The sequence below is a fragment of the Caballeronia pedi genome (assembly GCF_001544915.2).
GTDB lineage: Bacteria > Pseudomonadota > Gammaproteobacteria > Burkholderiales > Burkholderiaceae > Caballeronia > Caballeronia pedi.
In genome coordinates, this window is the sequence record NZ_FCOE02000002.1 from 345,624 (window position 1) to 536,458 (window position 190,835).

The 190,835-nt window shown below is 62.9% G+C and carries 176 protein-coding genes; 88 read left to right on the forward strand and 88 right to left on the reverse strand.

Annotation, left to right across the window (positions count from 1 at the left end):
• Nucleotides 1-171: 171 nt before the first annotated feature.
• Nucleotides 172-411 carry a hypothetical protein gene (locus tag AWB80_RS04150; protein WP_061173353.1) on the reverse strand — a complete coding sequence of 80 codons (240 nt, stop codon included), beginning with the start codon at nucleotides 409-411 and terminating at the stop codon, nucleotides 172-174.
• Nucleotides 412-630: 219 nt separating this feature from the next.
• Here AWB80_RS04150 and AWB80_RS04155 point away from each other — a divergent pair, with 219 nt between their 5' ends.
• Nucleotides 631-1,098, forward strand: a complete 468-nt coding sequence (locus AWB80_RS04155) for a response regulator (RefSeq protein WP_061173546.1) — start codon at nucleotides 631-633, stop codon at nucleotides 1,096-1,098.
• Here AWB80_RS04155 and AWB80_RS04160 read toward each other — a convergent pair.
• Both AWB80_RS04160 and AWB80_RS04165 read right to left on the reverse strand, forming a co-directional pair.
• Nucleotides 1,074-1,487: a hypothetical protein gene (locus tag AWB80_RS04160; RefSeq protein WP_061173354.1), complete on the reverse strand. Its 414-nt coding sequence runs from the start codon at nucleotides 1,485-1,487 to the stop codon at nucleotides 1,074-1,076. The two genes, AWB80_RS04155 and AWB80_RS04160, sit on opposite strands and share 25 nt — an antisense overlap.
• Before the next feature lie 224 nt (nucleotides 1,488-1,711).
• Nucleotides 1,712-2,251, reverse strand: a complete 540-nt coding sequence (locus AWB80_RS04165) for a serine hydrolase domain-containing protein (RefSeq protein ID WP_160147406.1) — start codon at nucleotides 2,249-2,251, stop codon at nucleotides 1,712-1,714.
• A 126-nt stretch (nucleotides 2,252-2,377) separates the two neighbouring features.
• Between AWB80_RS04165 and AWB80_RS04170 the strand changes: the two genes are divergently transcribed.
• A complete protein-coding gene (locus tag AWB80_RS04170; RefSeq protein ID WP_061173547.1) occupies nucleotides 2,378-3,802 on the forward strand; it encodes an AarF/UbiB family protein in 1,425 nt (474 codons plus the stop codon).
• Nucleotides 3,803-3,844: 42 nt separating this feature from the next.
• Here the strand turns inward: AWB80_RS04170 and AWB80_RS04175 are convergent, their stop codons facing one another.
• Genes AWB80_RS04175 through AWB80_RS04190 form a run of 4 tightly spaced genes read right to left on the reverse strand, consistent with a single transcriptional unit; the run spans nucleotide 3,845 to nucleotide 8,072 of the window.
• Nucleotides 3,845-5,107, reverse strand: coding sequence for an MFS transporter (locus tag AWB80_RS04175; RefSeq protein WP_061173356.1), 1,263 nt, complete (start codon nucleotides 5,105-5,107; stop codon nucleotides 3,845-3,847).
• A 45-nt stretch (nucleotides 5,108-5,152) separates the two neighbouring features.
• Nucleotides 5,153-5,653, reverse strand: coding sequence for a hypothetical protein (locus AWB80_RS04180; protein WP_061173357.1), 501 nt, complete (start codon nucleotides 5,651-5,653; stop codon nucleotides 5,153-5,155).
• On the reverse strand, nucleotides 5,644-6,786 hold the full coding sequence (locus tag AWB80_RS04185; protein WP_244206386.1) for a zinc-dependent alcohol dehydrogenase: 1,143 nt from the start codon (nucleotides 6,784-6,786) through the stop codon (nucleotides 5,644-5,646). The genes AWB80_RS04180 and AWB80_RS04185 overlap by 10 nt, the downstream gene beginning before the upstream one ends.
• Nucleotides 6,786-8,072 (reverse strand): aromatic ring-hydroxylating dioxygenase subunit alpha, encoded by a 1,287-nt coding sequence (locus AWB80_RS04190; RefSeq protein WP_061173358.1) that lies wholly within the window; start codon nucleotides 8,070-8,072, stop codon nucleotides 6,786-6,788. Before AWB80_RS04190 ends, AWB80_RS04185 begins: the two co-directional genes overlap by 1 nt.
• 148 nt (nucleotides 8,073-8,220) lie before the next feature.
• On the opposite strand from AWB80_RS04190, the gene AWB80_RS04195 reads away from it, so the two are divergent.
• Nucleotides 8,221-8,547 carry a non-heme iron oxygenase ferredoxin subunit gene (locus tag AWB80_RS04195; protein ID WP_061173359.1) on the forward strand — a complete coding sequence of 109 codons (327 nt, stop codon included), beginning with the start codon at nucleotides 8,221-8,223 and terminating at the stop codon, nucleotides 8,545-8,547.
• A gap of 21 nt (nucleotides 8,548-8,568) precedes the next feature.
• Here AWB80_RS04195 and AWB80_RS04200 read toward each other — a convergent pair whose 3' ends face one another.
• The 6 genes from AWB80_RS04200 to AWB80_RS04225 all read right to left on the reverse strand — a co-directional run bounded on the left by AWB80_RS04200 (nucleotide 8,569) and on the right by AWB80_RS04225 (nucleotide 14,173).
• Complete coding sequence (locus tag AWB80_RS04200) at nucleotides 8,569-9,486, reverse strand: CobW family GTP-binding protein (protein WP_061173360.1); 918 nt, start codon at nucleotides 9,484-9,486, stop codon at nucleotides 8,569-8,571.
• A 12-nt stretch (nucleotides 9,487-9,498) separates the two neighbouring features.
• The gene (locus AWB80_RS04205) at nucleotides 9,499-10,209 is read right to left on the reverse strand and encodes a class II aldolase/adducin family protein (protein WP_061173361.1); all 711 of its coding nucleotides are present in this window, start codon (nucleotides 10,207-10,209) and stop codon (nucleotides 9,499-9,501) included.
• A 25-nt stretch (nucleotides 10,210-10,234) separates the two neighbouring features.
• Complete coding sequence (locus AWB80_RS04210) at nucleotides 10,235-11,068, reverse strand: ABC transporter permease (RefSeq protein WP_208635599.1); 834 nt, start codon at nucleotides 11,066-11,068, stop codon at nucleotides 10,235-10,237.
• The gene (locus AWB80_RS04215) at nucleotides 11,065-11,889 is read right to left on the reverse strand and encodes an ABC transporter ATP-binding protein (RefSeq protein ID WP_061173362.1); all 825 of its coding nucleotides are present in this window, start codon (nucleotides 11,887-11,889) and stop codon (nucleotides 11,065-11,067) included. Before AWB80_RS04215 ends, AWB80_RS04210 begins: the two co-directional genes overlap by 4 nt.
• A 9-nt stretch (nucleotides 11,890-11,898) precedes the next feature.
• Entirely contained in the window at nucleotides 11,899-12,939 is a 1,041-nt protein-coding gene (locus AWB80_RS04220) for an ABC transporter substrate-binding protein (protein ID WP_061173363.1), read from the reverse strand.
• A gap of 97 nt (nucleotides 12,940-13,036) precedes the next feature.
• Complete coding sequence (locus AWB80_RS04225; RefSeq protein WP_061173364.1) at nucleotides 13,037-14,173, reverse strand: porin; 1,137 nt, start codon at nucleotides 14,171-14,173, stop codon at nucleotides 13,037-13,039.
• 437 nt (nucleotides 14,174-14,610) lie between these two features.
• On the opposite strand from AWB80_RS04225, the gene AWB80_RS04230 reads away from it, so the two are divergent.
• From AWB80_RS04230 to AWB80_RS04240, 3 genes are read left to right on the forward strand one after another with little or no spacing between them, the layout of a single operon-like run.
• Nucleotides 14,611-15,429: an IclR family transcriptional regulator gene (locus tag AWB80_RS04230; protein ID WP_061173365.1), complete on the forward strand. Its 819-nt coding sequence runs from the start codon at nucleotides 14,611-14,613 to the stop codon at nucleotides 15,427-15,429.
• 26 nt (nucleotides 15,430-15,455) lie between these two features.
• Nucleotides 15,456-16,496, forward strand: coding sequence for a 2Fe-2S iron-sulfur cluster-binding protein (locus AWB80_RS04235; RefSeq protein ID WP_061173550.1), 1,041 nt, complete (start codon nucleotides 15,456-15,458; stop codon nucleotides 16,494-16,496).
• A 27-nt stretch (nucleotides 16,497-16,523) separates the two neighbouring features.
• Nucleotides 16,524-17,516 carry a hypothetical protein gene (locus AWB80_RS04240; protein WP_061173366.1) on the forward strand — a complete coding sequence of 331 codons (993 nt, stop codon included), beginning with the start codon at nucleotides 16,524-16,526 and terminating at the stop codon, nucleotides 17,514-17,516.
• A gap of 46 nt (nucleotides 17,517-17,562) precedes the next feature.
• Here the strand turns inward: AWB80_RS04240 and AWB80_RS04245 are convergent, their stop codons facing one another.
• The 4 genes from AWB80_RS04245 to AWB80_RS04260 form a co-directional block, all read right to left on the reverse strand.
• A complete protein-coding gene (locus AWB80_RS04245) occupies nucleotides 17,563-18,687 on the reverse strand; it encodes a VIT1/CCC1 transporter family protein (protein ID WP_061173367.1) in 1,125 nt (374 codons plus the stop codon).
• Nucleotides 18,688-18,816: 129 nt separating this feature from the next.
• Entirely contained in the window at nucleotides 18,817-19,779 is a 963-nt protein-coding gene (locus AWB80_RS04250) for a PDR/VanB family oxidoreductase (protein WP_061173368.1), read from the reverse strand.
• 81 nt (nucleotides 19,780-19,860) lie between these two features.
• Nucleotides 19,861-21,024, reverse strand: a complete 1,164-nt coding sequence (locus tag AWB80_RS04255) for a Gfo/Idh/MocA family protein (RefSeq protein WP_061173369.1) — start codon at nucleotides 21,022-21,024, stop codon at nucleotides 19,861-19,863.
• The gene (locus AWB80_RS04260) at nucleotides 21,021-21,575 is read right to left on the reverse strand and encodes a MarR family winged helix-turn-helix transcriptional regulator (protein ID WP_061173370.1); all 555 of its coding nucleotides are present in this window, start codon (nucleotides 21,573-21,575) and stop codon (nucleotides 21,021-21,023) included. Before AWB80_RS04260 ends, AWB80_RS04255 begins: the two co-directional genes overlap by 4 nt.
• Nucleotides 21,576-21,866: 291 nt before the next feature.
• On the opposite strand from AWB80_RS04260, the gene AWB80_RS04265 reads away from it, so the two are divergent.
• The 7 genes from AWB80_RS04265 (at nucleotide 21,867) to AWB80_RS04295 (ending at nucleotide 29,653) form a co-directional block, all read left to right on the forward strand.
• Nucleotides 21,867-23,105, forward strand: a complete 1,239-nt coding sequence (locus AWB80_RS04265) for an aromatic ring-hydroxylating dioxygenase subunit alpha (RefSeq protein ID WP_061173371.1) — start codon at nucleotides 21,867-21,869, stop codon at nucleotides 23,103-23,105.
• Between the two features lie 229 nt (nucleotides 23,106-23,334).
• The gene (locus AWB80_RS04270; protein ID WP_061173372.1) at nucleotides 23,335-25,542 is read left to right on the forward strand and encodes a tripartite tricarboxylate transporter permease; all 2,208 of its coding nucleotides are present in this window, start codon (nucleotides 23,335-23,337) and stop codon (nucleotides 25,540-25,542) included.
• Between the two features lie 63 nt (nucleotides 25,543-25,605).
• Complete coding sequence (locus AWB80_RS04275) at nucleotides 25,606-26,694, forward strand: Bug family tripartite tricarboxylate transporter substrate binding protein (protein WP_061173373.1); 1,089 nt, start codon at nucleotides 25,606-25,608, stop codon at nucleotides 26,692-26,694.
• A gap of 44 nt (nucleotides 26,695-26,738) precedes the next feature.
• Complete coding sequence (locus AWB80_RS04280; protein WP_061173374.1) at nucleotides 26,739-27,452, forward strand: class II aldolase/adducin family protein; 714 nt, start codon at nucleotides 26,739-26,741, stop codon at nucleotides 27,450-27,452.
• 64 nt (nucleotides 27,453-27,516) lie between these two features.
• Nucleotides 27,517-28,503, forward strand: coding sequence for an ABC transporter substrate-binding protein (locus AWB80_RS04285; RefSeq protein WP_061173551.1), 987 nt, complete (start codon nucleotides 27,517-27,519; stop codon nucleotides 28,501-28,503).
• 6 nt (nucleotides 28,504-28,509) lie between these two features.
• Nucleotides 28,510-29,121, forward strand: coding sequence for a chromate transporter (locus AWB80_RS04290; RefSeq protein ID WP_061173375.1), 612 nt, complete (start codon nucleotides 28,510-28,512; stop codon nucleotides 29,119-29,121).
• 4 nt (nucleotides 29,122-29,125) lie between these two features.
• Complete coding sequence (locus AWB80_RS04295) at nucleotides 29,126-29,653, forward strand: chromate transporter (protein WP_061173376.1); 528 nt, start codon at nucleotides 29,126-29,128, stop codon at nucleotides 29,651-29,653.
• A 4-nt stretch (nucleotides 29,654-29,657) separates the two neighbouring features.
• Here AWB80_RS04295 and AWB80_RS04300 read toward each other — a convergent pair whose 3' ends face one another.
• Nucleotides 29,658-30,662: a zinc-dependent alcohol dehydrogenase family protein gene (locus AWB80_RS04300; protein ID WP_061173552.1), complete on the reverse strand. Its 1,005-nt coding sequence runs from the start codon at nucleotides 30,660-30,662 to the stop codon at nucleotides 29,658-29,660.
• Nucleotides 30,663-30,763: 101 nt separating this feature from the next.
• Between AWB80_RS04300 and AWB80_RS04305 the strand changes: the two genes are divergently transcribed.
• From AWB80_RS04305 to AWB80_RS04320, 4 genes are all read left to right on the forward strand, one after another.
• Complete coding sequence (locus AWB80_RS04305; protein WP_061173377.1) at nucleotides 30,764-31,639, forward strand: LysR family transcriptional regulator; 876 nt, start codon at nucleotides 30,764-30,766, stop codon at nucleotides 31,637-31,639.
• Nucleotides 31,640-31,843: 204 nt separating this feature from the next.
• Nucleotides 31,844-32,299, forward strand: a complete 456-nt coding sequence (locus AWB80_RS04310) for a (2Fe-2S)-binding protein (RefSeq protein ID WP_061173378.1) — start codon at nucleotides 31,844-31,846, stop codon at nucleotides 32,297-32,299.
• Between the two features lies 1 nt (nucleotide 32,300).
• Nucleotides 32,301-34,535 carry a xanthine dehydrogenase family protein molybdopterin-binding subunit gene (locus tag AWB80_RS04315; protein WP_061173379.1) on the forward strand — a complete coding sequence of 745 codons (2,235 nt, stop codon included), beginning with the start codon at nucleotides 32,301-32,303 and terminating at the stop codon, nucleotides 34,533-34,535.
• A 10-nt stretch (nucleotides 34,536-34,545) separates the two neighbouring features.
• Nucleotides 34,546-35,814, forward strand: coding sequence for a cytochrome c (locus tag AWB80_RS04320; RefSeq protein WP_061173380.1), 1,269 nt, complete (start codon nucleotides 34,546-34,548; stop codon nucleotides 35,812-35,814).
• A gap of 11 nt (nucleotides 35,815-35,825) precedes the next feature.
• Here the strand turns inward: AWB80_RS04320 and AWB80_RS04325 are convergent, their stop codons facing one another.
• Nucleotides 35,826-36,095: a DUF1488 family protein gene (locus AWB80_RS04325; RefSeq protein WP_061173381.1), complete on the reverse strand. Its 270-nt coding sequence runs from the start codon at nucleotides 36,093-36,095 to the stop codon at nucleotides 35,826-35,828.
• Between the two features lie 441 nt (nucleotides 36,096-36,536).
• Here AWB80_RS04325 and AWB80_RS04330 point away from each other — a divergent pair, with 441 nt between their 5' ends.
• Together AWB80_RS04330 and AWB80_RS04335 are read left to right on the forward strand one after the other, a co-directional pair.
• The gene (locus AWB80_RS04330; protein ID WP_061173382.1) at nucleotides 36,537-36,959 is read left to right on the forward strand and encodes a DUF3331 domain-containing protein; all 423 of its coding nucleotides are present in this window, start codon (nucleotides 36,537-36,539) and stop codon (nucleotides 36,957-36,959) included.
• Nucleotides 36,960-37,318: 359 nt separating this feature from the next.
• Nucleotides 37,319-37,825, forward strand: a complete 507-nt coding sequence (locus AWB80_RS04335; RefSeq protein ID WP_061173383.1) for an H-NS histone family protein — start codon at nucleotides 37,319-37,321, stop codon at nucleotides 37,823-37,825.
• Nucleotides 37,826-37,842: 17 nt separating this feature from the next.
• Here the strand turns inward: AWB80_RS04335 and AWB80_RS04340 are convergent, their stop codons facing one another.
• The 4 genes from AWB80_RS04340 to AWB80_RS04355 are packed head-to-tail and all read right to left on the reverse strand — an operon-like array spanning nucleotide 37,843 to nucleotide 41,713.
• Nucleotides 37,843-39,303: an amidase gene (locus AWB80_RS04340; protein WP_061173384.1), complete on the reverse strand. Its 1,461-nt coding sequence runs from the start codon at nucleotides 39,301-39,303 to the stop codon at nucleotides 37,843-37,845.
• Between the two features lie 24 nt (nucleotides 39,304-39,327).
• The gene (locus AWB80_RS04345) at nucleotides 39,328-40,287 is read right to left on the reverse strand and encodes an LLM class oxidoreductase (RefSeq protein WP_061173385.1); all 960 of its coding nucleotides are present in this window, start codon (nucleotides 40,285-40,287) and stop codon (nucleotides 39,328-39,330) included.
• Entirely contained in the window at nucleotides 40,271-41,002 is a 732-nt protein-coding gene (gene mnmC2 / locus AWB80_RS04350) for a tRNA (5-methylaminomethyl-2-thiouridine)(34)-methyltransferase MnmC2 (RefSeq protein ID WP_061173386.1), read from the reverse strand. The genes AWB80_RS04345 and mnmC2 overlap by 17 nt, the downstream gene beginning before the upstream one ends.
• A 3-nt stretch (nucleotides 41,003-41,005) precedes the next feature.
• The gene (locus AWB80_RS04355; RefSeq protein WP_061173387.1) at nucleotides 41,006-41,713 is read right to left on the reverse strand and encodes a YceH family protein; all 708 of its coding nucleotides are present in this window, start codon (nucleotides 41,711-41,713) and stop codon (nucleotides 41,006-41,008) included.
• A 398-nt stretch (nucleotides 41,714-42,111) separates the two neighbouring features.
• Here AWB80_RS04355 and AWB80_RS04360 point away from each other — a divergent pair, with 398 nt between their 5' ends.
• On the forward strand, nucleotides 42,112-43,584 hold the full coding sequence (locus AWB80_RS04360; protein WP_061173388.1) for a circularly permuted type 2 ATP-grasp protein: 1,473 nt from the start codon (nucleotides 42,112-42,114) through the stop codon (nucleotides 43,582-43,584).
• A 60-nt stretch (nucleotides 43,585-43,644) separates the two neighbouring features.
• Nucleotides 43,645-44,667, forward strand: coding sequence for an alpha-E domain-containing protein (locus AWB80_RS04365; RefSeq protein ID WP_061173389.1), 1,023 nt, complete (start codon nucleotides 43,645-43,647; stop codon nucleotides 44,665-44,667).
• Between the two features lie 9 nt (nucleotides 44,668-44,676).
• Here the strand turns inward: AWB80_RS04365 and AWB80_RS04370 are convergent, their stop codons facing one another.
• Entirely contained in the window at nucleotides 44,677-45,747 is a 1,071-nt protein-coding gene (locus tag AWB80_RS04370; protein ID WP_087130965.1) for a zinc-binding metallopeptidase family protein, read from the reverse strand.
• A 161-nt stretch (nucleotides 45,748-45,908) separates the two neighbouring features.
• On the opposite strand from AWB80_RS04370, the gene AWB80_RS04375 reads away from it, so the two are divergent.
• From AWB80_RS04375 to AWB80_RS04390, 4 genes are all read left to right on the forward strand, one after another.
• Nucleotides 45,909-49,346: a transglutaminase family protein gene (locus AWB80_RS04375; RefSeq protein WP_061173553.1), complete on the forward strand. Its 3,438-nt coding sequence runs from the start codon at nucleotides 45,909-45,911 to the stop codon at nucleotides 49,344-49,346.
• Nucleotides 49,347-49,382: 36 nt separating this feature from the next.
• Nucleotides 49,383-51,992 (forward strand): circularly permuted type 2 ATP-grasp protein, encoded by a 2,610-nt coding sequence (locus AWB80_RS04380; RefSeq protein ID WP_061173391.1) that lies wholly within the window; start codon nucleotides 49,383-49,385, stop codon nucleotides 51,990-51,992.
• Nucleotides 51,989-52,885: a transglutaminase family protein gene (locus AWB80_RS04385; RefSeq protein ID WP_087130967.1), complete on the forward strand. Its 897-nt coding sequence runs from the start codon at nucleotides 51,989-51,991 to the stop codon at nucleotides 52,883-52,885. Before AWB80_RS04380 ends, AWB80_RS04385 begins: the two co-directional genes overlap by 4 nt.
• A 124-nt stretch (nucleotides 52,886-53,009) precedes the next feature.
• The gene (locus AWB80_RS04390) at nucleotides 53,010-53,987 is read left to right on the forward strand and encodes an aldo/keto reductase (protein WP_061173392.1); all 978 of its coding nucleotides are present in this window, start codon (nucleotides 53,010-53,012) and stop codon (nucleotides 53,985-53,987) included.
• A 30-nt stretch (nucleotides 53,988-54,017) separates the two neighbouring features.
• On the opposite strand, the gene AWB80_RS04395 is transcribed toward AWB80_RS04390, so the two are convergent.
• The 3 genes from AWB80_RS04395 to AWB80_RS04405 form a co-directional block, all read right to left on the reverse strand.
• Nucleotides 54,018-55,574 (reverse strand): phospholipase D family protein, encoded by a 1,557-nt coding sequence (locus tag AWB80_RS04395; RefSeq protein WP_061173393.1) that lies wholly within the window; start codon nucleotides 55,572-55,574, stop codon nucleotides 54,018-54,020.
• A gap of 13 nt (nucleotides 55,575-55,587) precedes the next feature.
• The gene (locus tag AWB80_RS04400) at nucleotides 55,588-56,928 is read right to left on the reverse strand and encodes a TAXI family TRAP transporter solute-binding subunit (RefSeq protein ID WP_061173394.1); all 1,341 of its coding nucleotides are present in this window, start codon (nucleotides 56,926-56,928) and stop codon (nucleotides 55,588-55,590) included.
• A 150-nt stretch (nucleotides 56,929-57,078) separates the two neighbouring features.
• Complete coding sequence (locus AWB80_RS04405; protein WP_061173395.1) at nucleotides 57,079-58,104, reverse strand: hypothetical protein; 1,026 nt, start codon at nucleotides 58,102-58,104, stop codon at nucleotides 57,079-57,081.
• Between the two features lie 248 nt (nucleotides 58,105-58,352).
• On the opposite strand from AWB80_RS04405, the gene AWB80_RS04410 reads away from it, so the two are divergent.
• On the forward strand, nucleotides 58,353-59,306 hold the full coding sequence (locus tag AWB80_RS04410; RefSeq protein WP_061173396.1) for a D-2-hydroxyacid dehydrogenase family protein: 954 nt from the start codon (nucleotides 58,353-58,355) through the stop codon (nucleotides 59,304-59,306).
• A gap of 9 nt (nucleotides 59,307-59,315) precedes the next feature.
• On the opposite strand, the gene AWB80_RS04415 is transcribed toward AWB80_RS04410, so the two are convergent.
• Together AWB80_RS04415 and AWB80_RS04420 are read right to left on the reverse strand one after the other, a co-directional pair.
• On the reverse strand, nucleotides 59,316-59,870 hold the full coding sequence (locus tag AWB80_RS04415) for a TetR/AcrR family transcriptional regulator (protein WP_061173397.1): 555 nt from the start codon (nucleotides 59,868-59,870) through the stop codon (nucleotides 59,316-59,318).
• A 64-nt stretch (nucleotides 59,871-59,934) separates the two neighbouring features.
• Nucleotides 59,935-60,360: a hypothetical protein gene (locus AWB80_RS04420; RefSeq protein ID WP_061173398.1), complete on the reverse strand. Its 426-nt coding sequence runs from the start codon at nucleotides 60,358-60,360 to the stop codon at nucleotides 59,935-59,937.
• Between the two features lie 101 nt (nucleotides 60,361-60,461).
• On the opposite strand from AWB80_RS04420, the gene AWB80_RS04425 reads away from it, so the two are divergent.
• On the forward strand, nucleotides 60,462-61,610 hold the full coding sequence (locus AWB80_RS04425) for a peptidyl-alpha-hydroxyglycine alpha-amidating lyase family protein (RefSeq protein ID WP_061173399.1): 1,149 nt from the start codon (nucleotides 60,462-60,464) through the stop codon (nucleotides 61,608-61,610).
• A 7-nt stretch (nucleotides 61,611-61,617) separates the two neighbouring features.
• Here the strand turns inward: AWB80_RS04425 and AWB80_RS04430 are convergent, their stop codons facing one another.
• Together AWB80_RS04430 and AWB80_RS04435 are read right to left on the reverse strand one after the other, a co-directional pair.
• The gene (locus AWB80_RS04430) at nucleotides 61,618-63,591 is read right to left on the reverse strand and encodes an MFS transporter (RefSeq protein WP_061173400.1); all 1,974 of its coding nucleotides are present in this window, start codon (nucleotides 63,589-63,591) and stop codon (nucleotides 61,618-61,620) included.
• A 196-nt stretch (nucleotides 63,592-63,787) separates the two neighbouring features.
• The gene (locus AWB80_RS04435) at nucleotides 63,788-64,711 is read right to left on the reverse strand and encodes a DNA-3-methyladenine glycosylase family protein (protein ID WP_061173401.1); all 924 of its coding nucleotides are present in this window, start codon (nucleotides 64,709-64,711) and stop codon (nucleotides 63,788-63,790) included.
• Nucleotides 64,712-64,865: 154 nt separating this feature from the next.
• Between AWB80_RS04435 and AWB80_RS44315 the strand changes: the two genes are divergently transcribed.
• Nucleotides 64,866-65,033 carry a hypothetical protein gene (locus tag AWB80_RS44315; protein ID WP_167390423.1) on the forward strand — a complete coding sequence of 56 codons (168 nt, stop codon included), beginning with the start codon at nucleotides 64,866-64,868 and terminating at the stop codon, nucleotides 65,031-65,033.
• Nucleotides 65,034-65,313: 280 nt separating this feature from the next.
• Here the strand turns inward: AWB80_RS44315 and AWB80_RS04445 are convergent, their stop codons facing one another.
• Nucleotides 65,314-66,078 carry a GntR family transcriptional regulator gene (locus AWB80_RS04445; protein ID WP_061173403.1) on the reverse strand — a complete coding sequence of 255 codons (765 nt, stop codon included), beginning with the start codon at nucleotides 66,076-66,078 and terminating at the stop codon, nucleotides 65,314-65,316.
• A 165-nt stretch (nucleotides 66,079-66,243) separates the two neighbouring features.
• On the opposite strand from AWB80_RS04445, the gene AWB80_RS04450 reads away from it, so the two are divergent.
• From AWB80_RS04450 to AWB80_RS04480, 7 genes are all read left to right on the forward strand, one after another.
• Nucleotides 66,244-67,464, forward strand: a complete 1,221-nt coding sequence (locus AWB80_RS04450; protein WP_061173404.1) for a pyridoxal-phosphate-dependent aminotransferase family protein — start codon at nucleotides 66,244-66,246, stop codon at nucleotides 67,462-67,464.
• Nucleotides 67,461-68,225: a 2-keto-4-pentenoate hydratase gene (locus AWB80_RS04455; RefSeq protein WP_061173405.1), complete on the forward strand. Its 765-nt coding sequence runs from the start codon at nucleotides 67,461-67,463 to the stop codon at nucleotides 68,223-68,225. The genes AWB80_RS04450 and AWB80_RS04455 overlap by 4 nt, the downstream gene beginning before the upstream one ends.
• A gap of 10 nt (nucleotides 68,226-68,235) precedes the next feature.
• Nucleotides 68,236-71,274 carry an FAD-binding and (Fe-S)-binding domain-containing protein gene (locus AWB80_RS04460; RefSeq protein ID WP_061173406.1) on the forward strand — a complete coding sequence of 1,013 codons (3,039 nt, stop codon included), beginning with the start codon at nucleotides 68,236-68,238 and terminating at the stop codon, nucleotides 71,272-71,274.
• Between the two features lie 255 nt (nucleotides 71,275-71,529).
• The gene (locus AWB80_RS04465) at nucleotides 71,530-72,819 is read left to right on the forward strand and encodes an MFS transporter (protein WP_061173407.1); all 1,290 of its coding nucleotides are present in this window, start codon (nucleotides 71,530-71,532) and stop codon (nucleotides 72,817-72,819) included.
• Between the two features lie 58 nt (nucleotides 72,820-72,877).
• The gene (locus tag AWB80_RS04470) at nucleotides 72,878-73,687 is read left to right on the forward strand and encodes an enoyl-CoA hydratase/isomerase family protein (protein WP_061173408.1); all 810 of its coding nucleotides are present in this window, start codon (nucleotides 72,878-72,880) and stop codon (nucleotides 73,685-73,687) included.
• A gap of 1 nt (nucleotide 73,688) precedes the next feature.
• Nucleotides 73,689-74,927, forward strand: coding sequence for a CaiB/BaiF CoA transferase family protein (locus tag AWB80_RS04475; RefSeq protein WP_061173409.1), 1,239 nt, complete (start codon nucleotides 73,689-73,691; stop codon nucleotides 74,925-74,927).
• A 76-nt stretch (nucleotides 74,928-75,003) separates the two neighbouring features.
• The gene (locus AWB80_RS04480; RefSeq protein ID WP_061173410.1) at nucleotides 75,004-76,152 is read left to right on the forward strand and encodes a DSD1 family PLP-dependent enzyme; all 1,149 of its coding nucleotides are present in this window, start codon (nucleotides 75,004-75,006) and stop codon (nucleotides 76,150-76,152) included.
• Here the strand turns inward: AWB80_RS04480 and AWB80_RS04485 are convergent.
• The 7 genes from AWB80_RS04485 to AWB80_RS04515 all read right to left on the reverse strand — a co-directional run bounded on the left by AWB80_RS04485 (nucleotide 76,149) and on the right by AWB80_RS04515 (nucleotide 83,523).
• Nucleotides 76,149-77,198, reverse strand: a complete 1,050-nt coding sequence (locus tag AWB80_RS04485) for an FUSC family protein (protein WP_061173411.1) — start codon at nucleotides 77,196-77,198, stop codon at nucleotides 76,149-76,151. The genes AWB80_RS04480 and AWB80_RS04485 overlap by 4 nt on opposite strands.
• Nucleotides 77,199-77,393: 195 nt before the next feature.
• Nucleotides 77,394-77,579 carry a hypothetical protein gene (locus tag AWB80_RS04490; RefSeq protein ID WP_061173555.1) on the reverse strand — a complete coding sequence of 62 codons (186 nt, stop codon included), beginning with the start codon at nucleotides 77,577-77,579 and terminating at the stop codon, nucleotides 77,394-77,396.
• A 125-nt stretch (nucleotides 77,580-77,704) separates the two neighbouring features.
• Nucleotides 77,705-78,922, reverse strand: a complete 1,218-nt coding sequence (locus AWB80_RS04495; RefSeq protein ID WP_061173556.1) for a c-type cytochrome — start codon at nucleotides 78,920-78,922, stop codon at nucleotides 77,705-77,707.
• A gap of 74 nt (nucleotides 78,923-78,996) precedes the next feature.
• Entirely contained in the window at nucleotides 78,997-80,736 is a 1,740-nt protein-coding gene (locus AWB80_RS04500) for a methanol/ethanol family PQQ-dependent dehydrogenase (RefSeq protein ID WP_061173412.1), read from the reverse strand.
• 240 nt (nucleotides 80,737-80,976) lie between these two features.
• Nucleotides 80,977-81,246: a pyrroloquinoline quinone biosynthesis peptide chaperone PqqD gene (gene pqqD, locus AWB80_RS04505; protein ID WP_061173413.1), complete on the reverse strand. Its 270-nt coding sequence runs from the start codon at nucleotides 81,244-81,246 to the stop codon at nucleotides 80,977-80,979.
• Between the two features lie 63 nt (nucleotides 81,247-81,309).
• The gene (pqqA, locus tag AWB80_RS04510; RefSeq protein ID WP_008347847.1) at nucleotides 81,310-81,384 is read right to left on the reverse strand and encodes a pyrroloquinoline quinone precursor peptide PqqA; all 75 of its coding nucleotides are present in this window, start codon (nucleotides 81,382-81,384) and stop codon (nucleotides 81,310-81,312) included.
• A gap of 195 nt (nucleotides 81,385-81,579) precedes the next feature.
• Nucleotides 81,580-83,523 (reverse strand): sigma-54-dependent Fis family transcriptional regulator, encoded by a 1,944-nt coding sequence (locus AWB80_RS04515; RefSeq protein WP_061173557.1) that lies wholly within the window; start codon nucleotides 83,521-83,523, stop codon nucleotides 81,580-81,582.
• Between the two features lie 333 nt (nucleotides 83,524-83,856).
• On the opposite strand from AWB80_RS04515, the gene AWB80_RS04520 reads away from it, so the two are divergent.
• Nucleotides 83,857-84,051, forward strand: coding sequence for a hypothetical protein (locus AWB80_RS04520; protein ID WP_061173414.1), 195 nt, complete (start codon nucleotides 83,857-83,859; stop codon nucleotides 84,049-84,051).
• A gap of 119 nt (nucleotides 84,052-84,170) precedes the next feature.
• Here AWB80_RS04520 and AWB80_RS04525 read toward each other — a convergent pair whose 3' ends face one another.
• From AWB80_RS04525 to AWB80_RS04535, 3 genes are all read right to left on the reverse strand, one after another.
• Nucleotides 84,171-84,815, reverse strand: coding sequence for a LysE family translocator (locus AWB80_RS04525; protein WP_061173415.1), 645 nt, complete (start codon nucleotides 84,813-84,815; stop codon nucleotides 84,171-84,173).
• 110 nt (nucleotides 84,816-84,925) lie between these two features.
• Nucleotides 84,926-86,506: a GGDEF domain-containing protein gene (locus AWB80_RS04530; protein ID WP_244206390.1), complete on the reverse strand. Its 1,581-nt coding sequence runs from the start codon at nucleotides 86,504-86,506 to the stop codon at nucleotides 84,926-84,928.
• 164 nt (nucleotides 86,507-86,670) lie between these two features.
• Nucleotides 86,671-87,507: a FadR/GntR family transcriptional regulator gene (locus AWB80_RS04535; protein ID WP_061173416.1), complete on the reverse strand. Its 837-nt coding sequence runs from the start codon at nucleotides 87,505-87,507 to the stop codon at nucleotides 86,671-86,673.
• Nucleotides 87,508-87,721: 214 nt separating this feature from the next.
• Here AWB80_RS04535 and AWB80_RS04540 point away from each other — a divergent pair, with 214 nt between their 5' ends.
• The 7 genes from AWB80_RS04540 (at nucleotide 87,722) to AWB80_RS04570 (ending at nucleotide 95,118) form a co-directional block, all read left to right on the forward strand.
• Nucleotides 87,722-88,930 carry an ABC transporter substrate-binding protein gene (locus tag AWB80_RS04540; RefSeq protein WP_061173417.1) on the forward strand — a complete coding sequence of 403 codons (1,209 nt, stop codon included), beginning with the start codon at nucleotides 87,722-87,724 and terminating at the stop codon, nucleotides 88,928-88,930.
• An 84-nt stretch (nucleotides 88,931-89,014) separates the two neighbouring features.
• Nucleotides 89,015-89,875: a branched-chain amino acid ABC transporter permease gene (locus tag AWB80_RS04545; protein WP_061173418.1), complete on the forward strand. Its 861-nt coding sequence runs from the start codon at nucleotides 89,015-89,017 to the stop codon at nucleotides 89,873-89,875.
• Nucleotides 89,872-90,894, forward strand: a complete 1,023-nt coding sequence (locus AWB80_RS04550) for a branched-chain amino acid ABC transporter permease (RefSeq protein ID WP_061173419.1) — start codon at nucleotides 89,872-89,874, stop codon at nucleotides 90,892-90,894. Before AWB80_RS04545 ends, AWB80_RS04550 begins: the two co-directional genes overlap by 4 nt.
• Nucleotides 90,891-91,658, forward strand: coding sequence for an ABC transporter ATP-binding protein (locus AWB80_RS04555; protein WP_061173420.1), 768 nt, complete (start codon nucleotides 90,891-90,893; stop codon nucleotides 91,656-91,658). Before AWB80_RS04550 ends, AWB80_RS04555 begins: the two co-directional genes overlap by 4 nt.
• Nucleotides 91,655-92,356, forward strand: a complete 702-nt coding sequence (locus AWB80_RS04560) for an ABC transporter ATP-binding protein (RefSeq protein ID WP_061173421.1) — start codon at nucleotides 91,655-91,657, stop codon at nucleotides 92,354-92,356. The genes AWB80_RS04555 and AWB80_RS04560 overlap by 4 nt, the downstream gene beginning before the upstream one ends.
• A gap of 36 nt (nucleotides 92,357-92,392) precedes the next feature.
• Nucleotides 92,393-93,640 (forward strand): Zn-dependent hydrolase, encoded by a 1,248-nt coding sequence (locus AWB80_RS04565; protein ID WP_061173422.1) that lies wholly within the window; start codon nucleotides 92,393-92,395, stop codon nucleotides 93,638-93,640.
• Entirely contained in the window at nucleotides 93,637-95,118 is a 1,482-nt protein-coding gene (locus tag AWB80_RS04570; protein ID WP_061173423.1) for a M81 family metallopeptidase, read from the forward strand. Before AWB80_RS04565 ends, AWB80_RS04570 begins: the two co-directional genes overlap by 4 nt.
• Before the next feature lie 24 nt (nucleotides 95,119-95,142).
• Here AWB80_RS04570 and AWB80_RS04575 read toward each other — a convergent pair whose 3' ends face one another.
• Both AWB80_RS04575 and AWB80_RS04580 read right to left on the reverse strand, forming a co-directional pair.
• Nucleotides 95,143-95,964 carry a hypothetical protein gene (locus AWB80_RS04575; RefSeq protein WP_244206391.1) on the reverse strand — a complete coding sequence of 274 codons (822 nt, stop codon included), beginning with the start codon at nucleotides 95,962-95,964 and terminating at the stop codon, nucleotides 95,143-95,145.
• Nucleotides 95,965-96,123: 159 nt separating this feature from the next.
• Complete coding sequence (locus AWB80_RS04580; protein WP_061173425.1) at nucleotides 96,124-97,209, reverse strand: tartrate dehydrogenase; 1,086 nt, start codon at nucleotides 97,207-97,209, stop codon at nucleotides 96,124-96,126.
• Between the two features lie 274 nt (nucleotides 97,210-97,483).
• On the opposite strand from AWB80_RS04580, the gene AWB80_RS04585 reads away from it, so the two are divergent.
• From AWB80_RS04585 to AWB80_RS04620, 8 genes are all read left to right on the forward strand, one after another.
• Nucleotides 97,484-98,638 carry an efflux RND transporter periplasmic adaptor subunit gene (locus AWB80_RS04585; RefSeq protein ID WP_341866804.1) on the forward strand — a complete coding sequence of 385 codons (1,155 nt, stop codon included), beginning with the start codon at nucleotides 97,484-97,486 and terminating at the stop codon, nucleotides 98,636-98,638.
• A 1-nt stretch (nucleotide 98,639) separates the two neighbouring features.
• Complete coding sequence (locus AWB80_RS04590) at nucleotides 98,640-99,332, forward strand: ABC transporter ATP-binding protein (protein WP_061173427.1); 693 nt, start codon at nucleotides 98,640-98,642, stop codon at nucleotides 99,330-99,332.
• A 6-nt stretch (nucleotides 99,333-99,338) separates the two neighbouring features.
• Entirely contained in the window at nucleotides 99,339-100,493 is a 1,155-nt protein-coding gene (locus AWB80_RS04595; RefSeq protein WP_061173428.1) for an ABC transporter permease, read from the forward strand.
• Between the two features lie 9 nt (nucleotides 100,494-100,502).
• A complete protein-coding gene (locus AWB80_RS04600) occupies nucleotides 100,503-101,669 on the forward strand; it encodes an ABC transporter permease (RefSeq protein WP_061173429.1) in 1,167 nt (388 codons plus the stop codon).
• Nucleotides 101,670-101,770: 101 nt separating this feature from the next.
• Nucleotides 101,771-102,163, forward strand: coding sequence for a tautomerase family protein (locus AWB80_RS04605; protein WP_061173430.1), 393 nt, complete (start codon nucleotides 101,771-101,773; stop codon nucleotides 102,161-102,163).
• Nucleotides 102,164-102,191: 28 nt separating this feature from the next.
• Nucleotides 102,192-102,563 carry a GFA family protein gene (locus AWB80_RS04610; RefSeq protein ID WP_061173559.1) on the forward strand — a complete coding sequence of 124 codons (372 nt, stop codon included), beginning with the start codon at nucleotides 102,192-102,194 and terminating at the stop codon, nucleotides 102,561-102,563.
• A 142-nt stretch (nucleotides 102,564-102,705) separates the two neighbouring features.
• Nucleotides 102,706-104,175 carry an alkaline phosphatase family protein gene (locus AWB80_RS04615; protein WP_061173431.1) on the forward strand — a complete coding sequence of 490 codons (1,470 nt, stop codon included), beginning with the start codon at nucleotides 102,706-102,708 and terminating at the stop codon, nucleotides 104,173-104,175.
• A 261-nt stretch (nucleotides 104,176-104,436) separates the two neighbouring features.
• Nucleotides 104,437-105,420: a SphA family protein gene (locus AWB80_RS04620; protein WP_061173432.1), complete on the forward strand. Its 984-nt coding sequence runs from the start codon at nucleotides 104,437-104,439 to the stop codon at nucleotides 105,418-105,420.
• A gap of 2 nt (nucleotides 105,421-105,422) precedes the next feature.
• Here AWB80_RS04620 and AWB80_RS04625 read toward each other — a convergent pair whose 3' ends face one another.
• From AWB80_RS04625 to AWB80_RS04640, 4 genes are all read right to left on the reverse strand, one after another.
• Nucleotides 105,423-108,017 (reverse strand): fused MFS/spermidine synthase, encoded by a 2,595-nt coding sequence (locus AWB80_RS04625; protein ID WP_061173433.1) that lies wholly within the window; start codon nucleotides 108,015-108,017, stop codon nucleotides 105,423-105,425.
• 81 nt (nucleotides 108,018-108,098) lie between these two features.
• Nucleotides 108,099-109,766: an arylsulfatase gene (locus AWB80_RS04630; RefSeq protein WP_244206392.1), complete on the reverse strand. Its 1,668-nt coding sequence runs from the start codon at nucleotides 109,764-109,766 to the stop codon at nucleotides 108,099-108,101.
• 22 nt (nucleotides 109,767-109,788) lie between these two features.
• Nucleotides 109,789-110,859 (reverse strand): HAD family hydrolase, encoded by a 1,071-nt coding sequence (locus AWB80_RS04635; RefSeq protein WP_208635604.1) that lies wholly within the window; start codon nucleotides 110,857-110,859, stop codon nucleotides 109,789-109,791.
• A complete protein-coding gene (locus AWB80_RS04640; RefSeq protein WP_061173435.1) occupies nucleotides 110,831-111,976 on the reverse strand; it encodes a formylglycine-generating enzyme family protein in 1,146 nt (381 codons plus the stop codon). Before AWB80_RS04640 ends, AWB80_RS04635 begins: the two co-directional genes overlap by 29 nt.
• Before the next feature lie 302 nt (nucleotides 111,977-112,278).
• Between AWB80_RS04640 and AWB80_RS04645 the strand changes: the two genes are divergently transcribed.
• The 11 genes from AWB80_RS04645 to AWB80_RS04695 all read left to right on the forward strand — a co-directional run bounded on the left by AWB80_RS04645 (nucleotide 112,279) and on the right by AWB80_RS04695 (nucleotide 123,945).
• Entirely contained in the window at nucleotides 112,279-113,238 is a 960-nt protein-coding gene (locus tag AWB80_RS04645; protein WP_061173436.1) for an AAA family ATPase, read from the forward strand.
• Between the two features lie 18 nt (nucleotides 113,239-113,256).
• Nucleotides 113,257-114,219, forward strand: a complete 963-nt coding sequence (locus AWB80_RS04650) for a DUF58 domain-containing protein (RefSeq protein WP_061173437.1) — start codon at nucleotides 113,257-113,259, stop codon at nucleotides 114,217-114,219.
• On the forward strand, nucleotides 114,216-114,704 hold the full coding sequence (locus tag AWB80_RS04655) for a DUF4381 domain-containing protein (RefSeq protein ID WP_061173438.1): 489 nt from the start codon (nucleotides 114,216-114,218) through the stop codon (nucleotides 114,702-114,704). Before AWB80_RS04650 ends, AWB80_RS04655 begins: the two co-directional genes overlap by 4 nt.
• On the forward strand, nucleotides 114,691-115,710 hold the full coding sequence (locus AWB80_RS04660; RefSeq protein WP_061173439.1) for a vWA domain-containing protein: 1,020 nt from the start codon (nucleotides 114,691-114,693) through the stop codon (nucleotides 115,708-115,710). Before AWB80_RS04655 ends, AWB80_RS04660 begins: the two co-directional genes overlap by 14 nt.
• 1 nt (nucleotide 115,711) lies before the next feature.
• Entirely contained in the window at nucleotides 115,712-117,292 is a 1,581-nt protein-coding gene (locus AWB80_RS04665; RefSeq protein WP_061173440.1) for a vWA domain-containing protein, read from the forward strand.
• Complete coding sequence (locus AWB80_RS04670; RefSeq protein ID WP_061173441.1) at nucleotides 117,289-118,602, forward strand: BatD family protein; 1,314 nt, start codon at nucleotides 117,289-117,291, stop codon at nucleotides 118,600-118,602. Before AWB80_RS04665 ends, AWB80_RS04670 begins: the two co-directional genes overlap by 4 nt.
• Before the next feature lie 17 nt (nucleotides 118,603-118,619).
• Nucleotides 118,620-119,705 (forward strand): linear amide C-N hydrolase, encoded by a 1,086-nt coding sequence (locus AWB80_RS04675; protein ID WP_061173561.1) that lies wholly within the window; start codon nucleotides 118,620-118,622, stop codon nucleotides 119,703-119,705.
• A 75-nt stretch (nucleotides 119,706-119,780) separates the two neighbouring features.
• Nucleotides 119,781-120,467, forward strand: a complete 687-nt coding sequence (locus AWB80_RS04680) for a DUF3348 domain-containing protein (RefSeq protein WP_061173442.1) — start codon at nucleotides 119,781-119,783, stop codon at nucleotides 120,465-120,467.
• Nucleotides 120,468-120,477: 10 nt separating this feature from the next.
• Nucleotides 120,478-122,724 (forward strand): DUF802 domain-containing protein, encoded by a 2,247-nt coding sequence (locus AWB80_RS04685; RefSeq protein ID WP_061173443.1) that lies wholly within the window; start codon nucleotides 120,478-120,480, stop codon nucleotides 122,722-122,724.
• A complete protein-coding gene (locus AWB80_RS04690) occupies nucleotides 122,721-123,368 on the forward strand; it encodes an OmpA family protein (protein WP_061173444.1) in 648 nt (215 codons plus the stop codon). The genes AWB80_RS04685 and AWB80_RS04690 overlap by 4 nt, the downstream gene beginning before the upstream one ends.
• Nucleotides 123,369-123,396: 28 nt before the next feature.
• The gene (locus AWB80_RS04695; RefSeq protein WP_061173562.1) at nucleotides 123,397-123,945 is read left to right on the forward strand and encodes a DUF2894 domain-containing protein; all 549 of its coding nucleotides are present in this window, start codon (nucleotides 123,397-123,399) and stop codon (nucleotides 123,943-123,945) included.
• A gap of 37 nt (nucleotides 123,946-123,982) precedes the next feature.
• On the opposite strand, the gene AWB80_RS04700 is transcribed toward AWB80_RS04695, so the two are convergent.
• The 8 genes from AWB80_RS04700 to AWB80_RS44320 all read right to left on the reverse strand — a co-directional run bounded on the left by AWB80_RS04700 (nucleotide 123,983) and on the right by AWB80_RS44320 (nucleotide 132,537).
• Entirely contained in the window at nucleotides 123,983-124,984 is a 1,002-nt protein-coding gene (locus tag AWB80_RS04700; protein WP_061173445.1) for a transketolase family protein, read from the reverse strand.
• Nucleotides 124,981-125,823 (reverse strand): transketolase, encoded by an 843-nt coding sequence (locus tag AWB80_RS04705; protein ID WP_061173446.1) that lies wholly within the window; start codon nucleotides 125,821-125,823, stop codon nucleotides 124,981-124,983. The genes AWB80_RS04700 and AWB80_RS04705 overlap by 4 nt, the downstream gene beginning before the upstream one ends.
• A 27-nt stretch (nucleotides 125,824-125,850) precedes the next feature.
• Nucleotides 125,851-127,179 (reverse strand): MFS transporter, encoded by a 1,329-nt coding sequence (locus AWB80_RS04710; RefSeq protein WP_061173447.1) that lies wholly within the window; start codon nucleotides 127,177-127,179, stop codon nucleotides 125,851-125,853.
• 56 nt (nucleotides 127,180-127,235) lie between these two features.
• Nucleotides 127,236-127,985, reverse strand: coding sequence for an SDR family NAD(P)-dependent oxidoreductase (locus tag AWB80_RS04715; protein WP_061173563.1), 750 nt, complete (start codon nucleotides 127,983-127,985; stop codon nucleotides 127,236-127,238).
• A 93-nt stretch (nucleotides 127,986-128,078) separates the two neighbouring features.
• Nucleotides 128,079-128,972, reverse strand: coding sequence for a LysR substrate-binding domain-containing protein (locus tag AWB80_RS04720; protein ID WP_061173448.1), 894 nt, complete (start codon nucleotides 128,970-128,972; stop codon nucleotides 128,079-128,081).
• A gap of 6 nt (nucleotides 128,973-128,978) precedes the next feature.
• Nucleotides 128,979-129,566 (reverse strand): peroxidase-related enzyme, encoded by a 588-nt coding sequence (locus AWB80_RS04725; protein ID WP_061173449.1) that lies wholly within the window; start codon nucleotides 129,564-129,566, stop codon nucleotides 128,979-128,981.
• A 48-nt stretch (nucleotides 129,567-129,614) separates the two neighbouring features.
• The gene (locus AWB80_RS04730) at nucleotides 129,615-132,224 is read right to left on the reverse strand and encodes a PAS domain-containing hybrid sensor histidine kinase/response regulator (protein WP_061173450.1); all 2,610 of its coding nucleotides are present in this window, start codon (nucleotides 132,222-132,224) and stop codon (nucleotides 129,615-129,617) included.
• Between the two features lie 136 nt (nucleotides 132,225-132,360).
• Entirely contained in the window at nucleotides 132,361-132,537 is a 177-nt protein-coding gene (locus AWB80_RS44320; protein WP_167390424.1) for a hypothetical protein, read from the reverse strand.
• A 192-nt stretch (nucleotides 132,538-132,729) separates the two neighbouring features.
• Here AWB80_RS44320 and AWB80_RS04740 point away from each other — a divergent pair, with 192 nt between their 5' ends.
• On the forward strand, nucleotides 132,730-133,827 hold the full coding sequence (locus AWB80_RS04740; RefSeq protein WP_244206403.1) for an aldose epimerase family protein: 1,098 nt from the start codon (nucleotides 132,730-132,732) through the stop codon (nucleotides 133,825-133,827).
• Nucleotides 133,828-133,836: 9 nt separating this feature from the next.
• On the opposite strand, the gene AWB80_RS04745 is transcribed toward AWB80_RS04740, so the two are convergent.
• Nucleotides 133,837-135,213, reverse strand: coding sequence for a GntT/GntP/DsdX family permease (locus AWB80_RS04745; RefSeq protein WP_061173453.1), 1,377 nt, complete (start codon nucleotides 135,211-135,213; stop codon nucleotides 133,837-133,839).
• A 205-nt stretch (nucleotides 135,214-135,418) separates the two neighbouring features.
• Here AWB80_RS04745 and AWB80_RS04750 point away from each other — a divergent pair, with 205 nt between their 5' ends.
• The 5 genes from AWB80_RS04750 (at nucleotide 135,419) to AWB80_RS04770 (ending at nucleotide 139,116) form a co-directional block, all read left to right on the forward strand.
• A complete protein-coding gene (locus tag AWB80_RS04750) occupies nucleotides 135,419-136,300 on the forward strand; it encodes an RNA polymerase sigma-70 factor (RefSeq protein ID WP_061173454.1) in 882 nt (293 codons plus the stop codon).
• A 136-nt stretch (nucleotides 136,301-136,436) separates the two neighbouring features.
• Nucleotides 136,437-136,916, forward strand: a complete 480-nt coding sequence (locus AWB80_RS04755; protein WP_061173564.1) for a carboxymuconolactone decarboxylase family protein — start codon at nucleotides 136,437-136,439, stop codon at nucleotides 136,914-136,916.
• 38 nt (nucleotides 136,917-136,954) lie between these two features.
• Nucleotides 136,955-137,362 (forward strand): cupin domain-containing protein, encoded by a 408-nt coding sequence (locus AWB80_RS04760; protein WP_061173565.1) that lies wholly within the window; start codon nucleotides 136,955-136,957, stop codon nucleotides 137,360-137,362.
• A 77-nt stretch (nucleotides 137,363-137,439) separates the two neighbouring features.
• The gene (locus AWB80_RS04765) at nucleotides 137,440-138,447 is read left to right on the forward strand and encodes a LysR family transcriptional regulator (RefSeq protein WP_061173455.1); all 1,008 of its coding nucleotides are present in this window, start codon (nucleotides 137,440-137,442) and stop codon (nucleotides 138,445-138,447) included.
• A gap of 150 nt (nucleotides 138,448-138,597) precedes the next feature.
• The gene (locus AWB80_RS04770) at nucleotides 138,598-139,116 is read left to right on the forward strand and encodes an Ohr family peroxiredoxin (protein WP_061173456.1); all 519 of its coding nucleotides are present in this window, start codon (nucleotides 138,598-138,600) and stop codon (nucleotides 139,114-139,116) included.
• A 12-nt stretch (nucleotides 139,117-139,128) separates the two neighbouring features.
• On the opposite strand, the gene AWB80_RS04775 is transcribed toward AWB80_RS04770, so the two are convergent.
• The 4 genes from AWB80_RS04775 to AWB80_RS04790 form a co-directional block, all read right to left on the reverse strand.
• Nucleotides 139,129-140,511 (reverse strand): MFS transporter, encoded by a 1,383-nt coding sequence (locus AWB80_RS04775; RefSeq protein WP_061173457.1) that lies wholly within the window; start codon nucleotides 140,509-140,511, stop codon nucleotides 139,129-139,131.
• Between the two features lie 74 nt (nucleotides 140,512-140,585).
• Nucleotides 140,586-140,921, reverse strand: coding sequence for an NIPSNAP family protein (locus tag AWB80_RS04780; protein ID WP_061173458.1), 336 nt, complete (start codon nucleotides 140,919-140,921; stop codon nucleotides 140,586-140,588).
• Nucleotides 140,918-142,663: an FAD-dependent oxidoreductase gene (locus tag AWB80_RS04785; RefSeq protein WP_061173459.1), complete on the reverse strand. Its 1,746-nt coding sequence runs from the start codon at nucleotides 142,661-142,663 to the stop codon at nucleotides 140,918-140,920. The genes AWB80_RS04780 and AWB80_RS04785 overlap by 4 nt, the downstream gene beginning before the upstream one ends.
• A 23-nt stretch (nucleotides 142,664-142,686) precedes the next feature.
• Nucleotides 142,687-143,526: an SDR family NAD(P)-dependent oxidoreductase gene (locus AWB80_RS04790; protein ID WP_061173460.1), complete on the reverse strand. Its 840-nt coding sequence runs from the start codon at nucleotides 143,524-143,526 to the stop codon at nucleotides 142,687-142,689.
• Nucleotides 143,527-143,662: 136 nt separating this feature from the next.
• Here AWB80_RS04790 and AWB80_RS04795 point away from each other — a divergent pair, with 136 nt between their 5' ends.
• Together AWB80_RS04795 and treA are read left to right on the forward strand one after the other, a co-directional pair.
• Nucleotides 143,663-144,556: a helix-turn-helix domain-containing protein gene (locus AWB80_RS04795; RefSeq protein WP_061173566.1), complete on the forward strand. Its 894-nt coding sequence runs from the start codon at nucleotides 143,663-143,665 to the stop codon at nucleotides 144,554-144,556.
• Between the two features lie 122 nt (nucleotides 144,557-144,678).
• On the forward strand, nucleotides 144,679-146,328 hold the full coding sequence (gene treA, locus AWB80_RS04800; RefSeq protein WP_087130974.1) for an alpha,alpha-trehalase TreA: 1,650 nt from the start codon (nucleotides 144,679-144,681) through the stop codon (nucleotides 146,326-146,328).
• A gap of 63 nt (nucleotides 146,329-146,391) precedes the next feature.
• Here treA and AWB80_RS04805 read toward each other — a convergent pair whose 3' ends face one another.
• Nucleotides 146,392-146,628, reverse strand: coding sequence for a tautomerase family protein (locus AWB80_RS04805; RefSeq protein WP_061173461.1), 237 nt, complete (start codon nucleotides 146,626-146,628; stop codon nucleotides 146,392-146,394).
• A 69-nt stretch (nucleotides 146,629-146,697) separates the two neighbouring features.
• Nucleotides 146,698-147,408, reverse strand: a complete 711-nt coding sequence (locus AWB80_RS04810) for an SDR family NAD(P)-dependent oxidoreductase (protein WP_061173462.1) — start codon at nucleotides 147,406-147,408, stop codon at nucleotides 146,698-146,700.
• A 170-nt stretch (nucleotides 147,409-147,578) separates the two neighbouring features.
• On the opposite strand from AWB80_RS04810, the gene AWB80_RS04815 reads away from it, so the two are divergent.
• Nucleotides 147,579-148,301 (forward strand): haloacid dehalogenase type II, encoded by a 723-nt coding sequence (locus tag AWB80_RS04815; RefSeq protein ID WP_061173568.1) that lies wholly within the window; start codon nucleotides 147,579-147,581, stop codon nucleotides 148,299-148,301.
• Between the two features lie 30 nt (nucleotides 148,302-148,331).
• Here AWB80_RS04815 and AWB80_RS04820 read toward each other — a convergent pair whose 3' ends face one another.
• Nucleotides 148,332-148,625, reverse strand: coding sequence for a DUF1330 domain-containing protein (locus AWB80_RS04820; protein ID WP_061173569.1), 294 nt, complete (start codon nucleotides 148,623-148,625; stop codon nucleotides 148,332-148,334).
• Nucleotides 148,626-148,886: 261 nt separating this feature from the next.
• Here AWB80_RS04820 and AWB80_RS04825 point away from each other — a divergent pair, with 261 nt between their 5' ends.
• A complete protein-coding gene (locus AWB80_RS04825) occupies nucleotides 148,887-149,186 on the forward strand; it encodes a DUF4148 domain-containing protein (RefSeq protein WP_061173463.1) in 300 nt (99 codons plus the stop codon).
• A 6-nt stretch (nucleotides 149,187-149,192) separates the two neighbouring features.
• Here the strand turns inward: AWB80_RS04825 and AWB80_RS04830 are convergent, their stop codons facing one another.
• The 3 genes from AWB80_RS04830 to AWB80_RS04840 all read right to left on the reverse strand — a co-directional run bounded on the left by AWB80_RS04830 (nucleotide 149,193) and on the right by AWB80_RS04840 (nucleotide 152,296).
• Nucleotides 149,193-150,074, reverse strand: a complete 882-nt coding sequence (locus tag AWB80_RS04830) for an isocitrate lyase/PEP mutase family protein (protein ID WP_061173570.1) — start codon at nucleotides 150,072-150,074, stop codon at nucleotides 149,193-149,195.
• Nucleotides 150,075-150,159: 85 nt separating this feature from the next.
• The gene (locus AWB80_RS04835) at nucleotides 150,160-151,029 is read right to left on the reverse strand and encodes an amidohydrolase family protein (protein WP_061173464.1); all 870 of its coding nucleotides are present in this window, start codon (nucleotides 151,027-151,029) and stop codon (nucleotides 150,160-150,162) included.
• A gap of 7 nt (nucleotides 151,030-151,036) precedes the next feature.
• Nucleotides 151,037-152,296 carry an MFS transporter gene (locus AWB80_RS04840; protein ID WP_061173465.1) on the reverse strand — a complete coding sequence of 420 codons (1,260 nt, stop codon included), beginning with the start codon at nucleotides 152,294-152,296 and terminating at the stop codon, nucleotides 151,037-151,039.
• Between the two features lie 130 nt (nucleotides 152,297-152,426).
• On the opposite strand from AWB80_RS04840, the gene AWB80_RS04845 reads away from it, so the two are divergent.
• Together AWB80_RS04845 and AWB80_RS04850 are read left to right on the forward strand one after the other, a co-directional pair.
• Nucleotides 152,427-153,308, forward strand: a complete 882-nt coding sequence (locus tag AWB80_RS04845; RefSeq protein ID WP_061173466.1) for a LysR family transcriptional regulator — start codon at nucleotides 152,427-152,429, stop codon at nucleotides 153,306-153,308.
• A 42-nt stretch (nucleotides 153,309-153,350) separates the two neighbouring features.
• Entirely contained in the window at nucleotides 153,351-154,529 is a 1,179-nt protein-coding gene (locus AWB80_RS04850) for an alpha/beta fold hydrolase (protein ID WP_061173467.1), read from the forward strand.
• A 3-nt stretch (nucleotides 154,530-154,532) separates the two neighbouring features.
• On the opposite strand, the gene AWB80_RS04855 is transcribed toward AWB80_RS04850, so the two are convergent.
• On the reverse strand, nucleotides 154,533-155,420 hold the full coding sequence (locus AWB80_RS04855; protein WP_061173468.1) for a phytanoyl-CoA dioxygenase family protein: 888 nt from the start codon (nucleotides 155,418-155,420) through the stop codon (nucleotides 154,533-154,535).
• 212 nt (nucleotides 155,421-155,632) lie between these two features.
• Between AWB80_RS04855 and AWB80_RS04860 the strand changes: the two genes are divergently transcribed.
• On the forward strand, nucleotides 155,633-156,829 hold the full coding sequence (locus AWB80_RS04860) for an acyltransferase family protein (RefSeq protein WP_061173469.1): 1,197 nt from the start codon (nucleotides 155,633-155,635) through the stop codon (nucleotides 156,827-156,829).
• Here AWB80_RS04860 and AWB80_RS04865 read toward each other — a convergent pair.
• Both AWB80_RS04865 and AWB80_RS04870 read right to left on the reverse strand, forming a co-directional pair.
• Nucleotides 156,808-158,118, reverse strand: coding sequence for an MATE family efflux transporter (locus AWB80_RS04865; protein ID WP_244206393.1), 1,311 nt, complete (start codon nucleotides 158,116-158,118; stop codon nucleotides 156,808-156,810). The genes AWB80_RS04860 and AWB80_RS04865 overlap by 22 nt on opposite strands.
• A 390-nt stretch (nucleotides 158,119-158,508) precedes the next feature.
• A complete protein-coding gene (locus AWB80_RS04870) occupies nucleotides 158,509-159,882 on the reverse strand; it encodes a sigma-54 dependent transcriptional regulator (protein WP_061173471.1) in 1,374 nt (457 codons plus the stop codon).
• 410 nt (nucleotides 159,883-160,292) lie between these two features.
• On the opposite strand from AWB80_RS04870, the gene AWB80_RS04875 reads away from it, so the two are divergent.
• Nucleotides 160,293-161,204, forward strand: coding sequence for a response regulator (locus tag AWB80_RS04875; RefSeq protein WP_061173571.1), 912 nt, complete (start codon nucleotides 160,293-160,295; stop codon nucleotides 161,202-161,204).
• Between the two features lie 14 nt (nucleotides 161,205-161,218).
• Here AWB80_RS04875 and AWB80_RS04880 read toward each other — a convergent pair whose 3' ends face one another.
• Nucleotides 161,219-165,163 carry a response regulator gene (locus tag AWB80_RS04880; RefSeq protein WP_244206394.1) on the reverse strand — a complete coding sequence of 1,315 codons (3,945 nt, stop codon included), beginning with the start codon at nucleotides 165,161-165,163 and terminating at the stop codon, nucleotides 161,219-161,221.
• A 356-nt stretch (nucleotides 165,164-165,519) separates the two neighbouring features.
• On the opposite strand from AWB80_RS04880, the gene AWB80_RS04885 reads away from it, so the two are divergent.
• Nucleotides 165,520-165,732: a DUF3563 family protein gene (locus AWB80_RS04885; protein ID WP_244206395.1), complete on the forward strand. Its 213-nt coding sequence runs from the start codon at nucleotides 165,520-165,522 to the stop codon at nucleotides 165,730-165,732.
• 25 nt (nucleotides 165,733-165,757) lie between these two features.
• Complete coding sequence (locus AWB80_RS04890; protein ID WP_061173473.1) at nucleotides 165,758-166,591, forward strand: alpha/beta fold hydrolase; 834 nt, start codon at nucleotides 165,758-165,760, stop codon at nucleotides 166,589-166,591.
• Here the strand turns inward: AWB80_RS04890 and AWB80_RS04895 are convergent.
• Nucleotides 166,580-167,227: a VC0807 family protein gene (locus tag AWB80_RS04895; protein WP_061173474.1), complete on the reverse strand. Its 648-nt coding sequence runs from the start codon at nucleotides 167,225-167,227 to the stop codon at nucleotides 166,580-166,582. The two genes, AWB80_RS04890 and AWB80_RS04895, sit on opposite strands and share 12 nt — an antisense overlap.
• A gap of 145 nt (nucleotides 167,228-167,372) precedes the next feature.
• Nucleotides 167,373-167,690 carry a hypothetical protein gene (locus AWB80_RS04900; protein WP_061173475.1) on the reverse strand — a complete coding sequence of 106 codons (318 nt, stop codon included), beginning with the start codon at nucleotides 167,688-167,690 and terminating at the stop codon, nucleotides 167,373-167,375.
• Nucleotides 167,691-167,911: 221 nt separating this feature from the next.
• Here AWB80_RS04900 and AWB80_RS04905 point away from each other — a divergent pair, with 221 nt between their 5' ends.
• Together AWB80_RS04905 and ppk2 are read left to right on the forward strand one after the other, a co-directional pair.
• Complete coding sequence (locus tag AWB80_RS04905; RefSeq protein ID WP_061173476.1) at nucleotides 167,912-168,133, forward strand: HP1242/YdcH family protein; 222 nt, start codon at nucleotides 167,912-167,914, stop codon at nucleotides 168,131-168,133.
• Nucleotides 168,134-168,184: 51 nt separating this feature from the next.
• A complete protein-coding gene (gene ppk2 / locus AWB80_RS04910; RefSeq protein ID WP_425266830.1) occupies nucleotides 168,185-169,240 on the forward strand; it encodes a polyphosphate kinase 2 in 1,056 nt (351 codons plus the stop codon).
• Here the strand turns inward: ppk2 and AWB80_RS04915 are convergent.
• The gene (locus tag AWB80_RS04915; RefSeq protein ID WP_061173573.1) at nucleotides 169,237-170,127 is read right to left on the reverse strand and encodes a LysR family transcriptional regulator; all 891 of its coding nucleotides are present in this window, start codon (nucleotides 170,125-170,127) and stop codon (nucleotides 169,237-169,239) included. The two genes, ppk2 and AWB80_RS04915, sit on opposite strands and share 4 nt — an antisense overlap.
• A gap of 82 nt (nucleotides 170,128-170,209) precedes the next feature.
• Here AWB80_RS04915 and AWB80_RS04920 point away from each other — a divergent pair, with 82 nt between their 5' ends.
• Nucleotides 170,210-170,977, forward strand: a complete 768-nt coding sequence (locus AWB80_RS04920; protein ID WP_061173478.1) for a sulfite exporter TauE/SafE family protein — start codon at nucleotides 170,210-170,212, stop codon at nucleotides 170,975-170,977.
• A 300-nt stretch (nucleotides 170,978-171,277) separates the two neighbouring features.
• Here AWB80_RS04920 and AWB80_RS04925 read toward each other — a convergent pair whose 3' ends face one another.
• Nucleotides 171,278-171,628, reverse strand: coding sequence for a hypothetical protein (locus AWB80_RS04925; RefSeq protein WP_244206396.1), 351 nt, complete (start codon nucleotides 171,626-171,628; stop codon nucleotides 171,278-171,280).
• Nucleotides 171,629-171,989: 361 nt separating this feature from the next.
• A complete protein-coding gene (locus tag AWB80_RS04930; protein ID WP_008347993.1) occupies nucleotides 171,990-172,193 on the reverse strand; it encodes a cold-shock protein in 204 nt (67 codons plus the stop codon).
• Nucleotides 172,194-172,439: 246 nt separating this feature from the next.
• On the opposite strand from AWB80_RS04930, the gene AWB80_RS04935 reads away from it, so the two are divergent.
• A complete protein-coding gene (locus AWB80_RS04935) occupies nucleotides 172,440-173,228 on the forward strand; it encodes an aldolase (protein ID WP_061173480.1) in 789 nt (262 codons plus the stop codon).
• Between the two features lie 106 nt (nucleotides 173,229-173,334).
• Here the strand turns inward: AWB80_RS04935 and AWB80_RS04940 are convergent, their stop codons facing one another.
• The 6 genes from AWB80_RS04940 to AWB80_RS04965 form a co-directional block, all read right to left on the reverse strand.
• The gene (locus AWB80_RS04940) at nucleotides 173,335-173,589 is read right to left on the reverse strand and encodes a DUF1493 family protein (RefSeq protein ID WP_061173481.1); all 255 of its coding nucleotides are present in this window, start codon (nucleotides 173,587-173,589) and stop codon (nucleotides 173,335-173,337) included.
• A gap of 48 nt (nucleotides 173,590-173,637) precedes the next feature.
• The gene (locus AWB80_RS04945; protein WP_061173482.1) at nucleotides 173,638-174,918 is read right to left on the reverse strand and encodes an ABC transporter permease; all 1,281 of its coding nucleotides are present in this window, start codon (nucleotides 174,916-174,918) and stop codon (nucleotides 173,638-173,640) included.
• A gap of 23 nt (nucleotides 174,919-174,941) precedes the next feature.
• Entirely contained in the window at nucleotides 174,942-176,459 is a 1,518-nt protein-coding gene (locus AWB80_RS04950; protein ID WP_061173483.1) for a sugar ABC transporter ATP-binding protein, read from the reverse strand.
• Nucleotides 176,460-176,476: 17 nt separating this feature from the next.
• Nucleotides 176,477-177,451 (reverse strand): substrate-binding domain-containing protein, encoded by a 975-nt coding sequence (locus AWB80_RS04955; RefSeq protein ID WP_061173484.1) that lies wholly within the window; start codon nucleotides 177,449-177,451, stop codon nucleotides 176,477-176,479.
• Nucleotides 177,452-177,551: 100 nt separating this feature from the next.
• Nucleotides 177,552-178,610, reverse strand: a complete 1,059-nt coding sequence (locus tag AWB80_RS04960) for a LacI family DNA-binding transcriptional regulator (RefSeq protein ID WP_061173485.1) — start codon at nucleotides 178,608-178,610, stop codon at nucleotides 177,552-177,554.
• A gap of 96 nt (nucleotides 178,611-178,706) precedes the next feature.
• Nucleotides 178,707-179,291: a DUF1349 domain-containing protein gene (locus AWB80_RS04965; RefSeq protein ID WP_061173486.1), complete on the reverse strand. Its 585-nt coding sequence runs from the start codon at nucleotides 179,289-179,291 to the stop codon at nucleotides 178,707-178,709.
• 144 nt (nucleotides 179,292-179,435) lie between these two features.
• Between AWB80_RS04965 and AWB80_RS04970 the strand changes: the two genes are divergently transcribed.
• On the forward strand, nucleotides 179,436-180,806 hold the full coding sequence (locus AWB80_RS04970) for an HdeD family acid-resistance protein (RefSeq protein ID WP_061173487.1): 1,371 nt from the start codon (nucleotides 179,436-179,438) through the stop codon (nucleotides 180,804-180,806).
• Nucleotides 180,807-180,821: 15 nt separating this feature from the next.
• Here AWB80_RS04970 and AWB80_RS04975 read toward each other — a convergent pair whose 3' ends face one another.
• Together AWB80_RS04975 and AWB80_RS04980 are read right to left on the reverse strand one after the other, a co-directional pair.
• A complete protein-coding gene (locus AWB80_RS04975) occupies nucleotides 180,822-181,079 on the reverse strand; it encodes a hypothetical protein (protein ID WP_061173488.1) in 258 nt (85 codons plus the stop codon).
• 41 nt (nucleotides 181,080-181,120) lie between these two features.
• Complete coding sequence (locus tag AWB80_RS04980) at nucleotides 181,121-181,960, reverse strand: NAD(P)H-binding protein (RefSeq protein WP_061173489.1); 840 nt, start codon at nucleotides 181,958-181,960, stop codon at nucleotides 181,121-181,123.
• Between the two features lie 114 nt (nucleotides 181,961-182,074).
• Here AWB80_RS04980 and AWB80_RS04985 point away from each other — a divergent pair, with 114 nt between their 5' ends.
• Nucleotides 182,075-182,710 carry a TetR/AcrR family transcriptional regulator gene (locus AWB80_RS04985; protein WP_061173490.1) on the forward strand — a complete coding sequence of 212 codons (636 nt, stop codon included), beginning with the start codon at nucleotides 182,075-182,077 and terminating at the stop codon, nucleotides 182,708-182,710.
• A gap of 13 nt (nucleotides 182,711-182,723) precedes the next feature.
• Here the strand turns inward: AWB80_RS04985 and AWB80_RS04990 are convergent, their stop codons facing one another.
• The 3 genes from AWB80_RS04990 to AWB80_RS05000 all read right to left on the reverse strand — a co-directional run bounded on the left by AWB80_RS04990 (nucleotide 182,724) and on the right by AWB80_RS05000 (nucleotide 185,553).
• The gene (locus AWB80_RS04990) at nucleotides 182,724-183,806 is read right to left on the reverse strand and encodes a glycosyltransferase family 2 protein (protein ID WP_061173491.1); all 1,083 of its coding nucleotides are present in this window, start codon (nucleotides 183,804-183,806) and stop codon (nucleotides 182,724-182,726) included.
• Nucleotides 183,807-184,161: 355 nt separating this feature from the next.
• Complete coding sequence (locus tag AWB80_RS04995; protein ID WP_061173492.1) at nucleotides 184,162-184,422, reverse strand: DUF4148 domain-containing protein; 261 nt, start codon at nucleotides 184,420-184,422, stop codon at nucleotides 184,162-184,164.
• A 78-nt stretch (nucleotides 184,423-184,500) separates the two neighbouring features.
• A complete protein-coding gene (locus tag AWB80_RS05000; protein ID WP_061173493.1) occupies nucleotides 184,501-185,553 on the reverse strand; it encodes a LacI family DNA-binding transcriptional regulator in 1,053 nt (350 codons plus the stop codon).
• 145 nt (nucleotides 185,554-185,698) lie between these two features.
• Between AWB80_RS05000 and AWB80_RS05005 the strand changes: the two genes are divergently transcribed.
• From AWB80_RS05005 to AWB80_RS05015, 3 genes are read left to right on the forward strand one after another with little or no spacing between them, the layout of a single operon-like run.
• The gene (locus tag AWB80_RS05005) at nucleotides 185,699-186,778 is read left to right on the forward strand and encodes a fatty acid desaturase family protein (RefSeq protein ID WP_061173494.1); all 1,080 of its coding nucleotides are present in this window, start codon (nucleotides 185,699-185,701) and stop codon (nucleotides 186,776-186,778) included.
• Between the two features lie 25 nt (nucleotides 186,779-186,803).
• Nucleotides 186,804-187,112: a non-heme iron oxygenase ferredoxin subunit gene (locus AWB80_RS05010; protein WP_061173495.1), complete on the forward strand. Its 309-nt coding sequence runs from the start codon at nucleotides 186,804-186,806 to the stop codon at nucleotides 187,110-187,112.
• Nucleotides 187,113-187,132: 20 nt separating this feature from the next.
• Entirely contained in the window at nucleotides 187,133-187,942 is an 810-nt protein-coding gene (locus AWB80_RS05015) for an SDR family oxidoreductase (RefSeq protein WP_061173496.1), read from the forward strand.
• Nucleotides 187,943-187,960: 18 nt separating this feature from the next.
• Here the strand turns inward: AWB80_RS05015 and AWB80_RS05020 are convergent, their stop codons facing one another.
• Nucleotides 187,961-189,916, reverse strand: coding sequence for a methyl-accepting chemotaxis protein (locus AWB80_RS05020; RefSeq protein ID WP_061173497.1), 1,956 nt, complete (start codon nucleotides 189,914-189,916; stop codon nucleotides 187,961-187,963).
• A 391-nt stretch (nucleotides 189,917-190,307) separates the two neighbouring features.
• On the opposite strand from AWB80_RS05020, the gene AWB80_RS05025 reads away from it, so the two are divergent.
• Nucleotides 190,308-190,835: MFS transporter (locus AWB80_RS05025; protein WP_143327952.1), on the forward strand; the 528-nt coding region annotated here is incomplete at its 3' end.

Genomic DNA, 190,835 nt, shown 5'->3' on the forward strand with positions numbered 1-190,835 from the left:
ATCTGTGATCACAGTTTGATTTCGATGACGAGGTTAGTCAATCCGAAATGCCTAAGGGATAACCCGGGGAAATGGCGCGACGGGCCGTGGCCAAAAGCGATCGCGTCCTTCGCAGCAGGGAAGAAAGTAGGTGCCGCTCAAAGTCCGTAGCCGCAAAAAGCCCACCATGCTCTAACGCCGTCGCTTTCTCCACTCGTAACCAGCGGGCGGATCGGCGACACCCGGCTTGCCGACCGAATGCGGGTTTTCACTGCAGAGCGTGACGAAGCCGATGTCCTCGCCATCGGACTGACGGCGGCGCAAGTCTTCCGCGAAGCGCAGCGCGTCGGCGAGCGCGTTTTCATCGAACCGTTTGAAGTGCGCCGCGCCTTCGATATCAGGGTTGCCGCCGAGCCAATACACGACGAACATCGATTAGCCTCTCGTATGGAGATGTGTGCACCATCGCCGCCGCGCGAGCCACGGCGGTGCAGATCCTGCACGGCGCGCGTGAACCGGCGCGCCGCGACAGCCACCGGGTAATCCCGAAGTGTAACGTCGGCGGACCGCACCCCGCCTGGCGAGATGCGTCCGGCAACCCGCGAGGGAATGATCGTTGCTCTCATCTCCGTCCATTCCGAGGCCAAAACGATGCAACGACACAACCGTGTTCCTTCGCAAGCGCTGTGGCAGATTCCGCCGCGCGCGACGCGCCCCGACGAGCCGCGCGTGCTGATCGCCGATGACGATCTGGAGGCGACGCGCGCGATCTGTCTTGCGCTGGAGGATGCCGAGTTCACCGTGCGCGCGGTGCACACGGGGCTCGACGCGGTGTCGCTCGCGCGCAAGTGGCGGCCGGGCGTGGTCCTGCTCGATCTGGTGATGCCGCTCGGCGACGGCTGGGAAGCCGCCGAAGCGATTCGCGCGATCGATCTGTCGATGCTGCTGATCGCGCATACGAGCCGCACGGACCCCGAAGACCTCACGCGCGCGCAACAGACCGGCTTCAACGGCTACTTCGTCAAGCCGACGGAACTCGACGGAATGATCACGATGTTGCGGGATTATTTCTCGATGCACGAAGGCAAGGACGATCAGGCATCGGTGCGTTTGCGCTGAATGTCGTCGTCGAGTTTGAGCGCGAGTTGATCGATGTCGCGCTGAACGTGCTCCTTGAGCATGTCTTCCCAATACTGACAATAGCCGGCCCAGAACGGCATCTGCGTGTGCGCCGACGCAGCCGTCGGCAGAGGATCGGGCAGCATCCGACTCAGACGGCGGATTTCCTTGTGCTTCCATTGCAGCAGCGCGCGCCGATGGCCGCGGCGCGGCGGGCACATCTCGTCCATTCGCGCGACGGCGATCGAGAACCCCTCGGCGGGCCGCGATGCCATCCTCGTCAACACGGCGGTTTGCGGGCGCGGCCCGCGTTCATGGCAGATGATCGCGCCGATCTGGCCAAGGATGTACATCGCCTTCGCCATCGGGGCTTCGGAAGGGTGTTGCATGGCGCCTCTCTCGATTTATCGTTATGGTCTTCGTGCTCGGGCGCTCGAAATGACCTCGGTCTTGATAGTGATACGGCGTAGCCTACCGCTTTAATAAGATACCGTATCGAAATTAATCCGAAGTACGTATCGACAAAAAGATACAGTCAACGCAACAATTGTGGCCGGCTGGCAAATAAAAGCCGGGCGCCAATAGCGATCACCACGCGTCCAGGACATGCCGGCTAAACAGCTCGCGCACCCCCTTGGGCGTGTCGTATGCCGGGCTGCGCGATCGGCCGCGACAGCACGAAGCGCAGCCGGCTTCCTTCGCGGGCAAAGCGCTCGCAGGGGCCGAGCACGCAATCGTCGATGACGCTCTGATCCCATTCGAAGCCGGACGTCATGGTCAGCAGATGCCGCAGCGTGATGCGCTGCACGCGGCGATCGAAGCCGTATTCGCGCATCTCCGGCAGGAGGTGGCAAACGGGTGTGTCGAGCGGCGGCAGTGAACCGTCGCGCAGCGCAGCGCCGACCGCGAGTCCGACGACCGTTTTGGTAACTGAATTGATGTCCTGCAGGCTTTGCGCATCGACATCTTGCCGATAGTGCTCGAACACGATACGGTCATCGTGCGCGATGACAAAACTGCGCACACCGGGTTGCGCGGCCAATGTTTCCTGCAATGAAGTGAAGTCGGAATCGTTGACGAACATCATGAGCAACGGATGCCGGAATGAAGATATAAGCAGGATACCGAAACAAATAAGCACGGTCGAGCGCAAAGACGGCTTCGCTTGATCCGCGTGCAGGTTCCGCCGAATCGTGTTACACATTGAGCAATCCAGATGCCACGCAGCGCGGCATTGCAGTCTTTCAGCGGTTTCAACTCACTTTCAGCGAGCCTGAATTTGCCTGTCCGACGACTCGCGACCCTCTGGCGGCTTGGCCGGGCGTTCGTCCGCGAAAGCCAGCTGACGAGCGACGGCGCCGCGATCACCCGCGTGGCGCGCTTCTTCGCGTCTCACGGCGCGCGTGCCTCGCCGCTCGGTGCAGGCGTGCCCGCGCTCTCGCAACTCTCACGCGTGCTGGAAAACGCTTCCGGGACGCTCGCGCGTCATCCGGCGCTTGCGGAGACGGCGGTGCGCGTCGCATTGCACGAACTCGACGGACTGTTCACGCCCTACGACGCGGCCGCCTTTCGCGCGGCTTGCAGGGCGACGTTTCCCGCCACGCTAGCTTTCGACCTCACCGGGCTGAGCGAAATGCCGCTGCGTTCGGGCATCGCGGAGCAGACGCATGCGGCGCGCGTCGGCGATACCTCGGTGCGCGTGACGCTGCTGCGTGCCGACACCCGCGCCGAACTCGACGACGATCTCGATCTCGCGCTCGCGGCGGCGCGTTTCGCGGAACGGCGCTCGGCAGAGGCGCGCGAGATGCATCCGGTGCAATGGGTGCAACGGGCGCGCGAAAGCGTCGACGCGATGATCGACTTGCGCCAGCGCGCCGCCGATCAGAGCTACCTGCGCTTTCGCCTGCGCGACGACAACCGTCTCGCGGTGCCCGAAGTGCTGTGGGATTACTGCAACGACGCGGTGCTGACCACGCGCGCGATCGAGACCGCCGCGCTATCGGATGCGGACGCGCTTGCGTCATGCGGGCTCGATCAGGCCGATGTCCTCGCGACGCTCATCGAAGCGTTCTTCGAAATGTCGCTCGATGTCGGCGTATATCACGCGGGGCTGGATGCGGCGGGCGCGCGCGTGAGCATCGAGCCTGAGACGCGCGGTCAGATCGTTTTGGAAGCCGATAACCCGATGATGATCTTCGCCGCGCACGAGCGCGATTTTCTCGTCGGCGTGTCGCATGCGCTCATGTCGGGCGATCACAAGGCGGCGGCGCGCGCGCATCTCGAACACGGCCGGCCCGAGACCAACGCGACGCATCACGAAGTGCGCGTCGAAGCGACGTATCGGCGCGAGGCGGAGCGTTTTGCGTCGCCGCATGCGCGCCACGGCGTTGGCGTTGCGCAACTGTTCGGCGCGATCGGCAAGGCGCCCGCGGAGCACATGTTCAGCGCGGGACACGGGCGCATCGCGTCGCGTGCGGTGCTGTTGTCGCGGGCGGCGGAACGCATCGAGCGCGTGGCGCAGGAGATCGCACCGAATGTCGATGTATGGAAGATCGCGCGCAAGGTGATCGTGCGGCTCGCGGCGGATCAGTTCAGTTGCAGGAGTCTCGCGGCGCGTCTCGCGCGGGAAGCGACGCATTGGCCGCACACGCTGCCACGCCTGCCGACGCTCATCGCGCACTACGCGGCGACGTCGCGACGCTAGAGCATGTCAGCGGTCGATGGCTACAGACGCTTCGATGGAAAGTCATGATTCAATTCCCATACCCGAAACGGTATCCAGACCTTTCCGAGGATCCCCTTGCTCGGGATAAACATAAGGCCCCAGCCTGATAATAGAAACCACCGATAAGGCAACGAGCCCCGAAAATACCCACAACGCCAGATGATAAGACCGCGTGAGGTCATAACAGAGGCCGGAAAGAAAAATCATGATGCCCGCGCCCCATCCCCAACAAGCCCACATACCCCCACACACGCGCCCGAAGAGGCGCAAGTCGAAGTAACGACTCACGATGAACGTGATGATATCCGCCTCGGCCCCAATGCTGACGCCGATCATCGCCGATGCAACCATCGCCGTATTCCCCGTCGCGCCCGCCGCGAGAATCAGCACCCCGCAAAGCGTCAAGCCGAACGACATCGCCGCGACGTGAGGCGCGTGGACCCGGTCCATCAGATAACCCGCGAACAAGCGCCCAACCGCCGACGCGAGTCCGGCAACAGAAAGCATCGTCCCCGCGGCGCGTACCGTTTCGCCGCGATCGGTCATCATCGGCACGAGTTGCGACAGCAGTGCAAGCAACACGCCCGACATGCAGAAGATCGCGATGCCCAGCAGGCGAAACGTGCGGTCATGACGAAAGATAGTCCAGAGCGAAGGCAGATCGGCGCGCGCTTCCCGCGCGCGGCGCGCGATCGCTTCATCGACGCCGGGCGGCATCTTCACGAGAAAGTAGAGCGCGGGAATCGATAACACCGCCATCAACGCGGCCACGCCGAGATAACCCGTGCGCCAGCCGAAATGACGCAGCAGATAACCTGCATATTGCGGCATCAACATCGCGCCGATTGCCGTGCCACCGACCGTCAATCCAAGCGCCAGTCCACGCCGATGATCGAAGCGCGCGCACACGACCTTCGCGTACGGCAACGCATTGCTGCCCGGCGCGAAGAAGCCGACCATCACGAACGCCAGACAGAAAAGCGCGAGCGAAACCGGGATCACCCCGACGAGCGCAATCGATCCTGCGAACAGCAGCAGAAACAGCATCGTCGGGCGTCGCACGCCGAAGCGGTCGATCAGCGAGCCGAGCACGATCGTGCCCGGCCCCATCGCGAACTCGAAGATGGTGAGGCCAAGCGACACCTGCGCGCGGCTCCAGCCGTTTTCGGCGGCGATCGCCTTGATGAAGGTGCCGAACATGAACGCCGATATCACGCCCGCGCCGACAGACAGGCAGATCGCGCCGCCGAGGACGGTCCACCATCGATTGATGTCTTGCTTCACAGCTTGTCTCCTGCTTGTCCACGCGTGCGTGAACGAATGCGTTGTTCATGCGCCGAGCGCGGCGAGCAGATCGTCCAGATAGCCCGCGCTTACCGGCAGGATCAGCATCGTGCAATGAGGTCGCAACAGATCGGCCGTACCGGCGCATGCGAGTTCATCGCGGGAAGGGCCGACCACGCCCGACACCGTGACGCCGCGACTGCGATACGCCTGCGCCGCGACCGCGCCCGCTTGCGCATCGTCACCTTCGCGGCCCGCGATCACCACGAGGTCCGGCGTGCCGAGCCACGCGTTGAACGCGGACGTGTTCGCATCGACGCTGCGCAGGATGCTCGCGGCATCGGCGCCTTCGGTCTGCAATAACGCGGCAAGCTCGCTGGCGCGCACGAACTGCACATCGGCACGCGCGCGCTCGGCGCATCTTCGCACTTCGGCATCGTCATCCGTAAGAGCAATGACCCTGATACGACGCGGCGCGGAATTCGGGGCGCGCACTCTGAAGCGCGCTTCCGAGGGCGCGTGATGATCGGGCGTCGTCACTTCCATGGATCGATCGTCATGTGAATCGCGCCTTCTACGCCTTCGCCCTGCAAGGTGCGCAATGCGAGATCGGTGTCGTCGAGGCCGAAGGTGTGCGTGCTCATGCGCGTGACATCGTGACGATTCGCGGCGATGAGTTGCAGCGCGAGTTCGACCGATTGATAGCTATGGCCGCGCATGCCCTTCACCGTGAGAAAGCGCGCGATGATCATGTCGCTGTTGAACTCGGGAATGGGCATGCGCTTCTGGCCACCGAGCACGACCGTGCCACGCTTGCGCGCAAGCTGGATCGCGGACGTGACCGTCGAAGGACCACCCGATGCACAATCGATGACGAGGTCCGCCATCGCGCCGCCGGTCAGATCGGCGACGCGTTCGAGCACGTCTTCCTGATCGACTTCTATCGCGTGATGCGCGCCGAGACGTTTCGCGAGTTCGAGCCGCTCCCGATCCGTTTTCGTCGATAGCCCCGTCACGATGATCTTTGCCGCGCCCGCTTCACGCGCCGCGACGACGCACGACAAACCTTGCTGTCCCGGTCCCTGGATCACGACCGCCTGACCCGGTCCCGCGCCGCCTTGCAGATAAGCCCATTCGATGCCGTTGCCCAGCGGAAGCGCAAGCGCGGCATGCTTCGGCGCGACGCTCGAAGGCACGCGATGAAACACCGTATTCAATTGAAGGTATTGATACTGGCTGAAACCGCCCCAGAAGCTCGGCGCGGTGCGCAGCCCCGTTGCGCCGTAGCGCAGGCCGTTGAGACGCCAGTCGGTTGCATCGCAAAGCCGGAATTCATTGGAGAGACAGTATTCGCAATGGCCGCATGGAACGTACTCTTCCAGCGCGACGTAATCGCCTTCTTTCAGGCCCCAGCGGGCGCGCGCGAGTTCGCCCGCTTCCTCGATATGCCCGACCGTTTCGTGCCCGAGAATCAGCGGTCCGCGACTTTGCGGCAGTTGCCGATAGTACGGGCCATCGCTGCCGCACACGCCCGTGATTGCGACGCGCAATAGTCCCGTCGATGCCGTGACGGCCGGCCGCTCGAACGTTTGAATCTCCGTGCGCGATGGCTCGACTGCAACCGCTGCCTTGAAGGTGCGCGAGGATTCGCTGTGTCGATATGCTTCGTTCATGCTCATCAGATGGTCGTGTGCGCCTTGCCGGCTTCGGCGTGAAGCGCATCGTGCGCGCCTTCCTTGAACGGCTTGTCGCGATGCAGGACGATCGCGACCGAGCGCACTTTCTGCGAGTCTGGATCGAGTCCCGGCGGCGCGACGCCTTTCTCGGCGAGCGCACGCGCCGCTTTCATCAAACGATGACGCACCATGATGATGCCGTTGTCCGTCGATACGAGGTTCTCGCGCGTGCGGTCCTGAATCGGGCCCATGCTTTCCTGCAGCGACGCGTCCTGCATCGCGATGCCTTCCACGCCGCTATACGTGATGCCCGCCTTCTGCGCGGCGCGATCCATCAGATAGTTGTTGGTCTTGTTCTGCAGCGGAATATACGTGCCCGGAATGTAGCGCACGTGAATGCCCTTGCCGTCCTTCATCGCCTGCACTTCGTTGTCGGTGAGATCGCGCGTCGGATGGTAGTCGAAGCTCCAGGCCCAGCAGTTTTCATCGTCGATCGGCACCCAGAAGTGACCGTGCACCGGATGATCGCCACGCGGCGGAACCATCGTGAAGCAGGGCATGACCCACGGCGTGATGCGCCAGTAGTACTGGTCGTCCTCGGCATTGCGGCGCGCGCCGATGAAGAGACCGCCGTCCGATTCCACCACTTCGAACACCGGGCTCAGGTCGGAGAGGTTGTATTGATTGCCGCGTGAACCCTTGAACAGCGGGTCCGTGTTGAGGCTGCCGCTGTGCAGGAACGAGACGTGACTCGAATCGACGCCGCCTTCGAGCGCCTGGAGCCAGTTGCATTCCTGCAGGCGCTTGCTCGTGAACGACTGGCTCGATGGCACCGTCGAGAACTCGAACGCGGGCAGCGGTGGCTGTTCGTCCTGCGGACCCATGTAGACCCAGATCACGCCGCCTTGCTCGACGAGCGGATACGACTTCAGCTTGATCTTGTTGCAATAGCCGCTCGCAGCGGGCTCCGATGGCACATCGACGCATTGACCGTTCACGTCGTATTTCCAGCCGTGATACGGGCAACGGATGCCGCCTTGTTCGTTGCGGCCGAACCAGAGCGACACGCCGCGATGCGCGCAGAACTCATCGATGAGACCGAGCTTGCCTTCCGAATCGCGGAACGCGAGCATGCGTTCGGAAAGAAGCTGCAGCCGCACCGGCTCGCCGCCCGGCTCCGCGAGTTCCTCGGAAAGCAGCGCAGGCAGCCAGAAGCGCCGGAACAGTTCGCCCATCGGCGTGCCGGGGCCGGTCTGCGTGACCAGATCGTTTTGCTCTTTTCTCAACATGGTGCTTGCCTCAAGGTTTGCGCTCGTCTCTGGACGTGTTCTTTCGATGTCGTTTTCCAAGTGTTCCGCATAAAGGAACGCTGTTCATCAAACAGGAACAAAGTTATCATTTGACCCATTCCATGTCAAACGGAGTAGGAGAGAACCGATGCATCAAGCTTGCGCATTTGCCCGTCTTTGCAAGGCCGGCGACGTGGCCGAGGGTCAGGCCATCAAGATCGAGAAGAACGGCCTCACGCTGGCCGTGTTCAACATTCAGGGCGAGTACTTCGTGACCAACGACACCTGCACGCACGGTCCCGGATCGTTGTCCGAGGGGTATATCGACGGCGACGTGGTGGAGTGCGATTTCCATAACGGCTCGTTCAACATCAAAACGGGCGAAGTCGTCGCGCCTCCATGCATGATTCCGCTCAGGACGTACAAGACGCATGTCGAGGATGGCGAGGTGACCATCGAGATAGACGGCGAATGAAACCGGCTTCGGCGCACGTGCCTAGCGCGATGCGCCCGGTCTGACGATCAAGGTCAGACCGCTTTTGATCGCGCTCGCCGGGCCTTCCGTGATGTGCGCGCGTGCATCGCCGCGCGCGAACTGCACCACTGCCACGGACGCGCGTTCCTTTAGCCGCACCAGGCCCTTCAATCTGAGCAAGGACTCGCCATATCGATCGATGAGCGATTGAACGTGCGTGTTCAGTGCTTCGATATCGGCTGCTTCGTCGATGGCGATGAAGTGCGTGATCGCATCGTGCGAACGCGGGCGAGAGAAGGGACGCGTGAGGGCGTGCTCGATGCGATGCGCAGGTCGTGCGAGCAGCGCGAGCGCATCCTGCAAGCCGAAACTGGCGTTCGCCGAATGCCCGATGCGCTCGACGGACAACTGCGCCTCCACTGCAACGAGCGTCTGCGCGTCGACGAGATCGGTCTTCGTGACGATCACCACGTCCGCGCCGCTGAGCTGCGCGCGCGCTTCGGCGAAGTGTGCGAGCGTATCGGGCGCATTCGGCGCGGCGATGGTCGTGAACGTGCCCGCGATGCGATAGCGCTCCTTCACGAACGCATTGAGACTGAGCGATGCGACGAGCGGTCCTGGATCGGCGAGTCCGGTCGTTTCGATGACCACCGTTTCGAAGCGCGCGACGCTGCGATAGAGCCGCGCCCAGAACAGCTGTTCCAGCGCTTCGTTCAGCGCAGGCAGGCCGCTGCAACAGACGCAGGCCTCGGCGAGCAGCATCGACGCATCGCCGGAGAACCCGAGCGTCGCGTGATCGATGCCGACCTCGCCAATTTCATTGACGATGAGCGCGGCGTTCGTGAACGGCGCTTCCTTCAGCCAGCGCGCGAGCAGCGTGGATTTTCCGCTGCCAAGAAAACCGGTCACGACATAGACCGGAATGCGTTCGCGATGCATACAAGACAAAAGCTAGTCGCGTGTGCCGAGTTTTCCCGCGTGATAGTCCCAGACCTTCTGCAGCAGATTCGGCTTCCACAGATTGCGCCGGATCACATCGATCTGTGCCTGATCGAGAACGGCCGGTTCACCGAGCTGACTCGCAAGATATTGTCGATGCGCGTTCTCTTCCAGATAGAACGCGAGCACGAACGCTTCGAGAATACTGGCCGCCGCGATCACCGAACCATGCGACTTCAGCATGGCGACGCGATGCGGCCCGAGCGCTTCGGCCAGTTCTTCGCCGAGTTCCTTGCGATTGATCGATGCGGTCTTCGGGAAGCGTTGAATCTCGCCGAGCACGGCCGCCTGCATGATGACGGGCTGCACCGGCTTGCCTGTCATGCTGAAGAGCGTCGACCACAAAGGATGCGCGTGAATCACCGCGCCCACATCGGGCCGCCTGCGATAGATCTCCGAGTGGATATGAAACTCCATCGGCGGGGCGGCATCGCCTTCGATCAGGTTGCCGTCGAAATCGATGATGACGATATCCGCCGCGCTGAGCGCGCTGCGCACTGACGCGCCCGAGTTGATCAGCATGCGCTCCTGACCGGGCACGCGCCAGCTTGCGTGTCCATTGAAGTCGATGACTTCGGCGCGTTCCAGCATGAGGATCGCATCGGCCAGCATGCGCTTCTGGCCGGTATGGTTCTGCGTTAGAATCGTTGCGGTCGAATTCATGACGTGACGTAATGATGAGGCGCGTTCAACGCGAGGACTTCCACGGAATCAGCTTGCGCTCCAGCTCGGTCAGCACGACCGAGATGACATAGCCGAGCGCGGCGATCACGAGCAAGCCGACGTACATCTGTTCGACGGACAGCAGCTCCCACGCATTCCAGATCATGTAGCCGAGGCCGCTCTTCGATCCAATCATTTCCGCTATCGCGATCAGCATCAGACCGAGCCCGATGCCGAGCTTGATGCCGCTCATGATGTGTGGCACGGCGCCTGGCAGTGCGATGGTGCGAAACACTTGCCAGCGGCTTGCGCGGAAGTTGCGGCCCACGTCGAGATAGATCTTGTTGATTTCGAGCACGCCCGTAGCGGTATTGATGAGCACGGGGAAGAACACGCCGATCGCGACCATCACGATCTTCGATGCTTCGCCGAGTCCGCAGATCAGCAGCAGCAGCGGAAAGATCGCGCTCTTCGGCACCGGATAGGTGGCTGCGATGAGCGGGTCGAACACGGCGCGAAGCGGCCGCGACAGACCGATCGCGACGCCGAGGATCAGCGCCGGAATGCCGCCCGCGAGCGTGCCCCAGAAGAGACGTTGCAACGTCGCCCAGGTGTTGTCCCACAACGAGCCGTCGTTGACGAGCGCGATGAAGGTGCCGAACACTTTCGATGGCGCGGGAAAGAAGCGCTCGTCGATCACGCCGGTTTCCGCGAGAATCTGCCAGACGATCAAAAGTACGACCGGCGATGCGATGCTGATCATGCGGTCGCGGTTGTTGCCCGAGAACCAGCGCTTGAGACGGGAAGAAGATGACGTGTATTGCATCGCCGGTGCGGTCAGTTTTTGCGCTGTTTTCATGCGTGAATCTCGCCAAGGTCGCGTGAACGGGCGCGCTGAACTTCGTCGCGCAATTGCCCCCAGATGGAATAAACGAACTCGCCGTACTCGGGCCGCGAACGCAGTTCGAGCACCGAGCGCGGACGCTCGAACGGCACATCGACGATCTGTTTCGCCGTGCCCGGCTGCGCCGTCATGATCATCACGCGATCGCCGAGCGTCACCGCTTCATCGACGCTGTGCGTGATGAAGAGCACGGTCTTGCGCGTCTCTTCCCAGATGCGCAGCAGTTCTTCCTGCAACAGCACCTTGTTCTGTTCGTCGAGCGCGGAGAAGGGCTCGTCCATCAGCAGGATGTCGGGATCGTTCGCGAACGCGCGCGCGATCGACACGCGCTGACGCATGCCGCCCGACAGTTGATGCGGATAAGCCTTCGCGAAACGCGTGAGACCGGTGCGGCTCAGGTAATGCCCGACCACTTCGCGGATCTGCGCCCTGGGCACGCCGCGCAGCGTGAGACCGTAGGCGGCGTTGTCCCATACGGTCATCCACGGAAACAGGGAATCGCCCTGAAACACCATCGAATTGCTCGGGCGATTCTCGGCGGGCGCGCTGATTTCCACGGTGCCGCTCGTCGGTTCGTCGAGATTCGCGAGCATGCGCAGCAGCGTGGACTTGCCGCAGCCGCTGGGACCGACGATCATGAAGAAGCAGCCCGTCGGAATATCGAGCGATATGTTGTCGAGCGCGGTCACCGTGCCACCGCCCGATTGGAACGTCTTGGTCAGATTGCGCAGACGGATCTTGACCGGCGCGTCATCGGAGAGAGAGGGGATCGACATGCCGGTTCCTTACTTGAGCGGTTTGTACGGGCCGAGTTCTTTCACGGCGTTCTCCGCAAACGAGGTGTCGAGCACTTGCGCGACCGTCACGTTGCCCTTCACGACGCCTTCGCTCTTGAAGAACGCGAGATCGTTCTCCAGACTCGCGACGTTGAGCTTGCCGTCCGGATTCGTGCCCTGCGGCACGATCGTGCGATAGGTGTTGGGGTCCTTGATTGGCGTGTATTCGTTGAGAATCGAGATCACTTCCGCTGCATTCGATCCCGCGATCTTGCCGTTCAATAGTGCGTTGTTATAGTCGCGGACCGCGCGGATATACGCGCGCATGAAAGCCTTCGCCGCTTGCGGATGATCCTTGATGAAGACGGTCGAATAGAGCACGACCGCGAGCTGATGATTCGGATAGATTTGATCGTCGCCGATCACGCGCACGGCGGCGCCGCGCCTGACGGCTTCGGTGGCCGAGGGCTCGGTCGTCAGCGCGGCGTCGACGGCCTTGTTCTGCAGCGCCATCACGTGTTGCGGAAAGGATAGATAGATGCGCTCGACGTCGCTCGTCTTGAGGCCGGCTTTCTTGAGCGCTTCGTTCATCGTCGAGGTGGACGCGCTGCCCGTCGCGCTGCCGGCAACCTTCATGCCCTTCAGATCAGCGAGCGACTTGTAGCGGCCATTCGCGACGAGATCGGCGCGCACGAGCAGCGGCTGATAACCGTATCCCGGCGGCGTGGACCCTTTATCGGCGACGATCCTGATGCCGATGCCGCGCACCACCGCGTTGTAAAGCCCCGCGGAAGGCGAGCCGCCCGCGACATCGAGCTGGCCCGCGCCGAGCGGCGCGACCATCTTCGCGCCGGAGTCGAACGGAATGAACTTCGCGTCGAGGCCTTCCTGGCGGAAGTAACCTTTCTTCTCGGCGATGAAGAACGCCACGTCGCTGCTCGCGTTGGCGATGCCGACGCGTACTGTCGTCAGATCGGCGGCAAGCGCGGCCCCCGATCCCGACACGACGCATGCGAGAAGCGCCGCGCCCCATATCCTGACTCCTTTCACTGCCTATCTCCTTCTATCGTTCCTTTATACGGAACAACGTGTCGTTGTGTGGAACAACATTAGCATCGACGAAATCACGCTGTCAATGCAAACCCGTTCAGAAGCGATGACGCAGCGAGAGCTTGACCGCCACCTGGTTCGGTGTCGTCGACTGGCCGAGCGAGCCGATCGCCGCGACGGCGGCCTTGCCCGTCGAATCGATACCCGATGCGTGCTGCCAGACGCCGACGAGATTCAGGTCGGTGCGTTTGGAGATGAAATAGTCGGGACCGACGTCCACTTGCTCATATTTCGCCGACTCGGCTTTCGTATAGTCGAAGGAAGCGGCGAGCTGAAGCGTCGGAATTACGAACCAGCGCGCGTTGATTTCGTAGCTGTTGAAGGTGGCCTTGCCGGTGTTCGGCGTGGTCGGCGTGCGCAGGATGTCGTTGAAGCGCGTGTTGGTATACACGAAGCCGACTTTGCCCGCGCCGAAGCTGTAAGAGATGCCCGCCCCGAAGATCTCGACGGAATTCGCCGATGCGTAGCCGCTATACACGGGGCTCTTGCCTGGCGACGTATAACCGGGCTGACCGGGATTCACGGTGCCGTCATATGCCGAGACCGACGGATTGTTCACGTTGTCGTAAGCGATCGCGGCCGTGATCGGGCCGTTCACATACGACGCTGCGAGCGTGTAGATGCGGTTCGATCCGAAGTTGCCCGCGACGCCGCCCGGCGCGAAGATGCCCGACAGGCGCAGGCCATACATGTTCGGCGACATGTACTTCACCGCGTTGTTGACGCGGAAGTTCGAATTCAGGTTGTCGAAGTCGCCCGGGTGCGTGCCGACCCAGGCCCACAGCGACGTCGCCGCGATCTCGCCGATCCATTCGGTCATCGGATCGTACTGGCGGCCGAGCGTGATCGTGCCGTAAGGGCTGGACAAACCGACGAACGCTTGCCGGCCGAACTCGCGGCCGCCTTGCAGCAGCTTTCCGTTGGATGTATCGAAGCCGTTTTCGAGCGTGAAAATCGCCTTCATGCCGCCGCCGAGATCCTCGGAACCGCGCAAGCCCCAGCGGCTGCCGTTGGTCTGTCCCGTCACGGTCTCGATGTTCGAATGGCCCGACTGGTTGTTGATATAGACCAGACCGGCGTCGAGCAGGCCGTACAAGGTAACCGAACTTTGCGCGTGCGCCACGCTGGCGCCGGCTAGCATGGGAAGTGCGAGAAACAACGCTGACTTTTTCATGGGGTCTCCGTCCCTTGTTTCATAGTGATGCCGGTTTCGTGTGAACCGGGATGCCTTGTTGCGGAATTTTTTGATGTCGATTGCGCATTGATACGGATGCCTAACCGTATGAGCGGCTTGCGTATTTCTGGAGCTTTTTCTTTTTACGAATGTTCGGTTACTTCTGCTGGCGGCGCCGTCGAAGAGATTCGGGGACTGCTATTTCGTTCCTCTATACAGAACGATGGTCTGTTAAAATGGGACGAATCGAGTTTCGCTTTGTTTAGGTCCCTAAGTCAAGCGGAACGAAAGGCAGTCAGGGTTATTCCGCATCCGTATCGCACGATCCGTTGCTTTTTATATCGCGATGCGAACGGTCGAACGAATGCAGTCGTTATTCGGAGTGTTCCTTTATACGGAACGCTATTCCATTTACGTATTTCGTGGAGTATATTTCGATGAAATCAGAAGCAGGGCAGAACGAGGCAGACAAGGCGCAGGAGAAAGAGGAAGGGCCGCAGCGTCTGTCGTCCGTGACCGCGGCGCTCCAGTTGTTGAAGGTGTTCTCGGAACACGAGCCGGAGTTGGGCATCAGCGTGCTCGCGAAACGCATGGGCATCGCGAAGAGCACGGCGCACCGGCTCGCGAGCGCATTGCTGTCCGAGGGCATGCTGGAGCAGAACGCGGACAACGGGCGCTATCGCCTGGGCATTCAGTTGTTCACGCTGGGCGCGCTCGTGCGGCGGCGCTTCGATGTCGCGAAGCAGGCGGTGCCGTTTCTGCACGTTTTGCGCGAGCACACCGACGAAACCGTGCATCTCGCGGTGCTGGACGATACGAGCATCGTGTACCTGTTCAATCTCGAGAGCGATCAGGCGATCCGCATGCGTTCGTATATCGGCGTGCGCAAGCCGGCGTTCTGCACCGCCGAAGGTCATGTGCTGCTCGCCGCGCGCACGCCGGACGTCGTATCGCGTGTGTTGAAAGAAGGGCTCGTTGCGCGCACGCCGCGGACCAACACCGACACGCAGGTGTTTCTGAAGACGCTGGACGCGGCGCGCCGCGACGGCTATTCGATCGACGACGAAGAGTCGGAAGTCGGCATGCGCGGCATCGCGGCCCCCGTGCGCGATATCTCGGGCAACGTGGTGGCGGCGGTCGGTGTCGGCGGACCGGCGCAACGGCTCACGAAAAAGGCGCTGCGCGCAGCGGTGCCGCATTTGCTTACGGCGGCCGAAGGCATTTCCGCAACCCTCGGATTCCACAGGCCGCTATGAAATAACTCTTGAAACAAGGTGGATTCATGCATTCGGACGGCCACGCACATCGCATCACGCTCACAGCATCTGATCAAACATACGAATGCGAGGCCGGCGATGTGATGCTGCGCTCGGCCCTGCGTGCGGGTGTCGCGTTTCCGTACGAATGCAATGTCGGCGCATGCGGCAACTGCAAGTTCGAATTGATCGAAGGGGACGTGGATGTCGTGTGGCCCGACGCGCCGGGCTGGACCGCGAAGGATCGCGAGCGCAGGCGCTATCTCGGCTGCCAGAGCGCGCCGCGCGGCGATTGCACGATCAAGCTGCGTCCCTCCGCGCACTACGCGCCGAAACATGTGCCGCGCCACGTGAGCGGCACGCTCACGGAGCGCCGCTCGATCACGCACGACATCGAGGAATTCCGCTTCACGCTGTCCGGCGACATGCCGTTCGAGCCAGGCCAGTATGCGTTGCTGACGCTGCCCGGCGTCACCGGTCAGCGAGCGTATTCGATGAGCAATATCGCCGATGGCGCCGACGAGCCGCGCGAACTGCATTTCCAGGTTCGTCGCGTGCCGAACGGACAGGGCACGGGCGTGCTGTTCGATGCGCTCGATATCGGCGCGCGCGTCGATATCGACGGGCCTTATGGCATGGCTTATCTGCGTCGCGATGTGAAGCGCGACATTCTCTGCATCGCGGGCGGTTCGGGTCTCGCGCCGATGATCTCGATCGCGCGCGGTGTCGCGGCCGATCCCGCGCTCGACGACATCAAGCTGCATTTCCTCTACGGCGGGCGCACGCCGCGTGACGTGTGCGGCCGCGACATGCTCGAAGCGTTGCCGGGATGGGCTGATCGCCTGCATTTCCAGGCCGCCGTGTCCGATGTCGCGCCCGATAGCGAAATCGTGTGGGATGGCCACGTCGGTTTCGTGCACACGGTGGCGGAAACGCTCTTCGGCGAGAACCTGCGCGACATGGAGATCTACTTCGCCGGACCGCCCGCGATGGGCGCGGCGATCCAGCGCGCGCTCGTCGCATTGAAAGTGCCGTTCGAGCAGGTGCATTTCGACCAGTTCTATTGAATCCCAACACGCTGCCAGGAGCAGACCTTGTCCAAGCTGAGACTCACTTTCGGATGCTGGAATTACGACCGCACGCGCGCTTTGATGGACGGCAGCGTGCAGCCCGACGGCATCGATCTCAACTACCTGAACATGCCGGTGGAAGAAACGTTCTTCCGCATGCTGCGTCATCACGAATTCGATGCGTCGGAGATGTCGCTGTCGTCGTACACGATGTCGTGCTTTCGCGAGCCGCGTCCGTTCATCGCGATTCCGGTGTTTCCGTCGCGCTTCTTCCGTCATTCGTGCATCTATGTCAATGCCGATTCGGGCATCGAGAAGCCGCAGGATCTGATCGGCAAGCGCATCGGCAATCCGGAGTATCAGATGACCGCGCCCGTGTGGATTCGCGGCATTCTTTCGGATCACTATGGCGTGCCCGTCGATAGCGTCACGTATTACACCGGCGGCGAAGAAGAACCGAATCGTCCGGAGAAGCTGAAGCTCGATCTGCCTTCGAACATTCGCGTCGAACAGATCGGGCCGGACAAGACCTTGTCGCAGATGCTGCTCGATGGCGAAATCGATGCGCTCTATACCGCGCGCATGCCGTCGTCGTATGTGAACGGCAAGGGGCGCGTGAAGCGTCTCTTCGAGAACTATATCGATGTGGAACGTCAGTACTTCCGCGACACGAAGATGTTCCCGATCATGCACACGGTCGTGCTGAAGCGTGAGGTCTACGAAGCGAATCGCTGGGCCGCGCAATCGCTCTATAAGGCACTGATCGAATCGCAACGTCGCACGTATGCGGACCTCAACGAGACCGCCGCGCTGAAGTCGATGTTGCCGTGGCTGAACGCGCATGTCGAAGAGACACGCAAGGAAATGGGCGACGATTTCTGGCCCTATGGTCTCGACAGAAATCGCGAAAACCTGCGCACGTTCCTGCGTTATTCATACGAGCAGGGATTGTCGAAGCGCCTGCTCGAACCGGAAGAGATCTTCGCGCCGGAGACCTTCGAGTCGTTCAGGATCTGACGGCCCGAACGCGATGCGCAGCGCGTTCGGAAGCGCTGCGCATCGCTCAGGAAAGCGATACGCCCAACAGGCTGCCGATGCCGTATGTGCAGCCCGCCGCAATCATCCCGGTCAGCACTTGGCGAACGGAAGAAAACAGCGCGCCGCGGCCATTGAAGAGCGACGTGAACATACCGATGCCCGCCAGCCCCAGGCCGCTCAACACGACGCACTGCGCGATGCCGCGCGTTCCGCTCGCCCATAGAAACGGCATCGCTGGAACGATCGCGCCCACTGCGAACAGCGTGAACGATGCGAGCGCGGCAGACCACGGGTTGCCGCCCAGTTCGTGAGGATCGAGGCCGAGTTCTTCGCGTGTCAGCGTATCGAGCGCCTTGTCCTCGTCACGCATGATCTCGGCGGCGACGCGTCGCGCTTCCACTGCATCGATACCTTTCGCCTGATAGATGAGCGCGAGTTCGTGACGCTCTGAATCGGGCATATATTTCAGTTCGTCGCGTTCCCTCGCGATCTGCGCGCGTGCAAGTTCACGCGCGTTGGTGACGGAAAGCCACTCGCCGAGCGCCATCGACACGGCGCCCGCAATGAGTCCTGCGAAGGCCGTCAGAAGGATCGTGCCGGTCTCGCTGCCCGCGCCCGCGACACCCATGATCAGACAGAAGTTCGAGACGAGACCATCGTTCGCGCCGAGCACGGCGGCGCGCAAGTCGTTGCCCGACGCCACGCCGCGATGCCACGATTCGGCCGCCGCGATCGCACCGCCTTTGCTCAGGCCTTCGTTGCGATTCACCACGTCCTGCACGATGTCCGCGTGATGACGCTCTTCGGCCGACATCTGCGCAGCATCGGGTTGTTCCGCGTATTTGTCGCGATCGGCCATCTCGCTGGCGGCAACGGAGCGCAGCACGAAATCCGGGCCGAACGCTCGGGCGAGCGTGCGTATCATCCGCGTTTTTGCCCCGACATGATGCTTTCGCACGGACACGCCGTTGGCTCTCAGTTTCGCAGCCCAGAAGTCGGCGTGGCGGCGTTCGGCCGTGGCCAGTTCCGCGTAGACTCGCCGTCTTTTGTCCTGTGTTTCGAGCTGAGCGAGTGTGTCGTAGAGGGCCGCGCTGTCGAGTTCGTCGGCGAGATTGGAGGTGAAGCGCTTGAGTTCGGTCTGGGACGCCATGACGTCACCTTTATCGTTCGTCTCATTGATCCAAGAGTAACGACGAAGCTCACGACATGGTGCTAATACCCCCAAAGCGTGCGATGAGTGAAAATGGAATCGCGTCTCATGGTCGTTTCGACGAAGCAATCAGAGGTCGAGCACCAGTGCATCCGAACGCGCGCGCGATACACAGATCATGATATCCGACGCCTGCTCGTCATCATCGAGCACGAAGTCGCGATGATCGGCCTCGCCTGACAACAGACGCGTTCTGCACGAGCCGCATGTGCCGGCTTCGCATGAACTCGGCGTGTCGATGCCATTCGCGCGCAGTGCGTCGAGGATCGATTCGCCGGGCGCGACGTTCACGCAGCCGCCAGTACGCGCGAGCCGCACGGTGAATGCCTTATCGCCTGCGACGTGGTCATGCGCGCTCGTGCCGAAGTCCTCGAAATGCAGGGCGGAGGATGGCCAGTGCGAAGCGGCGTCGCGCACGGCTTGCATGAGTGGACGCGGGCCGCAGCAGTAGATCTGCGTGTCGCCATGACGTTCGGCGACGAGCGGCGCAATCGCCAGCGACTGCGCGCGGTCGCCGAAGTCGTGATGCACGCGCACATGGGAAGCGAACTCGCCGGCCAGCAGTTCGTCGAGAAATGCAGTCGATTCGGGTGAGCGCGTGCAGTAAATCACATCGAAATGCGCGCCGCGCGCCGATAGCTCGGCCATCATCGCGCGCATCGGCGTGATGCCGATGCCGCCTGCGATCAGCAAATAGCGCGACGCATCGTGCGATAGCGGAAAGTAGTTGAACGGCGACGACACATCGAGCGTGGCGCTGACTTGAACGTCCTGCGCCATGCTCTGCGAGCCGCCGCCGCCCGCCGCGTCGCGCTTCACGGCGATCACGTAACGATCGCGTTCGGCGGGATCGTTGCAAAGCGAATAGCGTCGCGCGATGCCGGCAGGCGTCTGCACCAGCAAGTGCGCGCCTGCAGTGAAACGCGGTAGCGTGCCGCCGTGTTCGGCGCGCAACTCGAACAGAAAGATATCCTCCGCGATTTCGCGCTTGTCCATGACGGTGAGCGTGAGCGTTCCGTCGATGGATTTCATTCGTTCAGGCATGCTAATCGTATTCATGATTCTCGCGCGGCCTTGTTCGCCGCCTCACAGTTGGATCAGATCATCACGCGATCAGGCGAGCGCGACCTGATGCTCCAGAAATACTTCCTCGCCGCGCTCTGACGACGCAATGGCCGCCGCGCACACTTCGAGATTCGCGAGTCCCCAGCGACCATCGTGGATGGCGCGCTTGCGTCCGCTGATCGCATCGTAAAACTCGCGCATGACGAGTTCGCGCGGAGAAACATCGGCGGGCAATTCGATCTCGCGTTTTCCGTCGCTCGTATAAACGAACAAGCCCTTGGGCGACTGGCGCATCTCGCCGCGTTCGCAGCTCACGAGCGTGAGTCCGAAGAACGGTTGATTCGGCGCGCTCGCGGGAATCGCGTTGCGCGCGCGTTCCGCCTTGGCGCGCAATTCGTCCTCGATATTCGCGGGTCTTGCGATCGCGCGTGATTGCGCCGGAAAACCCCATTCGCCGATGTCGAAGCACAACTCCGCGCTCGCGAAACGTCCATAGCCGTTGTAGATCGCGGTGGCCGCTGCGCCGTCGGCGAATTCGATGAACACCGTGTGCGCACCGATCGCGCGGCGCTCCGGGTCCCAGTCGAAGGTCTTCGCGCGCACGCTGCGCGCGGCGCCGCCAGCGAGCAGACGGATGATGTCGAACTGATGCGAGCCCTGCCGCAAGGTCACGCCGCCGCCTTGCGACGCGTCGAGTTCATCGGGCCGGCGCGGGCGATAGATCCAGTCCGTGAAGCACCACGTATGCACCATGCGCACGCGGCCAAGCTCGCCCGAGGCGATGAGTTCGCGCATCGCGTGAATCGGCTGATCGTAGCTGTGCGAGTGCCCGGCGAGCAGCACGATGCCCGCTGTATCGGCGGCGGCGACCATTGCGCGAGCATCGTCGAGATTCGCGGCCATCGGCTTTTCGACGAGCACGTGCTTGCCCGCGCGCGCCGCCTGCTCGACATGCGCGCGATGCAACGTCGTGGGCGACGCGACATAAATCGCATCGAGCGCGCCGTGTTCGATGAGCGCGTCGATGCTCTCGTAAGCGGTGACGCCGAATTCCCGCTCGCCTCGCTTGCGCACCGTCTCGGACGGATCGGCGAAGCCCGCGAACACGAAGCCCGCATGCCTCACGATGGCGGGCACGAACGCGCGGCCTGCCGTGCCGAAGCCGACGATGCCGATGCGCACGCGCTTCGCCGCGCCGCTCGTGTTCGTCACAGTGAGTTCTCGCTCGAATCGCCGTTGGCCGAATCGCGGCCGTTCTTCGGAGCCGCGACTTCGTCGGCGGCCAGGTTCTCGATCATCGCGAGCAGGGTTCGGCGGGTCGCTGCGATGTCTTCCGGCGCGATGCCCGCGAGCGCGATGCGGTTGACATCGATCGCGTAGGGCACGAGCACGCTGCGCAGCGCAACGCCCTTCGGTGTAAGAAAGACACGAACCTGCTTGCGGTTATCGGGCAACTTCTGGCGCGTGAGATAGCCGAGGGTTTCCATCGTCTTCAATGCGGAAAACGTGGTTGGCTCAGCGACGCCCGCCTGCTCGCTCAATTGGCGTTGCGTGAGACCGTCCGTCTGCCAGAGGATGCGCAGAAACGTCCAGTGACCGTAGAGCACCGAATGCTCTTTGAGACGAGCCTGTAAGGAACGTGAAAAGCCACGCGCCGCGTCCTTCACGAGATGCGCCATGCGCTCTTCCGGCAACGCCTCGCGCCAGTGCTTGAGCGTGCCCGGCTGCGGGTCGCGTGGAATCTTCTGCTCGTTCTTGTTCATCCTCTCACCTGTGTTTCGGCACGCACGCATGCCGCTTTGCATAAACTTAGATAACTAAGTTAAGTTTGTCAACGATCTCGGGCTTAGGGTGAATCCCGATCTCATCGACGGACGGCCATATCGCCGAAATTTGCCGAGATACATGAGATAACTACCTTCCAGGCCGTACGCGTCCCCACTCAGTACTTTCCATTATTTTTAAGTTAGGTACCTAAGCATAATATCGATTCAAGGTCGGCGGCAGGGCGGTGTCTCCGGCAAGCTTTTTCCAAAACAGACGGGAATCGACTCATGCTTACGGCAGAACAAAACGAAACAATGACGCGCATCGGGCCGGGCACGCCGATGGGCAAGCTGTTGCGTCGCTACTGGCAACCCTTCGCAGCGGCATCGGAACTCGACGACAAGTGGACGCGGCGTGTGCGTCTGCTCGGCGAGGATCTCGTGCTGTTTCGGGACCGGCAAGGAAGGCGCGGCCTGATCGCGGAGCAATGTCCGCACCGGCGCGCGTCGTTCGCGCATGGCATCCCGACGGAACAGGGCATCCGCTGTCCCTATCACGGCTGGGAGTTTAGCGCAGAGGGTAAATGCCTCGATCAGCCCAACGAGCCGGACAACTGCGCGTTTCGCGACAAGGTCGCGACGGATGCGTATCCGGTCGAGGAACTCGGCGGCGTGCTGTTCGCATACATGGGACCAGAGCCGCGCCCGCTTCTGCCGCGCTTCGACGGCTTCGTCGCGCCCGGCGCGATCCGCATGATGGGCCGCGCGCTGCTGCCGGTGAACTGGCTGCAGATCATGGAGAACTCGGTCGATCCGATTCATACCGAGTGGCTGCATGGCCATCACTATGAGTTTCAGAAGGAGCAGGAAGGCGTCAAGGTCGCGATCAGCGCGAAACACGAGAAGATCGCGTTCAACGAGTTCGAGTTCGGCGTGACCAAGCACCGTCTGCTCGCGGGACATTCGGAGGACTCGGACGACTGGCGCATCGGCCATCCGATCGTGTTTCCGAACATGCTGGCCGTGGGCAACGGCGACGAGACCTCGCGCTACTTCTCGTTCCAGATTCGCGTGCCGGTCGACGACGAACACACGCTGCACCTCTGGTACAACGCCTACATCCCGCCGCAGGGCATGGACGTGCCGGCGCGCCTCACCGAGCGCCTGCATACCTACGACGTGCCGTTCAGGGACGAAGACGGCGAGTTCATCGTCGATAACGTCGATGGCCAGGACATGATGGCGTGGATCACGCAAGGCGCGATCGCGGACCGCACGCGCGAGAACCTCGGCGCGTCCGATCAGGGCCTCGCGATCTATCGCCGCATGCTTCGACGCGAGATGAAAAAGGTCGAGGCGGGCGAAGACCCGATGGGCCTCGTGCGTGATCCCGTGCGCAATCAGTGCATCGATTTGCCCAACGAGCGCAAGAAGCACCATAACAGCGACGGCTTCGCGAGCTTCATGCTGCGCACGCATGCGAAGTATTCGCCTATCGCACAGGATCTGGTGCGGATCTTCGCATAGACGCGCGGCGCGCAGCGTGCGCGTCGGAGCTTGCATCTTGCATTCAAAAGACATAACGCAATCCTGAATGCGTAATGCAAAACGCGTCATGCAACAGGCGGTTCGACTATAAGCGCCCGGCCACGCAGCCAGGCAATTACCGGAGACTTGAGATGCGGCCCACAAGCATTCGATCGCGTTGTCACGGCTTCTGTCGTGTCGCGCGGCAAGCTCACCGGGAGGCGCGCTGATGCTCGACGCCGCTCTCCATGCGCTGACCCTGATCCTCGATCCGCTGCGTCTCGGGATCATGCTGGGCGGCGTGCTGCTCGGACTCGCGCTCGGCGTCGTGCCGGGCCTGGGCGGCATCGTCGGGCTCGCGCTGCTCATTCCGTTCACCTATCACCTCGACGGCTACACGGCCTTCGCGCTCCTGCTCGGCATGGCCGCGGTGACGACGGTGTCCGACTTCATCCCCGCCGTGCTGTTCGGCGTGCCCGGTACCGTGGGCGCGGCGGCCACGGTCCTCGACGGTCATCCGCTCGCGAAACAGGGCCATGCGCGTCGTGCCTTCGGCGCGGGCTATGCGTCGTCGCTGGCGGGCGGCATCTTCGGCGCGCTGCTGCTCGCGCTCGCGATTCCGGTACTGCGCCTGATCGTGCTCTACATCGGCTCGGCCGAACTGCTCGCGATGTGCATCTTCGGTCTCTCGATGGTCGCGACGCTCTCGGGCAAGGCGCCGATGAAAGGTCTCGCCGTGGCCTCGTTCGGCCTGATGCTCTCGCTGATCGGCTCCGATCCGCAAACCGGCACGCTGCGCTGGACGTTTGGCACTTTGTATTTATGGGACCATCTGCCGATCGTGCCGGTCACGCTCGGTATCTTCGCGCTGCCCGAACTCGCCGACATGGCGATCGAGCGCACCGGCATCGTGCGCGAGCGTGCGCAACCCGGCGTGCGGGCGAGCACGCAATGGGACGGCGTGAAGGACGCCGCTCGTCACTGGTGGCTCATTCTTCGTTGCAGCGGTCTCGGCGCGCTGCTCGGCGCGGTGCCGGGCATCGGCTCGGCGGTGATCGACTGGATGGCGTATGGCCACGCCATCCGCACCGAGAAGAATCCGGAGAATTTCGGCAAGGGCGATATCCGCGGCGTGATCGCATCGGAAAGCTCGAACAACGCGAAGGAGGGCGGCCATCTGATTCCGACTGTCGCGTTCGGCATGCCGGCGGGCGCATCGATGGCGCTGCTCCTGAGTGCATTCATCATGCACGGCTTCACGCCCGGCCCGGAGATGCTGACCAAGCATCTCGACGTGACATACACGATCATCTGGACGCTGACGATCTCGCACATCATGGGCGCGGTGATCTGTCTTTCGAGCAGCAGCGTGTTCTCGCGTCTTGCCACGGTGCGTGTCGGCATCCTGATTCCGCTCGTCGTTGCGATCGTCTATCTCGGTGCGTTCAATGCGAGCCAGAGCTGGGGCGACCTGTGCGCGCTCGTGCTGTTCGGCGCGCTCGGATGGATCATGAAGCGGCTGAACTGGCCGCGTCCGCCGCTGATTCTCGGGCTCGTGCTCGGCAGCATCTTCGAGCGCTATTACTTCATCTCGCACGAGATCTACGGCATGGGGCTATTCGCGCGGCCAGTCGTCATCGTGATCCTGCTCGCCGCGTTGTGGGTCGTGCTCGGCCCGACGATCAAGGGCTTGCGCAAGACTTTGCGCGTGCGCTCGCAGTCGTCTTCGCGCGGCGCGGTGCCTTCATTCAGATTGCGCCTGCGCGGCTTCGACTGGCAGATTGTCTTCACGCTCGTCCTGACCGCGCTCGTTATCGTCTCGATGACGTTCGCCGCCGACTGGGCCTTCGCCGCGCGCCTGATGCCGATGACCTGCGCATGCGCCGCGCTCGTGTTCTGCTGCATCGTGCTGATCGAGCAGTTGTTCACGCGCGAAGCGGCCACGAGCGACGCGAAAGCATCATCATCGTTCGATGCCTCCGCGCCGATGGGCGAACTCGCGCTGGCCGGCGCCGGAGCGCATTTCAGCGAACCGCGCGCAACCGTGGATGCGCAAGCCAACACCATTGCGAAGGCCAATGCGAACGCGGCCGCAAGCGCGAGCATCGGAACACACGGCGATCCATCTTTGCACGATAGCCTCGCATCGACGCTCGATACACGAACGCTCTACACGCGCGGCGTGCGCTTCTTCGCGTCGATCGCGGGCGCGCTCGCTGTGGCGGCTGTCATCGGCTTGCTGCCCGCATTGCTGATCTTCATGCTGCTCGTCGCGCGCTTCGAATTCGGCGAACGCTGGCGCACATCGGTCGTGCTGTCCGTCGCGATGACGGTCGCGTTATGGCTCGTATTCGGCCGCATTTTCTCGACGCCGTGGCCGCAATCGCTCATCGGCGACTGGCTGCCGGCGCTGCGTCAGCTCGGTGGCCTCGTTTGAGCGTGCAAGTACAGGACGTCAAAAGACATCGGCCAGCCGGTCATCACTGGTGGAGACAGAATCATGAACGATCGACTCTCGCAGTTTCCGTCATGCAAGGGCCCCGAAAGAAAGGCTCGGCATAGGGTTGCGCATGCAACTACTTCAGTGCTTGCGGCGATGCTCTTCGGCGCGCCGCTTGCGACCCGTGCGGCCGCCGAACCCGTGGCGGACTTCTATAACGGCCGCAATGTCACGATGACGATCGGCTATTCCGTCGGCGGCGGCTACGATACTTATGCGCGCCTGCTCGGCAAATACATCGGCAACTTTCTGCCGGGCAAACCGACGATCACGCCGCAAAGCATGCCCGGCGCGGGCAGTCTGAAAGCGGTGAACTATCTCTACGGCATCGCACCGAAGGACGGCGCGACCTTCGGCACCTTCGGCCGCACGATGCCCGAAGAGCCGCTTCTAGGCGAAGCGAAGTTCGATGCGCGCAAGCTCACCTGGCTTGGCAGCATCACGAGCGATGTCAGCTTGTGCGTGACGTGGAATACCTCGCCGGTGAAGACCTTCAAGGATCTCGTCGACAAGGAAGCGCGCATGGGCGGGCAGGGCGCGGGCTCGGACCCCGATGTGATCGCGTCGACGATCAAGAATCTCTTCAATTCGAAACTGAAACTCGTCACCGGTTATCCGGGCAGCAACGAAACCGCGCTGGCGATGGAGCGCGGCGAGATCGACGGCGAATGCGGCGTGTCGTGGAGCACGATTCAGACGCGCCATCCCGACTGGATCGCGGGCAAGAAGATCAACATCCTCGTGCAGGTCGCACTGGAGAAGCATCCCGAGCTGCCCGATGTGCCGCTTCTGCTCGACCTCGCGCCGAACGACCAGACGCGTCAGGTACTGAAGGTGATCGTCGCGAGTCAGGTGTTCGCGCGTCCGTTCGCGGCGCCGCCGGGCATTCCGCCGGAGCGCACGGCCGCATTGCGCCAGGCATTCGAGCAGACGCTGAAAGACCCGCAGTTCCTCGCCGAAGCGAAGCGCATGGGTCTCGAAGTGCGGCCCGTATCGTGGCAGCGCATGGATCAGTTGCTCGACGAACTCTACAAAACCCCGCCCGACGTGCTTTCCAAAGCGAAAGCCGCGGTGGGCGGACGCTACTAGCCATAGCGGAATCATCACCATCTTCACGAACGCAGGACGACACCATGACTCTGGACGAAGCGAAGCAAAAACTGATCGACGCAGGGCGCATTCTGGAAGCCGAAGGCCAGGGCGATCTCACGCGCGGGCATATTTCCGTGCGCGTGCCGGGCGATCCCACCCATTTCCTGATGAAGCCGCATAGCCACGGTTTCGACGAGATCACCGAGGACAACATCGTCGTCTGCAATCTCGACGGCGAGAAGGTGAGCGGCGGTGGCCGTCGTCATAGCGAGGTCTTCATTCACTCGGAAATCTTCAGGTTGCGCCCCGATGTGACGAGCGTGATTCACGCGCACCCGACGCATGCGGTTGCGCTCTCGGCCACGGGCCAGCCGCTCGAAATGATCAGCCAGCCGAGCGTGCATTTCGCGGACGGCCTGCCGTACTACACCGACACGATGAATCTCATCCGCACCCAGGACATGGGGGCGGGCGTCGCGCGCTCGCTCGGGTCGAGCAAGGCCGTGCTGATGCGCAATCACGGCGTTGCGGTGGTGGGGCGCTCGATCGAGGAATCGGTGGTGCTGTCGCTGCTTCTGGATAACGCATGCCGTATTCAATTGCTGACGAAGGCGGCGGGCGGCGTCGGCGAAACTTTCTCGCCGGAAGACGTGGAGCGCCTGCACGACGCCGTCACGCGCGCCGAGCAGTTCGCCGTCAACTTCGAGTTCCTGCGCCGCAAGGTCAATCGCAACCTGGTGCACTCGCTGGTTTGATGCACTTTGAATGCAATCGACAATTCGGCCTTATGAATACAAAACGCAGGAGGTTCACACGATGATCGGAAAACTCAGACTCTCCGTCGCGATGGGCGACTACGACAGAACGCGCCCCTTGCTCGACGGTCAGGTGCAGATCGACGGCGCTGAACCCGCATTCATGACGCTCTCGCCCGAAGAGATGTTCTTTCGCGCGTTCCGTCATGAAGAGTTCGATATCAGCGAACTGTCGTTCTCCAGCTACGCGGTAAAGACGGCGGATGGATCGTGTCCATACGTCGCCATTCCCGTGTTTCTTTCGCGGGCCTTTCGCCATACGTCCATCTATGTGCGTACGGATCGCATCCAGCGGCCCGAGGATCTGAAGGGCAAGCGCATCGGCCTGCCTGAATATCAACTGACCGCGAACGTGTGGGCGCGCGCCGTGCTGGAAGATGACTTCGGCGTGAAGCCGAGCGATGTGAAGTGGGTGCGCGGCGGCATCGACGAACCGGGGCGTCCCGAGAAGATCAAGCTCGACCTGCCGTCCGATATCCGTGTCGAAGCCGCGTCTGAAAGCGACACGATTTCGGCGATGCTCGATCGCGGCGATATCGATGGCTTCATGGCGCCGCGTCCGCCCGGTTGCGCCGCGACGAACCCGAACGTCGGCTGGCTATTCCGCGATCCGACCGCGGCGGCGAAGGACTATTACCGTCGCACGCGCGTGTTCCCGATCATGCATGTGGTCGGCATTCGCAAGACGCTGGTCGAGCACCATCCGTGGTTGCCGGCCGCCGTCCTCAAGGCATTCACCGAAGCAAAGCGCGTGGCGCTCGCGCGACTGTCGGATACATCGGCGACGAAGGTCACGCTGCCTTTCGTCGAAGAGCAGTTGAAGGCCGCGCGCGAATTGATGGGCGACGATCACTGGTCCTATGGCATCGACGCGAACCGCGCTACGCTCGAAACCTTCTTGCGTCATCATCATTCGCAAGGGCTATCGAAACGCCGCCTGAGTATCGAGGATGTCTTTCACCCGGCCACGTTCGAAACCGCCCGGATCTAGGCGCGCATGACTGCCCATACGTTCGACGAGATCCCGCCTGCCGTCACAGTCGTGAGCGAAGTGAACACGTTCGCCGTGCCGCCCGTGCCCACTTCGTTTGCGCTATTCAAGGCGTTCTTCCTTATCGGCCTGACGGGGTTCGGCGGCGTGTTGCCGTGGGCGCGGCGCATGCTGGTGGAGCGTCTGGGCTGGCTCACGAATCGCGAATTCGCGGAGCTGTTGCCGCTCGCGCAATTGCTGCCGGGGCCGAACGTCGCGAACATCGCGACCGTGCTCGGGCGGCAATATCGCGGCGCGAAAGGCGCGGCGATCGCCGTGTTCGGCTTGTACCTCGCGCCGACCATCATCACGATCGGCGTGGGCTACGCTTACGCGCGATGGGGACATGCGGCCATCACCGCGCGCCTCTTCGCGGGACTCATGCCTGCCGCGACGGGACTTGTCATCGCGACCGTGCTGAAGCTCGTGACGAGTCTGCCGCGCGGCGCGGCGAGCATCGTGCTCGTGGCGGGCACGTTCATCGCCATCGCGATCATGAAGCTGCCGCTTCTCATCGTGCTTGCCGTGCTCGGGCCGCTCGGCACGATCGCCATGTTGCGCCGCGCGCGCAAGGAGTGATGCGATGTGGAGCACACTCGCCGATCTCTTCGTGCATGGCGCGATCTGGTCGCTGCTCGCCGTTGGCGGCATGAACGCGACTCTCGCCGATATCCAGCGCTATGCCGTCGATACGCGCCATTGGCTCACGGGCGAGCAATTCGTCACGTTCTTTTCGATCACGCAGGCGGCGCCGGGCCCGAACGGCATGGCCGTCGCGTTGATCGGTTTTCAGGCGGCGGGGCTCGCGGGCGCGCTCGTATCGACCGTCGCCAAGATCCTGCCTTCCTCATTGATGGCGTACTTCGTGAGCGCATGGGTCGAACGCCGGCAGGATTCACGTATCGTCACTGCGATCCGTAAAGGACTCGCGCCCGTAACCGTGGGGCTGCTCGTTTCCGCTGCGTACGTGTTCGCGCGCGAAACGGATGTGAACGTGTCGCGCACACTATGTACCGTTGTGTGCGCAGCGGTTGCCTATCGCACCAAACTCAATCCGATCTATCTCGTCGCGGCGAGCGCCTTGCTCGGGCTCGCGGGCGTGTTCGGGTGAACGCCTAGCCCGCCAGCGCCGCATCGACATCGACGACGATCTTGCCGCGCGCCGTGCCATCCAGCAGCGCTTCATAAGCACGTTCGGCATCGTGCAGAGCGAAGCGCCTTGCGTCGATGCGTGGCGCAAGCTTGCCGCCTTCGGCGAGGCGTGTCGCTTCGCGCAGCATGTCGCCATGATGCGCGCGATGCTGTCCCGTCAACAGCGGATGCAACGTGAACACGCCGGAATAGCTCGCTTCACGAAATGAAAGTGGCGCGAGCGCATGCGTGCCCCATCCCAACGCGCTGACCACGTGGCCGAAGTGCGTTACCGCTGCAAACGATGCATCGAGTGAAGCGCCGCCGACGGTATCGACAACGAGATCGAAGCCCGCACCGCTGGTATGAGCGGCGACATATTGCTCGACGCTCATCGCGCGATAGTCGATCGGTGTCGCGCCCAGGCTCTGAATGTATTCGCGATCACGCGCGCTTGCGGTCGCGAATACTTGCGCGCCGAGTGCACGCGCGAGTTGCACCGACACATGACCGACGCCGCCCGCACCGCCTTGCACGAGCACGGTTTGTCCCGCTTGCAAACGCGCGCGATCGACGATGCCCGCATAAGACGTGATGAACGCGAGCGGCAATGCGGCCGCACTGCGCATCGAAAGATTTGCGGGCTTATGCGCGAGGAGCGCGGCATCGACCGACGCGTATTGCGCGAGCGAGCCCTGAATGCCGCCGACGCCGCCCGTCATGCCATAGACCTCATCGCCCGGCCTGAACCCATCGACGCCCGCGCCGACTGCTACGACGACCCCGGCCATATCGATGCCGAGCACGAGCGGCAGCGGATGCTTCGCATGAGCCGCCGCGCCAGCGCGAATCTTCGTGTCGAGCGGATTGAGTCCGCTTGCCGCGATACGCACGAGTACTTCGCCCGGCCCCGGTTCAGGGCGGTCGATCTCGACGAGTTCGAGCGGACCGTCATGACGATCGAGAACGAGTGCTTGCATGGTGGACATCGACAGCTCCCGAAAAGATTGAAGGTTGTTTGCGATGCGCTCATACTCCGCCATGCACGCAAGCATGTAAATCGACATAACTGCACGGCGGCCAAACGAAAATGAATGGACCCGATCTCGAATGGAGCGACGTGCGCGTGTTTCTCGCGATCGCGCGAAGCGGCACGCTGGGCGCGGCCGCGAGAATGGTCGGACAGACTCAGCCGACAATGGGCCGACGTCTGCGCGCGCTCGAAGAAGCACTGGGTCATGTGCTTTTTCAACGCACGAGCGACGGTTTCGTCCTGACCGACGAGGGCACGGCCGTTCTCTCTTATGCCGAACGCATGGAAGAAGAGGCGCTCGGCTTCACGCGAGCGCTGGCAGGTCAGGACGCGAAACTGACGGGTCTGCTGCGCGTGTCGTCCTCCGACTGGTTCGGCGTGCATGTGCTCACGCCGGTATTCGCGCGCTTTCTGGCGAAGCATCCGGAAGTATCGATAGAACTCGTCACCGATGCGCGCCGCTATAACCTTGCGCGTCGCGAAGCCGATCTCGTGTTTCGCATTACGCCGTTCGACGAACCGGATGTCGTGCAACGCAAGCTCATGCATATCGATTACGCGCTTTATGGGCGCTTCGATTTTGCGCGGCCTGAGGCAGGCAACGGAGCAGGGCTGACGCTCGTCAGCATGGATAGCGCATTCGATCAGTTGCCGGATGTGCTTTGGGTCAAACGCATGTTGCCCGCAGCAAGGATAATTTTCGGCAGCAACAATCGCGACGCGCAGGCGCAGATGTGCGCGCACGGCGCGGGCTTCGCAGTCCTGCCATGCCCGCTAGGCGATGCCGATGCGCGCCTCATGCGCTTCGATCTCGGCGAAGCGCCGCCCGGGCGCGATGTATGGCTCGGTTATCACCGCGATCTCAAGCGTGTCGCGCGCTTGCGTGCCTTGCTGGATGAAACCATGGCAACGCTTGGCAAAGAACACGATTGATTGGCGATGCAACTAACTGTCCTTTCCGTGAGCGCCATCGAATTGCACCAACGTAAAGCATAAGCAAGGCTATCGGTAAACACGGCGTCATCCAAGCTCGATTTTTAAAGCGGCGCTACAATCCCGATGCCTCAAAGGCCGACTGTTCCCCCACACAGTCGCCATTGCGATATCCGCGAAATCACATATAAGCCGGAGCCGCTCATGACTACGCTTTCCATCAACGGCCAGAACCATACGATCGATGCGCCGCCCGACATGCCATTGCTTTGGGTGCTGCGCGACATCGTGGGACTGACTGGCACGAAGTTCGGCTGCGGTATCGCGCAATGCGGCGCGTGCACCGTTCATCTCGATGGCGCCGCGGTTCGTTCATGCGTCTTGCCGATTGCCGCGGTCGGCGATCGCAAGGTGACGACGATCGAAGGCATCGGCGAGACGGCTGCCGGCAAGAAAGTGCAGGCAGCATGGCGTCAACTCGATGTCGTGCAGTGCGGCTACTGTCAGTCCGGACAAGTCATGTCGGCAGCGGCATTGCTCTCGACCGTCCCCGATCCCAACGACTCCGATATCGATGCCGCAATGGCGGGCAACATCTGCCGCTGTGGCACGTATCACCGCATCCGCGCCGCCATCAAGCAAGCTGCGAAGGAGGCGTGACATGTCCCAGGGACTGATCGAAGCGGGACGTCACGCGGCTCGCGCCGGATTTTCGCGTCGCGCGTTCTTGAAGCTCGGCGTGACCGCGGGTGTCGCCGCGAGCGGTGGGTTGCTCATCGGCTTCAGCTTGCCCGCCGCAAGCCAGGATCAAGGTAAAGGCAAGTCGGTGATAGGCGGCGATGGCGTCGAGACGCCGCAAGACGGTGTGTTCGCGCCGAATGCCTTCGTGCAGATCGACAAGAGCGGCAAGATCGTGCTCATCATGCCGAAGGTCGAGATGGGTCAGGGCGTCTATACGGCGTTGCCCATGTTGATCGCGGAAGAACTCGACGTGCCGCTCGAAAGCGTCACGATCGATCATGCGCCGCCCAACGAAAAGCTCTTTACCGACCCGCTATTGGGCGGTCAGTTGACCGGCGGATCGACATCCGTGCGCTATGCATGGGAGCCGATGCGCCGGGCCGGCGCGGCCGCTCGCATGATGCTCGTCGCGGCGGCCGCGCAGCAATGGCAATGCGATACGTCGTCGTGTCTGGCGCAAGGCGGCAAGGTGATGCATGCATCGGATAAACGCACCGCAAGCTATGGCGATCTCGCCGAAGCAGCCGCGAAATTGCCCGTGCCGCAAGATATCACGCTCAAGGACGCGAAGAACTTCAGGATCGTCGGCACGCCGGTGAAGCGTCTCGATTCGCCGGAAAAGATCGATGGCACCGCGATGTTCGGTCTGGACGTGCGCTTGCCCGACATGGTGTACGCAGCCATCGTGAATTGCCCGGTATTCGGCGGCACGCTTGTATCCGTCGACGATACCAACGCCAAAAAGATTCCCGGCGTGCGTCAGGTCGTGAAATTCGACAATGGCGTGGCGGTGATCGGCGATCATACTTGGGCCGCAAAACGAGGCGCGGCCGCATTGAAGATTCAGTGGAACGAGGGCGCGAGCGCGAACGTATCGACGAAACAGATCGTCTCCGACATGGCGAACGCATCGCAACGCACGGGCGCGGTCGCGCGCAAGGAAGGCGATGTGAACAACGCGTTCTCCAGTGCGAAGACGCGCGTCGATGCCGTCTATATCCAGCCGTTTCTCGCGCACGCCACGATGGAGCCAATCAACTGCACTGTGCATGTGCGCCCCGACGGCTGCGATATCTGGCTCGGCACGCAAGTGCCCACACGTATCCGCGATGCTGGCATGAAGGCGACCGGGTTGCCCGCGGAAAAGATCATGGTGCATAACCATCTGCTCGGCGGAGGCTTCGGCAGGCGGCTCGAATTCGACATGGCCACGCAGGCGCTGAAGATCGGCAAGACACTCGGCGTGCCGGTCAAGGTGACATGGTCGCGCGAAGAAGATATCCAGCACGATATGTATCGCCCATGCTATTACGACAAGCTATCCGCGGGGCTCGATGCAAACGGCAAGCCGGTTGCATGGACGCATCGCATAGTCGGATCATCGGTCCTTGCGCGCTTTGCGCCGCCCGCCGTCAAGGATGGCGTCGATCCCGATGCGGTGGAGGTGGCGTCCGATCTTCCCTACGACCTGCCTAGCCAGCTCGTCGATTACGTGCGCCTCGAACCGCATGACGTGCCGACCGCGTTCTGGCGCGGAGTGGGGCCGACCCGCGGGACTTTCGTCGTGGAAAGCTTTATCGACGAACTCGCGGCGCAGGCGAAAGCCGATCCCGTCAAATACAGGCGCGATCTGCTCGGCAAGTCTCCGCGCGCACGTAACGTTCTCGATGTCGCGACACAGGCAGCGGGCTGGGGACAGCAAACCATGCCGCAAGGACAGGGACGCGGCGTGTCCGTGATGCACGCATTCGGCAGCTTCTTTTCGATCGTCGCGGATGTCGCCGTCGACAAGGATGGTGCGGTCAAAGTGAACCGCATCGTATGCGCGGTGGATTGCGGCGTGGTCGTGAATCCCAATACAGTCGAAGCGCAAGTGCAGGGCGGCATCATCTTCGGCATCACGGCCGCGCTCTATAGCGAAATCACCATTAAGGACGGACGCGTCGAGCAAAGCAATTTCACCGATTATCGAATGCTGCGCATTCACGAAACGCCGCCGGTGGAAGTGCATATCGTCAAGAGCACCGAGGCGCCTGGCGGCATCGGCGAACCGGGCACGGCGGCGCTTGCGCCCGCCATCACCAATGCGATCTTTGCCGCGACGGGCAAGCGAATCAGGCAGTTGCCCGTCGGCGATCAATTGCGTAGTGCTTGAGGAGGCCGCCATGAAAAACGCATTCAAGCCTATCCTTGCGATGGTGTTTGCTTTCATGTCATCGGCACATGCGGCCGACGATGCGCTCGTCGCGCGAGGCGCGTACCTCGCCAAAGCCGGCGATTGCATCGCATGCCACTCGGCGCCGCGCGGCAAGCCGCTCGCGGGCGGTTTGCCGATGATGACGCCATTGGGCGCAATTTATACGACCAATATCACGCCGGACCCCGATACCGGTATCGGCCGCTATACCGAAGAAGAATTCGCGCGTGCATTGCGTGAAGGCGTGGCGAAGGATGGCCACAATCTTTATCCGGCCATGCCTTATCCCTCGTACGCCAAAGTCAACGACGAAGACATGCATGCGCTCTACGCGTATTTCATGCACGGCGTGACGCCGGTCAGGCAGACCAATCGCGAGCCGGATATCAAATGGCCGCTCAATATGCGCTGGCCGCTGAAGCTGTGGAACGTGGTCTTTCTCGACAAGGGCGTGTATCAGAACAAGCCCGGAAAAGATGTCGCCTGGAATCGCGGCGCTTATCTGATTCAGGGGCTCGGGCATTGCGGCTCGTGTCACACGCCGCGCGGTATCGCGTTTCAGGAAAGGGGACTGGACGAAAGCAGCAGCACGTATCTGACGGGCGGCCTGCTCGATAACTGGTTTGCATCGAATCTGACGGGCGAACACAATACCGGACTCGGGCGCTGGTCCGAACAGGACGTCGCGACCTTTCTCAAGACGGGCGCGAATGCGCACGCATCGGCATTCGGCTCGATGACGAGTGTCATCAACAACAGTACCCAGGAACTGACCGACGGCGATATCGCCGCGATGGCGCGTTACCTTAAATCTCTCGCCGCAGCGGGCGGGCATGGCGGTGCGCCGTATTCCTACGACCCGAAGGCGACCAGGGTTTCACTGACACGCCCTGCCGCAACGGACTCGGGCGCACGCGTCTACACGGCGTACTGCATGCACTGCCACGGTGTGGACGGCCGTGGCTTCGCGCCGATGCTCGCGCCGCTCGCGGGCAATCCGAACGTGCTGGAAAAAGACGCGTCGTCGCTGATCAACGTGACGCTGAACGGCACCGAAGAACTCGTACTGCATGGCGTGCCCGCGCCTTACCCGATGCCGCGCTATGCGCCCGTGCTGAACGATCAGCAGATCGCCGACGTGCTGACCTTCATTCGTGGTGCGTGGAACAACAATACGCCGGCTATTCAGGTTGAGGACGTGACGAAGATGCGCAAGGCAACGCAGGCGGCACGCTGAGTGACGGCCTTTCAGGACGCGAAATCCATGACATCCAGATGAATCGAACTGGACGGATGCGCAAGAAACTTTCGATGCACGCGCGCGCTGATGCGTTCATAGCCGTCGCTCAAGGCTTTGAGCAAACGCTCGTCGCTCGCGCCTGAGGGCGCCCAGAAGCATTGCTCCAGCGCTTTGCGGGTGATATTGCATTGAATCGCCTGCTCGCGAGAGAAAGCGACGAAGCTGACGGAGGCGCGGTCCGCGGAAATGGTGGCGTGGATCGAGAGCTTGCTTGTCATGATTCGACAGAAGAAATACGGTTCGCTGGTTTTATTGTGTCAGAAATCGGTGACTTCGCGCATCTCCGATTGAGCGTGAAACGTGCGCAAACGGTCAAAGGACGGGCGGTTGCACCCGTTGCGCGTAAGGTCATACCTTTTAATCGAACGTTCGTTCTGGTTCGCGCGACGTTAAACGATCGCTGACTACTGCGATCCCAAACTGTCGGATTCAGAATGGCCGCACCCGTCCCAACCGCCAGAGTCGGCGCGGTTATCAAGGCTTGTCCAAGAAAAATCAAAAGAAAAGCATGCTCAGGTGTACTACTCTAGGAACGATCATCCGAAGCGGCGCGGCAGACCGGTCAGGAATCGGGTCGTGCGGCGCATTCCCCGGAACTCCACCGGCAACGCCCACCCGGCTTCTGTTGCGGCGTGCGTTGCCGCCAGCAGGAGCGGAACATGAAGCATCCATCGTTGATGGATCCCTGGAGCCGTACCCTGGCAATGCTCGATAGCCGTTCGGGCCGCCCCCCATCGGAAGCGAACGACAGACTCGCGCTGATGACCCGTTCGCTCGTGCGCAACGTACAGAGCAAGAGCGCCTGCGTCGGACCGACCGATGGGCATTGCGTCAATATCCGCGTACTGGAGCGACTCAGCGAGTCGACGCTCGCGCTGTCCTGGCACGATCCGACCTCATTCAACTATTCGGAACAGGTCTGGGCGCTTTGCACGGCGCGCAAGCGCGGAACCTGCGCGTTGAGCGGGCAGGCTATCCGACGCGGACAGCCGGTGTATCGGCCGCGACGTGTCGGCAGTTCGGTGCCGCTCAATAGCGGAGCGATGATTCTTGCGCTGGCACTGACGCCTTCCGAAGATTAATCGGAGTTCGTTTCCGACCGATCGATCGTTGACTCGCATGACGCGTGTGCAAATGTACGCGCGTCACGCGTTTGCGCGCCCGCTGAAAATGTCTTTATCCGCGGCCATCCGAATCGTCTGATGAGCGGCCATGTCATGGAAGCGCGCGGATAAACAAGCTTATGGTATGCGCCGTTAAAGAATTCAAAGCTGCCGGACTTATTCTTTTTAACAAGAGTACTTAGCATTGACGTTATCCATATAAGATCTGCGTGTGGCGCAGACCGGCGCCGATACCGACTCATTAGACAAACGCTTTGCGGCCCGCATGCGGGGTCTTTGCGCCGTGCGGATTTCTGCAGATTGATATGGGAGGACGAATGGCCACATTGGCGCAACTTGAGAGCCAGATTCAGAAATTGCAGCGCCGCGCGGATGCATTGCGGGAAAGAAAATCGGCAGAGGTGATCGCCAGGATCCGGGAAATGATGGAGGAATTCGGCCTTACCATCGCCGATCTCGCAAAAGCCGGGCTGGGAGCGGAGAAAAAACGCGGCCGTCCCGCTGGATCAAGGAATGTTTCAGGCTCGAAGAAAGGAGCGGCCAAGTCGAAGCTGCCGCCGAAATATCGCGACCCGGTATCAGGCGCCACGTGGAGCGGCCATGCGCGTCCGCCAGCCTGGATCAAGAACGTGCTGGACCGCAGCGTGTATTTGATCGATGGCGCTCCGAGTCAAATTGAAATAAAGGAAGCGCCTCGAAGGGCACGTGTAGCTTCGGCATCGCGCGTTGGGGGCGGGGAGAGTGCGAACGGGATCGCTAGTGAGACTGGTCAGACGGTGGCAAAGAAATCAGGCCGCAAGAGCGCGCAGAGCGTGGCGGCCTGAAACGCACGCGCTTTGCTTTAGCCTCTGTCGAGCAACGGACTGCACACGCTCGAAAAACCGCTCGCGCGATCATAAGCGAGGCCAATCTGCAGCACGCCCAAGTCTCTCTGCGTCGGGCCGATGATCTGCAGTCCAGCCGGAAAACCATCCGGGCCAAAGCCAGCCGGAGCGCTCAATGCGGGCAGCGGGGCCATCGTCGCGGGAACGACGGTTTCCATCCAGCGGTGATAGGTATCCATCGCGCGGCCGTCGATGGCATGAGGCCAGTCGAGTTCCGCATCGAATGGAAAGACCTGAGCCGAAGGCAAGACGAGATAGTCGAAGCGATCGAAAAGCGCATTGATCGCCTGATACCATGCCGTGCGATCGCGAACCGCACGCGAGACATCTTCGCCCGTTAGCTTCAATCCTCGCTCTATTTCCCATATCGCTTCGGGCTTGAGCAATTTACGTTTCGCAGTGTCACGATAGAGCGGCGCGTTGGTGCCGGAGAAAGTGAGGCTGCGCAAATCGATCCACGCATTCCACAGACGATCGAGGTCGAAGTCCACTTCGGCGGGCTCGACGATGCAACCCGCTGTTTCGAAGTGGCGCAGCGCCGAGATATACGTGTCCATCAAACCCGCTTCGGTCGGCAGGCGTCCGTTCAGATCGCCGAGCCAGCCGATACGCGTGCCGCGCAGATCGCACTCGAGCGCGTTGGCGAAATCAGCAGGGTTATCGCTTCTGCGCGATAGCGGCGCACGCGCATCGAAGCCCGCCTGCACGGACAACAGCAAGCCGAGATCGGGAATGTTCCGCGCGATCGGACCCACTACGCTGAACTGCTGAAAGAACACGTCGTCGCTGGGCGCATAGGGCACGCAACCCGGTGTGGTGCGAAAACCGAAGACGTTGTTGAATGCGGCGGGCGTGCGCAACGAGCCCATCATGTCCGAGCCATCCGCGCACGGCAGCATACGCAGCGCGACCGACACCGCCGCGCCGCCGCTGCTGCCGCCTGCCGAGCGCGACTGATCGAATGCATTGCGTGTCGTGCCATAGACCGGGTTATATGTGTGGCCGCCCAGACCGAACTCGGGCGAATTCGTGCGGCCGATGAATATTGCGCCCGCACGGCGCATGCGTTCGAAGACGATCGCATCGACCTGAGTGATTTCTCCAGCATAGATAGGCGATCCCTTCGTCGTGACCATGCCGGCGACGGGCAGGATATCCTTGGGCGCTTGCGGAAAGCCGTGCAAAGGGCCGAGGCTTTCGCCTTTCGATAGCTGTGCATCGCGTTCAGCGGCGAGAGAAAGCACTGCATCGCGGTTTTGCATCGCGACGATCGCATTCACCGCCGGATTGATGGCATCGATGTGCGCGAGATAGGCGTTCATCACTTCGACGCACGATATGTCGCGCGCGTGAATGGCACGAGAAAGCGCGACGGCGTCGAGCGAAACGATATCGTTATTGTGCGAAGAGGCGGTCATGGTCTTGTGAATGAGCGAACTGATTCAGCGATGAAATTCGGGAAGCACATGTGCGGCGACTTCTTCGATGATATCGCGCGCGGCCCGCCGTTCCGATGTGATGTTGAGCGTGACATGATGCGTGCCGCTTTCGCGCATATCATGCAAGACTTCGATGAGCGCACGGCGTCCCATACGATAGCCGAGCGCAATATCGCTTGCAGGTTCGTCGACATCCTTGCTGAGATCGAGCCGCATGGCCACGCCGAAACCGCGAAATGCGCCGGACGCCGCGCGTTCGACCGCCGCGCGCCACATGCTGTAGCGGCCGCGTTGCGCCTGCGGCTCGCGATGGTAAGTCATCCAGCCGAGCGAATGTCGCGCGATCCAGTCGACGCTCTGGCCGCCCGAACCCACGGCAAGCATGGGTATGGACGCATGCTGGCGCGGCAACAGATAGAACTCGGGCGCGCCTTCAGGCGCGCTATCGGGAATCACGCGCGAGGGCAACGTGACGGCCGCCGCGAGCGTGTCCCAATGCTCGCGATACAGATCGCGCCGCGCATCGGGATCGCGCCCGAACGCGGCATATTCAGGCGGCCGATCGCCCGAGCCGAGACCGAGAATGAAACGTCCCTGAGACAGCGCGGCGATGGAGATCGCGCCCTTCGCAACATGAAGCGGGTGTCTGAGCGTCGATACGATCGCGCCGCTGATGAGCGCGATGCGTTCCGTATTCGATGCAAGCGCGCCGAGCAGCACCCAGGGATCGAGATGTCCGACCGGATCGGGATAGTCGATGCTGTTGAGCGGCACATCGCGGACCCAGAGCGCGCGAAAGCCGAGTCGATCGGCGAGTCGCGCGATCGCGATTTGTTCATTGAAATCGACGACGCTCTGATTGTCGCCCGTAATCGGCAATGTTATGCCGATGGTTAGCTTGCCTTCTGCAAACACGGTATTCGCGATGGAAGGCGCAGCCGGAGTGTTATCGCTTGCAGTCATGACGTTTGCCGATGAGCATGGCGCGTTTGCCGCCGAATCCCCGGACCTTGCGGTATTCGAATCCGCTTTCCCTGAGCGCGCGTTTGACATTGCCCGCGCTGGTATAAGTGGCGAACGTCGCATCGTCTCTGGCGATGCGTGCGAGCGACGCGAAGATGCCAGGCGTCCACATGTCGGGGTTTCTGGCCGGCGCAAAGCCATCGAGATAGATCGCGTCCGCTGCGATGCCTTCTTCGGCGAGATGAGACAGGCGATCGGTCGCATCACCGAGAACGAGTGTCAGGGTGAGCGCACCAGCATCGAATGCGAGCCGATGCATGCCCGGTTCGAGAGGTGGCCATGCTGACGCGAGTGCATCGGCGAGCGGCACGATAGCGTCGTCGTCGAGAATCGCGGCGTGTGCAGTACGCAGATCTTGCGCGCTGAACGGATGCTTTTCTATCGACACGAATTCCAGTGTCCGCGCGCGATGCGCGTCGTCTCGCCACGCCGCCCATGTCGCAAGGAAATTCACGCCCATGCCGAAACCGGTTTCGAGCACGGTGAACCGCGTGCGTGAGCGCCAGCGCTCGGGCAGGCCGTTGCCGTTCAGAAAGACGTGGCGCGCCTGAGCGAGCGCACCCGCCGCGCTGTGATAGATATCGTCGTGTCGCGGCGAGTACGGCGTTCCATCGTCGCGAAACACGAGCGGCGCCGAGATGAGCGGCTCATCCATGATTCAGGCATCGGACGACGATTCATCGAATGTCATGCCCAGTTCGCTCGCCATGCGCCGGACCATTGCGCGCAATTGCGTGACTTCGTGGGCAAGACGCTTCTGCTCGGATTTCAATGCTTCGAATTCGGAAAGCGAAAAGGATTCGCCGCCTGGCGACTCGCGAAGCGGGACGTCGCTAACGCTCACTTCGCCGCAAAGCAGATGCGCCCAGCGGCTTTCGCGCTCGCCGGGCGTGCGCGACAGTTTCACGACGCGCGGCGGATCATTGGCGGCGAGTTCGTCGAGAAAGCTTTCGACCGATGATATGTCCGCAAACGAATGCAGCCTCGCGCTGTTCGCGCGCAATTCCGCCGCCGTCTGCGGACCGCGCAGGAACAGCGTCGCGAGCAATGCAACCGACTGACTCGGCACGCCGAGCACGCGATTCACGTTATGCTCGAAGCGCGGCACGCGGCTGCTGCTTCCTTCGATGATCAGGCTCAGGCGCTTCAGGCCATCGATGGTGGTCAGCACTTCGTCCTCGCTGACATTCATCACGGGCGAGCGCGCCGTCTTCTGATTGCAGCCGGAGGTAAGGGAATTCAGCGAAAGAGGATACGTGTCCGGCACGGTATGCTGTTTCTCGACGAGGACGCCGAGCACGCGGGCCTCCAGCGGTGTGAGTTCGCGTAGCGGGGGACGGGGCGAGGTTGCGGACGGCGTGTTCATAGGCGTGAGAAACGTGCTGTAAGACGCCTATCATACCGGCGGCGCGGGGCTTGCCGATATTTTGCGCACCGTCATGCAGCATCCGACAAAGAAAAGCGCGCGCCGTTTTGGTGCATCGGTATGACAAGGCGCGGTTAGCACTAAGCTTCATCAAGGAGGCGAACCATTTAGAACATTGGCATTGAAGTTGCTTTTGGTCGTTTGGCACTGGGCTGCCCGCGCAATCGATGCTTTCACGGGAAAGGTGAAAGAGCATCGCGCTTCGAGGTTGCCTAACGATGTATCGGCATGATTGGATACATCGCGTCTTTCGGGCTATTCAAGCGTCTTGCGAGTGCAACCAGAAACAGAGCGAAGGGGAATCGCCACCCTATGCACTTCATATTGGAAGACCGGCTATGACGCAAGCATTCTTCAACGAGATGTTCGAGCGCAGTGATCTTGAGGCGCACGGCGTGCCGGCGGCGGCATTTCGCGGCGTCGGCGATCCACGCACGCATTACCGCGATTTCATGGTCTGGCTCGCCGCGCAAAGCGAGCAGCAGATCGACATCAAGCGTGCACAGGCGGACCTCAACTTCAGACGCGTCGGCATAACATTCGCGGTGTACGGTACCAGCGATCTTCCGGGCATCATTCCGGAGCGCACGATTCCCTTCGACGTCATTCCGCGCATCTTTCCGGCCGACGAATGGCGCGCGTTGGAACGCGGTCTGCGGCAACGCGTGAACGCGCTCAATCGCTTCATCCACGATATCTATCACGAGCAGGACATCATTCGCGCGGGCATCATTCCCGAGGCGCAAATTCTCGGCAACGCGCAATATCGTCCGCAAATGCGGGGCGTGAGCGTCGCGCGCGATATCTATGCGCATATCGCGGGCATCGATATCGTGCGTGCCGGACAGGGCGAGTTCTATGTGCTGGAGGATAACTTGCGCGTGCCATCGGGCGTTTCGTACATGCTCGAAAACCGCAAGATGATGATGCGCCTCTTTCCCGATCTGTTCGCGCGCAATCGCGTCGCGCCGGTCGCGCATTATCCTGACTTGCTGCTCGATACCTTGCGCGCGGCCGCGCCCGCTTCGGTGGAAAACCCGACCATCGTCGTCATGACGCCGGGCATGTATAACTCGGCTTATTTCGAGCACGCGTTTCTCGCGCAGCAGATGGGCGTCGAGCTCGTCGAAGGACAGGATTGCTTCGTCGAGAACGATTATCTGTATATGCGCACGACGCAGGGGCCGCAGCGTGTCGATGTGATCTATCGCCGCATCGACGACGATTTCCTCGATCCGGACGTGTTCCGCGCCGACTCGGCGCTCGGCGTGCCCGGTTTGATCGGCGCGTATCGCGCGGGCAATGTCTCGCTGTGCAATGCGGTGGGCACGGGCATCGCGGACGATAAATCGATCTATCCCTACGTGCCGGACATGGTGCGTTTCTATCTCGGCGAAGAGCCGATTCTCAACAACGTGCCGACGTGGATGTGCCGCAAGCCCGACGATCTCGCCTATGTGCTCGATCATCTGCCCGAACTCGTCGTGAAGGAAACGCATGGCGCGGGCGGTTACGGCATGCTGGTCGGTCCGGCGTCGACCGCCGCGCAGATCGCGGAATTTCGCGCGGTGCTCGAGGCGCATCCGGAGAAATACATCGCGCAGCCGACGCTTGCGCTGTCCACGTGTCCGACTTATGTGGAAGCGGGCATAGCGCCACGTCATATCGATCTGCGCCCATTCGTGCTGTCGGGCACCGAAGTGCGCATGGTGCCGGGCGGTCTGACGCGCGTCGCGTTGCGAGAGGGTTCGCTCGTCGTGAATTCGTCGCAAGGCGGCGGCACGAAGGATACGTGGGTGTTGGAACGCTAGGGAACACTCCTGAAGAAAGCGCCGAGCCACCAAAGACAACGATAAACAAACGGGAACACCATGCTGAGCCGTACCGCGGATCATCTCTTCTGGATGGCGCGCTATACCGAGCGCGCCGAAAATACCGCCCGGATGCTCGATGCGAACTATCAGCTTTCGCTGCTGCCGCAATCCGACGAATACGCGGAACTCGGCTGGCGCGCGATGCTGTCGATATCGGAATTGAGCGGCATCTATTCCGCAGCGCATCACGGTATGAAAAGCCGTGAGGTCATCGACTTCATGGCGCGCGATATGACCAATCCGTCGTCGATCGCCAGTTGCCTGCGCGCCGCGCGCGAGAACGCGCGAGCCGTGCGAAGCTCGACCAACAGCGAGCTATGGGAATCGCTCAATACGACCTGGCTCGACTGTCAGCGCATGCTGGCCGACGACATACTCGAGCGCGAGCCCTATACGTTCTTCGAATGGGTGAAGTTCCGCTCGCATCTGTCGCGCGGCGTTCAGCTCGGCACGCTGGTCAAGGATGACGCGTTCTACTTCATGCGTCTCGGGACTTTCATCGAACGCGCGGACAATACGGCGCGCATTCTCGACGTGAAGTTCGAAATGATGGAACAACGCGCCGATACCTCCGCACAACCGTTCGATTATCACCACTGGGTGGCGGTGCTGGGCTCGGTATCGGGCCTCGAAGTGTATCGCCGCGTGTATCGGGACGTGATTACGCCCGAGCGTGTCGCAGGCCTGCTGATTCTGTATGGCGAGTGGCCGCGTTCGCTTGCGGCGAGCATCGCCGAAGTGGAGCAGTTGATCGGGCAAGTGAAGAAAGGGCGCAACACCGAAGCGGAGCAACTTGCGGCGCAACTGAGTTCCGAATTGAGGAACGGGCGTATCGGGGAAATTCTGCGCGGTGGATTGCACGCCTATCTCGTGAATTTTCTCGCGCGTGTGAACGATCTCGCAAGTAGCGTGAGCCGCGAGTTTCTGCTGCCGATCGCACCGGAAGAACCTGCGGCGCCGGAGCAGCCGCAGACTCAATCGCAGACGCAGACGCAGACTCAATCGCAAGGCAAGGACTAACGCGTGCCGCTAACGCTTGGCCGCCGCCGCGACGACGCGATGCACGAAGCGAAGCTTATCGATGACCGCGGGCGCGAGCGTGAACGGATAGCCGTCCGGCATGCCGAGGCTGCGATTCAAACTGTTCAACACATAGGTGAGCGGAAACCAGCGTTTCATCAGGTTATCGAACGTGGTTTCCTCGACCGGAGTCTGGTCGGTGAGCGTGGGTTCGTGCGGGCTGTCGGGCACGAGCACGAGGCCGCACGATACGGCGGTATCGAGCGTATCGACGATATGCAGGTAATGCGCCCAGGTTTCCGCCCAGTCCTCCCACGGATGCATCGTGGCATAGCTGCTGATGAAGTTGTTCTCCCACTGCGCGGGCGGACCTTCCTTGTAATGACGATCGAGCGCAGCGGCGTAGTCGGCTTGTTCGTCGCCGAATGCGGTGCGAAACGGGGCGATGCGCGCAGTATCGGCGATCAGGCGGTCGAAGAAGTAGTGCCCGGATTCATGGCGGAAATGGCCGAGCAGCGTGCGATACGGCTCGTGCAGCGCGGAACGTGTCTTCTCGCGATGGGCGTCGTCGGCTTCGGCAATGTTGAGCGTGATGATGCCGTTGTTATGACCCGTCATCACGCCGTGGCCTTGCGCATCGCCTTCGAGAAACTGAAATTCGAGGCCGCGTTCGGGATCGTCCTGACGCGACTTTATCGGCAGGCCCAGTTCCGCAAACGTATAGAGGAGGCGCCGCTTGGCGGCTTCTATGCGATACCAGTAGAGGCGGTTCTCCGGGTTCGAGAGGTTGGGAATAGTGCTCGTCAGCTCGCACGAACAACAGAGCGTCTCGGGTGTATCAGGTTCGGGCGCGGGAACGACCCAGTTGCAGACGTTCTCGACGGCGTAGTTGTGGCACGGCCGATAGATCAGATTCTCCGCGAGCGGATGAAGGCTGCGCCAGCGGCCGTCATCGGTTTCCTCGAACGCGCTGATCTGATTGATCTCGGGCACGTAGCCCAGCCGCGCGCCGCAGTTCTCGCAATGCGTGTTTTCGAAGAACACCAGCTGGTTGCAACGGTTGCAGTGAAAGGTCTTCATCGTGTGGCCGGCAGGAGGGATGTGGCGCGACGGTCATGCGCGCGCGGTTGGGAGTGCAGTCGCAAACATCGTGCCGTGAACGAAAGGTATTTTCATGGCAGGCATGAATCACATAGCAGCGCGTGTCGCGCGCACGGCGTCATCTGAACAAGGAGTCTGGAGTGTCCATTCGTGTCGCGTTGAACCATGTCACGCATTATCGCTATGACCGGCTCGTCGGTCTTTCGCCGCAAGTCGTGCGCTTGCGGCCCGCGCCGCATTGCCGCACGCCGATCGTGTCGTATTCGATGCGCGTCGAACCCGAGGATCACTTCATCAACTGGCAGCAGGACGCGTTCGCTAACTATCAGGCGCGTCTCGTGTTTCCCGAGAAAACGCGCGAACTCAAGGTGACGATCGATCTCGTCGCCGAGATGGCCGTGTATAACCCGTTCGATTTCTTTCTCGAACCTTCTGCCGAAAAATTTCCGTTCGCGTACGCGCCCGAGTTGCTGCACGATCTCGCGCCTTACATGGTCAAGCGCGAGCCGACGCCGCGCTTTGCGGCATTCGTCGAAAGCATCGACAGAACGCCGCTCGCCACGATGGATTTTCTCGTCGGGCTCAATCAGCGGCTTGCGAGTGAGATCCGCTATCTGATTCGCATGGAGCCGGGCGTGCAGACGCCGGAGGAGACGCTCGAAAGCGCGGCGGGTTCGTGCCGCGATTCGGGGTGGCTGCTGGTCGAAACGTTGCGCCATCTCGGTCTCGCCGCGCGCTTCGTGTCCGGTTATCTGTTGCAACTCGCGCCGGACACCAAATCGCTCGACGGCCCGAGCGGTACCGAGGTGGACTTTACCGATCTGCACGCATGGTGCGAGGTGTTTCTGCCGGGTGCGGGCTGGGTCGGCTTCGATCCGACGTCGGGTCTGCTCGCGGGCGAGGGGCACATACCCGTTGCATGCACGCCGGAGCCGGACAGCGCGGCGCCGGTCTCCGGCGCGGTCGACAAGTGCGAAGTCGAATTCGAGCACACGATGTCGATCCAGCGCGTGCTCGAAACGCCGCGCGTCACGAAGCCCTACAGCGAGGAAGACTGGAGCGCGGTGCTGCGCATGGGCGAGCAGGTGGATGCGCAACTGGTCGCAGCGGACGTGCGCCTCACGATGGGCGGCGAACCGACCTACGTGGCGGTGCGCGATCGCGACGCGCCCGAATGGAACACCGACGCGCTCGGCCCGACCAAACGCGCATACGCCGTATCGCTGATGGACAAGCTGCGCGCGCAATACGGCACGGGCGGCTTTCTGCATATCGGGCAGGGCAAGTGGTATCCGGGCGAGCAGTTGCCGCGCTGGGCGCTGTCGCTCTTGTGGCGCGCGGACGGCGAGCCGTGCTGGCACGATCCGGCGCTTTTCGCGGACGAGCGCCAGCCAGCGTCGTATACGGCGGATGACGCCGCGCGCTTCATCAGCCATCTCGCGGGCAAGCTGTCCTTGGATTCAAAATACATTCAACCGGGATACGAGGACACGTGGTACTACCTGTGGCGCGAGCGCCGCTTGCCGGTGAACGTCGATCCGTTCGATTCGCGCCTCAGTGACGAACTGGAACGCGCACGTCTGCGCCGCGTGTTCGATGCGGGACTGTCATCCGTGACGGGCTACGCGCTGCCGATCGCGCGCGAAGAGGGCGCCGGCGCGGAGCCAGGCCGCTGGGTGAGTGGGCCGTGGTTTTTCCGCGACGAGCGCATGTATCTGGTTCCGGGCGATTCGCCGATGGGCTACCGCGTGCCGCTCGATTCGCTGCCGTGGGTGTCGGAGGGCGATTACCCTTGGCAGCACGCGCACGATCCGTTCGCGCCGTCCACGCCGTTGCGCACCGGGACTGAATTACGCATGCAATATGCGGATCTGGATGTTGAATCACGTATGCAAAATGCCGGTACGCGCGGAACGCGGCCCGGCGCAGCGGGAACGGCGGCATCGCGGGAGCGTATGCCTGAGCGAGGCGAATCGGCGAGCTGGATCGCACGGATCGCACTGTGCGTGGAAGCGCGCGACCCCGCGCGGGCGGCGGGTCCCGAAGCGGAAGCCGACGCCCGCGAGAAGCACGGCACGGGCAACAAGCTCATGCATGTCTTCATGCCGCCGCTCACCGAACTCGATGACTATCTCGATCTGCTGACAGCCGTCGAAGCGACCGCCGCCGATCTGCAGATTCCGGTGATCGTCGAAGGTTATCCGCCGCCGCGCGACGCGCGTCTCAAGGTGCTGCAAGTCACGCCCGACCCCGGCGTGATCGAAGTGAACATCCATCCGGCGGCGAACTGGAGCGATCTCGTCGAGCACACAGAGTTTCTCTATGGCGCGGCCCACGAGTCTTATCTGAGCCCGGAGAAGTTCATGCTCGATGGCCGTCACACGGGCACGGGCGGCGGCAATCATTTCGTGCTCGGCGGCGCGACGCCCGCGGACAGCCCGTTCCTGCGACGCCCCGATCTGCTCGCGAGCCTGATCGCGTACTGGCTTAACCATCCGTCGCTGTCGATGCTGTTCTCGGGGCTCTTCATCGGTCCGACGAGCCAGGCGCCGCGTGTCGACGAGGCGCGCAATGATCAGGTCTATGAACTGGAGATCGCGTTCGGCGAACTGCAGCGTCAGCTCGATCTGCTGGGCGGGCGCGGCAATGCGACCGTGCCGCCATGGCTCATCGACCGCATTCTGCGCAACATCCTGATCGACGTGACGGGCAACACGCATCGCGCGGAGTTCTGCATCGACAAGCTGTACTCGCCGGATGGACCGACGGGCCGTCTGGGTCTGCTCGAACTGCGCGGCTTCGAAATGCCGCCGCATGCGCGCATGAGTCTCGTGCAACAGTTGCTGCTGCGCGCGCTCGTCGCGCGGTTCTGGGAGACGCCATACACTGCCCGCCTCACGCGCTGGGGCACGGAGCTGCATGACCGCTTCATGCTCGGCACCTTCGTGCAGATGGATTTCGACGACGTGCTGTCCGAATTGCGCGAGGCAGGCTTCGCCTTCGAACGAAGCTGGTTCGCGCCGCACTTCGAGTTCCGCTTCCCGCTCGTCGGCGCTTACGAAACGAGCGGCATCGCGCTCAACGTGCGACACGCGCTGGAACCGTGGCATGTGATGGGCGAAGAGGGCGCGATCGGCGGCACCGTGCGTTTCGTCGATTCGTCCGTCGAACGCCTCGAAGTGCGCGCGCTCGGGCTGAACGGCAATCGTCATGTGGTGACGGTGAACGGCCGGGCGTTGCCGTTGCAGCCGACCGGGCGCGTGAGCGAATACGTCGCGGGCGTGCGCTTTCGCGCGTGGTCGCAGGCGGCTTCGCTGCATCCGACCATCGACGCTCATGCGCCGCTCACGTTCGATATCGTCGATACATGGACGGGGCGCGCGATCGGCGGATGCCAGTATCACGTCGCGCATCCGGGCGGGCGCAACTATCAGACCTTCCCGGTCAACGCGTATGAAGCGGAAAGCCGTCGACGCTCGCGCTTCTTCGCGACGGGTCACACGCCCGGCGCGATGGAGGTCGAGGGCCGCGAACGCAGCATCGAATTTCCGTTCACGCTCGACCTGCGCTATCGTTGAAGACAATCATCATTCGAATAAAGAACCGAGACGACATTGGCTTATCAATCGAGCTTGCCCTTCGATATCACCGCGTCACGCGTCGATGCGCTTGCGCTGCTGCGCACGCTGCCGGCGCGCGAAGGGCATTGGGACGAACTGCGCGATGCGTCCGGCCAGTTGCGCGAGCCGTGGCGCCAGTTCTTCGAACTGCTCGGCGAGCAGGGCATCGCGCGGCTCGATGACGGTGTCGCCGCCGTCGCGCAGCAGGTGCGCGACAACGACATCACCTACAACGTGTACGCCGATAACGGCAAGCCGCGCGCGTGGTCGCTCGATCTTTTACCGCTCATCATCGACGAGGAAGAGTGGGCGCTGATCGAACGCGGCGTCGCGCAGCGCGCGCGCCTGATGGAAGCGATCGTCGCCGATGTCTATGGTCCGCAGACCTTGCTGCATCGCGGGCTCTTGCCGGGCGCGCTCGTGTTCGGCCATCCCGGCTATCTGCGGGCGGTGAAGGGCTTCATGCCGCCTTTCGGCCGCTTCCTGCAGATCGTCGCGGTGGATCTCGCGCGTGCGCCGTCGGGCGCTTGGACGGTCATTGCGCATCGCACCGAGGTGCCTTCGGGGCTGGGCTATGCGCTCGAAAATCGATTGATCGTCGCAAGCCTGTTCGCCGATCCGTTTCGCGCGATGCGCGTGAGCCGGCTCGCCGCGACCTATTCGCAACTGATCGCGACCGTTGCGCAAGCGGCGCGAGCGACCATGCGCGATGACGAGGGAGGCCGCGGCGATGCAGCGAACGATGCGCCGCATATCGCGTTGCTGAGTCCTGGTCCGTTCAGCGAGACCTGGTTCGAGCATGTGTTTCTCGCGCGCTATCTGGGCGTCACGCTCGTCGAAGGCAAGGATCTCACGGTGCGCCACGACAAGCTCTATCTCAAGACGCTGGCCGGCTTGTCGCGCGTGCATGCGGTATTGCGCCGTCTCGACGATGCGTTCTGCGATCCCGTCGAGTTGCGCGCGGATTCGAGCATCGGCGTGCCGGGACTATTGCAGGTGATGCGCGCGGGCAACGTGATGGTCTCGAATGTGCCGGGCGCGGGCTTCACGGAATCGCCCGCGCTCAATGCGTTCCTGCCGGGTATAGCACAGGCGCTGCTCGATGAAACACTCGAATTGCCGACCGTGCCGACATGGTGGTGCGGCGAAGAGGCGGCGCGGCGCGAGCTCTTCGACAATGTCGACAGCGCGCTGATTGCACCGACGTGGCCCGGCGCGCAGGCCGATCAGGCGCCCGGCATCGACGCAGGCGTGCAGCAGATCGCGGCGTGGCGCGAGCGCATCGAGCGCGCGCCGGATGTCTTCACGGTGCAGGAGAATCTGCCGTTTGCCACGGCGCCGCGCTTTCATGACGGTGCGCTCGGCTCGCGTCCGTGCGTGCTGCGCGCCTATGCCATCGCCAACATCGACGGAAGCTGGAGCGTGATGCCCGGCGGCTTCACGCGGCTCGCGGCCGACAAGCGCGCGACCGTGTCGATGCAGTTCGGCGGCAGCAGCGTCGATACATGGGTGATGTCGAGCCAGCCCGGCGGCGCGGTCTCGCTGCGTCCCACGCCGATGAAGCCGGGCGACTTGCGCAAGCATCGCACCGTGTCGAGCCGTGCGGCAGAAAACCTCTTCTGGGCAGGGCGATACGGCGAGCGCGCGGAAAACAACGTGCGGCTGTGCCGGCTCCTGCTCGGTATGCTCGACGGCAGCGACGCGGAAGAACTCTTCCCGACACTGGTCGAACTTGCCTCGCAGTGCGAACTGATTCCGAAGGTCGATACGCTCGCGCGCAGCACGCCGCAGGCGTTCGAACGCGCGCTCGTCGCGGGACTGCCGGAATCGAGCAGGGCGACGAGCATCGGCGGCAATCTCGCGGATCAGGCGCGCGCATGCGGCGAAATACGCGACCGGCTTTCGACGGATCACTGGCGCACGATTCTCGCGTCCCGCAATGACTTTCGCGACGCGCTCGCCGATACCGGCGTCGAAGGCGCGACGGGCATCGGCCGCGATTACGATCGACTGATGCTCACGAGCGCGCTCGAACATCTCGCGACGCAACTCTGCGCGATCAGCGGTGCGCAGGGCGACCGCATGACGCGCGACGAAGCGTGGCGGCTATTGTTCATCGGAAGGCATATCGAACGTGTCGCGACGATGTCCGCGTTTCTGCGCGTGGTCGCCGAGCGCGGCACGCTTGCATCGCCCGCGGGCTTCGATCTGCTTCTGCAACTCTTCGACAGCACGCTCACGTATCGATCGCTTTATCCGGGCAGGCTGGAAGTGCCGGCCCTGATCGATCTGATCGTCGTGGATCAAACCAATCCACGCGGACTCTATGGCGTGTATGCGCGCCTGCGCACGAAGCTCGACGAAATTGCGGCGGCAGCGGGCGGCACGCGCCGCGCGCAGGCGATGCGTTTCTCGGATCTGCTGGTTCACGTTGATGTGTTGCCCGACCTTACCGCACTCTGCGAAACCGGCGAGGATGACCGTCATGATGCGCTGATCGTACTTTGTGACCGGCTCATCGCATCGGTGGGCGCGGCATCGAATGAAGTGAGCGCGCGCTATTTCAGCCACGCGAACACGCTTGCCGCGCAGGTGTCGTCATGAGTCTCGGTCTGAACGATACGGTGCTCGCGGTCACGCATCGCACGACCTATCGCTATTCGACGCCGGTCGAGATCGCGCAGCATCTCGCGACTATTCGTCCGCTGCATTGTCCGTGGCAGCAGGTCATCTCGCATACGGAGCGTATCGAGCCGGTGCCGTCGTATGTGCATAGCCGTGTCGATGCATTCGGCAACGACGTGCTGTACTTCTCGCTCGACGCGCCCCACGAGCGTCTCTCGATGACGAGCGAAACCACGGTGCGCCTCACGCCGCGCTGGAGCACGCTCGACGCGGACACTACGCCGCCCTGGGAGGAAGTCGCGCAACGGCTGCGCTATCGTGCGGGCGGCCCGTTCTATCCGGAAAGCGAGTTCTGTTATGCGTCGCCGAATATTTCGGTCGATCATGAACTGCGCGACTATGCGCGCGCGAGTTTCGATGCGGATACGCCGCTCGTTGCGGGCGCGATCGATCTGATGCACCGTATTCACGAGGACTTCGAGTATCGGCCGTCGGCCACTACGGTCGATACGCCCGCATCGCGTGCGTTCGAATTGCGTCATGGCGTGTGTCAGGACTTCTCGCAGGTGATGATCGGTTGCCTGCGCGCGTTGGGGCTGCCGGCGCGCTATGTGAGCGGCTATCTGCGTAACGATCCGCCGCCGGGGCATGCGCGGCTCATCGGTGCGGATGCTTCGCATGCGTGGGTATCGGTGCATTGTCCGCAAAGCGGATGGATCGATCTCGATCCGACCAATGATGTGCTTGCCGATCTCGATCATGTCACGCTCGCGACGGGACGCGATTACAGCGATGTGTCGCTGTTACGCGGGATGATTCTCGGTGGCGGGGCGCATCATGTGGATGTCGCGGTGAATGTGCTGGCGCTCTGATTCCCTGCGTTACCGATATCTCTCGAAAAGGCGCGCAGCGCGATGCTGAGTTAATGTCTCAGCTTTCGCCGCTCATGCGCGCGCGCTCGCGCATGCCCTTTCGTTTTGCAAGGAGACTCACACGATGGATTACGTGAAACTGGGCTCGACCGGGCTCGACGTGTCGCGGCTCTGTCTTGGCTGCATGACCTTCGGCGTGCCCGATCGCGGCACACATCCGTGGACGCTCGACGAGGAAAAGAGCCGTCCTCTGATCAAACAGGCGCTCGAAGCGGGAATCAATTTCTTCGATACGGCCAATACTTATTCCGACGGCACATCGGAGGAAATCGTCGGACGCGCATTGCGCGACTTCACGAAGCGCGACGACATCGTGATCGCGACGAAGGTCTTCAATCGCATGCGTCCCGGACCAAATGGCATGGGGCTCTCGCGCAAGGCGATCTTCAACGAGATAGACAACAGCCTGAAGCGTCTGGGCACCGATTACGTCGATCTGTATCAGATTCATCGCTGGGACTACCGGACGCCGATCGAGGAAACGCTCGAAGCGCTGCACGATGTCGTGAAGGCGGGCAAGGCGCGTTATATCGGCGCGTCGTCGATGTATGCGTGGCAGTTCAGCAAGGCGCTCTATACGTCGCGCGCGCATGGATGGACTGAATTCCGGACGATGCAGAACCATTTGAATCTGCTGTATCGCGAAGAAGAACGCGAGATGATGCCGCTTTGCGAGGACCAGGGCATCGGTATGCTGCCCTGGAGTCCGCTGGCGCGCGGACGTCTCACGCGTGACTGGGATTCGACGAGCGCGCGGCAGGAATCAGATACGTTCGGCAGCACGCTGTATCGCACCGACGATGCAGATCGCGCGGTCGTCGAAGCCGTGGCGGCGGTAGCGAACGCGCGTGGCGCGCCGCGTGCGCAAGTGGCGCTCGCATGGGTGGCGCAGAAAGCACCGGTAACCGCGCCGATCATCGGCGCATCGAAGCCGAATCATTTGAGCGATGCAGTCGCGGCGTTGTCTTTGAATCTCACGGCGGAAGAGATCGCACAGCTCGAAGCGCCGTATGTGCCGCACGCCGTTTCCGGCTTCAAATGAAGCGGCATTGAGCACACGAAAGCGCGCGGATCACAACTGCGATTCGATCGGCAGAATTCCGAGCATCCAGATTCCCGCGCGCTTCCACGTAGACACGCCCGGCTCACTATCGAGCTCGGTCGTGTTGCCGTTCGCATCGGTATCGATCCACACCATGCGCGTGCCACCGCCGGCATCTTCGCGTAACTCGACACGCCACGCAATACGATCGATGTTCGCGCCAATGCCATCCGCCACTTCCACAGCCGCATCCGCGCTCTCGCAATACACGCCGATTTCCGTATTCAACTGCACGGAGCGCGGGTCCAGATTCATCGAGCCGATGAAGATGCGCTTGCGGTCGAATACATAAGTCTTCGCATGCAGCGACGCCTTCGATGATCCGAAGGTCGACTTCTTCGTGCTCTTGTCGTCATTGGCCGATGCGACCGGCTTCAGTTCATACAGCCGCACACCCGCTTCGAGCATGTCCTTGCGATAACGCTGATAGCCCGCATGCACGGCGGCGACATCGGTGGCTGCGAGCGAATTCGTCAGCACAGTCACGCGCACGCCGCGCGATGTCATCGAGCGCAGCCATTGCACGCCTTCCTTGCGCGGCACGAAGTAGGGCGACACGATCAGCATTTCCTTGTCGGGATCGAGGTTCAACGCCTTGATTTGCGACATCAGATGGCCTTCGGTGTCATCCGGCGCGCGCGTGATCTTCGCGGGATCGTCGTAAAGCAGGATCGCCTTGCCCCACGAGAATTGAGTGTCGTGCTGTTGAATCACATTGGCGAGACGCTCACGCACTTGTGCGACATAAGGCGAATGCTGCTCCGACAAAAGATATGCATCGATCTTCTCGCGATAACCTGCGAGCGCGCCGGGATCGGCCTGATGCCGCATCAGGTTCTCGATCGGATAGGCCGCGTCCGAGTTCCAGTACATATCGAAGGCGCTGGATACTTCACGCACGACAGGACCATGCACGAGCACATCGAGGTCGCCGAATGCAACCGTGCTCGATGCACCGAAGTATTCATCGCCGATATTGCGTCCGCCGAGAATCGCGGCCTGGTTGTCCGCGATGAGCGCTTTGTTGTGCATGCGCCGATTCACGCGAAAGAATTCGGCCGCGGAACCGAGCTTCTTGAACGTGCGGTTCGCCACGGGATTGAACAGCCGCACCTGTACGTTCGGATGCGAGGCGAGCGCGAGCAGGAACTGGTCATCGGCATTCGTGCCGAGATCGTCGAGCAGAAGACGCACGCGCACGCCGCGATCGGCGGCGCGCATGACCGAGGCGGCCATTTCGCGGCCCGTCAGATCGTCGTGCCAGATGTAGTATTGAAGATCGAGCGTGCGCTGGGCGTTCTCACTGAGAATCACGCGGGCGATGAGCGCGTCCATGCCGTTGGACAGCAGGTGAAACGCGTTGTCGCCTGGATGCGCAGCTTCGCTTGCGACGAAAGAAGCGCCGAGGCGCGTGTTCGCCGTATCGGTCAGGGCGTGGGTTTCCATGCGTCCCGTTTGCGGTGGAAGGCTGGCGCAAGCCGTCATCATCAGCGTCAGCGTAACGGCGAACCATGTGCGCAGTTTCATCGCGTGCCCTCGGCTAGATCATGCTCTTTTCGCGTCGCGTCCCTTCGCTCAGACGCGCTCGCACGAAGCTGACATGCTCGCGTAAAACATAGAGCGCATCGGCATGGGCAAGCGGCAGTCTGAGCGTGTCGAGCGATTCCTCGATGTAATCGAGTTCGACCTGCAACGCGCGCCGCTCGTCATCGGTGTTGACGCGCATCGCGCTACGTTCCACCGCGATCAGCGCACCGTAATAGCGATAGATGCGCGAGCGCACGCGCCATCGATAGAGCGCGGGCACGAGCCGCAGCGCCGGAAAGACCAGCACCGCGATGGGCAGCAGCAACACGAGCGCGCGGTCCGCGATGTTCGCGAGCCAGAACGGCAACGCGCGATACAGGAAGCTTTTGCCCGAACGGTAATAACGGCTCGCGTCCTCGCTGATCGGAAACTCATGCGCGGTGGCGCTCGGGAATTGCCCCGCACGCTGCAGCAGGCCGGCCGTACCGTGTACTTCCTGCGCGGCCTCGATCAGCAGATCGGATAGCGCCGGATGCAGGCTCTGCCGCGCGACGAGTTCCACGGTCGGGCTGATCAGATGCACGGTCTCAGGCGGAATGCGCCGGCCCAGATCGAGCACGCCGGGCGGCAGTTCGATTTCGTCGAGATAAGGGAAAAGACGCGTATAGGCGCGCGCTTCCTTGAAATCCATCACCGAGACGCCGGGCACGCGCAAGAGCCGCAACATCAGGCCGCGCGTGGCGGAATCGCCGGAGAGGAACACTGCATCGGCTTCATTGCTGACGAGTTGGGTGGCGGCTTGCAGGCCATCGGTCGGCAGAAGCTGCGTGTCCCCGCCCGCATGAATGCCGTTCGCGTCCAGCAGCTTGAGCGACAGCATGCGCGTGCCGCTGCCTTCGCGGCCTATCGCGATGCGCTTGCCTTCGAGTTGCGACAGCAACGTGAGTCCCTTGCCGCGATAGAACACGACGAGCGGCACATACGACACGCTGCCGAGCGACATCAGCTTCGATGCCTCTTCGCGCGTCGCGATGCCGCCCTGCACGAGCGCGAGATCGACGTGCTGTTTCGGATCGAGCAGACGTTCGAGATTCTGCACGGAGCCGTCCGACGGCAGCACCTTCAGCGTGATGCCGTTGCGCGCGAGGATCTTCGCGTATTCCTGCGAGATGACGTAGAACGAGCTGTCGGGCTGACCCGTGCTCATCGTGATGGTTTTGGGCGGCGCGGGATCGACGAGCCAGTAGACGAGTGCGACGATGATCGCAATGACCAGCACGACCGGACCGGCCGTCCACGTGATGTCGTGCAGGACGCCTTTCGCATGATCGCGAGGCAGATGCGGGCGCTTCATCCGATGCCTCGTCAAGGGCGGAAAGGAAAGACATGGAGCATGTCGTGTCGGTGTCGGAAGCGGCGTTGACTCGCAGTGTAGCGCGGTACGCGCATAAAACGACAAGGCCGGCGCGCATGCGGCCGGCCTTCGGTGTGCGGTGTTACCGGTTCATGCCCAGTGTGCGGGGACCCAGACGGCGCCGACGAAGTGGCCCGGAATCCAGATCGCGCGACGCGGCACGACATACACGGTCTTGACCGGCGGCGGAGGCGGCACGACGTAGACCGTCTTCACCGGCGGCGCGACGTACACGGTCTTCGCGGGCGGCGGCGGGGGCGGCGTGACCACGACCGTCGACGAAGGCGGGGGCGGCGCGACCACCACGGTCGTCGTCGGCGGCGGGGGCGGCGGCACGACCACCGGCGTGGCCACGATCGTCGTTCCGGTGACGACCGGCGCGGTCGCAACTACCGTCGTGCTCGAGGTAACCGTGCCGCCACCGACGACCGTCGTGCTGTGCGAGCCGTTGGTGACCGTCGCGGAGCCGGACGTGGTGACGACGCCCGGCGCGACGCTCGTCGCGCTGCCCGCATGTGTGACCGTGCCGCCGTTCGCCGTGTTGACGGTGCCGGAGCGGTTGCACGTATAGCCCGCGCAGTTCGTCGATGCCGAGTGCGTCGACGTGTTGCCGTTCGGCCCCGTCACCGCGCCCGACGATGTGTATTGGCCCGGCGCCGTGCGTGTCACGGTATCGCTGCCGGTCGCCGTCTTGCCGTTCGGGCCTGTCGCGCTGCCGGTGTGCGAGCAACTGCCGCCGGCGCAACTCGTATCGCCTGCGTGCTGCACCGAGCGTCCGTTGGGACCGTAGGCGGTGCCCGAGTTGGAGAACTGGCCGGGCGCGGTGCGCGTCACGGTGCCCGAGTTGGTGGCGACGCGGCCCCACGGATTTTCGACACCGCCCGCATGTGAGCAACTGCCGCCGCCGCAGGAGCCTGCGTGCGCGCCCTGATATTCGCCGCGGCCGGTGTAGGCCGTGCCGCCGCGCGCCCAGCCGGCGAAGGCCGAGCTGCTGCAGAGCGTGAGGGCGGCGGCTGCCGCGACGAGGAGCAGATGCCGCGCGCGGCGCCTGGCCGGCGTTGCGTCGGAGGCGGGCGCAACGCGGACGTTTGAAGCGAAAGTCGATCTGTTTTTCACGGGATGTCCTTCTCGGTTCCTTAGGCCACGTTGCGTTTCGAGTGGCGACGGAAGTGACTATAAAGAAAGGGTCGCGCGAAGTCCCGCCGTAACTTGTTTCACCCTATGTCATGAGTCGAGGGCTTGCGCAGCAAGGCTTTGCGGGATTTCGCCAGCCCTGGTCACTGCCGCGCGCGACATGAATTCGCGCATTGCGTCACACTGGCTGCTGCCGTTCAATCCCATTCGTCACAACAATCGAAATCGCTATGGCCACATCCAATCCGATCAAAGTCGCCGTCCTCGACGACTATCAGAACGTCGCGCTTTCCATGGCCGACTGGTCGCCGCTCGACTCACGCGCCGAGATCGCCGTATTCAATGATCACATCGCCGAGCGCGGCGCGCTGCTCGAACGCCTGCGCCCGTTCGACGTCGTCTGCGCGATGCGCGAGCGCACGCCGTTCTCGCGCGACGTCATCGAGCATCTGCCGAATCTGAAGCTGATCGCGTCGACGGGCGCGGCCAATGCATCGATCGATCTGAAGGCCGCGGCCGAGCGCGGCGTCGACGTGCGGCATACGGGCTATCAGTCCACGCCGACGATCGAATTCACATGGGCGCTGATTCTCGCGATGACGCGCAACATCGCCGCCGAAAACCGCTCGCTCAAGGAGGGCGGCTGGCAGACCGCGCTCGGCACCGAACTCGCGGGCAAGACGCTCGGCCTGCTCGGTCTTGGGCGCGTGGGATCGGCGGTCGGCGTGATCGGTCGCGCGTTTCGCATGAACGTGATCGCGTGGAGTCAGAACCTCACGCGCGAGCGCGCGGAAGAAAAAGGCGTGCAGCTCGTCGACAAGGACACGCTCTTCACGACCTCCGACGTGCTCTCGATTCACTTGCGGCTGAGCGAGCGCACGCATCATCTCGTCGGCGCGAAGGAACTCGCGCAGATGAAGCCGACGAGCCGTCTCGTGAACACGTCACGCGGGCCGCTCGTCGATCGTGATGCGCTCGTCGCTGCATTGCAATCGCACAGGCTCGCGGGCGCGGCCCTCGACGTCTACGATGAAGAGCCGCTCGCCGCGAACGACCCGCTGCGCGCGCTGCCGAACGTGCTTGCGACGCCGCATATCGGGTATGTATCGGAAGAACTGTATCGCACGTTTTATGGCGATACGGTGCGCAATATCGTCGAATGGCTCGACGCGCGCAAGGCCTGAGCGCAGCGCTCACGACGCTTGCGATTCGGCGGGCGGCAGCAGCGAAAACAGGATTTCGATGGACGTGCTCGCGCGACGCTTGCCGTCCGTGCGCCCGACCGCGAGATCGATGACCGCGAGACCGACGACGAGCGCGTGCACCATCGACACGTGTTCCTTCGTGACGGCGAGGCCCATTGCTTCGAGCATGCGCGTGATGCGAACCGCGATGCCATCGGCGAGTTCGCGAAAGAGACTGCGGATGGTCGGCTCTTCGTCGGCGGCTTGCGCGAGCGCCATCAGGATGCGCGTGTTTTCGTGGCGCATCGCGACATTGGCGATCGATGCCGCGGTGACCTTGGGCGACGCTTCACCCACGAAGGCATCGACGGCGGCGAGCTGACCGTCGATCGCGGCGCGCGCGACGGCTTCGATCAAGGCGAGACGTGTCGGGAAGTAATAGGTGAGGTGACTCTGACGCACGCCCGCGCGCGCAGCGACGCGCGGTTGCGTGAAGCCCGAATAACCTTCCTCGCGCAATGTGGCGAGGGCGGCTTCGAGTATGGTTTGTCGACGATCCTGCACGGGGCGCGATCCGTGTTTTGGTTGATTTACCAAACCTTAACGTGATCGATTCACGACGTCAACCTCATGAATTGTTATACGAAGGCGGTTGCGGATTGTGCGCGGGGTTCGTGTCGAACGTGCGGATATCGGTGATCGCAACGCTCGCGAGATTGCGGAGTGCGGCTTCGAGCGCATCGGCAAGTGGCTTGTCATAGACTTCGTCGCCATTCACATAGAGCGTGAATGCCTGCAGATATTTCGCTTTTTTCGCGGGATTTTCGATGGTCTCGCGTGTCCATCGATACAGCGGATAGTGCTCGATGCCATCGCGCTCCGCGTGCGCCACGTAATCGGCGAAGGCGTCGTACTGGCATTGCAATTGGGCGTCGTGCCGGATCAGCAGTGCGTTGATGGAGGCGAGCTTTTCGTTTGCCGGGTCTCGACGCGCCATGTCGGCGTACTCGGGCGCAAGCCGGATTCGAACCTGGTATTGCCACGCTTCGGTCATGATGTCCTTTCATTGTTGAAAGCGTTGAGAACATGCGCATGTGAATGATGCGATTCATGCACTACACTTTTCCTCGCGTTTCGAACGAGAGGAGGGTCACAGTGAGTCTTCGCCACTCGATGTACTGCCCATGTTGCGACACGACGCCGGGCGCTGCAAGCCGCCGCCGCTTTCTGGCGCTCGCGGGTCAGGGCGCCGCCGCGCTCGCGCTGTTTCCGCATCTCGCGTACGCCGATAACGACGTGCCGTCCATTTCCTACGATTCCGTTCCCGATCCTGTGCAACTGCCGCGCGATGTGTACTTCGGCGAATGCTCCGGCGTCGCGCTCAATTCGGCGGGACATGTCTTCGTGCTCTCGCGCGGCAATAGTATTGGGCCAGCATATGGCGCGGCCGCGGCCCAATTGCTCGAATTCGACCGCAATGGACGCTTCGTGCGCGAGATCGGGCATAACCTTTATGCGTGGTCATTCGCGCATACGGTCAAGGTGGACCGGCAGGATAACGTCTGGGTCACCGACAAGGGCTCGGACATGATCATCAAGTTCACGCCTGAAGGGCGTGTTGCGATGGTGTTCGGCCGCAAGCAGGAAGCATCCGACGAAGAAACCGCACCGCTCAAGCATCCGAATCCACCGTTGCCATCGGAGCCCGGGCGTTTCCGTCAGGTGACCGATGTCGCATGGGACGCGGCCGGCAATACCTACATCAGCGACGGTTACATCAATTCGCGCGTCGCGAAAGTGGACAAGGACGGCAACTGGCTCAAGTCATGGGGCGAGCGCGGCAAGGGGCCGGGGCAGTTCCATACGCCGCACAGCATTGCCGTCGATGCGAACGGCATGGTCTATGTCGCGGATCGCAGCAACCGGCGCATTCAGGTCTTCGACGGCGAAGGAAACTTTCAGCGGCAATTCACGATCGACGTGCCCGTGCCACCGGATGCGCGCCCGGCTATCGGCAACATGCCCGATGAAGCCGCGATCGCAGCGGGTACGTTCGCGCCCGGTTCGCCGTGGGCGATCTGCATTTCGCCGGGTCCGAATCAGGTGCTGTATTCCGCCGATGCGTTTCCCGGGCGCATCTACAAGTTATCGCTCGATGGAAAATTGCTTGGCATGCTCGGGCGCTCGGGCAAGCAGTTGAAGCAATTCGGGTGGATTCATGAGATGGCGTGTCCGGCGGAGAATACGTTGTTCGTCGCGGAGTTGCTCAACTGGCGCGTACAGAAACTCGTGCTGCATGGCTGAGTGCGCATCACTTGTTCGCGGTTTTCGTGCGCATCGACATGATGGGCCTGGGCTTTGCATCGCATCGATCCTCACGCCACGAGCGCAGCGTATCGAGCGCGACGGAATTGCGCACATAGCGATGCCACACGAACGCGAGATCGAAGATCAGAATCGCGAGCCACCACGCATAGAGAAAGAACGCGCCACCGAGCACGACGGGCCATATCGGCTTGCCTGCCAGATCGCCCCATAACCTCACGCCGACGATCAACGTCATCATCACGGTGCCGAGGGCGACGAGCACACGGCGGCCAATACGCGGTTTGCGTGGCGCGAGCCAGCCGCTTACCGCGCACACGAGTCCGGCCAGCACGAAGACCGCTTTGCCGACGACGGGATCAGCGTCATCGCGATGCAGCAGATCCGCGAACGGGCTCGCGAGAAATGCGGCCACGCCGCTGAGCAACACGAGCCAGAAGATCGACGCGCCCGCGACGAAGGCGAGCAGCGCCACGACGCGCCAGCGCAGCCACGCGCCCGTGCGCTTCGCACCTCGCGCCTTCACGAGACGCGGAATGCGCGCCGCGACCGTCGTGCCCATCAGCAGACACGCGAGCGCGAACACCGAGCGCGTGAGATAGATGAACTCGGGCGCGGTGCTGGTTCCGCCCGCGCCCGAATCGGACGAAGCCGTGACGGCCTTGTAGATGAAGAACACGGCGAGAAGATGCAGCACGAAACTCAGCAAGTAAGGAATCGCCGTGCTGACGATGCCGCGAAAAGGCCTGTTCTGCGGGGCTTTTGCGGTCGTTCTATCGAGCACGACGTTTTCGATGAAGTGGCCGAAGACGTCGCCATCGGTCCAGTAATCCGTGTGCGCCTTGCCCGGCAGCCAGTAGCGCGAGAAGCCGATGTCATGCGCCGGCTCGAATTCGAATGCCTTGCAACCGTGTTGATCGAGGAAGGTGCGCGCCGTATCGAGCGCGAAGCCGACGGGATCGCCGAAATCGTAATAGTTGCGCCACTTGATGCGCGAGGGCAACGTGACGGGACCGCCGGGACGTTCGATTTGCGCGACGGCATCGCCCTGCATTTCGCTTGTCAGCGTCATGCCTTCCCAGAGTTTCGGCCACAGCAGAATGTGCTTGTCGATGGGCGAGCCGATGGTCATGAAGCCGCGCAGGCTTTGCACCCACTCCGTGCTGATGATCTGTTTGCCGTCCTTTGGATCGTTCACGGTCGGCGTGGCCAGCGCCTGAAGGATGCCGAGAAAGCTGATTACCGTCCCTTCACTATGCGCGACGATATACACCTCGGGCGGGCATTGACAGCGTTCGGTCACGAGCGCGACGAGCCGCTCCATCACGCGATGAAAGCGAAAGACGATGGTGTCGCGATGCTGCCTGAAATCCGCGACGAGCTGCACGTCGCCGACATAGTCGCGCAGCATGGGCGCGAGATCGAACTTGAAGATGCCGGCCTTCTCTGCCACTGCGAGCAGACTCTGCATGACGGCTACTGTCTCGACGACTTCCTCGACGACGCCCGATGCGAGCGAGAAATCGGCAGGTTCGAGTTTGCGCTCGTCGACGTTGAGCATGTAGGCGGCTTGCGCGCGGCTCACGATCGAGAGTCCCCACGCCTTGCTTTCTTCGAGCGTGTCGTCCTGCTTCACGACTTCGCGCGGAATGTCGGCCCAGTACACTTCGGCGAAACCGAGTGCGGAATAGAAATCGCGTTGCTCGGGGGTGTAGGGGCCGCCAGATGGCAGATCGAGCTGGCGTACATCGACTTCGCCGACGCCCGCAATGTCGAAATAGCCGAGCGGCATGACGGGCAGCGGCGGGTCGTAGCGCGCGCCGAACTGGCTCGCTACCGAACGCACCGTGTCGCTATGCAACTGATTGCCGATGCCGTGTATCGCAACGACGATCTTCTGCACGCGCGGCGCGATCGGGACATGGTTCGAGTCCTGCGCGTCGAGGGATGATGCGTTCATGAGCGTCTCCCGATGGCGTTTCGTCAGCGCTTCTTGGTGTGTCGACTGCGTTCGGCCGCTCGATGCAGATTAGTCCATTTTTAAGACAACAGAACGAAATGATCGCGGCGGTGTTATCGACGCGGACGGTGCGGTTGGCATTTTGCATGCGTGATGTTGCACGCAAAATGCCTTCGCGGGCGGACGCATGCGAAATTCAACCCCCGCGCGCAAGCCCCGTTTCCATCGCCACACCGTTCCATAGATGCATCGCCGCATAGGCGCGCCAGGGACGCCAACGTTCCGTGCGTGCGCGCTGCTGCGCAGGCTTCACGAGCGACGGATCGCGACGCGCGATCGCCTGCATGAGCACGAGATCGGCGTCCGGCCATGCATCGGGGTCGCGTAAGGCGCGCATCGCGACGTAGCCGACGGTCCACGGCCCGATGCCCGGCATCGCGAGCATCTCGCGTTTCAGCAATTCGGCATCCGCGCCGGGTTCGTCGAGCGGCAGCGCGCCCGTCGCGACCGCATGCGCGAAGCGCTGCACCGTCTCGATGCGCTTGGTCGGCATGCCGATCTTCTCCAGATCGGCGGCGGCAAGCTCGGCGGGTGTCGGAAAGCGCCACGCGGTGCCTTCGTGCGGATGGCCCTCGATCCTCTTGCCGGCGCGCTGCACGATGCGGTTCATGATTGTCGACGCGCCTTTCACGCTGACCTGCTGACCGACGATCGTCCGCACCACGAGCTCGAAACCGGACCACGCGCCCGGCACGCGCAGGCCGGGCGCGGCTTCGACGAGCGGTGCGAGGACCGGGTCGCCGGCGAGACAGCAGGCGATCTCGCGCGGCTCGGCGTGCAGATCGAACATGCGCGCGAGCGGCGCGGCGAGCTCGTCCGCATGGCGCGCCGCCGCACCTTCGACGGTCACCACCAGCCGATGCTTGCGCTCATGCGGCCGCACTTCGACGGTCCCATCATGGCCACGCCATTCGATCGCGCGCCGATACACTCCGTCCTCGACCGACTCCACGCCCGCCGACGCCCGCCCGCCGATGAATTTCAGCATGCGTGTCCAGTCGAAAGGCCGCTTGAAGGGCAGTTCGAGCGTGGAGGTCGATGTGTCGAATGTCGAATGCATTTTGAATGCCGTTTTGTGCGATGGTCGAATGCATGCCGATCTTACCCCGGCATGCGTGTACGGCTGGCGACGCTCATTCTTCGCTAACTCTCGCAGACGACAATGCATTCCATCGAAAGCAACGTTTCAATCAACATCGCCAAAGGAGCCGGCCATGAACGCCATCTCGATCAGCATCGTCGCCATCGTCATCACCGCAGCGCTGGCGGCTGTCGCGCCGGTCACGCACTACACGCAGCATGAAATAGCCGTCCTGAGCGCGCACGGCGCGAGCACGCACGGCCAGGTTCAGCTCGGCGCGGGTAGTGGACTAACGGCTTGAACGATGCGTGAATGCTTCCGCGCGCGTTCGTGACGGGTTGCGGGCGGCGCTCCCATTGGTCGGAGCGCACGATGCAGCGTGCGAACACATCGGTAAAAACGGGAAGAAGCCCTTCGCGGTCGTGCACCGCGGTCAGCCGGGCGATGCGGACTTTCTCGCCGTGTCGAAGTCCGATGAGTGGTCAAGCGAGAACCCCGTGATGACGAGCACCGCGCCAAGCGCGATGCCTACCCCTTGAATCCTGGTCCTACCCTAGCTTCCGGGAAATCGCCCGATCGTTCTATTCGCTGGCGTTCACATCCTGCGATGACTTGTTCGCCGCACGCTTTTTCGGCGCGGCGGGCTTCACCGTCGATAGCGTGCGCTCGGCGAGCACCGCATCGCGCTTTGACAGCAGATGCTTGCGCAGGATTTCGCCCATGCGCTTGCCGTCGCGCGTCTCCAGCGCCTCGATCATCTCTTCGTGATCGCGAATGGCGCTGTCCCACTTCGGCGTCTGGAAGTTCGAGCGAAAGCGCAGCGCCATCAGACGCCGGTTTATCGACACGTAGGTCTGACGCAAGGCCGTGTTGCGCGCGGCTTCGTTGATCCTGTCGTGAATCGCCTGGTTGCGGCTGTAATAGCCGGAGAGGTCGTTCTGCGCGCGACACGCGAGCATCGCGTAATGCAGCGCCTTGATCTCGGCGATCTCGAGCGGCGTGATGCGCTCGCATGCGAGCTCACCCGAAAAAGCTTCGAGTCCGCTCATCAATTCAAACATCTCGCGAATCTCGAACTCGCTCATCTGCGAGACCGACGCGCCCCGGTTCGGCGATATCTCGATCAAACCCTCGGCGGCCAGCACTTTCAGCGCTTCGCGCAAAGGCGTGCGGGAGATGCCGAGCGTCTCGCACAGCTTGCGCTCGTTGAGCTTGACGCCGGGCGCGAGCAATCCCTCGACGATAAAGCCGCGCAAGTGATCGACGACAGTGTCGTGCAGGCGCAGCCGCTCCACCTTCGGCAGTGACGACGAAACGTGTGTTTCTGGAAGATCGGGATTTTGCATTCAATACCTCTGATTCCATTTGCGGCAATTTTAACCCAGCGCTAGCGGAAAAAACCGCCAGCGGGTTATCCCTAGCCCGTTCGGCCTATGAATACCTTTACTCGCCCGATTTGCTGCGTTATTGTATTTTGCATGCAAAATTACATTTTAGGAGGAAGCAGACCTATGCTGAAGCTCGATTCCCATCCCGCCGGCCGCCACTTTCTGCAGATTCCGGGGCCGAGCCCGGTACCCGATCGCATCCTGCGCGCGATGAGCTATCCCACGATCGACCATCGCGGTCCCGAGTTCGGCGCGCTGGGTCTGAAGGTGCTCGACGGCATCAAGCGGATCTTCAAGACGAGCCAGCCCGTGGTGATCTATCCCGCGTCGGGTACGGGCGCATGGGAGGCGGCGCTCGTGAACACGCTGAGTCCGGGCGACACGGTGCTGATGTACGAGACCGGCCACTTCGCGACGCTGTGGAAGAAGATGGCCGAGAGCCTGGGGTTGAAGCCCGAGTTTCTGGGTCTGCCCGGCATCGAAGGATGGCGGCGCGGCGTGCAGGCCGACGCGATCGAGAAACGCCTGCGTGACGACTCGCAGCACACGATCAAGGCGGTCTGCGTCGTGCACAACGAAACGTCGACCGGCGTGACCTCGGACATCGCCGCCGTGCGACGCGCCATCGACGTAGCGAAGCATCCCGCGCTGCTGATGGTGGACACGATCTCGGGTCTCGCATCCGCCGACTATCGCCACGACGAATGGGGCGTGGACGTGACCGTGTCCGGCTCGCAAAAGGGTTTGATGCTGCCGCCGGGAATCAGCTTCAACGCGGTATCGGAGAAGGCGCGCGAGGCCTCGAAGCGCGCCACGCTGCCGCGCGCGTTCTGGGACTGGGCCGACATCATCGAGATGAACAAACAGGGCTATTGGCCGTACACGCCGAACACGAATCTGCTTTACGGCCTGTCCGAAGCGCTCGACATGATTCTCGGTGAAGGCCTCGACAACGTGTTTGCGCGCCATCAACGGCTCGCGGCGGCATGTCGCGCGGCGGTCAGCGCGTGGGGACTCGAGATTCAATGTGCCGACTCCGCCGTGTATTCGCCGGTGCTCACGGGCGTGATGACACCCGAAGGCGTCGATGCCGATGCCGTGCGCAAGCTCATCTACGAACATTTCGACATGTCGCTCGGCACGGGGCTCGGCAAGGTGAAGGGCCGCATGTTCCGCATCGGCCACCTCGGCGATTGCAACGATCTCACGCTGATGGCCGCGCTCTCGGGTTGCGAGATGGGCATGAAGCTCGCGGGCATCGAACTGAAGGACAGTGGCGTGTCGGCGGCGATGGACTACCTGACGAGCCACGTCGCGAAACCCGCGCTGAAGGCGGCCGCATGAGCGCCGCGTTCGACGCCGACGCGCTCGCACGGCTTTTCGTGGAGGCACGCGCGCATCACGCGAAGCTCGACGCGCTGCCGGAGGGCGCGCGCCCGGCGAACGCCGACGAAGCCTACGCCGCGCAGGAAGCGACGCTGCGTGTGCTGCGCGCGGACATCGGTGGATGGAAGGTCGGCGCGAAATCGCATGACGGCCCGATTCAGGGCGCGCCGCTTCCCGCCGATGGCGTGCATCGTTCCGGCGCGCGTCTCTCGATGCATGCGTTCGGCAAGGCCGGACTCGAACTCGAAGTGGCGTTCAAGTTGGGCCGACGCTTCGAACCGCACAGCGGCCCGTATCGCGATGACGACGTGATCGCCGCGATCGAGTCCGTGCATGCCGCGATCGAAGTGGTGGCGAGCCGTTTCGCTGCGTGGCCCGATGTCGAAAAACCCTGGCAGCTTGCCGATCTCCAAAACCACGGCGCGTTGATCGTGGGCGAGGGCGTTCCGTACGACGCGGCGTTTCCGTTCATTTCGCCCGCGATGACGTTCGACTTCCAAGGCGCGCCGCTCTTTAAGGGCGAACCGGCGAACCCGGCCGGCGACCCACGCCGTCTGCTCGCGTGGACGGTGAATCACGCCGTGTCGCGCGGCCTCGCCGTCGAACGCGGGACCATACTCACGGCGGGCTCGTACACCGGCCTCGCACTTCCGGCGACGAGCGGCACGGCGGTCGGTGTCATCGAAGGACTGCCTGCCGTCGAATTGCATTTCGCATAACGCACTCAAAATGCTCAATTCCCCCACAGACCGGCTCGTCAAGCCGATTCATCTGATGCCCGCTTCTGCACGGGCGCGCCTCGAGTCGACGCCGACGCCGTTACAGGCGCGCCTGCAACGCGAGTTGAAGGGCGACGTACTGTTCGACCGCGCATCGCGCGGACGCTACGCCACCGATGCATCGATCTATCAGATCATGCCGCTCGGCGTCGTCGTGCCGAAGGATCAGGACGACTTGCGCGTCGCGCTACAAATCGCGCGCGATGCTCACGCGAGCCTGCTGGCGCGCGGCGCGGGCACGAGTCAATGCGGACAGACGATCGGCGAAGCGCTCGTCATCGATACGACGAAGTGGCTCAACAACATCATTCACTTCGACAAGGAGGCGCGCACGGTCACGGTCGAGCCGGGCGTCGTGCTCGATCATCTGAATGCGTGGCTCAAGTCCCATGGCCTCTGGTTTCCGGTGGATGTATCGACGAGCGCGCAATGCACGATCGGCGGCATGGCGGGCAACAACTCGTGCGGCTCGCGCTCGATGGAATACGGGATCATGGTGCACAACGTCGACGCGATCGACGCGATCCTCGCCGATGGTCATGAAGCGCGATTCGGCAGACTCTCGACCATGACGACCGATGCGCGCACGCGCGATCTCATCGACGGCGTGCGCAGCATCGCGATGCGTGAGCAGCAGGAACTGCGCGAGCGCATCCCGAAGGTGCTGCGGCGCGTGGCCGGCTATAACCTCGATCTGTTCGACTGCCAGAGCCCGCTCGCCTTCAGCGATAGTGGCGAACCGAATCTCGCGAATCTGCTGGTCGGATCGGAAGGCACGCTCGCCTTCAGCCGTCAGTTGACGCTGAAGCTCGCGCCGCTGCCCGCGCACAAGACGCTCGGCGTCGTGAACTTCCCGGGCTTCCACGATGCGATGGACATGACCCAGCACATCGTCAAGCTCGGGCCCGTCGCGGTGGAACTGGTCGATCGCACCATGATCGATCTCTCGATGTCGAATCCGGCCTTTCGGCCCGTTATCGAAAAAGCTCTGGTGGGCGAGCCGGAAGCGATCCTGCTCGTCGAATTCGCAGGCGCGGATCGCGACACGCAAGTCGCGAAGCTCGCGCAACTCGTCGAGTTGATGAGCGATCTCGGCTTGCCGGGCTCAGTCGTGCAGATGCCCGATGCAGGTCCGCAAAAGGCGCTGTGGGAAGTGCGCAAGGCGGGTCTCAACATCATGATGAGCATGAAGGGCGATGGCAAGCCGGTGTCCTTCATCGAGGATTGCGCGGTGCCGCTCGAGCATCTCGCCGACTACACGAGCCGCCTGACCGAGGTCTTCAGGAAGCACGGAACGGAAGGCACCTGGTACGCGCATGCGAGCGTCGGCACGCTGCATGTGCGGCCGATTCTCGACATGCGCCGCGACGGCGCCGTGAAGATGCGCGCGATCGCCGAAGAAGCCGCGGCGATGGTGCGCGAATACAAGGGCGCATTCTCGGGTGAACACGGCGATGGCCTGTGCCGCGGCGAATGGGTCGCGTGGCAATACGGCCCGCGCATCAACGAGGCGTTTCGCGATATCAAGCAACTCTTCGATCCGGAGAATCGGCTGAGCCCGGACCGCATCGTCGCACCGCCGAAGATGGACGACGCAAGCAACTTCCGTTTTCCGCCTTCGTATCGCGAGCGCGCATCGACGCCACATCTCGACTGGTCCGCATGGAACGTCACGCGCGATCCGTTGACGGGCGAAGAGGGCGCGCCGGGTTCGGGCGGCGATCTGTCGGGCGGGCTCGCGAAAGCGGTCGAGATGTGCAACAACAACGGCCATTGCCGCAAGTTCGATGCAGGCACGATGTGCCCGAGCTATCGCATCACGAAGGACGAGCAACACGTCACGCGTGGCCGTGCGAACACGTTGCGGCTCGCGCTGTCGGGACAACTGGGCGATGACGGTCTCGCAAGCCAGGATGTGAAGGACGTGCTCGACCTGTGCGTATCGTGCAAGGGCTGCAAGCGCGATTGTCCGACGGGCGTCGACATGGCGCGCATCAAGATCGAGGCGCGCGCTGCGTGGACACAGCGTCATGGCGTACGCCTGCGCGAGCGGCTGATTGCGTTTCTGCCGCGCTATGCCTCGTATGCGAGCCGCATGCCCGCGCTGTCCAATGCACTTGATACGAACGTGCCGGGCGTCGCGCGCTGGCTGAAGGCGAAACTCGGCCTCGCGTCGCAACGAGCGTTTCCCCGCTTCACGAAGCCCTTTCTCGCCGATGCCGCGAACAAACCAGTTGCATCCGCAACCAAGGAGGTCCTGCTCTTCGTCGATACCTTCAACAACTACATGGAGCCGGAAAACGCGCGTGCGGCGCAACGCGTGCTCGAAGCGGCGGGCTACACGGTTCATCACAACGTGAAGCGCGGCGAGCGGCCGCTGTGTTGCGGGCGAACGTTTCTCTCGGCCGGTCTCGTCGATGAAGCCAAAGCGGAAGCGCGCCGCGCGCTCGATGCGCTCATGCCGTATGTCGAACGCGGCGTGGCGATCGTCGGGCTCGAACCATCATGCCTGCTTTCCTTGCGCGACGAGTTTCTCGGATACGGCTATGGCGATGCTGCACGCAAGCTCGCGCAAGCCTCGTTTCTATTCGAGGAATTTCTCGTGCGAGAAGAGGCGGCAGGCAGGCTGCGTCTGAAGCTCAAGGCGCTCGATCGGCCGAAAGCGATGTTGCATGGTCATTGCCATCAGAAAGCGTTCGACGCCGTGCGCCCCATCGAAAAGGTGCTCGGCTGGATTCCGGCGCTCGATGTGACGACGATCGAATCGTCGTGCTGCGGCATGGCGGGCAGCTTCGGCTATGAAGCAGAGCACTACCAAGCATCGCAGGCGATGGCGGAGCTGTCGCTGCTGCCCGCCGTGCGTGCCGCGGGCGATGCGCTGATCGTCGCGGACGGCACCAGTTGCCGTCATCAGATCGCGGATGGCGCGCAACGCGAGGCGCTGCATGTCGCACGCGTGCTCGCAATGGCGCTCGATGCGCAGGACTGACGACCGCTGGACCACACTTTCATTCACCGAAGCAGAAACAGCGGACCGTGACGAGCCGCGACCAGGAGACAAGCTGATGACATCACCGCGCAAACCACGCATTCGCAAGCTGCGCCGCCGAATGCAATAAGCAGACGCAGATCGAGCCGCAATCCTCATCCGACGTACCCAAGGGAAGTTCCGCATGCCGTGACATCCGGCGCCACTCGATCATTCGAGGGCGCCCGTCCACGCACGCGGTTACACAAGGAGACGATGATGTTCCGTCGAGCCACGACGCGCGTTTTGCTGCTGCTATGCGCGATGTATTTCATCACCTATATCGACCGGGTCAATGTCAGTACCGCGGCGAGCCAGTTCGGCGCTGAGCTGGGCCTGTCGCACACGCAAGTCGGTTTCGTGTTTTCCGCGTTCGCGTATCCGTATCTGGTGTTTCAGATCATCGGTGGATGGGTGGGCGACCGCTTCGGGCCGCGCCGCACGCTCACGCTGTGCGCGATCATCTGGGCGGGCGCGACCGTGCTGACGGGTATGGCGGGCGGCTTTTTCTCGCTGATCGTGGCGCGCGTGCTGCTCGGCCTCGGCGAAGGCGCGACCTTTCCGACCGCGACACGCGCAATGTCCAACTGGATGCCCGCCGATCAGCGCGGTTTTGCACAAGGCATTACGCATGCAGCTTCGCGCATCGGCAATGCGGTAGCGCCGCCGCTCATCGTCTGGCTGATGGTCGCGACGAGCTGGCGCGGCGCGTTCATCATCACCGGGATCATCAGTTTTGTGTGGGCAGTGGCGTGGGTCTTGTACTTCCGCGACAATCCGCGCGATCATCCGCGCATCACCGAAACCGAGTGCGCGACGCTTGCAAACTACTCGGGCGTGAAGCAACGCACGCCGGTGCCGTGGCGCAAGCTGCTCGGCCGCATGGCGCCCGTCACCGCCGTGTACTTCTGCTATGGATGGGTGTTGTGGCTCTTCCTCGGCTGGATTCCGCAATACTTCCTGCACAGCTATCACATGCAACTGGGCAAGTCGGCGCTCTTCGCCTCGGGCGTGTTCTTCGCGGGCGTGCTCGGCGACTGGTTCGGCGGCTCGCTGACCGACCGCATCCTGAGAAAGAGCGGCAACGTGCGCCTCGCGCGCAATGTGATGGTCGGCGTGTGCATGTTCCTGACGCTGCTGTCGCTCGCGCCGATCATGCTCGTCTCCGACATTTCGATCACGCTCGCGGCGGTGTGTCTTTCGGCTGGCTTCTTCTTCAACGAGATGACGATCGGTCCGATGTGGTCAGTGCCGATGGATATCGCGCCGAAACACTCCGGCACCGCGTCCGGCATCATGAATTCCGGTTCGGCGCTGGCGGCCATCATCAGCCCGGTGGTGGGCGGCTGGCTGATCGACCGCACCGGCAACTGGAACCTGCCATTCACCGTGTCGATGATCCTAATGGGCGCGGGCATCATCCTCTCGTTCACGATGCGCCCGGACCGCGCGCTCGAAGTGGAGGAAGAAAACAAGGACGCGGCGGACGCGCGCAAGTTCGTGTGATCTGGCGGACGAGGCGGTTCGATGCATGTTGCATGCATTGAACCGCATTGAATAACGCATGCAGCATTCAATTCAAGGAGGCGATGTGGCGGAACCATCCATCCTGACCGAGCGCGACGGCGATATCGTGACGGTCGTGATCGACCGGCCCGAGAAGCTCAACGCGATGACGAAGCCTCTGTGGCGCGCACTCGGCGAGACCATCGAGACGCTTTCCCTCGATGACACGCTGCGTTGCATCGTGCTGCGCGGCGCGGGTGAGAAGGCGTTTTCACCGGGCAACGACATAGGGGAGTTCCGGACGGATCGCGCGAACGTCGAGCAGGCGAGGACTTACGGCGCAATCATGCATCGCACTTTGAATGCATTGCGCGAGTGCCGGCATCCGATCGTCGCGATGATTCATGGCATTTGCGTCGGCGGCGGTCTGGAAATCGCCGCGATGTGCGATCTGCGCATCTGCGGCGAGTCGAGCCGTTTCGGCGTGCCCATCAAGAACCTCGGGCTGGTGATGGCGCATGCGGAAATGGAAGGCCTCGTGCGTCTCGCGGGCCCGGCGGCCGCGCTCGAGATCCTGCTCGAAGGGCGCATCTTCGGTGCGAAGGAAGCGCTGGCGAAAGGGCTCGTCACGCGCGTCGTCGCGGACGCGGAAGTCACCGCGCATGCCCACGAAACCGCACGGCGAATCGCGGACGGCGCGCCGCTCGTCGCGCGCTGGCACAAACAGTTCGTGCGCCGCGTGATGGACCCCGCGCCGCTCACCGACGATGAACGCGACGAAGGCTTCACCTGCTTCGGCACCGAGGATTTTCGCACCGGCTATCAGGCCTTCCTCGACAAGGTCAAGCCGCAATTCAAGGGACGTTGACATGGCAGACACGAAACCAGCGGCCGCGCCCGGCGCGGGACCGCTTGCGGGCATGCGCGTGATCGAACTCGCGCACATCATGTCGGGGCCGATCTGCGGGATGATGCTCGCGGACATGGGCGCCGACGTCATCAAGGTCGAGAAGATTCCCGGCGGCGACGATTGCAGACGGTTCGCGCCGATACTCCCGAGCGGCGAATCGGCATCGTTCATGATCGTGAACCGCAACAAGCGCGGCATCGCCCTCAATCTAAAGACGCCGGGCGGCAAGGAAGTGCTCGCAAGGATGCTCGCGAGCGCGGACGTGGTGACGGAGAACTATCGGCGCGGCACGATGGAAAAACTCGGCTTGGGCTACGAGACGCTCAAGGCGATGAATCCCGGCCTCATCTATTGCGCGATTTCCGGCTATGGCCGCAGCGGGCCCATGGCCGACAAGGGCGGCTTCGATCTCATCGCGCAAGGCCTGAGCGGCCTGATGAGCATGACCGGTGAACCGGGGCAGGCGCCCATCAAAGCAGGCTCGCCCGTCACCGATATCAATGCGGGGATTCTGGCCGCGCTCGGCATCAGCGCGGCGTATGCGCGAAAGCAGGCGACCGGCCTCGGACAGATGGTCGATACGTCGCTCTTCGAAGCTGGCCTGCAGCAGATGTACTGGGCGTTCGCCAACTACTTCGCGGACGGCACCGTGTTGCCCAAGGCGGGCTCCGCGAATCCGACGAGTGCGCCGTACCAGGCGTTCCGCACGCGCGACGGCTGGGTCAACATCGGCGCGGCGAATCAGAGCAACTACGAGCGGCTCGTGGGCGTGCTGAACATTCCCGGACTCGCCGAAGACGAGCGTTTCCGGACCAATGCGGGCCGTCTGAAGCATCGCGAGGCGCTCGTTGAGATGCTGGGCGCGCGTCTGGTCGAGCGCACCACCGACGCATGGCTCGCGAGCTTCGACGAGATCGGCCTGCCGAGCGGCGCGGTGCTCGGCGTGCCGGAGGCGTCGTCGCACGAACAGGCCATCGCGCGCGGGATGATCGTGGAGACGGACCACCCGCTCGCGGGCCCGATGCGCGGCATCGGCTTGCCGATTCATTTCTCCGAGGGGCGCACGCAAGCCTCGCGTCCCGCGCCGCTGCTCGGGCAGCACACCGGCGAAGTGCTCGGCGAATACGGCTTCGACGACGCGCGCATTCAGGCGCTCAAGGACGAAGGCGCGATTCTCGAAACGGAAGTTCCGGCATGACGTCGGCAAAAGGACAAACGGTTTTATGCATTCATCATGCAGAATGCCTGATCCAACTCCATCGCCACGATCCGCCATGACGCTCATTCCTCCTTGTGCCGCCCGCGTGGGCGACATGCTCGAAACCGTCGCCACGCCATCTCTGACGATCGATCTCGACGCCTTCGACGCCAATCTCGCCGCGATGTCCGCATACGCGGCGCGACACGGCGTTGCTTTGCGTCCGCACGGGAAGGCGCACAAGTCCAGCGAGATCGCCAAGCGCCAGGTCGAAGCGGGCGCGGTCGGCGTGTGCTGCCAGAAGCTGTCGGAGGCGTATCCGTTCGCGCGCGCGGGCATCGGCAGCATTCATGTGAGCAACGAGTTCGTCGGCGCGGACAAGCTGGCGATGGCTGTCGAACTCGCATCGCATGTGCGGCTTTCGGTGTGCGTCGATGCGTTGTCGCAAGTGCGGGCGCTCGGCGATGCAGCGGCGCGTGCCGGTGTGACCATCGACGTGCTGCCCGAAATCGATGCCGGCCAGCATCGCTGCGGCGTGACGAGCGAGGACGCGCTGCTCGCGCTCGTCGACGGCATCGCGGAACAACGAGCGTTGCGCTTCGCGGGCATTCAGGCGTATCACGGCGGCATACAACACGTCGCGGACTGGAGCGCGCGCAAGAGCGAGGCGAATCGCGCCGCGGACATCGCCTCAGGCTATCTACGCTCGCTCGATGCACGCGGCGTGCGCTGCGGCGTCGTGACGGGCGGCGGCACGGGCACGGTCGAGTTCGATGCCGCGAGCGGCGTCTTCACCGAACTGCAACCGGGCTCGTACCTCTTCATGGATGGCGATTACGGCGGCATCGGCTGGAGCGGCGAATTGCGCTGGCGTCACAGTCTTTTCGTGCTATCGACGATCATGAGCGCGACGCGGCCCGGCATGGCCGTATGCGACGTCGGCCTGAAAGGGCTCGCGGTGGATTCGGGCTTGCCGCGCAGCGTGCATTGGCTCGACACGAACACGGCGCCTGCGTTGAGCTACGTCGCCGCGAACGACGAACACGGCATGTTGCAGGCGCAACACGATGCCGACGCCGATTTCGCGGCGTTCGCCGGCGAGCGGCTTCGGTTGCCGCCGGGACACTGCGATCCGACCGTGAATCTCTACGACGAATACGTGTGCTATCGCGGCGAGCGCGTGACGGACATCTGGCCGATCGATGCCCGCGGCCTTTCGCGCTAGGCCGATGATTCCTTCGGCGGATAGATCGTCGCGATCAGCGCGTCGAGATCCGCGACGATCAGCCCGACGACGAACTGCGCCACTTCCTGCGCGCCATGCGCCGACTCCTGCGCCGCAAGCATGTCCTTGAGCTCACTGACGGCGGCGCGTACGCGTTCGAGTGGCGCTTCTTCCTGATGGTTCGACGCGAGCACGTTCGCGAGCGTTTCGAACAGAGCTTGTAGCTTACGGCCCGTATCGCCGAGCCGAGCCGCGCATAGCTCGCGATCGAGACGCGATACCGCCTTCGCAAGAAAGGCCGCATCGCCATGAAGACGCCGCAGGAAGGGCGCCGACTTGTCGATGGCGTCGGAGCGCCGGTTCTGCACGAGCACGATGATGTGCTCGCGTTCGGCTTCCTTCAACGCATCGTCGAGCGCTTTCTGGGCGTCCATGCTGTGCGTTTCGAGGCGCATCGCGCGGGCTTCGTCCGGTTCGCCGGACAGATACAAGCCGATCAACTGACCCAGGCTTTTCAGCGTATCCGCGACACTGCGATGCGCGGCTTCGAGCGCGCGATTCGGCCAGAGCGCCGACACGACGAACGACGACGCCGCGCCGATCAATATCTCCAGCACGCGATGCATCGGCCGCTCGAAGGGTGATCCCGGGCCCGCCGGAATCAGCACGACGATTACGAGCGTCACGCACGCGAGCCTGAACGCGGGGCGCTTCGCGCTCAACGCGGCGAGCGGTACGAGCGCGACCGCGAAGACGGCGAGCGGCGGCGCGCCACGCTCCATTGCAACGATGCCGAGCACGCCCGCTACCGCGCCGATGAATGCGCCGATGATCTGATCGCGAGCGGTATCGACGGCTTGCGTAAGACTCGGCTGCGTGACGATGACGAGTGTCGTGATGAGCGCCCAGTACCCTTCGGGCAGCGTGGCGAGCCGCGCGGCGGCATAGCTGATCGCGCAGCTCATGAGTGTGCGAAGAAGCCGTCGTGCTTCGGGTGCGCCGAAGAAAGTGCGCAATTTGCGTCGTGTGCGGGTGATCGCGGTCATGCGGTCGGGTCGGTGGCTAAACGGATCAGACGATGAGGACGCGATGCGCGCGCCCGGTGCTGCATTATGCCAATGCAGCACCGCGCGAGGCGAAAGAGGATGTCCAGGGAAAGCAGGAAAGGGGGCGGCACACATGTCCGTGCCGCCCCGGTATCGCGACGAACCGAAGTCTCGACGAAACGTCAGGGTGTGCCGTCAGGTGAGTATTGGCACCGCTTCGATCAGCGCAAGCCCGAGTAGCGCCCCGATGGCTGCGCTGATGAGCTTCGGATGCCAGCGATCCAGATGCAGCGCCGTGAGCAGCGCGCCGATCAGGATGACGCCGAGCAAAGCGAAAACCACGACAAGATAGCCGATTTCGAAATCATTGTTGATCAGCACGACGCTGGCCTCCTGCCGGCGCGAGCCGGCCGAATTGCGCATTGCATCACGCCGCGGCCCAAATCGATCCGCCCACGCGACATTTTGATTATATGTCACGTTGTGATGTATTCAAGTCGACGATTTCAACGGGCGGGTCCCGCGTTCAGCGGCAGCTTCGACGCGCGCGCGCTGTCGGCCGTCATCTTCGATCCACCCGGCTTGTAGCCGTTCGACATCAGCAGGAACGCCATGATGTCCGCATAGTCCTGATCTTTCATCTTGCCGGGACGATCCGCGGGCATGTTGGTCGCCATGTAGGTGAAGATGCCGCCGACGGTGAGATGCGAGTTCGATGGCGGCGCGAACGAAGGTCCCTGCAACGCAGGCGCCGTCATGCCCTGAAGTTGCACGCCGTGGCACTTCGCGCACGAACTCGAATAGAGCGTCTTGCCGTGCGTCGTTTGCGCCTGCTCGAATGTGGGCGGCTCGACGGCGCCTTCGTTTGCCACCTTGATGAAGCGTCCCGCGCGCGCTGCGTTCGCATCGGCGAGCATGATGCCCGAATGCGTGGACGATGCTGGCGACGGCGTGTCGAGATAACGCGCAGCCGAAGCGGTTTGCGCGGGCAAGCTCCATTGCTTCGTCAGCGCCTGCAAGCGGCCATCGTTGGTCATTGCCTTGAGCGCATCGTCGATGCGTCCGCGAAACGCGGCGCTTCGATCGCTGAATGCGAATGCCAGATGCCAGTCCGCATACGGTGATTCCGCGCGTGCAACCGTGAAGCTGTGCTCCGGATGCGCGATGCGATACGCGACGACGGCGGGATACCAGACGATCGCGCGTTGCGCGCGTCCACTCGCTACCGCGTCTACGGTCGATGCCGATGTGTTCTCGAGATCGAGCGTCACGTCCGACTGTTGCACCGCGATCAACTGCGCGGGGCTTGCGTAAGTCGCGGCGACCGTGCGCTTCGCGGCGTCTTTCAATTCCGCGCCCGGTGCTTCGATGCTCACATAGCCAGCACGCAGATAGCCGCGCGAAAACTGCATCTTGCCGCCGGACGCATCGGCGACGGCGGAGCGCGGGAAGCCGGCGATCACATCGCATGCGCGTGCGAGTGTCTTGTCGAGCTCCTTGAGCGACACGCCATCGTCGTCGCCTTCGCCGATGCCGTCGGCGACGAACGTCGCGGGGATGTTGGCGCGCGCGAAGACCGCCTGCGCGACGGCGCGATCGAGCGACGCCGACGGACTGCCGGGAAACGTGCAGATCTTCACGGCGGCATCAGAAGCCGATGGGGCCAGCGCGATGCATGCGGCCAGCATGCCCACGGCACGAATGGAGTTGAGGGATTGATTCATGTCGAAGCGTCCGATGAGGTCGATGAACACCGCGAGCACACGACGATGCGCGCTCGCGGCTCGATCAGGAGGGGTCAGGTGCGATCGAGCGCGAACACATAGAGCGTGCCTCCGCGCGGGACCTTGTCGGCGGCCTTCGCCATCGGGCCGCCCCAGATCGGATTCGCGCCGCCGTAACCCGCGAGTATCGCGACGTATTCCTTACCGTCGATCTCATACACTGAAGGCTGCGCGATGATTCCGCTCGCGAGCTTGGGGCTTTGCCACAAAACCTTGCCGGTCTTTTCGTCGAACGCATAGAGATGGCCGTCGAGCGAGCCGCTGAATGCGAGACCGCCCGCCGTCGTCGCGACGCCGCCGTTCCACGGCAGCTTGCTCCAGTGGCTCCAGACCTTCTTGCCGGTATCGACATCGATAGCCTGCAACTCGCCGTAACCCTTGCTGTTGGGCTCAGGCTTGATCTCGAAGCCTTCGCCGAGATAGGGCAGACCTTCCATGTAGGTCACCGACTTGCCCGACAAGGACATGCACGCATGCAAGGCGGGCACGATCGCGAGATGCGTTTGCGGATCGTATGAAACGGACCACCAGTTCTTGCCGCCCAGAAAACTCGGACATGTTTCAATGGTCGTGCCCGTCTTCGGATACTTGGACGCATCCTGAATCGGCTTGCCATCGTCCGTGTAACCCGTGACCGATGTCGCGGTGACGAAGGGCCGTGCATAGATCAGCTTGCCATTGCTGCGATCGATTGCATGAAAGAAGCCGTTGCGGTCCGCGTGAATGATCGCATCGTAGTCCTTGCCTTGATACTTGATGTTCGCGAGCACGGGCGTGTTCACGCCGTCATAGTCCCAGGTGTCATGCGTCGTGTATTGATAGTGCCACTTGAGGTCGCCCGTTTTCGGATCGAGCGCGAGCAGCGAATCGGAATAGAGATTGTCGCCGGGACGGAGATCCGCGAGCCATGGTCCCGGGTTGCCGACGCCCCAGTAGAGGGTCTTGCTCGCGGCATCATAGGTGCCGGTGAGCCATGCGGGTGCGCCGCCATGTTCCTGCATGCCATCGGGCCAGGTGTTGCCGCCGGGTTCCTTCGCGCCGGGCACGGTAAAGCGTTTCCACAGCACCTTGCCATCGTTCGGATCGAGTGCCGCGATGAAGCCGCGCGCGCCGTACTCGCCACCCGCACTGCCCACGACGAGCGCACCATCCAGCGCGAGCGGCGCAAGCGAGAACGCATAGCCGGTGCCCGGATCGAACATCGCCTTCTTCCATACGAGCGCGCCCGTTTGCGCATCGAGCGCGGCCACTTCGCCGTTCAGCATCGCGACATAGACGTTCTTGCCGTATAAGGCGACACCGCGATTGATCACATCGCAACACGCGGTCTTGAACGACTTTGCGTCGAGATTCGGCTCGTATTTCCAGAGCTGCTTGCCGGTTGCGGCATCGAAGGCATAGACGTTGTCCTTGGGCGTCGTCACGAACAGAAAGCGTCCGTTGACGATGGGCGTCGCTTCGAAGCCTTGCTGCAGGTCCTTGGGAAACTTGTAGCTCCATGCCTGCTTCAAGCCCTTCACATTCGTCGTGTCGATCTGCTTGAGCGGTGAGTGGCCGTGACCGTTATACGTGCGGTAGTAGGTGAGCCAACCAGGATCGTCCTGCGCGCTGGTGAGACGTTCATAGCTGACCTCCGGATACTGCGCAGGCGTGCCGCTCGCTGCGATGGCCTGATGCTGTGCGAGCGCGAATGAGGCACTGACACCCGCAGCAAGGGCCGCGATGCGCATTGCCGGACTGAAGCGAATCTTCATCGTTGTCTCCTGAGTATTATCGGTGCGACGTCTTACTGAATCTAGATAGCGATCCGAAACGGTTGCGACGTCATCAAGGCAAGTCATGTGCCATTGGCGATGCATGCGCGTGCGTGCCTTGCCGCATGCGGATCTCATGGACGAAGCCATGCACACGCCCGCCATGCGGCGTCGATGTTCGTGTGTTGCATCGTGGAGCAGTGAGACATCTGGCGTGTTGCCCGATGTGACAGTGCGGGTTCAGTCGAGCCAGCCGAGGCGGCGGGCTTCATCGATGAAGCGATACACATCCGCGGCAAGTCCCGATGTGCGGAAGCGTGCTTCAATCTCGCCGATGATGTCGTCGAGTTCGCGCGTGCCATCGCAGCGCGCGAGTATCTCGCCCGCACTGCGATTGAGTTCGACGCTGCCGCGCGGATGCACGATCTCGCATGTGCTCATGTCCGCATGCCAATGCAGCTTCAGTGGCGCGCGCAAGCGTGGCCGCGTAGGCGCAGTCGTGGTGTTCATGTGGAGCAGAAGGAAGGGGACGTGCCCGGGTTCGATCGACCCGGGCGCGCTTTCATCGCAGCATCAGCGTGTGGCGATATACATCGTGATCTCGAAGCCGAAGCGCAGATCGGTGAAGGCCGGTGTCGTCCATTGCATGTTCATCTCCTGGATGATGTTCGAGTGAGATCGCGAACCGTTTCGCAATCGGACCTCGAAAATGCAAGCTCCGTGCCTTCGATGAATCGACCGTGCATGTGCACGCTGCGGGCTTTCAGTTCGGTTTCGATGATGCGTGGCTATGGTGACCGCGCTGTGCCTGTTCGGAACAAGGGTGTAGCGAAGTGGAACAACTCATTGCTCCATCGTTGAACAGGCGGGCATCTTGCGATAGATCGTATTGCGTGACACTCCCAGCGCGCGTGCAGCGGCCGAGACATTGCCACGATGCCGCGCGAGCGCCGCCGCGATCACGGATGCTGTGACTTCCTGAAGACGCCCTGATGCAAGCGCCGATGGAACGCATGCTTCAGACAGGCCCTGCGCGCCGACACGAGTGTCCTCGAAGAAATCTTCCGGTAGATGTTCCCGACGGATGCAGCCATCGTCATCCACCATCGCGGCCGCCGTGCGCAGCAGATTGCACAGTTGCCTGAAGTTGCCGGGCCACGCATAGCACTCGAAGAGCGCCATCACTTCATCGTCGATCGACAGGGACATGCAGCACGCTTCATCGGCGCTCACGGCATGCAGCATCTTCGTGATGACGGTCGCGAGGTCGGTGCGTTCGCGCAACGGCGGCAGCTTCACGACGAGTCCATTCAAACGGTAATAGAGGTCCTCGCGAAAGCGGTTCTGTTCGATCATCTCGCGCAGATTGCGGTGCGTCGCGCAGATGATGGCGACATCGACCGGTATCGATTTGCTCGAACCGAGCGGATCGACGACGCGTTCCTGCAGCACGCGCAGCAGGCGCACTTGCAGCGGATACGGCATGTCGCCGATTTCGTCGAGAAAGAGCGTGCCGCCGTTCGCCTGCAAGAGCTTGCCGGCCGCGCCCTTGCGCCGCGCGCCCGTGAACGCGCCTTCCTCATAACCGAAGAGTTCCGATTCGATCAGGTTCTCCGGAATCGATGCGCAGTTCACCGCGACGAACGGCCCCGCGCGGCGCGGTGAATCGCCATGAATGGCCTGCGCGAGCAACTCCTTGCCCGTGCCGGTTTCACCCGTGATGAGGATCGGAATGTCCTTGCCGATGACCTTGCGCACCTTGCCGATGACAGCGGACACCTTGGTATCGCCGGTGTCGAGCGAGGCGAGCTTCGATGAAGCATCGCGCGTAGACGATGCGCGCGGCGCGAGTCGGGTCGCGACGGGCGTGGCAGCCATCTCGGCGAGCGGCGCGCGATTCAGGCGCACGCGCGCGCACACGCGTGTGCCGTTGTTGAGGTCGAGGGGCAGATGCGGCGCGCGGCTCGCATGCGAACGATCGATCAGTTGGGCGCTCGTGAGCCCGAACAGCGACGATAGCGTATGCGCGCGCAGCGAGGAAAGCGGCAAGCCGAACTGAAACTGCGCGCTGCGGTTGGCCGAGAGAAAGCGTCCATCGCATGTGAAGGCCATGATGCCTTCCATCAATGTGCCGAGAAATTCGGGGCGGCTGTGAAACGCGATCTGCAGCATGCCCTGAAACGTGCTGGAAAAAAGATGGTTCTCGATCATCTGCACCGACATGCGCGCAAGCGCCATCGTGTGCCGATGATAGCTGCGATGATCGCCGGTGACGTCGAGCACGCCAATGAGGTCGCCGTATGGATCGAGGATCGGCACGCTGGAACAGGTGAGAAAACGATTGGCGGCGAGATAGTGCTGGGCGCCATGCACGACGGTCGGGCAGCGTTCCGCGATCGCCGTGCCGATCGCATTGGTCCCTTGTCGTTCCTCGGCCCAGTTCGCGCCGGCGCGCAGCGCGACCTTTTCGGCGCGAGCGAGAAAGTCATCGTCGCCCGTCGAATGGAGAATGAGACCTTGAGCGTCGGTCAGCACGATCATGCTTTGCGTGTTGACGATTTGTTCGCGCAGCGTTTCCATCACCGGCGTCGCGTGCGCGCACAGCACACGGTTCTGTTCGAGCTTGAGCAGCAGATCGCCTTCGGTCAGCACGTCGTAGTCGGGCCGTGTCGACGCATTCAGGCCGAAGGTTTCGGAACGCTCGTGCGCCTTGCGGATCGACGGAATGAGCCAGCCGCTCTCTCGCTCTTCGTGGGTAGTCGCGATCTCGCGGATATCGTCTTGCATCCTCTCCTCCATGTGCAAGTGCCGGTCGTATCGCCGGATGCGTGAGCGCGGATAAAAGCAAGTCCTGCGCCAAAGAGCGGCGCGATCATGCGTGTCAGCCAATCGAAAGGATGTCGGTGTCGTCGCGGTGCCGACAGCATCGTGCGTGTTGTGTTGGCGCGCGTCTGACTCGGTGCATCGATGGAGCGCTTGCATTTGTGTCGACGAGCCCGCCGCATAAAGCTCGCAGCCGACGTAGCGCTCATTGGCATGCACGATGCAAAGAACCATGGCGAGCGCACCATACGCTCGATTCAAGCAAATACTTGCTCACGCATCGCAAGGAGAAACCCCATGGCGCACCTGAAGCTCGACGATCTGCAACATGCCGAGGACCTGACCTCTTCCGAGATGTCCCGCATCGTCGGAGGCGACAAGAAAGAGCCGGCCGGCAGGCCGATTCATATCGACGCCAATAGCGGCGTGCTGACGTTCAAGGACGGCTCGCAGTGGACGATGGACCTCGACGGCAAGCTGCATCCGCTGTGACGCGTGGCTTCGGAAGCCGCCTGTGAGAGGAGACCGGGACGTGCGCTACCTCGTGCGCCCCGGTTTTTTGCATTCAGAATGCCTGATGGCGTTTTGACTTTTGCGTTCTGAATGCCGAATTACAAACCGGTTCGGCCCGCCGTGAGCACGAGCCGCAAGCCGAGCATCGCGATGACGCCCGACGCAATCCGATCGATCCATTTCTTCGCGCGCAGATACATATCGCGCGGGCGCGGGCTCGAGAAACCCAGCGCGACGACGGTGTACCAGCCTGTCTCGATCGCGAAGACCATCGGCGGCAGCACAAAATAGCACCACAGCGGTGGATGCTGCGGCAGGAGCGCCGCGAAGATGCTGCCGTACCAGATGGCGGTTTTCGGATTGCTCAGTTGCGTCGTGAGTCCGAGCCAGAATGATTTGCGTGCGCTTCTCGTGAGCGCGGGCGCATCGTCGCGATTCGGCATGTGCATCGGTTGTACGGCCCCGCGCCAGATCTTCCACGCGATATGGATCAGATACAGGCCGCCCGCGACCTTCAGCGCGATGTAGAGCCACTCCACGGCGACCAGCAGCGTATAGAGTCCCGCGAGCGCGATGCCGCCGAAGAAGATGCCGCCCACGCCCATGCCGAGCGCGGTCGCGAGACCATCGGCGCGCGAGATGCCGATGGCGTTGCGCGCCACGACCACGAAGCTCGGTCCGGGAATCATCGCGCCGAGCAGCAGCGAGAACAGAATCGCGAGTACGGCGTTCGATGCGGTCATCGGACTTTCTCCTTCTGTTTGCAGTCGATTGCATGGGGAATGCGGCATGCAAAACGCACGATTGCATTCAGCATGCATGATGCATGATACGCCCGACGTTTTGCGCTGCTTCAGCCGCCGCCGTTCGCGACGCTGTCTTCATGAATCGCGCGATTGCGTCCGGCGCGTTTCGCGAGATAGAGCGCGGCGTCGGCGCTGTTGAGCAACTTGAGGGCGTCGTCGGCAAGGCGCGGCGAGGCCGTGGCGCAGCCGATGCTGATGGTCAGTATCCCCTTGGGCGCGGCGCTGTTCGGGATCGCCAGTTCTTCCACCTTCACGCGCAGGCGTTCCGCGAACGTGAACGCGCCGCTCGATGCCGCGCCTGGCAACACGATCACGAACTCCTCGCCGCCATAGCGCGCAACGATATCGCCGGGCCGCTTCGCGGAATTCTGTATGCAATCGGCCACCGCGATGAGCGCGTCGTCGCCCATTGCGTGACCGTAGGTGTCGTTGTAGAGCTTGAAGTAATCGACATCGACGAAGAGCGCGGAGAGCGGTTGATCGGCACGCCGCGCACGGCGCCATTCCTCGTCGAGCCGGCGGTCGAGCGCGCGGCGATTGGAAAGCCCCGTCAGCGCGTCCGTGCCCGCGAGCCGCTGCAGTTTCTCGTGCGCGATCGCACGCGAACGCAACGAGATGGCCAGCAGCCACGAGATGACGATGAAGCCGCCGCCGAACATCAGCGTCAGGCCACCGATGACGACGCTGCGTTCACGCCACCCACCGAGCACGTCGTCTTCGGCGGGCGCGACTGCCGCGATCAGATGCGTGCCCGGCACGTGCTGGAAAGTGTAGAGCCGTCGTACACCATCGATCGTCGAGCGGGAGATATAGGAGCCGGAGGGCGCGTCCTTCATCGCGGCGAAGGTTGGCGATTTCGCGACGTATGCAGTCTCATCCGACGGCAACGCCGGCTTGCGCGCGATCATCACGCCGTCCTGCTGAACGATGAACGCCGAGCCCGACCGGCCGACATTCACGCGCGACAACAAATTCCTGAAGTAGGCGACGTTCAGCGCGATGACGGCGACCCCCGCGAACGATCCGTCGGGCGCGTTGATGCGGCGGCTCATCGCGAGCGAGGTCACGCCCTTGCGCAGTCGCGACACATAGGGTCCGGAAATGAAGAGGCTCGCGTCGGGGTGTTCGGCATGAGCCTTGAAGTAGTCGCGATCGTTGAAGAGGAGATCGGCATGCTGCGAAGGATCGCGTTCGATCACGATGCGTCCTTCGCGATCCATGACGAACGCGCCGCCGACATAGGTCATTCCGGTGGCGCCATCGAACAGAACGAGCTTGCGCAGATCGGGAGGAAGCGCCATCACGGCGGGGTTTTGCGCGCCGCTCACGATGGTGCGCAGCGACAGGTCGATCGCTTCGGCGTTGCGGGCGATATCCGCGCTCAGGGTCGCGACGAGATTGGCCGACGCCTGATGCGCGTTCTGCAACGCCTGCGCGCGTCCCTGCCAGAGCGCGGCGAACGACAGCACCGCCATGGAAATGGCGATGGCGGTACCGATGAGTCCGGCGAGCACCGGAAACCGCGAGAACGCTTCGGCGAAGCGCATCGCGGCGGAGTTGTTGCGTCGCATCAGCCGGCGGCTCATCACGCGTCCGGTCTTGCGAACGGCCTTCAAACTGGCGGGCATTCAGGTTCTCCGCATGACGCCATTCCCGCACGACCGGGCACGCCATCGCTGTGCGACGCCACCTCGCATTGCGTCGAAAACTCCGTGATTCATGGGTCGAAATGCATTCGCGTTTCCGATTGTAGTCGGTCGCACCGCTTTGTTTCAGCACGGACGTCCGCGAATCAGCTACCGCGTCCCCCCATGCGCTTGCGGATTTCCGAGTCGAGAATGAGCCGTCCGCGCAGCTTGCCCTTCATGCGCTTCACATAGCGCGGCGCTTCGGTCATGTGAATCACCATCAGTTCGCGCACCTTGTCCGCGTTGCGCGCGCGCGCGGCTTCCGTGATCGCCTTGTGGATCTTCACGTTCGCGCGGCCGAAGCGTTCGTGTTCGGCCTGCGGCGTATCGTTCCTGAACTCGATGAGCTGCCGGATCATCTCGTTGATGAGTTCGCACGTGAAGCGCAGAAACGGGTTGGGATTGGCGGCGGCGAGAATGTCGTGAAAGTTCACGTCTTCCTGACGTTGCCTGACGATGTCGCGATCCACATGCGCCGCGGCGGGTTCGTCGCAACACGCGATGTTCGTTTCCAGCGCCGCGAAATCCTCGTCGGTGAGATGAGGCACCGCGCCCGCCGCCAGTTCGGGTTCGAGCAACTGACGCACGGTATAGATATCGTCGATGGTCACGTCCTTGAAGAACAGATAGTTCTGCAAGAGCTGCAACGTGCGATCGAGCGGCACTTCGACGATCGTGCCGCCGCCCGACGGGCCCGTCGTCACCTTGATGAGCCCTTGCACTTCGAGCGATTTGAGCGCCTCGCGTATCGTGCTCTTGCTGACGGAGAAGAGCTGCTGCAACTCGACTTCGCGCGGCAGCTTGTCGCCGGGCTTGAGATTCTTTTCCGTGATCAGCCGCTTGATCTCTTCCGCGACGAGATCCGCGCGCTTCGGCTGCTTGATCGACTGTTGCGCGATCTCGATTGCAGCGCCCGCGCGTTTTGCACGCTCCATGACCATGTCGATGCTCCCTGTCGTTGTCTGCTTGATACGCGTACGCATGGCGGCCACGCAGACTGGAATTTTGCCTTATTGACACGCGAATTTATTGTTCCTAGCATCAGGTTCATTCTATTTATCATGATAAATAGGATGAACCCCGCCGAGGCTCGAACGTACCACGAAAATAATGCGGGGCGGCTGCGCGGGTCATCTTCTTCAAGGAGCGTCAATTTTGAATCGCCGAAACATGTTGAAACTGGCCGCGCTGTCGGCCATTCCAGGATCGATCGAAGCGCTCGTGTCAAGAAGCGCCTTTGCGCAGAGCTCGCCGATCCAGTTCGCCTGCCCGGTGCCGATGTCCGGCCCGTTCGCGGCCAACGGCAAGTACGCCGATCTCGGCATGAAGCTCGCGATCGATCAATACGGCAAGGTGCTCGGCCAGCCGCTCGCCTATACGACGCTCGATACCGAGGGAAAACCCGCAACGGCCGTGCGGCGCGTGCAGGAAATCGCCCAGCAGAAGAACGCGCGTTATTTCGCGGGCGGCATTCTTTCCTCCGAAGCACTCGCAATGGGCAAGGAAGCCCAGAAGGCCGACGGCATCTTCATCACGACAGCGGGCGCGGATGAACTCACCGGCAAGGATTGCAACAGCGCGACTTTCCGCTGGTCGGTGCCGACTTTCGGCGCGATCGAGCAGACGGTGCGGCCGCTGATTCAATCGATGCCCAACGCGAAGCGCTGGTACACCATCACGCCGCAATACGTGTTCGGCGACGGACTCTTGTCCGCAGCGAAGAACATCTTCAAGGAGAAGGGCATCGAGCATGTGGGCAATAGCTATCACTCGCTCAATGAAAAGGAGTTCAGCGGTTATCTGACCAATGCGGTCGCCGCCAAGCCTGACGTTCTTCTTATCCTGAACTTTGGTTCGCAATCGTCGGACACGTTGCGCCAGGCCGTGAGCTTCGGCATGAAGAACAACTGCACGATCCTGATGGCGTGGGCGTCGGGGCTGGAGCAATTCGAAGCGCTCGGTCCTGACATTTGCGAAGGCGTGTATTTCGGCGCGCAGTACTGGCATGCGATCGACACGCCGCTCAATCACGATCTCGTCAAGCGCGTCAACGCAACCTACAAGTCGAACCCGAACTACAGCCTCGCAGGCTCGTACATCTGCACGAAGATTCTGCTCGACGGCATCGTGAAGGCGGGCACCGCCGACCCGAAGAAAGTCGTCGCCGCGCTCGAAGGCATGAAGTACGCAGGATTGACCGGTCCCGAAGAGATACGCGCGGGCGATCATCAGGTGCTGAAGAACTATTACCTGTTGAAGGGCAAGCCCAAGAGCAAGATGAAGGACAAGGACGATTACGCCGACATCGTCAGTTCGGGTCAATCCTTCCTGCCGCTCGACAAGACACAATGCAAGCTGGCTTGATAGCTTGATGTTCTGACGCGCGCTGTTTTCATGCGAATGCAGGCAAGACTTGCATTCGCGCCGCCACTCTTCTGATGCAAGGCCATGAACGTTTATCTGTTGCAGGTCGTGAACGGCATCGGCGTGGGCATGCTGTATTTTCTGCTCGCGGTCGGGTTGTCGATCGTGTTCGGGCTGCTGCGCTTCGTGAACTTCGCGCACGGCGCTTTCTATCTGCTGGGCGCGTACTTCTGCTACCAGGCGATGCAGTGGTCCATGAACTTCTGGGCCGCGCTCGTCGTCGTGCCAGTCGTAGTCGGCGCGTGCGCGTGGATCGTCGAGAAAGCCGTGCTGCGGCACGTCTATGCGCAGCAGCACGAGTTCCATATTCTCGCGACGGTCGGGCTCGCGCTCGTGATACAGGAATGCGCGATCATCGCGTGGGGACCGCTCGGAGACAACGTTCCGGTCCCCGACATCCTGAATGGCGTCGTGATGTGGGGCAGCTTCATCTACCCGAAATACCGGCTCTTCGTGATGGCCTTTACGGCCGTGCTGGCGGGCATTCTGTGGTGGGTGCTCGAAGGCACGCGGCTGGGCAGCGCGGTGCGCGCGGGTAGCGAATCGAGCGAGATGGTGTCGCTGCTCGGCATCAACGTGACGCGCATCTTCAGTCTCGTCTTCGCGCTGGGCGCGGGCACGGCGGCACTCGCGGGCGTGCTCGCCGCGCCGATACGCGGTGTCGATCCCTTCATGGGCATCGAAGCGCTCGGCGTCGCGTTCGTCGTCGTCGTAGTGGGCGGAATGGGTAACTTTCTCGGCGCGCTCGTCGGCGGGTTGCTGGTGGGCATCGTGCAAAGCGTGATGAGCACGTTATGGCCCGAAGGCGCGCGTCTCATGATTTACGTCGCAATGGCTGCGGTGTTGCTGCTGCGTCCGAATGGATTGCTCGGGAGGACCGCGTGAACGCCAAACTGGATTCGAAAACACTGGACGTGAACGTGCCACCACGTTCGCACAGACATTCGTTGCATCGCTATCGCTTCCTGTTGCTCGCGGCCATCGTCGTGTGCATTCTGCCGATGACGATGCGTTCCGGATCGCTCGCAACCGAAGTGCTCGTCTATGCGCTCGCCGCGCTCGGCTGCAATCTGCTGCTCGGTCACACTGGCTTGCTGTCCTTCGGGCAAGGCATTTTCTTCGGCCTGGGAAGTTATAGCGCGGGTTTGATACTCACGAAGTCGGGGCTTCAGGTGCCTGCCGCGTTGCTCGGCGCGATCGTGATGGGTGCGATTGCCGCGGCGCTCGTCGGATGGTTCTCGATTCGTCAGCGCGGCGCGTACTTCGTGATGCTGACGCTGGCCTTCGGGCAGATGTTCTACTTTCTCGCCTACACGACGCCCGATCTCACCGGCGGCGACAACGGCCTGCTCGATATCCCGCGTCCCGCGTTGTCGATCTTCGGGCAACCGCTCGTGTCGATTGCATCGCCGTGGCAGTACTACGCGTTCGTCGCCGTGCTGTTTCTGATCGCGTTCTGGCTGATGCTGCGGGTGTCGCATTCGGTCTTCGGCCGCACGCTGCTCGCGATCCGCGACAACGAAGCGCGCGCCGCCGCCGTGGGCTACGACGTCAGACGCTTCAAGCTCGCCGCTTTCATCGTATCGGGCGCGGTGACGGGACTGGCCGGCGCACTGCACGCGATGATGACGGGCATCGCGCCGCTGTCGAACATCGACTATCACACGAGCGAGATGATTCTCGTGATGACGGTCATCGGCGGCACGGGCAATCTCTTTTCCTCCGTTCTCGGCGCGGCGTTCTACGTACTGTTCGCCGACTGGCTGTCGACGCTGTGGCCGCGCTGGCTGCTGTTGCTCGGGCTCGTATTGATTGCCGTGAGCCTCTTCATGCAGCGCGGTCTGTGGGGACTGGGAGAACGCATCTGGCGCGCGCTCAGGCGCGATCGGGGAGAGCCGGCATGAGCGCATCGATACTGGAAGCGAAGGGCGTCGCGAAACGCTATGGCAAGTTCGCGGCGCTGACGGATGTGAACCTGCGCATCGCGAAGAACACGGTGCATTCCGTGATCGGACCGAACGGCGCCGGAAAGACCACGCTGTTTCACGTGCTGACGGGCACGGTGCCGATCACGTCGGGCAATATCGTATTCGATGGCCGCGACGTGACGCATGAGCCTGATCATCGTCGTGTGAAGCGCGGCATCGCGCGCTCTTTTCAGGTGACGAGCCTGTTTGCGAATCTCTCCGTGCGCGAGAATCTGCGTCTCGCCGCACAAGGTGTCGACTCGAAACGCGCGCTCAATGCGTGGAGCCCGCCGCATGGCGTGCTCGAACATCGCGATACGGTCGATGGCATTCTCGAACGTCTCGCGCTGCAACGCTTCGCATCGACGCAAGCGAGCGCGCTGTCGCATGGTCAGCAACGACGCCTCGAAGTGGGCATGGCGCTCGCCGCGCGGCCAAAGGCCATCTTTCTCGACGAGCCGACATCGGGCATGGGCATCGACGATCTCGACAGCATGAAGCATCTGATACGCAGTCTGCGCGACGACTACACGGTCGTGCTGATCGAGCACAACATGGATATCGTGATGGACATCTCCGACACGATCACGGTCATGCAGCAAGGCCGTGTGCTGGTCGAAGGCAAGCCCGCCGATATTCGCGGCGACGAGCGCGTGCGCAGCGCTTATCTCGGCAACATGATTACCGGAGGCCGCGCATGATGCTCGACGTCAGAGACATTCACGGCTATTACGGCAAGAGCCATATTCTCCAGGGCGTGTCGCTGCAAATTGGCGAGGGCGAAACCGTCACGCTGCTCGGGCGCAACGGCGCGGGGAAATCGACGACGCTCAAAAGCATCGCGGGCGTCGTGACGCCGCAACGGGGCAGCGTGAAGTTCAAGGGCGCGGAGCTTGCGAAGCTGCCGCCTCACAAGATCGCTGCGCGCGGCGTGTGTTTCGTGCCCGAGCATCGCGGCATCTTCAAGCTGCTCTCGGTCGAAGAGAATTTGCGGCTCGGCGCGCGCAAGGATTCGCCGTGGCAACTCGCGGATATCTATCGCATCTTTCCGCGTTTGAAAGAGCGGCGCACGAACGGCGGCGGTCAGCTTTCCGGCGGCGAACAACAGATGCTCGCGATCGGCCGCGCGCTGATGAATCATCCGCGCCTTCTGATGCTCGATGAACCGGTGGAAGGACTCGCGCCCGTGATCGTCGAAGAGATCGTCGCGCAGTTGAAGCTGATTCGCAAAGCGGGCGTGGCGATTCTGCTCGTCGAACAGAATCTCGAAGTGTGCACGCAGCTTGCGGATCGCCATTACATCATCGAGCAGGGGCGCATCGTGTATGAAGGCGCAAATGATGCGTTCATCGCCGATGAATCGATCAAGGATCGTTATCTCGGTGTCGGCGTCGTCTGAACATCGATCAGCAACACTCAAGCTCAGGAACCTCGAATGCAAGCTCATGATATGCCGGCGCATGCCGGATTGCGCATCGATGGTGCGCGTCTCTGGAACAGTCTGATGGAACTCGCGCGCATCGGCGCGACGGAGAAGGGCGGCGTATGCCGTCTTGCGCTCACGGAACTCGACAGGCAAGGCCGGGATCTGTTCGTCGCGTGGGCGAAGCAGATCGGCTGCACGGTGCGCGTCGATGCGATCGGCAATATCTTTGCGCGTCGCGCGGGCACGCGGGACGATCTCCCGCCAGTCGTGACCGGCAGCCATATCGACACGCAGCCGACCGGCGGCAAGTTCGACGGCAACTATGGCGTTCTGGCGGGTCTCGAAGTATTGCGCACGCTGAACGACAACGACGTGCGTACCGCTGCGCCGCTCGAAGTCGCGGTCTGGACCAATGAGGAAGGCTCGCGCTTCGTACCGGTGATGATGGGCTCTGGCGTGTTCGCGGGCGCGTTCACGCTCGATCACGCGCTTGAGCAGGCGGATCGCGAAGGCGTGTCCGTGCGCGATGCGCTCGCGGCGATCGGCTATGCGGGCGAACGCGTTCCCGCGCATGACGTGGGCGCGTATTTCGAAGCGCACATCGAACAGGGACCGGTGCTAGAAGCGAACGACAAGGTGATCGGCGTCGTGCAGGGCGCGCTCGGCCAGCGCTGGTACGACGTGACCATCGACGGCATGGAAGCGCACGCGGGTCCGACACCGATGGAACTGCGGCGCGACGCACTGCTCGTCGCCGCTGACCTGATCCGCACGGTCAACCGCATCGCGCTCGATCACGCGCCGCATGGACGGGGCACGGTAGGCTGGATGAACGTGCATCCGAACTCGCGCAACGTGATTCCGGGGCGCGTGAAGCTGACGGTCGACTTGCGCGCCGCCGACGATGCGACGCTGCTCGAAATGGACCGCGCGTTGCGCGAGGCATGCGCTCAGGCGGACTTGCCGGTCACGGTAGACGAAGTTGTCTACTTTGCGCCGCAACCGTTCGATGCCTCACTGGTCGCTTCGGTGCGCGAGAGTGCGGGCACGCTCGGCTTCACGTCGATGGATGTCGTGAGCGGCGCGGGACACGACGCGGTGTATCTCGCGCGCGTGGCGCCGGCCGCGATGATCTTCGTGCCGTGCAAGGATGGCATCAGTCACAACGAGATCGAGGATGCACGTTCCGATCATCTCGAAGCGGGCTGCAACGTGCTGCTGCAAGTGATGCTGCGCGCGGCGGGAGAAGCGGCATGAAGTTTCTCATCGCGCGGATGAATCACGAAACCAATACCTTCTCGCCTGTCGCGACGCCGCTCGAAGCGTTCGGACGCGACGGCCCCTGTTATGGCGACGATGCGTATCGCGAGAACGCCGGCATGCGCACGGCGATGTCCGCGTTCATCGATGCGGCGAAGCGCGAACACGCGGAGATCGTCACGCCGATATCGGCATCGGCGAATCCGAGCGGGCGCGTGGCTGCCGCCGCTTACGACGCGATCTGCCACTCGATCGTCGATGCTGCGCACGGCTGCGATGCGGTGATGCTCGATCTGCATGGCGCGATGGTGGCGGAAAATTCACCCGACGGTGAAGGCGATCTGCTCGAACGCGTGCGACGCGCGCTGCCGCACGCGCCCATCGCCGTATCGCTCGATCTGCATGCGAACGTCACGCAGAAGATTATCGACAACGCGGATGTGATAACGAGCTTCAAAACGTATCCGCATGTCGACATGTACGAGAGCGGCGAGCATGCGGCGCGGCTGCTGCTCGATCTCATTCATGGCGATGCGAAGCCCGTGATCGCATGGGCGCAGCCGCCGTTGCTCACGCATACGCTCAGAAGTTCGACCGCCGATGGCGCGATGAAACGCGCCGTCGATGCCGCTCGCGCTGCCGAACGCGAAGATGGCGTGCTGGCCGTGTCGGTGCTGTCGGGCTTCTCGCTTGCCGATATCGCTGCGCCTTGCATCAGCGTCGTTGTGGTCGCAAACGGAGAGCGCACGAAGGCGCAGGAAATCGCGGATCGCATCGCCCGGCAGATCTGGGCCGAGCGTGACGAGTTCGTCTATCGAAGCGCGCCGCTCGCGCAGTCGATCAGCGAAGGTGCGGCGCTCGCGCGCGAAACCGACAAGCCCGTATTGCTGCTCGATCACGGCGACAACTGCATGTCAGGGGGAACCTGCGATACCACGGACGCGCTCGAAGAGGCGTTGAAGCAAGGACTCGAGGGCATCGTCGTCGGACCGTTGTGCGATCCCGAAGCGGTGGCGAAGCTCTTCGAAGCAGGCGAGGGCGCGACGGTCACGATCGGCATCGGCAACAAGCTCGCGAGCGTGGCCTCGCGCGGCAAGCCGCCGCTCGACGTGACGGGCGTCGTGCGCGCGTTGACCGATGGCGAGTACATCATCAGCGGGCCGACCTACACGGGACAGCGCGCATACATGGGGCGCGCGGCCGTGCTCGAAACGGCGGCGGCGCGCATCCTCGTGACGGAGCGCACGCACGAGCCGTGGGATCTGGGCGTGTTCGAGAGCGTGGGTATCGATCCGCGTGGCGCGCGGTTTCTGATCCTCAAGTCGCGCATGTATTGCCGTCCCGTGTTCGTGCCGATCGCGGGCGGGCTCGTCGAGTGCGACAGCCGCGGCGTCACGAGTTCCGATTACGGACTCTTTTCGTTCGAAAACCTCAGCCGGCCTGTATACCCACTGGATTCGGACATCGAGTATTGATCGAGCGAGGACGCGGCGCGCCTGCTATTTCACGAGGCGCAGCCGCTTCGTGACGATCGTGCCTTCCTTTCGATCGATGAGCCACGCGGCATCGATGCTTCCATTCAGCGTAGATGTCCTGCGTGTGATGTCGGTGGGTTCTTCGTCGGTGGGCGCGCTGTGCTCGATATCTTCCATCAGATAGGGCGGCGCGAGGGTGCAGATCAGCACGATGGCGAAGTCGTCGTTGCCGTGTTCGTGATCGAAGTGCGGCAGCAGCGCGCGGCCTTGTATCGTGGTCTTGTTGCCGCCGCCCGCCTTCAATTGAATGACGTCGACGGTCTGAAGAAATCCCTTCGCCTTCGCCTCGGGCGCGACGACGAGCTTGCGGCCGCTTTGTCCCTTCACTGTCTGCTTGAGCAGAATGGCGCCGGGATCTTCCGGCGCCGCCAGCGAGACGTTCACGGTAAGCACTTTCTTCTTCGACAGATAGCGCACGCCGTATGAAACCGGAATGACGAAGGTGAACGTGCGGTCGGTCTGCGCGCGGGGTTGGCTCGCACCCGAAGGCGCGGACGCGGCTTGCTCGGATTTGCGCAACGGATGCGCCAGGAATGAGCGCACACGGCTCGTGATCGACGAGGACTGGCTCGGCGCGGGACGACCCGCGAGCGCATCGCGGACGTGTTCGGGATCGTCGCCGGTGAAGTTCGGCGGAAGGGCGTCGACGGACATGATCGCCGGCGTCGATGCACCGCTCGCCGCATGGCTCGCGGACGGCGCGGCCGCGAATGCGGGCGCCGACCCGCATAGCAGCATGAAGGTCAGACATAGCGCGGCGCTGCTTCGATGTTTCGATGAATCCACCTGCCACTCCTGGCGCATGAAGCCGGGTCACGATGAAGTGGCTATCTTAAAGCGAAGCGCGCGGATCGGCATCTTGCATGCGTGATTATGAATTCAATCGATTCACGCAGGTTCCTCGATGTTCCAGCCGCGCCAAACGCGGCCGGATTCCCAATCCCATCAAGCCGCAGCCGCCTCCACACGCTCGACGAACGCGCACACCGCCGCCGTCACTTGCGCGGTCGTCGCCTTGCCGCCGAGATCGCCGGTGTGCAACGACGGATCAGCCGTCACCGCCTCGACCGCGGCCATCACGCGCTTCGCGGCTTCGAACTCGCCGAGATGTTCGAGCAGCATCGCGACCGACCAGAACGTGCCGATCGGATTGGCGAGACCCTTGCCCATGATGTCGAACGCTGAGCCGTGAATCGGCTCGAACATCGACGGATAGCGGCGTTCCGGATCGATATTGCCCGTCGGCGCGATGCCGAGGCTGCCCGCGAGCGCCGCGGCCAGATCGCTCAGGATGTCCGCATGCAGGTTGGTCGCGACGATGGTGTCGAGCGTCGCCGGACGATTGACCATGCGCGCGGTGGCCGCATCGACCAGTTCCTTGTCCCACTTCACGTCCGGGAATTCCTTCGAGATCTCCAGCGCGACCTCGTCCCACATGACCATCGCGTGACGCTGCGCGTTGCTCTTCGTGATGACGGTCAGCAGCTTGCGGGGACGCGACTGCGCGAGTTTGAATGCAAAACGCATAATGCGTTCGACACCGGCGCGCGTGAGGATCGAGACATCGGTCGCGGCTTCGATCGGATGACCCTGATGCACGCGGCCGCCGACGCCCGAATATTCGCCTTCCGAGTTCTCGCGCACGATCACCCAGTTCAGGTCTTCGCGCTCGCAGCGCTTGAGCGGCCCGTCGATGCCCGGCAGGATGCGCGTCGGGCGTACGTTTGCGTACTGGTCGAGGCCCTGGCAGATCTTCAGACGCAGGCCCCACAAAGTGATGTGATCGGGCACGTCCGGATCGCCGGCGGAACCGAAGAGGATCGCGTCTTTATCGCGGATCGCATCGAGACCATCGTCGGGCATCATCACGCCGTGCTGACGGTAGTAATCCGCACCCCAGTCGAAATTCTCGAAATCGAATGCAAAATTTTGCGTGCTGCGTGCCAGCGCTTCGAGAACTTGCCGGCCCGCGGGCACGACTTCCTTGCCGATGCCGTCGCCGGGAATGGTAGCGATGCGATATGTCTTCATGTCTCGTCTCCGTCTTCGATGTGTCGGGCGCTCTTCAGCGTGAGGCCACTTTACCCAACTTCCGGCGTGGAAACCGGCGTCTAACTCAAAGCATCTTTAACTTATTTTCACAAGTGAGCGGCGGGTGAGGATCGTCGCGCGTGAGGATCGCGGCGCTATACTGAGCTTCCTTTCACTCCAGCCCCGATCCGCGGAGCCTCTCGCGGCGCACGTCCACAAATTGGCTGAACACGACCTAGAAAAACTCAAAATCGACCGGGGACCGTCCGCCGCCATGCCGCGACGCCGGCGCAACTGGCTTCGTTACGTCATCATCGCCGCGATTCTGCTCGCGCTCGTCGCCGTGGCGCTTCGTCTCACCGGCGCGCAAGCGGTGGAGACGGCCACCGTCACTTCGGTTTATCCGTCGCAGAGTTACACGCTGCTCAACGCCACCGGCTATGTCGTGCCGCAGCGCAAGGCGGCGGTCGCGTCGAAGGGGCAGGGACGCGTCGAATGGCTCGGCGTGCTCGAAGGCACGGTGGTGAAGGAAGGCCAGATCATCGCGCGGCTGGAGAGCAACGACGTCGCCGCTTCGCTTGCACAGGCGCAGGCGCAGGTAAAGGTCGCGCGCGCCAATCTGGAATTGCAACGCGCCGAGATAAAAAACGCCGAAGTCGATCTGCGGCGCTTCAAGATTCTCGCCCCGCAGGGCGCGATACCGGCGACGCAGTACGACGCCGCGCTCGCCCGCTTCGACAAGGCGCAGGCGTCCATCAACAGCGACCAGGCGGCGATCGTCGCCGCGCTCGCCAATGCGCAGGCCGCGCAAGTGGCCGTCGATCAGACGGTGATCCGCGCGCCCTTCGACGGCGTCGTGCTCGAAAAACACGCGAACGTGGGCGACAACATCACGCCGTTTTCGTCGGCGTCGGACAGCAAGGGCGCGGTGGTCACCATCGCGGATATGAAGACGCTCGAAGTCGAAGCCGATGTCGCCGAATCGAACATCTCGCGCATCGCCGTCGAGCAGCCGTGCGAAATCCAGCTCGATGCGCTGCCCGACGTGCGTTTCGCGGGCCGCGTATCGCGCATCGTGCCGACGGTCGATCGCTCCAAGGCCACCGTGCTCGTGAAAGTGCGCTTCGTCGAGCGCGACGCGCGCGTGCTGCCCGAGATGTCCGCGAAGGTCGCGTTTCTCTCGAAGCCCGTGCCGCCCGAGGAGAAGAAGGCGGTTGTCGCGGTGCAGCCCAGCGCGGTCGTGACGCGTGATGGCAAGAAGGTGGTCTACGCGATCGAGCACGACACCGCGCGCGAAGTGCCGGTGACGACGGGCGAGCGCATCGGCGATCTTCTCGCCGTGCAGGGCGTGAAGCCCGGCGACGTGCTCGTGCTGTCGCCCGGCGACAAGATCAAGGACGGCGCCAAGGTCACCTTGGCGAAGAAATAGCGTGAGCGCGCCGACTCTGGTGGAAATCAGCCACGTTGCGAAGTCGTATCGGCGTGGCGCGCAGACGGTGCCGGTGCTGACCGACATCACGCTGTCCATCGCGCAAGGGAATTTCGTCGCGTTGATGGGGCCGTCCGGTTCCGGCAAGAGCACGCTGCTCAATCTGATCGCGGGCATCGACCGGCCCGACAGTGGCGAGCTGCGCGTAGGCGGCCTCGATATCACGCGCCTGCCCGAAGCCGCGCTCGCGGACTGGCGCGCGGCGAATGTCGGCTTCATCTTCCAGTTCTATAACCTGATGCCGGTGTTGTCCGCGTTCGAGAACGTCGAGTTGCCGCTGATGCTCACGCGTCTCTCACGCCACGAACGGCGCGAGCGTGTCGCGATGGTGCTCGACATGGTCAACATGGCCGACCGCATGAGCCATTATCCGTCGGAGCTGTCGGGCGGGCAGCAGCAGCGCGTCGCGATCGCGCGGGCGCTGATTACCGATCCGACGCTGATCGTCGCCGACGAACCGACCGGCGATCTCGACCGCAACTCCGCCGCCGATGTCCTCGCGATGCTCCAACGTCTCAACGACAAGCTCGGCAAGACCATCATCATGGTGACGCACGACGCGCACGCGGCCGGTGCTGCGAAGGCGCTCGTGCATCTGGAGAAGGGAGAGCTCATCGATGGCACCACGCCCTGAGTCGCCATGTTCGTGCTCAAGCTGATCCTGCGCAACGCGCTGCGTCACAAGCTGCGCACCACGCTGACGGTGCTCGGCCTCACCATCGCCGTGCTCGCCTACGGCCTGCTGCATACGGTCGTGGATGCGTGGTACGCGGGCGCATCGGCGGCGTCGAACGCGCGGCTCGTCACGCGCAACGCGATCTCCCTCGTGTTTCCGCTGCCGCTCGCGTACGAGAATCGCATTCGCGGCGTCGACGGCGTGACGCTCGTCGCGCGCTCGAACTGGTTCGGCGGCGTCTATCGCGATCCGAAGAACTTCTTCGCGCAGTTCGCCGTGTCGGACAACTATCTCGATCTGTATCCCGAGTTCATCGTCTCCGAGCAGGCGCGCGCGGACTATCGGCGCGATCGCAAGGGCGCGCTCATCGGCCGGCAGCTCGCGGACCAATACGGCTTCAAGGTCGGCGACGTCATTCCCCTCAAGGGCACGATCTATCCGGGAACGTGGGACTTCGTCGTGCGCGGCATCATGGAAGGGCGCGACGAATCGACCATCACGCGGCAACTCATCTTTCACTATGACTATCTGAACGAGACGATCCGCAAGACGACCAAACGCACTGTCGATCAGGTCGGCGTGTACGTGGTCGGCATCAAGGATCCGGACGAAGCCGCGATCGTCTCGCGCAACATCGACAACGTCTTCAAAAACTCGCTCGCCGAAACGCTCACCGAAACGGAGCAGGCGTTTCAACTCGGCTTCGTCGCGATGTCGAATCAGATCATCGCGGCGATACGCGTGGTGTCCTACGTAGTGATCCTTATCATCATGGCCGTGATGGCGAACGCGATGGCCATGAGCGCGCGCGAGCGCACCACCGAATACGCGACCCTGAAGGCGCTCGGCTTCGGTCCGGGCTTCCTCTCGATGCTCGTATTCGGCGAATCGTTCGCGATCTGCGCGATCGGCGGCGGCATCGGCATTCTGGCTACGCCGCCCGCCGCCGAAGTCTTCAAGCACGCGACGGGCGGCGTGTTCCCGGTCTTCATGGTGTCGCACGAGACCATGCTGTTGCAGGCCGCGTGCGCCTTCGCGGTCGCGATGGCGGCGGCGATCGTGCCGGCGGTGCAGGCGAGCCGCGTGCGCATCGTCGAAGGCCTGCGGGCGATCGGCTGAGGACGCGCAATGGCCATTCCCGTTTCCTACGTCGCACGCAATCTCTGGGCGCGCCGTCTCACGACGATGCTGACCGCAGGCGGCCTCGCGCTCGTCGTGTTCGTGTTCGCGACCGTGCTGATGCTCGATGCCGGCCTCAAGAAGACGCTCGTCTCCACCGGCGAGCGCGACAACGTGGTCGTGATCCGCAAGGGCGCGGAAACGGAGATTCAGAGCGCGATCGACCGCAATCAGGCGAACGTGATGGAGATGCATCCGTCGGTCGCGATGAACGGCGACGGCGCGCCGCTCGCATCGAAGGAAACCGTGGTGCTGATCTCGCTCACCAAGCTCGCCACGAACACGCCCGCGAACGTGGTGATTCGCGGTGTCTCGCCGATGGGCGTCGAATTGCGTCCCCAAGTGAAGCTCACGGCGGGGCGCATGTTCAGGCGCGGGTCGTCGGAGATCATCGTCGGCAGCAGCATCGCGAAGGGTTTCGGCGGCACGCGCATCGGCGATCATCTGCGGTTCGCGCAGCGCGACTGGACGGTGGTCGGCCACTTCGATGCCGGCGGCAGCGGCTTCGATTCGGAAATCTGGGGCGACGTCGACCAGTTGATGCAGTCGTTCCGCCGCACGAGCTATTCGTCGATGGTCGTACGGCTCGCGCGCAGCGATGCGTTCGAGCGCTTCAAAGCCGATATCGACGTGGACCCGCGCCTCGCTGACGAAGCCAAGCGCGAGCAGGTCTTTTACGGCGATCAGTCGAAGGCGCTATCGACCTTCATCAATATTCTCGGCATCACGCTGTCGAGCATCTTCTCGGTCGCGGCGATGATCGGCGCGATGATCACGATGTACGCGTCGGTGGCGAATCGCGTCGCGGAAATCGGAACGTTGCGCGCGCTCGGCTTCAAGCGCTTCGACGTGCTCGGCGCGTTCCTGCTCGAAGCGTTGTTGCTCGGGCTCGTCGGCGGGGTGGCGGGGCTGGGTTGCGCCGCGCTCATGCAGTTCGCCTCGTTCTCGACGACCAATTTTCAGACGTTTGCGGATCTCTCGTTTCGCTTCATTCTGACGCCTTCGGTGGTCGCGCAGACGCTCGGGTTTTCGCTCGTGATGGGATTGGTTGGCGGTTTCCTGCCGGCGTTGCGGGCTTCCAGGATGAATATCGTCGAGGCGTTGCGGGCGCGATGATTCGATTTCGTCGAACGGTCGGTGCTGAACTATTCAATTTTCGGGATCGATAGCGCGGCGTAGAGTGGGATGCACCGATCCCGCTTCGAAGGAGAATCACCATGCCGCTCGTCAGAATCTCGCTCGTGAAAGGCAAGCCGCGCGACCACATCCGCGCGATCTCGGACGGCGTCCACGAGGCGCTCGTCGAAGCCTTCAAGGTTCCCGCCGACGATCGCTTCCAACTGATCCAGCAATACGATCGCGACGATTTCATTTACGATCCGGGCTATCTGGGCGTGGAACGAAGCGACGACGTCGTGTTCATTCACATCACCGCGAGCGACTGGCGCGACCTGGCGACCAAGAAAGCGTTCTACAAGACGCTGGCCGCGAAGCTCGCTGCATCGCCCGGCTTGCGGCCCGAGGACGTGATGATCGTGCTCGCGCCGAATCGCCGCGAAGACTGGTCTTTCGGACGCGGACTCGCGCAGTATGTGGAGGACGCGGCCTGAACCCGACACCAAGGGAGACACACCGACGATGAACCCGACCACCCTGAAAGGCGCATGCCATTGCGGCGCGGTCACCTTTGAAGCCGATACGCCGTCCGAGCCCGCCGTGCGCTGCAATTGCAGTCTGTGCAGGCGGCGCGGCGCGGTAATGTCGCCGCCGTTTCCCAGGGACCGGCTGCGCATTCTTTCAGGCGAGAATGAACTCGCGTTGTACGAGTTCAACACTCAGGTCGCGAAGCATTTCTTCTGCAAGCGCTGTGGGATTTACACATTCCATCAGACGCGATCGAATCCGGACATGTGGCGCGTGAACCTCGGCTGCATCGACGGCGTCGACGCGTATTCGCTCGACGCGCCCGTAGCGGACGGCGCGAGCCACTCCGTCGTCGGAAAGCCATAGCAGCGCCCCTTGTGAGTGAGGGTGCGGGAACGACATATGCTATTTCCCGGCACCCACGGGTCGTTCGCATTCGAACTCTTCAAACGCAACCGCGTTTTCCGGCGAACGGCGTTCGATAACAATACTCACATGGTGCGCCGGCATGGCTCAGAAACCCCCACACGAACCCGACGCGGTACGCCGCCGCCTGCTTGCCGCGCTCGCCAGCTCGGCCATGCTGTCTGCGTGCGGCGGCGGTGGCAGTGACGACGACTCCGGCGCTGTCACGCCGACGAGCACCATCGGCGACATTCCGCCTGACCGCGCGAATCTGCCGCGCCCCGCGTTACCCGCGCCGGCGACCTCGGGCATCGATCACATCGTGCTAGTCACGATGGAGAACCGTTCCTTCGATCACATGCTCGGCTGGGTGCCCGGCGTGGAAGGCGTGCAGGCGGGCAGGCAGTTCACCGACGCATTCGGCGCAACGCAACCGACATTCCCGCTGTCCGCCAATGCGGCCTTCGGCTTTCAGAGCTGCCAGTTCGCGGACCCCGATCACGAATACGACGCGGGCCGCACGCATCTCGCGAACGGCGCGATGAACGGCTTTCTGCTCACGCCCGATACGAACAAGACGCGCGGCGATCTGCTGCCGATCGGTTACTTCACGGGCAGCGACCTCGATTTCTATCGCCAGGCCGTCACGCAATACACCGTCTGCGATTACTACATGAGCGGCATTCTCTCCGATACGTTTCCGAACCGCGTCTATCTGCATAGTGGCGAGACGGACCGCCTGAAAGACACGCTCGACACATCGTCGCTATCGACGATCTGGGACCGTCTCGACGCGAAGAACGTGTCGTCGAAGTACTACTTCCACGACGTTCCGTTCACGGCGCTCTATGGCACGCGCTATGTCGGCCGCTCGAAACTTTTCGCCGAGTTCCTGTCCGATGCGGCGGGAGGCAATCTGCCGTCGTTCTGCATGGTCGATCCAAGTTTTGGCGGCGAGGCGAACGGGACCTCCAACGACGACCATCCGCATGCGGACGTGCGCAATGGTCAGGCGCTGCTCGGGCAGATCTACGAAGCGCTGCGCACGAGCCCGAACTGGAGCACGACGCTCATGATCATCGTCTACGACGAGTGGGGCGGCTTCTTCGAGCACGTCGCGCCGCCGGTCAAGTCGCTGTCGTCGGCGGAACAGAAGCTCGGCAACGATGGCCGCCTCGGCTTTCGCGTGCCCTGCATGCTGCTCGGGCCGCGCGTGCGCGCGAACAACGTCGCGCGCTATCCGTTCGATCCGAGTTCGATTCATCAACTGATCGCGTGGCGCTTCGGGCTCGATCCGCTGGGCGTGCGCGCGAGCGATCCGACGACGTTCAACATGGCCTACGCACTCGACCTGAGCGACGCGCCGCGCACCGATGCGCCGGCGCTCACGGTGGCGCAAGGACCGTTCGGCTTCGCATGCTCCAACACGCCTGCGGCCGGATCGGGAATCGGCACTGTCGACAATTCGCGGACGGCGAAAGCAGCGGAGGGCGCATCGCAGACGCCGACACCGGGCGGTCGTTTTGCCGATTTGCGCACCAAGGCGATGGCGCTCGGATTTCCGTCCGAGTGACGCTATGCGACGTGAGGCATTCTGCATAACGCATGCAATAAACCAATAAACAAGTGAAGACGTCCCTCATTGTCGCGCTTCGGAAACTCACGGTCGCCGATCGCGAATAGATGCTCGAGCGGTGCACCGATTGCAGGTTCCGGAATAATTTCAATTGCTCAGTCGAGCAGGCGCATGACCGGCCTGCCGCGCATGCCGCGCGCGCCTTTACAAAGCAGCTCAATTCCAATATTGCTGGAGGCAAGCTCGCGGAGGTGAAGCATGAGAAGTCAGTTGAGCCCACGACAGCGCAGGCCCCATGGACGCCTGCGAACGCTGGTCGTGGCAGCGGCGGCGCTGCTCGGCGCGGGCAGCGCGTCGGCGACGGAAGGCGCGCTCGGGCGGCCCGTCGCGGGAACGAGCGTGCTGTCCGGCGTGGGCATCGTGCCTACCGAACCGGTGTGGATCGCGAGCCTGGAGACGCTCTATCTCGATGGCTCGATCAGCAGCAACCGGCAAGTGCCGATCGCGGGCCAGCGCTCGCTCGGCCTGGAGGGCGAACTGTCGCTCACGCTCGCGAGCCTGCTGAAAGTGTGGGGCAGTTACGGTGGCTGGGCGTTCGCATCGGGCATCACGCTGCCTTACGTGTGGGAGAAAGTGTCGGGCACCTTCGCCGTCGGCCAGCTCACCCGCACGACGAGCGATCGCGCGTCGAATCTCTACGACATGCTCTTCACGCCGATCGAGGCCGGCTACCACTTCTCGGAGACCGATCACATCGCGTTGTCCTTCAACATCTGGGCGCCGACCGGCAACTATGAAGCGGGCGCGCTCGCGAATCCTAGCCTCAACAACTGGACCTTCGTGCCGCAGATCGCCTATACGAAGCTCGTGCCGAAGTACGGCCTCGAATTCGATGCGGTGATGGGCGTCCAGTTCTACACGAAGAACAACGCGACGAACTATCAGAACGCGCCCCTGTTCACGCTCGATGTGATGGGTCTGAAGAAGTTCGCGAACGGCTTCGGCATGGGCGTCGTGATGGGCACGGTGCAGCAGTTGGGCCACGACACCGGCCCGACCGCGGATCGGCTCGACGGCTTCGTCGGACACGACTTCACGGTCGGCCCGATCGTCACGTACGAGACCAAGCTCGGCGGCAAGGCCCCGCTGTCCGCGAGCCTGCGCTGGGTGCCTTCGGTCACGAGCACCAACCGGCTCAAGAGCACGAAGACCTTCATGGCGACGGCCACGCTCGTGTTCTGATTTCAGTTGGCGCTTCCGGTGCCGCCCATCACCCAGCGGTAATACGGATTCGCGCGATCGGCCCGCAGCACCGCGCCGATGTCACGCGTCCACGCATCGCGGTCGCCGCGATACGCATCCAGCCCCGCGCGATAGAACGCATGCAGCGTGCGGCGTTCGGCGGCGAGCGTGTCGGCGAACGCGGGGTCCGCGTTGATCAATGGCGGCTCGCTTTGCAGCGCGAGCATGTGCGCGAGCGTCGCCGCAAAATCGCCGCGACGAACCCACGGCGCGTATTCGATGCGCGGGTCGTCATCGGTGACGGGCGGCGCGTCTTCCGCGTAATAGGCGAGCGCGGAGCGATCCGCGACCCACGTCGCGACGAACGCTTCCGGCGACGCGATGCCGACTTCGCGCAACGCGCGCGCGACTTCCGGTTGCGCGAAGCGCGCGCGGATTCGCGGCACGTCGAGCGGCATCGGCTGCATCGAGCCGACCAGCATCATTTCGTGAAACTCCGTCGTCCACAGCGCCGCGTGCGGAAACACGCGCAGGAAGCTCTGGATCAGCGAGCGCGTCTGATCCTCGTTTTGCGTCGAGAGCGGCAGCCATTGGGCGACGATGCCGCCTTCGTTCAGACGCGCGGCCGCGAGCCGGTAGAAGTCCGTCGAGTACAGATTGACGACGCCGGCAGCCGATGGCGGCGGCGGCTCCAGCGTGACGAGATCGTAGCGCTCGGTGCGCGAGAGGAGTTCGCGACGACCATCGGCGACGCGCAGTTCGATGCGCGGATCGGCGCTCACGCCATAATTTCCGTCGAAGCGCGACGACGCGCGCACGACCGCGGGCAACAGTTCCGCGATCACGCGTTTATCGAGCGTCGGCCACGTGAGCAGCGCGCCGCCGGTAATGCCCGTGCCGAGGCCGATCACGAGCGCCGAGCGTGGCGTGCCTGCATGAATCATCAACGGCGCGAGCGCCTGAAGGCGCATGTAGCGGCGCGAGGTCATCGCATCGCCCGAGTTCGAGACGCCCTGAATATAGAGGCGGCGAAAGCGTTGCGCGCCGTCGCCTTGTTCGAGCACGGCGACCGTGCCGCCCGCGCCTTCCTCGTAATACGCGAGCGCCCCGCCGCGCGCCTGCGCGAGCAACGCGCCGAGCCGGTCGGCTGGCGTGACGACCGCGACGATGACAGACAGTGCCGCGATCGTCACACACGCGACGAGACCCGCGCGCCGCGCGCCGCCGCCGCTCAACGCCGCCGACAGACCGATGAGACCCGCCGCCACCGCGAGCACGCCGAGCGAGCGAACCAGCCCGAGCGACGGCACGAGCGCGAAGCCCGCGAACAGCGTGCCCGCGATGCCGCCTGCCGTGTTCAGCGCGAGCACGCGCCCGACATCCGCGCCGATGCCGGATTTCGCGTGCTGTACGTCGCCATTCGCGGCCATGCGCAGCGCGAAGGGGAAGGCGGCGCCGAGCAGCAGCGTCGGCACGAGCACGATGGCGCAGGCGGCGACCGCGAAGCTCGCGCACATCGACGCGAGCAGATTGCCGGTCGCGGCGAGCGCGAGTTCTGCCGCATGATGTTGCGCGGCCATGAGCCAGCCGCCCGCGCCCGCGACGCCGCCGAGCGCCGCGAGACCCGCCGCGCCGATCAATACGCCGAACGCGCTCCACGGATCGCGCACGCGGTCCGCGACACGCGCGGCGATGGCGCTGCCGAGCGCGAGCCCGACGAGATACGTCGCGAGCACGATGGAAAACGCGAAGCTGCGCGTGCTGATGAATTGCGCGATCGCTTGCGACCACACGACTTCGTAGCCGAGCGCGATGCCGCCCGCTACCGCATATAGCGCGACCGCGATGCGCGCCTGCGCGGCATCGGTAGCGCCTGGTGTATCGGTAGCCGTGTCCGCGCCGAAAGCCGGCCGCGCTTGACGCGAGACCGCCACCGCGCCCAGCGCCGCGACGGCGTTCAACCCGGCGGCCGCGAGCGCGCTGCCTTGCACGCCGAGCCAGGGAATCAGCACGAAGGCGGGCAGCAGTGCGCCGGTGATCGCGCCCGCGGTGTTGGCGGCATAGAGCCGCCCGCCCGCGCCGCCGATGTCCTGCCGCGATGTCGCGAGCGCGCGCGTGAGCACGGGCACCGTGCCGCCCATCGCGATGGCGGGCAGTCCGACGAGCAAGAACGGCAGCGCCCACGCGAGCGGCCCGGCGCTTGCCTGCAACAGCGCGAACGACGCGGCGCTGTGCGCGAGTGCCTGCGTCGCGCCGATGCCGAGCACGAGCGCCGCAACCTCCAGCGCGGCGTACAGCAGGAACGGCTGCGCGACGCGATCGGCAAGCCGGCCGAAGCACCATCCGCCGATCGCGAGTCCTGCGAAGAACGCGCTGATCGCGATCGTGACCGCCTGCACCTCGATGCCCACGACGAGCGTGAGCTGTTTCACCCACAACACCTGATAGATGAGCGCGGCCATGCCAGAGGCGAACAGCAGCAAGGCGGGCACGGCGCTTCTTCGCGCGACGCGCGTGTCCAGCGCGTGCGCGCGATGCGTCTTGCGCGCCGCACTGCGACGGGTCGATTTCGGATGGTCGGCGCTGAGATGGCTCATCGTGGAAACCGGCTCCTTATTGCGAGAAAACCCGCTGCGTCTTGCGATGCAGCGGGCGTGGTCGTCGAACGATTGCGCGGCTTACTTGCCGGTGCTCTCGATACTCTTCGTCAGCGCTTCGGTCATCTGGTCGATGCTGAAGCTCGACGGACGCTGGCTCGGCGGATATTGCTTGAACGTCGCGAGGAACGGCGCCACCTTGCTCACCGCATATTGCGACATATAGACGTTCTTGGTGCTCCAGTCGTAATACTGATCCGAGACGATATCGGCGCGCTCGTACGGGTCCATGCGCAGGTTGAACATCTTCGGTACGCGCAGGCAGGTGAACGGGTTCGCCCAGACCATGAAGCCGCCCGGCTCGCGCTGCTCGCAGAACACGAACTTCCAGTCGTTGAAGCGCATCGCGACCAGCATGCCGTCGTCGTTGAAATAGTAGAACTCGTGACGTGGCGCGTCCTTCGACTGTCCTGTCAGATAGGGCAGGAAGTTGTAGCCGTCGAGATGCACCTTGAAGGTCTTGCCGCCGATCGCCGCGCCTTTGAGCAGGCGATCGGCGATGTTGTTGTCGCCGGCGGCGGCCAGCAGGGTCGGGAACCAGTCGAGGCCGGACATCATCTGCCGCGACACGGAATTGGGCTTGATATGGCCCGGCCAGCGGATCAGCGCGGGCACGCGGAACGCGCCTTCCCAGTTGGTGTCCTTCTCGCTTCTGAACGGCGTGGTCGCGGCGTCGGGCCACGAGAACTGGTTCGGCCCGTTGTCCGTCGTATAGACGACGATGGTGTTGTCGGTCAGCTTGAGATCGTCGAGGGCCTTGAGCAGCTTGCCGACGTCGCCGTCGTGCTCGATCATGCCGTCCGCATACTCGTTGCCCGGCATGCCGCTTTGTCCCTGCATCGAAGGCCGCACGTGCGTGAAGAGGTGCATGCGCGTGGTGTTCATCCACACGAAGAACGGCTTGTCCGCCTTCGCCTGCTTCTGCATGAAGTCGATCGCGGCCTGCGTGGTTTCGTCGTCGATCGTTTCCATGCGCTTGGTGTTGAGCGGGCCGGTGTCCTCGATCTTGCCGTCCGCGAAGGAATGGATCACGCCGCGCGGCGCATTGGCTTTCACCCAGGCCTTGTCATCCTTCGGATAGTAAGGGCGCTCCGGCTCTTCCTCGGCGTTCAGGTGATACAGGTTGCCGAAGAATTCGTCGAAGCCGTGCTTGGTGGGCAGATATTCGTCGCGATCGCCGAGGTGGTTCTTGCCGAACTGGCCGGTCGCGTAACCGAGCGGCTTGAGCGCTTCGGCAATCGTGATGTTCTGCGGCTGCAAACCGACTTTCGCGCCCGGAATGCCGACCTTCGAAAGCCCCGTGCGCAGCGTCACCTCGCCCGTGATGAAGGTCGAGCGGCCCGCCGTGCAACTGTTTTCCGCGTAGTAATCGGTGAACAGCATGCCTTCGCTGGCGATGCGGTCGATGTTCGGCGTCTCGTAACCCACCACGCCCTTGCTGTACGCGCTGATGTTGGTCTGCCCGATGTCGTCGCCGAAGATCACGAGGATGTTCGGCTTCTTCGAACTCTGGTTGTTCTGCTTGTTCTGTGCCGCGGGCGCTGCCTGCTTCGCGGGCGCGGCGGGCTTGGGGCTCGTCTGCGTCTGCGCGGTCGAGATGATCGGCGGGACGATCAGCACGCAGATCGCCGCGATGGCGGCAAGCGCCCCCGTGATAAAGCGCATGCGTCGAAGATTCGGCTTTGTCATTATTGCTCTCCCAGAGATACCGCTACTGCCCCGTGCCCGGCGGATAGATCACGTTCCAGTCGTCCTTCATGCTCACGACGATCCAGCCTTTCGCGCGCGCTTCGTCCCACGCGCGATCGAGTTTGCCGACCTTCGATTGCCGGTCGTAGGCGAACTCGCGCGCCGCGTCGTCGTGATGCACGATGAGCGCGAGGTGCGGTCCCGCCTGCGCCGCCGTGTACTGCAGCATTTCCAGGTCGCCGTCCGAGTTGCCGAACGCGAGCAGCGGCCGCCGCCCGATGTTGCGATAGATGCCGACGGGTTTGCCCGGACCGTCATCGACGAAATCGAGCTTCGGTTCGCGCACGAGCACGGGCTTGCCGTCGCGCGTTTCGAACTTCACGCGCTGGCTGGAGCCGATCACTTGTTCCGGCGGAATGCCGTAGACGCGCTCAGCGAACACGCGCATGAACTCGATCGTGCCGCCCGACACGATGAACGTCTTGAAGCCGTTCGTGCGCAGGTACGCGAGTAACTCCAGTTGCGGCTGATAGACGAGCTCGGTGTAGGGCCGCTGAAACTTCGGATGCTTCGCCGTTGCGAGCCATGCGCGGATCGCGCGATCGTATTCGTCGACGGTCATGCCGCTGTTCGCGATCGCGACGAGCTTGATCAATTCCTTCTGCTGTCCCGCGAGCGCCGCCTGATCGTGCGCGGCGAGGGCTTGATAGGCCGGATTGTTGCGCCATTCGGGATGTTTCGGCGCGGCGGCCTTCACTTCATCGAGCAGGAACACGAACTGGAAATAGAGCGGCTGCTCGCTCCACAACGTGCCGTCGTTATCGAACACGGCGATCCGCTCGGCGGGCGGCACGTAAGAGGGCGAGCCCTCGCGCGTGACGTCGTCGACGAATTTGATGATGGCTTCGCGCGCCGGTCCTTCGCGCCACGAAGGCAGGACCGCGATCGCGGCGGGACGGGTTTGTGCGCTTTGTGCGCTCGCAACGTTCGCCGTGTCGCCGGGGCTCGCGCATCCCGCGATGACGCACGCGGCGAGCAGCGTCGTCAAGAGCACGAGGAGGCGCTCAGCGCGCTGCCGTATCGATCGGTGCATGGCCATGAGTCCGATCCCACACGTCCTTGTCCATCACGAGCCGGAACCCCAGATGCGACATGCTGTTATAAGGGTCCGTGCCGCGTCGCGCGCTCGGGCGATAGCTCAGGCAATAGGCTTCGTTGCACAGGAACGAGCCGCCGCGCGTGACGCGCTTGGGCGCCTGCACCGGCACGCCGGGATCGGCGGGGTCCCACGAATCGGACGGGCCCTTCGGCTCGTCGACGACACCACCGACCGACGCCTCGCGACGAAACTGATCCGCGCGATACCAGTCGGCGGTCCACTGCCATGCGTTGCCGGTCATGTCGGAGAGGCCATAGCCGTTGGCCGGAAAGCTGCCGACCGGACTCGTGCCCGCCGCGCCGCCGGCCTTCGCGTTGACCACGGGGAAGGGCTGCGGCTGCTGACCTTGCCACACGTTCGCCATCTGCTTGCCGTCGGGCGTGAACTGGTTGCCCCACGCATAGGTGGCCTGATCGAGACCGCCGCGCGCGGCGAATTCCCATTCCGCTTCGGTGGGCAGACGTTTGCCGGCCCACTTCGCATAAGCCTCGGCATCCTCATACGACACCTGCACGACGGGATGATCGTCCTTGCCGTCGATGTTGCTCGCCGGTCCGGTCGGATGCCGCCAGTCCGCGCCGGGCACGAAGCGCCACCAGCGCGAGAAATCCTGCAACGGTACCTGTTCCGGCGTGCCGACGAACACCATGGCGCCAGGGACGAGCGCGCTGCCCGGCGGGCGCGGCGTGCCGGGCGGCAGTTGCACCTTCAGCGTCTCCCAGTCGGGCTTTTTCTCGGCTGTGGTGACGTAGCCGGTCGCGTCGACGAATTTGCGGAACTCCGCATTCGTCACGTGATGCTCGTCCATCCAGAAACCGTGAATGCGCGCCTTGTGCGCAGGACGCTCGTTCGCTTGCGCGAGCTTGCTGTCGCTGCCCATCAGAAACTCGCCGCCTGGCACCCACGCCATGCCTTTCGGCCCCTGCGCGCCGTCGCCGAGCACGACGCGGATCTGCGGCTTCGCGTGTTCCGTCATCGCCCGACTCACTGCATAGCCGACGAGCGCGGGGCACAGAAGCAGCAGCACGGCCCACAGCGCGATGCGGCGCATACGCGCCCCTTGCCGGACGATGCCTTGCCTGCCCTTCGTTGATGGCCCCACCATATGCGTTGCTCCACTTGCGCTGCGACGATTTCATCGACGCGATTCGGTCTCACCAATATACGAACGCCTAGCCGAATTCAATCTTTTTTTCGCGAGAAAAACTGCATTGCAGTGCGCATGAAATTTCATAAAACGAAGCAATGCGATGCTTTGACGAAAGCGCGCGGCTCCAGTAACTTGTGGCTCACGCGGGCAGGCAGCCTTGCGCGCCGCCAACGAGATGGATGCACCATGGGGAAAAGCCAGTCATGCGCGATACCATCCGGCGTTTCGAAGCGAGCATCGGGCAAGCGGTCGTGGGGCAGGAAGCCGTTGTGCGGCAGATCCTGATCGCATTGCTCGCCGACGGCCACGTACTGCTCGAAAGCCTGCCGGGCCTCGCGAAGACGCGCACCGTGAAGGCCATCGCCGCGCGTCTCGCCGCGACCATGAAGCGCATCCAGTTCACGCCCGATCTGCTGCCTTCCGATATCACCGGCGGCGAAACGTTGCTTCAATCGGGCACCGAGCGCACGCTCGCGTTTCAGCCCGGCCCCATCTTCGGCAATCTGATACTCGCCGACGAAATCAATCGCGCGCCCGCCAAGGTGCAATCGGCGTTGCTCGAAGCAATGGAAGAGCGGCAGATTTCGGTCGCGGGCAAGACGCATGCGATGCCCGATCTCTTTCTCGTCATGGCGACGCAGAATCCGATCGAACAGGAAGGGACGTATCCATTGCCCGAAGCGCAGATGGACCGCTTTTTGTTGAAAGTGCTGATCACGTATCCGTCGCCGCAGAGCGAGTGCGAGATGCTGCGTCTCTTGCGGCGCGAGACCGAAGGCGAACAGACGCACTTCGAAACGCTCTCGCAGCAGGACATCTTCGCGGCGCGCGAGGCGGCGCGGCGCGTGAGCGTCGCTGCCGCCATCGACGAATACATCGTGTCGCTCGTGAATGCGACGCGCCAAGGCGCGGCCATCGATGCCGATCTCGCCAGATGGATCGAAGTGGGCGCGAGCCCGCGCGGCGCGATCGGGCTGGATCGCGCGAGCCGCGTGCATGCGTGGCTCGACGAGCGCGCGTTCGTCACGCCCGACGATGTGCGCGCGGTGATTCATCCGGTGCTGCGTCATCGCCTGCTGCTGTCCTACGACGCCAGCGCCGACGACATCAGCGCGGACAAGGTCATCGACCGGCTGGTGGAAAAGGTCGCCGTGCCGGCTTGATCGCAGAGGAACGTTTCGATGACGGCGAGCGCAGAGGATTCGATCGGAAGCGTGTATGTCGATGCCGCGCATCTCATGCGGCTCGAACTCCGTGCGCGCGGCCTGAGCTTTGTTGCGCCCGCGCCGGTGTCGAGCATTCTGTCGGGCCGTCACGCATCGCGCATGCGCGGGCGCGGTCTCAACTTCGAGGAACTGCGCGGCTATCTGCCCGGCGACGATATCCGTCATCTCGACTGGCGCGTGAGTCTGCGCACCGGCAAGCCGCATGTGCGCGTCTACACGGAAGAGCGCGATCGTCCCTTGCTCGTGATGGTCGATCAACGCATGAGCATGTTCTTCGGATCGAGCCGCGCGTTCAAATCGGTCGTCGCGGCCGAAGCTGCCGCGCTCGCCGTATGGATGGGCTTCGCAGCGGGCGATCGCGTCGGCGGCGTCGTCTTCGGCGACGATGAAGTCGTGCGCGTGCGGCCCTTGCGCAGCCGCACGCGTATCGAGATGCTGTTCGGCGCGATGGCCCGCATGAACCGCGCGCTCGCGGCCGACAGTCCCGCGCGCACGAACTACGCGCAACTGAACGCCGCGCTCGAAGGCGTGCTGCAGATCGCGGGACATGATTATCTCGTGTGCATCGTGAGCGACTTCGCGGGCGCCGACGAACGCACGCGCCAGTTGCTGCGGCAACTCGCGGCGCACAACGACGTGATCGCCGCGCTCGTCTTCGATCCGATGTGGCAGCGCATGCCGGAGCATCGCGCGCTCGTCGTGAGCGAAGGGCGCTTGCAGGTGGAATTGCGCATCGAGAAGGAACGCGTGCGTGAGCCGCTCGCGAGTCTCTTCAAAGGACGCGCGGCCGGAATCGCCGATTTGCTGCGCGCGAGCGGCGTTCCGTTGATGGCGATATCGACGGCCGAGCCTGTCGTGGATCAGGTGCGCAGACTGTTCGGCGAACGGCCGCGTCATGCAATGGGCAGCGGACTATGAATGGCACGCTGCAATCCTTGCGTGAGTTGCCATTGCCCGCGCCGGTTTCGTATGCGCCGCAGACCGTCGGCTGGGTGTTCGTCGCCTTGCTGTTGATCGTGGCGGCGCTGGTCATCGCTTGGTTCGCGTGGCGGCGTCATGAGAAGTCGCGTTACCGGCGCGAGGCGTTGATCGAACTCGCGCGCATCGAAGCGAAACTGGACGATGCCGCCACGCGTGCCTCGGCGCTTGCCGAGATCGCGCCGCTCATCAAGCGCACGGCGCTCGCGGCCGCGCCGCGCGAGCGCGTCGCCGCGTTGAGCGGCAGCGCATGGCTCGCGTATCTGAAGCAAACGCACGGCTCGTTCGACGACGAAAGCGGCGCGCTGCTCTACAAAGCAAGCTATGCGCCGCGCGAACAACTCGCCGTCATCACGCTGCAACAGGCGCGAGGTCTCGTCGAGGCCGCGCGCGACTGGATCGGCCATCATCATGTGGAAGTTTGAGTTTCCGTGGATGTTCGCGCTCCTGCCGCTACCGGTGCTGGTGTGGTGGCTCGTACCCGCGTACCGCACGACGGCGTCGGCAGTGCGCGTGCCGTTCTTCCAGGAAATGGCCGAAGCCGCCGGAGAAAAGCCCGCGCCCGGCGGCGTGCGCCTGCGCCGCAACGGCCTGCAACGCGTGCTGACGCCGCTGCTCTGGGTGCTGCTGTTGATCGCGGCGGCGCGGCCCGTGTTCGTCGAAGCGCCCGTGACGCGCGACATGCCCGCGCGCGATCTGCTGCTTGCGATCGACTTGTCGCAGTCGATGAGCGAACGCGATTTCATCGACACCGCCACCGGCGAGCGCATGGATCGCCTGAGCGCGGTGAAGCACGTGGTCGCTGATTTCATCGCGAAGCGCAAGGGCGATCGCATCGGGCTCGTCGTGTTCGGCGATGCCGCGTATCCGCAGGCGCCGCTCACGCTCGATCACGACAGTGTGCTGATTCTGCTCGACGCGATGCGCATCGGCATGGCGGGGCCGCGCACGGCGATCGGCGATGCGATCGGCTTGTCCGTGAAGCTGATGGAGAACACGCCCGCGCAGGAGAAGGTGCTCGTGCTGCTCACCGACGGCAACGACACCGCGAGCGCGATTCCGCCCGAGCAGGCGGCGCGCATCGCGAAGCGGCACGGCATCGTCGTGCATACGATCGGCATCGGCGATCCGGACACGCAGGGCGAGGACAAGGTGGATCTCGACGCGCTCGCGCGCATCGCGAAGACCACGGGCGGCAGCGCGTTTCGTGCGCTCGGCCGCGAGCAGGACCTGGCTGACGTGTATGCCGCGATCGACAGGTTGACGCCCGAGAAGATCAAGCGCGAAATCTATCGCCCGCAGCGCGAGTTCTATTGGGTGCCGCTTGCGCTGGCCGTGTCGATATTCACGCTGTATCACGTGCTCGCGTATCTCATCGCGCTGCTGCGCGCCCCGCGCCGCGCGCTGCCGATGGACGAGGCGGAGGCCTGATATGGCCATCGATCTCACGGCGTTTCATTTTCTTCGGCCGCTGTGGCTTCTGCTGCTGATTCCCGCCGTGCTGCTTCCGTTCGTCTGGTTGCGGCGCAACGACATGCGCGCACGCTGGCGCAATATCATCGCGCCGCATTTGCTGGAGCATCTGATCGTCGGCGAGAAGCGGCGGGTTCGCGTGCAGCCAGTTCATGCGCTGTGCGCGCTGATCGCGCTCGGTGCGATCGCCGTTGCGGGACCGACGTGGCAACAGGAGCGTCCGCCGTTCGATCAGGACAAGGCGCCGCTCGTCGTCGTGCTGGAACTCGCGCGTTCGATGGATGCAGCCGATGTCGCACCGACGCGCATCGAGCGCGCGAAGCAGAAAGTGCTCGATCTCGCCGCCGCGAGAAAGGGCGCGCGCACGGGACTCGTCGTGTTTGCAGCGAGCGCGCATCTCGTCGTGCCGCCGACGGAAGACCCGGCCATGCTCGAACTCTACGTGCCCGCGCTCGCGCCCGAACTCATGCCGCGCGATGGCAGGAATGCGGCGGCGGGACTCGCGATCGCGGAGCATGTGCTTGCGAAGGATGAGGCGGCGGGCACGATCGTCTTTATCAGCGACGGCTTCGATGAAGGCCGCAGCGATGAATTCGTGCGTCTCGCGAAGGCATCGAAGCATCAGTTGCTATGGCTTGCGGTGGGCACGGAGCAGGGCGGTCCGATACGCAAACCGAACGGCGAACTCGCGATGGACGACGCAGGTCATCCGGTCACCGGCACGTTCGACGCAGCGGCGATCCGCAAGATCACGCAGGCCGCGTCGATTCCGCTGGCGAGCGTGCGCCCGGATGACGACGATGTCGAATGGGTGCAGCGTCGCGCGCAAGTCTATCTGGAGGCGGCGCAGGAATCGAAGATCGTGCCGCGCTGGAAGGAGTCGGGTTACTGGCTGATCCTGCCGATCCTCGTCATCGCGCTGTTTGGGTTCAGGCGCGGCTGGACGGTCAAGTGGCTGCCTGTCGTACTGGTTTCGCTTGCCACTCTCGGCGCGACGAACGATGCGCGCGCCGCGTCGTTCGAATGGCTCGATCTGTTCGCGACACACGATCAGCAAGGCCGCTGGAGCTTCGAACACGGCGACTACGCACGCGCAGCGCAACGCTTCGACGATCCGATGTGGAAGGGCCGCGCGCAATACCTCGCAGGCGATTACACCGATGCGCTCGAAACGTTCTCGCGCATGAATACGGCGGAGGCGTATTTTTATATCGGCAATACGCTCGCGCATCTGAAGGATTATCCGGGCGCGCTAAAAGCCTACGACAACGCGCTCGCGCGCCGCGCCGGTTTCGCCGATGCGCGCGCGAACCGGGAACTCGTGCAGAAACTCATCGAGGACGAGAAGGACGAAGGCGATGAATCGACGACCGTGAAGCCCGACCAGATCGACGAGCAAAAGAAGAAGAGCAAGGACGGCAAGCAAGTGCTCGTTCCGGGACAGCGTCCATCGGAAGAGACGTGGATGCGCAACCTGAATACGTCGCCCGCGGCGTTTCTGCATCAGCGGTTCGCTCAGGAAGCCGGAGGCGCGCCATGATGCGCCGCTTCGTCGTGATGCTTTGCCTGTGGCTCGCATGCACATGCGCCGCCGCCGACGAAGCGCCACGCACGATGCTGCGCGCGCACCTGGAACCGTCCGGTCCGGTGGTCGCGGGCAGCGCGGTCACGCTCGTCGTCGATACGCTCACGACGACGTGGTTCACCGCGGCGCCCGACTGGCCGATGTTCGACGTCCACGACGCGTTCGTCACGCTGCCGGATGACAACGCGCAAAACCTCAACGAGACGATCGACGGCGTGCGCTGGTTCGGCGTGAGTCGCGCGTATCGCATCGTGCCGCGCACGGCGGGCGCTTTCGCGGTGCCCGCATTCGGCATCACGTTGCATCCGGGCGGCATGGACGCGCCCGTCACGTTGCGGACGCCGCCGCTGACTATCACCGCGACGCTGCCGCCAGGCGCTGAAGGGATGACCACGTTTTTTCCCGCGCCCGGCCTCTCCGCGAAGCAGCGCATCGAGCCGGACGGCGGCACGCTCGAAGTGGGTGGCACGATCACGCGCATCGTCACGCAGCGCGCCGATGCGACCGAGTCGATGCTGATCGCGCCGGTTCAGTTCGGCGATATCGACGGTTTGCGCCGCTATGAGAAGCCGCCGCAGACACGCAACATCTCCGAAGATCGAACCGGACTCGTCGCGGGCGAGCGGACCGATACCGTCACGTATGTCGTGAACAGGCGCGGACGTTACACATTGCCGCCAATCGATATCGAATGGTGGAACACGGCGACGCATCGTCGCGAAACGATTCATCTTCCTGCGGTAAGCTTCACGGCGCGCGCGGCGCACGAGAAGCCGCTATGGGCCATTCCCGCCGATGCGCTCGCCGGCGCCGCACGCCATACGGTGATCTTCCTGAATGCGCGTGACATCGCGTTGGCGCTCGTCGTGCTTGCGTGTTTGGCGGCGGGGGTATGGTGCTATCCGCGCGTGCATGCATGGCTTCGGCGCTTCTCGCGCTGGTGGATCGCGCAACGCAAGCAGCGCGCGGAAGGCGAGTTCGCCGCGTGGCGCGCGTTGCGGCAGGCCGTCGATGCCGGTGCGATGCGGCGCGTGATTCCGGCGCTGTATCGATGGATTGATGCGAGCCCGCGCTTCACGCATCCCGCGCGGCTCGATGAACTCGCGGAGCCTGAACTGAAACATCTCGCGCAGGCGGTCGAATCGCATTATGAAAGCGCGCAGTCTGCTGAAAACGGCGTGCGCGTGAAGTTGCACCGGTTGAAACCATGGAAGCGCGCACGCCGAACGAGAGGTCCGGCGCTGCCGCCGCTCAATGAAGGATGAGAAAGGAAAACAAGGCCATGACCCGTCTGACTCGAAAGATCGCGTGCCTCGTCGCATTCGCATTGCTCTCCACGTCGCTTGCGCTTGCCTGTACGCGCGCGCTGTATGTCGGCGATAAAGGTCTCGTGATAACCGGCCGCTCGATGGACTGGTCCGAGGACATGCGCTCGAATCTCTGGGTGATGCCCGCGGGTATCGAACGCGATGGCAATGCAGGGCCGCGTTCGATCAAATGGAAATCGAAGTACGGCAGCGTGGTGGTGTCGGGCTATGAGATCGGCACCGTCGACGGCATGAACGAGCGCGGACTGGTGGCCAACGCGCTCTATCTCGCCGAGACCGACTACGGCAAGCCCGACCCGAAGCGCGATCCGATGTCGATCAGTCTGTGGGCGCAATACGCGCTCGATAACTTCGCGACGGTCGGGCAGGCCGTCTATGTCATGTCGCGCGAGCCGTTCCAGATCATCGCGCCGCCGCTGCCCAACGGCAAGCCGCTCACGATCCATCTTTCGCTGTCCGATGCACGCGGCGATTCGGCCATCTTCGAATATATCAACGGCAAGCTCATCATCCATCAGGGCAAGAAGTACAAGGTGATGACGAACTCGCCGATCTATGAAGAGCAGCTTGCCATCGATACTTACTGGAAGAGCGTCGGCGGCATGGGTTTTCTGCCGGGCACGAATCGCGCGGCGGACCGCTTCGTGCGCGCGTCCTTTCTGCTCGATGCGATTCCGAAGCAGGCCGATCCGAACTACATGGCGGGCGTGCCACAGAAGTCGTATGCGTTTCAGGCGGTGGCAAGCGTGATGAGCGTGATGCGTTCGGTGAGCGTGCCGCTCGGCATCAGCACGCCGGAGCAGCCGAATCTGTCATCGACGATATGGCGGACCGTGTCGGATCAGCAGAACCTGATCTACTACTTCGATTCGGCGACGCGGCCCGATACGTTCTGGGTATCGCTGAAGAAGCTCAACCTCAATCCCGGCGCGCCGGTCATGAAGCTCACGATCGATGCGGGGCAGGTCTTTTCGGGAGAGACGGCGGGCAGCTTCGTCGCGACACAGCCGTTCGCCTTCATGCCGGCGAAGGCGCCCTGAACGCGAAACGGGGCATCGATTTCGCCCGCGCAGGTAAAATAGCGTCCTTTTGCCCCCGGTGATCCTGTGCAAGGCATGAAGCGCACGGCATTCAGCGGCCCGGCGCTCGTTCGGCTGCTGGCACATTTTGCCGATCTCGATGTTCACGAACCCGCGGAATCGCTCTCAGACCGTCTGAGCCAATGGCTCGGCTGGACCGATGCGATCGCGCTGTCGACCGCGCTCGCGACCGATCCGCCCGCCGTGCCCGCCGCGCGATCCGCTCCGCGCGACATGGACGAGGACTGTGCGCGCGTGCGGACGTCGCTCGCCAGCGCACTCGCGCGCGAGGAAGCGGCCGCGCGCCGCAGGCATCGGGCCCCGGTTCAGGCGTCGCAGGAAGAGCCGCCGGTCGACTACGCGGACTTTCGTCAGCGCTATCTGTCGTTACAGCAGGCGATGGACACCGACATCGGCGCGCTGCGCACGCGCCTGAGGTCGATGCTCGCGGCCAGATCGCCGGACATGGCGCGCCTCGCCGTCGTCGATGCCGTCATGGAACAGGCGCTGAGCGCGCGCGAGCGCAGCCTGCTCACCAACGTGCCCGCATTGCTGGGCAAGCATTTCGAGCGCCTGAAGCGCGCCCATGCCGCGGATGAAACGTCCGCGCCGGGCGCATGGCTCGATCTGTTCCGCAAGGATCTGCAAAGCGTATTGCTCGCCGAACTGGATGTTCGTTTTCAACCGATCGAAGGCTTGCTCGCGGCTCTTCGCATCCGCTAACTGGCTCGCTATGCCCCGAAATCTATTGAACATTGCTGTCTTTTCGATCGGCCTCGCCGCGGTGTGCGGAATCGGCATCGCGTATATCGTCTCGAATCCGCTCGCGTTCGTCGTGACGGTCGTGATCGCCGGTTGCTATCTCGCCGGTGCGGCCGAACTGCGGCGCTATCAGCAGATCACCGCTTCGCTCGAACAGGCCGTCGCGCAACTCACGAGCGCGCCGCGCAGCTTCGCGGTGTGGCTCGACACGCTGCATCCGAGCCTGCGCAACGCCGTGCGGCTGCGCGTGGAAGGCGAGCGCGCGGCATTGCCCGGTCCCGTGCTCGCGCCGTATCTCGTCGGCCTGCTGGTGTTGCTCGGCATGCTCGGCACGCTGCTCGGCATGGTCGCGACCTTGCGCGGCACCGGCACGGCCTTGCAAAGCGCCTCCGATCTCACGGCGATCCGCGCGTCGCTCGCCGCGCCGGTGACGGGCCTCGGCTTCGCGTTCGGCACTTCGATCGCGGGTGTCGCGACCTCCGCGATGCTCGGGCTTCTTTCGGCGCTGTGCCGCCGCGAGCGGCTGCACGTCACGCAGACGCTCGACACGAAAATCGCGACCACCTTGCGAGTGTTCACGCAAGCGCATCAGCGCGACGAGACGTTCAGGCTGATGCAGCTTCAGACCGAGATGATGCCGAAGCTCGTCGATCGCCTGCAGTCGATGATGCTCGCGATCGAGCAGCAGAGCGCAGCCGCGAGCGAGCGGCAGATCGCGAGTCAGGATGCGTTTCATGCGAAGGCGGAGACGTCGTATCGGCGGCTGGCGACGTCGATGGAGCTTTCGCTGAAGCAGAGCGTCGCCGATAGCGCGCGCGCCGCGACCGCCGCGCTGCAGCCCGTCATGCAGGCGACCATGGACGGCATCGCGCGCGAAGTCACCACGTTGCACGGCAACGTCGAGCAGGCCGTTGCGCGTCAACTGGAAGGATTGTCGAGCGGCTTCGAGGCATCGTCGGCGAAGGTCGCGGAGATCTGGCATCGGTCGCTTTCGCAGCACGCGCAATCGAACGCGGCGTTCGTCGGTGAAATGAGCGTTTCACTGGATCGCCTCGCGCTTGCTTTCGACCAGCGCGCGACCACGCTTGTCGATGGCGTGTCCGCGCAAATGGACCGCGTATCGGGCGGGCTGGAATCGTCGGTGGCGAAGCACGCGCAATCGAGCGAGGCACTCGTCGCGCGTATGGATGCATCGATGGAGCGTTTCGCACAGACCTTCGATGCGCGTTCATCCGGTCTGATCGACGATGTATCCACGCGGCTGGAGACGGCGACGGGCAATCTGTCACAGACGTGGAACGATGCGCTCGCGCAGCACACGCGTGCCAGCGATCAGGCCGCAGCGCAGAATCAAAACGCGTTGACGAGCGCTGCGACGAGCTTCGAACAGCACGCGGCGTCGCTCGTTCAATCGGTCGATCGATCGCACGCGGCCTTGCGCGCCGAACTGGCGCAGAGCAGCGAGGCGCGGCTCGCCGCATGGAGCGGCACGCTCGACACGATGGCCGCTTCGTTGCGCGAGCAATGGCAGGAAACGAGCGCGGTCGCCGCGAACCGGCAGAAGGATGTCTGCGACGCGCTCGAACTCACCGCGCGCGACATGTCCGCGCAATCGCAGGCGCATGCGAGTGCGACCATCGCGGAAATCGAGCGTCTCGTGCAGGCTGCATCGGAAGCGCCGAAGGCCGCCGCCGAGGTCGTCGCGGAGATGCGACAAAAGCTCTCCGATTCGATGGTCCGCGATACCGCGATGCTCGACGAGCGCAGCCGTCTGCTCGCCACCGTCGAAACGCTGCTCAATGCCGTGAATCACGCATCGAACGAGCAACGCGCCGCGATCGATGCATTGGTCGAGACATCGGCAAGCCTGCTCGAACGCGTCGGCACGCAGTTCACCGGCACGGTCGAGACCGAGGCCGGCAAGCTCGGCGCGATGGCCGCGCAGGTGACGACGAGCGCCGTCGAAATGGCGAGCCTCGCCGATGCGTTCGGCGCGGCCGTTCAATCGTTCGGTGAATCGAATAGCACGCTCGTTACGCATCTCGAACGCATCGAAGGCGCGCTCGGCAAGTCGCTCGCGCGCAGCGACGAACAGCTCGCGTATTACGTCGCGCAGGCGAAGGAAGTGATCGACCTGAGCATGCTGTCGCAGAAGCAGATCGTCGAGGACTTGCAGCATATCGCGGGGCAGCGCGTGGCCGGAGCGCGCGCGGCATGAACGACGAAATCGACGGCGGCGCGGAACACGCCGCGCCGATCTGGGCCGCGTTCGCCGATCTCATGTCGGTGCTGCTCGGTGCGTTCGTGCTGATACTCGTCGGCGTGATCGGCGTGCAGTTGCAGCTCGAGAACAAGCTCGATGAAGAAGTGAGGCATCGGCAGGAAGAAACGCAGCGGCGCAAGACGCTGGAGCAGGCGCTTGCGGGGCCGCTCGCGTCGGGACGCGTGACGCTCGTGAACGGACGCATCGGCATCAGCGGCAATGTGCTGTTCGCGCTCAACTCCGATCAGTTGCAGCCGCAGGGCCGCGACGTGCTCAAGAGCCTGGCCGGGCCGCTTTCCACGTATCTGCGCGCGCATGAGGAAATCCTCATGGTGAGCGGTTTCGCCGACGATCAGCAAGTGCACGAAGGCAACCGGCGCTTTGCGGACAACTGGGAGCTTTCGGCCAAGCGCGCATTGACGGTGATGCGCGCGCTGATCGATGCGGGCGTGCCATCGGAGTCGGTGTTCGCGGCGGCGTTCGGTTCGCAGCAGCCCGTCGGATCGAACGCGGATGAAGAAGGGCGCGCGAAGAATCGCCGCGTGGAAATTTCCGCTGTGCCGCGGCCATCGAATGGCGCGGTGAAGACGCGTGAATAACGTGCATAGCGTGGTTTCGGCACGCGCGATGATCGACGCCTGGCGCGCGAGCGGCGACGATCGCGCGAATCCCGTGCGCTTTCATCTCATCGATGCGCTGGAGCGGCGTGCGTCTTCGTATGAAGGCGAGGCGCGCCGTCGGCTCGATGAACGGCTTGCGCAGTTGCTGGATGCGTATCGGTGCGATGTCGAGCATTTCGCAGCGACGTGCGAAGAGGATAAGGACGCGGAACAGCCCGGACCGCTTGCGATGCTCGTCGATGACTTTGCGAAGGCTTCGTCGATATCGCACGCTGAATTGCTCGATTACTTTCGCGCAGTGTGGTCGAAGGTCAGCGCGGAGAAGCAGTTGCGCGATTCGTACGCTCAAGTGCCGAAGAATGCGGGACCGCTCAATTCGAGCAGCCTCGTGCATCGGTCACTGTCGTTCATGCGCGAGATATCGCCCGAGTATCTTCAGCATTTTCTCGCGTATATCGATGCGCTTTCGTGGATGGAAGCGATGAGCGGTCCGGTCGCTAACGTTGCGAAGGAAGCTGCGGGTGTGAAGAAGGGTGGGCGCAGGAAGAAGGGTTAGCGCCGCGTGATTCATGGAATCGCGCGGCGTTGTGGCATTACGCAAGCCACCCCTTGATCGTATCCGCCATCACATTAGTAGAAATGCCATAACGATCATGCAACGTAGGCAACGCGCCCGCATCGAGGAACGCATCGGGCAGCGCGATCTGACGATAGGCCGGCGTCACGCCAGCAGTCAGCAACGCAGTCGCCACCGCCTCGCCCAGCCCGCCGATCACCGTATGGTTTTCGGCCACCACCACGAGACGCCCAGAACGCTTGGCCTCGCGGATGATCGTCTCCGTATCGAGCGGCTTGATCGTCGGCACATGCAGCACCGCTACGTCGACGCTATCGGCCTGCAGCGCCTTGGCGGTTTCAAGCGCGCGCATCGTCATGATGCCCGACGAGATGATGAGCACGTCGCGGCCATCGCGCACGAGCTTCGCACGACCAAGCTCGAACGAATAGTCGTATTCGTCGAGCACCGCAGGCACGTTGCCGCGCAACAGACGCGCATAGACCGGACCCTTGTGCGCGGCGATCGCGGGCACCATCTGTTCGATATCGAGCGCATCGCACGGATCGATCACGGTCATGTTCGGCATCGCGCGCATCAGCGCGAGGTCTTCTGCGGCCTGATGGCTCGGGCCATATCCCGTCGTCAAACCAGGCAGCGCGGCGACGATCTTCACATCGAGATTATCTTCCGCGATCGTCTGATGGATGAAGTCATACGCACGGCGCGTCGCGAACACCGCATAAGTCGTGACGAACGGCTGCGCGCCTTCATGCGCGAAACCCGCGGCCGCGCCCATCAATAATTGCTCGGCCATGCCCATCTGGTAATAACGCTCGGGAAATTCCTTCGCGAAGATATGCAAGTCAGTGTACTTGCCGAGATCGGCGGTCATGCCGATCACGTTCGATTGCGCGCGCGCCAGTTCCACGAGCGCGTGGCCGAAGGGCGCAGAGCGCGTGATCTGCCCTTCGCTTGCAATCGATGCGATCATCGCGGAGGTTTTCAAACGCGGCTTCTTGTCGACGGTCTGGCTCATGCTTGTCTCCCTGCTTTGAGTGCTTCGAGCGCCAGTTGCCATTCATGGGCATCGACGCGGATGAAATGGTTTTTCTCGCGCTGTTCGAGGAAGGGCACGCCACAACCCATCTTCGTATCGCACACGATGATGCGCGGCTTCGCCTCCTTCAGCGTGCGCGCATTGTCGAAGGCCGTCTTCACGGCGTCGATGTCGTTGCCGTCCACGCGCTGCACATACCAGCCGAATGCTTCGAGCTTGTCGACGAGCGGCTCGAACGACATGATCTGCGTCGACGGGCCATCGGCCTGCTGGTTGTTCACATCGACCATCGCGATGAGGTTGTCGAGCTTCCAGTGCGCCGCCGACATCAAGCCTTCCCAGATCGAACCTTCGTCCAGCTCGCCGTCGGAAAAGAGCGTGTAGACGAACGACTTCGAACCCTTGCGCTTGAGCCCGAGACCGCGGCCCACCGCGATTGTCAGGCCTTGTCCGAGCGAGCCGCCGGACATCTCCATGCCGGGCGTGTAGCTCGCCATGCCGGACATCGGCAGGCGGCTGTCATCGCTGCCGTAGGTCTCGAGTTCCTCTTGCGGCAGGATGCCCGCTTCGAACAGCGCGGCGTACAGTGCGATCGCATAGTGACCGTTGGAGAGCAGGAAGCGGTCGCGGCCTTCCCATTCAGGATCTTCGGGGCGATAGTTCATGGCGCCGAAGTACGCGACGGCCAGCACATCGGCGATATCGAGTGCCTGGCCGATATAACCCTGGCCTTGCACTTCGCCCATCAGCAGGGCATTGCGGCGGATACGATAGGCACGCTCGGCGAGCGTCACCTCTTCGATGACGGGAGTGCTCATGTGTTGTCTCCTTGATTGAATGTGAAATCAGCGATTGACGGTCTTGGCGGGCACGAAGAACACGAGCACCGCGCCGATGACGACAGCCACTGAGATAAAGATCAGACCCGCGGTCGATTTGCCCGTGAAGTCGTTGAGCCAGCCGACGATCGCCGGCGAGAAGAAGCCCGCGAGATTGGCGAAGCAGTTCACCGCCGCGATGCCCGCCGCCGCCGACATGCCGCCGAGCACCGCCGTGGGCAGCGACCAGAATTGCGACGACGATGCGAGAATCCCTGCCGCCGCGATGCTCACGCAGATGATCGATGCGCCCACGCTGCCGAGCATCGGCAAGGTGGCGAAGCCGGCTGCGGACACGAGCATCGGAATCGCGAGATGCAGGCGGCGTTCGCGGCGCTTGTCTGCGCTCGCGCCGATCAGCGGCAGCGCAACGATGGCGCAGAGATAGGGAATCGCGGTGAGAATTCCGACCCACAGCGGGTCCGCGACACCGGTTCTGCGGATGATGGTGGGCAGCCAGAACGTCAGGCCATACTGACCGAGCACGACGCAGAAGTAGATCGAGGCCATGAGCCACAGGCGACGATCGCCGATGAACGCGCGGATCGACACATGCTTGACCGTGTTCGCGTTGTCCTTCTCGACATTGCGCTTGAGCAAGGCCTTCTCTTCATCCGTGAGCCACTTCGCGCCGGCGATGCCGTTGTCGAGATAGAACAGGATCGCGACGCCGAGGAACAGCGACGGCAAGGCTTCGAGCATGAACAGCCACTTCCAGCCCGCGAGCCCATGCACGCCCTGAAACGCATGCATGATGTAGCCGGACAGCGGTCCGCCGACCATGCCCGCGAGCGGAATCGCCATGAAGAAGAGCGAGAGCGCTTTTGCGCGGCGCGCGGCGGGGAACCAGTACGTGAGATACAGAATCACGCCCGGCGCGAAGCCCGCTTCCGCGACGCCGAGCAGAAAGCGCAGCACATAGAAGATCGTCGGGGACTTCACGAATACGAAACACGCGGAGATCACCGCCCATGTCAGCATGATGCGTGCGAGCCAGTTGCGCGCGCCCACTTTATGCAGGATCACATTGCTTGGCACTTCGAACAGAAAGTAGCCGAGAAAGAAGATACCCGCGCCGATGCCGTAGATGGTTTCGCTGAAACGCAGATCGTTGAGCATCTGCAGCTTGGCGAAGCCTACGTTGACGCGATCCAGATACGCGCCGAGATAGCACAGCATCAGAAAGGGAATGAGGCGGCGTCCGACCTTGGCGTAGGTCTTTGCTTCGAAGCTGGTTGCGTCGTGAGATGACGCGAACTCAGCCGTTGCCGTCGATGCGGCCAGTTTGGATTTCATAGGTGTCTCCAGCCATGTTTGGCGCCCCGGCTTTCCAGGTGCGCTGTTGCGTGCGATCAATGAATCAACATGCCGCCGTTTACATCGAGGGTCACGCCGGTGAGATACGAAGACAGACCGCTCGCAAGAAACACGCAAGCGTTGGCGATATCCGCGGCATCGCCGAGACGTCCCAGCGGAATGCCCTTGATGACGTCCGCGCGCATCTCCGGCGTGAGCTTGTCGCCGGTGATATCGGTCTGGATCAGGCCCGGCGTGATCGAATTGACGCGGATGCCGTCGCCGCCGAATTCGCGCGCCATCGCCTTGCCTAGTCCGAGCACGCCGGCCTTCGCGGCGCTGTAATGCGGCCCGCCGAAGATGCCGCCGCCACGCTGCGCCGACACCGACGACATGCAGACGATGCTCCCGCTCTTCTGCTTTTTCATCTGCGGAATGACGGCTTGCGACATATACAGCGTGCCGCGCAGGTTCACATCGATGACCGCATCGAAGTTATCCGCGCCAATTTCCAGCGTCTTGATGGGCTGCGTAATGCCCGCGTTGTTGATGAGCACGTCGATGCGCCCGTACTTTTCGATGGTCGCGCTGGCGGCGACGACGCACGCGGCTTTGTCGGTGACGTCGCAGGCGAGGCCGAGGTGGCCCTCGCCGAGATCGTTCGCGGCGGCTTGCGCGTCCGCCTCCTTCAGGTCCAGCACGACGATACGCGCGCCCTGCGCCGCGAGCGCCCTGGCCGTCGCCTTGCCGATACCGCGCGCCGAAGCCGCCCCCGTGACGATCACTACCTGATTCTCGAGCAACATCATTGTCTCCGTTGGTTGTCTGGTGTAGACGCAGTGTCTTCGTTCTTCACCTGACGATCAACGCAGTTCAGCTCAACTATTGCTGAGAAATTTTCAGGTATGGCCGCGAGGCTCGATTTGCTGATCCATCCACGCGAGAAACTTGGCGACGCGCGGCAATCCGGCGTTCTGGCTCGGGTAAACCAGATGATGCGCGCCGACTTCGACCGCATACTCCTTGCCGAACACGGGCACGAGCGAGCCGCGCTCCAGATGCACCGACGCGAGCATCGTGCTTTCGAGCGCGATGCCGTGACCGAGCGCCGCCGCTTCGAGCGACATGTACGAGCGATCGAAGGAGAAATCGAACGCCTTGCGTTTCGCCGCTACGCCGAACTTGCCGAACCACTGCCGCCATTGCACGAGCGGCGATTCGGAAAATATCAGCCGGCGTTCCAGCAGATCGTCGGGCGAGGAAACGGGAAAGCGCTCCAGATACGCGCGCGATGCGAGCGGCGCGATGGTTTCGTGACGCAAGGTTTTCACTTCGACATCGGTCCAGTGCGCGTAGCCGTGCCGCACGTCGATATCGTAGTAACCCGAGGTGAAGGACACATCCTCATAAGAGCACGCGAGATTCATTTGAATGTCGCCGTTCGCTTCCTGAAATGCGGCGAGGCGCGGCAAGAGCCACATGAGTCCGAAGCTCGGGCTCGAATGAATCCGCAGGATCTCGACGGATGTCTCGCTCGACGCGCGCTCGGTTGCGCGATTGAGTTCGGCGAGCGCGCCGGTGACATCGGAGAGATATTGCGTGCCGGTCGGCGTGAGCACGAGGCCGCGGCCGAGACGCGTGAACAGCGGACGCCCGACGATACTCTCCAGATTCGCCAGTTGATGACTGACCGCGGAGGGCGTGAGGCCGAGTTCGTCGGCGGCGCGGTTCACGCTCTTGGTTCGCGCGACGCTTTCGAACGCGATGATGGATTTCAGCGGAGGAAGGCGCATGGCTCGTTACTTCGGCTCTTTCGGCACACGCCCCATCAAGAAGAACTCATCATTGGGCCGCATCGAGATCACGTTCGCCATGCGGTTCGACAAGCCGAAGAACGCCGTGATCGCCGCGATATCCCACGCGTCTGCATCGCTGAAACCGTGTGCGTGCAGCGTGGCGAAATCCGTCTCGTCCACCGTGCCCGAGGCCCGGCACACCTTCAGCGCGAAATCGAGCATGGCCTTTTGACGCGGCGTGATATCCGCCTTGCGATGATTGACCGCCACCTGATCCGCAACCAGCGCGTTCTTCTCGTAGATCCGCAGAATCGCCCCATGCGCGACGACGCAATAGAGGCAATCGTTCACCGCGCTCGTCGCGACGACGATCATCTCGCGTTCGCCCTTGCTGAGGCCGCCGTCCTTGAGCATCAGCGCATCGTGATAGGCGAAGAACGCGCGGAACTCATCGGGCCGATGCGCGAGCGTGAGAAACACGTTCGGCACGAAGCCGGCCTTCTCCTGCACGTCGAGAATGCGCGCGCGGATATCGTCGGGCCAGTCTTGGGGATCGGGAACGGGATAGCGGCTGATCGGCTTTTGCGTCATGACGTCCTCGAAGGCGTTGATCGAACGGCCATTGTAGAGCCAGCCGCTTCAGCGCGTGATCGTCAGGGATGACAGAAGCTTGAGCAGGCTGTCCACGTTGACCGGCTTGACGAAGTGATAATCGAAGCCCGCCGACTGCGCGCGCAGACGGTCTTCGGCCTGTCCATAACCCGTGATCGCGATCAGCAGCGGAGTCGTGTCGCCCTTGCGACGCAGTCGGCGCGCGAGTTCGTAGCCGTCGATGTCGGGCAGGCCGATATCGAGCAGCGCCACATCAGGTTGCAAGAGGGGCGCGGCTTCCAGTGCTTCCGCCGACGAATACGCGACGCGCGCGGCATGTCCCTCCGACTCGCACAGCATCGCGAGTGAATCGGCGGCGTCGCGGTTATCGTCGACGACGAGAATGCGCAGCGCCGCGCGCGCTTCGCGCAGGCTCGTGTCCGAGAGCGCGAGCGCCGAATGCCGCTCGTGATGATGCAGGCGCGGCAGCCGTATGGTGACGGTCGTGCCGAGACCCGGCCCGGGGCTTTGCACGGTGATCGTGCCTTTGTGCATCTCGACGAGCTTCTTCACGAGAGACAGCCCGATACCCAGCCCGCCGTTCGAGCGGTCGAGCGTGCGCTCGCCTTGCGAGAACAACTCGAATACTTTCGGCAGCAGGTCCGGCGAGATGCCCGTGCCCGTATCGGCGATGACGATGGATACCCATTCGTCATCCGCCTGCACGCTCACGGTGATGCGGCCTTGCTCCGGCGTGTATTTGCTCGCATTGTTCAGCACGTTCACGAGAATCTGCGAGAGCCGGGTCGGGTCGCCGCAGACCCAGGTCGTCGCATCAGAGACATCGACCTGGATATTCTGCGAGCGTGACTCGACCATGCCCGCGATCGCTTCCACCGCGTGATACACCGCGGTGCCGACGAGAATCGGTTCGGTTTGCAACGCGATGCGTCCCTGCGTGATGCGCGACACTTCGAGCAGGTCGTCGACGATGCGCGTCATGTGCTCCACCTGTCTGCGCATCAGATCGATGAGTTCGTTCAGACGTTCATCGCCATCCCGATCCTTTTGCAACAGCGCGATGGCCGTGCGCAAGGGCGCGAGCGGGTTGCGCAACTCATGCGCGAGCATCGCGAGGAATTCATCCTTGCGGCGTCCTGCTTCACGCAGCATGAGTTCCATGTGCTTGCGCTCGGTGATGTCGATCACACTGCCGATGATGCGCAGCGGCTCGCCGTCCTTGCTGCGCTGGAGCAGGGCGCTGCCCTGCATCCATTGCTCGCCGTGCGGATTGCGCACGCGGAATTCGAAGTGCCCTTCGGGGTTATCGCCCTGCGCGAGGCTACGCACGTAACGGTCGAGCGTCGCGCTGTCATCGGGATGCACGCGCGTGAGTGCTGCATCGTAGCTGAGTGTTTCGGTCACCTGACGTTCTCCGCCGGTTTCGAGCACGAGCGTCCACGTCGCGAGTTCCAGCGATGCAATGCGGATGTTCGCGGCCTGCATCGCCACGGTCAGGCGCAGGCTGCGTGCTTCGATCGCGGCCTGCGCCTCGTAGCGCGGCGTGACGTCGGTCGTCGTGCCGAACCATTCCTGCAGATTGCCCTTGTCGTCGTAGAGCGGCGCGGCGTGCGCCTGCACCATGCGATACACGCCGTCGCGCCGGTACATGCGAAAGGTGAGCGTGCGCGCCGTGCCTTCGCGCAACGCTTCGAGCCATGCCTGATGGGTGCGCTCGCGGTCGTCGGGATGGATATAGTCGAGCCATCCCCAGCCGGACAATATTTCGGGCGACGTGCCCGTGAACTGCTCCCATTCACCGCCCGACGGACGAATCTCGCCGTTCGCATCGGCGGACCAGACGAGCGCGCCGGTCGTCTCGACGAGTGCGCGATAGCGCCGTTCGGAAAGACTCAGGCGCTCTTCATCGGCGCGTTGCGTGCTGATGTCGAAGCTCACGCCATAGACGCGCGCGAGCACGCCGTGACGATCGAACTCGGGATGCCCGCGCATGCGCAACCAACGTCGCGTTCCCTGCTCGCCTTCGAGCACGAAGTCGAATTCGAAAGGTCCGCCGTCGCGCAATGCTTCGGTAAGCTTACGTTGAAACGGTTCGCGATACTCCGGCGCGACACGGTCCCATACTTCCGATAGCAAAACTGCTTCGGTGCCGGGCGGAAAGGAATAGAGCGCGGCGAGTTGCGCGGTCATGCGCACGACGCGTGTCTTCATGTCCCATTCCCACGCGCCCATGCGCGCGCCCGCGAATGCAGCCTGAAGGCGCCGTTCGCTCGCCTCGTACATTGCCCATGCGTGGCGGCACTCGTGAATGTCGATCGCAACACCGACCGTATCGGAGATCTGGCCTTCCTCGTCGCGGCGCGCCTGCAGGTGCAGCGTATGCCAGCGGAACGCGCCGTCCGCGCGCAGCAGACGCACGTCGACGTTGCGCAGCAGCGTGCCATCGCGCATTTGACGCAGTGCATCGAGAACGGGCGGGATGTCGTCGGGGTGGACAAAAGCTTTCCACGAACGCCCGACGAGTTCGGGAAAGGCAATGCCGAGATAGCGGCACGCCCACGGATTCGCATACTGGATCACCCCGTCGCGCGCCGCGCGCCACACGAACGACGGCAGAAAATGAGCAGGATCGTGCATGAGCGGTCTTGCTTCGTTGTTTCGGCGAGACGCGTCGCCGGGCGCGGCATCGAGGGCAGCGATAGCTTAGGGATACCATACAACAAAAGCGATGCTGTCCGGTCGCGCGTGACCGCATTGCAATTCATCTAATGAATCAACCTGCTTCGCCTACCTCCTTCGGGTCGGGGAGCTTGCCTTGCTTGTCGCGCTTTGGCGGCGCAGGCTCGTCCTTCATTGCGCGCTTTTGTTCATCGGACAGGCGGCGGTCAGCCACATTCGGATCCTCGGGCGTTTGTTTCGGCGGGGTGGGACGATCTGTTTGCTCGGTCATGAGAAGCTCCTTGTCATCGTGATTGGATGGACGCGGAGATTGGCCGCACGCGACGTGCCCGCTCATCGGCTCAGGCATAGGCGATGCTGAATGTTCCGGTTTGCGAAGCAGAACGTTCTTCCTTTCACACCACTCATGCTCGACTCAAAACAGGCCCTGGCGGTTATGTCCATGCTGGCGTGCGCGGCGTTCATGCCGCTTAGCGCCGCGGCGGCGTCGATCACTTCCGCGCCTTATGGCACGACGCAGCAAGGTCAGGCGGTCGTGCAATACACGCTCTCGAATGCGCGCGGCGTGACGATGAACTGCATCACCTATGGCGGCATCGTCACACGGCTCGATGTGCCCGACCGGCGCGGACGTCGCGCGGATATCGTGCTCGGCTTCGGCTCGCTCGGCGATTACGAGAAGTACAACGGCAAGATTCATTTCGGCGGGTTGATCGGGCGTTATGCGAACCGCATCGCTGATGGACGGTTCGAGCTCGACGGACACACCTACAAGTTGCCGGTCAACGAGCCGCCGAACACGCTGCATGGCGGGCCGCACGGCTTCGACGAAAAAGTCTGGACCGTGGTGAGAACATTCCAGGGCGCGCAGGGCGCGGGCGTGCAGCTTCGCTACGTGAGTCCCGACGGCGAGAACGGCTTTCCCGGCACGCTCACGGTCGACGTCACCTACACACTCACGGACGACAGCGAAGTGCGCATCGACTATCGCGCGAAGACGGACAAGCCGACTGTCGTGAACCTCACTAATCACAGCTACTTCAATCTCGCGGGCGAGAACAGCGGCGGCGTCGAAAGTCAGCTCATCATGATCGCGGGATCGGGCTATACGCCGACGCGGCCCGATTCAATTCCCACGGGCGAGATCGCGAACGTCGAGAACACACCGCTCGATCTGCGCGCGCTGACGCCGATCGGCGCGCGGCTGCGTTCATCTCATCAGCAGATGCGCTTTGCGCGCGGCTACGATCACAACTGGAAGCTCAACAAGAATGGCCAGCGTATCGATGAAGCGATCTTCGCGGCGCGCGCCTACGATCCGTCGAGCGGCCGCGTGCTCGATGTCTACACGACCCAACCGGGCCTGCAGTTTTACACCGGCAACGGTCTGGACGGCAGCGCGATCGGCACGTCGGGCACGGCGTACCGGCAGGCGGATGGCTTCGCGCTGGAAACCCAGCACTTTCCCGACTCGCCGAATCGTCCGGCGTTCCCGTCGACCGAGCTCAAGCCCGGCGACGAGTATCACGAAGTCACGGTCTGGAAGATCGGCGTGCGTTGACGTCGCGGTTCAGGTCAGCACGTTCCACAACACGAACGTCAGCACGAGTCCGACCACGGAGACGATCGTCTGGAGTACGGACCATACGGCAACCGTGTGTTTCAGCTTGAGGCCGAAGTATTCACGTACCATCCAGAAGCCCGCGTCGTTGACGTGACAGAAGAACACGGAGCCCGCGCCGATCGCCAGCGCGATCAGCGAGCTGTGCGTCGCCGTGAGTCCGCCCACGACCGGCGCGACGATCCCCGCGGTCGTCGTCGTGGCGACGGTCGCGGAGCCTGTCGCCTGCCGCAATGCGACCGCGATCAGCCACGCGAGCAAAATCAGCGGCAAGTGCGTGCCGACCGCAATCTTCCCGATGGTCACGCTGATGCCCGCGTTCACGAGCATCTGCTTCAGGCCGCCGCCCGCGCCGATGGTGAGCAGGAGCGCCGCGATCGGTGGCAGGCTCTTGCGCAGAATGCCGCCGACGCGCTCGCGCGCCATGCCGCGCGACCAGCCGAGCATCACGATCGCGAAGAGCACCGTCAGGGCGAGTGCGATGAGCGGCTCGCCGACGAAATCGAGCGTGTCGTACAACAGCGTGTCTTTCGCGAGCGCGAGCTTCGCGACCGTGCGGCCGAGCATCATCACGACGGGCAGCAGGATCGTGACTAGCGATATCGCGAAGCCCGGCGTCGCTGCGCCGTCGCCATGCGCGGTAAAGAGCTGGCCCATTTCCTCGGGCTCGTCGATATGTAGCCGCTTCGACAGCCAGATGCCATACAGCGGCCCCGCGAGAATCACCGCGGGCAGCGCAACGATCAAACCGAGACCGAGCGTCAGGCCGAGATCGGCATGCAGCGCGCTCACCGCGATCAGCGGTCCCGGGTGCGGCGGCAGGAGCGCGTGCAGCGTCGTCATGCCGGCGAGCGCGGGAATCGCGATACGCAGGATCGGCTGCTTCGCGCGGCGCGCCATCACGAAGATGATCGGGACCATCATCACGAGACCCACTTCGAAGAACAGCGGCAAGCCGACGATGATCGCGACGAACGCCATCATCCACGGCAGGCGGCGCGGCGTCGAATGATCGAGCAGTGTGGTGACGAGGCGGTCGGCCGCGCCGGATTCGGCCATCAGCGCGCCGAGCATGGCGCCGAGCGCGATGATGATGCCGACATCGCCGAGCAGCGCGCCCGCGCCCTTGCTGAACGCCTGCGCGATCGCTTCGAGCGGTTGATGTGCAGCGAAGCCCGCCGCGAACGTGCCCACCAGAATGGACAGGAACGGCGCGAGCTTGAGCACGCTGATGGCAACGATGATGATCGCGAGGCCGAGTGCGCAGGCGATAAGAAGTTGAGTGTCGTGGACGGACCAGGGGGCGAGGGTTGTCGTTGGATTCACAGTGACCTTGGGCTGACGCTATTACGATGAGCTTTCGCATCCAGCGCACATGCGGAATGCGAAGCCCCGTCGTAATAGCACTTTTCGAATCGACGGTCAAAAAATGCCCGCGTAATGCTCAGAACTTAATTGCGTCATCGCATCATCCACTCATACGCACGCGCGCGTAATATACGATCACCTTTAACGCAGCTTTCAAATCGTCATGGATGACGCCACACGCGAATTCGACCGCTTGCGTCCGCGCTTGCAGGGCATCGCGTATCGCATGCTCGGCTCGGTCGCCGAAGCCGAGGACATCGTGCAGGACGTGTGGCTGCGCTGGCATGCTGCGGCGCGGGAGGCCATCGATAACGCGGAGGCGTGGCTCGTCGCGGTCACGACGCGTCATTCGATCGACCGTCTGCGCGCCGCGAAACTGCAGCGCGAGCATTACGCGGGCATCTGGCTGCCCGAGCCGCAGATCACCGAGCCGCCCGCGACGCCGGAAGAGGTCACCGAGCGCGCCGACGATGTATCCATCGCGTTTCTGATGCTGCTCGAACGCCTGACGCCCGAGGCGCGCGCGGCTTTCCTGTTGCGCGAGGTCTTCGATGCGGATTATCCGGAGGTCGCGGGCATCATCGGCAAGACGGAGGCGGCGTGCCGTCAACTCGTGAGCCGCGCGAAAGCGCAGCTGCGCGAGGAGCGTCCGCGCCGTTCGGTGCCGCGCGAGTTGCATCGGCGCTTGCTGCACACATTCGCGCGCGCGCTCGAACTCGGCGATTTCGCCGCGATCCACGCGATGCTCGCGGACGACGCGATGCTCGTCGGCGATGGCGGTGGACGCGTGCCAAGCTTTCCGAAGCCACTCTTCGGCGGGAAGCGCATCGCGCAGCTTTTCTATGCGGCGCATTTGCGCTACGGCACAGGCGTGCGCCTCGAACTCGTCATGCTCAACGAGCAATGGGCGCTGCTGCGTTTCATCGACGGCAAGCTCGAATCCGCGCAGACATACGACATCGAAGACGAGCGCATCGTGCGCATACAGGTTCAACGCAATCCCGACAAGCTGGAACGCATCGCGGCCCTTCGCGGCGGCGCGTGATGCACTGCGGTGGCGATTGATGCGCGCGAGGCAACAGCGTGCGCACGTTAGCGACGCTACCGGCCAAAGCCGCGCAAACCTACGATGACATCCATGCCGCATACGAAGGCATTTTCAACCAGGCATGGAGCCCATCATGACGCAGCGAATCAACTACGTTCAACAATCGCCCGAACTGTTCAAGAAGTTTTACGAGTTCAGCCAGGCGCTGAAGGAGTGCGCGATCGAGCAGACCACTCGCGATCTCGTGACGCTGCGCGCATCGCAGATGAACGGTTGCGGCTTCTGCGTCGACATGCATGTGAAGGAAGCGAAGATTCACGGCGAGCGCGAACTGCGCACGCACCACGTCGCGATCTGGCGTGAATCCACGCTGTTCTCGCCGCGGGAACGCGCCGCGCTGGCCTGGACCGAAGTGCTGACCCGCTTGCCCGAGCACGGCGTGCCCGACGAACTTTATGGGCGCGTGCGCGAGCAGTTCTCGGAGAAGGAACTCTCCGACCTGACCTACGCCATCATGGCGATCAACGGATGGAACCGCGCGAATGTCGCGTTCCAGACGGTGCCGGGCTCGTCCGACAAGGCCTTCGGCCTCGACAAGGCGAACCTGTCGTAACGCGCTCGCGCCGTCATTCGATCATGGGAGAACCGATCATGCATAGCATCAAACGCGTGGGACTGGCGCTCGTCGTCGGATGCGCGGCGTTCGTCGCGAACACCGCGCAGGCGGCGCCCGAGGCGATCGTCAAGGAACTGATGACCAAGCCGCTTCCCGACTATCCGGGCAAGGAAGCGCTGATGATCAGCGTGGAATATCCGCCCGGCGCGGTCGATCCGGTGCATCGGCACGATGCGCATACGTACGTCTATGTGCTCGAAGGCACAGTCATCATGCAGCTCAAGGGCGGCAAGGCGGTGACGCTCAAGCCCGGCGACACCTTTTATGAAGGCCCTGACGATATCCACACGGTGGGCCGCAATGCGAGCAATACGAAGCGCGCGAAGTTCATCGTGCTGCTTCTGAAGGACAAGGGCAGCCCGGTTCTGACACCGGTGAAATAAAAAAAACCTGGCATGGCATGTCACAAAGCGCGCGGCGCGAACGTCTAGTGAGACAGAGCCACTACGTTCTCACCGCCATGCCATTGGATCTTGCGTTTCATTCCGACGATTCGCTCGCGTATAGCTTCGTGACGAGCTACGCGGGCGTCGTTTCATTTTTGGCCGTCGCCAATGAAGGGAGTTTCGCGAAAGCGAGCGATCGTCTGGGGATCGGCCGTTCCGCCGTCAGCCGCAACGTGCAGAAGCTCGAAGCACAACTCGACGCGCGGCTCTTTCTTCGCACCACGCGCAGCACGTCGCTCACGCGCGAGGGCGAACTCTTCTACAAGAATTGCCAGCCGGGCGTGGAGCGCATCGTGCAGGCGCTCGAAGACATGCGCGAGTTGCGCAACGGGCCGCCGCGCGGGCACTTGCGCATTGCATCGGCGCCGGGCTTCGGCCGCAAGGTCGTGGCTCCCTTGTTATCCGGCTTCAACGCGCGCTATCCGGAGATCGCGCTGGAATTGCTGCTCAGTGATCGTCCGTGCGATTTCACCGCCGAGCGTGTCGATGTCGCGTTTCGCGACGGCCAGATGGAAGACAGCGAAGTTGTCGCGAAGCAACTGATCCCGATGCAGCGGGTCGTCTGTGCGTCGCCGCAGTATGTGTGCGAGCATGGCTTGCCGCGCCATGTCGATGACCTGGACAAGCATCGCTGCATCAACTTCCGCACCTCGACGGGGCGCATCGCCGACTGGGAGTTCAAGGTCGATGGTCTCGCACACAAGCGCTCGCCCGCAGCGCGACAGACCTTCAACGACATCGACCTCATGCTGCAAGCGGTGCTCGACGGCCAGGGCATCGCGCAACTGCCCGCGTATCTCGTGTGCGACCTGCTCAAGGCCGGGCGCCTCGTCATGTGTCTTGCGCAACATGCGCCCGACGACGGCGGCCACTATCTCTGTTATCTGAGCCGCAAGCAACTGCCCGCGCGCGTGCGTGTATTCGTCGACTATATGACGGAGCACGCGCGCGCACTCGATCTGCATTGCCTGACCGCGACCATCACGAACGCGAGCGCGGCGTCGCTCGTGTCCGCCGATTGATGCGCTGAAGGCAACACTGCGCGTCCGGTGGCGGCGCTACCGGATGCACGCGCGCACGCCTACGATGCGTCATATCGTTTCCAAAGGGGGCAACCATGAAGATCGTAGTGATCGGTGGCAAGGTGTCATCGCTTGCATAAGAAGCGGCTCATGGTGCCGATCGATCCACCGCCCGTCAGCCTGCTCGACAAGTATCAAGGGCAGGACGTGCAACCGCTTTACACGACGACCGTCACCGTCACGGGCGGCGATGCGGGCCATGGCCGCGCCTCGGGCGTAGCCCGCTCCGACGACGGCAATCTCGACCTGAATCTGCGCATGCCGCAGGCGCTCGGCGGCACCGGCGGCGGCACCAATCCGGAGCAGTTGTTCGCGGCGGGCTACGCTGCGTGCTTTCATGGCGCGATGGTGTTGCTGGCGGCGCGCGCGGGCATCGCGGTGGAAGGCGCGAGCGTGTCCGTCACCGTGGAATTCAGCCGCGATCCGATGGACGGCCTCTTCGTGCTCACCGCGCACACGCGTGTTCAGATGCCCGGCGTCGAGCGCACGGTGGCGGAAGAACTCGTGCGCAACACCGAACGTTTCTGCCCCTACACGAAGATGACGCGCAGGGGCATCGTCAATATAGTTGCGCTTGCAAATAATCACGATGACATGAACGCACCGTGATTCAGCCATGCGTCATTCGATCGGCACGCGCGCCGTGTGATCGAGATGGCCCGCTTCGGGCGATGCATCGCGCCGGCTCAGCGCGCCCAGCGCGAACGCGGCGATGAAGGCGGGAATGGCGAGCAACGTGAAGACTGCGCCGAACTGCATGCCCATGCTCATCAGCAGGCCGCCGGTCATTGCACCGGCGACCGCGCCCATGCGCCCGATGCCGAGCATCCATGCGACGCCCGTGGCGCGGCTGCGCGTCGGGTAGAACGACGCGGCGAGCGCCGACATCGACGTGACCGCGCTCGTCACGGCAGTGCCCGTCAGGAAGATCAGCACCGCGAGCCAGAACTGATCGGACACGCCGCGCCCGATGGTCAGCACGAGGGCAGCCGCCAGCACGTATGCGCAGGCGTTCACGCGTCGCGGATTGGCCTTGTCCATCACCCAGCCGAGACACAGATTGCCGAGAATGCCGCCGAGCGGAAAGAGCGACGTGGTGAGCGCGGCGCGTTCGGCCGAAAAACCCGCATCCTTGAAGAGCGTGGGCAGCCAGTTCGTCAGCAGGTAGAAGATCATCAATCCCATGAAGTAAGCAATCCATAGCATCGACGTGCCGTAACGATACGGCCGCGATACGATGAGCCCAAGCGATGACTTGTCGGCGCCGCCTGTGCGGGTGTCGGCGGCGGTGAACGTGACGGACGAACCTTCGGCAAGACGCGGATCGTTCGAGATGCGTCGCAGCACCCGCGCGATCTTGTGCGCCGGACGTTGTCGCAAGACCATGAATTGCGCCGACTCTGGCAGCAGCAAGAGCAGCAAAACCGTGAGCACGATCGGACCGATGCCGCCCGCGACGAGCACGCTCTGCCAGCCGAAATGCGGAATGAGCCACGCCGCGCACAGCCCGCCCAGCGAGAGACCCACGGAGAAGCCGCAGAACATCGTATTGACGGCGACCGCGCGACTGCGAGCGGGCGCGTACTCGGACATCAGCGTGACGGCATTGGGCATCGCCGCGCCGAGACCCAGGCCGGTCAGAAAGCGCCACGCGGTCAGCGCTTCGATCGAACTTGCCTGCGCCGACGCCAGACTCCACACGCCGAAGAAGAATACCGACAGCACGAGCACCGCCTTGCGCCCGATACGATCGGCGACCGGACCCGCCGCGAGCGCGCCGATGCCCAGTCCGACGAGCGCCGCGCTCATCACCGGTCCCAACGCGGCGCGCGTGATGCCCCAGTCGCCGATCAGCGACGGCGCGATGAAACCGACTGCGGCGGTGTCGAAGCCATCGGCCGCGACGACGAGAAAGCACAAGGTCAGAATGACCCATTGATACGGCGAGAAGCGCTCGCCGTCGATGAAGCTCTGGACCTCGATGGTCCCGATTCTCTTTTCCATTCCGTATGTCTCCATTCAATCATGTATAAGCAATCGCGGGGATGCGGCCTTCGTCGTGCCGCTATGCCGCGCTGTCAGCGCACGGCGGGTGAAAGACTTTTAAATTCCACGCGCCTGATAATGCGGCTCTCCTGCGCGACGATCAGATGCGCCGATGCCTGCAGATAAGCGGGCCATTCCGGATCGTTGTCGCGCGCGGTGCGTCGCTGGTCATAGTCCGCGATGCTTTCGTAGCCCCACAGATGCACGACCTGATTCAATGCGCCGATGTCGCTCACATAGAAGCCCACGGGTGCGCCGAGATACTTGAGCTGGATCGGCATCGCGTGACGATCGAATACGTCGATGAACTCGTTCATGCCGCGCGGTTTGATCGTGTAGATGCGATGATCGATGAAAGGCTTGCTCATGCTGCGCTCCTCAGTTCCTTGATCTTCGCGCGTGCATCGATGCGGCTCGCGAGATGCAATCCGGTGAGATAGCCGAAGGTCATGATCGGGCCGAGCGTAATGCCCGCGCCGGGATAGTTGCCGCCCATGACGCTCGCGCGATCGTTGCCGACCGCATAAAGGCCGGGGATGGTTTCGTCGTCCTTCAGCACCTGGCCGTGCGGATTTGTCGCGATGCCGTCGAAGGTGCCGAGATCGCCCATCACGACCTTCAGCGCGTAATAGGGACCAGCGCCGATGGGCGCAACGCACGGATTCGGCGCGTGCGCGGGATCGCCGAGATAGCGGTTGAACGACGTCGTGCCGCGGCCGAATGCCGTGTCCTTGCCTTGCGTGGCATCGCGGTTATAGGCGCGCACGGTTGCTTCGAGCGCGGTGGCGTCGATTCCCGCGCGCTGCGCGAGTTCCGTCAGCGTGCGGCCTTTCACCAGATAACCGCTCTTCAGATGCGCACCGAGCGGTATCGGCGCGGGCTTTGCAAACCCGAGACCGTATTTGCGAATCGTCGCGTGATCGCAGATCAGCCACATCGCCGTTACTTTTTCGTCGCGACAGGCTTCGATCATCGCCGCGCCGACATCGTGATAAGAGTTCGATTCGTTGGTGAAGCGCACGCCGCCGCGCGTCACGCCGATCACGCCCGGCTTGTAGCGATCAAGCAGATGTGGAAACACGCCATATTTGCCGTTCTTCAGCGGCACGCGCGAGACCGGCATCCACGCGGCCGGCTGCGGATAGCGAATATCGACACGTCCGCCCACACGCTCGGCCATGCGCGCGCCGTCGCCCGTATTTCCAGCGGGGACTGGCGACGCATGTTCGCCGCCGCGTCGCAGATGCGGATACGCCTTCGCAATGCGCGCGACATCATGCGAAAACCCGCCGCACGCCAGCACGACGCCGCGCCGCGCGATGATGCGCGTTTCGCGACCATCGGAGACGACGATCGCGCCGGTCACTCGACCTTGCTCCGTGACGAGTTCTTTCGCACCGGTACGCGTGTGAATCGGAATGCCGAGATCGAGCGCCGATTTGGCGAGACGCGCGGCCAGCGCGTTGCCGCTCGTGATCTGCACGCCGCGTCGATAGAGCGCGAGCTCTCTGAGATGACTTGCGAGCCGCTTGGCGACATACCAGGCGGACGCAAGCGATTTCGTCGCGTTGAAGAAGTGCTTGAGATCGGCGCTCGACGAATTGAACATCATGCCGATGAACGTGATCGTCGCAAGCGGCGGACGCAGGCGCGCAATGTCCTTGCCCAGTTCGCGCGCTTCAAACGGCTTCGCGACGACAGAGCGACCCACGTCGACGCCGCCCGGCGCATCGGGATGATAGTCGGGGTAGAGCGTCGGCAGGAACCTGACCGAAGTCTCGCGCTCGAAGAAGTCGATCATGCGCGGACCGTTGTCGAGAAACGCATCGACGGCGGCTTCGTCGTACATCGCGCCGGTTTCGCCGCGCATGTATCGAAGCGCCGCTTCGCGTGTATCGTGAATGCCCGCGTCCCTTGCATGGCGATTGCCGGGAATCCACAGCACGCCGCCCGAAAATGCCGTGGTGCCGCCGAAGTATTCCTCTTTCTCGACGACGATCACGTCGAGCCCTTGCTTCTTCGCTGTAATGGCCGTCGAGAGGCCGCCAGCGCCCGAGCCGATCACGAGCACATCGCAAGCGAGATCGGACGACCGCGTTACGGTAGTCATGATGATGTCCTTTGATTTGAGGTTCAGGCGGTACGCGGCGCTTCGAAGCCGGGGCGCGGCACGAGGTCCATCAGCATGCATTCGAAGCCGCCGTCGACGGAAACCTCCGCGCCGTTCACATACGCCGCGCGACGACTCGCGAGAAACGCCACGACTTCCGCGATATCGCGCGGTTCGCCGATGCGCCGGCTCGCGGTCATCGCGCTGCGGCGCGCTTCGACGTCGCCCTGTTCGTAGAATGCTTGCGACAGCGGCGTGCGGATCATGCCTGGACACACCGTATTGCTGCGCACGCCGCGCGCGCCCCATTCGGCGGCGATCTGCCGCGAGAGCATCGCGATGCCGGCCTTGCTCGGGCTATACGCGCCGCTCCATGTTTGCGGATGATGAGCCGCCACCGATGCGATATGCACGATGCTGCCCGCGCCGCGCGCGAGCATGCCGCGCCCGAATCCCTGCGCACACAACATGTAGCCCGTGAGATTCACGGCGAGCATCGCGTTCCATGCATCGAGGCCGATATCCTCGATGCCGCCCGCTCTCAACAGACCGGCATTGTTGACGAGCACATCGGCATGGCCGAACTTGCGTTCGACCTGATCGCGCGCGCGGTTCACGCTCGCTGCATCGCCGATATCGCAGGTTATGGCGATCACATCGACACCGTTTGCGTGCAGCGCATCGGCCGCTTCGTGACAGCCCGCTTCATCGCGATCGAGCAATGCGAGGCGCGCGCCCGCATCGGCGAATGTCCTTGCAATGGCGCGGCCGATGCCGCCTGCCGCACCCGTCACCACACACACGCCCGATTCGAGGCCGAGCCAATGCGGCGCGGTGTGATCCCGCGCGACCTGATTAGTCATCCTTGTCTCCCGAGTCCGTTCGATACGAAGGTTTCGATAACCTTCGCCGTGAAAAAAGTATATTCACGGCCTCGCATGAAAAATTGGACAAAGCCGGCAGACGACAGGACAATTTGTGCATCAGGAGATGCACGGCATGAGGAAAATCCCTAACTACAACCTGTACGGAGAATCGGCGCGTCCACCTTGGTATGACGCGTTCAACTTCGAATGGATCGTCGAGCGCAGCGCGCCGAACGACTGGCATATCGATGCGCATCGCCACGACGCGCTGCTGCAATTTCTGTACATTCGCGGCGGCGGCGGGGAAGTGCTGATCGAGAACCGCATGATCGAGATCGTGCCGCCGAGCGTGATCATGCTTCCCGCGCAGACGGTACACGGCTTCAACTTCGCGCCAGATGTGGATGGTCTCGTCGTGACCGTCGCGCAAAGATCGATCGAGGCGCTCGCATCGATTGCGGCGCCGGGCCTCATTCCCGTGCTGCAGCGCGCGGGCGTATCTCGCGTGAACGCGCAGGCCGTGAAGGAAAGCGCGTTCATACCGATTCTCGAATTGCTGGAGAAGGAATTCCGTGCGACGGATCGCGGGCACATGGCGGCGGGCATGTCGCTCTTGATTGCACTTTTCGTGCATGTGGCGCGACTGTGCGAAAGCGCGTCGACGCCGAATGTGGCATCGACGGAACGGCGTGCGCAGCAGATCAAGCGCTTCAGGACACTCGTGGCCGCGCATTTTCGCGAGCATCGTCCTGTCGAGTTCTATGCGCAGAAGCTCGGCATGACCGTCACGCAACTCGGCCGCATTTGCCGCGAGGAAATATCCAGCTCGCCGCTTGCGATGATCAACGAACATCTCGTGCGCGAGGCGCAACGCGATCTCGTCTATTCCACGCTATCCGTCAAGCAGATCGCGCATGGACTCGGCTTTACCGATATCGCGTATTTCAGTCGTTATTTCCGCAAGCAGACCGGCGTCACGCCCACGCAATTTCAGTCGGAAGCGCACAAGGCGCTGGCCATTCAATAGCGGCATTCGAGGGTTGCCAGAGGCTGGCAAGCGTGCGATGCTTCGCCCTGCCGTGAACCACTCATAACAAACACGGCCCGAGCGAGACCAGTCCGATTCACTCATCCTTTCATGGAGGGAGCATGATCGCACTGTCATCGCATCGCGCGACGCATGAGGCGTCGCGGCGCTTCACGTTCAGGGCGCGCGCAATGTTATGCGGCTGGCTCGTCATGAGCGCGGCAGCGAGCGTGGCGTATGCCGACGCGCAAACCGGTTATACGTTGCCGCCACCGCCCAGCGAGCTATACGGCGATCTGTTCGTCGCCGTGCAGACGCAGGGCATCTATCCCGATCAGAAGACCTTCGTCGATGCGGTGCCGAAGATCGACCCCGCGCAGATCGTGCAGGCCTACCATCAGCAGATGTCGGTGCCGGGCTTCTCGCTCAAGAACTTCGTGGCGCAATACTTCACGCCGCCGACGGACCAAATCATCACGCCGCCGCCGAATCAGACGCTGCGCGAACATATCGACTGGCTCTGGCCCGAACTCACGCGTCTGACGACTACCGCCAACGTTCCGCCCAACAGCTCGCTGATCCCGATGCCCAAGCAATATGTCGTGCCGGGAGGACGCTTCCGCGAAGGCTACTATTGGGACACCTATTTCACGATGCTCGGTCTTCAGGAAGCGGGCCGCGAAGATCTCGTCGACGACATGCTCGATAACTTCGCGTATCTGATCGATACGATCGGCCATATTCCCAATGGCAACCGCACGTATTACGTGAGCCGCTCGCAACCGCCATTCTTCTCCTACATGGTCGAACTTGCCGCGAAGAAAGAAGGCGGGCGCGTCTATCAGAAGTATTTGCCGCAATTGCGCCGTGAATACGGCTACTGGATGCAAGGCGCGAACGGATTGCAGCCGGGCGATGCGGTGCGCAACGTCGTGATGCTGCCCGACAAGACCGTTCTCAATCGCTACTGGGACGAACGCGACACGCCACGCGACGAGTCCTACTCGGAGGACGTGGCCACTGCCAAACAGGTCACGAATCGCCCGGCGAACGATGTGTATCGCGATCTGCGCGCGGCGGCCGAAAGCGGCTGGGATTTCAGCTCGCGCTGGTTCGGCGACAATATGACGCTCGCGACGATCCGCACCACGTCCATTATTCCCGTCGATCTGAACAGCCTGATGTTCCACCTCGAAACGACGATTGCCATCGGTTGCGGGGAAGCGCGCGATTTCGGTTGTGTCGGCGAGTTTGTCGGACGCGCGGCGCGGCGAGCGATCGGCATCAACAAGTTTCTCTGGAACAAGAACGGCTATTACGGCGATTACGACTGGAAGCTCGGGCAACCGCGCAACAATCCATCGGCGGCGATGCTCTATCCGCTCTTTGCGAATGCGGCGTGGCCGGAGCGCGCGCATAAGACTGCGGCGACCGTCGAAGGGATGCTGTTGAAGCCGGGCGGTCTTACGACGACGACCTACAACACGACGCAGCAGTGGGACGCGCCGAACGGCTGGGCGCCGTTGCACTGGATAGCCGTGCAGGGCCTGCGGCGCTACGGGCGCAGCGATCTCGCGCAGCAGATCGGTACGCGTTTTCTCGGCGACGTGAACAATGTCTACAAGACCCAGCAAAAGCTCGTCGAGAAATACGTGGTGGAAGGCGAGGGAACCGGTGGCGGAGGCGGCGGCGAATATCCGTTGCAGGATGGCTTCGGATGGACGAATGGCGTGACGCTGAAACTGCTCGATCTTTATCCGTCAGCGCAATGACATATTGATATGACCCGCATCGCCGCGCCTGTTCATGCGGCGATGCCGGCGTCCCTATGCGCGTCAGCTTTCCTTCGCCTGCTTTTGCCGCCGATACTCGGGCACCGGCACGCCGCCCACGCCCCAGTTTTCGAGTTCGACTTCCTGAATCACGACGAAAGTGCTGTCGAGCGGTTTGTTCAACACGTCGAGCAATAGCTGGCTCACGCCCTTGATGAGTTGCTCTTTTTCATCGGTGGTGACGGCGCTCGTGCCGGGCTTGTTGCCTTCGCGTGTCACTTGAATCGTAACGATCGGCATGGTGATCTCCTGGATTGAATAACAGCGATGCACCCGCGAAGGGCGCATTCGCAACCGGGAGGCATTCTATCAATGTCCCGCGCTTTGACCGCCATCGACGTGCAGAATCTCGCCCGTCACGAACGGCGCATTGTCGAGATACAGCACGGCGTTAGCGATGTCGCTCATTTCGCCCATGCGTCCCATCGGATGCAGCGCGCCGAGCGCATCGTGGGTTTCGGCTGCATGCATCGGCGACTTGATGATGCCGGGCGACACCGCATTCGCGCGAATGCCGGACTTCGCGTATTCGATCGCAAGCGATTTCGTCGCGGCATTCAGGCCACCCTTCGTCAACGATGCCAGAACCGAAGGCACGCCGCTGACCGCATGATCGACCAACGTCGTCGTGATATTGACGATGTGCCCGCTCTGGTTCTTCTCCATCTGCTCGATCGCGAGTTGCGTGATATGGAAGAACCCGTTCACGTTCACGTTCAGGACCGCCGCATAGTCTTCCTGCGTATATTGCGTGAAAGGCTTGGCGATGAAAATGCCCGCGTTGTTGACGAGCGTATCGATGCGGCCGAAGCGCGCGATAGCCGCCTCGACGACACGCTGCGCAGTGGCGCGATCGCCGATATCGCCCGCGACGGCGACGACATTCGGATCGTCCGCCTGCTGAATCGAACGGGCGGTGGCGACGACGCCATAACCTTGCGCGCGAAATGCCTTGACGATTTCAGCGCCGATGCCTTGCGATGCGCCGGTAACGATAGCGACTTTTTGTGCGTTGCTCATGATGAACCTCGATAGATGATGTTGGGCTTGTTGCGGATCGGACCGCTTGCTCCGATGAAGCGTAATTTAGGCGTTTCGAGATTCGTTGCGTACACATGCGATGGACAATCAGTTTTGCGCGCAAGGAACAAGTCTTCGATCAGACGAATTATCCAAAAGGGGAAATCGACGTGAGCTTGCACAACGTAAAGGCGTTCGTATTCGACGTGTTCGGCACGGTGGTGGACTGGCGCGGCGGCGTCGCGCGCGAGGCCGCGCCGTTTCTGAAGCGCTTCGGCGCGGCGGGCGCGCAGCCGGAAGCGTTCGCCGATGCTTGGCGCGGCCGCTATGTGCCGGCGATGCGCACGATCATCAGCGGCGAGCGATCATTCGTGCGACTCGATGTATTGCATCGCGAGAATCTGATCGATGCATTGCCGGAGTTCGGCATCGACCCGAATGAGGTTCCGCCGGAAGCGCTCGACGAATTGAATCTCGCGTGGCATCGTCTCGATCCCTGGCCGGATTCGATACCGGGCCTGCAAAGGCTGAAGGCACGCCATATCATCGCGCCGCTTTCGAACGGCAATATCAGGCTGATGGTGGATATGGCGAAGCGCGCCGGCTTGCCCTGGGATGCGATTCTCGGCGCGGAGATCGCGCAGATCTACAAGCCCGATCCGCAGGCATATCTGCGCACGGCTGACGTGCTGATGCTCAGCCCGGAAGAAGTGTGTTTAGTCGCCGCGCATAACGACGATCTCGCCGCGGCGCGAAAGTGCGGCTTGCGCACCGCGTTCGTCGCGCGTCCGAATGAGCGTGGTCCTGCTCAGACGGTCGATCTGAAAGCCGCGAGTGACTGGGACGTCATCGCGCTCGACATGATCGAACTGGCCGATGCAGTGGGCGTGTGAACGCCGCGAAACATCGGCCGAATTGAAACCTCAGGCAACGCCTTCGACGATGCGGAAATCGCGCACGACCGCATCGCCCAGCACTTCGAGCGCGTGCTGATAGGTCGCGCTGTTATAGGCGGCGACGGCTGCATCGAGCGAATCGAATTCGATGACCACCGTGCGCTCGATGACGCCTTCACCTTGCGTCATCGATGCGACACCGCGAACGAGGGGCCGGCCGCCGCCTTCGGCGATGGCCTGCGTTGCGATCTTCGCGTATTCCGCTGTCTGCTCGGGCTTCAAGATCTGCTTGTACACGCTGACCCAATATCCTTTTGCCATCTTCTGTTTCTCCAGTGTTTGACGGGCGCCTTGCGCCATGAGGCGAACGCAATGCGCATCTGCGTTCAGTCCGGCGGCCAGCATAGCAAATTCTCGAACGCCAGGACCGGCGCGGCTCGCGCGGCGATTGCGCGCGTTTCGAAGAAGAGTGCTTTCTTGCGCTAGGGGTTAACCCGCGAACATCAGCGACATAGACTGCACTCACTGCTTCGAACGGCTCAGTGTTCGTCGCCAGGCACCTCATAACACTGGAGTTTCATCATGAAGTCGATCATCCGTGCAGTAGTCGTCGCCACCGCTCTCGTCATTCCCGTTGCTTCGTTCGCGCAAAGCCAGATCACGCGCGCTCAGGTGCGTGCGGAACTCGCCGCATTGCAGAGCGTCGGTTATCACGTAGGCGATGGTGATCAGGCGCATTATCCCGAAGCGATTCAGGCAGCCGAAGCGAAGCTCGCCGCGCGCGATGGCGCAACCGCTTATGGCGGCAGCGCCAATGGAACGTCGCAAGCGGGCGGTGCGCGCGTGTCGCCATCCGACTGGAACGCGATGTACTCGCGCTAAGCCTGTCTAATCCGCCGCGTACTTGCGGTCGAGTTCATCGAAGAGCGGCTTGTTCACGAGCCGTTGACGCTCGGCGAAGGGCGCGACGACAGAAGGGTCTTCATCGAGCCGTCCTTGCGATTTCAGCGCACCGAGCGCCGTCTGCATGCCGCGCACGGCGCTTTGCAACGCGGCATTCGCATAGAGCACGAGGCTGAAACCGAGGCGTTCGAGATCGGCCCGATCGGTCACCGGCGTCTTGCCGCCGATCACGATGTTGATGAGCTGTGGCGCATCGAGCAGCTTCGGCAGCGATGCGATCTGCTCGGGCGTTTCGATTGCCTCGACAAAGAGAATGTCCGCGCCCGCTTCGACGAAGGCACGCGCACGTTCGATCGCCGCATCGAAACCTTCCACCGCGCATGCATCGGTGCGCGCGATGATCTGAAAGTTCTCGTCCTCGCGCGCATCCACCGCCGCGCGGATCTTGCCGACCATTTCATTGGTCGAGACCACGGCCTTGCCCGCGAAATGGCCGCATTTCTTCGGCATCACCTGATCTTCCAGTTGAATCGCATCGGCGCCGGCGCGCTCCAGCGTGCGTACCGTATGACGCACGTTGAGCGCATTGCCGAAGCCCGTGTCCGCATCGACGACGAGCGGCAGGTCCACTGCATCCCGAATGCGCGACGTATGCTCCGCCACTTCTGCGAGGCCGATGAAACCGAGGTCCGGCATGCCGAGCGACATGTTCGTCACGCCCGCGCCGGTGATGTAGAGCGCTTCGAAACCGAGATCGGCGGCGACACGCGCGCTCATCGCGTTGAATGCGCCGGGCAGCAGCAGACCGCGCCGTGCGTTGACCCGTTCGCGAAACGCGGCGCGGCGGCGGGAAGAAGAAGTGGTCATGGCTTCGGTTCCGGAAAGAGAGTTCGGGTTCGGCGTCAGCGTCTGCAATGCTAACGCGCGCCGCGCTTCGGCGCTCGCACAGCCATCAGGCGAAGCGAAACAGCGCGCGCGCCGCATCGCGCAACACGATGGTACGCAGCGATGCGTCCGGAATCCAGCGTCCGAGCGCATCGCGCGACGCGCCGTAGTCGATCAGCTCGCGATGCTGCGTATGCGGCCAGTCGCTGCCCCATACGAGCCGCGACGCGCCGAATGAATCGAGCAATGCGGCTGTGAGCGTTTGCCCCAGCGCCGTGCCGCTTTCGTCGCACACGCTGCGATAAGCCGCCGACAGTTTGACCCATACGCGCCCGCTCTTTGCCGTCGTCAGAAGATAGCGAAAGCCGGGATCGTTCGCGCCGAAAGCAGGATCGGGCCGGCCGAAATGATCGATCACGATCGTGCAGCCTTGTTCGAGCAGCGGCGTGATGAGCATCGGCAAATCCACCGCATCGCGATGAATCTCGACGTGCCAGCCGAGCGCGTTGATTCGCGTGAAGAGCGTGCGCCAATGCGCGTCACGCAGATCGGGCAATGCGAGACCGATGAGATTCAGCCGCATCCCGACGACACCGTGCGCGGCGAGATGCTGCAATTCGGCGTCGCTGATCGATGGGTCGATGACGGCCACGCCGCGAAAGCGTTGCGGATAGCGTTGCAGTACATCGACGAAAAACGAGTTGTCGGTACCGAGAAAGCTGGGCTGCACCAATACCGCATGCGTGACGCCGTTCGCGCGCAGGTGTTCCGCATAGGCATCGAGCGTTGCGTCGTAGTCGGGCGCGTGACGGCGATGCGGCGCGAGCGGCAGGCCGCGCACGAAAACATGCGCGTGACTATCGATTGCTTCGATCGCGGCGGGGGCCGATTCCAGCCATTGCTCGTCGGCGAGCGTGGAATGAAGTGAATGTGTCATGGATGCTTCAGGACGAGGCTTGAGCGGGCACCGTTGCAATCCGGCGGCCTCGGGTTTCAGGCAGCAGCAGCGCTGCGATGACGACGAGTCCATACGCGATACCCGCATCGATGCCGAGCGCCTGTCCGAGCGGCATCGAATTGCCCATGTGCCCGACGAGCACCGGAAACACCGCCGACACGACACGCCCGAAGTTGTAGCAAAAGCCGACGCCCGTACCGCGCACGCCTTGCGGATAGAGTTCGTTGAAAAGCGCGCCGAGCGTCGCGGGAATGCCGGCCGAAAAGAGGCCGAGCGGGAAACTCAGAACGAGCATCGCGAGATCGCCGATCGGCAGGAAGACATAAATATTGACCGTGACCGCGCAGCAGATCGCAAAGAGGATCACGTTCTTGCGGCGGCCGATCTTGTCCTGCAACCATGCGCTGACAAAGCATCCGACGATGAACGCGGTGATCACCACGGCCAGATAACCGCCCGTGCCGAGCACCGACAAGTGGCGCTCCGTTTTGAGGTACGTGGGCAGCCACGTCGTGATCGCGTGATAACCGCCATGCGCGCCGAGTCCGATCAGCCCGCCGACGATCGTCGTGCGCAGCACCGAAGGATGAAAGATGCCGGCGAGGATCGCGAATGCGCCTTGCCGTTGCGCCTGATCCTGCTCGCCGGACTTCGCTTCACGCGGCGGCTCTTCGATATTGCGGCGCATATAGACGACGAGCAGCGCGGGAATCAGACCGATCGCAAACAACACGCGCCAGGCCCAGTCCGGTGAAACCCACGAGTACACGATCATGTAGAGCAGCACCGCGCCGGCCCAGCCGAAGCCCCATGCGCTCTGCACGATACCCATGGCCTTGCCGCGATGTTTCGCGCGAATGGTCTCGCTGAGCAACACGGCGCCCGCGGTCCATTCACCGCCGAAGCCGAGTCCCTGCAGCGCTTTGAGCACGAGCAACTGTTCGAAATTCTGCGCAAAGGCGCTGAGAAACGTGAAAAGCGAGAACCAGAGCACGGTCACTTGGAGCGCCTTCACGCGCCCGATGCGATCGGACAGCACGCCCGCAAAGAGCCCGCCCAGCGCGCCCGCGACGAGCGTCGCGCCGCCGATCAACCCTGCTTGTCCCTTGCCGATGCCCCATGTCGCGATGAGCGTCGGAATCACGAGGCTGAATAACTGCGTGTCGACGCCATCGAGCGCCCAGCCTGCGAAGCAACCCCATAGCGTGCGTTTTTCCGCCGTGGAAACTTCACGGTACCAATTCATTTTTGCGTCTCCTGTGCGGGCTATGAGCCAGCGCTTGTTGTGTCATGTGTCACTGCATTCTAGAAATGAATAGCCGCCTCGCATACTATGGATATGTTCATCTTTCATATCGTTTTGATATGCTCGGAATATGGAGACGCGCAACCTCAAATACTTTCTGGCCGTGGTCGATGCGGGCAGCGTCACGCGCGCAGCCGACGTGCTCGATATCGCGCAGCCCGCCCTGAGCCAGGCGCTTTCACGCATGGAACGCGATCTGGGCGTGAAGCTCTTCGAGCGCACGCGCCGCGGTGCGCAATTGACGCCGGCGGGTGAGGCGATCGTCGAAGACATACGCCTGAGCGTCGCGCGCATCGATGCCGCATCGCACCGCGCGCGTGAAATCGGCGCGCAGCGCGGCGGGCGGTTGACGATCGGCTTCGCATCGGCGGCGCTCTTCAGTCTGCTGCCTCGCGCGATTGCGGCGTTGCGCGAGGAAGTGCCCAACGTCGAACTCTTGCTCAGGGAAATGAGCAATGCGGAACAGGCGAGCGCGCTTGAGAAGGGCAGCATCGATATCGGTTTGCTGCATACGCCCGTCGCCGTGGGCGGGCGCATGCGCGAGAAGTTGATCGTCAGGGAGCGCCTGCTTGCAGTGCTGCCGCTAGCGTTTTCCGTCGGCGATGACGGCAAGGTCGGCTTGAAGGATCTATCGGATGCGGGTCTCGTGTGGTTCCCGGGCGATCAATTGCCGGTGGTGCGCGCGGGCATCCTGAGTGCTTTCCGTAAGGCCGGATGCGAGGCGAATGTCGTGCAGGATGCGAATCGCTCGTTGACCGTGCTTGCGTGCGTCGCGGCGGGATGCGGCGCATCGCTGCTGCCGCAATCGGTCACGGCGCTGCAATTCGCCGGCGTGCGCTTCTGCGATGTACGCGACGGCGATAACCTTCCCCCCTTCGAACTCAGCGCCATATGGCCCATGCGTTCGCGTCCGACGCTCGCGGACCGCTTCGCGGCCTTGCTCGAAGCATGAACGCGTCGCAAGATGCATTCATGGCCCATTCAGGAGACTCACATGGATGAACCATTGAGCGATCTGCCCTTGCCGGAAGGCATTCGCGCGCGCATGGTCGATAACGGCAATGGCCTTGCGATGCATGTACTCGAAGCCGGATTCGACGCGCCCGAACGGCCCTGCATCGTGCTTCTGCACGGCTTTCCCGAACTGGCCTATAGCTGGCGCAAAATCATGAAGCCGCTTGCCGATGCGGGCTTTTATGTCGTCGCGCCAGATCAGCGAGGTTATGGACGCACGACCGGCGGCGATGCTTCGTTCGATACCGATCTGAACGAATTCACCTTTCCGAATCTCGTGCGCGATGTGCTGGGGCTCGTATCGGCGCTGGGTTATCGCAGGGTGGCATCGGTGATCGGGCATGATTTCGGCTCGCCCGTGGCGGCCTGGTGCGCATTGATTCGTCCCGATGTGTTCGCGTCCGTCGTGATGATGAGCGCACCGTTCGCCGGGCCGCCAGCATTCGCCTTCAACACCGCAAAGGACGATGCGCGGCTTGCGCGTGTCGAAACGGCTTCATCGGTCATGGGTGAGGCAGTCGGGGCGCTCGCATCGCTCGATCCGCCGCGCAAGCACTATCAATGGTATTACTCGGGCGCGCAGGCCAACGACGACATGCGGCACGCGCCGCAAGGCCTCGCGGCGTTCCTGCGCGCGTACTACTACGTGAAGAGCGCGGACTGGGCGGGCAATCATCCGCATCCGCTTGCTTCGGTGACGGCCGAACAACTCGCGATGCTGCCGACCTACTACGTGATGAACGCCGACGCCACGATGCCGCAGACCGTGGCCGAGCATATGCCCGGCGCGGATGATATCGCGGCGTGCGCATGGCTCACTGATCGCGACTTGAACGTGTATGCGGGCGAATACGCACGCACCGGCTTTCAGGGCGGTTTGAACTGGTATCGATGCGGCACCGACGCGCGCTATGCATCGGCTTTGCGCATGTGGTCGGGACGTACGATCGACGTGCCGTCATGCTTCGTCGCGGGCGCGAGCGATTGGGGCTATTACCAGCGTCCGGGCGATTTCGAAGCGATGCGTGTTCTTGCCTGCACGGACTTTCGCGCCACGCATCTGATCGAAGGGGCGGGGCATTGGGTGCAACAGGAGCAGCCGAGCACGGTCGCGAGCCGCATCCTGCGGTTTTTGAGGCAGGATGCACCGGCCATATAGAGGTTATCTTTTGAAGAAACGCGCGAGCCGATGCGCGCCGAGGCGCCATTCATACGGATTCGTGTAATCGAACTCGCGCACTTTGCGATACAGGTACGGCCAGAAACGGCCGCGCGCGCGACGCGATTCGCGCACGCGCGCATCGCGCGACAGATGCCGGTCGTCGTGCCAGGGAAAGCTACGTGCTTCACGCGACGCACGGCGCGGTAATCCGAACACGAGCGAATATGCATAGCGCGGTGCGTCCGAATGATTCGGACCCGCGAAATGCAGGGTACGGCCTGCGTGTATCGTGCAATCGCCGGGTTCGAGCGGGCAGATCACCGCTTCATCCGCGTCGAAGCCCGATGAGCATTCGAGACCATGTGCAGTGGGATCGCCGCCGATCGGTTCGTGTGGCAGCACCGGCCCGAGATGCGATCCGGGAATGAACTGCATGCAGCCGTTCGCAAGGGACACGGGTTGCAGCGGAAACCAGAAGTTGACTTCGCGATGCTCGATGCGCGGATCGGTGAATGCTTCATCCTGATGCCAGGGCGTGACCGCATCCGTATGCGCGGGCTTATGGAAGAAGCTGTCGCTGACGAAGCGCGCTTTTGGCCCGAGCAATTGCATCGCGATGCGCTGCACGCGACGCGCCAGTTCCATATCAAGCAGGTCGCGCTCGAAATGCGAAGGTTGATGCAACTGCGCCAGCCTGGGCTTGTCCAGTCCGTTTGCCTCGGGATAGAAATCGAACAGCAAGCCTTCGGCGAAGCCCGCTTTTTCGCGCATCAGGCGATCACCGGCATTGCGCAGGGTACCAATGTCCGCATGCGTGGCCACGTTCTTCAGACGTAGGAATCCGTCTTTCCAGAAGCTTTCGCAATGCGAGGGGGATATTGTTGTCATTTCCCTGATCGCCCGCTAAAAAAATTCCCGAGATGATCTTTTAGACGATTGAACACGTCTCGCCAACGCGAAAATTGTATCTGTACGTGTATGAAGTTTCTTCTTGTAAGACTTGCCGCTTATGGCCGATGCTGCGGAACTTCGTCGAAAACCCTGGTGTCCACGGGCCTCGCGGCCTTTGAAGGTCGGTATCAACCGCGAGGAGAATATAGATGGAGCAAGGACGTGTTGCCGCGCTCGACGCAGGCCGGGCGCTCGCGATCGTCGGGGTCGTAGCAGTTCACCTGTCGTTTCAGTTTCCCAATCTGCCGGGCGCCGTGACACTCGTCGCGCGCATGGGCCAATACGGCGTGCAGTTATTCTTCGTGATCAGCGCGATCACGATCTTCATGACGCTCGAAACGGATCACGCGCGCTGTGCGGATGCACGTCATGTCACGCTGCGTTTTTATATCAAGCGCTTCTTTCGCATTGCGCCGCTGTACTACGCGGCGATCGCGATCTACGGTCTCATCAGCTATGGCGCGATGCGCTCGGGTGTCGAACGCGCATGGATTCTCGGCGCGCACGGCCCGATGGACATCCTGCTCAACATGGTGTTCCTGCACGCGCTGTCGCCGACGGCGATCAACAACGTCGTGCCGGGAGGATGGTCGATCGGCGTGGAAATGCTGTTCTATCTGATCGCGCCGCTGCTGTTCTTCCTGGCGATGAATCGTGTGCGTCTGTTGCTGGCAACTGTCCTGCTGCTCGGACTATCGCTCGGCGTGATGTCGATGAGCGATTGCAATGGCACGCTCGACTGCAATGTCGCCAATAACACGTTCAGCTATTTCTGGCCGCCGGTGCAGGGGCCGTGCTTCATCATCGGCATGTGGGGATGGTATGCGTTCCGCTCTCATTTGCTCGGTGCCGCCGATGTGACGAAGCCCAAGGTGTGGCTGTTTCTTTCACTGGCCTTGGGGTTTGCGCTCATGACGGGCGCGCTCGGCGTATGGCTCGACAAGGCGCACGCGCTCGCGCCGGTGTTCGCCGCGTGCAGTGCGGTGGCATTTCTACTGTTCGTGTGTACACGGCGCGCCCGCAGTCATCGCGAAGGAACGCGCCGCGCGCCGCGCATCACCTTCATTCCACGCTGCGCCGCCGCGCTCGGCCGCGAAAGCTATGGCATTTATCTCTGGCACTTCATCTGCGTCTATGCGACGTTTCATTTCTTCGATCGCGCGTTCGGAGAGACGAATGGCGAAACGTCGCTCGCGTTGTTCGGCACGACACTGATCGCGGTGCTCGTCGTTTCTTATGGTCTCTCGCGCGTGTCAGACCGGCTGATACAGGGCCGCGCGACGCGCCTGTCGAGACGGCTGCTCGCATCGATCGATCGACGTTTTCATCTGACGCGCGATGCTTGAACGCGGGGAGGTGCATGGAGATCGAAACGCCGGCCGCGGCTTCGATAGAGCACGATGCTCGCGGCAAGCGTCGCCAGTTCGGTCACGGCGACGGTCATCCAGATGCCGCGCGGCCCCAGCCATTCGGTCAGCAGCCAGAGCATCATCAACAGCAATAGCCAACTGCGCAGCAAGGCGACGATCAAGGATGCGAGCGGCGCTTCGATAGCCGTCAGATAGCCGCTGATCGCGACATTGATCGCGGCAGGAAGAAAGGCGAGCGCGCACCACGGCAAGGCATCGCGCAGCAGCGCTTGCGCGGCGGGACTGTCGGGCAGGAAGAGCGCGCCGAGCGGTTGCGCGAGCGTGAGCATCGCGAACGCGGCGGCGAGGCCGAAGCCCGCCGTCACCGTTATGCCGATGGCAAACGCGCGTGACACCGCGCGCTCGTTGCCCGCGCCACGCTGATAGCTCACGATGGGCTGCATGCTTTGCACGAGCGCGACCATCGTGACCGATGCGATCATCGTCATATATTCGACTACAGCGAATGCGACGAGTCCCGTATCGCCGAGCCAGCGCAATACCGCGTGATTGAACGCGAACAGCGTGACGCTCGGCGCGATCTCACCCAGAAACTCCGACACACCGTTGTAAGCCATGCGCCATGCATGATCGAGGCGCGCAAATGCACGGGCAACGGGACGTACGCGTTGCGCCTTGATGAAGTGATAAGCCAGCATCGGGATGCAGGCGAGCGCCTGACTGACGCCCGATGCGATCGCCGCACCGCGCATGCCCCAGTCCATGTGGCTCACCATCCACCATGTCAATGCGACATCGGCGACGCCGCCCGCAATCAGGCACGCGAGACCGAACTTCGCCGCGCCTTCGATACGCAGGAAGAGTTCGAGCGCATAGCATGCGGTCGGGAACAGCACGAACGGCGCATAAGCATGCAGGAAGTCTTTGGCGAGGCGCGCGAGTTCACCGCGTGCGCCGGTCCATTGCACGAAAGTATCGGCATAAAAATATATGGCGAGCGCGAAGGCGACACCGCACAAGCCGAGCAACCATAACGCCTGCGTAAAGGCTTCGGCGGCATCGCGTTCGCGCCGCTCGCCGAGCAGGCGCGAGACGAGCGTAGATCCGCCGACACCGATCATCACGCTGAACGCGTAGGGCAGATAGAGCAGGGGGACGAGCAGGTTCAACGCGGCTAACGCATCGGCGCCGACATGACGTCCGATGAATATGCCGCTGATGACGGAATGCATGCAGTACACCCACGCGGCAAGCACGGTAGGCACGGCATAGTTCGAGAATTGACGAACGAGGGAAGTATTGTTGTTATGCGAAACCATGACTGATACGAATCGACGTTACTCGCTGCACGCCAGCACCGGCACGCGAGCTGGTCGACGTGCGAGTGAAAGTTATGGCATGGCGCAAAAGCGCGATATGGACGCGCCGAAAGAACTCGGGCGGGCCGCATATGAATGAAACGAGACTGCGTAGCGCGCGCTGGCGTCGCGAGAATGCGCCAGCGGGCTACGAGAGGAAATGCGTGAGGGGCTAACGGCGCATGATGCGCGCACGCCGCTTCAGGCTTTCACGATGCATCGATTGCGATGCGGTAATTGGAGTGACGAACGCGAATAAAGGTTCCTTTTCGCGTTGTTAAGCGAATCATGAAACGCTTAAGCGCCCGACGCCTCCAGCGGCCGATCCGTCTTTGCGCGCAAGCCATACGCCGTCAACATGCGATACAGCGTGACGCGCGAGATGCCCAGTTCATCCGCCGCCTCACCGAGCCGTCCGCGATGGCGCAGCAAAGCCACTTCGATCGCCTGGCGCTCGGCGGCCTCGCGTGCCTGCGCGAGCGTCATCGGTGCGGCTTCGGCGTATTCGCCGAGTTCGAGATCGCTTGCGAGAATCTGTCTGCCTTCCGACATCACGATCGCGCGGCGCACGCGATTGATCAGTTCGCGTACATTGCCAGGCCAGCCATAGTTATGAAGCGCCGCAATAGCACAAGGCGAGAAGCCGCGCAGCCGCCGGCTCGCGTCCTTTCTGAAGCGTTCGAGCATGTGATTCGCAAGCAGCTCGATATCCTTGCCACGCACGCGCAACGGCGGCTCGTCGATCTGCAACACACACAGGCGATGGTACAAGTCCGCGCGAAAGCGTCCTTCGATCATCGCGGTTTGCATATCGACGTGCGTCGCCGAGATGATGCGCACATCGACATCGGTCGAACCCTGTCCGCCCAGCCGCTCGATCTTGCGTTCCTGCAGAAAGCGAAGCAGGCTCGCCTGGCTTTCCAGCGGCAAATCGCCGATTTCATCGAGAAAGAGCGTGCCGCCATCGGCGGCTTCCACGCGGCCGATCTTGCGCTGATTCGCGCCGGTGAACGCGCCGCGCTCATAGCCGAAGAGTTCCGATTGCAACAGGTGCGCGGGAATCGCGCCGCAGTTGATCGCAACGAATGGCTGATCGCGCCGCACCGAACGCTCGTGGATTGCGACCGCAGTGAGTTCCTTGCCAGTGCCGGATTCGCCGGAGATGAACACGGGCGCATCGGTCATCGCGACTTTGCGGATCGAACGATACAGCGCCTGCATCGCGTCGCAGGAACCGACCATGCCGCCTTCCTTGAAGTCGTCCTTGCGGGGATCGTTGCAGGCGGTGTCGTGCAGCGAAACCATGCCGTATGCATGCCCGACTGCGTCGACGAGACGATCCGCGGAAGCGGGCACCGTCACGTAGTCGAAACAGAAGTCGCGAATGAGGCGGCAAATCTCGGGGCTTTCGACATGTTCCGCGTCAACCGCCGCGACCCAGCCGATCTGATAACTCGCGAGCAAGCCGGTGAGCGTGGCGGCTTCCTTCGCAAAGCCGCGACTCGTCAGATCGACGATGCCGGCGGCGGCGCGTTTGCCTTGCTTGCTGGATTTGAGTGGCTTCGTTGGATCGATGCGCTCGATGGACCATCCCCGAGCGTGCAATCGCTCGGCCAGATCCTCCGATACCGCACGCCCAGCGAAATAGAGCGTTCTGGCTTCCCCGTACATGGCTTTTTCCCGGCTTTTATAGGTATTGCGCCAGTATGCGCCCGTAAACGTCAGCCGAAAAACCCTCGCAAACGATAACCCGATTTTAAATGTTTACATTGATCGGCCGAATCGATTGAAAACGGCGGGGAATTTTTTGCGACACGCCCGTTCGAAAATTTCGTGTACGTATGTGCTTTAACGCGCATTGCGTTACGCCACAAGGGTTACGAGGCGAACGAGCGCGTCGGCACGAATTACTTATCTGCTTATGAATATGATTTGTTCACCAAGTATCTGCAGAAATGAAATTGTGCACCCGCTGAAATATCAGATAATTAATACCTTCACGTAATTTTCGAGTTTGCGACACAGGCAGCGCGGGCGTAGAGTTCGTGCATGCTTCTCGTCTGATGAATACCCGTTCGAACATGGATAAAGCAGACCACTCCGCCTCAGCCTATCAGCCGCGCCTGTTGCTCGTCGACGACGATCCGGCCATGATCCGTATCATCGGCGAAATGCTCGCCGAATTTCCCGACCAGCGTTTTGCCACCACCGGCGAAGCCGCGCTCGCCCTCGCGCGCGAAGCGACGCCCGATCTCATTCTGCTCGATGCGAATCTGCCCAACATGACGGGCTTCGATGTCTGCGAGATCCTCAAGAGCGATGCGAAGCTCGCGCGCGTGCCGGTGATATTCGTCACCAGTCACGACGCGCCCGCACTCGAAGTCGATGCGTTCCGCATGGGCGCGGCCGATTACGTGATCAAACCGTTGATCGCGCCGCGCCTGCAGGCGCGCGTGCGAGCGCAACTCAGCCTGAGACGCCGCGTGATGGAGGCGCAGGCGCGTCTGCACGAAGCGGGCGGACAAGCGGCGCCCAAACCTACGGGCGTGCGCGTGCTGGGCATCCTCGCGGAAGACATGGTCGAAGCGCATCGTCACGCGCTTCAGTCGATCGGCGCGCTCGACGTGGTGACGGATTGCGAAGCCGCGCTGCACCTCGCGCAAAGCAAGGAACCGGACGCGATCGTGCTGGATGCGCGTTGCTGCGATAACCCTTGCGAAGCGGTGCATGCATTGCTCGCAAAGCTGGCTCACGTGCCCATCGTCGTGCTCGCCGATGCACGCGATGTCCAGACCGAGCAATGCACGCTGGATGCCGGCGCGGCGGATGTCATCGCAAGGCCGGGCCGCTCCGCCGTGCTGCACGCGCGCGTGCTGGCCGCGCTGGCGTCGGCGAATAAGGCGCTGGAGGAATCGCGCGCATTGCTGGAATCGTCTGGGGGCGCGCGCGTTCATCCGTTTCCGGTGTTCGCTCGCGATGCGCGCGGTCGTTGATCGATAACTTCTGTTCAGGCCTGTTCGAGCATCTCGCGGGCCATTCTGGATGCGTGCGCGAAGTCGAGCGCACGCACGCGCGCGAGGAAATCCGCGAAATCCTCGCGATATCCATTCGGCGCATGCGGCGACAGCTTCTCGGATAGCGCGATCGCCTGCAGATTCGATGCATCGAGCAATTCGATGATTGCGGTGAGATGCGCGCGCCAGTCTTCATCGCCGAGCGGTGGCGCGCTCTGATCCGATTCCGTGGACGCTTGTGGCCGGCCGAATGCATCGACGAGCTGTGTGACGCTCGATGCAAGCAATCGCCGCATTTGCGGCAGGTTCGTGCGCGCGGTGTCCATCATGTGGGTGTCGTTTTCGAGCGTGGCGGCCAGCTTCGCAAGCGCGGCCGCGCCGATCGTGCCTGCGCTGCCTTTTATCGCATGCAGCATCGATGCAGCACCTTGCGCGTCACCCGCAACGAGTGCCGTGGCGAGCCGTGTCAATTGCATGTCGGCCTGCGCGCCGAAGCCGTCAGCCGCTTTGCGGATCAGATCGATGTTGCCGCCGAAACGCGCGACGATCGAATCGCGCGGCTCGATGATCGACTCCGCGTGCGCATCCTGCACGTGCGATTCCATCGATGTACGTCCGGCTTGCGCGCGCAACACAGCGACGAGCCGCTCCACATCGATCGGTTTGCCGACATGATCGTTCATGCCCGCCTGCAAACAAGCCTCGCGATCCGCGCCGGATGCGTTAGCGGTCATCGCGATGATGGGCAGCGCGGCGAAGCGGCCATCAGCGCGGATGAGGCGTGTGGCTTCGAGGCCGTCGAGATCGGGCATCTGCACGTCCATCAGCACGGCATCGAAGCGCGCATCATCGGCCAGGATTTTATCGACGCCTTCACGACCGCTTTCAGCGAGCGTCACGTCCGCGCCTTCCGCGAGCAACAGTCCTTCGGCGACCTGACGATTGAGCGCGTTGTCCTCGACCACGAGCAGCGCAAGTCCGATGAGGCGCTGCGCTTTCGCGGCAGGCGGCGACGACTGAAGCGGTGTTGCTTCGATATCGCCGGGCAATGCAGCGCGAATCGCGGCGACCAGTTGCTTGGGCGTCACGGGCTTCGTCAGAAAGCCGGCGAAGGGCGCGGCGCCATCGTCCTGCGCTTCTCTCAGGACTTCGCGGCCAAAGGCGGTGACGAGCAGCACGAGCGGCGGCGCGATCTTCACGTTCATCGCGCGAATCTGCTTTGCGGTGTTCAGACCGTCGAGTCCGGGCATGCGCCAGTCGAGCAGGGCGATGTCGTAGGGCGCTCCGCGCCGCGCGGCCTCGTTGATGCGCTCGACCGCATCGATTCCGCTCGTGACGAGATCCGCCTGCCAGCCGAGCGAACGCACGGTACGCGAGAGAATTTCGCCGGCGATCGGGTTGTCATCGGCGATGAGAATGCGCGCGTCTTGATGAAGCGTCGCGTGTTCGTCATGCACCCGCGCGCCGGCCGCCTCGATGCCGAGCGTGATATCGAACCAGAAACGGCTGCCTTCGCCCACCAGGCTTTCGACTTCGAGCTGCCCGCCCATCATCGCGACGAGCCGCTTGCTGATCACGAGCCCGAGGCCGGACCCGCCGTAACGTCGCGAAGTGGATGCCTCGGCCTGCGTAAAGCCCTCGAAGATGCGTTCGAGCTGTTCCTCACTGATGCCGATGCCGCTGTCGCTCACCGCGATGCGTACGCGCATCGACGTGCCTGTTTCATCGCGCACGCTTTCGAGTCGATGGACGCTCACGACGATCTGCCCCGCCGCCGTGAACTTGAGCGCGTTGCCCGCGAGGTTGATCAGCACCTGCTGAAGCCGGAAGCCATCGCCGACGAGCACGGCCGGCAAGGTCGGGTCGAGATCGAACAGCACTTCGACGTCTTTCGCGCCCTGATTGCCCGACAACACGATGCCCAGTTCTTCCATCAGCTTTTCAGGCTCGAACGGATGGCTATCGAGTTCCAGCTTGCCGGCTTCGATCTTCGAATAATCGAGGATGTCGTTGAGCAGATTCAGCAGCGACCTGGCGGCGGTTTCGGCCTTGCTGACGTAATCCTGCTGGCGGTTGTCGAGCGTCGTCAGTTGCACGAGGTGCAGCATGCCGAGCACGGCGTTCATCGGCGTGCGGATTTCGTGACTCATGTTCGCGAGGAACGACGACTTGGCCGCGCTCGCCGCGTCGGCCTGTTCCTTCGCGTTGCGCAAATGGAATTCGAGCTGATATTGATCGGTGACGTCGTAGTTCACGCCCGTCATCACGACGGGCACGCCGTTCGCGTTGCGCTGCGTGCGCAGGCCGCTCTGGATGCGACGCGTCGTGCCGTCCGGAAGAACGATCCGAAACGGCGGCAGCGTCTCGGTCTCTCCAGCGGCGGCCGCGCGTACGTCCGCCATGATGCTGTCGTGGTCTTCGGGATGAACCCGCAAACGCCAGTGCTCGAAGTGCAGACCGTTGTCGAGCAATTCCGGCGGGTACTGATAGATGTCGAACATACGTGCGTTCCAGTGCAGCTTGCCCGTGGCGATATCCCACGACCAGATGCCCAGTTCGGCGATGTCCGCAGCCAGCAGCAACTGATCTCGCGCGTCGGCAAGCTCGCTGCGTTCTTTTCTCTGGCGCGAGATATCCGTAATTACCGATACAAAATGCAAAACGCCATCGAGACGCATGGCGCCCGTCGAGACGTGCGCTGGAAAAGACGTACCGTCCTTGCGCTGTCCCGCTAGTTCACAATCGGCGGTCGCAACGCCTGTCGGGCCCTTGAATTGCATTATGTATTCGTTATACGCATCCAGATGATGAGGCGGCACCAGCATGCGGATGTTCTGCCCGATCACCTCCCTCGCCTTGTAGCCGAACACTCTTTCGCCCGCGGAGTTGAACGAGCGGATCGCACCACGCTCGTCCACGGTGATGATCGGGCTGATCGCGGTGTCGAGCACGGTCTGGGTCGTCGCGAGGCTGCGGACGAGTTCCTGCCTGATGCGGATACGCGCATTGACCTGCCGCACGAGGGTCGAGCCGAACATCGCCAGCACGACCGCGAGCACGATCGACACGCAGGCGTGCCAGACCGTGTCCCGCCACCAGGGTGCGAGGATTTCATCGCGTGAAAGTGCAGCGGCGACGAACAGCGGATAGTCCTGCAATTCGCGCAGGCTGTTGAGGCGCGTCACATGGTCCTGCGACGAGCGCGTCGTGAATACACCTGAACCATCGTGTTCGAGATGCGCGCGATACAGCGTGGTATCGATCACGTTCTTGCCAACGAAACGGTCTTCGAACGGGCGGCGCACGACCATCACGCCCGAATTCAGCACGAGCACGGCCGCGCCCGATTGCCCGAGATCGAGGCTGTCATAGAAGCGCGAGAAGAAGTCGATGTCGATGGTCGCGAGCGCGACGCCCGCGAAACTGCCGTCGGGCGCATCGATGCGGCGTGATACCGGCACGACCCATTTGCCCGTCGAGCGGCTCTTGACCGGCGGGCCGATGTGCGAATTCTGATCGGTATGGGTGCGGTGATATTCGAAATATTCGCGGTCGGAGTTGTTGAAGCGCGAGTCGAGCCGGGGCTGCGAATTGACGAGCCACGCGCCGTCCTTGTCGTAGATGAAGAGGCCATTCAACTGCGGCAACTGCTGTACGCGCGAGACCAGCGAGCGATGAATGCGCGCGAGCGCCGCGGGCGACGTGCCATCTTCTTCGACGCGTTCCACCATGCCGATGAGCGTCGTGTCGGCTTCCTTGAAGGTATCGTTCGCGTGCTGCGCCATCGCGCGCGCGAGGTTCGACGTCGCCGTCGTCATCTCGTCCATCTGCACGCGTCGCGCGGCGATGCTGCGCCACACGTCGGTGCCGATCAGAAGCACGCAGACGACGACGATGAAAACCGTCATCCTGGAAGTGAGCGAGTGGCGAATGAGCACGCCGTTTTCTCCGAGTGAAAGCAGCCGTATCTTATCGCGCGGCCATCAGACCCGTTTACGGCACGGTCTCATGAAAGCTTGACCCCGCGCGGAAGGAATATTCGCGGCGTATTTGCGGTATCGAGAGCATGGATTCGCTTTCGGAGCGTCTAATGATGTGTTTGTTCGCCGCCCGCTTTCGGAACTGAAAGCGTTGGTTCGAGCCCGACATTTCCGTCCACCGGGGCGTGGCCGAATTCGTGCAGAGCCTTGTCGCACGGGAGTCTCGGGGAACTGGCACGGAGGCTGCATTCACAGCCCACACCCGCCGCCTAAGCGATTCCCCGATCAACGTGTTGCACGTTCGCTCAGCCGGCATGTCATTGACCGACCCGTTGGCGCAAGTGGAGCGAATCATGTTGGGATACCTGATCAATTTTTCCAGAGACATCGTGTTGCCGTTTCTGGTCAGCCGGACCGAATCGATGCTGGATCGCGCTGAGAATGCCCGGCGCGATGCCTGGCTCGCATCGGCCGCTGATATCGGCGAACTCGAGCGTCGTATGCGTGCCGTCGACATCGAAAGCTGATCTTCAACGAACCAGGAACATATAGATGAAGATGCCGAACGACCAATACGCCGACTCACCGGTCATCGCGCTGCATTGCTCGGGCGCGGGCGCGAATCAATGGCGCCAGCTCGGCGAAACGCTCGATGACCTCGGCTCGGCAACAGCACGTTACACACTCATCGCTCCGGAACATTACGGGTGCGATAGCGTGGGCCCGTGGAGCGGCGAGCGCGCGTTCACGCTCGCGGATGAAGCGGCGCGCACGGTCGAGATCATCGATCGTCAGCGTGGCAAGGTGCATCTCGTCGGGCATTCGTACGGCGGCGGCGTCGCGTTGCGCGCGGCGCTGGAACGGCCGCACGGGGTCGCGAGCATCACGCTCTATGAACCGTCGGCGTTTCATCTGCTGAAGGGCATGGGCGCGCGTGGCGCGGCGGAATTCGCGGAGATTCTCGCGATCGCGGCGCGCACGGCGGAAGGCGTCGTCGCGGGCGATCTGCGTGGCGCGGCCAGCTCGTTCGTCGATTACTGGAGCGGGCAGGGCGCGTGGTCGGCGTTGCGGCCTTCCGTTCAAGCGATGCTCACGCGCTGGGTGCCGAAAGCGCCGCTCGATTTTCGCGCGCTGATTCACGAGCCCACGCCGGCGAGCGCGTATGCCGCCTTGCGCATTCCCACGCTCGTGATGCGCGGCGAGCATGCGCCCGCGCCGACACGCCTGATCGCCGAGACGCTGCCCGATCTGATGCCGGCGGCGAAGCTGATCGTCGTGCCCGAGGCGGGGCATATGGGGCCGCTCACGCACGCACCGGCGGTGAACGCGGCGATCGCGCGTCATATCGCGCAGTGCGATGCGCCCGCCGAACGTCTAGCCGAGTAGCCCGTCGCGTGACGGCGCGCTCTTGCCCTGACGCTCGATGAGCCGCGCGCGAAACCAGAACGTCCACGCGAGCAGCCCGCCGTAGATCACATAGCTCACGACCGGTGACACGACGAGATAGCGCTCGACCGGCCAGGTCCACGCGAACCAGAAGCGCAGCACGGTTTCGAGCGACAGTCCCACGCCCCATACGAACGTCATGAGACGCAGCGATGCGCGCAGCATCGCGCTTTCGCTCCAGTACGCCTCGAAGCGCTCGGCGCCGTTCTCCTGTTCGCGCGTGACGGTGGCGCGCGCGAGATAGAAGATGAGCGGACGTTTGAAAAAGAGCGAGACCAGAAACACGATGCCCGTTGCGCCTGCGGCGAGCGATTCGCGCACGAGAAGAATGCGCGGGCTGCCGCCCATCGCGAGCATCACGATCGACAGCGCGATGCCGAACAGCACGAGCGCGGAGAGCGCATCGACGCGACGCGAGCGCGCGAATTCGACGATGCTCCACGCGAGCGGCGGCGCGGCCGACGCATAGAGCGCGCCGACATCGCCCCAATACGGCAACGCCAGGCGATACGCCAGCCACGGCAGCAGCAGATTGGCGGCGAGTTCGAGCACGAGACCGGGCTTGATCTTTTTCATCGACTCAAAAGTGTGCGCGTGGGCGCCTGGGCCATGAGCCAAGTATAAAAGATCGGACGTGCGTGAATGTACGCACGCGCGCGGTAGATCGGCGGGTAGTCGCGCGCCGCCCGGTCCGGGCGGGCGGCGGCGTGAAGCGAGGCGCTTACTTCTTCGGCGCTGTGGCTGTGGCGGCGGCCGCGCCGTTACGCGCGGCGTTCGCGTTGTTCGCAGCGTTGGCGGTGTTCGGGTTATAGGCCGGATTTGCGTTGTAGCTCGGATTGGCCGTGTTCGCGTTCGGGGTGTTCGAATAGTTGTTCGCAGGCTTCGGCTGAAGCGTCTGATTGATGACGCCCATCTGTCCCATCTTCTTGGCGGCCTGACTGTCCGCACTGGCTGCCGTGGCGAAGCACATGCCGGCCACGCCGGCGATCAACGCAATATGCATGGCGCGACGGTGCGCGCGATTGCGGCTCTTCTTCATGACGGCCTCCTTGGCTCATGCTTGCCGTGCGGATGCACAGCCAGCGTCTTCATTGTGTGCAAGGACGATGCCCGAAAACAGGAGGGTTTTGCCTAAGTGCATTCGATACGAATTGCGACGCTTTACCGCAGGCGTATTTGATATTTGTCTAACAAATGGGCTGATCCGCTAGGTAGTATGTACTTCGAAACACTCGAAACGTACCACCGGAGGGTCACCGCATGTTTCCTGAATATCGCGATCTCATCTCGCGCCTGAAAACCGAGGATGCTCATTTCTCGCGTCTCTTCGAGCGTCACAACGAACTCGATCATCAGATCAACAACATGGAAACGGGCGTCACGCCCGCCGATTCGTTCGCCATCGAATCGCTGAAGAAGGAAAAGCTGCTGCTGAAAGACAAGATGTACGCCGTGTTGAGAAAGGCGCAGGAAGCCGCCTGAGAGACGCGAGAGACAGAGACACCGAAACAGCAACGAGAGGAAGAAATACAGGTGATATCGCCAGACAAGGCTGAAGCGCTGCCGGCTTGCATCGAAGAGGACGAAACGGACCGCGCGGTCGAAGCGGCGCATGGCCTGCTGACGAACGGCCTCGACCACATACTCCAGCAGTTCGGATCACAGGAGCGCGGAGAGACGGAATCGCTCGTCGATACCGTGCGAACGCTGATCGGCGGTATGTCGCCCGATGAGATCTCCACGTTGCGCGCCCATCTTTTCGATGGCGACACGGTGCTGCGAACCGCCAACGGCTCGACCGATCCCGACGACGAACTGTCGCCATCGTGGCGTGAAGGCGGCTATCCGTATCGGCATCTGATGTCGCGGCGCGCGTACGAGAAGCAAAAGTATCGTCTGCAGGTCGAGTTGTTGAAGTTGCAGGCGTGGGTGCGCGACACGGGCCAGCGCGTCGTGATCCTGTTCGAAGGGCGCGACGCGGCAGGCAAGGGCGGCGCGATCAAACGCTTCATGGAGCATCTGAATCCACGCGGCGCGCGCGTGGTCGCACTGGAAAAGCCGTCCGAGCGCGAGCGGGGGCAATGGTATTTCCAGCGCTATGTGGAGCATTTGCCGACGGCCGGCGAGATCGTTCTTTTCGACCGCTCGTGGTACAACCGCGCTGGCGTGGAGCGCGTGATGGGTTTCTGCACGCCGCGCGAGTACGACGAATTCATGCAGCAGGTTCCCGCGCTCGAGCGTCATCTTTCGCAAAGCGGCACGCACGTCATCAAGCTATGGTTTTCCGTGAGCCGCGCAGAGCAGCGGCGGCGCTTCAAGGAGCGCGAGATTCATCCGCTCAAGCAGTGGAAGCTGAGCCCGGTCGATCTCGCATCGCTCGACAAGTGGGACGCCTACACCGAAGCCAAGGAAACGATGTTCGCGCACACCGATAGCGCCGACACGCCCTGGAGCGTGGTGCGCTCCGATTGCAAGAAACGCGCGCGCCTCAATGCGATGCGCTACGTGCTGCACCGGTTGCCGTACGCGAATCGCGATCTCAAGGCAATCGGCGCGGTCGATCCCTTCATCGTCGGGCGGCCCTTTTAGTTCGGGCGGGCGTCGGTCATCAAGGTCTGCGCGAGCAGGCGCGCGTGCGGCGTGAGGGCGTCGAAGTCGCGGGCGCACAGGTGCAGGCGGCGCGTTGCCCAAGGTTCCGAGAGCGGCACGATCGAGAGCGCAGGGCGCTCCAGCATGCGCGCCGACGCCTCTGACAAGATCGCGAGTCCGATGCCCGCCTCGACGAGCATGCCGATGTTGTCGATGCTGCGCATACGGATGCGATAGCTCATCTGTTTGCCGAGCCGCGACGCGCGCTCGGCCAGATGCATTTCGAGCGCGGCATCCGATAACCCGACGAACGCCTCGCCGACGATCTCCGAGAACGCCACCGCGCGTTCCCCCGCCAGGCGGTGCGCGCCGTTCGCCACGACCACCAGCTGATCCTGTGCGAGCAGATGGGTCTGAAGCCGCCCCAGGTCCGCCGTATCCGAAACGATGCCGAGTTCCGCGCGGCCTTCCGCGATCGCCTGCACGATCTCGACGCTCGGACGTTCGTCGAGATCGATCGAAAGATCGGCGTGGATCGCGAGAAATTCGGTGAGCCGCGGCGGCAGGAAGGCGGCTAGCGCCGCCGTGTTCGACATCATCCGGATTCGGCCTTTGAGCCCGGTCGCGAACGAGCGCAACTCGCCTCGCATCTGCTCGACCTGCCCGAGGATCGCGCGCGCGTGGCGCACGAAGGCGTCGCCTGCCGCAGTGGCCTGCACGCCGCGCCGATTGCGCTCCAGTAACGGCGCGCCGAGCGCGGCTTCCATGCCCGCGATGCGCTCGCTCGCCGAGGCCAGCGCGAGATGCATGGCCTGCGCGCCGGCCGTGATACTGCCGCGCTCCACGACGGTCAGGAAAAGCCGCATGTCGGTCAGGTCGAAGCGCATGCTGCATCCTTCGGTTTTGCCGAAGCCTCGCATTGGAAATGCCAGATTGTAAGCGGCGGGCGGCGTCGTTAGCATCTGTCGCATGCAACCCTTTATTCTCGTTATCGGCGCGGGTTTTCTTGCGGGCGCGATGAATGCGCTCGCGGGCGGCGGCTCGTTCGTGAGCCTGCCCGCGATGATCGCCGCCGGCTTGCCACCGGTTCAGGCGAACGCATCCAGTACCGTCGCACTGTTTCCGGGCGGCGTGGTGAGCGCGTGGGCCTATCGCGACGGCCTCGGTCCGGTCGGCTCTGTGTCGATGCGCAAGATGCTCGTCATGACGCTCATCGGCGGTTTCGTCGGCGCGGCGCTTTTGCTGTCGACGTCGTCGAAAACATTTTCTTTCGTGTTGCCGTGGCTCCTGCTATGCGCGAGCCTGACGCTCGCGTTCGGCCGCAAGCTCGGCGAGGCGCTGCGGCGACGCTGGCATATCGGCGCGGCGGCGGTGCTGTCGATCCAGTTCGCGCTCGGCGTGTATGGCGGCTACTTCGGCGGCGCGGTCGGCATCATGATGATGGCGGTGTGGGGCCTGCTCGATTCGCGCGACCTGAAGAGCCTCAACGCGCCGCGCACGTTGCTCGTAAGCGCGGCCAACTCCGTCGCGGTATTGACCTTCGCGGCGGCGCAGGCGGTGCGCTGGCCGGAGACGATCGCAATGCTGCTCGCGGCGATCGCGGGCGGCTATGGCGGCGCGCAGCTCGGCCGGCGCGCGCCGGCGCACTGGATTCGCGCGGGCACGTTGCTCGTGAGCGCCGGCATCACCATCGCGTTCTTTGCGAAGACCTACGGACCGATGCTGTCGAACCGATGATCGGCACCAGGGTCGCAGCAATGCGGCCGATTTCTGCCGAGTTGAATTTAAGCCAGGGGTTGGCCGTTTTATAGGTGAACAGACCCAAGGGGACCAACATGTTTCCCGCTTTGCTCGAAACCATCGGTGCGCTGTCGCTGCTCGTGAGCATCGCGGCGAAAATCGTGTTGCTGCGCGATCGGCACGAAGACAGCCCGGACGATGCGCTCAAAGCCGCGCCGCTCCGACGAGCCTGCGCCGCCTGTTTCCGGCGCAAGGCGGGAGACGGAGCCTGTCGCTCGCGCCATATGCGCCCGGTCCTCAGTGCGCGTTGCGTTCGAGTGGCGGCAGGCCGAGCGGCTTTTTCGCGGACTCGTAAGCACGGATGAAGCGCGGATCGTCGTCGAGTTCGCGCGCCATCCACTTCGAAAGATCTTCGCCGCAGGCCGGATCGGCGATATCGCGGAAACACGGCGAACTCGCGGGCATCATGGTCGCGGCCCAGTAAAAGCTGAAGAGCGCCTGCTTTTCGGCAGGCTCCATGGTGAGGGCGTGCGGATCGGTTCCGGAAAACCAGCGGTCTAGCCGGGTCGAAAGGGTCGCTTCGGTTTCGTGGCTGTCGTATGAAAAGACGTAGCCGCCGCCTGCCTGGGCCGTATGAAAGTCGTTCATCACGACTTCGCTGACGAAGCGCGCCGCTTTTGCATTGGCCGCAAACGATTGCGCGGGTGCATCCCATGCAAGGACGCAGAGCGCGACGAGCAATACCTTTGTTTTATGCCGAACGAGCGTACGGCATTTTTTCCGATTGCTGGCCGAGTTCACACGAGAAAGAGGAAATAATTTCGCGTCGCCGCGAGGGATGCTGCCTTGAATACAGAATTCGAGATTCTACTGATTTATTCGAATCATCGGTAAGGAAGATAAAACGCCCGCAATCGGTGCATCTGAATAACGTTTTACTTTATCGCCCGCATCAAAGCAAAACGGCCCGTGAGGGCCGTTTCGTTGCCAGAGGCGAGTGCGCTGAAACTTACAGCGGCTGGATCGTCGAAGCTTGCTTGCCCTTAGGGCCTTGCTTGACTTCGAAGCTCACCTTCTGATTCTCCTGGAGCGACTTGAAACCCTTGGACTGGATTTCGGAGAAATGTGCAAACAGGTCCTCACCGCCGTCGTCCGGCGTGATGAAACCAAAACCCTTTGCATCGTTGAACCACTTCACAGTACCTGTTGCCATTTTTCCAAACCCTATTGAGACGGATTACGTTGTAGATGCGCATCGATTGTCGAGCGGCATAGAGTTTTACCATGCCAGAACGCCGAGTTCAAATAAGCGTTTTTGCTAAGAGACGCGACATTTGAGTGTCACACTTGATTTTTCGGCAGGCTGCGCCGCCGCTTTGTCTTTTTGTCCGGACATTACTCACCTGCGCATTCGATTATCCTCGACCTTTCGGTCGGGCAAACGACAAGGCACGTAATCATGGCACATACGCTTTCCAGCACTGCGCAACGCGTGGCGTCCGACTCCATCCGGCTCGACGCGCCGGAGATCGCCGAGGCACGCCGGGAGCTTGCCGCCTGCTTTCGGCTTGCGGCGCTGCGAGGCTTCGAAGAGGGCGTATGCAATCACTTTTCGGCGGTCGTGCCGGGCCGCGACGACTTGTTCTTCGTGAACCCGTACGGCTATGCCTTCAGCGAGATCACGGCGTCGCGCCTGCTGATCTGCGATTTCGACGGCAATGTCGTCGACGGCGAGGGCGAGCCCGAAGCGACCGCCTTTTATATTCACGCGCGTCTGCACAAGCTGATGCCGCGCGTGAAGGCGGCGTTCCATACGCATATGCCGAACGCGACTGCGCTGTGCCTGCTCGAAGGGCCGCCGCTGTTGTGGCTCGGGCAGACGTCGTTGAAATTTTATGGCCGCACGGCGGTCGATGAGGACTACAACGGCCTCGCGCTCGATGATGCAGAAGGCGACCGTATCGCCAGCGCGATGGGCGACGCCGATATCCTGCTTCTCAAGAATCACGGCGTCATGGTTGCGGGTGCGACTATCGCGCAAGCGTGGGACGACCTCTACTATCTGGAGCGCGCGGCCGAAGTGCAGTTGCGCGCGATGAGCGCGAACCGGCCGCTCAAGGCAGTGCCGCACGAGATTGCGCAGCGTGCTTACGAGCAGATGCGTGAGGGGGATGCACAGAGCGCGAGGGCGCATCTCGCGAGCGGGATGCGGCAGTTGCGGGCAAGGGGGATTGATTTCGAGGGGTGAGTGCGGGGGGGCGAAGTGCGCCGTTGTCAGATCACGTCATTCGAATCACTCGATACCTTTCGCAATGTGTCGGTATCCCATACGACCTCCACGTAGCCCTGTTTTTTCAGCAGCCAGTTGGTGACGAAAAAAGCGGACCTCTGAAGCCCTCCATTTCGAAGTATCGCTGGAACAGATAGTCTCCGGGATTGACATTGAAACGCTCGCAGAAGGCAACCATGAAGCCGTCCGCGCCATCGCTGGTAACGCCGTAGTCGTTCTCGATCTCGTCAGCGGGTGCAACGAGTCTTTTTTGCCAAAGACCGATGTGTTCCCGTAGGAATTTTTCAAGTTCACCCGAGACTGCCGGTTGTTGCGTCATTGATTCTGTCCTCGGATTTCACGATTCGTAATTCGAGTTATCCTAATCTCATCGCTGCCTCCGCCCTCGCAACCCCCTGAACCACCCACGCTTCCCCATATCCGCCTGCTGCAAGAACACCGCGATCACGATGATCAATCCTTTGAGCACGAGCTGTGTATTGCTATCGATATCATTGAGCAACAGAATATTGCTCAGGAATCCAAATATCAGCACACCCGCAACCGTCCCCGATATACGCCCGACCCCGCCCGAAAGACTGGTGCCGCCGATCACGACAGCGGCTATCGCGTCCAGCTCCCAGCCCATGCCGGCATCCGCCTTGCCTTGCCGATACTGCGCCGCATAAAGGACGCCGACGAGCGCCGAGAGCAGGCCCGAGATCGCATAAGCGGCCATCTTGTGACGCGCGACATCGAGTCCCGACACCACTGCGCATTTCTCGTTTCCACCGATCGCATAAAGATATTTGCCGAATACGGTGCGGTTCATCACGAATCCCACCACGATAGCGATCACCAGAAAGAAAAGCGCAGGCACTGGCACCACATTGACAAGCAGCGCACGCAGCGCTTCGATATCGCTCGTTGCATTGGTGCCGCTATAGATCGAATAGACGGCCGTATCCTGGCCCGCGATCAGACGCGAGGCGCCCAGCACGCCGACCATCGCGGCAAGCGTGACGATGAAAGGCTGCATGTGTCCGCGCGTGATGATCCAGCCGTTGAGCGCGCCGAGGGTGAAACCCGCGAGCGGCACGATCCACATCACGGCGAGCAAGGGCATGCGATGTGCGCCGTGCAGTGCGATATACGCGCAGGCCAGCGCCGCGACGATCAACGCGATGCCCGCCTGCATGGCAACGGGCGAACGATCCGCGACGCGCACCGTCTGCGCATCGCGCGCACGCATGATGCCCCGCGCGACGCCGAGCACGGCGAACACGATCGCGAACACGGCGATCGCATCGAGCACGAGCGATGCGTAGGTCGCGCGGTTCCAGCCATCGGTGGTGAGCAGCATCGCGGTGAGCACGCTGCCGAGACCCATGATCGCGCCCACCGACAGATCGATGCCCGCCGTGATGATCACGAGCGTCATGCCGATTGAAATCACGCCGACATTCGCGACTTGCCGGAACACGTCGGAGATGTTCGCGCTCGACAGAAAGATGTTGCCGCCGTCGGCCGCGTGCGGCGACGTGAACGCGCCCACCACCAGCAACACGATGAGCCCGAGGTAATACTTCAGATACGTGAGAAACGTGCTCAGGTGTCGCTGACGGGCGGTGGCCGCGGACTCGGCGAGTTGGTCCTGCGCTTGCAGCATGATATGCGTCTCCGTTTATCGCTTCAGGGCGAGGCCATCCTGATGAGCACATCGCCCGAAAATTGCTCGCGCGTCAGTACGCCGCGCGCGTGTCCTTCGCACATCACGAGGATGCGATCGGCAAGCAACATCAGTTCATCGATTTCGGAACTCGCGACGATCACCGTCACGCCTTCGCGCGCGGCCGCGAGTATCTGCCGATAAATCTCCGCCTTCGCCGCGACATCGACGCCGCGCGTGGGTTCATCGAGCAGAAGAATGCGCGGCTTCGTCATCAGCCATTTGCCGATGATGAGCTTTTGCTGATTGCCGCCCGACAGAGTGCTCGCATCCTGCGCGAGCGAGCGATGCTTGACGTTCGATGCCCGCGCCTGCGATGCGGCCCATGCCTGCATGCGCCCGCGTCGATAGAACGGAAACCCAGGCGCGCGCGAGAGCGAAGGCAGAACGAGGTTCGCTTCCAGCGACTGATCGAGCACGAGCCCGTCTTTCTTGCGGTCTTCGGTCACGAAGGCAAGGCCGGCTGCGGCCGCGCGATCCGGCGAATCGATCGCATGCGTGTGACCGGCCACGCGTATCTCGCCTTCGCGCCGATATCGCGATACGCCGAACAAAGCCTCGAGTATCTCCGTCTTGCCCGCGCCGAGCAGCCCCGAGATGCCGAACACTTCGCCCTGTTGCACCGCGAACGACACATCCGATACGAGCGCGCGCGCCGGTCCCCATAACGTGAGAGCACGAACGTCCACCGCGAGCGGACGCGCTTGCGGTGCTTCGGCTTCGCTGCGCTCGGGCGGCGCGAAGTCCTTGCCGATCATCATCGAGACGAGCGCCGATGACGATTCGACTTGCCGCATCTGCAAGGTCGCGATGCGTCTTCCGTCGCGCAGCACGGTCACGCGATCCGCGACCGCGAACACTTCGCCGAGCCGGTGACTGATGAGCACGATCCCCATGCCGCGCTCGCGCAGATCGCGTGTGAGCGTGAGCAGCGCTTGCGTTTCGGTGTCGGAGAGCGCGGACGTCGGTTCGTCCATGATGAGCACGCGCGCATCGGCGAGCAGCGCCTTCGCGATCTCGACCAGTTGCTTCTCGCCGACACGCAAAGTGCCGACGAGCGTATTCGGCGGCGCGCGAAAGCCCAGTTGTGCAAGCACTTTCGCGGCGGCGTCGTGCATCGCGCGGCGATCGGGAAAGCCCATGCGCGTGCGCAGTTCCTTGCCGAGAAAAATGTTATCGACGGCGGAAAGCGTATCGACGAGATTGAGCTCCTGATGAATGATCGCGACGCCCGCGCGCGTCGCGTCGTTCACGCTCGTCATGCGCGTCGTCTCGCCACGCACGAGGATGCTGCCCGCATCGGGCGCATAGAGGCCGCCCAATATCTTCATCAGGCTCGACTTGCCCGCGCCGTTCTCGCCGACGAGCGCATGAATCTCGCCCGATGCGACATCGAAGTCGACGCCGGAGAGCGCGGGGCTGCCGTTGAACGAAATCGACAGGCCCGCGGCTTCGATGAGCGGCGCGGTGACGGTTGCCATCGCTGTCTGCGTCCCGCTCAGTGGGTCGCGATATATTGCTTCGCGTTGTCCGCGAAGATGCCCTGCGTCGGCAGCGTGACTTTCTTCTGCACCTTGTCGCCGTGCAATACCTTGAGCGACTGGCGGATGCCTTCCGCGCCCGGCGTCGGATACATGAAGGTACCCGCGAGCAGGCCTTGCTCGACCCACGTCGCGCCTTCCTGCGGCAAGCCATCGATGCCGACGAACTTGATGCTCTTCTCGCGGCCCGCATCCTTCGCGGCAAGATAGGCGCCGTAGGCCATCGGATCGTTATGCGCGTACACCACGTCGATCTTCGGCTGCACGCGCAGCACGGTCTTCATGTAATCGTAGGCCTTGTCCTGTTTCCAGTCGCAATCCACGCGCTCGCCCACGCGCTTGATACCTTTCTCCTTGCCGATGGCCTTATCCGCGCCGTCATGCCGGTCATGCGCGGGCTGCGCGCCGAAGCCGCCCCAGATCTCGACCAGATTGCCCTGCGCCTTACCCGGCCCACCCGTCAGCTTGACGATGAAGTTGCCCGCTTCCTGGCCGATCTGCACATTGTCCCCGCCGATGAACTGCGTGAACTGATCGCCGTTCACTTCGCGATCGAGCACGAACACGGGAATCCCCGCCTTGAAGGCCTTTTCGACGACGCCCGTGAGGCCCGCCGACTCCTTGGGCGAGATGAAGATCGCGTCCATCTTCTGCGTGATGAAGTTCTCCATGTCGGCGTTCTGCTTGTCGGTGCGGTCTCCCGCGTCGGCGATGATCAACTCGACCTCGGGATGCTTCGCGGCCTCGGCTTTCATGTCCTTGTTGAACTGCACGCGCCACGGCTCGACGGTCGTGACCTGCGAGAACCCGAAGCGGTATTTCTTCTGCTGCGCGAACGCCGGCCCGGCGATGAGCGCAGAGAAAGTGCCGACCGCACCGGCCAGCGGTGCGGCGATGAGACTCGCGGTGATGATGCGTCGTTTGCTGTCCATTGCGTCTCTCCTGTTTTGGTTGCCAGCTTCGGGTTCGTTGTTCGTGATGGGTTGCTGCTCTCGCTGGTTCTGATCGGGTTAGATCGATAAAAATAAAACGTTATAGCGTGGCCCGCTTGCGGGTTTCCCTGCCCGTCGCCTTGAAGGGCGGCGCGGTGCTCTCGCGCACGCGCAAATCCGCTTTCATGCGCAGATGCACCGGCTCCGATGATTCGCCCTGCAACTGTTTATGCAGCAGTTGCCAGATCGCGCGGCCCACGGCTTCCACCGGTTGATGTATCGAACTGATGCGCGGATGCAGCACCGACATCCACGGCGCGTCGTCGAAAGAGAGCAGGGAGATGTGTTCGGGCAGATGCAATTCCGCATCGCGTATCGCGCGCAAGGCGCCGAGCGTCGCGACGTTCGCGCCGGTGAAGAGCGCGGTCGGCCGCTCGCGCTCCGACAGCAGGCCGAGCGTGGCCGCGTGGCTTTCCGTGTCCGTCATCCCGCATACGACGACGCGTGCATGGCGCGCCAGGCCCGCGCGTTTCATGGCGTCGAGATAGCCGTCCGCGCGTTCGCGGCTGTTGACGAGATCGAGCGCATTGACGATGAAGGTGATGCGCTTGTGCCCCAGCGCGATCAGATGATCGGTGCCGTCGCGCGCGGCGCGCCGGCTGTCGGTGGTCACGGTATTGGCGGGAAAGCTGTCGTCGACGCGGTCGGCCATGACGAGCGGCACATCGCATTCACGCAGTTCTTCTATCGCGTGATCGTAGCCGTGGCAGGGAATGATGATCATGCCCGCCACTTGCCGTGACAGCACGAAGCGGATGCGTTCTGCCTCGCGCTCGGGATTTTCCTGCGCATGCGCGAGCAGCAGGCGATAGCCGCTCGCGAGCGCATGATCTTCCACCACGCACAGCAATTCGATGAAGAACGAGTTCGTCAGATCTGGCACGACGAAGCCGATGGATGTCGAGCGGCTGCTGCGCAATTCGGCCGCGAGGCTGTTGCGCCGGTAGCCGAGCCGGCGCGCGGCGTCCCACACCTGTTCGCGCCGCGCGGCGCTCACGCCCGGCGCGCCCGCCATGACCTTCGATGCGGTGCCGAGCGATACCCCTGCCGCAGTGGCGACATCCTTCAACGTGCGGGCCGGTTTTTTTCGTGAGTCCAAGGCGCGATATCGTCGAAATTCTGAAACGTTTCAGAATATTAGAAAGCGCCGACGAACCGGGCAAGTGAGTGTTTTTACCGACTCCGATGCGCCGCCTTACATCGAGGTATCGTGCAGATCCTTGACGATGGGCGGTCCGATCCTGAAGTCTGAGAAACGCACGGTGAGGCCGCCGCGTTCGGGTGTGCAGCACATCGGGCCGACCTGCCAGCGCGCGGTTGCACTGCTTGCGGCGAAAGGCGCGAGACGCATCAGGGTCCAGTGGCGTTCATCGGCGCTGCATTGCACTTTCAGGACGCCTTGCGCGATCGTCATGCGCAACCGGAAGCGGTTCGTGTTCGCGCGCGAGCCGAGCGACCAGTCGGAGAGATCGTTGGTCAGGACGGTGCTGAAGGTGAGCGCGCCGTCGTTGTATTCGGCGCCGGACTTGACCCAGCGTTCGGGGCTTTCGCGCACCATGAGGCCGGCCTGATCGTAGAGCGCGGAGAAGTCGCCATCGACCGCGACTTCGGCGGTGAAGTCGCCGTCGATGTCTGTCGCGAAGACATGGCCGTTATCGCGCACGAAGCCGTAGTGCGTCTTGCGCCAGAAGTCCGTGTTCGGGTCGGTGGCGACGTGGAGCGTGTCGTTCTCGACGCGCCATTGCGCGGGCTCGTTGATCCATCGGCATTGCTCGAACATGGCGTCTCCGTCGCATGAGGATGGCAGCGCAAGTATGTCATGCCGCGCACATCGCGGTGATTCGAACGATCATACGAAACGATGCGCGCGTCAAGTGCACTAACATGTACGGGCACTGAGCATTCTTTTTCCGAAGGGAGAACGATGGTCAAGCTGATGATGATCCTGCTGGGCGTGGATTACTTGCGCAATCGCTGGCGCGGCCTGATGGTGATGGGCTGGCTGCTGCTGCTGACCGGCATCGGCGTGTTCATCGATGCACTCGACGGCGCGCTCGGCTTTCCGATTGCCTCGGTCGGCTGGCTGCTGCTGATCGAGGGCGCGCTGACGCTGGCGGTCGCGTGGGCTGGCGTCGGCGGGCAGCGCAGGCTGCGCTATGCGAAGGGCATCGCGTTCGTGCTCACGGCGGCGCTGATCTTCGAGGGCAATCATCACGGCCACTTCATTCTGTCGATACTGATCGGTGTCGCCTTTATCTTCGACGGCCTTCTGCAAGCGACGTCCGCGCTCGTCGTGCGGTATCGTCGCTATCGTGTCGCATTCGGGTTCGCGATCTTCGAGATCCTGCTCGGCATCTTCATGCTTCAGCCCTATCCGACGCACTACAAGGGCACGGTGCCGTATTGCGTCGGCGCGTTCTTCATCTTCGCGGGATGGAACATGATCCTCATCGCGACGCGTGTGCGCAAGCTGGCGAGCAATCCCGCGAGCTGGGGCGATGCCAGCGCCGAAGCCGCGAGCGCGGCACAAGCGAAGGAACCGCCACGTCCAGCGCTGCAAGCCCGCGAATGGGACGGCCCGCCCACCGACGATGAACCCGCGCTCACCGTGCACGTATGGACGCCGGTCGGCTCGTCGAAGGCGGAGACACAGTGGCATCCGGTCGTCGATCGTTATATTGCGGCCGTGGACCGCAACGGCGTGATCTCGACGGGCCATGCAGCGCTCGAATCGCCGGAAGGCATCTATGTGAGCCTTTATCCGGCCGTCGAGATAGACCGCTCGCCCGACGACTTCGCGCGCCTCCTGCGCGCCACGCGCGAGAACGATGTGCCCGGCATGTTTCAGCCGAGCTATGCGATCGAGTCGAAGGCGTGGTGTCCTTCGACGACGCGCGTGCGTATCCGCAATTACGATCCCGTCCGGCTCGATAGTTTCTGGCGCAATTATCGCGAGGACGCGACGTATAACCTCACGCATCGCAATTGTTCGAGCAGCGTATCGCGTGCACTCGATGCGGCGCTCGAAGGCGCGGCGGGGCGCTTGTATGGTGCGAGCGCGGGTTGGGGCGCGCTGTTTCGAATGATCGTCACGCCGGAGCTCTGGGTCGCTGCGCAGGTACGCAAGCGCGCGGTGACGATGGCCTGGACGCCGGGGCTGACGCTCGACTATGCGCGGGCGCTCAGCATGGTCGCTGATCCGCGTCCTTATGGCTGGCTCAAGGTTGCGCGTATGGCGGTTGCGAAGATGCGTGAATCGCGGCGGGCGTGGCGCGATGAAGGAACGCGGGTTTGATGTGACATGCCGCCGCTAAAGATCAAGGTCTTCGGCTTCCTTGCGCGCACGGCGTTCTTCGTTCGCCCGGCGCGCGCGCAAGCGCTGACGCGACAACTGGGCGATCACTTCGCCCGTCGACGCGCCTGGCGGGATTTCATTGCGGATGACCTTGGGCACCATGGGTAATCCCATGCGCTGTCTGCGCAGCGCGCGGGCGATGTTAGTGCGGCACTCCTGTCCGTGACAATCCCATTCGCCACGGATTCGCTCACAGTAGGGACATTGTTCCATCCTTACAGTTTATCGCGAAACAGCGATGGTTTTCCCGCACGTCAAACGTCCCATACGCCGCTTGCCGCAGTGCGCCTCGCATAGTCGTCGAACGTGCGGGCTTCGCGATGCAAGGCGAGACGCACGCCATCGACCGGCTTTTCATTGCGTCCGTCGAGCACGCTGGTGAACAGATAAAGAATCAGATCCGTTTCCTCCGTCGATACACCTGCTTCGAGCAGGCCCGCGCGAAACGCATCGGCGGGTGCGGGCTTGAGACGTGGTTCGCGCCGCGACGCCTGCCCGATGCATTCGAGCGCCTCGGCGAACGTAATCGCGCGAGGCCCGGTCAGCTCGTAAAGCCTGTTCTCGTGACCCGGCTGCGTGAGCGCCGCGACGGCTACGTCGGCGATATCTTCGGCATCGACGAAAGGCTCTTTGATATCGCCGACAGGCAGCGCGAGCGTGCCCTCGCGGATCGGGTCGAGCAGAAAACTCTCGCTGAAGTTCTGCATGAACCAGCTGCAACGGAGAATGGTCCAGATCGCGCCCGAGCGTTGCAGCGCTGCTTCGGCAGCCTGAGCTTCTTCCTCGCCGCGTCCAGAAAGCAGCACGATCCGTTCGACGCCGCTTGCCAGAGCCGCGTCGAAGAACGCGCTGACCGTATCGAGCGCGCCGGGTATCGCGAGATCGGGCTGATACGTGACGTACGCGCGCTTCACGCCCGCGAGCGTCCCGCTCCATGTCGTTCGATCGTTCCAGTCGAAGCGGGGTCGCGTGGAGCGCGTGCATCCGCGTACATCGAGGCTCTGCGCGCGAAGCCGCTCGGCCACGCGGCGTCCCGTCTTGCCGTTCGCGCCCAATACGAGAATGGGCGCGGCGTCGAAGTTCGATCCAGTCATGACAGTCTCCTGTGTTTAAAACATGAGAGTTGCTCACGTTTCAAACATGATAGATACTCACATTTGGCTGTCAAGGACTTTTGAGCGCGCAGTCACGCGTGCAAAGGAAACGTCATGCAAGAAAAGCCGCCGCGCGCCAAGGCGGAAGCGAGCGCCGCCCGCAGGCAACCCGCGCAGCAACGCAGTCGGGAGCGCCTGGATCGCATTCTGGAGGTCGCGCAGCAATTGATCGCGGAGAAGGGCAGCGAGCACGTGAAGATGAGCGAGATCGCCGAGCTTGCGGAGATTTCGATCGGTTCGCTGTATCAGTATTTTCCCGATAAGCGCGCTATCGTCCGCACGCTCGCCGAACTGTACGCGGCCGAGAGCCGGCGCTGCGTGCGCGAGGCGCTCGATGCGGTGCAGGACAAGGCGCAATTGCTGGGCGCGTTCGCGTCGCTGGTCGATCAGTACTATCAGATCGTGCTGGACAAGCCCGTGATGCGCGACATTTCTTCGGCGCTGCGATCGGACAAGGAGTTGATGAACATCGAGATTGCGGAAAGCAAAGCGTGCGGCGCTCTGCTCGCGGCGGCGATCCGGCGGGTCAAGCCGCGCGTGGACAGCAAGCGCGTCAACGCGCTCGCGTTCCTGATCTGGCAAATGGGCGAAGAGACGATGCGCCTTGCCGTCGCGCACAAGCGCGGCGAGGGCGCACTGCTGGTCGATGCTTATAAGCGCATGACCTTGCGAGCGATCGAGGATGTCTGAGCCAGGCGCGCGCTCATCCGCTCAACTGATTCGACGGGCTCGGCCGCCGTTCGCGTTGATGATGATCGAGGCTGCGTCTCAACATCTTCTTCACGAGGCCCTTGAGGAAGTGAATCGAGCGGTCCGCGCGCACGTTCAGGTCGAACGGTGCGAGCTCGCCGACTTCACGTCCGCTACGCTCGGTGAGTGTCGCGCGCGTGGTGCGATGATCGACGGCCATCGCGTTGAGCGTCTCGGAAGCATGTTTGAACGATGCACGATCTACGCGCGCACAGACGTGGCACGCGCGATGAAACAGCTTGTCGAACACGGTGAGCCAGAATTCGTCCATCTCGCCGCCGTCGCAGCGCGCGAGCGCTTCCTTGCCATTGGCTCGCAAATCCTCGATGTCGCGTAGCGTCGCGCATTGCGTGATGCTGCCGAAGCGTCGTCGATAACCGATCAACGGCGTGGGAATGCGATAAAGGCTGCTGGCGCGAAGATACGTCGACGGAACGACGGCCGCATCCTCGTAGTGTCGTCCCACGGGAAACGGCGCGGCGTCGAAGAGTCCGGTGCGATACACGCGCGCCCAGGCGAAGGTATGAAAGCGGTCGGCGAACTGCTGCAGCGTGGCCTGATTCATCGGCACACCACCGCCCGCGTTGTGATCGACCAGTGTGATGTCGTCGAGTTCGCGCCCGTCGTCGTCGATGATCTTCACGTTGTACTCCACCACATCCCACTTGCCTTCGGCGAGAACGGGAATGACAGCTTCGGTGAAGCCCTTCAGATAGATGTCGTCGCCGTCAAGAAAACCGACATAAGGCGTGCGCACCGCCGCGAGCCCGGTGTTGCGCGCGGCGCTCAGGCCGCCGTTTTCCTGTTGAATCAGTTCGATATGCACACCGCGATCGCGCTCGACCATCGCGCGTGCTGCGGCGTAGGTCTCGTCGCGAGAACCGTCATCGACCACGATGATCTTCATCGCATCGATATGAGGCTGCGACAGAAGGGATTCGAGCGCTTCCTCGATATAGCCCTCGATGTTGTACGCCGCCACCACGATGGTCAGCAGCGGATTCGTGTCATGCAAAGAGTCGCTTTCAAACGGCATAGATGACGCTCCATCGGAATGATTGGGGCACTGTCCCTTCGCATGTTGAAGCGAAGAATGCAATCTGGTCTGATGGATGCGGCTGGTGCGGCGACCGTGCCGCGTTATTGTTGGAGCATGTCGCGTCATATGGCGGGCCCCGATGCCCCGGCCTGACGTGCATGTCGAAAGAGCAAACGCTGATAGAGCCGCTTTCTCGGGGCAAGGTTCCCCGAGTGCATGCATGTTAGCCCTGCAAAAAAACGAATCGATGACACGCGAATTCGAGCGTGCGTTGCATGTTACAGGCAACAGGGCGTGTGCGGCATATTTTCAAATGTAGCAAATGCAGTGCCATGCTTCATCGGCGCCCCGGTCAGTGACGCTTATAGAGGCCCTGTCCGAGTGCTTGCGCCGAGGGTTGCGTGACCCAGCCGCTTTGCACGCTGCCTTCGCTGCCGGCGCCATAACTCTTGTCGGGATAGCCGATCCTGGACTGATGCAAGGTACCGTCGCGTTCCGCCTGGGCGACTTGCATGTCGACCTCGGCCCGCGTGGCGGTGGGCGATGATTGTGCATAGGAAAGCATCGGCACCATGACGGCGCATGCGAGCAGGGCGGCTGCGAGTTTCTTCATGATCGTTCTCCTTGAAAGATTGGAACCCGACAAGGAGACTAGGCCCGAAAAATTAGCCGATCATGAGTGCAAGCGCGCTCAGACGTTCTCCGGCGTATAGAGCTGCGCCGGCAACGGATACTGGCTCGCCTGCGCGGCCTCGCCCGGCAACGCTTGCAGCGCGCGCAACATCGCCTGAATCGCCGTCTCGGCGATGCGCTGCAGCGGCGTATCGATCACGAGATCGATGACGCCTTCGACGAGCGCTTCGTACCGATCCGGCATGAGATCGCTGCACACGGTCACGATGCGACGTCCCATCGCTTCCTCACGCAGCGCGCGAATCACACCGCCCACGCCGCCGCCCGGAATATAGAGTCCAGCGAGATCGTCATGACGCGCGAGCATGGCGAGTGTCGCTTCGTAGGCAAGTTGCTTGTCTTCGAGGTTGATCTGCGTGTCGAGCACGCGCAGACCGGGCGCATGCTCGCGCAAGTACGAGCGAAAGCTGATCTCACAGCTTTCCTGCCCGAGATAGCGCGGCGTGCCGACGAAAACGCCCACCGTGCCTTCGTCGCGACGCGTGAGCCGGCTCACGGCCCACGCGGCCGTGCGTCCGCTCTTGCGCGGGTCCACGCCGATATAACCCGCCCGCAACGGCGCGCTCAGATCCGACAGCAGCGTGACGGTGGGTTTGCCCTGCCCATGCAGCGTTTCGATCGCAGCCGTCACATGCGGATGATCGACCGCGACGACGCCGAGCGCATCGGCCTGCTCGCCGAGCGAAAGCAGCGTGCGTGCGATGGACGCGGGATCGAGTTCATCCATGTATTCGATGACGGCCGTGCAATGCTCGGGCTCGTGACGCGCGGCCGCGTCCTTCAAAATGCGGGCAAAGGTCTGATAAAACGGATCGGCGCGCTTCTGCAAGCAGAAGCCCAGCGTGTGCTGTGCGTGATGCTCTCCGCGTTGCGCGCGCAGCCGCTCGCGCATCAACCCCGCACCGTGATAGCCGATGCGCTCCGCCGCTTCGATCACACGCAAGGCGGTGCCTTCACGCACGCTGATGCGTCCGTTGAACACGCGATCGACCGTCGCCGGACTGACGCCGGCAGCCTCCGCCACTGACTGAAGAGTGGGACGCTTGCTCATATTTGATGGAAATGATGGCTTTTTGAATCACGCGATGATGCTTAAAGATAGCAAATGCGCGCGAAGATTGCGCCGTCAATGCGACGCTCCTATCATCGATCCAGTAATGATGAATGATGTAATTTCAATCATCGGCTGAGGGGACATGATGGATTCGAAGCAATTCGACGGCGCCGGCGCGCGGGATCGTCATCGCGATTACGGATTGATCGGCGGTGCGGGCGAGCGCGCGCAAGCGGCGGGTCTCGTCAATGCCGACTGGTACAAGTGCGCCGTGCCGCGTCCCCTGATGAAAAGCCTGATGCAACGCGGCGACGCGCGTGCTATCCGCGACACGCTACTGTGGTATGCGGTGATCATCGCGAGCGGCGTGCTTGCATGGTTCGCATGGCAATCGCATACGCTGTGGGCGATTCCCGCCTTCCTTCTTTACGGCGCGCTCTATTGCGGTCCGGCCGATTCCCGCTGGCACGAGAGCGGTCACGGCACCGCGTTCAGAACATCGTGGATGAACAAGGCGCTCTATCAGGTGGCGTCGTTTCAGGTGTTCCGCCGTCCGACCATCTGGCGATGGAGCCACGCGCGTCATCATACGGACACGCTCGTCGTCGGACGCGATCGCGAAATCGCCGTGCCCTTGCCCGCGGACTGGCTGAGCATCGCGCTGAATGTCTTTGCGTTGAAGCATGCTGCGGGCGAAGTGCCGAAGATCATCTCGTCGGCGTTCGGGCATATCGGCGAAGAAGAACAGACTTACGTGCCCGAGTCGGAATGGCCCAAGGTGATTCGGGAAGCGCGCGCGTGGCTTGCGATCTACGCTGTGGTGATCGCCGCGTGTTTCGTGTTCCATTCGATCTTGCCGCTGCTTTATATCGGCCTGCCGAGCCTGTACGGCGCATGGCTTTATCTCTTCTTCGGCCTGACGCAACACGCGGGCATGCCGGAGAACGTGCTCGATCATCGCAAGAACTGCCGTACCGTGATGATGAATCCCGTGTTCAGGTTTCTTTATCTGAACATGAACTATCACGTCGAGCATCACATGTTTCCGATGGTCCCGTACTACGCGCTGCCGCGTCTTCACGAAACGGTGAAGCACGACATGCCGCCGCCCTATGCGAGCACGATCGCGGCGTATGCGGAAATCATTCCGGCGCTCGTGCGGCAGACGCGCGATCCGTCGTACCACGTCGAGCGGCCGATGCCCGCGGCGACACAGGCATAAAGACGACATAGGGAGACGACTTGTCATGACGCAATGGATCGACGCAGCCGCGCTGGACGACATCGAAGACGAAGACGTGATGCGCTTCGATCACGATGGCCGCACGTTCGCCATCTACCGGGTCAACGATGCCGTGTACGCCAGCGATGGCCTTTGCACGCATGAGCACGTGCACCTGAGCGACGGATTCGTGATGGACCATGTGATCGAATGTCCGAAGCACAATGGCCGCTTCGATATCCGCGATGGCAGTGCTCTGTGTGCGCCCGTATGCGAAAAGTTGCAGACGTATCCCGCGAAAGTGGAAGGCGGGCGCATCTTCATCGAAGTGTGACGGCATCACGGAGAACGACGATGACTCAGCTCGAAGGCAAGGTCGCGGTCATCACCGGCGGCGCGCAAGGTCTCGGCGCGGCCGTGGCGGCGCTGTTCGCGGAGCGAGGCGCGCACGGCATCGTGATCTGTGCGCGCTCGAAGGACAAGGGCGAACAGAAAGCGCGCGAACTCGCCGAAGCGAGCGGAGCGCAGGTGCGCTTCGTCGCGGCGGATCTGTCGCGTGTGGAAGATTGCCGCGCGGTGATTGCTGCGACGGATGAACAGTTCGGGCGCATCGACGTGCTCGTCAATGCAGCGGCGAGCACTGAACGCGGCACGATCCTCGATACCGATCCCGAACTCTTCGATCGCATGTTCGCGACCAACGTGCGCGCGCCGTTCTTTCTGATGCAGGAAGCGATCCGCATCATGAAGCGCGAAGGGACCGAAGGCGCGATCGTCAACATCTGCTCGATGTCGGCGATGGCGGGGCAGCCGTTCATCGCCGCATATTGCGCGTCGAAGGGCGCGCTCGCCACGCTCACGCAGAACACGGCCTATGCGTTGCTGCGCAATCGCATCCGCGTGAACGGGCTGAATCTGGGCTGGATGGCGAGCGAAGGCGAAGACCGCATCCAGCGCACGCATCATGGCGCGGACGACGACTGGCTCGAACGCGCCGCCGCCGCGCAGCCTTTCGGGCGCTTGATCAACACGAACGAAGCGGCGCGTGCGGTCGCCTATCTCGCGAGCGCGGAATCAGGGCTGATGACGGGCTCGATGATCAACTTCGATCAATCTGTGTGGGGCGCATATGACGACGCGCCGCATCCGCTGGAACCGCTTTGAATCGGCAGTTTTATCGAATCAGACGCGGAACATGCTGACCGCGTGCGCGAGCCGTTCGGCCTGATCGCGCAGTTCGGTGGTCGAATGCTCCGCTTCACCGACGAGCGCGGCGTTCTGCTGCGTCGCTTCGCCAATGAGCATGACCGCGCTGTTGACCTGTTCGATGCCGCTCGCCTGCTCGCGGGACGCGACGCCGATTTCATCGACGATGGCATTCACGCGCGACACCCGCTCGACGATGCTCCCCATCGTGCTGCTCGCCTGCTCGGCAATCCTGTAGCCCTGCGAGACCTTCGCGGCGGATTCCGCGATCAACACCTCGATTTCCTTCACGGCGCTGGCGCTGCGTTGCGCGAGCGCGCGCACTTCCGAAGCGACCACCGCGAAGCCATTGCCGTGTTCGCCCGCCCGCGCCGCTTCCACTGCGGCGTTCAACGCGAGAATGTTGGTCTGGAACGCGATGCCTTCGATGGTCGCGGTGATATCGGCGATGCGGCGCGCAGAGGCACCGATCTCGCCCATCGTTTCGACCACGCGTCCGACCGCCTGCCCGCCCTCGCGCGCGGCGTCTGAAGCCGATGCGACGAGCGTGCCCGCCTGCGCGGTGTTTGCCGCGTTCTGCTGCACGGTGGACGTGATTTCCTCCATGCTCGCGGCGGTCTCCTCGACGCTCGCCGCTTGCGTGGCGATGCGCGTCGCGATGTCGCTGCTGCCTGACGCGATGCGCGCCGTGCCTTCGTTCATGTCGGCCGAAGCGCTGCGCACTTGCGCGACGATGCCCGCGAGGCCGCGCGCGATTCCGTCGATCGCGCGCATCAGACGGCCGATGTCATCCTCGCGCGTGCTGTCGATACGCACGGTGAGATCGCCCGCCGCGATGCGTTCGGAAGCGCGCGTCACGTCATCGATCGGACGGCCGACGAGCTTGGCGACCGCATAAAGCAGCACACCGACGAGCAGCGCGACCACGACGAGCCCGAGCACGAGAAAGCGATTGCGGCTCGCGTGCACGTCCGCCAGCAATTCATCGCGATACGCGATGCCGCCGATCATCCATTGCCACTGCGGCACCGTCATGTAGACGATTTCCTTCGTGCCGCCGTGCACGCGCGCATCGGCGCCCGCGATATCCGCGCCGTCGAACGTGAGCGTGCCTTCGCGCGTCTCGAGCATCTGCCTGAAGGGCGCGACGCGGTCATCGGCGAGTTCGCCTTTCGAACCGGGATGCACGAGCAGCTTGCCGCGATTCGCGCCGCTCGAAGCATCGACGACGAAGTGATAACCGCTTGCGCCGATTACGAGGTTCGCGATGGTGTCCTGCAGCGCGGCGAATTCGGACGTCACGTCCACGCCGACGAAGAGCGCGCCGATCACGCGGCCCGATGTATCGGTGACAGGCTTGTACTCGGTGATGTACTGCTTGCCGAACAGCGCCGCGATGCCGATGTACGGCTTGCCGGCCAGCATCGGCGCATACGCCGGGCCTTTGCGGTCGAGCAGCGTGCCGATCGCGCGCGTGCCGTCCTGCTTCTTGAGCGAGGTCGTCACGCGCACGAAATCGTCGCCGGTGCGGGCGAAGATCGTCGCGATCGCGCCGCTTTCCTCGAGGAAAGCGTCGGGAATCGCGAAGTCGTTGTTCAGCGGCTTGTCGCCCGCGAGGAAGACGGGCGTGGCCACACCGCCGATGTCCACGGTACGCGTCTCGTCGAGTGTGAAAGCGGCGGGCAGGCGGTGCGCGAAGATCGTCATGAAGCGCGTGACCTCGGCGCTCACGGCCTTGTCGTACAGGCCGATCATCGTCGCGATCGAGCGATTCTCGCTTTCGACGCGCGCGAGCGCGTGCGTGTCCACCTGTTCGCCGGCGCTTCTCGTGACCGCAATGGTGAAAAAGGCAACGACGACTGCCGTGAGCGCGCAGGCGAGCACGGCGAATTTGGTCCCGACATTCATTCGGGCCAGAGCATTACGAAACATGGGGAGGGTGCTGAACGATAAGAGTTGTACACGCCCTTATCGGCAAATGCCTGTCGCGTCTTTAATTTTTCGGCCGCACCAGGGGTGGCATGCAAAACACCGTATGCAAGCGCGCAGGAACCGGGATGTTAAAAAACGATTAACTTTCATATTCGTAAGGAGTAACACAAGGAATATGGCCTCCCAAGGCCGTCACAGGCTGGATTAGGGCAAATCCTAGGATAGCCAGTAGGCAGCAAACCCACTATTCTTCGAAAAACGTTTTCCAACACCGGGTCGGTTGCGGCTTCTGCCTCAGGCAAAACCACGCAAAGCCACGCCCACGGCGCTCGTCGCCGTCCATGCAACAAAGAACGCGGCACGACGAGCGCCGCCGCGTCCGGAGACTTTCATGAACACTGTCGTTGCCGGCGTCGTGCGAACCGCGAGCCGTTATCGCTGGACCGTGTGCGCGCTACTCTTCTTCGCCACGGTCATCAATTACATGGACCGGCAGATCCTCGGTCTGCTCGCGCCGATGCTGCAGCACGACATCGGCTGGACGCAGGTGCAGTACGGCCGCATCGTGATCGCGTTCTCGGCCTTTTACGCGGTCGGTCTGCTTTGCTTCGGGCGCATCGTCGACTGGCTCGGCACGCGCATCTCCTACGCGCTCGCCATGTTCGTGTGGAGTATCGCCGCGATGCTGCACGCAGCCGTCGGCTCGGTGATGGGCTTCGCGATGGTCCGCGCGTTGCTCGGCATCGGCGAGGGCGGCAACTTCCCGGCGGCGATCAAGACGACCGCCGAATGGTTCCCACGCAGCGAGCGCGCCCTGGCAACCGGCATCTTCAACTCCGGCGCGAATATCGGCGCAGTGTTCGCGCCCGCGCTCATTCCGGCCATCGCGGTGACGTTCGGCTGGCGCGCGGCGTTCGTG

What these genes read in the sequence shown, in the direction of transcription:
- AWB80_RS04475 (WP_061173409.1), top strand. Translation starts at nt 73,689, where the DNA reads ATGGCAGACACGAAACCAGCGGCCGCGCCCGGCGCGGGACCGCTTGCG.
- AWB80_RS04300 (WP_061173552.1), bottom strand. Translation starts at nt 30,662, where the DNA reads ATGTCCACCATGCAAGCACTCGTTCTCGATCGTCATGACGGTCCGCTC.
- AWB80_RS04870 (WP_061173471.1), bottom strand. Translation starts at nt 159,882, where the DNA reads ATGTACGGGGAAGCCAGAACGCTCTATTTCGCTGGGCGTGCGGTATCG.
- AWB80_RS04400 (WP_061173394.1), bottom strand. Translation starts at nt 56,928, where the DNA reads ATGAAGCGCCCGCATCTGCCTCGCGATCATGCGAAAGGCGTCCTGCAC.
- AWB80_RS04535 (WP_061173416.1), bottom strand. Translation starts at nt 87,507, where the DNA reads ATGGTCATGGAGCGTGCAAAACGCGCGGGCGCTGCAATCGAGATCGCG.
- AWB80_RS05020 (WP_061173497.1), bottom strand. Translation starts at nt 189,916, where the DNA reads ATGTTTCGTAATGCTCTGGCCCGAATGAATGTCGGGACCAAATTCGCC.
- AWB80_RS04265 (WP_061173371.1), top strand. Translation starts at nt 21,867, where the DNA reads ATGCTTACGGCAGAACAAAACGAAACAATGACGCGCATCGGGCCGGGC.
- AWB80_RS44315 (WP_167390423.1), top strand. Translation starts at nt 64,866, where the DNA reads ATGAACGCCATCTCGATCAGCATCGTCGCCATCGTCATCACCGCAGCG.
- AWB80_RS04345 (WP_061173385.1), bottom strand. Translation starts at nt 40,287, where the DNA reads ATGACTGCAAGCGATAACACTCCGGCTGCGCCTTCCATCGCGAATACC.
- AWB80_RS04585 (WP_341866804.1), top strand. Translation starts at nt 97,484, where the DNA reads ATGCCGCGACGCCGGCGCAACTGGCTTCGTTACGTCATCATCGCCGCG.
- AWB80_RS04355 (WP_061173387.1), bottom strand. Translation starts at nt 41,713, where the DNA reads ATGAACACGCCGTCCGCAACCTCGCCCCGTCCCCCGCTACGCGAACTC.
- AWB80_RS04725 (WP_061173449.1), bottom strand. Translation starts at nt 129,566, where the DNA reads ATGACGCAAAAGCCGATCAGCCGCTATCCCGTTCCCGATCCCCAAGAC.
- AWB80_RS04195 (WP_061173359.1), top strand. Translation starts at nt 8,221, where the DNA reads ATGCATCAAGCTTGCGCATTTGCCCGTCTTTGCAAGGCCGGCGACGTG.
- AWB80_RS04785 (WP_061173459.1), bottom strand. Translation starts at nt 142,663, where the DNA reads ATGACTACCGTAACGCGGTCGTCCGATCTCGCTTGCGATGTGCTCGTG.
- AWB80_RS04680 (WP_061173442.1), top strand. Translation starts at nt 119,781, where the DNA reads ATGAAGCGCACGGCATTCAGCGGCCCGGCGCTCGTTCGGCTGCTGGCA.
- AWB80_RS04260 (WP_061173370.1), bottom strand. Translation starts at nt 21,575, where the DNA reads ATGAACAAGAACGAGCAGAAGATTCCACGCGACCCGCAGCCGGGCACG.
- pqqD (WP_061173413.1), bottom strand. Translation starts at nt 81,246, where the DNA reads ATGAACACCACGACTGCGCCTACGCGGCCACGCTTGCGCGCGCCACTG.
- AWB80_RS04755 (WP_061173564.1), top strand. Translation starts at nt 136,437, where the DNA reads ATGACGCAGCGAATCAACTACGTTCAACAATCGCCCGAACTGTTCAAG.
- AWB80_RS04150 (WP_061173353.1), bottom strand. Translation starts at nt 411, where the DNA reads ATGTTCGTCGTGTATTGGCTCGGCGGCAACCCTGATATCGAAGGCGCG.
- AWB80_RS04795 (WP_061173566.1), top strand. Translation starts at nt 143,663, where the DNA reads ATGAGGAAAATCCCTAACTACAACCTGTACGGAGAATCGGCGCGTCCA.
- AWB80_RS04805 (WP_061173461.1), bottom strand. Translation starts at nt 146,628, where the DNA reads ATGCCGATCGTTACGATTCAAGTGACACGCGAAGGCAACAAGCCCGGC.
- AWB80_RS04690 (WP_061173444.1), top strand. Translation starts at nt 122,721, where the DNA reads ATGAACGACGAAATCGACGGCGGCGCGGAACACGCCGCGCCGATCTGG.
- treA (WP_087130974.1), top strand. Translation starts at nt 144,679, where the DNA reads ATGATCGCACTGTCATCGCATCGCGCGACGCATGAGGCGTCGCGGCGC.
- AWB80_RS04560 (WP_061173421.1), top strand. Translation starts at nt 91,655, where the DNA reads ATGATGCTCGACGTCAGAGACATTCACGGCTATTACGGCAAGAGCCAT.
- AWB80_RS04280 (WP_061173374.1), top strand. Translation starts at nt 26,739, where the DNA reads ATGACTCTGGACGAAGCGAAGCAAAAACTGATCGACGCAGGGCGCATT.
- AWB80_RS04905 (WP_061173476.1), top strand. Translation starts at nt 167,912, where the DNA reads ATGTTTCCTGAATATCGCGATCTCATCTCGCGCCTGAAAACCGAGGAT.
- AWB80_RS04640 (WP_061173435.1), bottom strand. Translation starts at nt 111,976, where the DNA reads ATGCGCCGCATCGCGCTGTGGGCCGTGCTGCTGCTTCTGTGCCCCGCG.
- AWB80_RS04330 (WP_061173382.1), top strand. Translation starts at nt 36,537, where the DNA reads ATGAAGCATCCATCGTTGATGGATCCCTGGAGCCGTACCCTGGCAATG.
- AWB80_RS04190 (WP_061173358.1), bottom strand. Translation starts at nt 8,072, where the DNA reads ATGTTGAGAAAAGAGCAAAACGATCTGGTCACGCAGACCGGCCCCGGC.
- AWB80_RS04820 (WP_061173569.1), bottom strand. Translation starts at nt 148,625, where the DNA reads ATGGCAAAAGGATATTGGGTCAGCGTGTACAAGCAGATCTTGAAGCCC.
- AWB80_RS04185 (WP_244206386.1), bottom strand. Translation starts at nt 6,786, where the DNA reads ATGAGCATGAACGAAGCATATCGACACAGCGAATCCTCGCGCACCTTC.
- AWB80_RS04770 (WP_061173456.1), top strand. Translation starts at nt 138,598, where the DNA reads ATGGTGCCGATCGATCCACCGCCCGTCAGCCTGCTCGACAAGTATCAA.
- AWB80_RS04900 (WP_061173475.1), bottom strand. Translation starts at nt 167,690, where the DNA reads ATGAAGAAGAGCCGCAATCGCGCGCACCGTCGCGCCATGCATATTGCG.
- AWB80_RS04180 (WP_061173357.1), bottom strand. Translation starts at nt 5,653, where the DNA reads ATGGAAGTGACGACGCCCGATCATCACGCGCCCTCGGAAGCGCGCTTC.
- AWB80_RS04565 (WP_061173422.1), top strand. Translation starts at nt 92,393, where the DNA reads ATGCAAGCTCATGATATGCCGGCGCATGCCGGATTGCGCATCGATGGT.
- AWB80_RS04395 (WP_061173393.1), bottom strand. Translation starts at nt 55,574, where the DNA reads ATGAAACTGCGCACATGGTTCGCCGTTACGCTGACGCTGATGATGACG.
- AWB80_RS04720 (WP_061173448.1), bottom strand. Translation starts at nt 128,972, where the DNA reads ATGCGCCTTCCTCCGCTGAAATCCATCATCGCGTTCGAAAGCGTCGCG.
- AWB80_RS04985 (WP_061173490.1), top strand. Translation starts at nt 182,075, where the DNA reads ATGCAAGAAAAGCCGCCGCGCGCCAAGGCGGAAGCGAGCGCCGCCCGC.
- AWB80_RS04435 (WP_061173401.1), bottom strand. Translation starts at nt 64,711, where the DNA reads ATGCATTCGACATTCGACACATCGACCTCCACGCTCGAACTGCCCTTC.
- AWB80_RS04250 (WP_061173368.1), bottom strand. Translation starts at nt 19,779, where the DNA reads ATGAAATCCATCGACGGAACGCTCACGCTCACCGTCATGGACAAGCGC.
- AWB80_RS04500 (WP_061173412.1), bottom strand. Translation starts at nt 80,736, where the DNA reads ATGAAGATTCGCTTCAGTCCGGCAATGCGCATCGCGGCCCTTGCTGCG.
- AWB80_RS04290 (WP_061173375.1), top strand. Translation starts at nt 28,510, where the DNA reads ATGACTGCCCATACGTTCGACGAGATCCCGCCTGCCGTCACAGTCGTG.
- AWB80_RS04750 (WP_061173454.1), top strand. Translation starts at nt 135,419, where the DNA reads ATGGATGACGCCACACGCGAATTCGACCGCTTGCGTCCGCGCTTGCAG.
- AWB80_RS04950 (WP_061173483.1), bottom strand. Translation starts at nt 176,459, where the DNA reads ATGGCAACCGTCACCGCGCCGCTCATCGAAGCCGCGGGCCTGTCGATT.
- AWB80_RS04365 (WP_061173389.1), top strand. Translation starts at nt 43,645, where the DNA reads ATGCTGAGCCGTACCGCGGATCATCTCTTCTGGATGGCGCGCTATACC.
- AWB80_RS04340 (WP_061173384.1), bottom strand. Translation starts at nt 39,303, where the DNA reads ATGACCGCCTCTTCGCACAATAACGATATCGTTTCGCTCGACGCCGTC.
- AWB80_RS04765 (WP_061173455.1), top strand. Translation starts at nt 137,440, where the DNA reads ATGCCATTGGATCTTGCGTTTCATTCCGACGATTCGCTCGCGTATAGC.
- AWB80_RS04705 (WP_061173446.1), bottom strand. Translation starts at nt 125,823, where the DNA reads ATGAGCACTCCCGTCATCGAAGAGGTGACGCTCGCCGAGCGTGCCTAT.
- AWB80_RS04610 (WP_061173559.1), top strand. Translation starts at nt 102,192, where the DNA reads ATGAACCCGACCACCCTGAAAGGCGCATGCCATTGCGGCGCGGTCACC.
- AWB80_RS04385 (WP_087130967.1), top strand. Translation starts at nt 51,989, where the DNA reads ATGAGTCTCGGTCTGAACGATACGGTGCTCGCGGTCACGCATCGCACG.
- AWB80_RS04410 (WP_061173396.1), top strand. Translation starts at nt 58,353, where the DNA reads ATGGCCACATCCAATCCGATCAAAGTCGCCGTCCTCGACGACTATCAG.
- AWB80_RS04455 (WP_061173405.1), top strand. Translation starts at nt 67,461, where the DNA reads ATGAGCGCCGCGTTCGACGCCGACGCGCTCGCACGGCTTTTCGTGGAG.
- AWB80_RS04830 (WP_061173570.1), bottom strand. Translation starts at nt 150,074, where the DNA reads ATGACCACTTCTTCTTCCCGCCGCCGCGCCGCGTTTCGCGAACGGGTC.
- AWB80_RS04855 (WP_061173468.1), bottom strand. Translation starts at nt 155,420, where the DNA reads ATGACAACAATATCCCCCTCGCATTGCGAAAGCTTCTGGAAAGACGGA.
- AWB80_RS04450 (WP_061173404.1), top strand. Translation starts at nt 66,244, where the DNA reads ATGCTGAAGCTCGATTCCCATCCCGCCGGCCGCCACTTTCTGCAGATT.
- AWB80_RS04885 (WP_244206395.1), top strand. Translation starts at nt 165,520, where the DNA reads ATGTCATTGACCGACCCGTTGGCGCAAGTGGAGCGAATCATGTTGGGA.
- AWB80_RS04970 (WP_061173487.1), top strand. Translation starts at nt 179,436, where the DNA reads ATGGTCAAGCTGATGATGATCCTGCTGGGCGTGGATTACTTGCGCAAT.
- AWB80_RS04360 (WP_061173388.1), top strand. Translation starts at nt 42,112, where the DNA reads ATGACGCAAGCATTCTTCAACGAGATGTTCGAGCGCAGTGATCTTGAG.
- AWB80_RS04275 (WP_061173373.1), top strand. Translation starts at nt 25,606, where the DNA reads ATGAACGATCGACTCTCGCAGTTTCCGTCATGCAAGGGCCCCGAAAGA.
- AWB80_RS04200 (WP_061173360.1), bottom strand. Translation starts at nt 9,486, where the DNA reads ATGCATCGCGAACGCATTCCGGTCTATGTCGTGACCGGTTTTCTTGGC.
- AWB80_RS04495 (WP_061173556.1), bottom strand. Translation starts at nt 78,922, where the DNA reads ATGAATCAATCCCTCAACTCCATTCGTGCCGTGGGCATGCTGGCCGCA.
- AWB80_RS04155 (WP_061173546.1), top strand. Translation starts at nt 631, where the DNA reads ATGCAACGACACAACCGTGTTCCTTCGCAAGCGCTGTGGCAGATTCCG.
- AWB80_RS04205 (WP_061173361.1), bottom strand. Translation starts at nt 10,209, where the DNA reads ATGAATTCGACCGCAACGATTCTAACGCAGAACCATACCGGCCAGAAG.
- mnmC2 (WP_061173386.1), bottom strand. Translation starts at nt 41,002, where the DNA reads ATGGATGAGCCGCTCATCTCGGCGCCGCTCGTGTTTCGCGACGATGGA.
- AWB80_RS04430 (WP_061173400.1), bottom strand. Translation starts at nt 63,591, where the DNA reads ATGAACGCATCATCCCTCGACGCGCAGGACTCGAACCATGTCCCGATC.
- AWB80_RS04525 (WP_061173415.1), bottom strand. Translation starts at nt 84,815, where the DNA reads ATGACCGCATCGAACGCCGTACTCGCGATTCTGTTCTCGCTGCTGCTC.
- AWB80_RS04980 (WP_061173489.1), bottom strand. Translation starts at nt 181,960, where the DNA reads ATGACTGGATCGAACTTCGACGCCGCGCCCATTCTCGTATTGGGCGCG.
- AWB80_RS04465 (WP_061173407.1), top strand. Translation starts at nt 71,530, where the DNA reads ATGATGTTCCGTCGAGCCACGACGCGCGTTTTGCTGCTGCTATGCGCG.
- AWB80_RS04965 (WP_061173486.1), bottom strand. Translation starts at nt 179,291, where the DNA reads ATGTTCGAGCAATGCCGATGGATCAACGAGCCCGCGCAATGGCGCGTC.
- AWB80_RS04650 (WP_061173437.1), top strand. Translation starts at nt 113,257, where the DNA reads ATGACGGCGAGCGCAGAGGATTCGATCGGAAGCGTGTATGTCGATGCC.
- AWB80_RS04420 (WP_061173398.1), bottom strand. Translation starts at nt 60,360, where the DNA reads ATGACCGAAGCGTGGCAATACCAGGTTCGAATCCGGCTTGCGCCCGAG.
- AWB80_RS04665 (WP_061173440.1), top strand. Translation starts at nt 115,712, where the DNA reads ATGGCCATCGATCTCACGGCGTTTCATTTTCTTCGGCCGCTGTGGCTT.
- AWB80_RS05015 (WP_061173496.1), top strand. Translation starts at nt 187,133, where the DNA reads ATGACTCAGCTCGAAGGCAAGGTCGCGGTCATCACCGGCGGCGCGCAA.
- AWB80_RS04840 (WP_061173465.1), bottom strand. Translation starts at nt 152,296, where the DNA reads ATGAATTGGTACCGTGAAGTTTCCACGGCGGAAAAACGCACGCTATGG.
- AWB80_RS04570 (WP_061173423.1), top strand. Translation starts at nt 93,637, where the DNA reads ATGAAGTTTCTCATCGCGCGGATGAATCACGAAACCAATACCTTCTCG.
- AWB80_RS04780 (WP_061173458.1), bottom strand. Translation starts at nt 140,921, where the DNA reads ATGAGCAAGCCTTTCATCGATCATCGCATCTACACGATCAAACCGCGC.
- AWB80_RS05010 (WP_061173495.1), top strand. Translation starts at nt 186,804, where the DNA reads ATGACGCAATGGATCGACGCAGCCGCGCTGGACGACATCGAAGACGAA.
- AWB80_RS04710 (WP_061173447.1), bottom strand. Translation starts at nt 127,179, where the DNA reads ATGAAATCCAAACTGGCCGCATCGACGGCAACGGCTGAGTTCGCGTCA.
- AWB80_RS04935 (WP_061173480.1), top strand. Translation starts at nt 172,440, where the DNA reads ATGGCACATACGCTTTCCAGCACTGCGCAACGCGTGGCGTCCGACTCC.
- AWB80_RS04825 (WP_061173463.1), top strand. Translation starts at nt 148,887, where the DNA reads ATGAAGTCGATCATCCGTGCAGTAGTCGTCGCCACCGCTCTCGTCATT.
- AWB80_RS05005 (WP_061173494.1), top strand. Translation starts at nt 185,699, where the DNA reads ATGATGGATTCGAAGCAATTCGACGGCGCCGGCGCGCGGGATCGTCAT.
- AWB80_RS04835 (WP_061173464.1), bottom strand. Translation starts at nt 151,029, where the DNA reads ATGACACATTCACTTCATTCCACGCTCGCCGACGAGCAATGGCTGGAA.
- AWB80_RS04390 (WP_061173392.1), top strand. Translation starts at nt 53,010, where the DNA reads ATGGATTACGTGAAACTGGGCTCGACCGGGCTCGACGTGTCGCGGCTC.
- AWB80_RS04875 (WP_061173571.1), top strand. Translation starts at nt 160,293, where the DNA reads ATGGATAAAGCAGACCACTCCGCCTCAGCCTATCAGCCGCGCCTGTTG.
- AWB80_RS04270 (WP_061173372.1), top strand. Translation starts at nt 23,335, where the DNA reads ATGCTCGACGCCGCTCTCCATGCGCTGACCCTGATCCTCGATCCGCTG.
- AWB80_RS04740 (WP_244206403.1), top strand. Translation starts at nt 132,730, where the DNA reads ATGCCGCTTAGCGCCGCGGCGGCGTCGATCACTTCCGCGCCTTATGGC.
- AWB80_RS04700 (WP_061173445.1), bottom strand. Translation starts at nt 124,984, where the DNA reads ATGAGCCAGACCGTCGACAAGAAGCCGCGTTTGAAAACCTCCGCGATG.
- AWB80_RS04660 (WP_061173439.1), top strand. Translation starts at nt 114,691, where the DNA reads ATGTGGAAGTTTGAGTTTCCGTGGATGTTCGCGCTCCTGCCGCTACCG.
- AWB80_RS04995 (WP_061173492.1), bottom strand. Translation starts at nt 184,422, where the DNA reads ATGAAGAAACTCGCAGCCGCCCTGCTCGCATGCGCCGTCATGGTGCCG.
- AWB80_RS04320 (WP_061173380.1), top strand. Translation starts at nt 34,546, where the DNA reads ATGAAAAACGCATTCAAGCCTATCCTTGCGATGGTGTTTGCTTTCATG.
- AWB80_RS04645 (WP_061173436.1), top strand. Translation starts at nt 112,279, where the DNA reads ATGCGCGATACCATCCGGCGTTTCGAAGCGAGCATCGGGCAAGCGGTC.
- AWB80_RS04635 (WP_208635604.1), bottom strand. Translation starts at nt 110,859, where the DNA reads ATGCACCGATCGATACGGCAGCGCGCTGAGCGCCTCCTCGTGCTCTTG.
- AWB80_RS04335 (WP_061173383.1), top strand. Translation starts at nt 37,319, where the DNA reads ATGGCCACATTGGCGCAACTTGAGAGCCAGATTCAGAAATTGCAGCGC.
- AWB80_RS04715 (WP_061173563.1), bottom strand. Translation starts at nt 127,985, where the DNA reads ATGTTGCTCGAGAATCAGGTAGTGATCGTCACGGGGGCGGCTTCGGCG.
- AWB80_RS04695 (WP_061173562.1), top strand. Translation starts at nt 123,397, where the DNA reads ATGATCGACGCCTGGCGCGCGAGCGGCGACGATCGCGCGAATCCCGTG.
- AWB80_RS04850 (WP_061173467.1), top strand. Translation starts at nt 153,351, where the DNA reads ATGGATGAACCATTGAGCGATCTGCCCTTGCCGGAAGGCATTCGCGCG.
- AWB80_RS04925 (WP_244206396.1), bottom strand. Translation starts at nt 171,628, where the DNA reads ATGAACGACTTTCATACGGCCCAGGCAGGCGGCGGCTACGTCTTTTCA.
- AWB80_RS04895 (WP_061173474.1), bottom strand. Translation starts at nt 167,227, where the DNA reads ATGAAAAAGATCAAGCCCGGTCTCGTGCTCGAACTCGCCGCCAATCTG.
- AWB80_RS04730 (WP_061173450.1), bottom strand. Translation starts at nt 132,224, where the DNA reads ATGCACGATCCTGCTCATTTTCTGCCGTCGTTCGTGTGGCGCGCGGCG.
- AWB80_RS44320 (WP_167390424.1), bottom strand. Translation starts at nt 132,537, where the DNA reads ATGACCGAGCAAACAGATCGTCCCACCCCGCCGAAACAAACGCCCGAG.
- AWB80_RS05000 (WP_061173493.1), bottom strand. Translation starts at nt 185,553, where the DNA reads ATGAGCAAGCGTCCCACTCTTCAGTCAGTGGCGGAGGCTGCCGGCGTC.
- AWB80_RS04315 (WP_061173379.1), top strand. Translation starts at nt 32,301, where the DNA reads ATGTCCCAGGGACTGATCGAAGCGGGACGTCACGCGGCTCGCGCCGGA.
- AWB80_RS04760 (WP_061173565.1), top strand. Translation starts at nt 136,955, where the DNA reads ATGCATAGCATCAAACGCGTGGGACTGGCGCTCGTCGTCGGATGCGCG.
- AWB80_RS04555 (WP_061173420.1), top strand. Translation starts at nt 90,891, where the DNA reads ATGAGCGCATCGATACTGGAAGCGAAGGGCGTCGCGAAACGCTATGGC.
- AWB80_RS04580 (WP_061173425.1), bottom strand. Translation starts at nt 97,209, where the DNA reads ATGAAGACATATCGCATCGCTACCATTCCCGGCGACGGCATCGGCAAG.
- AWB80_RS04670 (WP_061173441.1), top strand. Translation starts at nt 117,289, where the DNA reads ATGATGCGCCGCTTCGTCGTGATGCTTTGCCTGTGGCTCGCATGCACA.
- AWB80_RS04930 (WP_008347993.1), bottom strand. Translation starts at nt 172,193, where the DNA reads ATGGCAACAGGTACTGTGAAGTGGTTCAACGATGCAAAGGGTTTTGGT.
- AWB80_RS04940 (WP_061173481.1), bottom strand. Translation starts at nt 173,589, where the DNA reads ATGACGCAACAACCGGCAGTCTCGGGTGAACTTGAAAAATTCCTACGG.
- AWB80_RS04370 (WP_087130965.1), bottom strand. Translation starts at nt 45,747, where the DNA reads ATGAAGACCTTTCACTGCAACCGTTGCAACCAGCTGGTGTTCTTCGAA.
- AWB80_RS04630 (WP_244206392.1), bottom strand. Translation starts at nt 109,766, where the DNA reads ATGACAAAGCCGAATCTTCGACGCATGCGCTTTATCACGGGGGCGCTT.
- AWB80_RS04685 (WP_061173443.1), top strand. Translation starts at nt 120,478, where the DNA reads ATGCCCCGAAATCTATTGAACATTGCTGTCTTTTCGATCGGCCTCGCC.
- AWB80_RS04615 (WP_061173431.1), top strand. Translation starts at nt 102,706, where the DNA reads ATGGCTCAGAAACCCCCACACGAACCCGACGCGGTACGCCGCCGCCTG.
- AWB80_RS04605 (WP_061173430.1), top strand. Translation starts at nt 101,771, where the DNA reads ATGCCGCTCGTCAGAATCTCGCTCGTGAAAGGCAAGCCGCGCGACCAC.
- AWB80_RS04235 (WP_061173550.1), top strand. Translation starts at nt 15,456, where the DNA reads ATGCATTCGGACGGCCACGCACATCGCATCACGCTCACAGCATCTGAT.
- AWB80_RS04810 (WP_061173462.1), bottom strand. Translation starts at nt 147,408, where the DNA reads ATGAGCAACGCACAAAAAGTCGCTATCGTTACCGGCGCATCGCAAGGC.
- AWB80_RS04545 (WP_061173418.1), top strand. Translation starts at nt 89,015, where the DNA reads ATGAACGTTTATCTGTTGCAGGTCGTGAACGGCATCGGCGTGGGCATG.
- AWB80_RS04530 (WP_244206390.1), bottom strand. Translation starts at nt 86,506, where the DNA reads ATGCCCGCCAGTTTGAAGGCCGTTCGCAAGACCGGACGCGTGATGAGC.
- AWB80_RS04845 (WP_061173466.1), top strand. Translation starts at nt 152,427, where the DNA reads ATGGAGACGCGCAACCTCAAATACTTTCTGGCCGTGGTCGATGCGGGC.
- AWB80_RS04620 (WP_061173432.1), top strand. Translation starts at nt 104,437, where the DNA reads ATGAGAAGTCAGTTGAGCCCACGACAGCGCAGGCCCCATGGACGCCTG.
- AWB80_RS04520 (WP_061173414.1), top strand. Translation starts at nt 83,857, where the DNA reads ATGGCGCACCTGAAGCTCGACGATCTGCAACATGCCGAGGACCTGACC.
- AWB80_RS04325 (WP_061173381.1), bottom strand. Translation starts at nt 36,095, where the DNA reads ATGACAAGCAAGCTCTCGATCCACGCCACCATTTCCGCGGACCGCGCC.
- AWB80_RS04460 (WP_061173406.1), top strand. Translation starts at nt 68,236, where the DNA reads ATGCTCAATTCCCCCACAGACCGGCTCGTCAAGCCGATTCATCTGATG.
- AWB80_RS04915 (WP_061173573.1), bottom strand. Translation starts at nt 170,127, where the DNA reads ATGCGCTTCGACCTGACCGACATGCGGCTTTTCCTGACCGTCGTGGAG.
- AWB80_RS04625 (WP_061173433.1), bottom strand. Translation starts at nt 108,017, where the DNA reads ATGAGCCATCTCAGCGCCGACCATCCGAAATCGACCCGTCGCAGTGCG.
- AWB80_RS04655 (WP_061173438.1), top strand. Translation starts at nt 114,216, where the DNA reads ATGAATGGCACGCTGCAATCCTTGCGTGAGTTGCCATTGCCCGCGCCG.
- AWB80_RS04990 (WP_061173491.1), bottom strand. Translation starts at nt 183,806, where the DNA reads ATGCCGTTTGAAAGCGACTCTTTGCATGACACGAATCCGCTGCTGACC.
- AWB80_RS04295 (WP_061173376.1), top strand. Translation starts at nt 29,126, where the DNA reads ATGTGGAGCACACTCGCCGATCTCTTCGTGCATGGCGCGATCTGGTCG.
- AWB80_RS04480 (WP_061173410.1), top strand. Translation starts at nt 75,004, where the DNA reads ATGACGCTCATTCCTCCTTGTGCCGCCCGCGTGGGCGACATGCTCGAA.
- AWB80_RS04790 (WP_061173460.1), bottom strand. Translation starts at nt 143,526, where the DNA reads ATGACTAATCAGGTCGCGCGGGATCACACCGCGCCGCATTGGCTCGGC.
- AWB80_RS04245 (WP_061173367.1), bottom strand. Translation starts at nt 18,687, where the DNA reads ATGGCGTCCCAGACCGAACTCAAGCGCTTCACCTCCAATCTCGCCGAC.
- AWB80_RS04160 (WP_061173354.1), bottom strand. Translation starts at nt 1,487, where the DNA reads ATGCAACACCCTTCCGAAGCCCCGATGGCGAAGGCGATGTACATCCTT.
- AWB80_RS04230 (WP_061173365.1), top strand. Translation starts at nt 14,611, where the DNA reads ATGAAATCAGAAGCAGGGCAGAACGAGGCAGACAAGGCGCAGGAGAAA.
- AWB80_RS04595 (WP_061173428.1), top strand. Translation starts at nt 99,339, where the DNA reads ATGTTCGTGCTCAAGCTGATCCTGCGCAACGCGCTGCGTCACAAGCTG.
- AWB80_RS04225 (WP_061173364.1), bottom strand. Translation starts at nt 14,173, where the DNA reads ATGAAAAAGTCAGCGTTGTTTCTCGCACTTCCCATGCTAGCCGGCGCC.
- AWB80_RS04445 (WP_061173403.1), bottom strand. Translation starts at nt 66,078, where the DNA reads ATGCAAAATCCCGATCTTCCAGAAACACACGTTTCGTCGTCACTGCCG.
- AWB80_RS04310 (WP_061173378.1), top strand. Translation starts at nt 31,844, where the DNA reads ATGACTACGCTTTCCATCAACGGCCAGAACCATACGATCGATGCGCCG.
- AWB80_RS04920 (WP_061173478.1), top strand. Translation starts at nt 170,210, where the DNA reads ATGCAACCCTTTATTCTCGTTATCGGCGCGGGTTTTCTTGCGGGCGCG.
- AWB80_RS04600 (WP_061173429.1), top strand. Translation starts at nt 100,503, where the DNA reads ATGGCCATTCCCGTTTCCTACGTCGCACGCAATCTCTGGGCGCGCCGT.
- AWB80_RS04470 (WP_061173408.1), top strand. Translation starts at nt 72,878, where the DNA reads ATGCAGCATTCAATTCAAGGAGGCGATGTGGCGGAACCATCCATCCTG.
- AWB80_RS04975 (WP_061173488.1), bottom strand. Translation starts at nt 181,079, where the DNA reads ATGGAACAATGTCCCTACTGTGAGCGAATCCGTGGCGAATGGGATTGT.
- AWB80_RS04860 (WP_061173469.1), top strand. Translation starts at nt 155,633, where the DNA reads ATGGAGCAAGGACGTGTTGCCGCGCTCGACGCAGGCCGGGCGCTCGCG.
- AWB80_RS04515 (WP_061173557.1), bottom strand. Translation starts at nt 83,523, where the DNA reads ATGCAAGACGATATCCGCGAGATCGCGACTACCCACGAAGAGCGAGAG.
- AWB80_RS04890 (WP_061173473.1), top strand. Translation starts at nt 165,758, where the DNA reads ATGAAGATGCCGAACGACCAATACGCCGACTCACCGGTCATCGCGCTG.
- AWB80_RS04775 (WP_061173457.1), bottom strand. Translation starts at nt 140,511, where the DNA reads ATGGAAAAGAGAATCGGGACCATCGAGGTCCAGAGCTTCATCGACGGC.
- AWB80_RS04210 (WP_208635599.1), bottom strand. Translation starts at nt 11,068, where the DNA reads ATGAAAACAGCGCAAAAACTGACCGCACCGGCGATGCAATACACGTCA.
- AWB80_RS04485 (WP_061173411.1), bottom strand. Translation starts at nt 77,198, where the DNA reads ATGACCGCGATCACCCGCACACGACGCAAATTGCGCACTTTCTTCGGC.
- AWB80_RS04215 (WP_061173362.1), bottom strand. Translation starts at nt 11,889, where the DNA reads ATGTCGATCCCCTCTCTCTCCGATGACGCGCCGGTCAAGATCCGTCTG.
- AWB80_RS04945 (WP_061173482.1), bottom strand. Translation starts at nt 174,918, where the DNA reads ATGCTGCAAGCGCAGGACCAACTCGCCGAGTCCGCGGCCACCGCCCGT.
- AWB80_RS04675 (WP_061173561.1), top strand. Translation starts at nt 118,620, where the DNA reads ATGACCCGTCTGACTCGAAAGATCGCGTGCCTCGTCGCATTCGCATTG.
- AWB80_RS04305 (WP_061173377.1), top strand. Translation starts at nt 30,764, where the DNA reads ATGAATGGACCCGATCTCGAATGGAGCGACGTGCGCGTGTTTCTCGCG.
- AWB80_RS04955 (WP_061173484.1), bottom strand. Translation starts at nt 177,451, where the DNA reads ATGGACAGCAAACGACGCATCATCACCGCGAGTCTCATCGCCGCACCG.